At 71.7% G+C, this 182,055-nt stretch carries 154 protein-coding genes, 4 pseudogenes and 1 riboswitch (1 of these 159 cut by a window edge); of the genes and pseudogenes, 82 read left to right on the forward strand and 76 right to left on the reverse strand.

The features are described from left to right. Together ACFY23_RS12680 and ACFY23_RS12685 are read left to right on the forward strand one after the other, a co-directional pair. Positions 1–9,272, forward strand: the 3' portion of a protein-coding gene (locus tag ACFY23_RS12680) for a calcium-binding protein (RefSeq protein ID WP_350819165.1). 397 nt of this gene lie to the left of the window's left edge; the window shows 9,272 of its 9,669 coding nt (coding positions 398–9,669); its start codon lies off the left edge, out of view; the stop codon is at positions 9,270–9,272. A 235-nt stretch (positions 9,273–9,507) separates the two neighbouring features. Then, positions 9,508–10,065 (forward strand): MarR family transcriptional regulator, encoded by a 558-nt coding sequence (locus tag ACFY23_RS12685; RefSeq protein WP_350687100.1) that lies wholly within the window; start codon positions 9,508–9,510, stop codon positions 10,063–10,065. On the opposite strand, the gene ACFY23_RS12690 is transcribed toward ACFY23_RS12685, so the two are convergent. From ACFY23_RS12690 to ACFY23_RS12700, 3 genes are read right to left on the reverse strand one after another with little or no spacing between them, the layout of a single operon-like run. Then, the gene (locus tag ACFY23_RS12690; RefSeq protein WP_350687098.1) at positions 9,987–10,781 is read right to left on the reverse strand and encodes an ABC transporter ATP-binding protein; all 795 of its coding nucleotides are present in this window, start codon (positions 10,779–10,781) and stop codon (positions 9,987–9,989) included. The genes ACFY23_RS12685 and ACFY23_RS12690 overlap by 79 nt on opposite strands. Beyond that, positions 10,778–11,851: an iron ABC transporter permease gene (locus tag ACFY23_RS12695; protein ID WP_350687096.1), complete on the reverse strand. Its 1,074-nt coding sequence runs from the start codon at positions 11,849–11,851 to the stop codon at positions 10,778–10,780. Before ACFY23_RS12695 ends, ACFY23_RS12690 begins: the two co-directional genes overlap by 4 nt. Further along, positions 11,848–12,906 (reverse strand): FecCD family ABC transporter permease, encoded by a 1,059-nt coding sequence (locus tag ACFY23_RS12700; RefSeq protein WP_387037196.1) that lies wholly within the window; start codon positions 12,904–12,906, stop codon positions 11,848–11,850. Before ACFY23_RS12700 ends, ACFY23_RS12695 begins: the two co-directional genes overlap by 4 nt. 102 nt (positions 12,907–13,008) lie before the next feature. On the opposite strand from ACFY23_RS12700, the gene ACFY23_RS12705 reads away from it, so the two are divergent. Further along, positions 13,009–13,974: an iron-siderophore ABC transporter substrate-binding protein gene (locus tag ACFY23_RS12705; RefSeq protein WP_350819168.1), complete on the forward strand. Its 966-nt coding sequence runs from the start codon at positions 13,009–13,011 to the stop codon at positions 13,972–13,974. A 196-nt stretch (positions 13,975–14,170) separates the two neighbouring features. Here the strand turns inward: ACFY23_RS12705 and ACFY23_RS12710 are convergent, their stop codons facing one another. Further along, entirely contained in the window at positions 14,171–15,070 is a 900-nt protein-coding gene (locus ACFY23_RS12710) for an alpha/beta fold hydrolase (RefSeq protein ID WP_350685391.1), read from the reverse strand. A 189-nt stretch (positions 15,071–15,259) separates the two neighbouring features. Here ACFY23_RS12710 and ACFY23_RS12715 point away from each other — a divergent pair, with 189 nt between their 5' ends. The 4 genes from ACFY23_RS12715 to ACFY23_RS12730 all read left to right on the forward strand — a co-directional run bounded on the left by ACFY23_RS12715 (position 15,260) and on the right by ACFY23_RS12730 (position 18,900). Next, complete coding sequence (locus ACFY23_RS12715) at positions 15,260–16,021, forward strand: TetR family transcriptional regulator (RefSeq protein ID WP_350685392.1); 762 nt, start codon at positions 15,260–15,262, stop codon at positions 16,019–16,021. 139 nt (positions 16,022–16,160) lie between these two features. Further along, positions 16,161–16,790 carry a DUF899 family protein gene (locus tag ACFY23_RS12720; protein WP_350685393.1) on the forward strand — a complete coding sequence of 210 codons (630 nt, stop codon included), beginning with the start codon at positions 16,161–16,163 and terminating at the stop codon, positions 16,788–16,790. 116 nt (positions 16,791–16,906) lie between these two features. Then, positions 16,907–18,007: an ionic transporter y4hA gene (locus ACFY23_RS12725; RefSeq protein WP_350685395.1), complete on the forward strand. Its 1,101-nt coding sequence runs from the start codon at positions 16,907–16,909 to the stop codon at positions 18,005–18,007. 158 nt (positions 18,008–18,165) lie between these two features. Continuing rightward, positions 18,166–18,900: a neutral zinc metallopeptidase gene (locus tag ACFY23_RS12730; RefSeq protein WP_350685397.1), complete on the forward strand. Its 735-nt coding sequence runs from the start codon at positions 18,166–18,168 to the stop codon at positions 18,898–18,900. Between the two features lie 42 nt (positions 18,901–18,942). On the opposite strand, the gene ACFY23_RS12735 is transcribed toward ACFY23_RS12730, so the two are convergent. Continuing rightward, positions 18,943–19,494, reverse strand: coding sequence for a hypothetical protein (locus tag ACFY23_RS12735; RefSeq protein ID WP_350685398.1), 552 nt, complete (start codon positions 19,492–19,494; stop codon positions 18,943–18,945). A gap of 203 nt (positions 19,495–19,697) precedes the next feature. On the opposite strand from ACFY23_RS12735, the gene ACFY23_RS12740 reads away from it, so the two are divergent. Further along, positions 19,698–20,351: an HAD family phosphatase gene (locus tag ACFY23_RS12740; RefSeq protein WP_350685399.1), complete on the forward strand. Its 654-nt coding sequence runs from the start codon at positions 19,698–19,700 to the stop codon at positions 20,349–20,351. 49 nt (positions 20,352–20,400) lie between these two features. On the opposite strand, the gene ACFY23_RS12745 is transcribed toward ACFY23_RS12740, so the two are convergent. The 5 genes from ACFY23_RS12745 to ACFY23_RS12765 form a co-directional block, all read right to left on the reverse strand. Continuing rightward, positions 20,401–22,950 carry an FtsX-like permease family protein gene (locus tag ACFY23_RS12745; RefSeq protein ID WP_350685401.1) on the reverse strand — a complete coding sequence of 850 codons (2,550 nt, stop codon included), beginning with the start codon at positions 22,948–22,950 and terminating at the stop codon, positions 20,401–20,403. After that, a complete protein-coding gene (locus ACFY23_RS12750) occupies positions 22,950–23,717 on the reverse strand; it encodes an ABC transporter ATP-binding protein (protein WP_350685402.1) in 768 nt (255 codons plus the stop codon). Before ACFY23_RS12750 ends, ACFY23_RS12745 begins: the two co-directional genes overlap by 1 nt. 343 nt (positions 23,718–24,060) lie before the next feature. After that, positions 24,061–24,747: a response regulator transcription factor gene (locus ACFY23_RS12755; RefSeq protein ID WP_350685404.1), complete on the reverse strand. Its 687-nt coding sequence runs from the start codon at positions 24,745–24,747 to the stop codon at positions 24,061–24,063. A gap of 70 nt (positions 24,748–24,817) precedes the next feature. Continuing rightward, the gene (locus ACFY23_RS12760) at positions 24,818–26,014 is read right to left on the reverse strand and encodes a sensor histidine kinase (protein WP_350685405.1); all 1,197 of its coding nucleotides are present in this window, start codon (positions 26,012–26,014) and stop codon (positions 24,818–24,820) included. A gap of 202 nt (positions 26,015–26,216) precedes the next feature. Next, the gene (locus ACFY23_RS12765; RefSeq protein WP_350685406.1) at positions 26,217–27,128 is read right to left on the reverse strand and encodes a PD-(D/E)XK nuclease family protein; all 912 of its coding nucleotides are present in this window, start codon (positions 27,126–27,128) and stop codon (positions 26,217–26,219) included. Between the two features lie 82 nt (positions 27,129–27,210). Here ACFY23_RS12765 and ACFY23_RS12770 point away from each other — a divergent pair, with 82 nt between their 5' ends. From ACFY23_RS12770 to ACFY23_RS12780, 3 genes are all read left to right on the forward strand, one after another. After that, positions 27,211–28,365, forward strand: a complete 1,155-nt coding sequence (locus tag ACFY23_RS12770) for a M50 family metallopeptidase (RefSeq protein ID WP_387037187.1) — start codon at positions 27,211–27,213, stop codon at positions 28,363–28,365. Continuing rightward, positions 28,362–29,375, forward strand: coding sequence for a tRNA (adenine-N1)-methyltransferase (locus ACFY23_RS12775; RefSeq protein WP_387037185.1), 1,014 nt, complete (start codon positions 28,362–28,364; stop codon positions 29,373–29,375). The genes ACFY23_RS12770 and ACFY23_RS12775 overlap by 4 nt, the downstream gene beginning before the upstream one ends. 81 nt (positions 29,376–29,456) lie before the next feature. Further along, positions 29,457–30,029, forward strand: coding sequence for a hypothetical protein (locus tag ACFY23_RS12780; protein WP_350685638.1), 573 nt, complete (start codon positions 29,457–29,459; stop codon positions 30,027–30,029). A 51-nt stretch (positions 30,030–30,080) separates the two neighbouring features. On the opposite strand, the gene ACFY23_RS12785 is transcribed toward ACFY23_RS12780, so the two are convergent. Then, complete coding sequence (locus tag ACFY23_RS12785; protein WP_350685639.1) at positions 30,081–30,377, reverse strand: ferredoxin; 297 nt, start codon at positions 30,375–30,377, stop codon at positions 30,081–30,083. Positions 30,378–30,554: 177 nt separating this feature from the next. Between ACFY23_RS12785 and arc the strand changes: the two genes are divergently transcribed. From arc to ACFY23_RS12830, 9 genes are all read left to right on the forward strand, one after another. Then, positions 30,555–32,336 carry a proteasome ATPase gene (gene arc, locus ACFY23_RS12790; RefSeq protein ID WP_350685640.1) on the forward strand — a complete coding sequence of 594 codons (1,782 nt, stop codon included), beginning with the start codon at positions 30,555–30,557 and terminating at the stop codon, positions 32,334–32,336. Positions 32,337–32,512: 176 nt separating this feature from the next. Beyond that, positions 32,513–34,030, forward strand: a complete 1,518-nt coding sequence (gene dop / locus ACFY23_RS12795) for a depupylase/deamidase Dop (protein WP_350685641.1) — start codon at positions 32,513–32,515, stop codon at positions 34,028–34,030. Positions 34,031–34,135: 105 nt separating this feature from the next. After that, positions 34,136–34,351 carry a ubiquitin-like protein Pup gene (locus ACFY23_RS12800; RefSeq protein ID WP_088993750.1) on the forward strand — a complete coding sequence of 72 codons (216 nt, stop codon included), beginning with the start codon at positions 34,136–34,138 and terminating at the stop codon, positions 34,349–34,351. Between the two features lie 264 nt (positions 34,352–34,615). Then, positions 34,616–35,059, forward strand: a complete 444-nt coding sequence (locus tag ACFY23_RS12805) for an endonuclease VII domain-containing protein (protein WP_350685642.1) — start codon at positions 34,616–34,618, stop codon at positions 35,057–35,059. Beyond that, positions 34,978–35,817 carry a proteasome subunit beta gene (prcB, locus tag ACFY23_RS12810; RefSeq protein ID WP_350685644.1) on the forward strand — a complete coding sequence of 280 codons (840 nt, stop codon included), beginning with the start codon at positions 34,978–34,980 and terminating at the stop codon, positions 35,815–35,817. Before ACFY23_RS12805 ends, prcB begins: the two co-directional genes overlap by 82 nt. 62 nt (positions 35,818–35,879) lie before the next feature. Further along, a complete protein-coding gene (prcA, locus tag ACFY23_RS12815) occupies positions 35,880–36,710 on the forward strand; it encodes a proteasome subunit alpha (protein WP_350685645.1) in 831 nt (276 codons plus the stop codon). Between the two features lie 341 nt (positions 36,711–37,051). Then, positions 37,052–38,410: a Pup--protein ligase gene (gene pafA, locus ACFY23_RS12820; protein WP_350685647.1), complete on the forward strand. Its 1,359-nt coding sequence runs from the start codon at positions 37,052–37,054 to the stop codon at positions 38,408–38,410. A gap of 69 nt (positions 38,411–38,479) precedes the next feature. After that, complete coding sequence (locus tag ACFY23_RS12825) at positions 38,480–38,665, forward strand: hypothetical protein (RefSeq protein ID WP_091106695.1); 186 nt, start codon at positions 38,480–38,482, stop codon at positions 38,663–38,665. A gap of 163 nt (positions 38,666–38,828) precedes the next feature. Then, complete coding sequence (locus tag ACFY23_RS12830) at positions 38,829–39,377, forward strand: peroxidase-related enzyme (protein ID WP_350685651.1); 549 nt, start codon at positions 38,829–38,831, stop codon at positions 39,375–39,377. Here ACFY23_RS12830 and ACFY23_RS12835 read toward each other — a convergent pair. Next, entirely contained in the window at positions 39,362–40,510 is a 1,149-nt protein-coding gene (locus ACFY23_RS12835; protein ID WP_350685652.1) for a DUF3866 family protein, read from the reverse strand. The two genes, ACFY23_RS12830 and ACFY23_RS12835, sit on opposite strands and share 16 nt — an antisense overlap. Before the next feature lie 304 nt (positions 40,511–40,814). Between ACFY23_RS12835 and ACFY23_RS12840 the strand changes: the two genes are divergently transcribed. The 5 genes from ACFY23_RS12840 to tatC all read left to right on the forward strand — a co-directional run bounded on the left by ACFY23_RS12840 (position 40,815) and on the right by tatC (position 44,599). After that, positions 40,815–41,813: a WYL domain-containing protein gene (locus tag ACFY23_RS12840; protein WP_350819169.1), complete on the forward strand. Its 999-nt coding sequence runs from the start codon at positions 40,815–40,817 to the stop codon at positions 41,811–41,813. Beyond that, positions 41,810–42,865, forward strand: coding sequence for a YafY family protein (locus ACFY23_RS12845; protein WP_350684727.1), 1,056 nt, complete (start codon positions 41,810–41,812; stop codon positions 42,863–42,865). Before ACFY23_RS12840 ends, ACFY23_RS12845 begins: the two co-directional genes overlap by 4 nt. Positions 42,866–42,875: 10 nt before the next feature. Next, positions 42,876–43,124 (forward strand): hypothetical protein, encoded by a 249-nt coding sequence (locus tag ACFY23_RS12850; protein ID WP_350684728.1) that lies wholly within the window; start codon positions 42,876–42,878, stop codon positions 43,122–43,124. Positions 43,125–43,331: 207 nt separating this feature from the next. Next, positions 43,332–43,631 carry a Sec-independent protein translocase subunit TatA gene (gene tatA / locus ACFY23_RS12855; protein WP_350684729.1) on the forward strand — a complete coding sequence of 100 codons (300 nt, stop codon included), beginning with the start codon at positions 43,332–43,334 and terminating at the stop codon, positions 43,629–43,631. A gap of 17 nt (positions 43,632–43,648) precedes the next feature. Further along, positions 43,649–44,599, forward strand: coding sequence for a twin-arginine translocase subunit TatC (tatC, locus tag ACFY23_RS12860; RefSeq protein ID WP_350684730.1), 951 nt, complete (start codon positions 43,649–43,651; stop codon positions 44,597–44,599). Between the two features lie 195 nt (positions 44,600–44,794). Here tatC and ACFY23_RS12865 read toward each other — a convergent pair whose 3' ends face one another. From ACFY23_RS12865 to ACFY23_RS12875, 3 genes are all read right to left on the reverse strand, one after another. Beyond that, positions 44,795–44,938: a hypothetical protein gene (locus ACFY23_RS12865; RefSeq protein ID WP_350684731.1), complete on the reverse strand. Its 144-nt coding sequence runs from the start codon at positions 44,936–44,938 to the stop codon at positions 44,795–44,797. Positions 44,939–45,041: 103 nt separating this feature from the next. Then, complete coding sequence (locus ACFY23_RS12870) at positions 45,042–45,836, reverse strand: DUF2785 domain-containing protein (protein ID WP_350684732.1); 795 nt, start codon at positions 45,834–45,836, stop codon at positions 45,042–45,044. Between the two features lie 177 nt (positions 45,837–46,013). Continuing rightward, positions 46,014–46,811 (reverse strand): alpha/beta fold hydrolase, encoded by a 798-nt coding sequence (locus ACFY23_RS12875; RefSeq protein WP_350684733.1) that lies wholly within the window; start codon positions 46,809–46,811, stop codon positions 46,014–46,016. A 100-nt stretch (positions 46,812–46,911) separates the two neighbouring features. Here ACFY23_RS12875 and ACFY23_RS12880 point away from each other — a divergent pair, with 100 nt between their 5' ends. Then, on the forward strand, positions 46,912–47,520 hold the full coding sequence (locus ACFY23_RS12880; protein WP_350684734.1) for a helix-turn-helix domain-containing protein: 609 nt from the start codon (positions 46,912–46,914) through the stop codon (positions 47,518–47,520). 268 nt (positions 47,521–47,788) lie between these two features. On the opposite strand, the gene ACFY23_RS12885 is transcribed toward ACFY23_RS12880, so the two are convergent. Then, complete coding sequence (locus ACFY23_RS12885) at positions 47,789–47,923, reverse strand: hypothetical protein (protein ID WP_350684735.1); 135 nt, start codon at positions 47,921–47,923, stop codon at positions 47,789–47,791. A gap of 249 nt (positions 47,924–48,172) precedes the next feature. On the opposite strand from ACFY23_RS12885, the gene ACFY23_RS12890 reads away from it, so the two are divergent. Continuing rightward, the gene (locus ACFY23_RS12890; protein ID WP_350684736.1) at positions 48,173–48,781 is read left to right on the forward strand and encodes a response regulator transcription factor; all 609 of its coding nucleotides are present in this window, start codon (positions 48,173–48,175) and stop codon (positions 48,779–48,781) included. A 181-nt stretch (positions 48,782–48,962) separates the two neighbouring features. Next, positions 48,963–49,541: a response regulator transcription factor gene (locus ACFY23_RS12895; protein WP_350684737.1), complete on the forward strand. Its 579-nt coding sequence runs from the start codon at positions 48,963–48,965 to the stop codon at positions 49,539–49,541. A gap of 19 nt (positions 49,542–49,560) precedes the next feature. On the opposite strand, the gene ACFY23_RS12900 is transcribed toward ACFY23_RS12895, so the two are convergent. Continuing rightward, positions 49,561–50,772: a D-alanyl-D-alanine carboxypeptidase family protein gene (locus tag ACFY23_RS12900; RefSeq protein WP_387037167.1), complete on the reverse strand. Its 1,212-nt coding sequence runs from the start codon at positions 50,770–50,772 to the stop codon at positions 49,561–49,563. Positions 50,773–51,491: 719 nt separating this feature from the next. Then, positions 51,492–51,920, reverse strand: coding sequence for a hypothetical protein (locus ACFY23_RS12905; protein WP_350684738.1), 429 nt, complete (start codon positions 51,918–51,920; stop codon positions 51,492–51,494). Between the two features lie 39 nt (positions 51,921–51,959). On the opposite strand from ACFY23_RS12905, the gene ACFY23_RS12910 reads away from it, so the two are divergent. Beyond that, positions 51,960–52,583, forward strand: a complete 624-nt coding sequence (locus tag ACFY23_RS12910; protein WP_350684739.1) for a TetR/AcrR family transcriptional regulator — start codon at positions 51,960–51,962, stop codon at positions 52,581–52,583. 108 nt (positions 52,584–52,691) lie between these two features. Here ACFY23_RS12910 and ACFY23_RS12915 read toward each other — a convergent pair whose 3' ends face one another. After that, a complete protein-coding gene (locus ACFY23_RS12915) occupies positions 52,692–53,018 on the reverse strand; it encodes a hypothetical protein (RefSeq protein WP_350684740.1) in 327 nt (108 codons plus the stop codon). Positions 53,019–53,435: 417 nt separating this feature from the next. On the opposite strand from ACFY23_RS12915, the gene ACFY23_RS12920 reads away from it, so the two are divergent. From ACFY23_RS12920 to ACFY23_RS12940, 5 genes are all read left to right on the forward strand, one after another. Next, a complete protein-coding gene (locus ACFY23_RS12920) occupies positions 53,436–54,293 on the forward strand; it encodes a DUF4132 domain-containing protein (RefSeq protein WP_350684741.1) in 858 nt (285 codons plus the stop codon). Next, positions 54,290–59,368, forward strand: coding sequence for a hypothetical protein (locus ACFY23_RS12925; RefSeq protein WP_350684742.1), 5,079 nt, complete (start codon positions 54,290–54,292; stop codon positions 59,366–59,368). Before ACFY23_RS12920 ends, ACFY23_RS12925 begins: the two co-directional genes overlap by 4 nt. Before the next feature lie 116 nt (positions 59,369–59,484). Continuing rightward, the gene (locus ACFY23_RS12930) at positions 59,485–60,675 is read left to right on the forward strand and encodes an AAA family ATPase (protein WP_350685927.1); all 1,191 of its coding nucleotides are present in this window, start codon (positions 59,485–59,487) and stop codon (positions 60,673–60,675) included. Further along, positions 60,672–64,481, forward strand: coding sequence for a DUF5682 family protein (locus ACFY23_RS12935; RefSeq protein WP_350685929.1), 3,810 nt, complete (start codon positions 60,672–60,674; stop codon positions 64,479–64,481). Before ACFY23_RS12930 ends, ACFY23_RS12935 begins: the two co-directional genes overlap by 4 nt. Continuing rightward, positions 64,478–66,424 carry a hypothetical protein gene (locus ACFY23_RS12940; RefSeq protein ID WP_350685930.1) on the forward strand — a complete coding sequence of 649 codons (1,947 nt, stop codon included), beginning with the start codon at positions 64,478–64,480 and terminating at the stop codon, positions 66,422–66,424. The genes ACFY23_RS12935 and ACFY23_RS12940 overlap by 4 nt, the downstream gene beginning before the upstream one ends. A gap of 158 nt (positions 66,425–66,582) precedes the next feature. Here the strand turns inward: ACFY23_RS12940 and ACFY23_RS12945 are convergent, their stop codons facing one another. From ACFY23_RS12945 to ACFY23_RS12965, 5 genes are all read right to left on the reverse strand, one after another. Next, positions 66,583–67,212: a hypothetical protein gene (locus ACFY23_RS12945; RefSeq protein ID WP_350819170.1), complete on the reverse strand. Its 630-nt coding sequence runs from the start codon at positions 67,210–67,212 to the stop codon at positions 66,583–66,585. A 343-nt stretch (positions 67,213–67,555) separates the two neighbouring features. Further along, complete coding sequence (locus ACFY23_RS12950) at positions 67,556–68,227, reverse strand: hypothetical protein (RefSeq protein WP_350685934.1); 672 nt, start codon at positions 68,225–68,227, stop codon at positions 67,556–67,558. Between the two features lie 49 nt (positions 68,228–68,276). Continuing rightward, complete coding sequence (locus ACFY23_RS12955; protein ID WP_350685936.1) at positions 68,277–68,702, reverse strand: DUF6463 family protein; 426 nt, start codon at positions 68,700–68,702, stop codon at positions 68,277–68,279. A 183-nt stretch (positions 68,703–68,885) separates the two neighbouring features. Next, a complete protein-coding gene (locus ACFY23_RS12960; protein ID WP_350685937.1) occupies positions 68,886–69,341 on the reverse strand; it encodes a DUF1801 domain-containing protein in 456 nt (151 codons plus the stop codon). Positions 69,342–69,465: 124 nt separating this feature from the next. After that, positions 69,466–69,921: a carboxymuconolactone decarboxylase family protein gene (locus tag ACFY23_RS12965; protein ID WP_350685939.1), complete on the reverse strand. Its 456-nt coding sequence runs from the start codon at positions 69,919–69,921 to the stop codon at positions 69,466–69,468. 163 nt (positions 69,922–70,084) lie between these two features. On the opposite strand from ACFY23_RS12965, the gene ACFY23_RS12970 reads away from it, so the two are divergent. After that, positions 70,085–72,331, forward strand: a complete 2,247-nt coding sequence (locus ACFY23_RS12970) for a helix-turn-helix domain-containing protein (protein ID WP_350819171.1) — start codon at positions 70,085–70,087, stop codon at positions 72,329–72,331. Between the two features lie 24 nt (positions 72,332–72,355). On the opposite strand, the gene ACFY23_RS12975 is transcribed toward ACFY23_RS12970, so the two are convergent. Then, a complete protein-coding gene (locus ACFY23_RS12975) occupies positions 72,356–73,201 on the reverse strand; it encodes an EamA family transporter (RefSeq protein ID WP_350678629.1) in 846 nt (281 codons plus the stop codon). 162 nt (positions 73,202–73,363) lie between these two features. Between ACFY23_RS12975 and ACFY23_RS12980 the strand changes: the two genes are divergently transcribed. After that, entirely contained in the window at positions 73,364–74,224 is an 861-nt protein-coding gene (locus tag ACFY23_RS12980; protein ID WP_350678631.1) for a LysR family transcriptional regulator, read from the forward strand. 202 nt (positions 74,225–74,426) lie between these two features. Here the strand turns inward: ACFY23_RS12980 and ACFY23_RS12985 are convergent, their stop codons facing one another. The 3 genes from ACFY23_RS12985 to ACFY23_RS12995 all read right to left on the reverse strand — a co-directional run bounded on the left by ACFY23_RS12985 (position 74,427) and on the right by ACFY23_RS12995 (position 77,062). Then, positions 74,427–75,467 (reverse strand): NAD(P)-dependent alcohol dehydrogenase, encoded by a 1,041-nt coding sequence (locus ACFY23_RS12985; protein WP_387037156.1) that lies wholly within the window; start codon positions 75,465–75,467, stop codon positions 74,427–74,429. Positions 75,468–75,597: 130 nt separating this feature from the next. Then, positions 75,598–75,747 carry a hypothetical protein gene (locus ACFY23_RS12990; protein ID WP_350678633.1) on the reverse strand — a complete coding sequence of 50 codons (150 nt, stop codon included), beginning with the start codon at positions 75,745–75,747 and terminating at the stop codon, positions 75,598–75,600. A 181-nt stretch (positions 75,748–75,928) separates the two neighbouring features. After that, on the reverse strand, positions 75,929–77,062 hold the full coding sequence (locus tag ACFY23_RS12995) for a PQQ-dependent sugar dehydrogenase (RefSeq protein WP_387037293.1): 1,134 nt from the start codon (positions 77,060–77,062) through the stop codon (positions 75,929–75,931). Between the two features lie 636 nt (positions 77,063–77,698). On the opposite strand from ACFY23_RS12995, the gene ACFY23_RS13000 reads away from it, so the two are divergent. The 5 genes from ACFY23_RS13000 (at position 77,699) to ACFY23_RS13020 (ending at position 82,463) form a co-directional block, all read left to right on the forward strand. After that, complete coding sequence (locus ACFY23_RS13000) at positions 77,699–78,721, forward strand: zinc-dependent alcohol dehydrogenase family protein (protein WP_350678636.1); 1,023 nt, start codon at positions 77,699–77,701, stop codon at positions 78,719–78,721. Positions 78,722–78,819: 98 nt separating this feature from the next. Then, positions 78,820–79,728 (forward strand): aldose 1-epimerase family protein, encoded by a 909-nt coding sequence (locus ACFY23_RS13005; protein ID WP_350678638.1) that lies wholly within the window; start codon positions 78,820–78,822, stop codon positions 79,726–79,728. A 193-nt stretch (positions 79,729–79,921) separates the two neighbouring features. Beyond that, the gene (locus ACFY23_RS13010) at positions 79,922–80,590 is read left to right on the forward strand and encodes a uridylate kinase (protein WP_350678640.1); all 669 of its coding nucleotides are present in this window, start codon (positions 79,922–79,924) and stop codon (positions 80,588–80,590) included. 384 nt (positions 80,591–80,974) lie between these two features. Further along, complete coding sequence (locus ACFY23_RS13015) at positions 80,975–81,643, forward strand: DUF1062 domain-containing protein (RefSeq protein WP_350678642.1); 669 nt, start codon at positions 80,975–80,977, stop codon at positions 81,641–81,643. 406 nt (positions 81,644–82,049) lie between these two features. Next, positions 82,050–82,463: a hypothetical protein gene (locus ACFY23_RS13020; protein WP_350678644.1), complete on the forward strand. Its 414-nt coding sequence runs from the start codon at positions 82,050–82,052 to the stop codon at positions 82,461–82,463. A 168-nt stretch (positions 82,464–82,631) separates the two neighbouring features. On the opposite strand, the gene ACFY23_RS13025 is transcribed toward ACFY23_RS13020, so the two are convergent. Next, positions 82,632–82,925, reverse strand: coding sequence for a hypothetical protein (locus ACFY23_RS13025; protein WP_387037150.1), 294 nt, complete (start codon positions 82,923–82,925; stop codon positions 82,632–82,634). Between the two features lie 41 nt (positions 82,926–82,966). Next, positions 82,967–83,440: pseudogene (locus ACFY23_RS13030) on the reverse strand (hypothetical protein); the annotation flags it as partial. A gap of 120 nt (positions 83,441–83,560) precedes the next feature. Here ACFY23_RS13030 and ACFY23_RS13035 point away from each other — a divergent pair. From ACFY23_RS13035 to ACFY23_RS13065, 7 genes are read left to right on the forward strand one after another with little or no spacing between them, the layout of a single operon-like run. After that, entirely contained in the window at positions 83,561–83,821 is a 261-nt protein-coding gene (locus ACFY23_RS13035; protein WP_350678646.1) for a hypothetical protein, read from the forward strand. Between the two features lie 14 nt (positions 83,822–83,835). Further along, positions 83,836–84,876: an AAA family ATPase gene (locus tag ACFY23_RS13040; RefSeq protein WP_387037291.1), complete on the forward strand. Its 1,041-nt coding sequence runs from the start codon at positions 83,836–83,838 to the stop codon at positions 84,874–84,876. Continuing rightward, on the forward strand, positions 84,873–85,853 hold the full coding sequence (locus ACFY23_RS13045) for a DUF58 domain-containing protein (protein ID WP_350678648.1): 981 nt from the start codon (positions 84,873–84,875) through the stop codon (positions 85,851–85,853). The genes ACFY23_RS13040 and ACFY23_RS13045 overlap by 4 nt, the downstream gene beginning before the upstream one ends. Positions 85,854–85,893: 40 nt before the next feature. Then, positions 85,894–86,847 carry a VWA domain-containing protein gene (locus tag ACFY23_RS13050; protein WP_350678650.1) on the forward strand — a complete coding sequence of 318 codons (954 nt, stop codon included), beginning with the start codon at positions 85,894–85,896 and terminating at the stop codon, positions 86,845–86,847. Between the two features lie 25 nt (positions 86,848–86,872). Continuing rightward, complete coding sequence (locus tag ACFY23_RS13055) at positions 86,873–87,769, forward strand: trypsin-like peptidase domain-containing protein (protein ID WP_350678652.1); 897 nt, start codon at positions 86,873–86,875, stop codon at positions 87,767–87,769. An 8-nt stretch (positions 87,770–87,777) separates the two neighbouring features. After that, positions 87,778–88,470 (forward strand): response regulator transcription factor, encoded by a 693-nt coding sequence (locus ACFY23_RS13060; protein WP_350678654.1) that lies wholly within the window; start codon positions 87,778–87,780, stop codon positions 88,468–88,470. Continuing rightward, positions 88,467–89,720: a HAMP domain-containing sensor histidine kinase gene (locus ACFY23_RS13065; protein ID WP_350678656.1), complete on the forward strand. Its 1,254-nt coding sequence runs from the start codon at positions 88,467–88,469 to the stop codon at positions 89,718–89,720. Before ACFY23_RS13060 ends, ACFY23_RS13065 begins: the two co-directional genes overlap by 4 nt. Positions 89,721–89,917: 197 nt before the next feature. Here ACFY23_RS13065 and ACFY23_RS13070 read toward each other — a convergent pair whose 3' ends face one another. Beyond that, positions 89,918–90,430: a hypothetical protein gene (locus ACFY23_RS13070; protein ID WP_350678658.1), complete on the reverse strand. Its 513-nt coding sequence runs from the start codon at positions 90,428–90,430 to the stop codon at positions 89,918–89,920. 225 nt (positions 90,431–90,655) lie between these two features. Here ACFY23_RS13070 and ACFY23_RS13075 point away from each other — a divergent pair, with 225 nt between their 5' ends. Continuing rightward, complete coding sequence (locus ACFY23_RS13075; protein WP_350678660.1) at positions 90,656–91,645, forward strand: LysR family transcriptional regulator; 990 nt, start codon at positions 90,656–90,658, stop codon at positions 91,643–91,645. 77 nt (positions 91,646–91,722) lie between these two features. On the opposite strand, the gene helR is transcribed toward ACFY23_RS13075, so the two are convergent. Beyond that, on the reverse strand, positions 91,723–93,867 hold the full coding sequence (helR, locus tag ACFY23_RS13080; RefSeq protein ID WP_350678732.1) for an RNA polymerase recycling motor ATPase HelR: 2,145 nt from the start codon (positions 93,865–93,867) through the stop codon (positions 91,723–91,725). Between the two features lie 409 nt (positions 93,868–94,276). Here helR and ACFY23_RS13085 point away from each other — a divergent pair, with 409 nt between their 5' ends. Both ACFY23_RS13085 and ACFY23_RS13090 read left to right on the forward strand, forming a co-directional pair. Beyond that, positions 94,277–94,885 carry a LysE family translocator gene (locus ACFY23_RS13085; RefSeq protein WP_350678662.1) on the forward strand — a complete coding sequence of 203 codons (609 nt, stop codon included), beginning with the start codon at positions 94,277–94,279 and terminating at the stop codon, positions 94,883–94,885. 106 nt (positions 94,886–94,991) lie between these two features. After that, complete coding sequence (locus ACFY23_RS13090; RefSeq protein WP_350678664.1) at positions 94,992–95,747, forward strand: HEAT repeat domain-containing protein; 756 nt, start codon at positions 94,992–94,994, stop codon at positions 95,745–95,747. A gap of 145 nt (positions 95,748–95,892) precedes the next feature. Here ACFY23_RS13090 and ACFY23_RS13095 read toward each other — a convergent pair whose 3' ends face one another. From ACFY23_RS13095 to ACFY23_RS13105, 3 genes are all read right to left on the reverse strand, one after another. After that, positions 95,893–96,315: a DUF6223 family protein gene (locus ACFY23_RS13095; RefSeq protein ID WP_350678666.1), complete on the reverse strand. Its 423-nt coding sequence runs from the start codon at positions 96,313–96,315 to the stop codon at positions 95,893–95,895. A gap of 219 nt (positions 96,316–96,534) precedes the next feature. Beyond that, positions 96,535–97,197: a response regulator transcription factor gene (locus tag ACFY23_RS13100; RefSeq protein ID WP_350678668.1), complete on the reverse strand. Its 663-nt coding sequence runs from the start codon at positions 97,195–97,197 to the stop codon at positions 96,535–96,537. Beyond that, positions 97,194–98,366, reverse strand: coding sequence for a sensor histidine kinase (locus ACFY23_RS13105; protein ID WP_350819176.1), 1,173 nt, complete (start codon positions 98,364–98,366; stop codon positions 97,194–97,196). The genes ACFY23_RS13100 and ACFY23_RS13105 overlap by 4 nt, the downstream gene beginning before the upstream one ends. 175 nt (positions 98,367–98,541) lie before the next feature. Here ACFY23_RS13105 and ACFY23_RS13110 point away from each other — a divergent pair, with 175 nt between their 5' ends. Then, positions 98,542–100,824, forward strand: a complete 2,283-nt coding sequence (locus ACFY23_RS13110; RefSeq protein ID WP_350678672.1) for a hypothetical protein — start codon at positions 98,542–98,544, stop codon at positions 100,822–100,824. Positions 100,825–100,896: 72 nt separating this feature from the next. Here ACFY23_RS13110 and ACFY23_RS13115 read toward each other — a convergent pair whose 3' ends face one another. The 3 genes from ACFY23_RS13115 to ACFY23_RS13125 all read right to left on the reverse strand — a co-directional run bounded on the left by ACFY23_RS13115 (position 100,897) and on the right by ACFY23_RS13125 (position 104,509). Beyond that, entirely contained in the window at positions 100,897–102,777 is a 1,881-nt protein-coding gene (locus ACFY23_RS13115; protein ID WP_350678674.1) for an ABC transporter ATP-binding protein, read from the reverse strand. Between the two features lie 117 nt (positions 102,778–102,894). After that, positions 102,895–103,614, reverse strand: a complete 720-nt coding sequence (locus ACFY23_RS13120; RefSeq protein WP_350678676.1) for an SDR family oxidoreductase — start codon at positions 103,612–103,614, stop codon at positions 102,895–102,897. Next, positions 103,598–104,509, reverse strand: a complete 912-nt coding sequence (locus tag ACFY23_RS13125; protein WP_350819178.1) for a helix-turn-helix domain-containing protein — start codon at positions 104,507–104,509, stop codon at positions 103,598–103,600. The genes ACFY23_RS13120 and ACFY23_RS13125 overlap by 17 nt, the downstream gene beginning before the upstream one ends. Before the next feature lie 83 nt (positions 104,510–104,592). On the opposite strand from ACFY23_RS13125, the gene ACFY23_RS13130 reads away from it, so the two are divergent. Beyond that, positions 104,593–105,147 (forward strand): hypothetical protein, encoded by a 555-nt coding sequence (locus ACFY23_RS13130; RefSeq protein WP_350678680.1) that lies wholly within the window; start codon positions 104,593–104,595, stop codon positions 105,145–105,147. Between the two features lie 106 nt (positions 105,148–105,253). Here the strand turns inward: ACFY23_RS13130 and ACFY23_RS13135 are convergent, their stop codons facing one another. Then, positions 105,254–105,796, reverse strand: coding sequence for a DUF5565 family protein (locus ACFY23_RS13135; RefSeq protein ID WP_350678682.1), 543 nt, complete (start codon positions 105,794–105,796; stop codon positions 105,254–105,256). A 200-nt stretch (positions 105,797–105,996) separates the two neighbouring features. Here ACFY23_RS13135 and ACFY23_RS13140 point away from each other — a divergent pair, with 200 nt between their 5' ends. Then, on the forward strand, positions 105,997–106,443 hold the full coding sequence (locus tag ACFY23_RS13140) for a hypothetical protein (RefSeq protein ID WP_350678684.1): 447 nt from the start codon (positions 105,997–105,999) through the stop codon (positions 106,441–106,443). Positions 106,444–106,573: 130 nt separating this feature from the next. Here the strand turns inward: ACFY23_RS13140 and ACFY23_RS13145 are convergent, their stop codons facing one another. Both ACFY23_RS13145 and ACFY23_RS13150 read right to left on the reverse strand, forming a co-directional pair. Further along, complete coding sequence (locus tag ACFY23_RS13145; RefSeq protein WP_350678686.1) at positions 106,574–108,010, reverse strand: hypothetical protein; 1,437 nt, start codon at positions 108,008–108,010, stop codon at positions 106,574–106,576. Continuing rightward, the gene (locus ACFY23_RS13150; protein ID WP_350678688.1) at positions 108,000–108,599 is read right to left on the reverse strand and encodes a SigE family RNA polymerase sigma factor; all 600 of its coding nucleotides are present in this window, start codon (positions 108,597–108,599) and stop codon (positions 108,000–108,002) included. Before ACFY23_RS13150 ends, ACFY23_RS13145 begins: the two co-directional genes overlap by 11 nt. A 356-nt stretch (positions 108,600–108,955) precedes the next feature. Between ACFY23_RS13150 and ACFY23_RS13155 the strand changes: the two genes are divergently transcribed. Next, positions 108,956–111,586, forward strand: a complete 2,631-nt coding sequence (locus tag ACFY23_RS13155; RefSeq protein WP_350678690.1) for a family 78 glycoside hydrolase catalytic domain — start codon at positions 108,956–108,958, stop codon at positions 111,584–111,586. Between the two features lie 81 nt (positions 111,587–111,667). On the opposite strand, the gene ACFY23_RS13160 is transcribed toward ACFY23_RS13155, so the two are convergent. Further along, positions 111,668–112,570: a MurR/RpiR family transcriptional regulator gene (locus ACFY23_RS13160; protein WP_350678692.1), complete on the reverse strand. Its 903-nt coding sequence runs from the start codon at positions 112,568–112,570 to the stop codon at positions 111,668–111,670. 313 nt (positions 112,571–112,883) lie between these two features. Continuing rightward, entirely contained in the window at positions 112,884–115,196 is a 2,313-nt protein-coding gene (locus tag ACFY23_RS13165) for a DUF4838 domain-containing protein (protein ID WP_350678694.1), read from the reverse strand. Positions 115,197–115,676: 480 nt separating this feature from the next. On the opposite strand from ACFY23_RS13165, the gene ACFY23_RS13170 reads away from it, so the two are divergent. Beyond that, positions 115,677–116,909, forward strand: a complete 1,233-nt coding sequence (locus tag ACFY23_RS13170) for a hypothetical protein (protein ID WP_350678696.1) — start codon at positions 115,677–115,679, stop codon at positions 116,907–116,909. An 11-nt stretch (positions 116,910–116,920) separates the two neighbouring features. Here ACFY23_RS13170 and ACFY23_RS13175 read toward each other — a convergent pair whose 3' ends face one another. Beyond that, positions 116,921–118,345, reverse strand: a complete 1,425-nt coding sequence (locus ACFY23_RS13175) for a rhamnulokinase family protein (protein WP_350678698.1) — start codon at positions 118,343–118,345, stop codon at positions 116,921–116,923. 385 nt (positions 118,346–118,730) lie between these two features. On the opposite strand from ACFY23_RS13175, the gene ACFY23_RS13180 reads away from it, so the two are divergent. Further along, a complete protein-coding gene (locus ACFY23_RS13180) occupies positions 118,731–119,792 on the forward strand; it encodes a GDSL-type esterase/lipase family protein (protein ID WP_350819179.1) in 1,062 nt (353 codons plus the stop codon). A gap of 156 nt (positions 119,793–119,948) precedes the next feature. On the opposite strand, the gene ACFY23_RS13185 is transcribed toward ACFY23_RS13180, so the two are convergent. Beyond that, complete coding sequence (locus tag ACFY23_RS13185; RefSeq protein ID WP_350678702.1) at positions 119,949–120,956, reverse strand: LacI family DNA-binding transcriptional regulator; 1,008 nt, start codon at positions 120,954–120,956, stop codon at positions 119,949–119,951. 315 nt (positions 120,957–121,271) lie between these two features. Between ACFY23_RS13185 and ACFY23_RS13190 the strand changes: the two genes are divergently transcribed. Further along, complete coding sequence (locus ACFY23_RS13190) at positions 121,272–122,087, forward strand: class II aldolase/adducin family protein (protein ID WP_350678704.1); 816 nt, start codon at positions 121,272–121,274, stop codon at positions 122,085–122,087. Positions 122,088–122,273: 186 nt separating this feature from the next. Here ACFY23_RS13190 and ACFY23_RS13195 read toward each other — a convergent pair whose 3' ends face one another. Then, a complete protein-coding gene (locus ACFY23_RS13195; protein WP_350819180.1) occupies positions 122,274–123,182 on the reverse strand; it encodes a MurR/RpiR family transcriptional regulator in 909 nt (302 codons plus the stop codon). A gap of 213 nt (positions 123,183–123,395) precedes the next feature. Between ACFY23_RS13195 and ACFY23_RS13200 the strand changes: the two genes are divergently transcribed. The 7 genes from ACFY23_RS13200 to ACFY23_RS13230 all read left to right on the forward strand — a co-directional run bounded on the left by ACFY23_RS13200 (position 123,396) and on the right by ACFY23_RS13230 (position 131,412). Beyond that, positions 123,396–124,688: an extracellular solute-binding protein gene (locus ACFY23_RS13200; protein ID WP_350678708.1), complete on the forward strand. Its 1,293-nt coding sequence runs from the start codon at positions 123,396–123,398 to the stop codon at positions 124,686–124,688. Continuing rightward, positions 124,667–125,677 (forward strand): sugar ABC transporter permease, encoded by a 1,011-nt coding sequence (locus tag ACFY23_RS13205; RefSeq protein WP_350678710.1) that lies wholly within the window; start codon positions 124,667–124,669, stop codon positions 125,675–125,677. Before ACFY23_RS13200 ends, ACFY23_RS13205 begins: the two co-directional genes overlap by 22 nt. Next, complete coding sequence (locus tag ACFY23_RS13210; RefSeq protein ID WP_350678712.1) at positions 125,674–126,516, forward strand: carbohydrate ABC transporter permease; 843 nt, start codon at positions 125,674–125,676, stop codon at positions 126,514–126,516. The genes ACFY23_RS13205 and ACFY23_RS13210 overlap by 4 nt, the downstream gene beginning before the upstream one ends. A 31-nt stretch (positions 126,517–126,547) precedes the next feature. Beyond that, the gene (locus ACFY23_RS13215) at positions 126,548–127,303 is read left to right on the forward strand and encodes an SIS domain-containing protein (RefSeq protein WP_350678714.1); all 756 of its coding nucleotides are present in this window, start codon (positions 126,548–126,550) and stop codon (positions 127,301–127,303) included. Between the two features lie 2 nt (positions 127,304–127,305). Then, on the forward strand, positions 127,306–128,238 hold the full coding sequence (locus ACFY23_RS13220) for a BadF/BadG/BcrA/BcrD ATPase family protein (protein ID WP_350678716.1): 933 nt from the start codon (positions 127,306–127,308) through the stop codon (positions 128,236–128,238). 95 nt (positions 128,239–128,333) lie between these two features. Next, positions 128,334–130,679 (forward strand): DUF4838 domain-containing protein, encoded by a 2,346-nt coding sequence (locus ACFY23_RS13225; protein WP_350678718.1) that lies wholly within the window; start codon positions 128,334–128,336, stop codon positions 130,677–130,679. 232 nt (positions 130,680–130,911) lie between these two features. Continuing rightward, positions 130,912–131,412 carry a hypothetical protein gene (locus ACFY23_RS13230; protein ID WP_350678720.1) on the forward strand — a complete coding sequence of 167 codons (501 nt, stop codon included), beginning with the start codon at positions 130,912–130,914 and terminating at the stop codon, positions 131,410–131,412. A gap of 82 nt (positions 131,413–131,494) precedes the next feature. Here the strand turns inward: ACFY23_RS13230 and ACFY23_RS13235 are convergent, their stop codons facing one another. The 4 genes from ACFY23_RS13235 to ACFY23_RS13250 are packed head-to-tail and all read right to left on the reverse strand — an operon-like array spanning position 131,495 to position 135,322. Then, positions 131,495–132,112 (reverse strand): LUD domain-containing protein, encoded by a 618-nt coding sequence (locus ACFY23_RS13235; protein WP_350678722.1) that lies wholly within the window; start codon positions 132,110–132,112, stop codon positions 131,495–131,497. Continuing rightward, positions 132,099–133,562, reverse strand: a complete 1,464-nt coding sequence (locus ACFY23_RS13240; RefSeq protein ID WP_350678724.1) for a lactate utilization protein B — start codon at positions 133,560–133,562, stop codon at positions 132,099–132,101. Before ACFY23_RS13240 ends, ACFY23_RS13235 begins: the two co-directional genes overlap by 14 nt. Next, on the reverse strand, positions 133,559–134,290 hold the full coding sequence (locus tag ACFY23_RS13245; protein WP_350678726.1) for a (Fe-S)-binding protein: 732 nt from the start codon (positions 134,288–134,290) through the stop codon (positions 133,559–133,561). Before ACFY23_RS13245 ends, ACFY23_RS13240 begins: the two co-directional genes overlap by 4 nt. Further along, a complete protein-coding gene (locus ACFY23_RS13250) occupies positions 134,291–135,322 on the reverse strand; it encodes a LacI family DNA-binding transcriptional regulator (protein WP_350819189.1) in 1,032 nt (343 codons plus the stop codon). Positions 135,323–135,568: 246 nt separating this feature from the next. Between ACFY23_RS13250 and rhaI the strand changes: the two genes are divergently transcribed. The 3 genes from rhaI to ACFY23_RS13265 are packed head-to-tail and all read left to right on the forward strand — an operon-like array spanning position 135,569 to position 140,361. Next, positions 135,569–136,750, forward strand: a complete 1,182-nt coding sequence (rhaI, locus tag ACFY23_RS13255) for an L-rhamnose isomerase (RefSeq protein ID WP_350687359.1) — start codon at positions 135,569–135,571, stop codon at positions 136,748–136,750. A 4-nt stretch (positions 136,751–136,754) separates the two neighbouring features. Beyond that, positions 136,755–138,785 (forward strand): bifunctional aldolase/short-chain dehydrogenase, encoded by a 2,031-nt coding sequence (locus ACFY23_RS13260; RefSeq protein WP_350819182.1) that lies wholly within the window; start codon positions 136,755–136,757, stop codon positions 138,783–138,785. Positions 138,786–138,822: 37 nt separating this feature from the next. Further along, positions 138,823–140,361 (forward strand): rhamnulokinase family protein, encoded by a 1,539-nt coding sequence (locus tag ACFY23_RS13265; RefSeq protein ID WP_350685588.1) that lies wholly within the window; start codon positions 138,823–138,825, stop codon positions 140,359–140,361. Positions 140,362–140,434: 73 nt separating this feature from the next. Here ACFY23_RS13265 and ACFY23_RS13270 read toward each other — a convergent pair whose 3' ends face one another. Next, positions 140,435–141,040 (reverse strand): ABATE domain-containing protein, encoded by a 606-nt coding sequence (locus tag ACFY23_RS13270; RefSeq protein WP_350685589.1) that lies wholly within the window; start codon positions 141,038–141,040, stop codon positions 140,435–140,437. 92 nt (positions 141,041–141,132) lie between these two features. Here ACFY23_RS13270 and ACFY23_RS13275 point away from each other — a divergent pair, with 92 nt between their 5' ends. The 3 genes from ACFY23_RS13275 (at position 141,133) to ACFY23_RS13285 (ending at position 145,244) form a co-directional block, all read left to right on the forward strand. Beyond that, positions 141,133–141,879: a metallophosphoesterase gene (locus tag ACFY23_RS13275; RefSeq protein ID WP_350685590.1), complete on the forward strand. Its 747-nt coding sequence runs from the start codon at positions 141,133–141,135 to the stop codon at positions 141,877–141,879. A 3-nt stretch (positions 141,880–141,882) separates the two neighbouring features. Beyond that, a complete protein-coding gene (locus ACFY23_RS13280; RefSeq protein ID WP_350685591.1) occupies positions 141,883–142,524 on the forward strand; it encodes a LysE family translocator in 642 nt (213 codons plus the stop codon). A gap of 296 nt (positions 142,525–142,820) precedes the next feature. Beyond that, entirely contained in the window at positions 142,821–145,244 is a 2,424-nt protein-coding gene (locus ACFY23_RS13285; RefSeq protein WP_350685593.1) for a M14 family metallopeptidase, read from the forward strand. Positions 145,245–145,349: 105 nt separating this feature from the next. Here the strand turns inward: ACFY23_RS13285 and ACFY23_RS13290 are convergent, their stop codons facing one another. The 5 genes and pseudogenes from ACFY23_RS13290 to ACFY23_RS13310 all read right to left on the reverse strand — a co-directional run bounded on the left by ACFY23_RS13290 (position 145,350) and on the right by ACFY23_RS13310 (position 150,449). Next, positions 145,350–147,488 carry a sialate O-acetylesterase gene (locus ACFY23_RS13290; protein WP_350685594.1) on the reverse strand — a complete coding sequence of 713 codons (2,139 nt, stop codon included), beginning with the start codon at positions 147,486–147,488 and terminating at the stop codon, positions 145,350–145,352. 266 nt (positions 147,489–147,754) lie between these two features. Continuing rightward, entirely contained in the window at positions 147,755–148,942 is a 1,188-nt protein-coding gene (gene dinB / locus ACFY23_RS13295) for a DNA polymerase IV (protein ID WP_350685595.1), read from the reverse strand. A gap of 116 nt (positions 148,943–149,058) precedes the next feature. Further along, positions 149,059–149,415 carry a hypothetical protein gene (locus ACFY23_RS13300; RefSeq protein WP_350685596.1) on the reverse strand — a complete coding sequence of 119 codons (357 nt, stop codon included), beginning with the start codon at positions 149,413–149,415 and terminating at the stop codon, positions 149,059–149,061. Between the two features lie 50 nt (positions 149,416–149,465). After that, a pseudogene (locus ACFY23_RS13305) lies at positions 149,466–150,020 on the reverse strand (GNAT family N-acetyltransferase); the annotation flags it as partial. A gap of 27 nt (positions 150,021–150,047) precedes the next feature. Beyond that, positions 150,048–150,449 (reverse strand): DUF2809 domain-containing protein, encoded by a 402-nt coding sequence (locus ACFY23_RS13310; RefSeq protein WP_350682431.1) that lies wholly within the window; start codon positions 150,447–150,449, stop codon positions 150,048–150,050. A gap of 526 nt (positions 150,450–150,975) precedes the next feature. Here ACFY23_RS13310 and ACFY23_RS13315 point away from each other — a divergent pair. Further along, positions 150,976–152,415, forward strand: coding sequence for a hypothetical protein (locus tag ACFY23_RS13315; protein ID WP_350682429.1), 1,440 nt, complete (start codon positions 150,976–150,978; stop codon positions 152,413–152,415). 83 nt (positions 152,416–152,498) lie between these two features. Here the strand turns inward: ACFY23_RS13315 and ACFY23_RS13320 are convergent, their stop codons facing one another. The 5 genes from ACFY23_RS13320 to ACFY23_RS13340 all read right to left on the reverse strand — a co-directional run bounded on the left by ACFY23_RS13320 (position 152,499) and on the right by ACFY23_RS13340 (position 159,615). Further along, positions 152,499–154,073: an FMN-binding glutamate synthase family protein gene (locus tag ACFY23_RS13320; protein WP_350682427.1), complete on the reverse strand. Its 1,575-nt coding sequence runs from the start codon at positions 154,071–154,073 to the stop codon at positions 152,499–152,501. A 63-nt stretch (positions 154,074–154,136) separates the two neighbouring features. Beyond that, positions 154,137–155,357 (reverse strand): GAF domain-containing SpoIIE family protein phosphatase, encoded by a 1,221-nt coding sequence (locus ACFY23_RS13325; RefSeq protein ID WP_350682425.1) that lies wholly within the window; start codon positions 155,355–155,357, stop codon positions 154,137–154,139. Between the two features lie 182 nt (positions 155,358–155,539). Then, on the reverse strand, positions 155,540–157,690 hold the full coding sequence (locus ACFY23_RS13330; RefSeq protein WP_350682423.1) for a glycogen debranching N-terminal domain-containing protein: 2,151 nt from the start codon (positions 157,688–157,690) through the stop codon (positions 155,540–155,542). A 260-nt stretch (positions 157,691–157,950) separates the two neighbouring features. Then, a complete protein-coding gene (locus tag ACFY23_RS13335) occupies positions 157,951–158,364 on the reverse strand; it encodes a VOC family protein (protein WP_350682421.1) in 414 nt (137 codons plus the stop codon). 120 nt (positions 158,365–158,484) lie between these two features. Beyond that, entirely contained in the window at positions 158,485–159,615 is a 1,131-nt protein-coding gene (locus ACFY23_RS13340) for an N-acetylmuramoyl-L-alanine amidase (RefSeq protein WP_350682419.1), read from the reverse strand. Positions 159,616–160,491: 876 nt separating this feature from the next. Here ACFY23_RS13340 and ACFY23_RS13345 point away from each other — a divergent pair. Further along, complete coding sequence (locus ACFY23_RS13345; RefSeq protein ID WP_350682417.1) at positions 160,492–161,304, forward strand: AAA family ATPase; 813 nt, start codon at positions 160,492–160,494, stop codon at positions 161,302–161,304. An 8-nt stretch (positions 161,305–161,312) separates the two neighbouring features. Further along, positions 161,313–161,885 carry a hypothetical protein gene (locus ACFY23_RS13350; RefSeq protein WP_350682415.1) on the forward strand — a complete coding sequence of 191 codons (573 nt, stop codon included), beginning with the start codon at positions 161,313–161,315 and terminating at the stop codon, positions 161,883–161,885. 67 nt (positions 161,886–161,952) lie between these two features. On the opposite strand, the gene ACFY23_RS13355 is transcribed toward ACFY23_RS13350, so the two are convergent. From ACFY23_RS13355 to ACFY23_RS13400, 10 genes and pseudogenes are all read right to left on the reverse strand, one after another. Continuing rightward, on the reverse strand, positions 161,953–162,690 hold the full coding sequence (locus ACFY23_RS13355) for an amino acid ABC transporter ATP-binding protein (RefSeq protein ID WP_350682433.1): 738 nt from the start codon (positions 162,688–162,690) through the stop codon (positions 161,953–161,955). Positions 162,691–162,692: 2 nt separating this feature from the next. Next, complete coding sequence (locus ACFY23_RS13360) at positions 162,693–163,472, reverse strand: amino acid ABC transporter permease (protein ID WP_350682414.1); 780 nt, start codon at positions 163,470–163,472, stop codon at positions 162,693–162,695. Between the two features lie 43 nt (positions 163,473–163,515). Next, positions 163,516–164,388, reverse strand: coding sequence for an ABC transporter substrate-binding protein (locus ACFY23_RS13365; protein ID WP_350682413.1), 873 nt, complete (start codon positions 164,386–164,388; stop codon positions 163,516–163,518). Positions 164,389–164,658: 270 nt separating this feature from the next. Next, a riboswitch (SAM riboswitch) is annotated at positions 164,659–164,770 on the reverse strand. A 172-nt stretch (positions 164,771–164,942) separates the two neighbouring features. Beyond that, on the reverse strand, positions 164,943–165,635 hold the full coding sequence (locus ACFY23_RS13370) for an RraA family protein (RefSeq protein WP_350682412.1): 693 nt from the start codon (positions 165,633–165,635) through the stop codon (positions 164,943–164,945). A gap of 168 nt (positions 165,636–165,803) precedes the next feature. Beyond that, positions 165,804–166,466, reverse strand: a complete 663-nt coding sequence (locus tag ACFY23_RS13375; RefSeq protein ID WP_350682410.1) for a response regulator transcription factor — start codon at positions 166,464–166,466, stop codon at positions 165,804–165,806. Further along, positions 166,463–167,020 (reverse strand): ATP-binding protein, encoded by a 558-nt coding sequence (locus tag ACFY23_RS13380; protein WP_350682408.1) that lies wholly within the window; start codon positions 167,018–167,020, stop codon positions 166,463–166,465. Before ACFY23_RS13380 ends, ACFY23_RS13375 begins: the two co-directional genes overlap by 4 nt. Positions 167,021–167,213: 193 nt before the next feature. After that, positions 167,214–168,215, reverse strand: a complete 1,002-nt coding sequence (locus ACFY23_RS13385; protein ID WP_350682406.1) for a hypothetical protein — start codon at positions 168,213–168,215, stop codon at positions 167,214–167,216. A gap of 10 nt (positions 168,216–168,225) precedes the next feature. Next, positions 168,226–169,464: a tyrosine-type recombinase/integrase gene (locus tag ACFY23_RS13390; RefSeq protein ID WP_350682404.1), complete on the reverse strand. Its 1,239-nt coding sequence runs from the start codon at positions 169,462–169,464 to the stop codon at positions 168,226–168,228. Continuing rightward, positions 169,464–169,646 (reverse strand): AlpA family transcriptional regulator, encoded by a 183-nt coding sequence (locus ACFY23_RS13395; RefSeq protein ID WP_250100979.1) that lies wholly within the window; start codon positions 169,644–169,646, stop codon positions 169,464–169,466. Before ACFY23_RS13395 ends, ACFY23_RS13390 begins: the two co-directional genes overlap by 1 nt. After that, positions 169,643–170,029 (reverse strand): annotated as a pseudogene (locus ACFY23_RS13400) (replication initiator); the annotation flags it as partial. The gene ACFY23_RS13395 and the pseudogene ACFY23_RS13400, both read right to left, overlap by 4 nt. 77 nt (positions 170,030–170,106) lie before the next feature. Here ACFY23_RS13400 and ACFY23_RS13405 point away from each other — a divergent pair. Continuing rightward, positions 170,107–170,397 (forward strand): hypothetical protein, encoded by a 291-nt coding sequence (locus ACFY23_RS13405; protein ID WP_350682402.1) that lies wholly within the window; start codon positions 170,107–170,109, stop codon positions 170,395–170,397. Continuing rightward, positions 170,394–171,083, forward strand: coding sequence for an HAD-IA family hydrolase (locus ACFY23_RS13410; RefSeq protein WP_350682400.1), 690 nt, complete (start codon positions 170,394–170,396; stop codon positions 171,081–171,083). Before ACFY23_RS13405 ends, ACFY23_RS13410 begins: the two co-directional genes overlap by 4 nt. A 102-nt stretch (positions 171,084–171,185) precedes the next feature. On the opposite strand, the gene ACFY23_RS13415 is transcribed toward ACFY23_RS13410, so the two are convergent. Continuing rightward, positions 171,186–171,380 carry an AlpA family phage regulatory protein gene (locus ACFY23_RS13415; protein WP_350682398.1) on the reverse strand — a complete coding sequence of 65 codons (195 nt, stop codon included), beginning with the start codon at positions 171,378–171,380 and terminating at the stop codon, positions 171,186–171,188. A 1,705-nt stretch (positions 171,381–173,085) separates the two neighbouring features. Between ACFY23_RS13415 and ACFY23_RS13420 the strand changes: the two genes are divergently transcribed. After that, positions 173,086–173,946 carry a PD-(D/E)XK nuclease family protein gene (locus tag ACFY23_RS13420; protein WP_350819191.1) on the forward strand — a complete coding sequence of 287 codons (861 nt, stop codon included), beginning with the start codon at positions 173,086–173,088 and terminating at the stop codon, positions 173,944–173,946. Positions 173,947–174,739: 793 nt separating this feature from the next. On the opposite strand, the gene ACFY23_RS13425 is transcribed toward ACFY23_RS13420, so the two are convergent. The 3 genes from ACFY23_RS13425 to ACFY23_RS13435 form a co-directional block, all read right to left on the reverse strand. Continuing rightward, on the reverse strand, positions 174,740–175,945 hold the full coding sequence (locus ACFY23_RS13425; RefSeq protein ID WP_350682394.1) for an ImmA/IrrE family metallo-endopeptidase: 1,206 nt from the start codon (positions 175,943–175,945) through the stop codon (positions 174,740–174,742). A 498-nt stretch (positions 175,946–176,443) separates the two neighbouring features. After that, on the reverse strand, positions 176,444–176,818 hold the full coding sequence (locus ACFY23_RS13430; protein WP_350682392.1) for a protein NO VEIN domain-containing protein: 375 nt from the start codon (positions 176,816–176,818) through the stop codon (positions 176,444–176,446). Beyond that, on the reverse strand, positions 176,761–178,041 hold the full coding sequence (locus ACFY23_RS13435; protein ID WP_350682390.1) for a hypothetical protein: 1,281 nt from the start codon (positions 178,039–178,041) through the stop codon (positions 176,761–176,763). Before ACFY23_RS13435 ends, ACFY23_RS13430 begins: the two co-directional genes overlap by 58 nt. A gap of 620 nt (positions 178,042–178,661) precedes the next feature. On the opposite strand from ACFY23_RS13435, the gene ACFY23_RS13440 reads away from it, so the two are divergent. The 5 genes and pseudogenes from ACFY23_RS13440 to ACFY23_RS13460 form a co-directional block, all read left to right on the forward strand. Further along, complete coding sequence (locus ACFY23_RS13440; RefSeq protein WP_350682388.1) at positions 178,662–178,934, forward strand: hypothetical protein; 273 nt, start codon at positions 178,662–178,664, stop codon at positions 178,932–178,934. 442 nt (positions 178,935–179,376) lie between these two features. Further along, the gene (locus tag ACFY23_RS13445; RefSeq protein ID WP_350682386.1) at positions 179,377–180,117 is read left to right on the forward strand and encodes a hypothetical protein; all 741 of its coding nucleotides are present in this window, start codon (positions 179,377–179,379) and stop codon (positions 180,115–180,117) included. Positions 180,118–180,356: 239 nt separating this feature from the next. Then, positions 180,357–180,536 carry a hypothetical protein gene (locus tag ACFY23_RS13450; RefSeq protein WP_350682384.1) on the forward strand — a complete coding sequence of 60 codons (180 nt, stop codon included), beginning with the start codon at positions 180,357–180,359 and terminating at the stop codon, positions 180,534–180,536. After that, complete coding sequence (locus ACFY23_RS13455) at positions 180,537–181,055, forward strand: SDR family oxidoreductase (RefSeq protein WP_350682382.1); 519 nt, start codon at positions 180,537–180,539, stop codon at positions 181,053–181,055. Between the two features lie 122 nt (positions 181,056–181,177). Next, positions 181,178–181,297, forward strand: a pseudogene (locus tag ACFY23_RS13460) (IS5/IS1182 family transposase); the annotation flags it as partial. 10 nt (positions 181,298–181,307) lie between these two features. Here the strand turns inward: ACFY23_RS13460 and ACFY23_RS13465 are convergent. Continuing rightward, entirely contained in the window at positions 181,308–181,883 is a 576-nt protein-coding gene (locus tag ACFY23_RS13465; protein ID WP_350682380.1) for a DinB family protein, read from the reverse strand. Positions 181,884–182,055 lie beyond the last annotated feature (172 nt).

Below are 182,055 nucleotides of genomic sequence, written 5' to 3' on the forward strand. Positions count from 1 at the left end.
TCACCCTGGCCGGGGTGACCCTGGACAAGGCGGTCAGCGTCACCGGCTGGGCCACCCTGCACCTGCGGGCCCGGCACACCGCCGCGGGGGAGACCTACCTGGTGCGCGACGGCGACACCCCGCGCATCGACATCGACGCGGCGGCGCGGCTGCGCGCCGACCTCGACCAGGCCACCGCCTCGGTCGGCATCCTCGGGGTCACGCTGACCGCCGGCAGCACCCTCACCGCGCGTACCCATCTCAAGGTCACCCTGACCGACCCCGACGGCGACGGCCGCCTCGCCTTCGACACGGCCGCCGGCGCGAACACCGGCGAACTCGGCGCGACGGGTTCCCTCGCCGGCCTGGTGCAGGTGGCCCTCGACAGCTCCGGCGGCGGGAAGATCTCCGACACCGAGACCGAGCCAGGCCCCGGCTCGGTGCACGGCGTGGTCAAGCTCGGCGCGGCCGTCTCCGGCGCGCCCTTCGCGCTGCCCGCCGTGGCGGCGACCGTGAACGTCGACTGGAACGACATCTCCGTCGGCGCCCCCACGGTGACCACCACCGGCCTGGACGAGACGATCGCCAAGTTCCGCAACATGAGCCCGCTGGACCTGGCCTCCGGGCTCGCCCAGCTCGCCACCCTGCTCAGCGGCGTGCAGCAGAGCGGCCCGGCCGGCAACCTCAACCTGCCCTTCCTGCGCGGCACGTTCGCCGACGCGGTGAAGGTCAACGAGAAGCTCACCGACTTCCTCCGCAAGTACGTCCACCCGCGGCCGGACGACCCGAACTTCAACCCGGCCGAGGACGACCCGGCCCTGGCCGGGCAGCCGAAGTTCAGCTCCATCCAGCAGCTGCTCGCCCTGCTCGCCGCCGAGGGGCTGCCCGTGGACAACCTCTCCTTCGACAACGGCAAGCTGGTGTTCCGGGTCAAGCTGGAGCGCGAGTCCACCGTGGAGGTTCCGCTCGACCCGGGCGCCGCGGAGCTGTCCGGGCGCGGGGCGAGCTTCACCGCCAAGGGCTTCAGCGTCAGCGGCGACCGGTTCACGCCCGGTGCGCTCGTCGGCCAGCGGGTGGTCGCCGGCACCTCCGCTGGCACCGTCGCCGCCAACACCGCCGACTCCGTCACCCTCACCCAGGATTGGATCGGCGGGCAGCCGCCGAACGACAGCGTGTGGGTGATCAGCGGCTCCAGCCCGAACATCGGCGCCGTCGAGCTGGCCGGCACCCTCGCCAAGCCGGTCGGCGGCGACAAGCGGGTCGGCCTGCGGGCGGCGAACGCCCAGGCCAGCTTCGCCAAGGTGAAGCCCCGCTACAGCGCGTCCGTCACCCTGGTGCTCGACCTGAACGACGGCCCCGGCAGCCCGGCGCCCGCCGACCGGGTGCTGCTGCGCACCGATCCGGCGACGCCGCTGTTCGCCGCCGACTTCCCGATCACCACCGGGATCGACTTCTTCGCCACCGCCGGCTTCCTGAAGGTCAAGCTTGCCGGCAACCTCGCCGTCGGCCCGGCCGCAGCCGGCGAGCGGATGCTCCAGGTCAGCTTCAAGCAGGCGCAGGACATCAGCCTCGGCACGCTCTTCGAGCGCTTGAAGTCCGACCCGGGGAACCTCGTGGCCGTGTCGTCGTCGGTGAAGACCACCGGCCGGGTCGCCGTCAGCGTGCCCGGCGCCACCGGCGCCCTCGGCGAGGGCATCGGCGTCGACGTGAGCTGGACGGCCGGTGGACAGCCGGTGGTCGACACCTCGGCGCTGTCCGAGCTCGCCGCCGTCGACTTCAACCCCGACGACCCGAAGGCGCTCTTCGCGGTCGTCGTCGAGGCGCTGCGGCTGATCAACGCCGCGCTGTCCCAGCCCGGCGGCGGCAGCGGCCCGCTGGACAAGGAGATCCCGCTGCTCGGCCGATCCGCGCGGCAGCTGCTCGGCGGCGACGAGAGCGGCGTCGGCAAGGACGTCACGTTCGTCGCCGACGGGGCGAACTTCCTGCTCAAGGATGCCTCCCGCGACGGCGACTCCGGCTTCGACCCCCGGCTCGAGGGTCGGACCGTGGTGATCGGCAGCAAGGCGTACCGGGTGCTGAACCGGATCGACGGGCAGACCCTGCGCGTCGAGGCGGCCGGCACGCCGAAGCCGGCCGACGGCAGCGCGTACGCGTTGCGCCCCGAGCTGGCCGACGCGCTGGACAAGCTGCTCGCCGCGCCCCCGGACAACCTCCAGGACGCCCTGGACATGCTCAACAAGGCCATCGGCGAGGACAGCGGGATCAGCTTCACCCTGGACCAGCGCGCGGGCGGTCCGTTCCTGCGGCTCGGGCTGGACTGGAAGCGCAAGTTCCACACCGGTGGTCCGCTCAACTTCGCCTGGGACGCCCACCGCGAGCTGATCACCCTGGACAGCTCCGGCACCTTCGCGGTCGACGTCGACGCCCGGGCGCAGCTCGGCCTGCTGCTGCCCCTGCGACTGAACGCCGCGCCGCTGCTGGACCACAGCTCCTCGGCCAGCGTCACCGTCGCGGGCGGGGTCACCGACGCGGCGATCGCCGCGCGCGTCGGGCCGCTCGCCCTCGACCTCGGCAAGGACCCGGACTTCGCCACCGTGAAGGCCAACCTGAGTGTCGGTCTGAACGGGCTGACCGAGGACGGGCCGATCAGCGGCCTGCTCGGGCTGACGCCGACGTTCACCACCGCCGGTGTCGACTGCGGAGACGGGGTCGGTGGCGCGAACGTGCCGCTCTGCGCGAAGGCGCCGCTGTTCGTCAACAACTGCGACCCGGCCGACGACACCAACCTGCTCAGCCTCACCGTGGGCCTGGACCTCATCCCGACGGCCAACACCCCGAACCTCGACTCCTGCTTCGCCAACCTGTCGCTCAAGCTCACCGACTTCAACGTCGGCATCGACGGGTACCTGGCCAAGGTCGAGGAGGCACTGCGGCTGGCCAGCTTCGACGGCAAGCTGCCCCTGGTCGGCGACGACCTGCAGCAGGGCCAGCGCTTCGTCGCGCAGCTGCGCGAGGACGTCAAGGCCGCGATCGGGCCGGTGCTGGCCAACGCCACGCTCGACAGCGCGGGCGTGCAGGCGGCCCTGAACGAGGTGCTCGCCGACCTGGACCCGGGCGTGAGCGCGGTGGTCACCTGCCGCAGCGGCGTCGCGGCGCCCTGCGCGCCCGAGGATTTCCAGGCGATCCGGATCAAGCTCACCACCTCCAAGGGCGCGCCCTCCGCCGCCGACGGCTGCAAGGACGCGAGTGCGTCCGACGAGTGCCTCAAGCTCAACGTGCCGCTCGACCTGGGCATCCCCGGCCTGTCGCTGAAGGCGAAGAAGGGCGCCCCGGACGGCATCCAGGCCAAGCTGGGCTGGAAGCTGCACCTGGACCTGGTCCTGGACCGGGACGAGGGCTTCTACGTTCCCACCCACGACGGGGACACCTCGCCCGAGGTGCAGGTCGGCGCCCAGTTCGACATGACCGGCGACCTCGCCGCCCAACTCGCCTTCATCCAGGTGAAGGCGACGAAGCGGACCACCGACCCGCTGGTGAAGGCGTACTTCGGCATCGACCTGAAGGGCTCGCCGGGGGAGAAGAGCTGCTTCGACCCCACCGTCACCGCCGACTGCACCGCCAACGCGGACGACCGGCTGACCCTGGCCGAGTTCGCCGACCTGGGTTCGCTGCTCGCCACCGACCTCACTGCCGAGGTCAAGATCGACTGGAAGCTGGCGGCGGCGGTGGACACCGGCGGCGAGGACTCCGCGCTGCCCGGCATCAGCGCCACCTTCGGCCTGCAGTGGGGCCTGAAGCACAAGCGGGGCGGGCTCACCGCCACGGGCGACGGCGTCACCACGCCGCTGAAGGTGACGTTCACCGACATCGCCCTGGACGCCGGCGCCTTCTTCGACAAGATCCTCAAGCCGGTGGTGGAGAAGCTCAAGGCCGTCACCGGGCCGCTGCAGCCGGTCATCGACACCCTGTACGCGCCGATCCCGGTGCTGTCGGACCTGTCCAAGGCCACCGGCGGCCCCGACATCACCCTGGTCTGGCTCGCCAAGACCTTCAGCACCCTCAACGGCGGTCCGAAGCTCGACTTCATCGACACCGTGCGCGCCGTGGTCACCTTCATCAACCGGATACCGGACTGCGACTCCGGCTGCTCCATCCCGCTCGGCGGCTTCAAGCTGGACAGCGACAAGGCGCTGACCACCGAGGTCTCGCCGGCCTCGGCCGAGAGCCTGATCGACCGCACCTCCGAGTACAACCCGGCCTCCGGCTCCCAGGTGAAGGCGAGCGTCGACGCCGCCGCGGGCGACGACGGCGAGAAGCTGTTCACCCCGGCCGCCGACGGCAAGAGCAACGCGCAGAAGACGGGCTTCAGCTTCCCGGTCTTCGACAACCCGGCATCGCTGTTCGGGCTGCTGCTCGGCCAGGACGTCGAGCTGATCAGCTTCGACTCGGGCCCGCTGGAGCTGGGCTTCAGCTGGCGGCAGTCGTTCGGCCCGGTCTACGCCCCGCCGCCGGTCTTCGTCACCCTCTCCGGCAGCGCCTCGGTGACCGCCCGGTTCATCGCCGGCCTGGACACCGCCGGCATCCGGCACGCGATCGAGGCGGCCAGCGACGGCACGTCCGTCGACGCGGTGAGCCTGCTCGACGGGCTGTACTTCAAGACCGCCGACAGCAGCGGCAAGGCCGTCCCGGTGGTCACCCTGCGCGGTGAGATCGCCGCGGGGGCCGAGGTGAGCGTGCTGGTCGTCAAGGTCGGCATCGAGGGCGGAATCCAGCTCACCGTCGGCTTCAGCTGGAACGACCCGAACAACGACGGGAAGTTCCGCACCAGCGAGTTCCTCCAGGCGCTCCTGACCAACCCGATCTGCCTGTTCACCACCAGCGGGCGGCTCTCGGTCTTCCTGAAGGTCTACGTCACCATCGACCTGTTCCTGTTCAAGAAGAAATTCGACTTCACCCTGGTCGACGCGACCCTGCTCGACTTCCGAGCGCAACCGGACTGCTCCCCGCCACCACCGGAACTCGCCGGCACCGTCGGAGACACCCTCGTGGTCTTCGCCGGCAAGTTCGGCAAGGAGGAGCAGCGCGGGCACGAGGTGTGGGACAACGACGCCGACACCTACGCCGGTGACGTGGTGAAGGTGTACGCCCTGCACTACGCCGACGCGGACACCCCGGGCGCCACCGACGACTTCGACGGCTTCGCGGTGGAGGCACTGGGCCGCCGGCAGGAGTTCCTCGACCCGGCCCTGACCCGGGTGGTCGTCGACGGGCGCGGCTACGAGGTCGCCGACCCGGACAAGACGTCCCTGTCGGTGCTGCTGGTCGGCGACGGCGACACCAGCGGCGACGGCACGAGGACGTCCGCGTTCGACAAGACGGCCGTGGTGCTCGGCTCCGACGGCAAGGACCGGATCCGGACCGGGACCGGGCCGGCGTACGTGGACGGCCGCGGCGGCGACGACGTGATCGTCACCGCCGAGCCGGCCGGCGTGGTCAGCCGGGTCGCCGGCGGCGCCGGGAAGGACAGCGTCACCACCGGCGACGGCAACAACGTGGTCGCCGGCGACAGCGGCCTCGGCGGCACCGACCGGGGCGCCACCACCGTGCACACCTCGGCGGGCGACCGGACTCTCCACGGGCTGGTCGACTGGACGACCCTGGACGGCCCCACCGGCGCGGACGCCGGGGCGGACGACCACGTCACCGTCGGGCACGGCGCCAGCACCGTCTACGGCAACGGCGGCGACGACGTGCTCGGCGTGCTCGTCGACGACCGGCCCAACGGCGCGAACACGCTGGTCGGCGGCCCGGGCGCGGACACCGTCAACGGCGGCCGGGGCGACGACACCATCCACACGTACGGCACCGACGTCCCCGCCGACGCGGACCAGGCCGGCACCGGCGACGCCGGGCTGGTCAACCAGGTCGACACCGGCGCCGGTCAGGACACCGTGCACGGCAGCGCCGGGGTGGACCTCGTCGTCTCGCACTCGGCGAACGGTCAGACCGGCCGCGTCTACGGCTACGGCGGCGACGACGTGCTGGTCGGCGGCTACGGCACCGACGAGCTGTTCGGCGGGCCCGACGAGGACTACGTGATCGCCGAGCCCTCCCGGGTCGGCGAGCCGGACGGGTCGGACGGCTACGGTCCGTTCCGCCAGGTCACCCACGAGCCGCTGCCCACGGGCACGCAGTCGCAGACCAAGCTGCTCGTCGGCGGACTCGGCAGCGACCACGTGATCGGCGGCGACGGCGGCGCGACGGTCTTCGGCGACCGACACCTGCCCGCCGAGACCTGCGCCGACGCCGCCCTCGCCGACGCCCAGCCGGCCCCCGCCGACCAGGGCGCCGCCGACCTCGTCCTCGGCGGCGCCGGGGTCGAGGTGGTCTCGGCCGGTGGCGGCAACGACCGCGCCGACCTCGGCGGCGGCGACGACCGCGCCTGCGGCCAGCTCGGCGACGACACCCTGCACCTCGGCGGCGGCGCCGACCGGGCCTGGGGCGCGGCGGGCGTCGACCAGCTGCACGGCGACGACGGCGACGACCTGCTCTTCGGCAACGCCGGTGACGACGGCCTCTTCGGCGGCACCGGCGCGGACACCGCCGAGGGCAACGCCGGTGGCGACCAGGTCTTCGGCGGCCGGGACACCGACGTGATCTACGGCGGTGGGCGTACCGCCGGCGCCGGCGACGGCGGGGACCGCCTCTACGGCGAGGAGGGGCCGGACCGGATCGTCGGCGACAACGGCACCCCGCGCCTCGGCGACGTCGGGCCCTACCCGCTGGACCTGGCCGGTGACGCGGCCGGGGCCGGCGCCGGGGACGTGATCTCCGGCGGCGGCGACGACGACCTCGCCTACGGCGGGCTCGGCGACGACCGGATCAACGGCGACGGCGGGCACGACCAGCTGGAGGGCAACAACGGCGCTGACCTCGTCCACGGCGACCACGGTCGGGACGAGATCATCGGCGGCTCCGCGCAGGAGCCGGCCGCTGGCACGGGCCGGCCCGACGTCGGCGACCAGCTCCACGGTGACGGCGACAGCGACCTGATCGCCGGGGACAACGCCCGCTTCGCGCCGGCGGACGCCGACGCGACCCGGGTGACTCAGGGCCGGGCCGGCCCGCCACGCAAGGTGACGCTGCTCGACCTCGGGTTCACCCCGGCGGCCGGCACCAGCGGCGGCGACCTGATCTTCGGTGGGGACTCCGACGACGTCATCTTCGGCCAGGGCGGCCCCGACCGGGTGCACGCCGACGGCGGCGCCGACTTCGCCGAGGGCGGCCCTGGCGCCGACTGGGTCGAGGGCAACCACGGCGACGACGACCTCGTGGGCGGCTCCAGCACCGCGTACGACGGAACCGGAGCGGCCACCACGGGCCAGCCGGACACCGCGGACGCCGTCTTCGGCGGCCCCGGGTCCGACGCCGTCATCGGCGACAACGGCGCGGTGCTGCGCCCGCTCGCCGGTGAGCAACCGACCTCGGTGACCGTCCGGGTCGGTGCCGGCGGCACCCCGTTCGGCCCACGGATCGTGGTGCTGCTGGACCGGGCGGCGGCTGCGGCCGGCCGGTACGGCGACGACCGGATCAGCGGCGGCGACGGCGTCGACACGCTGTGGGGCCAGGACGGCGACGACGCCCTGACCGGCGACGGCGACGGTGACTACCTGGAGGGCAACGGCGGGACGGACGTCCTGCGTGGGGACAGCGCCCTCGGCGCGGCGGGACGGGCCACGGTCGCCCCGCTGCCCGACCCGGGCTGGCCGGGCGACCCGGCGGCCGCGGCCGACCTCGTCGGCGACGGCGCGCCGGCCGGCCAGGACGACCTGATCGGCGGCAGCTCGGCCCCGGGCTTCCGGGACGGCGCGGACGTGGTGGAGGGCAACGGCGCCGACGACGTGCTCCTCGGCGACAACGGGTCGCTGCTGCGGACCGTGACCACGGTCAACGGCAGCCCGACCGAGCGGGTCTACACCGAGCGGTACCCGACCGGCGCCGTGCCGGCCGACGCGACCCGGGCCCGTACCCACGATCCGGCCCTGCCCGGCCCGTCCACCCGGTTCTGCACCACCGCCCAGGCCACGTGCGAGCCCGCCGGCGCGTTCGGCGGCGACCAGCTCTACGGCGACGCCGGCAACGACGGCGTCTGGGGCCAGGACGGCGACGACACGATCCGCGGCGGCGACGGCGACGACGACCTCTTCGGTGAGCTCGGCGCCGACAGCCTGTACGGCGACGACGGCCGGGACGCCATCCTCGGCGACCGGGGCGGCGTGGTCAGCCAGCACCTCAACCCCGACGATGTGGCGGCGCTGGGCTTCACCACCACGCTGTCGTCGGTGCCGCAGGAGACGTACACCGGCTTCCGGGCCGGTGACTACGACCGGCGGGTGGACCTGCTGCACGACACCGACGGCGACGCCTGGATCGGCAGCTCCACGTCGGCGCCGATGCCGCACTCGGGGCTGACCGCCGGCGCGGGCGACGTCGTCCGTGGCGGCCCGGGAGCGGACAACATCCACACCGGTTTCGGGGACGACATCGCCAACGGCGACAGCGGCGGCGACCAACTGTTCGGGTCGGAGGGGTCGGACGTGCTGTGGGGCGGCAAGGGCTGCGACCCGGTGCTCGACGCGACCAACGCCCAGTGCCAGGTGGACGGCGTGTTCAGCGCCGCCGCCCGGGGCGACCACGACCAGTACGTCGACCACCTCTTCGGCGGTGCCGGGGCGACCAGCGGCCCGGCCGTGACCGCGGTGCTCAGCTCCGACCTGCTGGACTTCCGTCCGCGCGGCTCCTACCCGGACAACTGCGCGGCCGGAGCCTGGCCGGTGGACCTGGCAGCGGGCACGGTCGACCCCTGCCGCTGGTTCGAGATGACGGGCCTGGACAACGACGTCGTGGCCGACAACCAGCACCACCACGGCACCGACTGGATGTACGGCGGCTGGGACCGGGACGTGTTGCAGGGTGACGTGACGGCGAACGGGCCGAACAACGGCGACCGGATGTTCGACTGGAACGGCGCGTACAACCTGTTCACCCACTGCAACTCGGCCTACGGCGGGTTCAACGACGTCCGCCAGCACAGCCCGGCCATGCAGGAGTTCCTGACCCGGCTGGCCTGGGCCTCCGGCGCCGGTCGCAGCCCGACCGACGTGACCACGGCCGGCACCTCGGCGTTCCTCGAGCTGTCGTACGTCTACCCGCGCGACAACCGTGAGCAGGGCGCCGGGGTGGCGTTCCCCGGCACCCCGGGGCACTTCGATCAGCCGTCCTGCACGGACTGACCGCGCCGATCGGATCGGGGCCCGGCTCTCTGAGTGGGAGAGCCGGGCCCCGTCGTCTTCGCCACCTGGATGGGCGTCGGCCTGGGGGCATGCGAGCGGGGACGCGGTCCTGGCGTAGCTCCGCGGCCTGTCCGCAGCCCCGGCTCGTGGCGCGGGACCCTGCCAGCCGCACGCTCGTGCCACGGCCCGTCACCGGGCGACAGCAGCGCCGGCGTCGCCTCGGTAGGGTCTTCCTGTGCATGTCGATCCATTCGCGACCGGCCCGGACCGGGACGATCTCCTGTCGTTGGCCCGCGAGCTGCCGGTGTTCGGCGCGGTCGCGCGGGCGGCCCGCCGGGTGATACGGCGGCACGTGGACGTGCCGGGGCTGGCGGAGGCACAGGTCGAGGTGCTGCGCACGGTCGAGGCCCGGCCGGGCATCGGGGTGCGGTCGGTGGCCGAGCGCCTGCAACTGGTCCCGAACACGGTCTCCACCATCGTCGGGGAGCTGGTCGGCGCGGGCCTGTTGGTCCGGGAGCGCGACGAGGCGGACCGGCGGGTGGCCCGGCTGCGCCTCACGCCGGCCGCGGTGAAGCGGCTGGCGTCGTGGGGAGCCGCCCGGGAGGAGGTGCTGTCGGCGGCGCTGCTGCGCCTCGACGACGCCGACCGCCGGGCGATCGGGCAGGCCGTGCCGGCGGTCCGCCGGCTGCTGGCCGTGCTGGAGGGTGCGGCCGGTCAGGACGCCAGCCGCAGGGGCACCACGACCGGGCAGTCGGTGGCCGGGTCGCGCAGCACGGCGGACTCGACCCCGTAGAGCCGCCGCACCAGCTCGGTGGTGACGATCGCGTCCGGCGCGCCCTCGGCGATCACCCGGCCGGCGTGCATGGCCACGAGATGGTCGGCGTATCGGCAGGCGGAGGTCAGGTCGTGGACCACCACCACGACCGTGCGGCCGGCGGCGGCCAGCTCGCGGAGCAGCTCGAAGACCTCGAGCTGGTGGCCCAGGTCGAGCGCCGCGGTGGGCTCGTCGAGCAGCAGTACGGGGGTGTCCTGCGCGACCGCCATCGCGATCCAGGCCCGCTGCCGCTGCCCACCCGACAGGGTCTCCAGGGGCCGGTCGGCCAGGTCGGCGACGTTGGCGGCGGCGAGCGCCCGGTGCACGGCCTCCTGGTCCTGCGCGGACCACTGCCGGAGCAACCCCTGGTGCGGCTGCCGACCGAAGCGCACGAGGTCGGTCACGGTGAGCCCGTCCGGGGCCTCGGCCGACTGCGGCAGCAGGCCGATCGCGCGGGCCGCCTCGCGGGCCGGCAGCTTCGCCAGCACGCGCCCGTCGAGCAGGACTGCGCCGCCCTTCGGTCGGTGCTGCCGGCTGAGCCCGCCGAGCAGCGTGCTCTTGCCGCAGCCGTTCGGCCCGACGACGGCGGTGAGGCGACCGGGCGGCAGGGTCAGCCGTACGGCGTCGACGACGACGGTGCGCTCGTACGCCAGGGTCAGGTCGTCGGCGTGCAGGACGGCGGCGGGTGCGGTCACGGGACTCTCCGGGGGCGTGAGCTGAGCAAAAGCCAGATGAGGTAGGGGCCGCCGACGACGGCGGTGACGAGCCCGACGGGCACCTCGACCGGGGCGGCTACGGTGCGCCCGACGGTGTCGGCGACCAGCACCAGCGCGGCGCCGGCGAGGGCGCTGGCGAGGACGGGAACGCCGCGCGGGCCGCAGATGCGGCGGGCGGCCTCGGGGGCGACGAGCGCGACGAGGCCGAGGGGGCCGCCGACGGCGACCGCGAGTCCCGCGCACGTGACGCAGACCGCCAGCGCGGCGAGCCGGACGACGCGGACCCGCACGCCGAGCCCGGCGGCCACCGTGTCGGGGAACCGCAGCGCCGCGAGCTGCCGGCCCACCAGCATCCCGGCCGGCAGGCACAGCAGGAGGCCGACGGCGAGCAGGGTGACCGGCAGGGCGGGCCGGGCGTTCAGCGTGCCGACCGACCAGGGGAACGCGGCGTTGGCGGCGTCGATCGGCGCGCGGACGAGCATCAGGTTGGTCACCGCGCCGAGCACCGCCCCCACGCCAAGGCCCACCACCACGAACCGGTAGCCGGAGGTGCCGGCGCCGCCGGCGAGCCCCAGGGCCAGCGCGGCAGCGGTGGCCGCGCCGACGAGCGCCATGCCCGAGGGCGCGTACGTGGTGGCGACGCCGACGACGGAGGCGACGGCGAACGCGGTGGCCCCGTCGTCGATGCCGACCGTGCCGGGGGTGGCGAGCCGGTTGCGCGCCAGGGTCTGCATGAGGCACCCGGAGGCGCCGAGCGCGGCGCCGACGAGCAGGCCGGCGACCAGGCGCGGCAGCCGGAGCCGCTGCACGACGAGGACGTCGGCGGCGTCGCCGACGCCCACGATGGCGGGCAGCGACCGCAGCGGACCCATGGACACCGTGCCGACGGCCAGGGCGGCGCTGACGGCGAGCGTGAGCAGCACGACGAGGACGGCGCAGCCGACCGCGGCGCGTACCGGCAGCAGCACGGACATCCGGCCGAGTCGCAGCAGCCGGGTGCCGCGCGGGGCGGCGGGGACGGTGGCCGGCGCGGCGGGGGAGGCGCTCACAGGGCCGGCACCCGTCGGGCGCGCACCACGGCGACGAGGACCGGGGCGCCGAGCAGGGCGGTGACCACGCCGAGCGGCATCTCGTAGGGCCGCACGAGCAGCCGGGACAGCACGTCGGCGGCCAGCACGACGGCCGGCCCGAGCAGCAGCGACGGCAGCAGCACGCGACGCAGGTCCGGCCCCACCAGCGCCCGGGCGGCGAAGGGCACCACCAGGCCGACGAACGCGATCGGGCCGGCGACGGCGGTGGCCGCGCCGACCAGCAGGGCCACGGCGACCACCGCGCCGAGCCGGACGCGTCGCGGCCGGTGCCCCAGGCCGGCGGCCACCTGCTCGCCGAGGGCGAGGGCGGCGAGCGGGCGGGCCACCAGCACGACCAGCAGGCCACCGACCAGCAGCGCCGGGACGACCGACGCCAGCACGCCGAGGTCCCGGCCGGCGACCGCGCCGACGGTCCAGAACCGGACCTCGTCGGCGCTGCGCTGGTCGACCAGCAGCAGCACGGAGGTGAAGGAGCCCAGCAGACCGCTCAACGCCGCCCCGGCGAGCACCAGCCGCACCGGGTCGTTGCCGACCCCGCGCAGCCGTGCCGCGCCGAGCGCGGCCAGGCACCCGAGCAGGGCGCCGAACACGGCGACGTGCGGGCCGAGCGTCGCGACGCTGCCGCCGAACGCGATGACCAGCACGACGGCGGTGGACGCGCCGGCGCTGACGCCCAACAGGCCGGGCTCGGCGAGCGGGTTGCGGGCGGCGGCCTGGAGCACGGCGCCCGCGATGCCGAGCGCGGCTCCGACCACCACGGCGACGACCGTGCGGTCCCAGCGCAGCTGCCACACCGCGAACGCCGCCTCGGCGTCACCCGCGCCCACGAGCGCCCGCAGCGCCCGCCCGGGGCCCACCTGACCGCTGCCGAACAGCAGCGACGCCACGACGGCCAGCGCCAGCACGGCGAGCGGTACGACGATCCCCGCCGCACGAGACCGGGGCGGGCGCGCCGTTTCCGCCTGTGGTGTCGGGGGGTGGGGCACGGCCCGCCGGCGTTCCTGGACGACCACGTGCCCTCCGAGCTGTCTCGCGCCCCGCCGGGCGGATGTGGTTAGGTAAGGCATACCATACCTCCCCCACAGAGGTTTCTTTCGAGCACCTTCGGAGCATCCATGAACGTCTCCCGCACCCGACTGTCCCGACGACGTCTCGCCGCCGGGCTCGCCGCCCTGCCGCTGCTCCTGCTGACCGCCTGCGGCGGCTCGTCCGACCCGGCGCCCGCCTCGGCGGGTGGGTCGCAGGCCGGCGTCACCGTGGAGACGGCGTTCGGCTCGGTCCAGGTGCCGGCCGCGCCCAAGCGGGTCGTCGCGCTGGGCGACACGCCCCTGGACAGCGCGCTCGCGCTCGGCGTCGTGCCGGTCGGCACACTGTCGAGCCGGGGCGGCACGGGCGTGGCCGCCTACCTGGCCGACCGGGTCCCCGGCATCACGCTGGTCGGCACCGTGCGGGAGATCAACCTGGAGGCCGTGGTCGCGGCCAAGCCCGACCTCGTGCTGGCCGCGTCCAGCACGACCCAGGAGCAGTACGACGCGCTCAAGGCGATCGCGCCCACCGTCGTCACGAAGCCCTCCTCGTACGGCAACTGGGAGAGCGAGACCCGCACCATCGCCGCCGCGCTCGGCAAGCAGGCCGAGGGCGACAAGCTCATCGCCGACATCGAGCAGCGCGCCAAGGACCTCGCGGCCAAGCGGACCGGCGCCGGCACCGCCGCCGTCGTCCGGTGGATGCCGACCGGCCCGCTCATCATGTCCTCGTCCCTGATGGCCGGACGGCTGGTCGAGCTGACCGGCGACACCCTGCCGTCAGCCGCCGACTTCACCGACAAGCCGCACACCGACCCGCTCAGCCTGGAGAACCTCGGTCAGCTCGACGCCGACTACATCTACGTCGCCACCCTCAACGCCGACGGCGAGAAGGCCCTCACGGCGGCCAAGGCCCAGCCCGCGTTCGCCCGCCTCGAAGCCGCCCGCAACAACCGGGTCGCGGCCGTCGACGGCAGCGTGTGGAGCAGCGGGGCCGGGCCCATCGCCGCCGGCAAGGTGCTCGACGACATCGAGCGGCTCCGCGCCGCCGCCTGATCCCACCGGGCCGGCCCCGGGTGCCGGGCGCGTCGGCGCCCGGCACCCGGGGGCCGGTCCACGGCACGACGACCTGCCCGGCTGCGGATTGCCGCAGCCGTCAGCGGCGCCCCGGACGCCGGTTTGGCTCCAGCGGCAACGCGGTGGTGCTCAAGCCGGGCGAGAAGGCCCCATGACGCTCCGGTTGCACAAGAGGTCAGTAGACACGGCACCCGAGGTGTTCCTGGAGGAAGGCGATCTGACCGGCGAGCACCCGCTCCCGCATGGTGGGGTCGGTGTAGAAGTCGAAGTGGGTGCCCGGGTAGCGGCGTAGCGTGCCCCGGGGTGCTCGCTCGGCGAGCTGCCGGGTCGTGTGCTCCGGCGTCTCCCGGTCCTCGGTCGCGATGCAGACCAGCAGGGGCGCGGTCAGCCGGGCGGCGTACTCGACGGGGTGGAACCGCATCATGCCGAGGAGCCCGCGTGGTGCCACCTGGTTGCGCCACAGCGTGCGTTCTCCGGCCCCGGCCAGTATTTCCAGGTGACGTTGGGCGTCGGGTGTGGCGACCACCGCGAGCTGACCCGGTCCTCCGATCATCGGAAGGTAGGCGGGGGACAGCCCCAGCTTGCCGCGCAGGGCGTCCCACAGGATCGCCCCGAGAAGTCGGAGGGCGCGCCTCGACTGGCCGGGTGGGGCCTTCGGGAAGCCGTTGAACGGAATCTGCGCCACCACCGCGGCGATCGCCGGGTCGTCGGCGGCCACCGCGATCACGTGAGCACCGCCCAGCGAGTTGCCCCACAGCGCCACCCGGTCGGCGGCGATGCCCTCCTGCGCCCGAAGCCAGGCGACCGCCGCGCGCAGGTCCTCCTGCTGGCCCGCCACATCGACGACCTGGCGCGGTTCGCCGCCGCTCTCGCCGAAGCTGCGGTAGTCGAAGACCAGCGTGGCGAAGCCCGCATCAGTGAACCGCTCGGCGTGTGGGAAGAGGCGGTCCATCGTTCCGCTGAAGCCGTGCGCGAGCACGACGGCTGGTGCCGGCGACGTGGTGCCGGCCGGTCGGTAAAGGTAGCCCACACAGGTGGCGTCGCCACCCGAGGTGAAGGTCACGCGTCGTCGCATCCGGCAGCCCCTTCCGATCTACTTACCGGCGGTCAGGAAGCTATCATCATCGCTTACCGGAGGTAAAGAATGCGCGAGGGAAACGACACCGCCACCCCCGGGACGGCGGGGCGGTCCGCGCCCGCTCGCCGGACGGCCGGCGAAACGGCTGGCACCGAGGCGGGCGCGCGTGGCCGGACAGGGGCTGCGGTGCGGGGGACCCGCGAGCAGATCCTCGACGCAGCCAGCACGCTCTTCTCGGTCCACGGCTACCGCGCCACGTCGATGCGGCGGATCGCCGAAGAGGTGGGGATCACCAAGGCCGCCCTCTACTACCACTTTCCCGGTAAGGAGGACATCCTGGCGCGGCTCACGGAGCCGCTCCTCGACGAATTGGACGATGCGTTGACCGGCGCGGAGACGTGCCACGATCCGGCGGTCGTCCGGTGGCGGGTCGTCGAGGGGATGCTGGACGTGTTCCTTCGGCACCGGCGGACCCTGCTCATGCTGGTGCGGGACATGACATTGCTGGCCCAGGCGCCGGTCGCGGAGCGGTTCCGCGCGGTGATGGCGCTCGCCAACGATCTCGTCGCCGGGCCCGACCGGTCACTGGCGCGGCGGGTACGCGCCGCGCAGGCGGTGGCCGGCCTGGGTGACACAGTGGTCCTCTTCGCCGACGAATCGCCGGATCAGGTGCGCCGGCACGTGCTGGACGGTGTCCGAGCCCTGCTCGCCCTGCCGCAGCCCGGCGTCGCTTCAGCGTCTACTCAGGAGGGCGCTGCCGCCGGGCGACCGGAAACGCTCCGGCGACCACGGGGCAGGGCCGGTGGGCGGCCCGCCGCGCTGGGCCCGGACCAGGTGGAGCAGGCGCGACAGAGATACCGGTCGGGAGAGTCCGTAGACAGGATCGCTGACCTGCTCGGGGTGTCCCGCGCCACCGTCTACCGCTGTCTCAAAACCGTCAACGACTGATTCTGAGAACTTGATTCTGACACGCCGTGGCGGCTCCCGAAGGCGGGTACGACAGGCCGGCCTCGGGGAGACAGCCGCTGGGCCGACCGGCGGCGCGTCGCACCCGTGTGTCGTCGGACCCGGTGGGCACAATCGCCTCATGGAGAAGCCCCGGACAGTGTCGGCCGACGAGTGGGAGCAGGCCCGCGACGACCTGCTGAAGGCCGAGAAGGAGCTGACCCGCGCGCAGGACGCGCTCGCCGCCCGGCGTCGTCGCCTCCCGATGGTCAGGTTCGACGACGGCTACCGCTTCGACACGCCCACCGGCCCGGCCACCCTGCTCGACCTCTTCGAGGGCCGGGGCCAGCTCGTGGTCTACCAGTTCATGGACAACGGCCCCGACCACCACTGCCCCGGGTGCACCTGGTTCACCGACAGCGTCTCCGTGACGGGGCTGGCGCGGCTGGCGGAGCGGGGCATCAGCTGGGCGACCGTGTCGGACATGCCGCTGGCGCAGATCGAGGCGTACAAGGCGCGCCGCGGCTGGACCCTGCCGTTCGTGTCGTCGCGCGGCACGTCGTTCGCGGCGGACTGCGGGGCGGAGCGCGGCTTCATGCTCAGCGTCTTCCTGCGCGACGGCGCGGACGTCTACCGGACGTACAACACGACGGCGCGCGGCGTCGACCGGCTCGTCTTCGTCAACAGCATCCTCGACCTCACCCCGTACGGCCGGCAGGAGGACTGGGAGGACTCCCCGCCCGGTTGGCCGCAGCAGCCCACCTACGGCTGACCGTCCCGCCACCGCCCGCCGGTCGTTTTTATCCGTCACGGGCTGGGGGTGAGCCGATCGATATTGCGTGCCCCGGTCGGTGGTCACATGATCGTGATTCCTGGCAGGGTTGAGAGATGGCCGCGCTGCTCCGCTCACGTCTGACCGACTGGACCGTCTTCGTACCGCTGCTCGCGGTCGTGACGCTGATCCTCACCTGGGGGCGCGACTTACCCGGTCCCGTCGTCGTCGTGGTGGCCGCGTTCCTGGCCGGGGCGGTGCTGGCGGCCGTCCACCACGCCGAGGTGGTCGCGCACCGGGTGGGGGAGCCGTACGGCTCGCTGGTCCTCGCCGTGGCCGTCACCGTCATCGAGGTCGCGCTGATCGTCACGCTCATGATCAGCGGCGGCGAGAAGGCGCAGTCCCTCGCGCGGGACACGGTCTTCGCCGCCGTCATGATCACGTGCAACGGCATCCTCGGGCTGTCGCTTCTGATCGGCGCGTTGCGCCGCAAAGTGGCGGTGTTCAACTCCGAGGGCACCGGCGGCGCGCTGGCCACCGTGACCACCCTCGCGGCCCTGAGCCTCGTCGTGCCGACGTTCACCACCAGCCGGCCGGGCCCGCAGTTCAGCCCCGCGCAGCTGGCCTTCGCCGCCGTGGCGTCGCTCGCGCTCTACGGCCTGTTCGTGATGGTGCAGACCGGCCGCCACCGCGACTACTTCCTGCCGGTCACCACCGAGGGGCGGGTGATGGACGCGGATGGGCACGCCGAGCCGCCGTCGAACCGGGCCGCCCTGCTCAGCCTCGGCCTGCTGCTGGTGGCGCTGGTCGCCGTGGTCGGCGACGCCAAGACGGTGTCCCCGGCGATCGAGTCCGCCGTCGCCGGGGCGAACCTGCCGCAGTCCTTCGTCGGCGTGGTCATCGCGCTGCTGGTGCTGCTGCCCGAGACGATCGCCGCCGCCCGGGCGGCCCGCCGGGACCGGGTGCAGATCAGCCTGAACCTGGCGCTGGGCTCGGCCATGGCCAGCATCGGGCTGACCATCCCGGCGATAGCGCTCGCCTCGATCTGGCTGGAGGGCCCGCTGCTGCTCGGTCTCGGCGGCACCCAGTTGACCCTGCTCGCCCTCACCGTCGTCACGGGCGTGCTGACCGTGGTGCCGGGACGGGCCACCGTGCTCCAGGGCGGCGTGCACCTGGTGCTGCTCGCCGCGTTCGTGTTCCTCGCCGCCAGCCCCTGACCACCCCGACCCCGGCGGGCGCGGCGGGAACTCAGGCCGGCGACGACCGCCTCGTCGTGCACCGCGGCGATCGCGGCCGGCGTGGTTGCCGCGGTCGGGCATGACCCACGGAGCGCCGGGGTACTGCACCCGACATCGCCGACGCCGGGGAGGGCACTGTGACGACGCGCGTGCAACGCCGGCCGCCGAGTGCGCTCGCCGGCCTCGCGGTGGCTCTCGTCGTGGCGGCCGGGTGCGTGGTCGGCGGGGCGTCCGAGCCGGCGGGGCAGGAGCCCGACGGGGCGGCCTCGCCCGGCGCCGCGCAGACCCGCGCCGACGGCACCACCAGCGTCGAGGAGTTCCAGCGCGATGTCACCGCCGCGCGGCGCGTCGCCGAGCAGTACTGGGCCGATCGATTCCGTGCCTCCGGGCAACGGTTCAGCCCGATCCGGCGGGTCGTCCCGTACCAGCGCGACGGCGAGGTGTCCTGCGGCGGCCAGGGACTGCCGCGCAACAACGCGGTCTACTGCTCGGCCGGCGACTTCATCGCGTACGACGTGAACTGGTCGGTCGGGGCGTTCCGTCAGGTCGGCGACGCGTTCGTGTTCTACCTGCTCGGCCACGAGTACGCCCACGGCGTCCAGACCCGGCTCGGCATCCAGTACCGCTTCACGATCCAGCAGGAACTCCAGGCCGACTGCATGGCCGGGGCGTACCTGGGCGACTCGGTGCGCTCAGGGGTGCTGGAGCTCGACGAGGGCGACCTGGAGGAGTTCCGCGAGGGGCTGCTCGCCGTCGGCGACGACCCCGGCCAGCCGTGGTTCGCCGAGGGCTCGCACGGCACCGCCGAGCAGCGCACCGAGTCGTTCTTCCGCGGCTACGAGCAGTCCCTGGGCGCCTGCGGCCTCGGCTGAGTGGGGGGCTCTCCGCTCGCCTGCGGTCTCAGCCGAGCGGGCTCACAGTTCGCCCCACCACTGGCTCACCCGCACCGTCGCGCCGCCGCCGTTGTCGCCGAGGTTCGGGTCGTTGAAGGAGAAGACGATCTGCGGGGGCGCCCCGGCGTGGTAGTAGAGCATGCAGCCGCTGTCGGTGCCGACCGGGAACCACCGGCCCGGGCCGTAGAACAGGCCCGTCCTCAGCACCAGCATGGACCCGTCGGTCACCTTCGCGATCAGCGCGTACCGGCGGGCGCCCGGCGCCGGCCAGCCGCTGCCGGCCAGCGGCAGCTCGCCGGCGATCGACTTCTGCGTGCCCCACAGGTCGATCCGGATCCGGCCCTCGGCGGACACCCGGAACACGTCGCGGTCGAGGATGCCGACCGGCGTCGGCCACACGGTGTGCGCGTTGCCCGGCGCGGACCAGGCCTGGTCGTCGGCGTGCTGTGGTGTCTGCAGATCGTTGCAGCGCTCCAGCGGCAGGCTCGCGGCGGCCGGGGCCGCCGGCCAGAGCGCGACACCGGCGGCGAGCAGGACCACGGTGCACCGGGAGACCAGGGACCGGACGCGCATGGCGACCTCCAGGCGAAGGGGCCGCCGCGACGACGGCCGGGCATCGTCCAGTCTCGTCCCCGCCCGCAACCCGTCGGCCGGGCCAGTCCGTCGGCCAGGTCACGCCGGCGGCACCTGGACGCGCCGGCGGCGTCCCGGCTGGGAGGATCCCGGGGGTACGCCACCCGAGGGAGGATGTCCTGAGCAGCCACCACCCCGCCGCCGTGCTCTTCGACATGGACGGCACCCTGGTCGACAGCGAGAAACTGTGGGACGTCGCGCTGCGCGAGCTGGCGGCCGAGTACGGCGCCACCCTCTCCGAGGCGGCCCGCAAGGCGATGGTCGGCAACAGCATGGCCGCGTCGATGCGCATCCTGCACGACGACCTGGGCCAGCCGCACCGCGACCCCGACGTCAGCGCGGCGTGGATCAACGCCCGGATTCTGGAGCTGTTCCGCACCGGGCTGCGCTGGCGTCCCGGCGCGCTGACGCTGCTGCGGGCGGTCCGCGCGGCGGGCATCCCGACGGCGCTGGTGACTTCCAGCGGCCGAGCCCTGGTGGAGGTCGCGCTGGACACCCTGGGGCGGGACAGCTTCGACGCGGTGGTCTGCGGCGACGAGGTCGACGCGGCCAAGCCGCACCCGGAGCCGTATCTGACCGCCGCCCGGCTGCTCGACGTGCCGATCGCCCGCTGCGTGGCGATCGAGGACTCGCCGACCGGGGTGGCCAGCGCGCTCGCCGCCGGCGCGGCGGTGCTGGCCGTGCCGGCGGAGGTGCCGATCGGGCCGCTGGACGGCGTACACCAGTTGGAGAGCCTGACCGGCGCGGACCTGGAGTTGCTGGCGGCGCTGCTCGGCGCGCCTCCGGCCGACGCCTGACGCGAACGAGGGGCCCCGCCGGTCGGCGGGGCCCCTCGTTCGCGGTGGGTCAGTCGTGGGCGATGGCGCCCAGGACGTTGATCCGGGCGGCCCGGACCGCCGGCAGCACCGCGGCGATGACCCCGATGATCGCGGCCAAGCCGAGGAAGACCCCCATCTGGGACCAGGGCAGCACCAGGTCGGTGATTCCCTCGTCCCGCAGCGCCTCCACCACGGCCGCGCCGAGACCGGCGCCGACGGCGACGCCGAGCAGCGCGCCGAAGACCGAGATCACCACCGCCTCGACGGTGACCATCCGCATGGTCTGCGCCCGGCGTAGGCCGATGGCCCGCAGCAGCCCCAGCTCCCGGGTGCGCTCCAGCACCGACAGCGCCAGGGTGTTGATGATGCCGAGCACGGCGATCACGATGGCCAGCGCCAGCAGGATCTGGATCATCGTGAGCAGGCCGTCGAGCTGGCCGGCCTGCTGGTCGCTGAAGGCCTCCCGGTCGGCCACCGACACCTCGGGGGAGTCGGCCAGCAGCGCCTCGATCTGCGGCTGCACGTCGGCGACCCGGGTGCCCGGGGCCAGCTGGATGAAGCCCTGGATCGGCTGCGGGATGGCGAAGTCGCGTGCCGCCTCCGGCGGCAGCACCACCTGGTTGGTCAGCTGGGAGCTGGCGTAGATGCCGGTCACCGTGTAGGTCCGCGCCTCGCCCCGGGCCAGCTGCACCGGCACCCGGGAGCCGACGGCGAGCCCGCGCGACTCGGCGGTGTCCGAGCTGATCAGCATCTCGTCCGGCGCGAGCCGGTCGATGTTCCCGGCGGTGGCCTCGGCGCTGAAGATCTGCCGCAGCGCGGCGACGTCGCTGCTCGCCCCCACCCAGGTGCGTTCACCGCCGACCACCGCCATGTCGCCGTACTCGCCGTCGGCCAGGCGCACCCCGGGGATCGCCGCGGCCTTCTCCAGCACCCCGGAGTCGAAGCTCGGCGGCCGGGGGCCGCTCTGCGCCCCGGAGATCACCAGCTCCGCCTTGAGCGAGTCCTGGGTGAGCGCGCCGATGCTGCTCTTCGCCGAGTCCAGGATCACGGTCACCCCGGTGACCAGGGCGATGCCCACCATCAGCGCCGCGGCGGTGATGGCGGTGCGGCGCGGGTTGCGGCCGGAGTTGAGCCGGCCCAGCTTGCCCGGCACCGACCAGGCGAAGATCGCGCCGAGCAGGCTCACCACCGGGCGGCTGATCAGCGGGGTCAGCAGCGCCACGCCGATGAAGGCGAACAGCACCCCGCCGAGGATGGTGGCCAGGGTGTTGCCCCCGGCGTTGCCCGTGAGGCCCAGGGCCAGCAGCCCGGCGCCGACGGCGGTGACGACCGCACCGGCCACGGTGACCTTGGTCAGCGGGCGGTCCGGGTTGGCGACGTCCTGCATCGCCGCGATCGGCGGGATCCGGGACGCCCGCAGGGCCGGCAGCAGCGCGGCGACCACGGTGATCACCAGGCCGACGGCGAACGCGCCGACCACGGCGGACAGCGGCACGCCGACCCCGGCCAGGGTCAGCCCGCCGGCGAAGGTGCTGAACAGGTACGCCAGCAGCGCGCCGATGCCGATGCCCGCGCCGAGGCCGAGCACCGAGGCGATCAGCCCCACCGCGACGGCCTCCAGGACCACCGACCCGATGATCTGCCGGCCGCTGGCCCCGATGGCGCGCATCAGCGCCAGCTCACGGGTGCGCTGCGCCACGATGATCGAGAAGGTGTTGAGGATCAGGAAGGTGCCCACCAGCAGCGCCACCGCGGCGAAGCCGAGCAGGATCCGGTTGAAGAAGGACAGCGCCTCCTTCATGCTGGCCGCCGCCTCCTCGGAGAGCTGCTCGCCGGTCTTGACCTCGTAGTCGGCGCCCACCGCGGCGGCCACGGCGTCGCGCAGCGCCTCGTCCGACACCCCGCCGGCGGCGGTGACCGTGATGTTGCTGAAGGTGTCCGGCGCGCCGAGCATCAGCCGTTGCGCGACGGGCGTGGTGAACATGATCTCGTTGGCGCCGCCGATGGAGTCCCGGCCACCGCTGTAGCCGAAGACGCCGACGATGGTGAACTCCTGCTTCGGCTTGAGGGTCAGCACGCCGACCCGGTCACCGACCTTCACCTTGCCGGCCGTGGCCAGCGCCTTGTTGACCACGATCTCGTCGTCGGCCTGCGGCGGCCGCCCCTCGCGCAACTGCACCAGGTCGTTCTCGCCGGTCCAGTTCTCGCCCAACTGCGGCGGGCCGAACGAGGCGACGACCTTGCCGTTGCTGCCGATCAGCCGCGCCCCGTCGACGCCGACCACGCCGGTCGCCTCGGCCACGCCGGGCACCGCCCGGACCTTGTCGAGGGTGGCCGCCGGCAACGGCTGGGCCGCCTGCATGCCCTCGGTCTCGCCGACGTCGATCTTCGGCTTGGCGGCGACGTTGACGTCCACCCCCTCGTACGCGTCGGCGAAGATCGAGTCGAACGAGCGCCCGAGCGTGTCGGTGAGCACGAACGCGCCGGAGACGAACATGACGCCCAGCACCACGGCCAGGCCGGAGAGGATCAGCCTGACCTTGCGGGCCAGCAGGCTCTTCAGAGTCGCCCGGAACATCAGCGGGCCACCTCGGCGGGGGTGTCCAGCTTCTTCATCGTGTCCAGCACGGTGTCGGCGGTCGGCTCGATCAGCTCGGAGACGATCTGCCCGTCGGCGAGGAAGACCACCCGGTCGGCGTACGCGGCGGCGGTCGGGTCGTGGGTGACCATCACGATCGTCTGCCCGTGCTCGCGCACGGAGTTGCGCAGGAAGTTGAGCACCTCCGCGCCGGAGCGGGAGTCGAGGTTGCCCGTCGGCTCGTCGGCGAAGATCACCTCGGGGCGGGAAACCAGCGCCCGGGCGCAGGCCACGCGCTGCTGCTGCCCGCCGGAGAGCTGCGCCGGGCGGTGGCCCAGCCGGTCCTTCAGCCCCACCGTGGCGATGACCGTGTCGTACCAGGCCGGGTCGGGCTTGCGCCCGGCGATCGACAGCGGCAGCAGGATGTTCTCCTTCGCCGTCAGGGTCGGCAGCAGGTTGAACTGCTGGAAGATGAAGCCGACCTTGTCCCGGCGCAGCTTGGTCAGGCCCGCGTCGCCCAGGCCCGTGACGGTGGTGTCACCGATCGACACGGTGCCCCGGGTGACCGAGTCGAGGCCGGCGAGGCAGTGCATCAGCGTCGACTTGCCCGAGCCCGACGGGCCCATGATCGCAGTGAACCGGCCCCGCTCGAATTCCGCGCTGACCCCCCGCAGCGCGATGACCTGCGCCTCGCCGCTGCCGTACACCTTCCACACGTCGTTCGCCCGGGCCGCGGCCTGCGCCTGCTGGCCTACCGTCGCGGTCACGTCATCTACCTCTTCCGTCTGATTTTGATCCGCGCCGCCCCCGCTGGTCCGGCGCGGCAGTCTCATCATCGGTGCTCGTCGGCCCCGATCCGTCCGACTCCGGGCGGAGCGGGTGCCTATTTCGCGGTGGGGGTGCCCCCGACCCCGGCTCAGGGTTGCCCCTGACCCGCCGCCGGCGGAGCGCATTTCCCGCCGACCTGGGGACCGATCCTGCACACTGACGCCACGTCAGGGTCAACCGCGCCGCGCCACCACCGGTCACGGTAGGTGACGACGGCAACATCACCTCCCGGCCGCGGGGAATCCCCGGGTACGCCTGCGGAAACAGCCAGGGCCGGCGCCGCTAGGCCCGGGGGCGGACCAGCCCCGACTCGTACGCCAGCACCACGGCCTGCACCCGGTCGCGCAGCCCCAGCTTGGTCAGCACGTGCCCCACGTGGGTCTTGATGGTGGTCTCGCTGACCGACAGCGCCCGGGCGATCTCGGCGTTGGACAGCCCCCGGGCCACCTGCACCAGCACCTCGCGTTCCCGCTCCGTCAGCGCGCCGAGACCCTTCGGCGGGGCCGCGGCCGGGTCCGGCAGCACGTCGGCGAAACGGTCCAGCAGCCGCTTGAGGATTCGCGGCGCCACCACCGCGTCCCCGGCCGCCACCGTGCGGATCGCGGTGACCAGGTCCTCGGCCGGCACGTCCTTGGCCAGGAAGCCGCTCGCCCCGGCCCGTAGCGCCCCCACCACGTACTCGTCCAGGTCGAAGGTGGTCAGGATCAGCACCCGCACCGGCAGCCGGGCGTCCACGATCGCCCGGGTCGCCGCGACCCCGTCCATCCGCGGCATCCGGATGTCCATCAGGACCACGTCGGGCAGCAGCCGTCGGGACAGGTCCACCGCCTCGAGGCCGTCCCCGGCCTCGGCCACGATGTCCAGGTCGTCCTCCGTGCCGAGCACCATCCGGAAGCCGGTGCGCAGCAGCGGCTGGTCGTCGGCGAGCAGGATGCGCACCGGCCGCGCCGGCAGCGTCGCCTCGGTCACCTCATGCCCCCGTCCCTGATCCCGGTCACGCCGTCGCCCCGTCCAATTCTCGCGTACGACTCCGGGCCGGTCATGCCGCCACCGCGCCACGGCGTTCCACCGGGATCCGCGCGGACACCCGGAAGCCGCCGCCGGGACGGGCCCCGGTGCGCAGGACCCCACCGTAGAGGGCGACCCGTTCCCGCATCCCGACCAGGCCGTGCCCGATCCGGTCGCCGCCCGGCCCCGGGCCGCGCCCGGTGTCGGCGATCTCGACGCCGACCGCGCCCTCGTCGAAGGTCAGCCGCACCTCCGCCGTGGCCGTTCCGGCGTGCTTGAGCGCGTTGGTCAGCGCCTCCTGCGCGATCCGGTAGAGGGTCAGCGCCACCCCCTCCTCCAACGCCCCCGGGGTGCCCTCGACCCGCAGCGTCACCGGCAGCCCGGCCTCGCGCACCTGGTCGACCAGGGCCTCGATGCCGGCGAGTCCCGGCTGTGGGGCGAGGTCGGCGGCCGGCTCGGTGTCGGTACGCAGCACGTCCAGCAGCCGGCGCATCTCCCGCAGGGTGGCCCGGCTGGTCGCCTCGATGGTGCCGATCGCCTCGTCGGCCGCGTCCAGGTCCTTCCGCAGCACCCGGCGGGCACCGGTGGCCAACACCCCCATCACGCTGACGTGGTGCGCGACGACGTCGTGCAGTTCCCGGGCGATGCGGCGGCGCTCGTCGGCGACCGCCTGCTCGGCGAGCGAACGCTGGTTCTCCTCGGCGACCCGGGCCCGCTCCCGCAGCGCCTCCGTGGCGGCCCTGCGGCTGTGCACGGCCCGCCCCACCGAGTACGACACCGCCCCGGTCAGCAGGTTGTTCAACACCAGGTACGCGGGGCTGACGCCCTCCATCACCCCGTCCAGCGGCGCGACGACGTTCACCGCCCCGGCCGACAGCCAGAGCACCACCGCCGCCACGACCGCTGTCCGGAGCGGCCGGGTGGCGGCGACCGTGTAGGTGAGCACCAGGAAGGTCAGGCTCTGCGTGGCCGGCACGAGGTCGAGCAGGACGGGCAGCGCCAGCGTCGCCACCGCCGCGGCGACGGCGGGCCCCGGGGCGACCCGGCGCAACGCCACCGGCGCGGCGCAGACCGGGCTCCAGGCCAGCGCCGCCAGCAGGTGCGGCGGCCAGTACTCGCGGGGCGCGAGACTGATGAGCACCACCTCCGCCGCGACGAGCCCGAGAGCGAGGAGAGCGTCCGCGGCGAGCGGGTGCCGGCGCAGCCACGCCTTCGGGCCCGAAGTCATACCGCGACGCTAGCCGCCGCCACGCCGGATTGATCGTCGCCGGCGGTGACCCCGGCCTCCTCCCTGAGGAGGAGACCCGCTCCTCCTCGTCAGGGCCCGCCGGTCGTCCGCCGGCTCACCGGCCCGCGTGCTCAGCCGATCCACCGGCCGGCCGCGGGCCGTTCCCTGGCCGCACCGAGCCGGGCGGGTGCCCCCGACTCCGTCACTCGTCGGCGCCGGGAGGCGCCGGGCGGGACCGGGCGTCGCGCAGCGGATCCGTCGCCACCTGTGCCGGGAATGGCGGCGGGGTGCCGCCGAAGCTCGGGCAGAGCGCCTGATGGCTGCACCAGTCGCAGAGCCGGCTCGGTCGGGGACGGAAGTCCTGCCGGGCGGTCGCCTGCTCGATCGCCTGCCACAGGGCCACCACCGTGCGCTCGAAGCGGAGCAGCTCCTCGGCGTCCGGGGCGTAGTCGCAGACCTCCGCGTCCTTGAGGTAGAGCAGCCGCAGCACCCGGGGGACCACGCCCCGGGTGCGCCACAGCACCAGCGCGTAGAACTTGAGCTGGAACAGCGCCCGCGCCTCGAACGCCTCCCGGGGCGCGCCACCGGTCTTGTAGTCGACCACCCGCAGCGCGCCGTCCGGTGCCACGTCGAGCCGGTCGAGGTAGCCCCGGATCAGCAGCTCCTCGTCGACCACCGCCGAGATCAGGCTCTCCCGCTCGGCCGGCTCCAGCCGGCGCGGGTCCTCCACCGCGAAGTAGCCCTCCAGCAGCGCGGCGGCCGAGCGGAGGAACTCGGCCGCGGCCGGGGTGTCGCCGTCGGCGAACAGCCCCGCCAGCTCCGGCTGCTCGGTGACCAGCCGGTCCCACGACGGGGCCACCAGATCGCCCGCCGCCGTCGGGGTGCGCCCGGCGGCGGGCAGGTCGAACAGCCGCTCCAGCACTGCGTGCACGAGCGTGCCCCGGGCCTGCTCGACGGTCGGCCGCTCCGGCAGCCGGTCGATGCTGCGGAACCGGTAGAGCAGCGGGCAGGTCTTGAAATCCGCCGCCCGCGACGGCGACAGCGAGGCCCGCACCGTCGCCGGCACCTCGGCCGGGGTCGCGGGCTGCTGCGTGGTCACCGGTTCCGCCGTCATGCCCGAGAGGTTAGGGCACCGGTGTGACACCTCCGCCGTCGCCGCTCCGGCGCATGATCCCCCGCCGCGTAGCATCGGTCCGGTGGAGCAGACGAGGCAACCGCGGCGCCGGCCCGACCCGCGGCCCGGCCTGACGGTGGGCCGGGTGTTCGGGGTGCCGCTGCACCTCAACGGCTCGATGGTGCTGCTCACCCTGCTGGTGACCGTGCTGTACGCGGAGTTCGCCCGCCGCCAGCTCGACCTGTCCCAGCTCGCCGGCTACCTGATCGGCTTCGGCTTCGTGGTCTCCCTGCTCGGTTCGGTGCTCCTGCACGAGCTCGGCCACGCCCTGACCGCCCGCCGGTACGGCATCGGTGTGCGCGGCATCACCCTGGAGCTGCTCGGCGGCTACACCGAGATGGACCGCGACGCCCCGTCCCCCCGCGTCGACCTGCTGGTGTCGCTCGCCGGTCCCGCCGTGTCCGCCGTGCTCGGCGCGGTCGCCGTCGCCGCCACCCTCGCCCTGCCCGACCGCACCCTGGCCAACCAGCTCGCGTTCCAGTTGGCCGTGAGCAACGTCATCGTCGCGCTGTTCAACATCCTGCCGGGGCTGCCGCTCGACGGCGGCCGGGCGCTGCGGGCGGCGGTCTGGGCGGTGACCCGCGACCGGCACCGGGGCACCGAGGTCGCCGGGTGGGTGGGGCGCGCCGTCGCCGTCGGCACCGCCGCGCTGGTCGCCCTGTTCACCCTCACCGGCGACCTGGCGCCGCTGGCGCTGCCGCTGATGCTGCTCGTCGCGTTCACCCTCTGGCGCGGCGCCGGGCAGTCGATCCGGATGGCGCGGGTCAGCCGCCGCTTCCCGCTGATCGACCTGTCCCGGCTGTCCCGCCCGGTGCTCGCCGTGCCCACCGGCACGCCGCTGGCGGAGGCGCAGCGCCGCCGCGCCGCCGGCGCCACGCCCGGCGCCGCGCTCCTGGTCACCGACTCCGCCGGCCGCCCGGTCGCCCTGGTCGACCCCGCCGCGGCGGAGGCCGTGCCGGCGGAACGCCGCCCCTGGCTGGCCGTCGACGCGGTGGCCCGGTCCCTGGCCGACCTGCCCGCCATGCCGGTCGGGCTCGACGGGGAGCGGGTGATGGAGGCGGTACAGACCCACCCGGGCGCGCAGTACGTGGTGACCTCAGGCGAAGATGTCGTCGGCATTCTGCACATCGCGGATCTGGCTCAGCTCCTCGAACCTCAACGGAAGATGAACACGTGACCGCAACTCCCCCCGCCGCCCCGGCCGACCCGGGCACCCCGGTGCCCGCCGACACCCGGGCGCTGCCCCCCGTGCACCGTGGGCCGTTCCGGCCCGGCGACCGGGTGCAGCTGACCGACCCCAAGGGGCGCATGCACACGGTCACCCTGGAGCCGGGCAAGGCGTTCCACACCCACCGGGGCATCCTGGAGCACGACACGCTGATCGGCCTGCCCGACGGCAGCGTGGTCACCACCTCCGGCGGCGGCACCGCGTTCCTGGCCCTGCGCCCGCTGCTGTCGGACTACGTGCTCTCCATGCCGCGCGGCGCGCAGGTGATCTACCCGAAGGATTCCGCCCAGATCGTCGCCATGGGCGACATCTTCCCGGGCGCCAAGGTCCTGGAGGCCGGGGCCGGCTCCGGGGCGCTGTCCTGCTCGCTGCTGCGTGCCGTCGGCACCGAGGGCGAGCTGCACTCGTTCGAGGTGCGCGACGACTTCGCCCAGATCGCCAGGCGCAACGTCGAGGCGTTCTTCAACGGGCCGCACCCGGCGTGGCACCTGCACGTCGGCGACGTCGCCACCTGCACCGAGACGGGCTTCGACCGGATCATCCTCGACATGCTGACCCCGTGGGAGACCCTCGACATGGTCGAGCGGGCCCTGGTGCCCGGCGGCGTCTTCATCGGCTACGTCGCCACCACCCCGCAGCTGTCCGAGCTGGTCGAGGCGCTGCGCGAGCGCGGCGGCTGGACCGAGCCGCGCGCCTGGGAGTCACTGGTGCGCGACTGGCACGCCGAGGGGCTGGCGGTGCGCCCGGACCACCGCATGATCGCGCACACCGCGTTCCTGGTGTCCGCGCGTAAGCTCGCTCCGGGCGTCACCGCGCCGCCGCGGCGCCGCAAGCCCAGCAAGGGCGCCGAGGCGTACGCCGAACGCCGGCAGGCGCTGCGTGAGGCGGAGGCGGCCCGGCAGGCCGCGCGGGCCGCCGGGGCGGAGCCGGCGGCGGCCGGGGACCCGACGCAGCCGTGACCGTGGGACGGGGCGGCTGGGAGTGAGCGGACGGAACCTGCCGGCCGGTGCGGGCCGGCGGCACGGCTACGGGGAGGTGGCATGAACCGGCCGGGTTTCGGCGGCGGAGACCTGCCGGCGGTGTTCCCGGACTGGTCGCCCTACCAGGACCTCGAATCGGCGGCCCGCGCCTACCTGCGCGACCCCGACGTCGCCCTGGAGGCACTGGGCGGGGTGCTGCGTGGGGCGTCGGTGCTCGGCTTCACCCTGGAGCGCTTCGTCAACGAGGTCAACGGGGTGTGGCAGGAGGTCGTGGTCTGCGACGGCAGCCGGCTCGTGCTCTGGCACGGTGAGGACGTGCCGCCGGGGGAGGGCCCGCCCGGGTCGATGACCTCGTCGCTGCGCGTGGTGCCGGTCTCCACCGTCACCGAGGTCGGCTGCCGGCGGCGGCTCACCCGCGACGACGACGGCGGGATCCGGGTCGACAGCATCGACGTCTACCTGCTGCTGACCTCGCTGGACGAGGCCCCGCCCAGCGAGGAGGTGGTGGGCGCGCCCCGGCACGACGCGCTGCGCTTCGGCAAGACCCTCGACGACGGGGGCGCCGGGCAGATCGCCCGGCTGGAGGAGTTCGCCCGCCTCGTCGCCTCGGTGGTCGGCCGCCCGATGCTCTGAGGCGTACGCCCGGCCGCCCTCCCGCCCCGGCGGCGCGGGAGGGCGCGGCGGTCAGTCCTCCTCGGCCTCCGGGCCGGCGACCTCGACGCCGTCGCTGCCGCGGACGACGTGGATGCACTCGCCCGGGCACTCCTTCGCCGAGTCGATCACCTCGAGGCGCAGGTGCTCGGGCACGTCGACCCGGCTGCCCGGCGCGAGCCGCAGCTCACCGTCCGGGCCCTTGACGTAGGCGAGCCCGTCGACGTCGAACTCGAAGACCTCGGGCGCGTACTGCACGCAGAGCCCGTCGCCCGTGCAGAGATCCTGGTCCACCCAGACCTGCAGCTGGTCGGTCATGACCTCCGCCACGGCGCACCCCCCATGTTCTCCCGTCCCACGCCCCGACGGTACCCGAACGCCCGGACCGGCCCTCGGGGCCACCCTTGGCGATCAAGGTTCGGTGACGAGGGCGTTGCGTGGGACCGAATCGGCCTCATAGCGGCTAGTGTTAGGGCAGAACGTTCAAGCCCCCCGGGGAGGTGGGACGTGGCACGCAGCGACGACGCGGACTCGCGCGCCGCACGGTGGGAGAAGGAGGCCCACGATCTCTCCACGCAGGTCGCGTTCCTTCAAGAGGAACTCGCTCTGGTGCGGCGCAAGTTGACCGAAAGCCCCCGACACGTCCGGCAGCTCGAAGAGCGGCTGGCGGCCACCCAGGCACAGTTGGCGCGGCTGACCGAGAACAACGACCGGCTCGTGAGCACCCTCAAGGAGGCTCGCGCGCAGATCGTGACGCTCAAGGAGGAGATCGACCGCCTCGCCCAGCCACCGAGTGGCTACGGCGTCTTCCTCGCGCGGCACGACGACGGCACGGTGGACGTGTTCACCGGCGGACGCAAGCTCCGGGTCGCCGTCTCGCCCTCGCTGGACGTCGCCGAGCTGCGGCGTGGCCAGGAGGTCCTGCTCAACGACGCGCTCAACATCGTCGACGCGTTCGGCTACGAGCGGGTCGGCGAGGTGGTCATGCTCAAGGAGATCCTCGCGGGTCCCGACGGCAGCCCGGGCGACCGGGCGCTGGTGGTCTCGCACTCCGACGAGGAGCGGATCGTGCACCTCGCCGAGACCCTGATCGGATCGCCGATCCGGGCCGGCGACTCGCTCATGATCGAGCCCCGCTCGGCGTACGCCTACGAGCGGATCCCGAAGAGCGAGGTCGAGGAGCTGGTCCTGGAGGAGGTGCCCGACGTCGACTACACCGACATCGGTGGCCTCCACGCCCAGATCGAGCAGATCCGCGACGCGGTGGAGCTGCCCTTCCTGCACGCCGACCTGTTCCGGGAGCACCAGCTCCGCCCGCCGAAGGGCATCCTGCTCTACGGCCCGCCCGGCTGTGGCAAGACGCTGATCGCCAAGGCGGTGGCGAACTCGCTGGCGAAGAAGATCGCCGAGCGGGAGGGCAAGGAGCGGCACACCAGCTTCTTCCTCAACATCAAGGGCCCGGAGCTGCTCAACAAGTACGTCGGCGAGACCGAGCGGCACATCCGGCTGATCTTCCAGCGGGCCCGCGAGAAGGCCGGCGAGGGCACCCCGGTCATCGTGTTCTTCGACGAGATGGACTCGGTGTTCCGCACCCGGGGCTCCGGTGTCTCCTCCGACGTGGAGAACACCATCGTCCCGCAGCTGCTCAGCGAGATCGACGGCGTGGAGGGCCTGGAGAACGTCATCGTCATCGGCGCCTCCAACCGGGAAGACATGATCGACCCGGCGATCCTTCGTCCCGGCCGGCTCGACGTGAAGATCAAGATCGAGCGGCCGGACGCCGAGGCGGCGAAGGACATCTTCTCCAAGTACATCCTCTCCGGGCTGCCCCTGCACCCGGACGACCTGGCCGAGCACGGCGGCGACCCCCAGGCCACCGTCGCGGCCATGATCGACGCGGTCGTGCTCCGGATGTACTCGGAGACCGAGGAGAACCGCTTCCTCGAGGTCACCTACGCCAACGGCGACAAGGAAGTCCTCTACTTCAAGGACTTCAACTCCGGCGCGATGATCCAGAACATCGTCGACCGGGGTAAGAAGATGGCCATCAAGGAGTTCCTCACCTCCGGCCGCAAGGGCCTGCGCCTGCAGCACCTCCTCGACGCCTGCGTCGACGAGTTCCGGGAGAACGAGGACCTGCCCAACACCACCAACCCCGACGACTGGGCCCGCATCTCCGGCAAGAAGGGCGAGCGGATCGTCTACATCCGCACGCTCGTCTCCGGCGGCAAGGGCGCGGAGGCCGGCCGGTCGATAGAGACCGCCAGCAACACCGGTCAGTACCTCTGACCCACACCCGCACGGGCCCGCGGCGCGACGCGCCGCGGGCCCCGTCCCGTCCGGACCCACCCGTCCCCGCCCGGCCCGCGCCTACCGCCCCGGTCCGGCGCGCCCCCATCCGCCGCGCGGCCGACTACGCTCGACGTGACGGGGGACCGGGTCGGGCGAGCGAAGCAGGTAGGTCGATGAGCGTAAGACGGATCATGGGCACCGAGGTCGAGTACGGCATCTCCGTGCCCGGCCAGGCCGGCGCCAACCCCATGGTCACCTCCTCCCAGGTGGTCAACGCCTACGGGGCGCGCCCGGAACTCAACCGGGGCGGCCGGGCCCGCTGGGACTACGAGGAGGAGTCGCCGCTGCGGGATGCGCGCGGCTTCACCTACTCCGGCGCCGCGTACGACCCGGCCGAGGCGCTCGCCGACGAGGACCTCGGGCTGGCCAACGTGATACTCACCAACGGCGCCCGGCTCTACGTCGACCATGCCCACCCGGAATACTCCACGCCCGAGGTGACCAACCCGCGGGACCTGGTGCGCTGGGACAAGGCGGGGGAGCGGGTGATGGCCGAGGCGGCCCGCCGCGCCGCCACCATCCCCGGCACCCAGCCCATCAACCTCTACAAGAACAACACCGACAACAAGGGCGCCAGCTACGGCTCCCACGAGAACTACCTGATGCGCCGCCAGACGGCCTTCGCCGACATCGTGGCGTACCTGACGCCGTTCTTCGTGACCCGGCAGATCGTCTGCGGCGCCGGCCGCGTCGGCATCGGACAGGACGGCGGGCAGAGCGGCTTCCAGATCTCCCAGCGCGCCGACTTCTTCGAGGTCGAGGTCGGCCTGGAGACCACCCTCAAGCGGCCGATCATCAACACCCGCGACGAGCCGCACGCCGACGCCGACAAGTACCGGCGGCTGCACGTCATCATCGGCGACGCGAACCTGTCGGAGATCTCCACCTACCTCAAGGTCGGCACCACCGCGTTGATCCTCACCATGATCGAGGAGAAGGCGCTCGGCTCCGACCTGGGCATCGCCGACCCGGTCAGCGAGCTGCGTGCGGTCAGCCACGACCCGTCGCTCACCCATCTGATGCGGCTGCGCGACGGGCGGCGACTCACCGCCCTGGACGTGCAGTGGGCGTACTACGAGCGGGTGCGGTCCTTCGTGGACGACCGCTACGGCGCCGACGCCGACGAGCAGACCCTGGACGTGCTCGCCCGCTGGGAGAGCGTGCTGGAGCGACTGGGCCGCGACGTCATGCTCTGCGCCGACGAACTGGACTGGGTGGCGAAGCTGCGGCTGCTGGAGGGCTACCGGGAGCGCGAGAAGCTGGGTTGGGGCTCGCACAAGCTCCAGTTGGTCGACCTGCAGTACTCGGACGTCCGCCCGGAGAAGGGCCTCTACCACCGGCTGGTCTCCCGGGGCGCGATGAAGACCCTGCTCGACGACGAGCAGACCCGCACCGCGATGACCGAGCCGCCGGAGGACACCCGCGCCTACTTCCGCGGCCGCTGCCTGGCCCAGTACGCCTCTGAGGTGGTCGCGGCCAGCTGGGACTCGGTCATCTTCGACGTGGGCCGGGAGTCGCTGGTGCGGGTGCCGATGATGGAGCCCGAGCGCGGCACCCGCAAGCACGTCGGTGCGCTCTTCGACCGCTGCCCCAGCGCGAAGGACCTGCTCGAGACCCTCACCGGCGGCTGATCGTCGTGGACGGATTCCCGCCGCGTGCCGAAGCCGGCGCGCGGCGGGCTTTTCGTCGCCTCCGCGAGGTAAGTTGATCGCAGGGCGATCGTGGAGGAGGCAGCAATGGCCACTCGTGACAGCGGCGGGCAGTCGCAGTCGGGCAAGTCGCGTCAGGGCGAGGAGATCGAGGACGTCACCACCGAGGCGAACCCGGAGGTCGCCGAGCGGCACGCCGAGATCACCGAGGACGTCGACGACCTGCTCGACGAGATCGACTCCGTCCTGGAGGAGAACGCCGAGGAATTTGTCCGCGGCTATGTCCAAAAAGGGGGAGAATAGGGTCTATTTGGCATTTCGGACATGCCTCGACGACTGGATGACCGAGACGGAGAGCGCTGTTGCCGCGACTGCGGTGCGTGGAAGCCGCTAGCGGAATTCTGCGCCAACAGCCGGAGACCCGACGGCCGCGGTAGCTACTGCAAGCCCTGCTTCAACGCGCGCTCGAAGGCGAGCTACGCCAAGCGGGTCCGCGAACAGCACGGCCGCGACGTGCGTCAGCCACCGGCGGTGCCTGAGGGGCACCGCCGGTGCCCAGCGTGCGGCGTGACCAAGGTGCTGGAGGACTTCCCTCGTAACCGCTCCGGGCGGAGCGGTTACGGCAGATACTGCAAGCCCTGTCACAACGAGAAGGGCAAGGAGTCGCGGACGCGGCTCCACGGCGGCAGTCGCGAGTACCACCTGCGGCGGCGCTACGGAGTGGGGCAGAAGGAGTTCGACGAGCTCCTGGTCGAGCAGGGCGGCGTCTGCGCGGTCTGCGGCACACCGGACCCCCAACATCTGGACCACGATCATCGCACCGGCTGGGTGCGCGGGATATTGTGCTTCAACTGCAACGGTGGTCTCGGTCAGTTCCGTGACGATCAGTCGCGGCTGGCCGAGGCGATCACATATCTGAGAGGAACCACGTGGCAGCGGGTTTTGATCCATCCGGGCGTCTACCAGATGTGTTCACCAACGCGGGGACGTCCTCCTTCACCTCGTTCCTGAGCAAGGTGGCCCCCGAGATGCTGCCCGGCCGACGGCCGCTGCCGCCGGGCATGGCCGCCGACATGGCGCCACACGCGACGACCATCGTGGCGATCTCGGCCGTCGGTGGTGTCGTGATGGCGGGCGACCGGCGGGCCACCATGGGCAACCTGATCGCCCAGCGCGACATCGAGAAGGTGCACCCGGCCGACGCGTACTCGCTGGTGGGCATCGCGGGCACGGCGGGCATCGGCATCGAGCTGATGCGACTGTTCCAGGTGGAGCTGGAGCACTACGAGAAGATCGAGGGCGCGATGCTCTCGCTCGACGGCAAGGCCAACCGGCTCGCCTCGATGATCCGCGGCAATCTGGGCGCCGCCATGCAGGGCCTGGCGGTGATCCCGCTCTTCGCCGGCTTCGACCTGGCCGCGAAGGACCCGGCGCGGGCCGGCCGCATCTTCAGCTTCGACGTCACCGGCGGTCCTTACGAGGAGACGGGCTACGACGCGATCGGTTCCGGCTCGCTCTTCGCCAAGTCCGCCCTCAAGAAGCGCTTCCAGCCGGGCATCTCGGTGGACGAGGCGGTCCGGCTGGCGGTCGAGGCGCTCTACGACGCGGCCGACGACGACACCGCCACCGGCGGGCCGGACCTGATCCGCCGGATCTACCCGGTGGTGATGACGGCGACGGCGGAGGGCACCCACCGGCTCACCGACGAGGAGATGTCGGCGATCGCCGAGAGCGTGGTCTCCGGCCGGATGGAGAATCCGGGCGGTTGATCCGCTCCCGCCCGCACCAGTCAGCAGCCGTCAGCACAGCGCCCTGAAGGAGAACCGCCGCCGTGGCCATGCAGTTCTACGCCTCGCCCGAGCAGATCATGCGCGACCGCTCCGAGCTGGCCCGCAAGGGCATCGCCCGGGGCCGCAGCGCGGTCGTCCTGAGCTACGAGGGCGGGGTGCTCTTCGTCGCCGAGAACCTGTCCAGCGCCCTGCACAAGGTCAGCGAGATCTACGACCGGATCGGTTTCGCCGCCGTCGGTCGCTACAACGAGTTCGAGAACCTGCGCCGCGCCGGCGTGCGGATGGCCGACCTGAACGGCCTGAGCTACGACCGGCGCGACGTCACCGGCCGGGCCCTGGCGAACGCGTTCGCGCAGACGCTGGGCGCCATCTTCACCGAGCAGTCGAAGCCGTTCGAGGTGGAGATCTGCGTGGCCGAGGTGGGCGCCACCGCGGATGACGACGAGATCTACCGGCTCACCTACGACGGCTCCGTCAACGACGAGCCGGGCCGGATGGCGATGGGTGGGCAGGCCGAGGCGATCGCCGGCGTGCTGAAGTCCGACCACCGTCCGGACATGTCGCTGGGCGAGGCGGTGAAGGTCGCGGTGCGGGCGCTGGGCAGCGTCGGGGGCGAGGGCGGCGCTTCCCGTACCATCGCCGCGAACCAGCTCGAGGTGGCGGTCCTGGACCGACGCCGGGTGGGGCGGGCGTTCCGCCGCATCACCGGGGCGGCGCTGACCGCCCTGCTGGACGGCGGCAAGGCCGAGGAGCCGGCGGTGCCGGCCCGTCCGGAGACCCCGACCGCGCCGACCGAGGAGGCGGGCAAGCCCACCACGTCGGCCGGCTCGGCGGACCTGGAGGGCCAGCAGCCGGAGACCCCCGAGGCGTAGCGGAGTCAATCGCGCGGGCGTCGGGGCCGTGGGCCCGGGCGCCCGCGCGGTCGTCGTACGCCGGCAGGTCGACGGTCCGGCGGCGGCCGCTCCCGACCGACCCGCGTCGGTTCACCCGGATCCGACGACAGCCGCCCGCACCGGCGCGACGTCGTCCATCCGCGCGGGTGCGCCCGGGCGGCGGCCTGGTCCACCTGGGACCTGCCGGCGCGGTCGTGCGCGGGCGCCGGTGGGACCGGCACGCCCGGCGTGGCCCCCCGGTCGGGCCGCCGGGCGTTCCCGGCGTGAGACGACGTGGTGAGCGCTGCCCATCTGGGGCCTCGGGCGGCTAATGTCTCATCATGGAGCGGCGAATCTTCGGCCTCGAGACCGAGTACGGCGTCACCTGCACCTACCGGGGGCAGCGGCGGCTGTCCCCCGACGAGGTCGCCCGGTACCTCTTCCGTCGGGTGGTGTCCTGGGGCCGGTCGAGCAACGTGTTCCTGCGCAACGGCGCCCGGCTCTACCTCGATGTCGGCTCGCACCCGGAGTACGCGACCCCGGAGTGCGACTCGGTGGTGGACCTGGTCGCGCACGACCGGGCCGGCGAGCGGATCCTGGAGGGGCTGCTCGTCGACGCGGAGAAGCGGCTGCACGACGAGGGCATCGCGGGCGAGATCTACCTGTTCAAGAACAACACCGACTCGGCCGGCAACTCGTACGGCTGCCACGAGAACTACCTGGTCTCCCGGCACGGCGAGTTCGGCCGGCTGGCCGACGTGCTGATCCCGTTCCTGGTGACGCGGCAGTTGATCTGCGGCGCGGGCAAGGTGCTGCAGACGCCGCGCGGGGCGGTCTACTGCCTGTCGCAGCGGGCCGAGCACATCTGGGAGGGCGTCTCGTCGGCGACCACCCGGAGCCGGCCGATCATCAACACCCGCGACGAGCCGCACGCCGACGCGGAGCGCTACCGCCGGCTGCACGTCATCGTGGGCGACTCCAACATGAACGAGGTCACCACACTGCTGAAGGTCGGCACCGCCGACATCGTGCTGCGAATGATCGAGGCCGGGGTGGTGATGCGCGACCTGACGCTGGAGAACCCGATCCGGGCGATCCGCGAGGTGTCGCACGACATCACGGGCCGGCGCAAGGTGCGGCTGTCCTCCGGCAAGGAGGTCAGCGCGCTGGAGATCCAGCAGGAATACCTGGCGAAGGCGACCGAGTTCGTGGAGCGGCGTGGTGGCGACCAGACCGCCAAGCGGGTGGTGGAGCTGTGGGGCCGGGTGCTGCGCGCGGTGGAGACCGGCGACCTGGAGCCGGTGGCCCGGGAGATCGACTGGGTGACCAAGCTGCGGCTGATCGAGCGCTACCAGCGCAAGCACGACCTGCCGCTGTCGCACCCGCGGGTCGCGCAGATGGACCTGGCCTACCACGACCTGCGCCGGGGCCGGGGCCTCTACGGGCTGCTGGAGCGGCGTGGCGAGGTGGACCGGGTGGCCACCGACCCGGAGATCTTCGAGGCGAAGGAGACTCCGCCGCAGACGACCCGGGCCCGGCTGCGGGGCGAGTTCATCCGACACGCCCAGGAGAAGCGGCGCGACTTCACCGTCGACTGGGTGCATCTGAAGCTGAACGACCAGGCACAGCGCACGGTGCTCTGCAAGGACCCGTTCCGGGCGTACGACGAGCGGGTGGAGCGGCTGATCGCCAGCATGTGACGGCGCGGGCCGGCCCGGTGCGGTGGCGACCGCCTGCCGGGTCGGCCGGCCGGGTAGGCTGACCGCGCCATGACGACTTCCGAACCTCCCGAGAGCGGCCGCCAGCGGCAGAACTGGGTCGAGCGCCGCCGCGAGAAGATCCGTGAGGAGATCGCGCGCAACCGGCGCGGCGAGTACACGGTGCCCACCTGGGTGCTGGCGCTCGCGCTGGTGCTGATCGTGGGCGCCTGGCTCACCCTGATCTTCATGGCCTGACCGGGCCCCGAGCGGCCCCGGTCCTCATGGCCCGATCCGGCCGCGGCGGCACCGCAATCTCGAAGTGGTCCCGGCCCCGCGGGGCTGGGATTATCGTTCCCGTTCGGCGTAGTCGGTCCGCGGACCGGCCACGCCCCGCCGCGGCGGCAGGGATGGTGACGTCATCGCACACATCGACCTCGGTATCGACGAGCGGGAGCATCCCGGCATCCGGGGCCCGATGCGGTTCCGGCCGGAGACGGCCAAGCCCCTCAACGCGCTGGCGGAGGCGCTGCTGCGCGCCCCGCACCCGACGCTGACGCCGGGGGAGCGGGAGCTGATCGCGGCGTACGTGTCGGGGCTGAACGAGTGCCGGTTCTGCTGCGCGACGCACTCCGCGTTCGCGGCGGCGCAGCTTCCCTCCGGCATGCCGCTGGTGGACCGGGTCCTCGCCGATCCGGTGGACGCGGAGGTCAGCGACAAGCTGCGGGCGCTGCTGCGCATCGCCGAGGCCGTGCAGCGCAGCGGCCGGGACGTGACGGCGGAGCTGGTCAAGGCCGCCCGGGGTGCCGGCGCGACGGACCTGGAGATCCACGACACCGTCCTGATCGCGGCGGCGTTCTGCATGTACAACCGTTACGTGGACGGGCTGGGCACCCTGGTGCCGGACGACCCGGCGGTGTACGAGAAGGCCGCCGAGCGCATCGTGCGGCAGGGCTACCTGGCGACCTGACCGCTCGGCGCCGGGCCGTCGGTCGTCCGGGTCGCGCTCGGGCGGGGCCCGGTCAGCAGGCGGGCGGCGTGCCGGCCGGCCGCCGCGGCGGCCAGGAAGTACGCGTGGTCGGCGTCGAGGCCCCGGCCCATGGTGGACAGCGGCACCGGCGTCGCCCGCAGCGCGGCGTCGAGCCCGTCGGTGGGCACCCGGACGACGGTGTGTCGTGCCGCGAGGGGGGCCAGCGCGGCGTCCACCTCGCGGGCCAGCGCCGGGTCCAGCCCGTCGGGCACCACCAGCTCGGCGGGGGCGAGGGCCACCCGGCCGTACGCGGTGAGGCTGTGGTGCGACACGCCCTGGTGCCGGGGCCGGGGGTCGGCGGCGGAGATCCGCAGCGATCCGACCGGGCGCCCACCCAGCGTGGCGACGGCGTTGACGGCCTCGCCGACGCCCACCCCGGAGAAGCCCCACCGGGTGCCGGTGCCGAGGTTGCCGGGCCCCTGGGAGACGATCGCCACGTCGGCGCGCAGGACGTGGCGGGCGGCCAGCAGGCCGCTGTGCACGGTGCTCGCCTCCAGGTCGCCGCCGAACGCCTGGCCGACGCTGACCGTGCCGGCGAGGTGGTCGCGCAGCCCGGCGAGGGTGCGGGAGAACCAGGCGGGCAGCGCCCCGCCGTCGGTCAGCACGTACGCGACCCGGGCGTCCGGGGCGTCGGCGTGGATGCCGGCCAGGACCGCGGGCAGCGCGGAGTGCAGGTCGGCGGTGACGACCGGCAGGCCGCCCAGGTCGTCGGCGGCGGCCAGGACCTCGCGGTGCGGGGACGCCTCCTCGTCGACGCCGAGCAGGATCGGCTGCAGCGGGGTGTAGCGGGCCTTGACGAGGTGACCGGCGTCGCGGGTGTCGAGGGCCTGCGGCGGGTCCGGCGGCAGCCGGTCGGGCAGCGCCACGACCAGGGCGTACCCGCCGGTGCCGAGGCCCATCAGCAGCGCGCCGGCGTTGAGCAGCACCCGGTCGCCGGGCTCGGGCCGGCCGACCAGCTCGGGGTAGGCCAGGGCGCGGATCGTGGTGCCGTCGGGCAGGTCGACGTCGAGTTCCACCGCCCCGGTCCACTGCCGCCGCAGCGCCGTCACCGTCCCGGACCGCCATCGCACCATGCCCGGCACGCTAGCGTCGCCGCCCCGGCCGGCCGCGCCCGGGGGCCGTGGGGCGACGCAGCCGGACGAGAGCGGGGCGTCCGACCCGGAGATCATCCCGGCGACCAGCTTGGCGACGGCGATGGCGAGGTTGGCGGCCCCGGCGACCACGACGGTGTCGACCCTCTCCGGCTTCGCCTCCGCCGCTCTGTAGAACCGTCGGAGGCGCCCCGCGGGGTGACCGGACGCGGGGCCGGCGCGACGCGACGCGCGTCGTGCCCGCGTGGGTGCACGTGCCCGGCGCGCGGGCTGCTAGCGTCTACCCGTGTCGCGGACCCGCACCGAACGCCTGGTCAACCTGGTGATCTGCCTGCTGTCCACGCGACGGTTCCTGACCGCCGCGCAGATCGCCGCGACCGTGCCCGGCTACGAGCACGATCCGGAGGACGCGCGCGACCACGAGGCGTTCCAGCGCAAGTTCGAGCGGGACAAGGCCGAGCTGCGTGAGCTGGGCGTACCGCTGGAGACCGGGACGGCGAGCGTCTTCGACGCGGAGCCCGGCTACCGGATCGCCCACCGGGAGTACGCGCTGCCGGACATCCCCCTCGAACCGGACGAGGCCGCCGCGGTGGGCATCGCCGCGCGGCTGTGGCAGCACGCCGGGCTGGCCGCCGCCGCCTCCTCGGGGCTGGCGAAGCTGCGCGCCGCCGGCGTCGACGTGGACCCGCAGGCCACGCTGGGCCTGGAGCCGATGGTGACGGTGGACCCGGCGTTCGCGCCGCTCACCGCCGCCGCCCGGGACCGGCGGGAGGTCAGCTTCGACTACCGGGTGCCCGACCGCGACGAGCCGAACCGCCGCCGGTTGCAGCCGTGGGGCGTGGTCTGCTGGCGGGGCCGGTGGTACGTGGTCGGCCACGACCTCGACCGCGAGGCGACCCGCTGCTTCCGGCTGTCGCGGGTGGTCGGCGCGGTCCGGGTGACCGGCGTGCCGGGCGGCTACGAGCCGCCGGTCGGGGTCGACCTGATCAGCCACGTGGCCCGCTGGTCGGGGCCGGCGGAGCGCACCGGGCGGGCCACCGTGCTGGCCGCGCCGGGCCGCGCTGCGGGGCTGCGCCGCTGGGCGGTCGGCGTCACCGCCGGGCCCGACGGCGACCGGCTCGTCCTGCCCTACGCCGACGTGGACGTCCTCGCCGGCCAGCTCGTCGGCTACGGTCCGGACGTGCGGGTGCTCGACCCGCCGGAGGTGCGGGAGGCGGTCATCCAGCGGCTCAAGGAGATCGCGGCCCGGCACGACGACCTCGCCGCCGTCGGGGGTGCCCGGTGACCCGGCCGGCCGCCCGGAGCGGCTCCCGCGCGTCGGCCGACCGGCTGGCTCGGCTGCTGAACCTGGTGCCCTACCTGCTCGCCCGGCCCGGCATCGAGATCGCCGAGGCGGCCGGTGACCTGGGCGTCACCGAGCGGCAGCTGCGTGAGGACCTGGAACTGCTGTGGGTGTGCGGGCTGCCCGGCTACGGCCCGGGCGACCTGATCGACATGGCCTTCGACGGCGACCGGGTGACCATCACCTACGACGCCGGCATCGACCGGCCGCTGCGGCTCACCCCGGACGAGGCCCTCGCGCTGGTGGTGGCGCTGCGAATGCTCGCCGAGACGCCCGGGGTGACCAACCGGGAGGCCGTGGAGCGGGCCCTCGCCAAGATCGAGAATGCGGCCGGCGACCTGGTGGCCGCGCCCGTCGAGGTCCGGCTGCCCGCCGACACCCGCCGGGTGCAGGAGCTGCGTGGCGCCGTCGAGAGCGGCCGGGCGCTGCGTATCACCTACTACACGGCCGCGCGGGACGAGACCACGGACCGCGTCGTGGACCCGCTGCGGATGTTGATGGTCGGCGGCCGGGCGTACGTGGAGGCGTGGTGCCGCCGGGCGGAGGCGGTGCGGCTGTTCCGGGTCGACCGGATCGACGCGGTCACCGAGCTGGACGAGCCGGCCGTGGTGCCGCCGCAGGCCCGCCCGCACGACCTCACCGACGGGGTGTTCCGGCCCTCCCAGGACCTGCCGTTGATCACCCTGCGGGTCGGCCGGGGCGAGCGGTGGATCACCGAGTACTACCCGTGCGAGCGGGTCGAGGCGGGCGCCGGCGACCAGTGGCTGGTCTCGCTGCGGGTCACCGACCTGGGGTGGGCCCGCCGCTTCGTGCTGGGGCTGGGGCCGGACGTCACCGTGGTCGCCCCGGCCGAGCTGGCCGAGCAGGTCCGGGCCGCGGCGGCCGCCGCGCTCGACGCGTACGCGACGCCGGCCCCGGCCGCTCCCCGGCGCCCGGCCGACACGCCGCCCGAGGTGCCCTCGGCCGACCCGGCGGTGACCGCGGGCACGCAGTAGGCTGGCCGCCGTGGTGAAGTGGATCGTGCTCGCGGTGGTGCTGTTCGCGCTCGTCGTGTTGGCCCTGGCCGTCCGGCCGGTGCTGGCGCGGCTGCCCCGGCTGCGTCGCGCGGCCGTTGCCCTGCAGCGTCGGGCGACCGAGGCGGAGGCGCTGCGGGACAGCGCGGAGGCCCTTCAGGAGCGGGCCGAGGCGCTCCAGCGGCAGCTCGACATCACCCACCGGCGAGTCGAGCTGATCAAGGCCAAGCGCGGCGGTTGATCGATCGGTGTCGCGTCCCTGCGCGATCCGGTCCGGCACCGCGCAGGAACGATCCGTCGGGCAAGTGTTGACGGGACATCCCGCGTTGGTCAAGACTTCACCGGCCGGGACAAACCACCAGCCCCCGGCGGGTGGCAACGGCCGTCTGCGCACGTACGATGGCTGCGGTACACCCCTCACGACGACACAGAGCGACTGGAGCTTCCCATGGGTGCCCTCAAGCCGTGGCACATCGCCGTACTCGTGGTCGTGCTGATCCTGCTCTTCGGCGCGAAGCGGCTCCCCGACGCGGCCCGTTCGCTGGGTCGCTCGCTGCGGATCATCAAGGCCGAGACCAAGAGCCTGCACGACGACGACCGCGACCTCGCCGAGAAGGCCGACGCGCAGGCCGGCTACCAGCCGCTCCCGCCGCACGCTGGTCAGCAGGCCCCGCAGCAGGCGCCCTACCAGGCTCCGCCGCAGCAGCAGCCGGTCGTTGACCCGGTGCACCGCGTCCGCGACAACTGACCGAAGGCCCCAACACCGTGGCCTTCGCTCTCCGCAAGCGCGGTCCGAGCAACTTCGAGCGGGCCGCCGACGGCTCGATGACGCTGGTCGAGCACTTCCGCGAGCTGCGTAACCGGCTGTTCAAGGCGTCCCTGGCGATCCTGGTCGGGTTCGGCCTCGGCATCTGGCTCGCCGGGCCGGTGCTGAACGTGCTCAAGCGGCCGTACTGCAACTTGGAGCAGGCGCGTACGACGGACGGCGCGTGCAACTTCGTCCAGCTCGGCCCGGCCGACCTGTTCCTGCTGAACCTGAAGATCGGTCTGTGGGTCGGGCTGATCATCGCCGCGCCGGTCTGGCTCTACCAGCTCTGGGCGTTCATCGCGCCGGGCCTGCACCGGCACGAGCGGCGCTACGCGTACGTCTTCACCGGGCTGGCGGCGCCGCTGTTCGCCGCCGGGGCGGTGCTGGCGTACTTCGTGACCGCGAAGGGCCTGGAGTTCCTGCTGGAGATCTCCGGCAGCGACATCAACACGACGCTGGACATCACCAGGTACGTCTCGTTCGTGACGAACCTGATCCTGCTGTTCGGGGTGGCGTTCGAGTTCCCGCTGCTGGTGTTGATGCTGAACTTCGTCGGCATCGCCAGTGCGAAGCGGCTGCTGAGCTGGTGGCGGATCGCGGTGTTCGTCTTCTTCGCCTTCTCCGCGGTGGTCACCCCGACCCCCGACCCGTTCGGGATGACCGCGCTGGCGATCTGCCTCTGCGCGCTCTACTTCGCCGCCGTCGGCGTCGCGTACCTCAACGACAAGCGCAAGGGTCGCGGCCGGGAGGTCTACGCGGGCATCGACGACGACGAGGTGTCGCCGCTGGAGTTCGACCCGGATCCGGTCGAGGCCGGGCAGCGGGTCGACGCCAGCGCGCCGATAGCGGCCCCGGAGCCGGTTGCCGCGCCGGCGCCGATCGACCGCCGCTACGACGACATGACCTGACGCGGCCGACCGCACCACCCGCGTACGGCACGAGCCCCCTCGCCCGGGGGCTCGTGTCGTTTCCGGGCGGTGCCGTGTGCCGGCGCGCCTAGCGCATGCCACCTCCTCGTCGGCGATCCAGTCGACAATCCGTCACCAGGCATCCACAAGCTGCGATCGGGTAATCGGGTCTTTACGATGTGTCGACGTTCCCGATCAGGGAGGTCGCTGCCCGGCCCGCGCACCGGGCAGGTCGACGCCGGGGGACTGGCCGTCGTTGCCGCCGATCGCTTGGTGACCCTCGGCGGGCCACGCCAGCGCGTCGCTCGGCCAGGCCGCGAAGTCGCGCATGTACTGCACGTGCGCCCGAGATCTCCTCCGGCGCCCACTGAGGGACCCTGCTGCGGCGTGGTGGGCTGCGCGCAGCCCGCAGTCCATCACGTGCGATTGGTCCGCTACGCGCTCATCCGATGGCCTTGGCGTCGCTTTCCAGAACCTCGGCCAGCCGCTGCTTGACCTTGTGGTGGTGGGTGATCTGCTGCCGGGGGCCGTCTGGTCGGACCCGTATCCCGCAATCGGTGAGTACGTAGAGTGCCCGCAGTGTGCGCAGTGTGTTGGAAACGTACGTGGGTGTGGTGGAGGTGGACGCGGCACGGAAGTCGGCGGTGATCGGGTCGAGCCAGCTCGTTGACGCTGCGGCGGTGAGCTCTGGACGGGTCAGAGTCAGGGCGACGGCGCGGGCGAGGCGGTCGTCCTCACGCTCAGCCCAGAGGTGGTCGGTGCGGGCGAGCAGCCGGGCGCCCGCCAGGTCGAGCATGGCGGCGGGATCGACGTCACGGTGGCGGCCGAAGGTGCCGAGCAGGTCGGCACCGTGCGCCACCGCGTGCAGCCAGCCCAGGCGCGGGTGGTATCCCCGCAGGTCCGTCTCTGCTGGATACCAGCGACTGAAGGCGTCGAGCCAGCGCGGACGGAAGTCTCCGCGACTGACGATCATGTCCAGGACCAGGGGCGCGAAGGTGCGGGCCTCGGTGTGCGGGTCGGTGAACCGGTCGGCCATCTCATCGCCGAGTTGCTCACGGCGATCACCGGCGATGATGTCGCGTTCGATCCAGGTGCGCAGTACGACGTACGGATGACCGTCACGAATGCCCGGGTCCGGATCGCGTAGGCATTGCGCCAGTTCTGCGGTCAGTTCGTTCAGCTCGCGCCCTGGTGGAAGGCGGCAGTCGTCGTCGAGGATCTTGATCCAGTCGGTCACGGACGGCAAGTTACCGTGCGCTAATCGAGTCTCGCCAGCTGATAACGGCGCCGGCTGATCGGGGCAGTCGGGATTGCCGTGATCGCAGGTGCCGCGGACGGCATGCCCGTACCAATTCTGACAGGTCCGGGGTGGACGGCGATCTCGCCGTCCATCCCGACCCGTGGGGGAGGTCGTTCAGAGCCCGTGCCGGTGCAGCCAGTCGAGGCTGGTTTGCGCGACCTCCCGCCAGCCGTGATCGATGGTCAGCGAGTGACCGCGGTCGGGGAACCGAATGACCTCGGTTACCGCCGTGGACTTCCGGTACAACCGGGCCGTCCCCTCGACGATGGCAGGCGGTACGGTGCGGTCCCGGCCGCTGGAGGTCAGCAGCAGCGGCCCCCGGTCCGGGTTGGACGTGTCCACCCTGGTACCGGTGCCGACGAGGTTGGCCAGGGCGGCCTCGAAGAGCGGGCGACCCGGGGTGGGGATCATCCACTTCTCGTAGAGCTCGGCCGATTCGCGCTCGGGGAGCGTGTTGCCGAAGCCGTACCGGAACTGGGCGGGCGTCAGCGCCACCGCCCGCCGCCGGTTGGCCGGGTTGCGTACCGCCACCGAGGCCACCCGGAGCGCGGAGAACGGCAGCGCGAGGACGCCCTTGGCCGGGGCGGGATCGATGGCGACGGCAGCGCGGGCCAGGCCACACCCCAGCAGCTGCTGGGCGATCAGGCCGCCGAACGAGTGGCCAATCACCACGGGCTTGGCAGGCAGACTCCGGATGATCTCCGCGAAGCGATCGGTGACGTCGGCGACGCCGTGGTCGCCGTAGCGGTCCGGTGCGGCCCGGGCCTCGGCCACCGTATCCGGAATGCCTGGCCACTCGGGCGCGACGGGCGCGTAGCCCGCCTCGCGGAACAGCTCGACCCAGGGCTGCCAGCTGGTCGAGTGCAACCACAGGCCGTGGACGAAGACAACGGGGATCGGGGTGTTGCTCATGCCTGCTCACTCCTTGTGATGGAACAGGTAGAAGGAACGTTCTATCTGCTAAGCTGGGAACGTACACCGGCCTCGATCGACCGGCAAGGAGGGGACGTCGATGGGTGACGCAGCCGACTCCCGGCCCGCGACGCGGGGGCCCAGCGGGCTGTCGGCGGCGCGCGAACGGATCCTGACCGCCGCCGACCGGCTCTTCTATCGAGAGGGCATCCGGGCGGTGGGCGTGGAGAGGGTGATCGCCGAGGCGCAGGTCACCCGCGTCACCTTCTACCGGCACTTCCCCGCCAAGGACGACCTGATCGCCACCTACCTCGCCGTCCGATCACAACGGGAGCGGGAGGCGCTGGCCGAAGTACGCGCCGCGCTGCCAGGCGACCACCGGGGGGTACTGCGCGCCATCGTCGACGCCCTCATCGCGGAGAGCCGCTCACCGGGCTTCCGCGGCTGCCCGTACGTGAACGCCGCCGCCGAGTACGCCGACCCCGACCACCCGGTCCGGCACGCCGTCGCCGAGCACCGTGCCTGGTTCACCGGCCAAATGGCCGAGCTGGTGACCGAGCTGGGACATCCGGACCCGGACCTGGCTGCCGAGCAGATAATGATGCTCCGCGACGGGGCCATGACCGCCGCGTACCTCGACGACCGCGAACGCGTCGCCGCCGCGCTGGTCGCCGCCGGCCGGGCGGTCGTCGGCTACCGGGACGAGTGAGAGCGGGCCCCCAACCCGCCGCCAGCTTCGTCTCGAACTCCCACCGCAGCACCTTGCCGTTGATCGCTGCGCGTGGCGGATAGTCAGCAGTCGCGCTCGGGCGCGACGTGGCGCAACGCAAAAAACGAGCCGTACTGGTTCGTCTCCGCCAACGTCCACGACGTGTACGCCTTCGCACGAGGCAGCCGGGTGCCCAACCAGGACTGGTGCGACGCCGTCGCAGCCGCGCCAGGGCCAGATCCCCGCACTCGGCGAGCGAGGGCTGCGCTCAGGTTTCCGGGGGTGGCCGGTGCAGGCCGGCGGCGGCGACGGCCGCGCCGGCCAGGCCGGCGGCGGTGCAGGCGAGCACGCCTGCCGCCCCGGCGCCGGCGGCGAGCGCACCGGCGGCGCTCGGGATGAGCACCTGGCCGAGCCGGTTGCCGGGTGAGTCGCAGGGACATCGCCCGGCCGCGCAGCCCGGGCGGCGCGGACTCGGCCAGGAACGACATGGTCAGCGGTTGCCCGGCGCCCAGGTCGAGCCCGGAGACCGTGACCACCACGGCCCGCCCGTGGGCCCCGTCGCGTCCGACGGGGACCGGAGTCCGTCCACGCGGCCGGCCCGGGTAGTCCCGTCCAGGGGACTCCGCCGCCGCGTATCCGAGATCGGAGCCAGGTGTTGATCCGTGTTGTCGTCGCCGAGGAGATGGGGCTGCTGCGCACCGCGCTGTGCGCCGCACTGTCGAGTGAGTCCGACATCGACGTCGCCGCCGAGGTGAACGGCGTGGCGGAGTTGTCGGCCGTGGTGCGTCGGCTCCGGCCCGACGTGGTGCTGGTCGACCTGGCGTCGGACGTGCCGCAGCCGGCCGAGGTGGTCGCCGAGATCGTCGGGGCGGCGCCCGACACCGCCGTGCTGGGCATGGGCCGCCGGTGGAGCCAGGCCGTGGTCGGGGACCTGCTGGCGGCCGGGGTGCGCGGACTGGTCGGCAAGGACGCGTCGCTGGAGGCGTTGGTGGAGGCCGTCCGGGAGCTCGCCGCCGGGGGCAAGGTCATCGACGCTGCGGCCGCCGTGACGGCGCTGCGACCCGCGTCCAGCCCGTTGACCCGCCGGGAGGTCGAGGTGCTCCGGGTGGCGGCCGAGGGCCTGCCGCTCAAGGAGATCGCCCGCCGGCTGTTCCTCGCCCACGGGACGGTGCGCAACCACCTCTCGGCGATCATGCGCAAGACGGGTGCCCGCAACCGGATGGAGGCGGTGGGGCGCGCCCGCCGCGACGGCTGGATGTAGCTGTTCGGGGGCGGGCGACCCGGCGGCTCGGGGCCGGCTGCGTCGGGCGGTCACTCCGCTCGGCCCCCCGCCGGCCGCCGGGGCGTCACGGGCGCCTCGCGTCACCGAGCGGTACCGCTGCGTACGTGTTTGAATGCGGACGGTCCGTGATCGTTCTGACGATGCTTGGGGAAGGTCAACGATGATCCGTACCCTGCTGGCCCTCGACGGCGCCCTGGTCCGGGGCGCCCTGTCGCTCGTCCTCGCCGCCGAGGAGGACATCACTGTGGTGGCGGAGCTGGACCGGGAGGACGCCCTCCCGCCGGCGGTCCGGGCGCAGCGCCCCGACGTGGCGGTCGTCGACCTCGACCTCGTCGGCGCGGCCACGGCGGCCGGGCAGTGCCCCCTGCTGGTGCTCGCCGACCGCCGTCGCGCGCGCAGCCTGCACCGGGTCCTCGCGCCGGGACGGGCCGTCGGCATCCTCGGCAACGACGTCGCCCCCCGGCGGGTGGTGGACGGGATCCGGCGGCTGGCCCGGCGGGAGCCGGTGATCGACGCCGAGCTGGTGGTGGCGGCGCTGACCCGGGACAGCCCGCTGACCGTGCGGGAGACCGAGATCCTCGACCTGACGGCTGGCGGGGCGCCGGTCGTGGAGGTCGCCCGGACGCTCGGGCTCTCCCCGGGGACCGTGCGCAACCACCTCGGGCGGATCACCCGCAAGGCGGGCGCGCGCACCAGGGTGGAGGCGGTGCGGGTTGCCCGCGAGGCCGGCTGGATCTGACAGCGCCCCTGTGGATTCCCTACCGTCGGCTGGCTTCTCCGCGCGCATCCTTGCGCCGCCACGGAGCCGCCAGGATCAGGACGGTCAGTACGAGGGCAGCGCCGAGGCCGAGGCCGGTGGGCATGGACAGTGATGACGACTCTCCGGCCCCGTCGTGTTGCTCGCCTTTGACGGGGACCACGGGACGGTCGTGCTTCTTCTCCTCGGGCGCGACCAGGTGGCCGACGGATGCGCCGCGGGGAAGAGCGAAGCCCCAGTTGAGCAGCGCTGCCGCCTCTCCCAGGCTTCCCAGCGGCGCGGTCTCCGCCCCGAGCAGGGTCACCGCGAGCCGGCGGCCGTTGCGTTCGGCCACGCCGACGTACGTCTGCCGAGCCAGGTCCGTGAAGCCCGTCTTTCCTCCGAGCGTTCCGGGGTAGTGGCCCAGCAGCGTTTGGTCGTGGGTGATCTCGATTGCCGAGCTTCCCGGTCCTGCGGGAATCTGCGCCACCTCGGTGGCGATGTAGCGCCGAAAGTCCTCGCGGGCGAAGACGGCGCGCGCGATCAGCGCCAGGTCGTAGGCGCTGGTGTACTGACCGGGGCCGTCCAGGCCGGAGGGCGTGACGGCGTGGGTCTGCTTCGCGCGCAACCGTTGGGCCTCGTCGTTCATCGCGTCGACCCCGCCCTGCCGGCCGGCGGCGCCGCCGCCGACGCGAGCCAGCACGTTGGCCGCGTCGTTCCCCGACCTGAGCAGCAGGCCCAGCCACAGGCTCTCGATCGAGTAGCGGCCGCCCTCGACGACCCCCATCAGCGAACTCGCCGGGTCGAGATCGTGCAGGTCCGACCGGGTCACCTCAACGGTTTGGGCCGGATTGAGGCGGGACATCAGGGACGCCGCGAGCAGCAGCTTCTGCACGCTGGCTGGCGTTCGGTGCTCGTGGGGGCCGCATCCACCCAGGACCTCGCCGCTGTTGAGGTCCGCCACGAGCCAGGCGGTGGCGGTCACGGCCGGCGCCATCGGCGCATCCGCAGGAATGGCCAGTCCCGACGTCGCCAGCGCCTGCCCCCCGACCGTCCGCTCAGCGGGGTCCACCGGTGGCGGCGACGGAGCGGCGGGCGGAGGCGCCGGCGGCTTCACGGCCGGGCATGGCACGTACGGCGCGGCCGCCGCCGGCGTCGGTGTCACGACGAGCGCGGCAGTCGGTGCGACCAGGAGAGCGCTGAGCGCCAAGGCGGTAACCCGAAAGTCGGTCACGTTAACGTACGGTAATCGTCAGCGAGGCGGTCGCGGCGCGATTGGGGAAAGCGCGTCGCGGTGAGCGAGGAATCGGGGCAATGACGCGGCGGCCCGCTCGCCGATTACCTGTAAGACAACGCTGTAGCGACGAGGTTTTGGCGTCCCTGCAGGTTTCTGCGCCCTTACCGTACGTATGACCTCGCCAGGTTGTTTCTTCTGCGGGACGGTGTTGCTTGTCCACGAATGTCCCGTCCTTGCTGATGACGGCGGAGCAGGTGAAGGCGGCGGGATGCGTCCGTGACTACGAGGCCCTGCCCGACGACTGCGGTCAACGCGGTCCTGTTCAGTCTCGCAGCCGTCATCGCATGGGGCCGGTTCGGCCCGTACGCCTTCTGAGCCACGGCCAGGGCCGCGATCCGCGCCGGGCGGCCGGGGCCGGGTCTACCCCGGATCCCGACCGTCCGGCCTGGATCAGGTCCAGGGCCTTGCGGTTGAGCGCTGGCGGGTGGCCCCGCCGTCCCGGGCGCGCCTCGACGTCGATTGACACAAGATCCCAAGAGACCGCCTGCGCGCAACCCGGGGCAGACCAGCCGATGACCTGCGATCTCTCCATGGTGTCCTTCGCTTGAGTCGTACGACGGGGACACGTGGGCCGGTGGTCGAGTGGTGGTTGGTGTTCATCTTGTGCGACGACGAGTCGGGCGATCCCTGCCAGACGATGTCGGGCTATGGCAGCGTCAACGGTTCGACCTGGCGGGCAGGAGGTGTGGTGCGATCAGCAACGCACCGTAGGCGAACACGAGGAAGAACGCGACAGGGCCCTGCTGGGACGAAGACAACGTCGGGTATCGGCCAGCGGCGATCCCATAGGTGACCGCGTCGAGCAGGAGCCCGGTCGCGGTGATGCTCGTACCGAACAGCAACCGCAGAGTCTGGGTGTCCGGACGCGTTCGGCGATAGAGCCAGTAGGCGGCCATCGCGAGTCCGAGTGCGAACACCGCGAGAGCGGCCACGAGGGCTACTCCTGGCCATGAGCCGGCATCGGGAACCACCACGGGTCCGAGGGTGAGGATCGCCGCGGTGGCGAAGACCCAGATGGCGACCCCGTAACCGGCCGCCACCGCGGTGTCGCGTGGCGTGAGAGGTGAATCGTTTGGTGCCTGCATGCCGCCAGGTTACTGGAACGATCGTGGTAATAATAGTTCATGGCTCGTCCCGCGAATCCGCAACGCACTGCCGACCTGCTCGATGCCGCCGCCCGGGTGGTGGAACGAGATGGGCTGTCGGGCATCACATTGCGCCCGTTGGCGGCTGAACTCGGCGTGGCGCCCCGAACGCTGCTGTATCACTTCGGCAGCAAGGAGCAACTCCTCGCCCGGGTCCTACGTCACCTGCGCTCCCGTCACACCGAGCTCTCCGGGATCCTCGCCGGGGCGACTGCGCAGACGGGCGACGTCGCCGCCGATCTCGTCGAGGCGATCGAGCGACTGTCGACTGAGGCGAAGCAACCCGTACTGCGTCCCTTCTTCGCCCTCTACTTCGAGTTGGCGGCTCTCACCATCCGTGATCCCGACCGGTACCACAGCGTCTTCGTCGACATCGAGCAGGACTGGCTCGGCCTGATCGTTCCCCGTCTCACCGCGGCGGGAGTACCTGCTGATCGCGCCACGTTGATCGCCGACGTCGTGCTGAGCGGCTACCGCGGCGCCCTGCACATGGCGCTCACCACGGGCCGGTGGCATGAGGCTGACCAGATCATCGAGATCCTGAAACTGACCGCGCGTCAGCTCGTCGCGCCCGGGGGCGGCGCATCGCTGGACGGCAGGTGAAGCGAGGGCAAGCCCCCAGGTGGTGGAGCTCCCGCGTCCTCTACTTGTGCACCTCTGGCGAGAACACGCGAATCCAAGGCGCACGGTGGTCCCGAGTGGAGGGGCGCGTCAGGGCGTCGGGCGCAGGGCGCCGGCGAACGCGGCATGGGTCGGCGTGGCGGGCTGGCGGTCCAGGATGGCGAACACCACCTCGTCGAACCACGGGCTGTGGTGCAGTGCGGTGGCGACGGTGACCGGATCGTTGCCGAACGCGCCGGGTGCGGCGTCGACCGGCGAGGGCGCCGCCACGGCTTCCCCGGGTAGGTGCAGCCGGGTGCCGGCCACCGCCCGCGCGACCTGCGACCCGATGTCCACTTCGCCGTCGGCGGTGCGATAGGTGCCGCGCTCGGCGATGGCCACCGTGTCGCGGGCGATCGCCCGCAGTCGACTGCTCACGACCGGAATCATCGCGGGTGGGTCCAGGGGGCCGCGACCGGTATTGCCACGCCTACGAGAAACGGCACCCGCTGTCGTGAGCGTGCTGCAGCCAGAGAAGCCGGTCGATCAACGGCGGCCGCCCCAGCAGCGATGCCTCGCCCACCCGGCCGCGAGCGCTTCGGCGTGACCTAAGTCACCTTCACAACTCCCCATCGGACCATGTCGGGCCGTCCCCGTGGCGGCCGAACGGACCGGACCTGCGACTCCGGCAGGTCCCGTCTTTCTCGACCCGCCGGCCCGGGCCCTGCGTGTCCACCGCCGCCCCGCCGCCGGGTCCCTGTCGTGTCGGTCACTACTGTTAGCGTGCCCTGCGTTGTCGGTCGTGGCCGATTCCTCATGAAATCTGGCTAATTGCCATTGCGGAGGGTATTCCTGATGGGCTGGCTACCGGTGGGAGACTCGTACGAGATCTCTCTCGTGGACGGAAAGGTGGCGGCCCGGTCCAGCGGCCCGCGGGCCACCGGCCGTCCACTGAAGACGCTGCCGAAGGTGCTGCGGGACGACCCCGAGGTGGACCGGTTGCGCCAGCTCGCCCAGTGGCTGGACCGGCACGCCGCCGAATGCCTCGCCCGGGTCGACGCCTGGGTGGTGTCCTCGCTGCCGGTGCCGACCGGGCTGCTGGCCCGGGTCTGGCCGGACCCGGCCTGGCGGGACGCGCTGCGCGACCTCGTGGTGCTCGGGGACGACCCGGCCGAGCCGGGCTTCCTGCGGGACGTCACCGACACCGGTGACCTGCGCGTGGTCAACCTCGACGGGGAGACCGTCCGGCTCTCGCCGGTCAGCGCCACGCTGCCCCACCCGGTGCGCCTGCCCGACCTGGCCGACCTGCGCGAGTTCGCCGACGAACTGGACATCACCCAGCGGATCGAGCAACTACACCGGGGCACCTGGAACAAGCCCGACAACGTGAAGGACCGTGACACCACGGTCACCGACTTCCACGGCACCACGGTCCCCAACCGGCTGGCCGCCCGGGCCGCAGCGCTCGGCTTCCGGGTCTCCGGCTCGCAGGTCACGTGCCGGGTCTGGGAGGCCGGCCGCACGGTCGAGGCCGCCATGCGGTTCGACGAGGACTACTGGGACTCCGACGCGACCCTGGGCACCCTCTCCTGGTCGGTCGTGGACGGGCCGACGCTGCGGTTGGCCGAGGTCGGGCCGGTGGCCTGGTCGGAAGGAATGCGGATGGCGACGGCCCTGTCCGGCGCCGTGACCGGAACGGGGAAGAAGGCGTGACCGCAATGACGAGCATGTCGGGCGAGGACTCGGCCGAGAGCCTGCTGACCGCCGGCGCGGTGCTGCCGATCGACACCGCCGGGGCCGACGACCGGGCGGTGCCCCTCACCGCCCGCACCTACCGGCACCCGGCCCTCGACGACCGGTCGGTGGTCCGCCTGGTCGACGCCGCCCTTGGCGAGGGCGAGGACATCGCCGTCGGGTTCCTCGGCCTGACACCGGGTGCCGAACCGGCCGTCGTCGGGCTGGGCCCGCGCCGCCCGTTGGCCTTCCCGGAGTGGGTGCTGGTACACCACCCGGCGGACGGCCGGCACGCGCTGGCGGTGGTGCCGGAGTTGCAGAAGCTGGCCAAGCAGGCACGGTCGCGACCGAAGGCCGCCCTGGACGGACACCAGAGCGTCGCCGACCGGTTCGCCCGTACGCTGCCGCACTTCCTGCCGACGTTCTTCGAGCAGGCGGCGCGGGTGTTCCTGGCCGCCGGGCAGGACGCCTACGCGACGCAGCTGTTCAACAAGGCGCGCAAGGCGGAGGCGCAGCACGGCCTGCCGGTCGACCTGGACCGGCTGGACGAGGTCTACCTCGAGTTCACGGCGGCCAGGGTGGTGTCCGCGACCGCGTTGGCCGGCTACGCGAAGGAACTGTCCGCCCAGTTGCCAGCCGACGAGGCGCTGGACCGGTTCTGCCGGCTGGCGCTGCGGGCCGCGGCCGCCGGCGTGGTGCCGTCCACCCAGTCGGCCACCGCGGTGAACCGGTTGGTCCGCACCGCCACCAAGGCCGCTGGTAAGGCCGGCGCTGCCGCCGTCGCCGACCGTGAGGCTGCCTACCTGACCGAGCTGGTCCGGCTGCCGGTGGCCGCCGAGGCGCCGGCCGGCTGGTGGAAGGCGCACCTGCCGGCGGTGACGGCGCTGGCCGGCCGCGACCCGGCGATCCGCGGCAGCCTGCTCGACCAGATGCCCGCCGACCGGGACAACCTGGTCACCTGGCTGACCCTGCTGACCGACACCGGTGCGCTCGCCGGACTCTGCGACCCGGACGTGCCGGACACGGCTCGCCCGCAGGACGGCTCCGTCGGCTGGCTGCGCCGCTTCGTGAGCCGGGCCGACTCCGGCTACCGCCGCCGCCGGATGCCGGAGCTGTACCCGCTCGTCGAGCGGATGGCCGAACGGCTGCGCGCCGAACTGGCCGACAGCGGCGAGACCCTCGCCGCCGACGGCGACCTGGACCTGCTCGACCTGCTGCTCACCCTCGACCTGCCGGTGGCCCCGCCGCAGGAAGGTGACAGCCTGGACCTGGCCCACTGGGTCAAGGCCGGGGGAGAGCGGGATCTGCTCGCCGTGGCCGGCGACGACCGGTTCGCCGAGGCCCTGCGCCGGGGGCTCGACGAACTCGACGACCAGCAGGACGCCCTGCGCCGGCTGGCCTCGACGCCGGGCATCCGGCCGTCGCTGACCGACTGGCTGCGGGCCCGGATCCGCGACCGGCTCGCCACCGGACTGCCGTACCTGCCGGAGTCGGTGGACTGGCTGGGCAGGGTCCCGGTCGAGGCGCTGCGCCTGGTGTCCACCGACCTCGACCGGCCCGGTGACCCCGGTCAGGGCGGCGGCCCCGGGCGCGCCCTCGACGTCGACCTCACCGCGCACGTCGACCTCACCGAGCACGTCGTCCGCAGCCTGCGCGGCGGGATCCTCGAAGAGCTGGGCTGGCCGGACTGGGAGCTGGCCTGGCAGGAGGTGACCGGCGGCGACCACCGGGTCGAGCTGATCCGGCAGGAAGCCTGGCCGTACGTGATCCTGGCCGGGCCGACCACGGTACGCGTCCTCGGCGCCGAGGGCATCGTGCTCCGCCACGACCTGCGCATCCCGGCCGGCGACATCTGGGGCCGGCCCGGCTACCACTACGTCGACGGTCACCTGCTGGTCTACTGGAACTCCCGGGCGCTCGGGTTCGACCTGCGCGGCTACTGGCACTCGTCGCCCGGCGAGCCGCAGCCCATCAGCGGCCGCCGCCACGGCAGCCGGCCGCGCGCGAACGAGATCACTCTGCCGCTGCCCCGCGGCGGGCGGACCACCGGCGGCGGCGTGCTGCACGCCGGGGACACCGCCGTCCCGTCCGAACTGCAGGTCATCACCGACGGCACCTCCCACTGGGTCTACCGCTACAGCGAGGACGACGACAACGACCGCTGGCACGAGTACGACCCGGCCAGCGACACCCACGGCCGGCCTGGCCTGCCCCGGTTCCTGGCCGACCTCCCCGACGGCGCAGGCCACCTCCAGGAGTCGGCGAGCTGGCTGCGGCCGGCCCTGTCCGACCGGGCCACCCCGGCCGCCGTCGCGGTGGACGGTCTGCTCGGCTGGCGGGTGGTCACCCTGCCGGACGGCTCGGTACGCGGCGAGGACCTGGCCGGCCGTACCGTCACCGTCGCCCCGGGACAGAAGCCGGTCGCGGCGCTGACACTGCCCGGCGACGACCGGCCGCGCGCCGTCCTCGACGGCCTCGTTCTGGTCGACCCCGACGGGGTGGTGTCCGCCGCCGTCGGACCGCCGTCCAGCCGGGACTACACCCCCCAGACGGTCCCGCTGCCGGGACAGGAGTTCCTCGGCCACATGGTGCCCCGGGACCCGGCCGGCTCGGCCGTCCTGCGCCGGATCGACCGGGAAACCGCCGCCGCGCTGTTCAAGGCGGCCCTCGAGGAACGCCGCGTCGCCCTGGCCGAAGCGGCCGCGCGGGCCGCGGCCCGATCCGGGTTGACCGCCGCCACGCAGGCCATCACCGGCCTTCCCGTCGCCGTCCCGGCGTCCATGGTCGGCGCACCGGCCGGCACCTCCGGCTCCGGGCCGTCCACCACCGTCGACGAGGACGACAGGGACACACTGCTCGAGCTGGTCCGCTCCACGTTGCCGGCCGTCAGCCACGACGCGGTGCTGGCCGGGGTGACCGGGGTGCTGCGGCTGGCCGCCCGGGTGCGCACCGACCTGGACGCGGTGACCGAGCGGCTCACCAGGTCGTTGTCCGCGCCGAAGACGGTGGCGCCGGTGGCCACCGCGACCGGACCCACCGACAAGCAGCTCAACATGGCGCTGGACGGTCTGCGCGGCTCGGTCCACGGCGCGAGCAGCGTGACCCACGCCTTCACCCAGTTCCAGGCGTTCGCTGCCCAGCGGTCCGCCACCACCGCGACCGAGCCCGCCGTGCCGCTGCACCTTGACGGGCCGTCGCTGCCGGCCGCGCTGGACTGGTGGTCCCTGCTCGGCGATGTCGCGTCCGTCGCCTACCGGGCCGTCGCGACGGTCACCCCGGACGAACATCGGGAGACGCTGCGCGCCCTGCTCACCGAGCTGGACCGGCTCGACCTGGGCGCGGCGGCCGAGCCGGCCCGGTGGCGCCGGTTCAGGCTCCACCTGCTGGACGACGACCTGAACAACCCCGACGGCACGCGCCGGTACCCCAGGCCGGGCATCCTGCCGCTGCCCGACGGGGCGTTCATCGCTGTCCTCAATTCCAGCGGCACGGCCACCGGCTACTTCTTCGACGCGCTGTACCACGACCCGGCCGGCGTGTTCGCCGTGCCCGAGCCGTACACGGTGCAGTCCTCGACGCCGGTCGGTGACGAACGGCCGGCCGGCTGGCTGGCCGCTTTCCTCGCCGAGTGGGCCGCGCGCGGCCCCCTGCCCTGGCGGCCGGAAGCGGCCGACCAGTTCGCCGAGCTGACCGGCGTCACCCCCACCGCCGCCAAGCTGGTCCTGGCCGGCCTGCCGTACGCGGACTCGACGAGCACCGTGCCGACCGAGCTGCGCAAGGCACTCGGGGTCAAGCAGGTCGGCGAGGTCAAGCTGGCCTTCGGGGTGCTCAACGAGGCCAGGCCGCAGCTCCGGCGGGCCGTGGTCGCGGCGCTGCTGCCGGACGACGCGGCCCGGCTGTGGACCGACGGTCCGGACGTGGCCGCCGCCGCGGCGGTCTGGAACGCCGCCCTCGGGCGCCGGGTGGTGGTGCCCGAACAACTGCTCGCCGAGGCGGTGCGCGCGATCCGAACCGGCTGGGGACCCGCGAAGGCGTTGCCGGCACTGCTCGACCCGGCCCGTTCGGCCGAGCTGAGCACCGACCTGGCCTTCGAGATCCGGGGCGACCGGGCCCGGCAGGTCGACGGGCGGACCACGGGCTTCACCGGTGACGTGCTGCGCTCCACGGTCGCCCTGGCAGCCTGGGTCGCCCACCACACGCCGGCCGGCGACCCGTGCCGCGCCGCGCTGCCGGCCGCGCTGGCCGTGATCCGCGACCGGCTGGCCAACCCCGACCTGCTGCTCGACCTCAACCAGTACGTCTCCCTGCCCGCGTTCCAGCAGGTGGCGGGCACCCCGTCGGAGACCGGCCCCGGCTGGGAACGGTACGGCGCCATCGTCCTGGCCACCCACGACAGCCAACCGTCGCCCGCGCTGCGGCCGGACCTGCTCGACGCCGACGGGACGGACCCGTACCTGCCCGCGCTGCGGGGAAACGCGGCCAAGCCGTACCCGATGGAGGTGGCGCTGCGCCTGGTCCGCGACCCGCGGTTCGCGGCGCTGCTCGGCGATCCGGGGGAACCGGACGGTGGCGCGCGGGCGGCGGACGGGACCTGGTGGCCGCAGGATCCGACCCGGTCGGTGCCCGACCTGGTCGCCGAGGTGGCCGGGGAACACGGCCTGGGCGCCGACGCGGCGGCGGTGTACCTGATGCTGCTGGCCATGCCGGACCCCACCGACCGCAACACGACGAAGTGGACCGGCTGGAAGCCGGCCCGGCTGAAGGCGGCCCGCGCCGAACTGGCCGGCACCGACCTGGTCGTCGAGGCCAGCCGGCCCCGGGCCGGCCGGTCGCTGTTCCTGCCCGGCCCGTGGCTGGAGCGCGGCAGCGGGCAGGCGCCGATCGAAGGCTGGAAGGTCGCCCTGTTCGACCTCGCACCCGACGGTACGGCCGCGCTCGGCGTGACCGTGCCGTTCGAACCGGTCGCCGACCTCTACCGGCGGGCCTGGCAACGCCTCCGCGGCGGCGACCGGCCCCGGTTCGACAACCTGCCCACCCGCGGCACCCGCCGCTGACCCCGACCCCGGAGGGCGGTGGTGCCGCGACGACCGCCTCGGCCGTCGCGGCGCCACCCCGCCACCGACCCCTGTCCCGAACACCCCATCCGAACCAGAGAGATCGAGGAACACCCGTGACCGTGACGGAACACGTCCGCCCCACCGCGGCGCCGGAGACCGCCGCCCAGGTCCTCTCCGCCGAACAGCGGTACGCCGGCGAGCTGGCCTTCCTGGCCGCGTACGACGACGGGGCCCGGCCACCGGGCTGGGCGCTGACCCCGCGCGCCGTGGTCACCTTCATCCAGGGCAGCGACGGCGAGGCGTTGAAGCTGCCCGCCGACCGGCGCACCGGTCCGGACGGCACCGAACTGCCCGCCAGCATGACCATCCCGCCGAAGTTCGTCGGTGAGCGGAGCCTGGTCGAGCGGTGCGTGGTCACCCTGGCCGGTGAACGGGGCCTGCTGCTGGTCGGCGAGCCCGGCACCGCCAAGTCCATGCTGTCCGAGCTGCTCGCCGCCGCGGTCTGCGGCACCAGCGCGCTGACCGTGCAGGGCACCGCCGGCACCACCGAGGACGCCTTCCGGTACGGCTGGAACTACGCCCTGCTGCTCGCCCAGGGCCCGTCCCCGCAGGCGCTGGTCGACTCGCCGGTGCTGACCGCGATGCGCACCGGCCGGGTGGTCCGGATCGAGGAGGTCACCCGCTGCCTGCCCGAGGTGCAGGACGCGCTGGTGTCCATCCTGTCCGACCGGCGGATGAACGTGCCGGAGCTGGCCGGCACCGAGGACGGCCTGATCCGGGCGGTGCCCGGGTTCACCGTGATCGCCACCGCCAACCTGCGCGACCGGGGCGTGTCGGAGATGTCCTCGGCCCTCAAGCGCCGGTTCAACTTCGAGACCATCCACCCGATCTCCGACGCGGACACCGAGACCGACCTGGTCCGCCGGCAGGCCACCGCCGCCGTGCAGCGCGCCGGCGCGGCGTACACGGTCGACGATGCCGTGCTGGACGCCCTGGTCACCGTGTTCCGTGACCTGCGTACCGGCCGGTCGGGCGAGGGCTGGGACGTGGAACGGCCCGGCACCGTGATGTCCACCGCCGAGGCGGTGCAGGTGGCGGCGTCGCTCGGCCTGGCCGCCGCGTACCTGCCCGGCGGGGACGCGCTCGACCTGGTGCCCGGGCACCTGCTCGGCGTGGTCCGCAAGGACGACCAGAACGACCACGCCCGGCTGCTCGGCTACTGGGACGGCCCGGTCCGCCGTCGCGCCGAGGACGGCTCGGCGATGTGGCGCCGGCTCTGGGACCTCCGGGAGAGCCTGCGGTGACGACCCTCTCCAGCACGTCGACGGGTGCGGCCCCGCCGACCGCCGGCCCGGTGGCGGTCGACCCGACGACGGCCGACCCGCGAGCCGTGGTCGACGCGCTCGCCGGTTCGGTCCGGCCGTACCTGATCGGGGTGCGGCACCACAGCCCGGCCCTCGCGGCGGTGGTCCCGGCACTGCTGGACGCCGCCGGGGCCGAGGTGGTCTGTGTCGAGCTGCCGGCCGACTTCCAGCGCTGGCTGCCGTACCTGTCCGACCCGGCCGCCCGGGCCCCGCTGGCCCTGGTCGGCAGCCACGGCACGGACGGGCCGATGGGCTTCTACCCGTTCGCCGACTTCTCCCCGGAGCTGGCCGCGATCCGCTGGGCCCGGCAGCGCGGCGTCGAGGTGGTCTGCTGCGACCTGCCGCTGGCCGACCCCGGCTGGACCGCCGACACCACCGACCCGGCCACCGACTCCGGCCCGACCGCTGGTGCCGAGCCGACCGCCGGTGGCGATCCCGCCCCGGACGCCGGTGAGCCGGTGCCCGGCCTGCGCCGGTCCGGCTACGCCGCCGCGCTCAGCGCCAGCGGCACCGGCCGGGACGGCGACGACCTGTGGGACCGGGTGGTCGAGGTGCGTGCCCCGGGCTGTTCGCCCGAGGCGGTCCGTCGGGCCGCCCTCGGCGTCGGCTGGGCGATGCGTACCGACAGCGCCGGCGGCGACGGCGTGCCGGCCCGGGACCTGGCCCGCGAGCGGCACATGCGCCGGGTGCTGGCCGAGGCCGGCGCGGACGGCCGGCGGGTCGCCGCGGTCATCGGCGCCTTCCATGCCCCGGCCCTGCTCGCCGCCACGTCGACCGACGCCGACGCCGGTCCCACCAGGACGGCCAGCACGGCCGGCGGTGCCGCCCCGGAGTCCACCGTGGATGACAGCAGGGGTGCGGCGCCGGGCCCGGTCGGCGTCGGCCGGGCGTCGACCGCCGATGTCGCCGCCGCGTCCACCCCGCCCGTCGCCGCCCCGACCGGTTCGGTCCGGTCCGTGACGACCCAGCCCGGGCCGGCCACCACCAACGGTGGCGGCACGGCGGTCACCTCGCTGGTGCCGTACGCGTTCGACCTGCTCGACTCCCGGTCCGGCTACCCGGCCGGGATCCGCGACCCGCGCTGGCAGCAGGCCGTCTTCACCGCTGCCGGAGACCCGGAGCGGATCCGGGCCGCCGCCGCCCGGGCGGTCACCGACCTGTGCCGGGAACTCCGCTCGGCCGGCCACACCGCCGGTACCGGGGAGGCCGCCGAGACGGTACGGCTGGCCGGCGACCTGGCCCGGCTGCGGGACCTGCCCGCCCCCGGCCGGGGCGAGGTGCTGGAGGCGGTGACCACCGTGCTCGGCCAGGGCGAACTGCTCGGCCGCGGCCGGGCGCTGGCCAAGGCGCTGGAGACCGTGCTGGTCGGCGCCGAACGGGGCCGGATCGCCCCCGGTACGCCACGGTCCGGGCTCGGCCCCGCGGTCGAGGCGGAACTCACCGCGCTGCGGCTGCCCAACCCGGACAGCCCGAAGCCCCGTGAGGTCCGACTGGACCCACTGCGCACCGAGCTGGACGGGAAGCGGGAGATCCTGCTGCAACGCCTCCAGGTCTGCGGCGTCGGCTACGGCGAGCCGATCGCGGTGGCCGGCACCGGCGACGGTGCCGCCCTGACCACCCGCTGGCAACTGGCCTGGACGCCGTCCGTGGCGGCCCGCCTGGACCTGGTCGGCGTACGCGGGGTGACCGCGGCGCTCGCCGCGGCCGGCACCCTGCGGGAGCGGTTCCGCCGGGAGGCCGCCGACGGTGGCCCCACCGCCGCGCAGCTGCTCACCGGGCTGCGCGACGCGGCCCGGTGCGACCTGCCCGAGCTGGTCACCGACCGGCTCGAACTGGCCGCCGCGGTGCTGCCGGGCACCGGCACGCTGCCCGAGCTGCTGGCCGCACTGGACCTGCTGGAGGCGCTGCGCCGGGAACACCTGCCCGGCACCACCGCCGACGGCCGGGCCCGCGCGGGCGAGCTGGCCGTGGTGCTGCTGGACGCGGCGGTCCGCGGGCTGCCCGGCCTGGCCGGCAGCGACGCCGCGGCCGACGCCGCCGCGCTGGTCGACCTCGCGGTCCGGGCCGGCGAGGACCGGATCGGCCTGCGCCTGGACGAGGCCCTCGGCCACCTGGCCCGGGCCGGTTCGCCGCTGATCCAGGGCGCCGCCCTGGCCGCCCGGGTGCTGCTCGACCTGACCGACCTGGAGACCCTCGGCACCCGGGTGGCCGGCTGGATCGACGCGGCGACCGGACCGGACACCCGGCGGCACCTGCACCGGCTGCTCGGTGGTCTGCTCACCGCGGCGCACCCGCTGCTGCAGTCCGCCCCGGCCGCGCTGGACCCGCTGCTGGAGCGGATCGAGCGGCTCACCGACACCGAGTTCCTGGACCGGCTGCCGGCCCTGCGTGGCGGGTTCGACGTGCTCACCCCGGCGGCCCGGGAGCGGCTGCTGCACACCGTCACCGAACGGCTGGGCGACCGGCTCGATCTGGCCCTGTCCGCCCCGCCCGAGCTGCTGGCCCGCTGGGCCGCCGCCGACGCGGCCGGCCGGGCCGCCCTGGTCGCCCGCCACATCCCGATCCCGGGCACGCCGGCCGGTGTCGTCGACGCCCCCACCGGCGCCGCGCCCGGGCCGGAGACGCCGGACGCCCGGCTCACCCCCACGGACCGGTGGCGGCTGCTGCTCGGCCGCCAACCCGACCGGTTGCCGGCCGACGCCCGCCGCTACGCCCGCGCCCTCGACGAGCTGTACGGGGCGGGCCAGGGCGAGGGCGTCACCGACCTCGGCCAGGCGGTCGGCGGCGGCCAGGAAGCCTCCTTCCCGACCGCGCGCGAGTGGGCCGACGAACTCGAGGCGCTCTTCGGCACCGCGGTACGCGAGGAGGTCATCGCCCGGGCCGCCGAGAGCGGCCGTACCGACGTGCTCACCGAGCTCGACCCGGCCGCGGTACGCCCCTCGATGGAGCTGCTGACCTCCGTGCTGTCGCTGGCCGGTGGCCTGCCCGAGGGACAGCTGGCCAAGCTGCGGCCACTGGTCCGGCGGCTGGTCGAGGAGCTGACCAGACAGTTGGCCACGCAGGTGCGTCCGGCGCTGACCGGGCTGACGAACCCGCGTCCGTCCCGCCGTCCCGGCGGCCGGATCAACCTCGCCCGTACGCTGCGGGCGAACCTGGCGCACACCCAGCGGCTCGGCGACGGTCGGACGGTGGTGGTGCCGGAACGCCCGGTCTTCAACACCCGGACCCGCAAGGAGGCCGACTGGCGGCTGGTGCTGGTGGTCGACGTGTCCGGCTCGATGGAGGCGTCGGTGGTGTGGTCGGCGTTGACCGCCGCCGTGCTGGCCGGGGTGCCCACCCTGTCCACTCACTTCCTCGCCTTCTCCACCGCGGTGGTCGACCTGACCGACCGGGTCGACGACCCGCTGTCGCTGCTGCTGGAGGTACGCGTCGGCGGCGGTACGCACATCGCCGCCGGGCTGGCCCACGCCCGCTCGCTGGTGACCGTGCCGAGCCGCACCATCGTCGCGGTGGTCAGCGACTTCGAGGAGGGCTACCCGCTGGCCGGGCTGCTCGGCGAGGTTCGCACGCTGGCCAGTTCCGGCGTGCACCTGCTCGGCTGCGCCGCGCTGAACGACAGGGGAGTGCCCTGCTACTCGGTGCCGGTCGCCGAGCAGCTCGTCGCGGCCGGGATGCCGGTCGCCGCTCTCAGCCCGCTCGAACTCGCCCGCTGGGTGGGCGATCGCGTACGCGGAGGATCACGTTGACGGACCGCACACCCACCGCCGCAGTCACCGACCGGTTGCCGCCGGTGCTGCCAGGGGTCGCCGCCGCGGCGGTGGCGGCCCTGCCGCCCCGGCTGCACAAACGGCTGGACGCCACCGTCGACAAGCTGGCCGGGGTCCCGGTCGGCCGGGTCGACGGCGGCGTGTCGGTCGACTGCGGCCCCGAGGCCCTGGTCACCCTCACGCCCGGACCGACCGGCGCGGTCACCGACCCGCACCAGGCGCGGTGCACCTGCCTGCTGGCGCCCCGCTGCCTGCACCGGACCGCGGTCCTGGTCGCCTGCCCGGTCGCCGACCCGGCCGGCCACCCCGATCCGGCGTCCACCACCGCCGCATCGTCGACTTCGGACCGCACCAGCGCGGCCATCGCCCGGACCGGGCGGACCGGCCGGACCGGGCGTGCCGGAAAGACGAGTGACGCGGCCGCCGGCCCTACCGACCGGAGCGCGGCACCGACGAAGGCGCAACGGGCCGCCGCCGACGCGCTGTGGCGGGCGGCCGCCGCGGTGCTCGCGGCCGGCGTGCCGGCCGCCGGCGCGGTTCCCCAGGCCGAACTGCTGCGGGCCGCCCACAGCGCCCGGCTGGCCGGCCTGCCCCGGGCCGAGAGCGCCGCGCTGCGCACGGTACGTGGCCTGCGCGCACACCGGGGACGGCAGAACGGCCACCGGCTGGCCGAGCTGGTCGAGGTGCTGCACGACCTGCTGTACGTGGCCGGCCGGCTGGCCGCCGGCGATCCCGACCCGGCGCTGGTCGGCATCCTCCGGCGGGCCTACCAGCCGGACGGCACGCTGGAGGTGTACGGCGTCTGCCGGGAACCGGTGATCAGCGCGACCGGGTACGCCGGGGTGGTCACCCACCTGGTCGCCGCCGACGGGCGCCGGCTCTCCTTCGGCGACGTGAAACCGGGCGGCCCGGACCGGGCACGGGACTGCGCCCGGGCGGTCACCGAGATGGGTGCGATCGCGGTCAACCACGCGGTGCTGGCCCGGGGCGGCCTGCGCATCTCCGGCACCACCGTCTCCCCGGACGGCCGGCTCGGTGCCGGCAAGGGGGTCCGGGCCACCCCGCTCACCGGGACCGACTGGTCCACCGGGCCGCTGGCGGAACTGTTCGCCCGCCCGCTCGCCGAGGTGGTGACCGCCCAACTCGCCACCGACGACCCGGAGGACCCGGCCCGGGCCGGGACCGCGCTGGTCGGCTGTGACCTGATGGTGGTGGGCGCCGTCGGTGACCAGGTGCTGGCCCGCGAGCTGGCCCCCGCCACCGACGCCGGGCCGGACCGTGCGCCGGTGCCGGACGGGCCGGTGATCCGGCTGGTGCCGGTCAACTCCCACCCGATGCTGGCCCACGTGGCGAACCTGCGGCGGCTCGCGTCCTGGCCCGGCCTGCGGATCCGGGTGGTCGGCCGGTTGGACCCGGACCGGGCCAGCACGCTGCACCCGCTCGCGGTCGGCCCGGTGCCCGGTGCCACCGCGACGCTGCGGCTGCCGGCGGACTGGCACGGCCGGGCCGACCTCGGCTACGACGAGATCCAGGGCGGCCATCTACCGTCGCGCGATCCGGGCGCGATGACCGCACCGGTTCTCGCCGTCGGCGCCGACGCGGTTGCGGAGTCCCCGCTGTGGCGGGTCCGCCGGCTCGTGGAGCTGGCCGTCTCCGGCGGTCGCCGCGCCGTCGCGGAGGCGGCCCGGGGCGAGGGTGCCGGGCTGGCTGGTCCGCTGCGCCGCGCCGGCTTCACCACCGCCGCGGCGGTGGCCGCCGCGCTCGCCCACGAGTCCGACCGGCGCGGTCGGGACGCGTTCGGTCGGCTCACCGATCCCGACCCGGACGGGTACGCGTGGGCCTGGCTCGCCGCGACAGCCCACCTCGCCGCCGCCGAGCGGGAGCTGATCCGGTCATCCTGGACCGCCCCACCCGCCGGCTGACCGGCCGGAGTCCGGGGGCGGCGGCACCACCGGCTCCGGCGCGGCCGGCAGGGCGGCGCGATCGAGCCTCGCCACCGCGATGCCGACTGAGAAGGCAGGCGCGGGAACGGATCGGCGAGGGACGGTGACCCGTCCCTCGCCGATCTCGACCGGGCCGGTCAGGACAGGAACTTGTCCAGGGCCGCCTGGATGATGTCGGTGTCCGGCGAGGCGTACGCCCTCCTGGTGGTCTTGTTGTAGTCCGAGATGAAGGTCGGGCACCGGGTCGCCGGGGTGCTCACGGTACCGCCGTCGCCGATCTTCTCGGCGGTCTTCGCCGCGTAGAAGGTCAGCTTGTAGCGCGACGGGACGTAGTCGAGGGTGACCCGGTTGTACGTGGTGCCCGTGTACGTGCACTCGCGGGGCGTGCCCTCGCCGCCGCCCACGAACTCCAGGCAGCCGACCACCGAGACAGACGTGAAGTCGGTGTTCTTGGCGTAGTACGGCTTGTTCGAGGCGATCGACGTCGACGACCAGGACGCCGGCCGCTCGGGGGTGTTCGCGAAGGTGTGAACCTTGGCGCCCGACGGCCCGTTGTAGGGCGCCGCGTTCAGGATCTGGCGGCCCTCGCAGACGTCGCCCAGGTCGTCTTCGTAGCGGGCGGTCACCGCATTGTCGCCGGGCTCGGACTTCCCCGGGGTGGGGGTGTTGTCCGTGCCCGGCCCACTGCTGGTCGCGCTCGGGACGGGATCGTCGTCGAGGAAGACGAACCCGACGCCGGCGCCGCAGAGCACGAGCAGGAGCACCACGGCGACGGACAGGCCGATGGGCGGGCGTTTGCGCGACCTCTGCGGCGGCGGGAGCGGGGCCCCGAACCGCGGTCGCTGCCCTGGTTGGCCGTACCCGCCCTGCGGGGCAGGCGGCCCGCTTTCAGGGGCGAGGTTCGAATCCGGCCGCTCTCCGCGCGGAGGGTGGCTGTCAGTCATGTGAAACCCTTATCGCTGTCGATTCGTACCAAGGCAACGGGGATCATGCGACAGGGTAGTGAGCGCGCCAAAATCGCGGCAGTTCGGCACCCGGCAGCGGTCATCACATCGGTGGCCGCGATCGCCGCCGGCGACCCGGATCGCGGCTCTCGCGGCGCAGGGCCGCTCAGTCGAGCGCCGACTCACCGCCGGGGTAGGCGAAGGACGAGCGCGGTGAGTAGAAGCCCCAGACGATTTCGAGCGGCTCAGCAGGGCGCAGGGCGTAGACCGAGTGGTCGGGGGCCAGGAACTCCACCGACTCGATCTCGAAGGGGTCGACCGGCTCCGCCACGAAGGGGTAGTTCCCGCTCAGCAGCCTGCCGTCGAGCTGAGTGAGGTAACGGAGCTGTCCGCGGTTCACAGCCTCACCGGTGCGGCCGACCCGGGCCGTCGTGCGGATCACCGGTACGCCGTCCGCCTCCGTGGTGGCGACCAGCCGGTGCCCCTTCACCTCGATCGTGGTGATGCCTGCGCTCGCCGGCACGCCCCGCGCGGCGGCGTATTCGCGGACCGCCGGGCTGGAGTTGAAGTAGTGCGTCCACCAGCGACCGGGGGTCACCCCGTCCGGGGCGTCGACTCCCGACAGGTCCGGACCGAGATACGTCAGCGAGTAGGCGCCGAAGCCGGAGGTCTGCACGGCGTCGTCGACGACGTACTGGTTCATGAAGACCTGCCGGTTCGGGGCCGGCTTGAGGCCCTCCGGCACCAACGCGGCGACCGCGTCGGGGTCGGCCGGCACCCAGCCGAAATAGATCATCCGGCTGTTCACCACGAGCTGCGGTGCGGCGAGCCCAGTCATGGGAACTCCTTCCACGCATCCGATCCGTTGCTACGACGCTACGTGGCGCTCACTGTGGAGACACCGACGGATTGGCGACACCGGCAGCGCCTCGCCCGGCGGTCCTGCGGCGTGCCAGCAGGTCTTCGGCGATGAGCAGCCCGGCCGGGATGAAGCCCAGCAGGAAGCCGCTGGGGCCGACGAGAAGCGCGCACCCGGCCGCCCAGCCGCCCATGATCCAGCCGACGTAGGCGGGCGCTCGCTCGCCGCGCCGCCCCAGCCGCGCCACCAGGAGGCCGAACAGGACCAGGGGAACGACGAAACTCCCGGGCAGCGCCCAGAACACGGCCAGGGAGGCGTCACCGCCCTCGCCCGAGCGCAGCCCGCCGGTGAGCCACTCGTTCCAGTGGGGGTGGGGCAGGAAGACCGCGGTGTGCAGGACGCCGATGGTCGCCATCGACCATCCGGCGGCGACCGTCAACTTGTTCTTGATCATGCCTTGAGCCTCCGCCCCCTGTCCGGGACCGCGCCTCCCTCACGAGAGCGGCCTCTCTCCCTCGCAGGAGGGAACATCCGTAGGGCGTACGCAACAACCGAACCGGATCATGCTCCAGGGCTCGAGGACTGCGCTCCTCAGCGGAATGTCGTGCAGCGACGTCCCGCCGAGGAGCGCAGATCCTCAGCTCACCGCCTGCTTCACGAGCGCGCCGATCCTGGCCTCGTGGTCGGCGGTCAGCTCGGTCAGCGCGAAATAGGTCGGCCACATGGCGCCGTCGTCGAGGTTCGCCTCGTCGCTGAAGCCGAGCACCGCGTACCGCGTCTTGAACTTCGCCGCGCTCTGGAAGAAGCAGACCACCTTGCCGTTGCGGGCGTACGCGGGCATCCCGTACCACAGCTTGGCGGTGAGGAACGGCGCGTTGGCCTTGATCACGGCGTGCAGGCGCTCCGCGATCACGCGGTCGGACTCCGACATCTCGGCGATCTTCGCGAGCACCTCGCCTTCCGTGTCGGCCTTGGCGCCGCGCCGAGCGCCCGCCTTCAGCTCCTTGGCGCGCTCCTTCATCGCGCCGCGCTCCTCGTCGGTGAAACCGTCGTACTTCTCGCCGTTCGCGCTGGTGGTCTTCGTGGTCGACATGACAACTACCTCTCGGTGACGTGTGGCTTCGGGCGGTACTGGTCGGTGGAGCCCTGCCCCGGGCCGGCTTCCACCGCTCGTTTTCAGCGTTGAGCGACCTCTTCTGCCGTGATGGGCAGCGAGGTCACCACGTGCCCGCCTGCTGGCGGGTCGGCACGTTGAGCCGGTTGAAGGCGTTGGTGATCGCGATGTTGAGCAGCAGCGCGGCCAACTCCTTCTGGTCGAAGTGCTTGGCGGCCACGTCCCACACCTGGTCCGGCACCGGGTCTGGTTGGTCGGCGAGCCGGGTCACGGCCTCGGTCAGGGCCAGCGCGGCGCGCTCCTCGTCGCTGAACCAGGGCGTCTCCCGCCACGCGGCGACGGCGTGCGCCTGCTCTGCGCTCGCGCCGTGCTGGCGGGCCTGGTGGACGCCCCCGGCCACACACGGGCCGCAGCCGTTGATCTGGCTGGCCCGCAGGTGGCTCAGCGCCAACAGCCTGCCGTCCACCCCGGCACCCCCGATGGCTCTGTTGACCGCCATCAGGGCCTCCATCGCCTCGGGGATCAGAACCGCTGGGTTCGGCATGCGCTCGATCGACATCGCCTGTCCTTCGTCGTGGGTGTCTCTGACAGGAGTCATCCGACCATCGGCGCGCCGGCGGCCGCGCGGTCCGTGGGACACCGTGGGACACGTGGAACCTGGTCTAGCAGCGCAAACGCATCGCCGATCCGTCCCGGTGGGGCGGGACGGTACGGTGTTGCGCGTGTCCAGCCCCCAGGAGCGACTGGTGACCCAGCTCGCCCGCATCAAGGAGCTGAGCGGGCTCAGCCTGCGCGCCCTCGCCCGCCAGGCTGGTCTGAGCAGTTCGTCGCTGTCGCGGTACCTGAATGGTCAGCTCGTGCCGCCGTGGGAGGCCGTCGTGGCGCTGTGCCGGGCGGTGGGCCGCGACCCCCGGTCACTGCGCCCGGTGTGGGCCGAGGCGGCGAGGGCCGGCGCGGCGCCCGCCCCGCGCCGCAACGACCTGCCGGCCGACCTGTTCGACTTCACCGGCCGGGAAGCGGAGTCCGCGCTGGTCGAAGAGCTGCTGCGAACCACCGGCGCGGTCGCGGTCGACGGCATGGCGGGCGTGGGCAAGACCAGCCTGGCCGTGCATGTGGCGCATCGGCTCGCCCCTGCGTACCCGGACGGCGGGCTCTATCTCGACCTGCACGGCTTCACCCCGGGCCAGGAGCCGCTGGAGCCGCCGGCCGCGCTGGGCCGGCTGCTGGGCGCGTTGGACGTACCGCACCCGCCGGCCGGCGCCGCCGAACGCGCGGCGCTCTGGCGGTCGGAGCTGTCCCGCCGGCGGGCTCTCATCGTGCTCGACAACGCGGTCGACGCGGAGCAGGTGCGCCCGCTGCTCCCCGGCGCGGGCAAGTCCGCGGTCCTGGTCACCAGCCGCCACCGGCTGGTCAGCCTGGACGGGGTGCCGCCGGTGTCCCTGGAGCCGCTGACCGACGACGACGCGGCGCACCTGTTCGGCCGGGCGGCCGGGCTGGTGCTCACCGACGAGGAAGCGGTCAGCCAGGTGCTGCGGCAGTGCGGCGGGCTCCCGCTGGCGCTGCGGATGGCGGGCGCGCGGCTCCGCCACCGCCCGGGCTGGACGGTGGGGGTGCTGGCCGAGCGGCTGCGCGACACGGCCAACCGCTTCGACTCCGTGTTCGGCATGTCGCTGCGGCAGCTCGACACGGTCCAGCGCCGCGTGTTCCGGCTGCTGGGCGTCCTGCCAGGCGCCGACTTCGACGCGGCGGTGGTGGGCGCGCTGACCGCCATGCCGGCCGACCGGGTCGGCGCGGCGCTGGAGGAGCTGGTCGACGCCCACCTGGTCCAGGAGCCCTCGCCCGGGCGGTACCGGATGCACGACCTGATCCGGCAGTACGCGGCGGACATCGCCGCCGACGAGGAGCCCCAGGCCGAAGCCGCCCTGCGCCGGGTCCTGGAGCACTATCTGGCACAGGCGGTCGCCCACGACCGCACGCTGCCCTCGCCGCACCGCAAGGAACCGTCGCCGGGAGACCCGGCGAAGGCCATGGCCTGGTTCGACCTCGAGTACGTCAACCTGGTGGCCTGCTTCGACGCCGCCGTGCGGCTCGGCGCGGACGAGGTGGTGGCCGACCTGCCGCAGGCCATGCGGGTCTGGTTCTTCCGGCACCGCGGCACCGACGACCAGACACGCCTGCTCGAAGCGGCCGCGACCGCCGCGGCCCGTCTCGGCCGCGACCAGCAGCGGGCTTCGCTGCTCGCGGACCTCGGCTACGCCTGTGCCGCCGCCGGACGCCTGACCGAGGCGCTGTCTGCCTACGAGTTGGCGGAGCAGTCAGGACCGGACGAGGACGTCGCAGCCGCTCTGGCGCTGCGCATCGGCCTCGTACGCCGGGATCTCGGTGACCTCGAAGCGGCACAGACGCACTTCCGGCGGGCACGCACGCTGTTCGAGAAGATCGGGCGCCCCGCCGGGCAATCCCAGGCGCTGGCCTTCGACGGATGGGTGACACTGCACCTCGGGCGGCCCGGCGAAGCCGTCGACCTCGCCCGGGCATCCGTCGCCCTGGCGGACGGGCCCGCACAGATCACCGGGCTGGTCACCCTCGGTGTCGCACTGGCACCGGACGATCCGGCGGAATCGCTGCGAGCGCTGCACGACGCGTTGCGGCTCTCCGAGCAGAACAACCTGCAACACAACCAGGCGTGGTGCCACAACTATCTCGGTGTCGCGCTGCGGGTCATGGGTTCGCCCGAGAAGGCGCTCGAACACCACCGGCGGGCCTTCGAGCTGCTGGAGCCGTTGGCGGAGGTCCAGTTGGAGATCGACTTCCTGCACACCTACGCCGAGACGTGCCGAGCGGCGGGTCGCCACGACGAGGCGCTGGCACTGCTCGACCGGACCATCGAGGTCGCGCGTGAGCTGGGCCGGCCGTACGACGAGAAGCTCGCCCGTGCGGCGCGGGAGACCGTGCGCGCCGCCTGCTGAGCCACCGCCACCGACACCCGGCGGTTACGGCCGCTGTGGATCATGGCGTGGCGCTGACCGGGGCGGCGTCCGGATGGCTCCGATATTGGCCGCGATGACCAGCGCCATGGCCAGTCCTTCAACGGTGGTGAGCTGTTGATTCAGTACGACGAAGCCGGCGAGCGCGGCGACGGCAGGCCCGAGACTCATCAGCACGGCGAAGGTGGCAGTGGGCATGCGGCGTAGCGCCAGCAACTCGAGGGTGTAGGGCAGCACGGAGGAAAGCACCGCCACGGCTGAGCCCACCGCCAGGACAGTGGGGCTCAACAGCGTGGTTCCCGATGTGCCGACGCCCAGGGGCAGGGTCATCGCCGCGGCGGCGGTCATGGCCAGGGCCAGGCCGTCGGCCTTGGGGAAGCGTTGCCCGATCCGCGCACTGAGCATGATGTAGGCGGCCCACATGGCGCCTGCTGCGAGGGCGTAGCCGATCCCGACCGGGTCGAGCCGGTCGAATCCGGCGTTGCTCAGCAACGCCACGCCGGCGGCCGCCAGGCCGGCCCACAGCCAGCTCGCCGCGCGGCGTGCGGTCACCACGGACAGCACCAGCGGCCCCAGCACCTCCAGCATCACGGCGGGACCAAGCGGAATGAGGTCGATCGCGTGGTAGAACAGCGTGTTCATGCTGGCGAGAGCCACGCCGAACCCGCCGATCAGTAGCCAGTCCGCGCGCCGATAGCCCCGCACGCGCGGCCGACACACCGCCAGGAGCACCAGCGCCGCGATCGTCAGCCGTAGCGTCACGACCCCGTCCACGCCGACACGGGGAAACAGCAGGGCCGCGACAGCGCCGCCGAACTGCACGGACAGGACGGCTCCCAGCACGAGTCCCACCGCCCCGGCGCCTGCGCCGGGGTGCCGTGGCGACACCGTCGGAGAGTCGGTAGGCGCAGCCACGGAAGGTGTGGAGCTGAGGGCATCGGCCACACGGTCGACGCTAAGAGCCGCCCGACCGCGACGGAAATGCCGGTCTCGCTGCGGTTATGCTCTGTGGTTATGACGGTGGAGCTGCGGCATCTGCGCGCGTTCCTCGCCGTCGCCGCCGAGGGCAACATCACCCGGGCGGCGGCTCGGCTTCACGTGACCCAGCCTGCTCTCTCTCGCACGTTGCGACAGCTTGAATCTCATCTTGGGGTCCGCCTGGTCGACCGGTCGACCCATCACCTGGAGCTGACCGCTGCGGGACAGGCATTCCTGATACGGGCTGCTGCTGCTGTCGCGGCCGTCGAAGAGGCACTTGACCCGGTTCGAGTCGGGACGTGGCCGCTGCGCGTGGGCCACGCCTGGTCCGCGCTGGGTGTGCACACCACGCCCTTGCTGCGACGGTGGCAGCAGGCACACCCGCAAACACCGCTGCAACTGCTGCGGATTGATGAGCGCACCGCCGGTCTCGCCCACGGCAATGTTGACGTCGCTGTCATCCGTGGGCAGGTCGAGCTACCCGATGATGTGCAGGTTCTGCCGCTTCTGACCGAGCCTCGCGTCGCCGCGGTCGCCTCCGACGGCACGCTCGCCCGGAAGCCACGACTCGTCCTGTCCGATCTCAGCACCGAGCCGATAGCCGTCAACACCATCGCCGGCACCACGACCCTCGACCTGTGGCCTCCGGACGACGCCCCGGCCGACGCCGTCGAGGTCGCCAACACCGACGACTGGCTAGCCGCCATCGCCGCTGGTCGCGCCGTCGGCGTGACGACCACCGCCACAGCGGTCATGTATCCGAACCCGGCCGTCGCCTATCTCCCGCTCATCGACGCGCCAGCCGTCACCGTCTACCTCGCCTGGAAGCAACCGCCACGCCACCCCGCCGTATCGGATCTCATCACCCTTGCCCGTGAGCTCACCTGCCCGCAGTAGGACAAGACCCACCTGGGCCGCCACCGAGCACGAGAGCCCGAGCCGAGCGAGTCGCGGCGCGACTCGCGTTGACGCTCTCGCTCGCCGGCGCGTCCGGCGGCTGGGGCGTGTGGTCGACGGTTTATCCGCTCGGGACGCGGGTGCCGTGGGCCCCGCCCGGGCCTCGGGATCGGCCGGGCGGAGCCCGTCAGCGGGCCTCGGGTCAGCCGAGAGTGGCGGTGTCGATGACGAATCGGTAGCGGACGTCGGAGGCGAGGACGCGCTCGTAGGCGTCGTTGATCTTGTCGGCGGAGATGAGTTCGACGTCGGCGCCGATGTGGTGTTCGGCGCAGAAGTCGAGCATCTCCTGGGTCTCGCGGATGCCCCCGATCATCGAGCCGGCGTAGGAGCGTCGAGCGCCGATGAGGGAGAAGACGTTGAGAGCCAGCGGCTCGGCGGGGGCGCCGACGTTGACGAGGGTGCCGTCGACCGCGAGCAGGTTGAGGTAGGCGTCGACGTCGATGGGCGCGCTGACCGTGTTGACGATCAGGTCGAACCGGCCAGCGAGCTGCCCGAAGGTGGCGCGGTCGCTGGTGGCGTAGAAGTGGTCGGCGCCCAGGCGGAGGCCGTCCTCCTGCTTCTTCAGCGACTGGGAGAGCACGGTCACCTCGGCGCCCATGGCGTGGGCGATCTTGACTGCCATGTGCCCCAGCCCGCCGAGGCCGACGATGGCGACCTTCTTGCCCGGGCCGGCGCCCCAGCGGCGCAGCGGCGAGTAGGTGGTGATGCCCGCGCACAGCAGCGGCGCGGCGGCCGCGAAGTCGACGCCCTCGGGCACCGACAGGACGAAGTCGGCATCGACCACGACGTGGGTGGCGTAGCCGCCCTGGGTGGTGGTGCCGTCCCGGTCGACGCCTCCGTAGGTGGCCACCATGCCGTCGAGGCAGTACTGCTCGTCGCCGTTGCGGCAGTTCACGCAGTCCCGACAGGCGTTCACCATGCAGCCGACCCCGACCCGGTCCCCGACCTGGTGCCGGGTGACCTCGGAGCCGACCTCGGTGACGATGCCGACGATCTCGTGGCCGGGCACCAGCGGGTAGGGCTGGGGTCCCCAGTCGCCGCGAACAGTGTGGATGTCCGAGTGGCAGATGCCCGCGTACTTGATCTCGATGAGTACGTCGTTGGGGCCGACGTCGCGTCGCTCGATGGTCGTCGGGGCCAGCGGCTCGGACGGGCCGGGTGCTGCGTAGGCGTGAACACGCATGATGGTTGCTCCTGTCCTTCGTGAGGAGGTTGGGCTGCGGCGCGGCCGGTCGCGCCGATGGGCACCCACGCCGGCGTAGGGCGTCGGGGTGCCGCGTCGCGCCGGGATGGCGCCGGTTGACGAGGTGGGCTCAGGCGAGCGGCTCGCTGCTCGGCGTGGCCGTCGGCGCCGCCGAAGCGGGCGAGGAACAGCCGGCATCGTCCCCGTCGGCGCAGCCGGCGAGGACGATGCCGACCATTCCACGGTGCGCTCGGTGGCTGGTCGTCGCGTTCATCGTCATCCAGGAAACCTCGTCCGGGGCCTGTCGGGGAGTCTCTGATGAGAGGTGTACCGGCAGGGCACCCCACGGCGAGCCGGACACGCGTGACGATCGCACCCCGGGGGCCCGCGAGCGTGTCGTCTCGCGGTGAGCCACGACCGCCCACCGGGACACCACCCGAAGACCGGGTTCCCTGCCCCGGCTATCGGGCGGGGAAGCGCAGGATGCGATCGTCACCGTCCCGTACGTCACCGCGGCCGTCGGTGTTGGAGGTGGTCAGCCACAAGGCTCCGTCGGGCGCGACCTGGACGGTCCGCAGGCGGCCGTAGCGTTCCACCAGTTGCGCCGACGGCTCACCGGCGGTCCCGCCGTTCAGCGGGACGGTCCACAGCCGCTCGCCCCGCAGCGCCGCCACGTACGCGACATCGGCGGCGATGGCCAGGCCCGACGGCGAGGCCTCGCGGACGGGCCAGGTGACGAGCGGGTTGGTGTACCGCCCACCGTCCGTGTCACCGGTTCCTTCGACCCGGGGCCAGCCGTAGTTGCGTCCTGGCTCGATGTGGTTGACCTCGTCCAGTTCGTTCTGCCCGAACTCGGTGGCGAAGAGCCGCCCGGCCGAGTCCCAGGCCAGACCCTGCACGTTGCGGTGTCCGAGGCTGTACACCGGGGAACCAGCGCTCGGATTTCCGGCGGCCGGCGCGCCGTCGGGGGTCAGCCGCAGGATCTTGCCGTTGGGGCTCGCCGGGTCCTGCGACCGCTGTGTGTCACCGGCGTCGCCGGTGCCGACGTAGAGCATGCCGTCCGGGCCGAACGCGATCCGTCCGCCATTGTGGTAGCTGGCCTTGGCGATGCCGTCGAAGATCACTTCAGGGCGTCCGCCGTCAAGCCGGAGGCGGACGACCCGATTGTCCTGCTCTGCGGTGAAATAGGCGTATATGCGGTTGTCCTCGGCAAACGTTGGCGACACCGCGAGGCCGAGCAGCCCACCCTCGCCGCCCGCCACCACACCCGGCACCTCGTACACCTGCCGGGGGTCTCCGCCGCCCGGACTCAACCGCAGCACCCGACCCGTGTTCCGCTCCGCGACCACGGCGTCGCCGTCCGGCAGGAACGCCAGACCCCATGGAACGTCGATGCCCCGCGCCATCTCCTCGCCGGCGTCGAGATCGGGACTTCCTGACGGCGTGCTGGCGGCAGCGCTGGTGGCCACCCCCTGCGGCGCTCGACCGGACTGCTCTCCGCCACCGGGGCCGCCGCCACAGCCGGCGAGCACGCCCACCACGAGCAGCGCAGCGCACGGCGCACGCCACCGTCTGCCTGTTGTGACAAGTGCCATCGCATTTCCTCCAAGACGGGTGGGGGAGTGTTCACTGTTGGCCGCCGAAGACTCACGCGAGCCAGGCCGTAGGCGCGATGGCGACGCAGACGTCGGCGGCGAGGTCCCATTCCGGACAGCAGCGGTGCGCCTTCTCGTGCAGAAAGGTGAACCGCGCAGTGTTGGCGGGACCTGCGGGCCGGCGTGCACGTCGGCGTAGAACGCTCGTGCCAGCCGGTTCGCGGCGAGCAGCTCCATGCGGCCGTTGCTCACGAAGGAGGGGCCCTGGGTCACCGCGTCGGGGGTCCATGGCCCGCCGGCTGGGGGCCGGCCTGCTCCGGGCTGATCCTGGCCCGCCGCGAGACGAGGAACTCGCGGACCTCCGCGCGGTTGTCCACATCTCGACCGTACGGGCCACGGCTGGCCGGTGGGGTGCCCTGTCAGTGCACCTTCCAGGAGGAACTCCCTGATCGGGCTCTGCCGGGGTTTGCTGGACGGCATCGACGCGACCGCCGGCCGTCGCGCCCGGGGGAAGCGACTGTCGCCGCCCTGGGTGGGTAGCACGTTCGGATGGCGGCATCCTCACGGCTTGCTCGGCCAGGCCGGGAAGGATAACAGGCCGGATCGCGGCCGGTCCTTTGATGAAGGGAAGAACCGATGCGCGGTGTTGTCATGCATGCCCCCGGCGACGTCCGGGTGGAGAAGCGGGAGGACCCGCGGATCCTGCTCCCGACCGACGCGATCATTCGCCTGTCCGCGACCTGTATCTGCGGATCGGATCTGTGGCCGTATCGGGGTATCGAAACCGTCCGAGGGCCGTCCCCGATGGGCCACGAGTACGTCGGCGTCGTCCAGGACGTCGGCAGCGAGGTCAAGAACATCAAGCCCGGCCAGTTCGTCATCGGCTCGTTCTTCGCCTCCGACAACACCTGCCTGATCTGCCAGGCCGGGTACCAGGCCTCGTGCATCCACCGGGAGCCGGTGGGCGGACTCGGTGCCCAGGCCGAGTACCTTCGTGTCCCCTTGGCAGACGGCACCCTGGTCGCCACGCCCGAGGTTCCCTCCGACGACCTGATCCCGGGTCTTCTCGCCGCCTCCGACGTGCTCGGCACGGGCTGGTTCGGCGCCGTGGCCGCCGAGGTCGGCCCGGGCAAGACCGTCGCGGTGGTCGGTGACGGTGCCGTCGGTCTTCTCGCCGTTCTGGCGGCCAAGCAGCTCGGCGCCGAACGCATCATCGCGATGAGCAGGCACGAGCCCCGTCAGAAACTGGCGATCCACTACGGTGCCACCGACATCGTCACCGAACGCGGCGATGACGGTGTCGCACGCATCAAGGACCTCACCGACGGCCTCGGGGCACACTCGGTCGTCGAGGCGGTGGGCACCCAGGAATCGATGATGCAGTCCATCCGCGCCACCCGTCCCGGCGGCCACGTCGGCTACGTCGGGGTCGCCCACGACGTCCAACTGCCCGGCGACGAGCTGTTCTTCTCTCACGTGCACCTGCACGGCGGCCCAGCACCCGTACGCCGCTTCCTGCCCGACCTGATCGACCTGATCTGGAACCGGCAGATCGACCCGGGCAAGGTCTTCGACCTCACCCTTCCCCTTGAGCAGGCCGCCGAAGGGTACAAGGCCATGGACGAGCGCCGCGCCATCAAGGTCCTCCTCAATCCCTGACGACCTGCGCCACCCCCTCGTGCGGGCGCGATCGGTCGCCGACCGCCTTCGCGATCGGCATGCACCTCGTCGTGCTCGACCGGCAGTAAGGTTCGCGCATGCCGAAAGCGCCATCGGGTTCGCAATGGACGATCAGCTTCGCCGACCAGACCGCCGTCATCGTGGAGGTCGGCGGGGGCCTGCGGACGTACCAGGCCGGAGGCCGCGAGATAGTCGACGGGTACGCCGAGGACGAGATCTGCCCGGCCGGCGCCGGGCAGGTCCTCGCGCCCTGGCCCAACCGGCTGCGCGACGGGCAGTTCACCTTCGGTGGGCACACCCACCGGCTGCCGCTGTCCGAACCGGGGACCCGCAGCGCCGTCCACGGTCTGGTCCGCTGGGTCCCCTGGCGGCTGCTGGAGCAGACCCCGTCCGCCGTCACGCTCGGCTTCGACCTTCCGGCGCAACCGGGATACCCGTGGAGCCTGAGCCTGACCACCCGGTGGGAACTGGGGGGCGACGGCCTGACGGTGACCCACACCGCGACCAACGCCGCCGCGGAGCCGGCGCCGTTCGGCCTGGGCGCTCACCCCTACCTGCTGCCGCCGGTCTCGGTCGAGGAGACCTGGCTGCGCATTCCGGCCCGGTCACGGCTGCTCGTCGACGCGCGCCATCTGCCGGTCGGGGAGGCGAAGGTCGCCGGCTCGGAGTTCGACTACACCGTCCCGAAGCGGATCGGGACCGGCCGGCTGGGCACCGCCTACGGCGACGTCATCCTGGCCAGCCGCGATCGGCATACCGTCACGCTCGGCACCTCAGACGCGCCGGTGACCAGCGTGTGGGCCGACGCTGCGTTCGCCTGGTGGCAGGTGTACACGGCCGACAGTGTGCCGTCGCCCCGGCACCGGCGGTCGATCGCGGTGGAGCCGATGACCTGCCCGCCGGATGCCCTGCGGTCAGGTCGCGACCTGATCGTGCTCAAGCCGGGCGAGCCGTGGAGCGCTTCCTGGGGCATCACTCCCCACTGACGCCCGCGCCTGTACGGTGCCATGACTCATCGCGCACGCTGTGAGCTCGGGGTTTTCGGCGCTTCGGGTGCGGAGCGAGTAGACGAACGCCCGACCGAACGCATGCCGGAGCCGCGCCCGCGCGCTCTCCTGCCGAGTCGAGGGACGTTCGCTCTGTGCCCGCATGGAAATCCTCCCGTGAGATCCTCGCCGCATGGACCTTGTGGGTCGGCTCGCAGCAGCGGTGACCAGCCTGTCTCGAATCCAGGACCGGGTCCTGGTAGGCGTTGACGGACCAGACGCGGCAGGCAAGGCGACCCTGGCCAATCGGCTCGCCGACGCGCTGCAGGTTCCGGCGGTACGGGCGTCGATAGACGGCTTCCACCAGCCGCGCGAGCTGCGCTACCGGCGAGGTGACCTGTCGGCCGAGGGCTACTACCACGACTCGTTCGATTACCCGGCTCTGCTCGGGGCGTGCCTCACACCGTTTTTCGCGGGCGCCTTCCGCGTGCAGATCACAAGGTACGACTACCGTGCGGACGCCGGCCCCCCGGTCCACGTCGCGGACGTTCCGGAACGCGCCGTCCTCATCTTCGACGGCGTGTTCCTCCTACGTGACCAACTGCGTGACCATTTGACGCTGTCTGTCTACGTCAACGTGTCGCCGCAGGAGACGCTACGTCGCGCGACGGTCCGCGACGTGGACCTGTTCGGGACGCACGAGGAGATCGAGCGGCGCTACCTTGGGCGCTACCTGCCGGGGCAGGCGCTGTATCGCAGCGAGGCAGATCCAGAGGCTGTCGCGCATGTTGTCGTGGACAACGAGCCGAAGGTCACCCGTTGGACGGTGCCCGACGTTGGCGCTCTCAGCGACAAGAGTTGAGCCCTGCGCATCAGGGCGGCCTTCCCTCGGCCGGCGGTCGCCCCCGCGAGGCTGCCGAAGGGCAGGGCGAAGGCCAGCGAAAGGAACACGTCCCACCGGGGGCGGCGCGAATACGACAGAAAGGGGGCCAACGCCCGGCTCGCCGACCCGCCCCTCGCTGCTCGGCACCAGGACGAAATGGGTGGCCTCGCCAGCCCGTCCCGCCCTACCGTGTAACCGGATCTTCTCCGACCTACTCACAAGAGGACTTCACCCCGCGTGACGCCGCCTGCTCTTTAGACCTGACACCTTCTCCGTGCATCGGTCGCCGACGTCGCCGTCGGCTCTCTTCCCCATGCCCTCCGTCAGGTCTTCAGAGAGATCATGTCTACGCATCCTCATATCGTGCTGCCCTGGACCGTTCGGCGCACGCGCCTTTCCCTGCTGGCGTTCCGCTGCGTCCACTGCCATTCCGGCCTTGCCAGCACCGGCGGCGGGAAGTTCCGCGTCGATACCAACGGCAATCTCCTCGGCAATCGGCTCCTGGTCGCCTGCGTTTCCTGCGACCACACCAGCAGAGTCACCGTTGACGATCGCGTCCCGGTCCGGTGCCTGAGCCCGATCCTTCTGCAGGGCTACTCCGGCAGCTCCTCGGCCCTCGTCGCCGGCGTCCTTCTCGACCCGCTGATCGCCCGGCGCAACCGGTTCGCCCTGGAATGGGACTCATGCTGGAAACTGCTCGCCCCGTCCTCTCCCGAAAGCCCCTGGCCCGTCCAGGCTTCGGCCATCTTCGACAACCCCGTGCCCCTTCGCCGCGAACGGCTCATCGCCGAGGGGGCTGGGCATCAGCCGCCGGGAGATTGCCTGCCGCGTCAAGATCGGCATTCCGCTGAACTGCAGAACTCACAGGAACTTCTCGTTCGTCCTGCTATGAGCCGCCGCCGTGGGCCTGAGCCGGGGCGAGAGGCAAGGTGGCCTTGCCGCGGACTGCATCACGCGGCGGTCCGCGCGCGGTCGCTCATGACCGGGCGCGAACGAGGGCCGGGGCCGGCCCGATACCGGCGACGAAGGTGAACGCCCGGATGCATACCTCCGGACGTGCCGGTGACAGCGCGTGCTGTGACACTGCTTGGCATGACCATCTGCTCGTGCGGCACCGCGCCCACCAGCGCAGTAGCCGACGCCAGCGGCACCGCAACTCGCTGCGCCCCGGCCGCTGCTCGTGGGCGATACGCAGAACCCCGCCCACGCCGACCAGCCGGTGTGGTCCCTGTGGTGGGTCCTCGGTCTCCCACCGATCACCGTCGGTGGCAGGCAGCCCGGCACACCGACTGCCGCGGGTAGCGGGGCGGTGGCCCGGCCTGTCCGAATGTGGTCATGGCCGCAGCCGGACAGGTCATCAGACCTGGCGTCGCCCGACCTGCTGACTAACCTGGCGTCGCCGGGCTGCTCCCGGTGATGCCGGACCCTCAATAGATAGATGATTATCGTGGACAAGAACAAAAGGAATGGGCTGATTGCCGGGGCGGGTGCATTGCTGCTCCTGCTCTGCTGCAGCTCTGGCGTTTTCGGTTACCGGGCCGTGTTCAAGGACGACGCCGAGGATGTGGCGGAGAAGTACTTCTCCGCCATCCAGGACAGAAGTATCGATGACCTGCGGGCCGTGATCTGTGCCAGCGAGCAAAAGAATTTCGATGGCGACGAGTGGGACGACGACGAAGGTCTGCTGGACTGGGAGATCACATCCAGCAAGGAGCGTGAGAACTCGGCGACCGTGACCGCGGATTTCACCGGAACCGACGGCGGCGAGATCAGGACCGGCAACATCACCATGACCCTCGTCAAGGAGGACGGCGACTGGAAGGTCTGCGACGTGGACGAGGATCGGGACTGAGTCGGTAGGGGCGCGGCCGCGACATGCGGTCGCTCCTGTCCCGATGGAGCGGCGTCCCGCAGCCGCCCCCAAACCGAACACCGTCGGGCCGGCGACGCGGTCGGCGCGCTAGCGCACCGACCGCGTCACGCCCCTCTCCAGCCCGCGCCCCCGAGCCGGTCCGCCATATCAGCCGACGGCGGGGCCGAACCACCGTGGCAGGTGGTCGAGTAGGTCCTGCTGGTCGTCGCCGACCCAGGCCACGTGGCCGTCCGGGCGCATCAGCACGGCCGGGGTATCCAACTCCTCGCTGGCGCCGACGAGGTGGTCGACCCGATCGGCCCAGCCCGCCGTCGAGAGCTGGGCGGTTTGGTCGAGCAGCAGCCCCAGCAGGCGGTCGATGACGGGCTGCGGGATGCCCAGGATGTACCGGTGCGCGCTGTCCAGCCCGTCGGGCGACGGTTTTGCGATGCCAGCGAACAAGCCACCCAACGGTGCCGCTGGCCGTGGGCAAGGAATCGCTCCAGCAGACCACGCTGGTCCATTATCTCGATGCTGCGTACGTGCAGGCCCATCGCCCGTACCTGCCCGGTCGGCTCTGCCTCCTTCCCCAAGTATCGCCGGGGCTGGTCGAAACGGTGTGGCACATTCCCGCCTTCTCCATCCCGCTGGGAGCCGATGGTGTCATGCGTGGCGTCGGCGACGGCCCACTCCACGCGGCCGTGCCGAATGCCCGTGCCGCCGCCGGACCTCGGGCGGTTCATCCATTTCATGGCGACAGAGATTCGCTTCCGCCCGAGTCGGCATCGACAGTGGGCCATGGGCCGCCGGAAGGGTGCTCTGTCAGTACACCTTTCGCCAGTGACTCCCCGATCAAGCCGAGGCACGGTTTCCTGGATGCGCCACAAGGCGCGCCGCCGGAACGCCGCGGCCTGACGATTCCCCGTCGGCTCGACCCGCGTCGGGTGCCCGGAGCCCGGCGTGCCCGGGCCAACCATGACGACGCTCTTCGGCTGTCTTTCGGTCCGTCCTGGCTGAATCAGTACCAGCGGGTGCCCGGCACCACCCCCCGTTCGCCGGGCACCCGCCCTGTCCCGAACGAGAACAGAGGAGAAGTCATGCGGATCAGCATCATCACCGGGCTCGCCCTGTCCGGAGCCGCGGTCGCCGTGGCCGTCGCCGGCGGTGCCGCGTACGCCACCGACGACGCCGACCACAGGGCCGTCGTGCAGATCGTGACCGAGCAGGAGGCGGCTGGCAGCGGCGGCGCTGCGTCGCAGTGGTCCCGGGAGGACTGCCCGGACAAGGGCGGTGCGACCTCGACCGCCCCCGACCCGGGCGGGTCGGGCCAGCCCACCATGCCGCAGGAGGCGCTGTGACAGCGGCCCCGACCCTGGTGAACGGCACCGAAGTCGTGGCGGATCTCGACCACGCCCACGCCGCCCGGCTGCTGGAGCAGACCCTGTTCGAGGTGAAGCGGGTCATCGTCGGCCAGGATCGGCTGGTGGAGCGGCTGCTCACCGCGCTGCTGGCGCGAGGGCACTGCCTTCTGGAGGGCGTTCCCGGGGTGGCGAAGACGCTCGCCGCGGAGACCCTGGCCACGGCCGTGGGCGGCAGCTTCGCCCGGATCCAGTTCACCCCGGACCTCGTGCCGTCGGACATCCTCGGTACCCGGATCTACCGGTCCTCCCGGGAGAGCTTCGACGTGGAGCTCGGCCCGGTGATGGCCAACCTCGTCCTCGCCGACGAGATCAACCGGGCCCCCGCGAAGGTGCAGTCGGCGCTTCTGGAGGTGATGGCCGAGGGGCACGTCTCGATCGGCGGTCGCACCCACCCGGTGCCGACACCGTTCCTTGTCCTGGCCACCCAGAACCCGATCGAGTCCGAAGGCGTCTACCAGCTGCCGGAGGCGCAACGGGACCGGTTCCTGATGAAGGTGGTGGTCGACTACCCGACCGACGAGGAGGAACTGGGCATCCTCTACCGGATGGGCGCCGACCGCCCGACCGCCCGCCCGGTACTCGACCCGACCCGGCTGGTCGCCCTCCAGACGTTGGCCCGGCAGGTGTTCGTGCACCACGCCCTGGCCGAGTACGTCGTGCGGCTGGTCGCCGCGACCCGGGACCCGGCCCGGTTCGGGCTGCCCGAGGTGGCCGGTCAGCTCGCGTACGGGGCGAGCCCGCGGGCCACCCTGGGACTGGTGGCCGCCGCGCGGGCCGTCGCGCTGCTGCGCGGCCGCGACTACGTGCTGCCGGCCGACGTCCGGGAGATCGCGGTGGACGTGCTCACCCACCGGCTGGTGCTCTCCTTCGACGCGGCCGCCGACGGCGTCGACGCGGGCACTCTCGTGCGCCGGCTGGTCGACACGGTGCCCCTGCCGCAGATCGCACCGGCCCAGGAGAACCAGGGGCCCGGCCTGGGAGCCGCCGCGTGACCCGACCCGAGCCGACCGTCCGCCACCTGGCGCAGCAGCGGCGGCTACGTCACCTGGAACTGACCATCACCCGGCGCCTGGACGGACTGCTGCACGGCAACCACCTCGGTCTGCTGCCCGGCCCGGGCAGCGAACCGGCGGGCAGCCGCGAATACCGGCCGGGGGAGGACGAGGTGCGACGGATGGACTGGTCCGTGACCGCCCGCACCACCGTGCCGCACGTACGCACCGTCGACGCCGACCGGGAGCTGACCACCTGGACACTGGTGGACGCCACCCCGAGCATGGACTTCGGCACCGCCGAACTGGAGAAGCGGGAGTTGGCGGTAGCCGCCGTGGCCGCCGTCGGCTTCCTCACCGCCGGCGTCGGCAACCGGCTCGGCGCGCACCTGCTCACCCACGAGGGCCTGCGCCGCTTCCCGCCCCGCACGGGACGTACCCATCTGTTCGGGCTGCTGCGCACGCTGCTGGACGTGCCGCGCGGGCTACCGGCCTCGGACCCGGTGCCGCTCGCCCACGGGCTCGACGGCCTGCGCCGCGGCGCGGGACGCCGCGGCCTGGTGGTGGTGGTCTCGGACTTCCTCGACGGCCTGCCCGACGCGGGGGTGGCCGGGGCGGCGGGACCGCCACCGGAGTGGGAGCGTCCGCTGCGCCGGTTGGCCGCCCGCCACCAGGTGCTCGCCGTGCAGGTCGTCGACCCACGCGAGCGGGAACTGCCCGACGTCGGCCTGGTCACTCTCGTCGACCCCGAGAGCGGACGCAGACGCGAGGTGTCCACCGCCAGTCGCCGGCTGCGCGAGCGGTACGCCGCCGCGGCGGCCGCGCAGCGGGAGGCGGTGACCCGGGCCATCCGACGCAGCGGCGCCGCGCACCTGACGCTCTCCACCGACCGGGACTGGACAGCCGACATCGCCCGACACGTGTTCACCCAGCGCCGGCTCGCCGGCGCCGCACGACCCACCGGAGGTGCCGCGTGACCGGACACCGGCCAGGACCAGTCCATCGCGGGGGGACGACGTGACCTGGCAGTCCCCCGAACGGCTGTGGCTGCTCGCCGGGGTTGCCGCGCTGGTCGTCGGCTACCTGCTGATGCAGCGCCGGCGCAGCCGCTACGCCGTCCGCTTCACCAACCTCAGCCTGCTCGACAAGGTGGCGCCGCAGCGTCCGGCCTGGCGCCGGCACGTGCCCGCGAGCCTCTTCCTGGGGATGCTGGCGCTGCTGGTCGTCGGTTTCGCCCGCCCCACCGACGAGGTGCGGGTACCCCGCGAACGGGCCACCGTCATCGTCGCGGTGGACGTCTCCCACTCGATGCTCGCCACCGACGTCACTCCGGACCGGCTCGGCGCGGCCAAGGCGGCCGCCCGGGAGTTCGTCGACGGCCTGCCCGAGGAATTCAACGTGGGACTGGTGGCGTTCGCCGGCAACGCCTCGGTCTTCGTGGCCCCGGACACCGACCGGGTGGCGCTCGCCGCCGGCATAGACCGGCTCGCCGAGGGCACGACCGGCACCCAGGGCACCGCCATCGGTGAGGCGATCGCCAGCTCCCTGGAGGCCATTCGCGGCCTGGACGACCAGGCCGCCGACGACCCACCGCCCGCCCGGGTGGTACTGCTCTCCGACGGGGACAACACCGCCGGCCGGGACCCCGCGCAGGCCGCCGCGGTGGCCACCGAGCAGGGGGTACCGGTGGACACGATCTCGTTCGGAACCCCGAACGGGTCGATCGGCTCCGGCGGCCCGAGGGTCCCGGTCGACGGCGAGACGCTGCGCGCGGTCGCCACGCAGACCGGCGGCGGCTACTACGAGGCCGGCACCAGCGACGAGCTGCGTGACGTCTACGCCGACATCGGCTCCTCCGTCGGCTACCAGACGGAGCGACAGGACGTGTCGGCGCGGTTCATCGGCGTCGGCCTGGTGCTCGCGCTGCTCGCCGCGGCCACCTCGATGCTCTGGTTCTCCCGCCTGCCCTGACCGCCCGAGAAGGAGGCACCCCGCCATGTCGACCACCACAACGGGTCTCGGCGAACCACGCGGTCCGGCGTTCCGCTCACCGGACCTCGCATCCGGCAGCGGCGCTGTCGGCGTATTGCCGCCAGGAGCGGGACCGGCGGCGACCTCGGCCGACCGGCGCTGGCCGCGGCTGCTGGCGGCCGGTCTGGCGCTGGTCGCGGTGTCGGCGGGGGCCGGCGGCGCCGCCGGGCACCTCGCCGCGCCGGACGCGTCGGACAACCCGGCACCCACCGCCGCAGGGCCGCTGCCGGCACCACCGTCCGGCCGTGGCGCGTCGGTCCCCTCCGACCTGGTCACGGCGGCGGCGCGGGCGCTGCCGGGGGTGGTCTCCGTCCAGGTGCGCCGCGGCGGCAACGGTGCCTCCGGGTCCGGCTTCGTCGTCGACGACCGGGGCCACATCGTCACCAACAACCACGTCGTCGCCGGTGGCGGCGCGATCAGCGTCGTCGGCCAGGACGGGCGTCGCCGGACCGCCCGCCTGGTCGGCCGGGACCCGGGCAGCGACATCGCCGTCCTGCGGGTGGACGACAGCGATCGGCTGCCGGCGCTCCGGCTGGCGTCCGTCGGGCAGACTCGGGTCGGCGAGCAGGTCCTTGCCGTCGGCTCGCCACTCGGGCTCTCCGGCACCGTCACGGCGGGCATCGTCAGCGCCCTGGACCGGCAGGTACGCCTCGGCGGCGGGGCCCGGCAGTCCGCGGTGCAGACCGATGCGTCGATCAACCCCGGTAACTCGGGTGGACCGCTGGTCAACGCCCGGGGCGAGGTGGTCGGCGTGAACACCGCCATCGCGACGCTGGAGGGCGGTGGCAGCATCGGCATCGGTTTCGCCATCCCGATCGAACGGGCCGCGCCGGTGGCGACCGGCATCATCGCGAGGGGATAGGTGGCGTCATGCGGCTGCTCGTGGTGGAGGACGAGAGGGACCTGGCCGACGCGCTGCGGGTCGGCCTGACCCGGGCCGGATACGCCGTCGACGTGGCGGCTGACGCCGCCGGAGCGTACGACCTGTTGCTGGTCAACACGTACGACCTGATGCTGCTCGACATCAACCTGCCCGACACCGACGGCTTCACGGTGTGCCGGGCGATCCGCCGGGGCGAGGTCGAGGTGGCCGGCGGGCGGGACCTGCGGGTGCTGATGCTGACCGCTCGCGGCGCGCTCGGCGACCGGGTACGGGGTCTCGACGAGGGGGCCGACGACTATCTGATCAAGCCGTTCGCGCTGGTCGAACTGCTGGCCCGGGTCCGGGCGCTGCTGCGCCGGGACACCGCGGGCACCGGCGCGGTGCTCACCGTCGGCGACCTCGTGCTCGACGCCGCGCGGCACGAGGCGCACCGTGCCGGGCGGGAGCTGCGGCTCACCCCGAAGGAGTTCAGCGTGCTGCAGTACCTGATGACCCGCCCCGGCCGGGTGGTGCCAGCCGAGGAGCTGCTGGAACACGTCTGGGACGCCAACGCCGACCCGTTCACCGAGACCGTGCGCGTCACCGTGGGCACGCTGCGCCGCAAGCTCACCGGCGGGGACGGCGAGCCGCTCATCGAGACGGTGGTCGGGCGGGGCTATCGGCTGCGGGAGGCGTCGTGAGGATCTTCCGGTCGATCCGGTTCCGGCTCACCGTGCTGTACTCGACACTGCTGTTCGCGTTGGCCGGTGCCGGCCTCGTGGTCGCGTACGTGGCGGTGGACCGGGCGGTGGACCCGAAGCCGGTGACCAAGCGCTATGAGGCGCAGTTGGTGAAGCAGAAGAGCGACGGGCGGACGGTGCCGACCGGCAACACCATCGAGGTCGCCGAGGTGCAGCAGATCGAGGGTGAGGTCAACCTCCGGCTGATGCAGACCCTGCGGGACTACTCCCTCGTCGCCCTCGGCGGGCTCTTCGTCGCCAGCCTCGGCATCGGCTGGGTGCTCTCCGGGCGTGCCCTGCGCCCGGTCGGCGCCATCGCGCGTACCGCCCGGGACATCCAGGCCACGGACCTGTCCCGGCGGATCCAGCTCCAGGGTCCCCGGGACGAGCTGTGGGAACTGGCCGACACCATCGACTCGATGCTCGACCGGCTCGACCACGCCTTCCGGGCCCAGCGGCAGCTCATCGACGACGCGTCCCACGAGCTGCGCAGCCCGCTGGCCATCATCCGGGCTCACCTGGACGCCTCGCTGACCTCTCCTGAGGCGACCGAGGACGAACGGACACAGGCGGTCGCCAGTGTGGACCGGGCCACCACCCGCATGTCCCGGCTGATCGAGGACCTGCTCGCCACCGCCCGCCGCGACACCGAGGCTCTCGCTGACACCGACGTCGACCTGAGCGTGGTCGCCCGCGAGGCCGGCGAGGACGTCACCCCGCTCGCCACCGCGCGTGGGCTGCGCCTGAGGTACACCCTGCGCCCGGGCCTGAGCTGCATCGGCGATCCGGACGCGCTGCGCCGTGCCGTCGGCAACCTGCTGTCCAACGCCGTACGCCTCTCCCCGCCGGGCGGCGCCATCACCATCGGAACAGGGCGGGTCGGCGGCTGGCTGTGGGTGGCGGTCGCCGACGAGGGGCCCGGCATCGCCGAGACCGACCAGGCCCGGGTCTTCGACCGGTTCTGGCGCGGGGAGAATCTCCCTGACCCGTCCGGCCACCGGCGCACCGGGTTGGGTCTGGCGATCGTACGGCAGATCGTCGAGTCGCACGGCGGGCACGCGGCGCTGTTTTCCCGGCCCGGCGCCGGCAGTACCTTCGTGTGCTGGCTGCCGGCCACCGACCGCACCGACGACGGCCCACCCCCGACGACGTCACCTCTGTGCCGCCCGGCGGGAACGCCACGTGAGCACTGTTGGTCGAGCTGTTCCTGACGCGTCGTGCGAAGCTCGGACCGGTGGTGGACCGCGCCAGGGGTTGGATGACGTGTGGGCTGCGGCCACCCACATCCGCTACCGCATCCGCCGCTGAACCAGTCGAACTGCGCGGGCGGTCCGGTGCCGTGCCGACCCGTCCCGTGACGCAACGGGCGGCCGGCGCCTGCGTGGGCGCCGGCCGCCCCGTCGCCGCGTCAGCCCGCCTTGCTGAACTCGATCGAGATCGACTCGACCGCCTTCTTGCGGGTGAACGACCGATCCTGGCCCATCGCCTCCAGCGCGTCGTTGACGCTGTCCACGTACGCCGTCAGGCTCGGCGTGGCGGAGTAGTAGGTGCCGCTCCTGGTCTGGGTGGACGAGCAGCTCGTGTCGGTGATCGCGCACGCCATCGCGTAGTGCACGGCGCTGTTCCACTGGGTCGAGGTGCCCTGGATGTACAGGTTGGTGTTCACCCGGCACGCCGCGAACAGGTACGGGTTCCGGACCGTGGTGGTGAACGTCGCGGTGTCGGTGCCGGGCCAGTAGCTCACGGTCGCCTCCGCCACACAGCCACCGTCGAAGCTGCTCGACGACTTGGTGACGGTGTACTTGTCCAGCGTTCCGGCCGCCGCCGGAGTGGCGCCGAGCGCCACCACACCGAGGGAGGCGGCCAGCATGGTGACGGCGGTCACGGCCGCCCGGGTGACACGGGCCGGTGCTGCGTTCATGGGAACCCCTTTCGTGCCGGCCCGGTGGTCGCGGCCGGTCGTCGTTCGTCGCCGATGTGACAGGCGGCGGTGTCCCCGGGATGTTCCGGGTACCGCCACCTGCAGATTCTTCGGCCGGGGCGGGAGGGTGTCCAAGACGCGACACCGATGGGCCATAGGGCGGACCTATGAGTGGTGGTAGATCTTTTGATCGTCGATGCCCGGGGGCGGGCAGAGGGGATCGTCATGGTGGAACTACGTCAACTCCGGTACTTCCTCGCCGTCGCCGAGGAGCGGTCCTTCACCCGCGCCGCCGCGCTGCTGCACGTCAGTCAGCCGACGCTGAGCCAGCAGATCCGCGCCCTGGAGCGGTCGGTGGGCGCGCCGCTGTTCCACCGGGACCCGGCGGGCGTACGGCTCACCGAGGCCGGCACCGCGCTGCTCGAACCGGCCCAACGGGCCGTGGTCGGGGTCGCCGACGGCGTACGGGCGGCCCGGGACACCGTCGGCGCCGGCGGCGGCACGCTACGTGTCGGCTTCAGCGTCGGCGGGGCCGGCGACCTCATCGCGTCGATCCTGCCCGCCTGGCAGGGGGCGGCCCCCGAGGTGCGGCTGGTCCTGCGCGAACTGACCGTGGGCGGGCTGTACACCGCCCTGCTCGAGGATCGGATCGACGTGGCGCTCACTCGGCTGCCGCTGGACCCCGAACGGCACGACTGGACCGTGTTGGTCGCCGAGCCCCGCGTCCTCGCGCTGAGCGCGCGGCATCCCCTGGCCGACGCCGGGGCGGCGGTGTCGCTGGCGGATGTGCTCGGACTGGCCATGCCCCGCATCGAGGACGTGCCGAGGATCCGCGACTACTGGCTGCTCAACGACTACCGCGACGGCTGCCCGCCGCCGCAGCGCGGGGTGACGGTCACCTCGCCGGCGGAGATGGCGTACCTGATCCTCCAGGACCCGTCGGTGGTGGCCGTGGGTCCCCGCACGGCTCGCGGGCTCTCGCCCCTGGGGGAGCTGCGCTTCGTGGAACTGTCCGAGGTCGCCCCGGTGCCCTTTGTCGCGGCCGCCCGACGGCACGACCGCCGTGCCGCCGTCCTCGCCTTCCGCCAGGTCGCGGAGACGGTCGCGCGCCGCCTGCACGGCGTGTGCGCGCGGCCCGCTGGCAGACCGGGCGGGATGGCCGGCGTCGGGGCGAGTCGCGCGGCTGGCGCCGGGGCGGGCCGGACCGGCGGTTGAGCCGCGAGCGGACACCGGCCCCGCGCCCGTCCGGCCCGCCCTCGATCAGCGGTACCGCCCGGGCGGCGACCACGTCGTCAGGATCTCGTGAGGATGACGAGTTGTTGCGTCGCTCGGGTCATCGCGACATAGCGGTCGACCCCTCCTTCGATGCCTTCGCCGAACGCCTCTGGCTCGACGAGGACGACCAGGTCGAACTCCAGCCCCTTCGACAGCTCCGGGGTCAGCGACCGGACGCGGGACGTCGCCTGGAGTGTGGGATCGCCGATGACGCAGGCGATCCCGTCGGCGTGCGCGGTGAGCCACGTGTCGAGGATCGAGCCCAGGTCCGACGTCGATCCGTGCACGACGGGGACGTTACTGCTGCGGATGGAGGTCGGCACGTTGGCGTCCGGGAGCACGGCCCGGATGACCGGTTCGGCTTCCGCCATGACCTCTTCCGGCGTCCGGTAGTTGATGCTCAGGGAGGCCAGGTTGATCCGGTCGAGCCCGATCCGCTCGAGCCGTTCCTGCCACGACTCCGTGAACCCGTGCCTGGCCTGGGCGCGGTCCCCGACGATGGTGAAGCTCCGGGACGGGCAGCGCAGCAACAGCATCTGCCACTCGGCGTCGGTCAGTTCCTGAGCCTCGTCCACGACGATGTGCGCGAACGGGCCGGCCAGCAGGTCCGGGTCGCTGTCGGGCGACGCGATCCCGTCGATCAGGGCGTCCCGGAGGTCCTGTTGGTGCAGCATCGTCAGCAGACCTTCGCCGTCGTCGTAGGCGTTGGCCTCGATCAGGTCGTCGACGACCCTGGCCATCTGCTCGCGTTCGACGGCGGCAGCGGCGTCGGGCCGGCGCCGACGCCGGGACGCCTCCGGGTCGCCGAGCCGCCGCCGTGCCGCGTCCAGGAGCGGCAGGTCGGACACCGTCCAGGCCTGGGCGTCCTTGCGCTGCAGCTTCCGAACGTCGTCGAGGCTGAGCCAGGGAGCGCACTTGCGCAGGTAGGCGGGTACCGACCACAGGTCTCCTACGAGGTCAGCCGCTTCGAGCAGCGGCCACGCGCGGTTGAAGGCCGTGAGCAGTTCCCTGTTCCGCAACAGCGACCTGCGGACCAGGTCCGCCGGTTCGTCGCCGTCGTACTTGTCCGTCAGGATCGTGAGCAGCTCCTCCCAGATCTCGTCGCGCGCCTCGTTGTGCGGGGTACCGGGATCCGGCGCCTCGAACGCCTCGGCCCAGTCGTCGGCGCTCAGCCAGATCTCGGACTCGTCGGTCGTGACCGTCATCCCCTTGGTGGGCGGCTCCTCGTAGAACCTGACGGCCGTCTCGATCGCCTTCACCAGGTCCGCGGACGACTTCAGGAGGGCCACGTCCGGGTCGGTCTCGGTCGCCGCTGCGGCTCCCTCGGCGACGAAATCCCGCACGGTGCACATCTGCACGTCCTCCTCGCCGAGGTTGGGGAGGACGTCGGCGACGTAGGCCAGGTAGGGCTGGTGCGGACCGACGAACAGCACGCCGCCTCGGCGGTGACCGAGGCGAGGGTCGGAGTAGCGGAGGTAGGCGGTGCGGTGCAGAGCGACCACGGTCTTCCCCGTACCCGGACCGCCGTCGACGACGAGAGCGCCGCGGGATCCCGCGCGGATGATGGCGTCCTGGTCGGCCTGGATGGTGCTCAGCACGTCCCGCATCCGGGCCGACCGGCTGCCGCCCAGGCTCGCGATGAAGGCGGACTGGTCGTCGAGCGCGGCGTGCCCTTCGAACCCGTCCGGGGTGAACACCTCGTCCCAGTAGTCGGTGATCCGGCCGCGGGTCCAGCGGTATCTGCGGCGGCTTGCCAGCCCCATCGGGTTGGCGTGGGTCGCTCCGAAGAACGGCTCGGCCGCGGGGGAGCGCCAGTCGAGCAACAGCCGACGACCCGCGCTGTCCGTGAGGCCACGTCGTCCGACGTACACGGGCTCGGGGTTGTCCGCGCTGACCATGCGTCCGAGGCACAGGTCCAGACCGAAGCGACGCAGGGCACGCAGGCGAGCGGTCAGCCGGCGGATCTCCTGGTCCCGGTCCAGCGCCCGCTGGCCCTTGCCGCCGGGCGCCTTGCGCTCGGTATCGAGGCGGTCGGACAGGTCGGCAGCCAATTGCTCGAGGCTCGCCGCGAGGGCCGCGAAGTGCTGCTCGTCGCCGGCGATCAGCCTCGGGTCGGCCTTGGGGGAGAGGCGTTCGGGAAGGTCGAACGCGCTGGTGGTCAGCGGGTTCACGTCATCAGCTCCGATCTGAGGTAGCTGTCGATGGGGAGCCGAGTGCGGTGGCCGGTCGCCGGATGTGCTGCTGGCCGGGTAATCGAGTTCTGCCGGGGTGAAGGCCAGGTGCATCAGTATGAAACGCATTCGCGCGTGACCTGATCGTCGACAACAACGTACGCATTTTCGCCACTCCCATTTGACAGGTTTCCGGGGCTCGGCCGGCCATTCTGCGGCACGATCCTGGTCTTGCCGCAAGTCCCCTGGTGCGATATATGTTGAGGGTGGAGGGGAGCAGGTGCTTCCCTTTCCCGTAAAAGTGCAGCGCTGACCGCCGGTGCGGTTCGTGCCGTACGACCCACGCCGCGAGGCCGAGGGCCTTTGCCGATCACCCGGTCGTCTGCTTCACACTGGCGTCATGGTTCTTCACCTGCTGGCTGCCGCTGGGGTTCTCGGGCTGCTGACCCTCGTTCCGGGGCCGGACATGGCGGTGGTGACGCGCCGCGCTCTGGTGGGCGGCCGAAGTGAAGCCCTGCGCGCCGGGGTGGGCGTGGTCTGCGGGCTTCTTGTCTGGGGAAGCCTGGCGGTGCTCGGCCTCACCGCCCTTCTCACGGCCTCCCCGGGGGCGTATCTCGTCGTGAAGGTGGTGGGCGTCGCCTACCTGCTCTTCCTGGGCTTCCAGGCCCTACGCCGCGGCAAGGACGACAGCGCCGTGGCCAGCGCCGCCCCCACGAAAGGCAGGCCCTTCCTGACGGGCCTCGCCACCAACCTGTTGAACCCGAAGATCGCGGTCTTCTACACGGCGCTGCTGCCCACCCTCGCGCCGCCGTCACTCGGTGCCTGGGGACTCGGGGCCCTGGTGCTGATTCACGCGGTCTTGACCCTCGGCTGGCTCAGCGGGTACGCGTACGCGCTCAACCGAGCACGTGCGCTGCTCGAGCGCCCCCGCGTACGACGGGCCCTCGACCGCGTCACGGGCGTCGTCCTGATCGCCTTCGCCGTGCGTCTCGCTACCGAGCGCGCCTGACAACGCCCTCTAGCGCGCGATGAGTGCGTCGTCGGTCGCCCCGAGCGCGTGGAGCGCCCGAAAATCGTGACCGTCACTCGCCGCCGGCCAGCTACCATCCCCGGCAATGGCGGAGTTCGTGCACATCACCCCGGCGAGGTCGGCTCGACGCATCGCGCGCTCGGGAATCGCCGCGCGCAGCCACGGGCGGGCCGGCGGACGGGGCGTGTACTGCATGCCGGTGCTGCCGTCGTTCACCCTCACCCACCAGTGGGTTCGTGAGCTGCGGCGCTGGCACTCGGGCGTGCTGGTCGCGGTGCATCTGCGGCTGCCCGACGACGAGCCGGTGACGGTCGGGCGTTACGGCACCCCACCGCGCGAGGCCACGGCTGCGCAGGCCGTCGCGGCCGTGCGCGAACTCGACGATCCGCGCGGCTACGAGGTGTTCGTGTCCCGCGCGATCACCAGAGCCGAGGTACGACGGATCCGTGACGTTCCGCAGGGAGTCGGTTGGCGGTACCTGCCGGCAGCCCACGGCCGGCGGCCCTGCCCATGCCCTTCCTGTCTGCCGCGCGGCGGGTACAAGGTGGCCAGGTTGCGCCGTCGGTTCCCTTACGACGAGCCGCCCAGGCCGAAAGATGAGCTGATGACGCGGTTGCGTACGGCGAGCAGCGCCGACGAGATCATCGACGTGCTCGGCGAGCTGGGCCGGGGCCGGCGCGGCGGGGCCGAGGAGCTGGCATACCTGGCCGATCACCCCGATCCGCACGTACGCGACACGCTGGAAAGCGTCCTGCGGGTGTACCGCGGTCGCGAAGCGCGGCGGCTGCGCGAGCGGTTGCAACTCGGCGATCCGACAGCGTCGGATCCGGACAACTGCTGATCGACGCCGTCGGCTCGCCACAGCGCCTTCGCGTCCCACCCGGCTCAGCAGGCCGGCCAGGAGGATGGGGAAGACAGCCACCCGCCTACCGGCCGACACGACCGGTAGGCGGGACGGCGCTGCCGCGACCGACCGGGGCAGCCGGTCAGCCGGTGCGACGGGCGCGGGCCATGGCCAGCCCACCGAGGACGGTGCTGATCAGCCCCACCAGGAGAGCCACGTAGGCTCCGCCTCGTCCGTTGCCGGTGCCGATGCCGCTGTCGGCGGTCGCCACGACCAGTCCACCAAGGCCGATGCCGATCAGCCCCGCCACCAGGGCCACGGTGGCTCCGCCTCGTCCGTTGCCGGTGCCGATACGACTGGTGGGGCGGGCCAGAGCGAACCCGCCGATGAGCGCGCCGGCCAGCCCCAGCAGGGCGGCCACGGTGGCCCCGAGTCGCCCGGCGCTCATGGTGTAGGCACTGGCGGCGATCGGCTGGGTCGAGACGTGCGCGGCCGCCGGTGCGGCAAGTCCGACCGCCCCGACCAGGGCGGCTGCGGCGGCGGCAAGCAAGTGGCGGATGGACATCGAGGATTCCTTCGGTCGCGTGACGGGTACAGGCGGCAGCGTATGTACCAGCGTGGTCACGAGTCGTCATGCCGGAGTTGCCGATGGCCGTACCACTCGGGTTGTACGCGGTCGGGGCGCCGTACCGCCGCGGTTGTCTCCCCGGGCTTCCGTTGTGATCAGGACCGGTCAGCTACCCGTGGCCCCATGAACCCGCTCCCGGCGTGCACCGGGCTGGTGTCAGGAGCGGGCGAGCCAGCCGGGGACGGTCAGGCCGGACTCGTACGCGAGGATCACCAACTGGGCCCGGTCGCGGACCTGGGTCTTGGTCATGATCCGGCTGACGTGCGTCTTCGCGGTGGCCGGGCTCAGCACCAGCCGCGCCGCGATCTCGTCGTTGGACAGGCCGGCGGCGACCAGCGCCATCACCTCACGCTCGCGCTCGGTGAGCGCGCTCAGCCGCGGCCCCGGGTCGGGATGCACGGCCCGGGCGGTGAACTCGGAGATCAACCGGCGGGTGATCGACGGCGCGATGAGCGCGTCACCGCGCGCCACCACCCGCACCCCGTGGATCAGCTCCGCCGGCTCGGTGTCCTTGACCAGGAAGCCGCTCGCGCCGGCCCGCAGCGCGCCGTAGACGTAGTCGTCCAGGTCGAACGTGGTCAGGATGATCACGCGGACGTCGGATTTCGCGGCGATCTCCCGGGTGGCGGCCAGGCCGTCCAGCACAGGCATCCGGATGTCCATGAGCACGACGTCGGGCCGTAGCTGCCGGGCGAGCCGCACCGCCTCGGCGCCGTCGGCGGCCTCGCCGACCACCTCGATGCCTTCCTCGCCGTCCAGGATGGACCGGAACCCGGCGCGAACCAGGGTCTGGTCGTCGGCGAGCAGTACCCGGATCACGCCGCGCCTCCCGGCGCCGATCGCGGCGCCGGCGCTCCCGCCGGCACCGGGCCGGGCCGCAGCGGAAGGCGGGCGCGCACCCGGAAGCCGCCAGCCGGCCGGGGGCCCGTGGTCAGCGAACCGCCCAACGCCCGCGCCCGCTCGCCCATGCCGAGGATTCCGTTGCCGGGCGGGCCCGGTGCGCCGGTGCCGTCGTCCTCGACCTCCACCAGCACGTCGTCGCGGTCGGGCCGGACCCGGATCACCGCGGCGGTCGCGCCCGCGTGCCGGGTCACGTTGGTGAGCGCCTCCTGGACGATCCGGTACGCCGCCAGGTCGACCTCCGGCGGCAGCGGCCGGGTCTCGGTCAGCTCGGTGCGGATCTCCAACCCGGACCGCCCGGCCGCCGTGACCAACTCGTAGAGGAGGTTCAGGCCGGGTGCGGGCGCGGTGGGCGCCTCCCCCTCCTGGCGCAGTATTCCGAGAGTCGTGCGCAACTCGCGCAGCGTCTCCTTGCTCGTCTGTTTGATCGCGGTGAGCGCCTGCGCGGACCGGGTGGGGTCCGGGCGGTGCAGCGCGGCGCTGGCCTGCACGTTGATCAGCGAGAGGTGGTGGCCGAGGACGTCGTGCAGCTCGCGGGCGATGCGCAGCCGTTCCTCGGTGGCCCGGCGCCGGGCCTCCTCCTCCATCCGCTGCTCGGCGGACCGCGCCCGGGCCTGTGCCTCGGCGAGGTAGGCCCGGCGGTTGCGGGTCACGCCGACGATGACCGCGATGAGCCAACCGGCGTGCAGCAGCGTCGCCCCGTTCGCGCTGTTCGCTGTCCGGTGGTAGCTGTCCGCGACGGCGAACGCGACCACCGAGCCGAGACCGAGCCCGATGGCGACCGCGAGGTGCCCCTCGTCGACGACGGTGTAGAGCGCCACGACGAACACCAGCATGATCGGCCCGGGCCGGTGCAGCAACGCTCCGTACGCGCCGACGGCGACCAGCGCCACCACGCCCACGGGCACCGGATGGCGGCGGCGGACGTACAGCGCGGCGGAGGAGGCCAGCACGGCCAGCAGCGCCGCCCACTCGGCGGCGGTGTCGATGCCGCGCGACTGCACCACCAGGCCGACGAGGGCGACCGAACCGGTGGCGAGCACCACGGCCGTGTCCGCCACCCGGCCAGGCCATCGCCACCTCGACATGCGCCGAAGCCTAACCTTCCGCACCTGGACGGGAGAACATCCGGCCGGTCGGCCTGCTCGCGGTGCTGTCGGCCGAGCAGGCCCCGCCGGCGATCGAGGGACCGGATGGGGGAACGCTCACAGTAGACGGTCGGTGACAGAATCGCGGTGTCCGGTCGTGCGGTGCTCAGATGGGATGGGTGGGTTGCTGCGGGTACTCCAGATCACCGTCACCACGATCGTCCTCGCGGTCATCGTCCCGACGGCCGTGAACGTCGAGACCGGGGGCAGTTTCCCGGCATGGCTGAAGCCGGTCGGTGACTGGCTCTGGCCTGCCGCGATCGCGGGCATCGCGAGCGTGGTCGCCATCGAGGCGTGGACCCGCAGGTCCCCGGCCTACCGGATCTCGACGCGCCATCCCGACGATCCCCGCAACGACACCCACGCCCTCGACCAGGTGCAGCGCTATGTCGAGCTGCGGATGCGCGGGTCGCTGGCCGAGCAGGTGCGGGTGGCGCTGGCGCTGGACGAGCAGCCGACCGCCGTGTTGCCGCCCACGAATCTGGTACAGCGGGTCAGCGGGAGCGAACACCACCTTCGGATTGACGACGACATCCTGGGTGTGTTCGACGAGATGGGCGAGTCGATGCTCATCCTCGGAGCGCCCGGCGCGGGCAAGACGACCCAGGTGCTCGATCTGGCCAGGGCCCTGGTCGAACAGGCTCGATCGTCTCCGGCGGACGTCAGGGCCCCGATACCCGTCGTGGTCGATCTCGCCGACTGGTCGCGGTCCCGGCCGCGTATCCTGCCGTTCGCGGGGGCCCGGGACAGCGGCCCGCGGGACTTCGTCGAGTGGCTGCTGGACAGTCTTCGCCAGCGGTACCGAATCCCGGAGAAGGTGGGCCGCGTCTGGCTGGAGACCGATCGGTTGATCCTGCTGCTGGACGGCCTCGATGAGGTCCGCGACGCCGACCGGGCCCGGTGTGTGGCCGAGATCAACGGGCTTCAGGAGCAGCGGGGCGTCACCCGGCTGGCCGTCTGCAGCCGCATCGCCGACTACGAGATCCTGTCGGCCCGCCTGTGCCTGCAGGGGGCGGTGCTGATCCGGCCGCTCAACGAGGAACAGGTGGTGGATTTCTTTACCGCGATCAGCCCCTGGCTCAACGGCGTGCTCGACGCCCTGCGCGAGGACCCCGAACTGTGGGAACTGCTGACCTCGCCGCTCATGCTGCACATCATGGCCCTCGCCTACGGTGCTCGGCCGGTCGAGGTGCTGACCGGTGAACAGGATCCGCTCACGAGACGAAGTCTGCTGTTCGACGCCTACCTGGTGGAGGTCCTCGCCCGCCGGGGAGCCGGCACGGTGGATCCTGGCCGTGCCCTGCGTGCTGTGCGCACCCTCGCGGTCGCCGCCACCGAGCTCAACTCCGGGGTCACGGTGCCAGCTCTCAGCCCGGCGAACGTTCCGCACGTCGTCACCCCGGTCGTTCGTGCTGCCAGCCGGGACTGGGTGGGGCCGGCCACGGGAGGTTCCTGCGCGGTGGCGAGCCTCGTCGCTCTGACCTCGCAGACGAGCCTGCTCTCCGGGCTGCTCAGCGCCATGACCATCGGTGGCATCGTCTGGATGATCACCACTTACACCAGACGGGCCCTGTCGGGCCCGGTGGCGCCTCGATGGCTGCCGCTGACGACCTGGTGGGTGGCGGTGGCGGCGGGCAATGTCGCTGTCTTCCTGCTGCTGTGGTGGCTCGCGCGGCTCGTCGCCGACCAGTCCCGGCTCACGCTCGCCGTCACGGTGGTCGCCATCGGAGTCGGTCAGACCGCCGTACTCGGCGTGGTGAGCGTGCTCCTGAAGGGAAGGCGGCGACGCAGGGTTTTGTGGACCTTGTTCGGTCCGGCGCTGGCCGTACCGCCGATCGCTGTCTTCGGGCTCTCCGAGGCCGCGCTGGTCGGTTGGGCCGCCGGGGTGCCCGCCTGGCTGACCGTGGTGGCCGGGCTCATGTGGTTCACCGAGTTGGAGCCCGCCGTCGGCACTCCCGAAGCCGAGTCGATCGAGCCGCGCAGGTGCCGGCTGACCTGGGTGGCGGCTTCCTGCCTGGCAGCGCACGTGGCGGCGGCCGTCCCGGTGGCGCTGCTGGTGGCGCCGGGATGGGCGGCGCCATTCTGGTCTCCGCTCGCCGGCTGGTTCGCGGGCGCGCTCTTCGCTCTCTGGCCGGCGAGCGTCGGAGCGCTGCTGGCCGACAGCGGGTACGCCCGGATGTGCATGGCGGTTGCGGGGGAGCCCGACCCGTGGCGACGCAGGTACCTCCGTCTCGCCGTCGACCGCAGCCTGCTGACCAAGGTCGATGGCGAGTACCGCTTCGTCCATCTGCTGATCCGCGATCACCTCGCCGGCTGCGATCCCGATTCGCTGGCCGTCGAGGTCGAGCGGCGGCGGGCCACGTTGACCGGGTCCGCCGCCGCACCGGCCCTGACCTGACGGGTCGTCACCTGGCCGGTGCCTCGCGCAACCAGCCCGCGCGTCAGCGGCCAGGCCGCCGGCCGGCCCCGGTCACGTTCCCGCCGCGGCCGGCGCCGGCTGATCGAACTGGGTGCGGTACAGCTCGGCGTACCGGCCGCCGCGAGCGAGCAGGTCGGGATGCCGGCCGCGTTCCACGATGCGGCCGTCCTCGAGGACCAGGATCTGGTCGGCGGAGCGGATCGTGGACAGCCGGTGCGCGATGACCACGCTGGTCCGGCCGGTCAACGCCTCGCCCAGCGCCGCCTGCACGGCCGCCTCGGACGTGGCGTCGAGGTGTGCGGTGGCCTCGTCGAGGATCACCACACGGGGGCGCGACAGCAGTAGCCGGGCGATGGTGAGCCGCTGGCGTTCGCCACCGGAGAGGCGGTACCCCCGCTCGCCGACCACCGTGTCCAGGCCGTCCGGCAGTGCCCGGACGACGTCGGCCAGCCGCGCCCGGTGCAGCACGTCCCACAGGTCGTCCTCGGTCGCCTCCGGGCGGGCGTAGCGGAGGTTGGCGCGGATGGTGTCGTGCAGCAGGTGACCGTCCTGGGTGACCACGCCCAGAGCGTCCCGGATCGTGTCGCCGGTCAGGTCCCGGACGTCCCAACCGGAGAGTCGGACGGCGCCCTCCTCCACGTCGTAGAGCCGCGGCAGCAACTGGGCGATGGTGGACTTGCCCGCGCCCGACGAGCCGACCAGGGCGACCATCTGCCCGGGCTCGGCGCGGAACGAGACTCCGTGCAGCACCTCATCGCCGCCGCGGTCGTCGAGTTTCGCCACGTCCTCCAGCGAGGCCAGCGAGACCTTGTCCGCCGACGGGTAGCCGAAGCGGACGTCGTCGAACTCGATCGTCACCGGCCCGTCGGGGAGTGACCGTGCGGTCGGCTTGTCCTCGATCAGCGGCTTGAGGTCCAGGATCTCGAAGACCCGCTCGAAGCTGACCAGGGCGCTCATGACCTCCACCCGGGCGCTGGCCAGTGCGGTCAGCGGGGCGTACAGCCGGGACAGCAGCAGGGCCAGCGCGACGACCGCACCGGCGTCGAGTTGCCCGCGGACGGCGTACACGCCACCCAGGCCGTACACCAGAGCCAGCGCGAGGGACCCGACCACCGTGAGTGCCGTGATGAAGACCATCTGGAGCATGGCCGTGCGGACGCCGATGTCGCGGACGCGCCGCGCGCGGACGGCGAACTCGGCGGACTCCTCCGCCGGACGCCCGTAGAGCTTCACCAGGGTGGCGCCGGCGGCGGAGAACTTCTCGGTCATCCGGTTGCTCATCGCCGCGTTGAGCTCGGCCGCCTCCCGTTCGAGCCGGGCCAGCTTGCGGCCCATCCGCCGGGCGGGCAGCACGAAGACGGGCAGCAGCACCAACGCCAGCAGGGTGATCTGCCAGGAGAAGGTCAGCATCACCGCGAGCGTGAGGAGTAGCGTCACGATGTTGCCGACCACACCGGAGAGCGTGTCGCTGAACGCCTGCTGCGCCCCGATGACGTCGTTGTTGAGCCGCGACACCAGCGCTCCGGTGCGGGTCCGGGTGAAGAACGCGACCGGCATCCGCTGGACGTGGTCGAAGACGGCGGTCCGCAGGTCGACGATGAGGCCCTCACCGATCCGGGCCGACTGGTAGCGGGTGAGCAGGCCCAGCCCGGCCTCGGCGAGCGCGATCAGGGCGATCCCGAGCGCCAGCCACAGCACCGTCGAGGCACCGGTGCCGGACACGATCGCGTCGACCACCCGGCCGGCCAGCACCGGCGCGGCCACGGTCAGCACCGCGACCACGATGCTGCACGCCAGGAACCAGGCGAGCAGGCGGCGGTGGGGGCGCGCGAAGCCGGCGATCCGCTTGAGGGTCGCCTTCGAGAAGGGACGCTGGTCGCGCTGATGCATCGTGTGGTGCAGGGACATCCACGCGGTGACTTCCATGCTCATGCCGAGAACCTAGGACCTCGAGGAAGGTTCAGGTCAAGTGAGAATGTGCCGACGGGGCCGAGCCCGGGCCGTCACCCCGTGGGTGGGCCAGTGGTCGGCGTTGATGTTCTGTGCGGCTCAGACGAGCAGCCCGCCCGTCGCACGGATGTTCTGACCGGTGATCCACTGCGCGTCGGGCCCGGCGAGGAAGGCGACCACGGCCGCGATGTCGTCGGGCTGGCCGAGCCGTTGCAACGCGGTGACGGCGGCGGTCTGGGCCAGGGCCTCCGGGGGATTGGCGGCGTGCAGCAGGTCGGTCTCGGTCGCGCCGGGCGAGATCGTGTTGACCGTGATGCCACGGCCGCCGAGCTCCCGGGCGGCGACCGCGGTGAACTGTTCGAGCGCGGATTTGCTGGCGCAATAGAGAGAGTGACCGGGCGCCGGCACCACGGTGTTGAGGGTGGAGATGTTGATGATGCGGCCCTTGTCGCGCAGCACGGGCGCCGCTTCGCGCATGGCCAGCACGGGGAATTTGGTGTTGACCGTCAGGACTCGGTCGAACTCGTCCTCGGTGATGTCCGCGATCAGCGCTCGGGGGTTGACAGCGGCGTTGTTGACGAGAATGTCCAGGCCGTCACGGACCGGCTCGAACATGGCCGAGAGGTTGCGGAGGTCTTCCTGGTCGGCGCGGACGGCGATCGTGCCGGCGAGTTGGCTGACGAGGTCGTCGGCCGCCGCGCGGTTGTCCTTGTACGTGAACACGACCGTTGCGCCTTCGCGAACGAGTCGACGCACGATCGCCCGCCCGATTCCCCGCGAACCGCCGGTCACGAGTGCGGTCTTACCGGTGAGACTCATGCCGGGACGCTAGCCGGGGGCGAGCTCCCTGGTCTTGAAAGAATGCGCACAGCTCGGTCGGCGTCAGGCCGGACATCGCGCGGACCTCCCGGTTGAAGTGCGGCTGGTCGGCGTAACCGCAGTCGATGGCCGTCTGCGGCAGGCCGGCGGACCGGGTGAGCATGTGCAGGGCGCGCTGGAAGCGAGCGATCCTGGCGACGGTTCCGGGCGACAGACCGATCTGTCGCTGGAACCGAAGCTCAAGAGTGCGCCGGCTCACGCCCAGTTCGTCGGCCACCGCGCTGATCCGGAGCCGATTCGCCGACTGCTGGAGTCGCCGCCAGGCATGCGTCGTCAGCCCGTCCGGCTGCGCGTCCCCGGCAAGCCGCGCGGTCAGGAAGTCATCCAGCAACGCGAACCACGTCGGCCGGTCCGGTGCCTGCCCAAGCCGCTCGGCCAGCTCCGCCTCGCGGTGGCCGAGGATGTCCGCCAGCCCGAAGGTGCCGCCTGCCACCTCCCGCATCGGCACGCCGAGGAGCGCGGCCACCCCGGCCGGCGTCAGGCCGACGGAGACGCCGTCCCCCCACGCGGTCTGCTCGTGGACGACCGGGTCACTTCGGGGCCCGGTGATCACCCTGCTCGGCCCGGCGAAGTCGACGATCATCGTGGCCAGGTTCATCGGCAGGACCCGGTGCCGTACGGCTGCTCCCGAACCTGAGCGGAAGACCCCGTAACCCACGACATACGGCCGCAGCCGCGGATGCGGGAGGCTGGCGATCGTCGCGCACGGCTCGGGATGAACCGGCACCGGTATGGAGTGCACGTGGCTCACAGCAGCCATCATCCACGCGTCGGAGGAGCGGTACGAGTCGCAGTGGCACCTCGACGGTGTCCGCGCCGTGACCGCCACGCGCATGTCCGGCGCGCCGGCCGTCCTCGCGCTCGTTCTCGTGCTGCCCCGCCGGCGCGGACGGCTGGTCGCGCGGTTACCCTGCGGCGGTGGTGGTCGGTGAGGACGGGGAGCGGTTGGCGGCGTCGCTGGCTGACGGGCTCGACGAGGTCACCTTCACCGACCTGACCACGGAGCAGGTCACCGCCCGGCTGATCGACGCGGTGGTCGACTGGGCGGGACAGCAGGGCTGGCGGGTCTACCGGCGGGCGCCCAGCGTGCTGCCGCTGCCGCCGCCGATGTCCGCACAGCAGTCGGTGCTCGACGTGGCCTGTGCCCGCCCGGACGGGCCGCCGGTCGTCGTCGAGGTCGATCACGGTACGCGCCGCCGCACCTGGGAGAAACTGCTCGCCGAGGCCGACGCGGGGCGGATCCCGCTCTGGGTGCGCTGGGGTGTCGGCCGGTTCACCGCGCCGCCTCCGCCGATCCGGATGGTGACCTGCGAGGTGAGCAGGCGGCCGGACCCGACCGGCCGGGGTCGGGTGCACAGCCGCTCGCCGCGGGCCGAGAAGCTGCCGCCAGCGCACTCCGCCGTGCGGGTGGGGGCGGTGGCCGCCGTCGAGCTGCCGCTGCCGCCGCCCGAGGCACCCGGCGTCAGGGCCTGAGAGGGCCTGCCCAGGCCACGGCTGAGGCGGCACGCGGGCGCTCGTACCCACCCGGGCCAGCCGTCGGTTGGATTCCTGGTCCAGGTGACGGCGTACGGTCACCGGCTCAGGCGAAGTCGCGGTGCTTCAACTTCGCCCTCCGGCCGTCCGGATGGTGCCAGACGATGCCCTCGTACTGAGGGTGCGCCAGCAGCCAGTCACGCAGGCCGTCCAGGTCGCGCGGCACGTTCAGCTTCTCCGCGTCGTCGTGCGGTACGAGCTCGTGGGCCCGCACGCCCTCGGGGTTCCCGTTGATCTTCGGACCGATCAGCTCGTAGGTGCCGGATCGGCGTCGTTCGGGCGGGCCGGCGAGGGCCTCGGCGTGGTACCTCGCGTACGGCGACTGCTCGACCGGTTCCCAACCCACGGTCTTGCCCGTGACCTCGTCCGTCATCACCGGCCGGTAGCCGGGCGGCCGCGTCCGGCCGGGCCGTACCTCGCGCCGTGCCCACCAGGTGCCATCCTCGTCGAGCATCACGCAGGTGCCGTCGTACTTGCGCGTCGGCGTTCCCTCGCCGTCGAGGACCCACTGGCAGGCAGGGTTGGCCGCGGGCAGGACGCGCTTGCGGTCGTCCGGGTCGCGGCGAAACAGCGTGGGGATCTTGTTCACGCCAGCATGGTCTCACCGACGGGAAACGGATATCCGCAGGCGCGTCCCCGCCCTGACCGCCCGCAGGCCGCTCGTCGCGATGCTCTTCGGGACATGCTGCCCGCGCTGCTCCGGATCGTGATGATGATCCACTGTGGGATCATGGCCGTTCATGCGCGATCTTGGCGCCGGAGCATTTGGGGGACCGTGTGCGTGGACTAGTGCGACGACTGACCATCTCGATCATCTCCGCCACCGTCGCGGCGGTGGGGCTCGCTTCGCCCGCTCAGGCTGCGACGAATCCGTTCACCGCGGCACAGGCGTGCAACAACGACTTCGGGGGCTCGTGGGCGTACGCCAGTGACGGCCACCGCTCGATCTACGCGTCGGACGGCACCAAGGTGGGCGACGTCTACCTGATGTACAACAGCGCCACCGGGTACAACTGTGTCGCCACCATCAAGCGGGTGGCCGTCGGCTCGACGACCGGGGTTTCCGCCGGGATCCGGGTGGAGGGCGGCTCCTGGGTCTACGACTCTGGAAACTTCAAGTACTACGCCGCGATCCAGCGCTCTGCCCGTGACAAGTGCGTCATGTACAGCGGCGAGGTCCTGTACTTCACCAGCTGGCAGGGCGCTGGCCGGTACAGCTGGGGCAACTGCGGCTGAGCTGCCCCAGCCTGAACTCACCCGTGGACACCGGCCGGCCCGGCCGCGTAACTCGTATGCCGGGGCCGCTGAGCGGGCCAGTGAGAAACCGGTCCCACCGCCGGAGACCCTCCGGCGGTGGGACCGGTCGTCACCAGGCCCAGACGGTTGGTTCACCGAGCTGGCCGAGGTCGGCGCCGAGAGCCGGTGTGGCCTCGGTCCGCAGGATCCGGCCGCTGGTGTCGAGGACGTTCACCCTGGCCACCTGGCGGGGATCGGCGCGTATCGTGCCCGCACCGGCTTCCAACCGGCCGCTGGCGATCGTGCGCCCCTTGCCGTCGAGCAACTCGGCGCGGACCGCCGAGGCCGGACCGACGACCAGCACGCCTGTCTCGCCCGGCACCTGGACGGCTACCAGGTCAGGAAGCCCGGTGGCGGTCCGGTAGTTGACCGGTGACACGGACCCCGGTTGCTGCGACACATCGGGATCGGCCATCAGCAGGGCGGCGCACCCGCCGTCAGCCGAGCAGGAACTCACCAGCGCGGCGGCCGGCGCGCCAGGAACCCAGTCGGGTAACCGTGCGCTCCAGATCACCCGGGGCGCTGGCCCGGCGAGCCCGTGGCCCTCGATCGTGTCCTGCAGTGCGCGTACGGCGGCGGCGGCGAGCGCCGTTTCCGCTGGGCCGCGTGCGCCGGTGGTGGAGGCCGGCGGTGCCTTCTCCGTCGGGCCGGCCGTGCCCGGCCCACCACCGCCCGGACCGGCGTATCGCACGACGCCTGATCCACCACCGCCCGGACCGGCGTATCGCACGACGCCGTCGCAGGTGAACCGCCACCGTTCGGCCACCTGGCCCGCCCCCCGGACCACGAACCCATCGGTGCTCAGCGCCTGCCAGCTTCGGGCGACCGATCCATCCGGTTGGATCCGGCCGTCGGTGGAGGTCTCGACGCGGCACCCGGTCGGTGCCAGCCCGACGGTGAGATCGGTGAGATAGCGGCCGTCCACCGGAGACTGCCGGCCGAGGAAGACGATCGGTTCCAGAGGCTGCGGTTCGTCCGGGGTGTCGGTCTTGTTCAGCAGTTCCGGCACGGACGCACCGGCATCACCGATTCCGTGACGCAGCGATGCGTGCGAGTCGTTCAGGAAGGCCACCACCACCGTCCGGGCACCCGGTGCGTCGTGTGCGAGCAGCACCTTCACCTCGTCCAGCGCCGGGTCGACCAGCAGTTGGGTGCGAGCCGACCGGTACTGCCGCTCGATGTCCGCGACCAGGGCCTGGTCGCCGGCGAGGTTGCCCCGGGTCGGCGAGTCCAACAACCGCCGCACCATCGGCTTGTCGACCCGGCTCGCCGGCTGGTACGTCCCCATCGCAGGTGGCGGCGACGCGGCGTCGGTGCCTGTCGACGGGCCGGCCGAACCGAACATCGGCAGCGCCACCGCCACCGCCGCCAGGCCGGCCACGCCAGCCACTGCCGTACGCCGCTGCCGGCGCCGCCGGACGCGGACCAGCAACCGGTGATACGGGTCGGGGCGCGGGACCACTGGCTCGGCGAGCCGGGCCAACGCCTCCTTGATCTCATTGGCCATCGTTCGCACCTCTCCAACTGGTCACGGCGGGCAACGCGACGATCGGCGACGGGTCGTTCGACGGTGGCGTCGGCTCGTCCGGCCGGGACGATCCTGCCGACGGCGTCGGCAGCACCGCCCGCAGCCGGGCGATCCCGCGGGACGCGAGACTCTTCACCGTGCCGACCGAGCAACCGAGCGTCTGGGCGGTCTGCGCCTCGGTGAGGTCCTCCCAGTAGCGCAGCACCAACACCGCCCGCATCCGGGGCGGCAGACCGTGCAGGGCGCCGCGCACCTCCTCGCGTACCACGACGTCGTCCGCCACGTCCCGGCTCAGGCCCCGGTCGGCGTGCAGCCGCCAGGCGCCGGTCACTCCGGCCAGGAACTCCCGGGAACCGAACCGGTGCCACAGGCTGACCCGCTCGTTGACCATGATCCGGCGGACGTACGCCATCGGTTCGCCCACGTGCCGCCACCGCCGCATCGCCTTCATCAGCGCGTTCTGCACCAGATCTTCGGCCGCGTGCCGTGAGCCGGTCAGCAGGTACGCGGTCCGCAGCAGATCCGCATACCGGATCTCGACGAACTCGCGGAAGCCGTCATCCGTCACGTACACCCTCCAGCCCTACGGGCATCATCGACGAGAAGAAGACCCTGGGACGCCGGAAAAGGTTGACCGGCGACCACGGCGCCTGTTTCCGCCCGCTCGGGTTCCGGGAATCAGCGGTGACCGGGACCGCCGAGGCGAACCTCGACGCCCGCCGTCCGCCACCCGTGGCGGGTCGGCGGGTGGCCGGACGGAGGCGGCACAGGATCGCCGGGCCGGATCCGGCCACGATCGCGGCTTCCCCTTCCCCTCCCGACCTTCGATGGGTACCTTCTGGACCTACGCGGAAGTGCATTGCGTCCGCTGGTTGAAACGATTCAAGGTGCCTGCCGTACCGGGGTGCCAGGAGGGAGTTCTGGATGAGGCCATCGCAGCCGGGAGCGGCCCGCGTCGGCCCGGTCCGCTTCAACCACCTGGACGCGGCGCTGGGGATCACCGACCCCTCTCCTCGCGTCAGTTGGACGACCGGAGCGGGCGACGGTTGGCGCCAGGGGGCGTACGAGATCGTCGCCGACGATCCGCTGACCGGCCGCTCATGGACGACCGGGAAGGTGGCCGCGGCCCGGTCCACCTTCGTCAGCTGGCCGTTCGCGCCGCTCCAGTCCCGCGACCGCCGCCTGGTCCGGGTACGCGTGTGGGGCGAGCACGACGACGAGCCGACCGGATGGGGACCGGACGCCGTGCTCGAGGCCGGACTGCTTCGCCCGGCGGACTGGTCGGCCTCGCTCATCGTGGCCGACGAGGCTGCGCCCGGCGCGGGTGACCGGCCCCCCTGGTTGTTCCGCCGGGAGTTCGAGGTGGGTCCGACGATCGAGTCGGCGCGCCTCTACGCCTCGGCGCACGGCGTGTTCGAAGTGGAGATCAACGGTCACCGGGTCGACGACAGTGTGCTCGCGCCGGGGTGGACGAGCTACGACCACCGGCTGACATACGTCACGACCGACGTGACCGAACTGCTTCGACCCGGGCGGAACGCCCTCGGCGCCGCGGTGGCGGACGGCTGGTTCCGGGGCCCGCTCGGTCCGTTCGGGGGGATCAGCGAGGTGTACGGGGACCGGGTGGGCCTGGTCGCCCAGCTGGAGATCCGCCTGGCGGACGGACGGACCGAGCGGATCGTCACCGACGGCACGTGGACGGCGAGCCGCGGGCCCGTCCTCCGTGCCGGGATCTACGGCGGCGAGTGGTACGACGCCCGCCTCCGCCTGGACGGATGGTCCGCCCCGGGCTTCGACGACTCGGCCTGGCAACCGGCTGCCGTCGCGCCGTTCGAGGCCGAGCGGCTCGTCGGTCCGGAGGGACCGCCGATCCGCCAGACCGAGGTCCTTCCTCCCGCGGAGATCCTGCCGACCGACGGCGGCCAGGTCATCGTCGACTTCGGCCAGAACGTGGCGGGCACGGTGCGGATCAGGGTCCGGGGAGACGCCGGGCACACGGTGACCGTGCGGCACGCGGAGGTCCTCGAAGACGGCGAGTTGTGCACCCGGCCGCTGCGGGACGCGGCGGCCACGGACACGTACGTGCTCCGGGGAGACGAGGCCGGCGAGGAGTGGGAGCCGCGCTTCACGTACCACGGCTTCCGCTACGTGGAGGTGCGGAACTGGCCGGGGGAGCTGTCCCGCGAGGACATCTCGGCCGTCGTCACCCACTCGGACATGCGTCGCACCGGGTGGTTCGAGTGCTCCGACCCCTCACTCAACAAGCTCCACGAGAACATCGTGTGGGGCATGCGGGGCAACTTCGTCAGCCTGCCCACGGACTGCCCGCAGCGGGACGAACGGCTGGGCTGGACGGGGGACATACAGGTCTTCGCGCCGGCCGCCTCCTTCCTGTTCGACTGCGCCGGCCTGCTGTCGTCCTGGTTGCAGGATCTCGCCGCGGAGCAGCGGGCGGTCGGGACGGTGCCGGCGTACGTGCCGTGGATCGACTTCGAGCGGGCGGGAAAGTCCGTCACCCCGGCCGCTGCCTGGGGCGACGCGTCCGTGATCGTCCCCTGGGTCCTCTGGCAGCAGTTCGGCGACCGGTCCGTGCTCGAGCGCCAGTACGCGAGCATGACCGCCTGGGTGGACCAGATCGTCGACATCGCGGGCCCCAGCCGACGCTGGGAGAGCGGCTTCCAGTACGGGGACTGGCTGGACCCCGCGGCGCCGGCGGACCGGCCGGCCGAGGCGCGCACCGATCCGTACCTGGTGGCGACCGCCTATCTGGCGGTGAGTGCCGACCGGCTCGCCCGCGCGGCGGCCGTCCTCGGGCAGGACCGGGACGCGTCGCACTACCGGGAGGTCGCGGACCGGGTCCGGGAGGCGTTCCGCGCGGAGTACGTCAGCGCGAACGGCAGGCTGGTCAGCGACACCCAGACCGCGTACGCGCTGGCGCTGCACTTCGGGCTGTTGACCGAGGAGCAACGGCGCCGGGCGGGAGAACGCCTGGTCCAGTTGGTCGAGAAGAACGACCACCGCATCGGGACCGGCTTCGTCGGCACGCCGATCATCTGCGACGCCCTGTCCGCCGCCGGAGCGCACGACACCGCGTACAAGTTGCTGCTGCAGCGGTCCTGCCCGTCGTGGCTCTACATGGTGGACATGGGCGCGACGACGGTCTGGGAGCGCTGGGACAGCATGCGTCCGGACGGAAGCGTGAACACCGGGGAGATGACGTCGTTCAACCACTACGCCTTCGGCGCGGTGGCCGACTGGATGCACCGCACCGTGGCCGGGCTGGCGCCCGGGTCGCCGGGATACGGGCAGATCGTGGTGGCCCCCCGCCCCGGCGGCGGGCTCACCCGGGCGGCGGCCCGCCACGAGACCCCGTACGGTCTGGCGTCGGTGCAGTGGCTCCGCGACGAAGCCTCGCTCACCGTGGACGTCGTCGTGCCGACCGGGGCGACGGCGCTGGTCGACCTCCCGGCGGAGGGGTGGCGGCCGGTCGAGGTGGGGTCCGGCAGGCACTCGTTCCGTTGCCGCTACCGGGATCCCGCCGAGGACCCGGTCTGACCGCGGACGCGGCCAGGCCGGCGCCGGAGGGGCCCGGCCTGGCCGCACGCTACGGCGACCGGGCGCCGGTCCCGGGTTCGGTCAGCGGCGCTCGTTGCGGCCGTGGAACGCCTGGGTCGCCCGGTCGAGGGACGACTGCGTCTCGGGGTACGTCCGTTGCGCGACGGCGACGTACAGGCAGTCGAGGACGACGAGCTGGGCGTGGCGCGCGGCGAGCGCCTCCTTGCGGAACGACGTGTCGCGGGTGGCGGTGGTCAGCACGAAGTCCGCGATGGACGCCGTGGTCGAGGCGGGGTAGTTCGTCAGCGTCACCGTGGTCGCCCCCTGCTCCTTGGCCAGCTTGAGCGACTCGACGACCTCCCGGGTGTCGCCGGAGTGGGTGATGGCCAGCGCGACGTCCCCGGCGCGCAGTTGCAGGGCGCTGGTCATGGCGGCGTGCACGTCCGGCCAGCACCACGTCGGGCGTCCGATCAGGTGCAGTTGCCACTGGAACTCGAGGGCGGCCGGGACGCTGCCGCCGACCGCGTAGAGATCGATGCGCCGGGCGGCGGCGATCGCGTCGGCGACCGCCGCCGTGGTGGTGAGGTTCAGTTGGCTCGCAGTCTCCTGCAACGCCAGCACGTCGGCCGACACGATGACGTCGAGCACCCTGGCGAGGCTGTCGTCGGGGGCGATCTCCCCGCCGACGAAGGGCGTGCCCTTGGCGCCCTCCGCCCGCCCGGTCTCGGCGGCCAGCCGGATGCGCATGTCCGCGTAGTTGGCGAAGCCGGCGAGCTTGCAGAACCGGGTGATCGTGGCCAGTGACGTGCCGGTGCGGGCGGCCAGTTCGGCGATGGTCAGGCGCGAGACGCCCGCCGGGTCCCGCAGGACCTCCTCGGCCACCCGCCCGCTCGCGCCGCTCAGCCCGGGCAGCAGTCCTCGCAGCCGCGGCAGTACCGCCTCGATGCGCTCGGGTGCGTCGCTCGCCGGCGTTGCTGCCCTCATGGTCATAGCTCGTTCCTATTCTGGGAGTCGGGGTCCCTCGCCCGCAGCTATTGACACTCGCAAAATCAATGGCGAGTATTCGCGCGCGATGACAGGTGTCGACGGTAACAATTATGGCCGCGCCCGTCGGGGCACCTATCCGTCCCCTTGCGGGCCTCGTGGGTCGTAGTCGAGGAACGACACGAACTGCGCCCACGAGGCCCGCCACAGCGTGATCGCCGGCGGCCCAGATGTTCGACGCGAACGGGATGAGCCTGGGCTTGTCATCTCCATGACCAGATCACCCGCCGAGCGCGGCTCGGCGTGGGTCTGGTCAGACTCTGACGGCGAACACCCGGTCGACGTAGACGGCCGCGATTTCCGGCGAGTTCGGCGGTGCCGCATAGACCATCTTGCTGCTGTCGGACTCGTAGGTGCCGGGGATCGGGATCTCGTGGTAGAGACCGTCCGACAGCTGTTCCACTGGGACGCTGATGACGCTCTCGGGGTGTGGGTATACGCCGAGTTCGATGGCCTTGGCCGTCGCGGGGGCAGAGCCGGTGTCGGCGCGGACCGAGACGTAGAGCTTCCAGGTTCCCCCGGGGGGAAGGGATCCCAGTGGTAGCTGGACCCCCCAGTCGGGGCGGTTGCCCGGCATCCGCACCGTGTGCCTATTCGACGACTTGTCATCGGCGAGGATCGTGGTGACCGGTGCGTACAACTTCAGGTGCGGTTCCTGGAAGTCGATCCAGTCGGAGCTGGGAAGCCCGTTGGTCACTGCCGGAGGAGTCGCCGGGCTCGCGGCGATCCGCATCAGCGCGAGCAGTTCCGCCGGTGTTCCGCCAAGCTCGTTGAAGCGCGTGAGGCCCGAGTCGGCCAGCTCCAGCTCGAACCGGTTGAGCCTGTTCTGGGTGTCCGGGTCCCAGTCCACCCCGGCGACCGCGGCGGCCTGGACGTACTCGTTGGTCCGTACGAGGATCACGTAATCGACCGTCATCCGGAGAGCTCGCACGTGCTTCAGCCGCGCCGCGTCCTGACGGACGGCGGCTTCGGCCTGCGACAGGAGCGCGTCGGCCTCGCGCATCGCCGCGAACCCCAGGTGCGGTGAGCCGACGAACGTCAGCCAGCTGAGGTTGGTCGAGGTGTCCGCTACCGACTTGCGCATCACCTGCATGTACGCGTAGATGCTGTCGGCGGCCGCCCCGTAGTACCCGCGAAGGAACTCACGGATCAGCTTGTCGGCGTCCAGGCGCGGATTCCACAGCAACCTGCTGATCACCCAGATCCGAAGATGGGAGAACTCTGTGCCCGCGGCGTTCCAGGCGCCTTGGCCGAAGTAGCCCTGGACCGTCGGCAGGGTCGCCAGCGTCTGGACGGACTCGCACATCGCCCACCAGTCCGGGAACGGAATGATGTAGCTGTTGAATCCGGTCAGGTAGTCCCACATCACGATGTGGTTCGCCAGGCGGGACCAGGTCCTGATGCTGTCGCCGATCTCCTTGTTCTTCTCACCGAACAGCGACTGACCGAAGTCGGCATGCAGTGCGGCGATGGTGAGCACGACGCTGTCGTCGACCGTGACCCCGGTCGGTGGCGCAAAGCTGAAGCCGTACGCCTGGGCGGACAGGCGTGCGCCCGGGATCTCCTGGCGCACACGCCTTGCGACGTCGTTGGTCATGTCGATGATCGGCGCGGACAAGGCACCACCATGAGCGTTGGCGAACGCCTGGCTGGCGGGATCCGGAGTCCAGCCTGTGTCCTCCTGGTGGAACGATGCGGACAGGTCCTCACCCGCGGCCGTTCGCCTGCGGATGATCTCTACGAGTGACGTCGCCGCCAGCGCACGCGTCTCCGGGTTCATCGCCGTGAGCTGGCTGCCGGACCAGTGAGTGCTGTCGGTGACGACCTGGTGGTACGAGTACGGACGCTCCTCGGGCCAGTACGACGACCAGGTGTCGATGCCGGCGGGGCGAGGCACGGTCCAGTACTGGTCCCGGCGGCCGTTGAGCATGTTGTGCTGCCGGTAAGCGGCGTCATTGGCGTCGCCGGCGAGGATCGTCCGGAAGCGGAACCGGGGCACCTGGTCATCGTTGAGGTCAGACGTGGGGATCGTGAGCACCGACTCCGTCGGCACGATCGTGTAGTCCGAAGACAACCAGCGGACCCCGCACAGGTGGTCGAGCAGCCAGTACACGCCGTAGAGCGTTCCTCGTGGCTCTGCTGACGCGATCAACACGTTGTCTCGAGACGTGCGGAGCGCGAACCCGTCATCGCTCAGGCCGTCGTAGTCGATCGTGCTCGGCCAGCGCGCCGCCACGGGGTTGTCGCGACCTACCACGAGCAGGTGCCCCGACGCGGGCGGCCGGTCCGCGGCGACGACCGGGAAGGTGGCCGAGGTGATGGCCTGCAGGTACTCCGACAGCTCGTTGGCCGCGTGGCGTACCACCGCGCCTTCACGCGCGCCGACATAGATGACGTACCTGGTGCGCCCGCCGTCCGCCAGCTTCAGCCTCGGCGCTGGCGTGGCGTGCGCTGGGGTCGGCGACACCGACCCCACGGCCGTGGCGATCCCTGCCGCGACGCTGGCGCGCAGGACAGTCCGACGGGTCAGCGACGTGCCGCCGGGTTCCGTTTCGGCGATGGGCATGTGTTGGCTCCGTTCACGTTGCTCGGGACGGGGGAGAGGCGGAATGAACCGCTCCAATACAAATAGTTGATGATCGCTCATGTCAAGGGTGATGCACCGAGGCTGATCGCGGGCAGGTTCGGAGCGGACCTGCCAATGTCCGGGTTGCAGCCGGGCACCGCGTCACACCGAGGCCCTCAGCGCCCCCGTTGACACCCCCTGGTCGCCGCCCTACAGTGCGGAATGCATAGGGATTAGAGCGCTCCAGAAGATGGTCAGGCGACGGGCTGCGCCGTATGGTGCCGGTCAGCGCGACCGCGGGTGCGCGCGAGTCCGTGGGCCCTGCCCTGGACGTCAATGGACGACGACCCCTCCGAGAGGTTCTCGCAGCCATCGGGCTGGCGTGCCTGCGGTGGAGGGCCGAAAGAAATCGAGGCCGCGTCCGAGGCGGAACCCGGGTGTCAAGGTCGCGGTCCGGCACGAACCGAACGAGGAGGATCAATGGACGACGAACGATTGACTGGTGGCGTCACCAGGAACATCTCCTGGTTGATGTCGATGTTGCCGGAGCCCGACGGTAGCGCCGGCATCTGGGAGCGCCTCCGGCTCGACCGCGACGAGGTGGTCTACTGGGTGCGCCCGGACTGCACCTCGGAGGTGGCGAATCTGTTCGGACGTGCCGCCGTCGAGCTCGGACGCGAGGACCTCGGACCGATCTCCGACGGGCTTCTCGGCTGCGTGATGGGGATGCAGGTCGAGTCGGGCAGCTTCCCGTTCTACGTGTACCGGCCGCCTGTGCCGGGAGTCGTCGAAAGCGTGCACCTGGGCGACGTTCGGTTCCCCAACGACAGCGGCAAGACCCTCGAGGCGCTCGCGATCGAGCACGACCGGCGCGCCGGCGAGTTCCCGCTGCTGCTCGCCCGTACCATCGGCCGGCTCGCGGACTACCTGGTAGAACACCAGACGCCTGAGGGCTGGTTCGAGCTCGAGGGGAAGTCGTATCCCGGTCCGTGCTTCGTGTCCTGGCCGATCATCGGACTCACCCGTGCCTATCGGGTCACCGGCAACGACGCACACCGCCAGGCGGTGCTCCGGGCAACCGCCTACCTACGGTCCCTGCAATTGGACGACGGCCGGCACCGGACCTCGTTCGAGGTGAACGGCGACGAGGCGTGGCGCCCACCCTCCTCGGAGACGGCTGAGGCACTGCGCGCCTACTCCGTGGTCCAGCGTTACCTGGGCGAGGACCTCAGCCGGCACATCGCCGACTCCGGCCGGTTCCTTCGGCGCCTGTCGACACCGTCCGGCGCGATCCGCAACTGCGACAAGGACTGTGCCCACGCATCGAAGCAGCGTGACCCGAGCCTCACCGACCTCGTGTACACCTGTGGATACGGCCTGCACGCCTGGATCGACGCCTGGGAAGCCACCGCTGACCGGAGTTATCTGGACGACGCAGTCAGGCTGGGCGCCTTTCTGCTGGACATCCAGTGCGATGCCTCCTCGGAGGTGTACGACGGCGCGTGGCGCGGCGCGTACGACGTGGACCGGCGCGGCTGGCGCGGCCGCGCCAACCAGGACAACCCCATGGACGAAGGTGGCGCCCACTCGGTGTACACCGGGTGGTGCAACGCCACCATCTCCAACGGGCTGCTGCGGTTGGCTGAGGCACGTGGTCCGGTCGACGGTGGTCCTTCTGCGGGCAGTGGAGCTTTGGTTCACGCCGCGAGATAGCACAACCCTCGTCAGCTCGGCCGGAACAGGCGCACGGGCTGCGACTCCGCGAGACGAGCGCGAAGCTCTTCGAGCGTGCCGGTCGCGGCGCCGTGCGTTCGGGCCTGGATGAGCACGTTTCCGAGCGCCGTCGCCTCCACGGGGCCGGCGGTGACCGGGCGGCCCGACAGGTCCGCGGTGAGCTGGCACAGCAGGGCGTTGCGGGATCCGCCGCCGACGACATGGATCGTGGCGAGTCTGGTGCCGGCCAGCGATGCGGCGCTGTGCAAGGCCCGCGCGTAGGCCGTGGCCAGTGAGTCCAGCACGCAGCGGGTGACGGCGGGCGCGTCCTCGAGCGGTCGGTGCCCGCCGGCGACGACAGCGGCGTTGATCCGTGCCGGCATGTTGCCCGGAGCAAGCAGCTCCGCATCGTCGACATCGATGACCGGGCCGTCGGCCGGCAGTGCCTGCGCCGCGGCCAGCAGGGCGTCCAGCTCGTACGCCGTCCCGCCCTCGGACCAGGAGCGCAGAGACTCCTGCAGCAGCCACAGTCCGGAGAGGTTGCGCAGGAACAGGACGCGGTCGTCCACCCCTCGCTCGTTCGACATGCCCGCCAGCCGGGCATCCTCGGTGACAACCGGATGGTCGAGTTCCAGCCCGACCACCGACCAGGTGCCGCTGGACACGAAGCCGAACGAACGCGACTCTGCCGGGAGCGCGACGACGGCCGAGGCGGTGTCGTGGGACCCGACGGTGGTGACGACCGTCCGGTGGGGCAGGCCAGTCCGCTCCAGGATGGTCGGCAGTAGCGGACCGACGACGTTACCCGCCTGCCTGAGCGGGGGAAGGAAGTTGCCGCCGAGGCCGATGGCGTCCAGCGCAACCGGTGACCATCGGCCGGTTCGTGAGTCGAGCAGCCCGGTCGTGGATGCGTTGGTCAGCTCCGTGCCGACCTGACCGGTCAGCCAGTAGACCAGCAGATCCGGCAGCAGCATGGCGTGTTCGGCTCTGGTCCACTGCGGCGACGACCGGTCAGCCTCGAGCTGGTAGATCGTGTTGATGGGCGCCGGCTGGATCCCGTTGACGGCGAACAGCGGAGCAGCGCCGCCGACCAGCCGGTGCACGCGGTCCAGCGCGGGTCCGGCCCGCAGGTCACGGTAGGACACGGGCTCGGCGAGCAGGGTGCCTGCGCCGTCGAGCAGGCCGTAATCGACGCCCCAGGTGTCGATCCCGATCGACTCGACGTCAGGGTGCTGGCGGCCCAGCTCGCGGAGTCCGGTGAGGATCTGGTGGTAGAGGTCGGTGAACCGCCAACGCAGCGCTCCGTCCTGAGGGACGGCCTCGTGGCTGAAGCGGTGCACAGTGCGTAGCGTGACGGCCCCGTCTTTCACGACGCCCGCCATCACCCGGCCCATGGAGGCGCCGAGGTCCACGGCGCCGAAGACCCGCGCCGTCATCGAGGGCTCGCAGCGGTTGCGGCCCAGTCCAGGGCGTACGGGTGGTCGTTCATCCGGGCTCCTCGTCGATCCTGAACTCGAATCGGTGCAGCCGTGACCGAGACGTTCGTCGCCTTGTGCCATGTCCTCCGGCGCTCGACGGCGCCCGGTGCCGTGGCCGCGCACGTTCCTACGACTTCATCGCGGAGTGTAGATCAATTGGAGCGATTCAACTACCCTCTTGCGAAGACTCGAGGAGGGAACCGGTATGCCGTTGAGCGCTGGAGACGACCTGCACCTGCTCGTTCGCACCGCCGGCGGTGTCGCCCCAGCGGAGCGGCGAGTCGTGCTCGACGAGCACGCGGACCTGCCGCTCGGCGAGCCCGACCGTTGGCGGTGCGGCTACGTGCTGCGTGGCGTGATGACCGACTGCAGAGGTGTCGACGACACCGCTGCACCCGGTGCCCTGCGACCGGGAAGCCTGCGCCTGCGAGACGCCCGCGGGCCGTTGCGGGTCGGCCGGGAGGTTCTCGTGGACGAGCACTGGGCCGCCGTCACCCGCACCGGGCCGGTCACCGGGCCGGTCATCGCCGATTACGAGTTCTCGCTGCTCCGGGTCGACGCCTTGGTGCTCGACGGGCAGACGCCACGAATCGTCAGAGGCCACAGCCACCTGAGCAACCCGCTGCCGCCGCCTATCCCGGCCGGGTCTCGACACCTGGCGGCGATCTTCGTCCCGTACTTCGCCACAGCGTCGGAGGCCGTGGTGGTGCGGATCGACCGCGGACCTGGCCATCCGATCTCGCCGCCGCAGCGCGAGCTGCTGCCGGCGACGTCCGCAGCCCTGGCCGCCGGGCGCCCGCTGCGGATCACCTGCTGGGGCGACAGCGTGACAGCCGGGGCCTCGGCTTCCAGCCTTCAGACCACCTACCCCGCGCAACTCCGGCAGATGCTCGCGGCAGGGGGGATCGCGGCCGACGTCGCGACCGTCGCCGTCGGCGGCACCACCAGCGCCGAGTGGTTCGACGACGATGCAGGCGTGGAGAGCGGCGCCGACTGGGGGCAGGTCGCGGCCACGCGTCCGGATCTCGTGATCCTGGAGTTCATCAACGACGCCGACCTCGAACCGGGCGCCTGGGCGGGCTTGTACGACGGCATCCTCCGGCGGATTCGGGAACTCGGAGCCGACCTGCTCCTTCTCGAGCCGCACTTCTCGCGCATGGACTGGATGCGGATCGATCGGATCGACGCCGCCGACCCGAGGCCGTACGTCGCGTTCCTGCGGCGGTTCGCCCGTCGCGAGGGGGTCGCGATCGCCGCCGTCTCGCGTCGATGGGAACGCCTGTACAGCGAGGGAGTCCCATACCCGACCCTGCTTCGCAACGGAATCAATCACCCCGACGACCGCGGGCACCGCATCTTCGCGGAGGAGGCGGCCGCCGTCATCGGTGTTCCGCGTACGACCTGACCGCCGCGCGAGGCGCGGCCGGTGCCTCGCGTGGCCCGCCCGCCCAGAGGGCGAGGATTTTGAACCGCTCCATGAGGTAGTCGGGAACGGCTTGTCGGAGGGTCGGCGGGGCACTTCTCGCCGGCTCGGCTTGCCAGGTACGGGCGACTCGCAGGGTCAGATCGGAGCCGTCGAGCGGCGCACCACGAGCTCGGGGACGAACTGCTTGCCGAGATGGGTGTGCTCCTTACTGGTCACCTCGTCCAGGAGCAGCTCGAAGGCCGCCCGGCCCATCGCGTCCATCGGCTGGCGGACGGTGGTGAGCGGGATCGCCAGGTACTGCGCCAGATCGATGTCGTCGTACCCGCAGATCGCCACCTGGTCGGGGACGCGCACGCCGAGCTCCTGGAGACCGAACATGAGTCCCATCGCGATCAGGTCGTTGCCGCAGAGCACCGCGAGCGGCGTGGACAGGTCGCCGGCGGCGATCGTCGCTGCCGCCTGCCGCCCGCTCGCCACATCGTCGCCGGCCACGGTCAGCTTCTGAACGTGGAGACCGGGACGTCGGCCATCTTCGGCCAACGCTTCCCGCAGCCCGGTCAGGCGGTCGCCGTGCTGCGTGGTGCGCTGCGGGCGTCCCGCGAACGCTATCCGCGTGTAGCCGCACTCCAGGAAGTGGCGCCCGGCGAGGCGACCGCCTTCGACGTCGTCGACCGACACCGAGCACTCGTCGTCCCCGCCCGGGCTGTCCAGCAGGACGACCCGGGTGCCGATCTTTCGCAGGCTGGCGACGGCGGTGGCCCGCAGCGCGGCCGTGGTCAGCAGTACGCCTTGGGCGCGCTGACGCATGAGCAGGCGCAGCGCGTTGTCCTCGCGGGCGGCCTCCGCGCCGGTGCTGGTCAGCGTGACGACGTAGTCGCGTTCGAGCGCGATGTCCTCGACGGCGCGTGCGATCCGCCCGAAGAAGGGGTTGCTGGCGTCGTGGACCACCATGCCGATGAACCGGCCGAGTCCGCCGGCGAGCACCCGGGCGGACTCGTTCGGCACGTAGCCGAGCATCTCCATGGCGTCGGTCACCCGCTTGCGGGTGGCCTCGGCGACGATCCCGGGACGGTTGATGACGTTGCTGACGGTTGACCGGGCGACGCCCGCCAGCCGCGCGACGTCCTCGATGTTTGCGATCACCCGGTGTCCACACCCTTCGTCAAGAACGTCGCAAGCTCCCGGAGCCGGTGTTCTGGAGCGCGTCAATCATAACGGTCGACGGTCGGTCGACGGTGGGCGGCGCGGTGGTCCGGGCGCCCGACGGGCCGCCCGCTCGGGACCGACTTCACCGCCATTGCGGGTGTTCCTGCTTCTCATGGTCGAGACGTGGTCGTGGCTCGCCGGCCGCGAAGGGTATGCTGCTTTGGAGCGCTCCAGAGGTGGCGGTCGGAAGATGCCCGCCGCGACGAGGTGCCTCAACCAGGGTGCGGCAGGCCGGCCCGACCGAGGAGGCGTATGAACCACCACGGATGGCGCGATGACGCACGTGCCGCCGACGAGCTCAGCTCGCTGGCCCGGTGGCTCGGCGACGAAGCCCGGGACCTGGCAGTCCTCGGCGAGGGAAACGTGTCGATGCGGCTGGACGCCGAACGCATGCTGGTGAAGGCGAGCGGGTCGGCGCTCGCGGCGGCGACACCGGACACGCTCGTCGAGGTGCGGCTGAGGCCCCTGCTCGAGCTCCTCGACACGGCGGACGCGGACGACGAGGACGTCCAGCGGGTTCTGCTCGGGAGCAGGGCCGACGGCGAGGAAGCCCAGCCCTCGGTCGAGGCGCTACTGCACGCCGTATCGCTCACCGACGGCGGCGCGTCGGTCGTCGCGCATACCCACCCTCAGTCGGTCAACGCGATCGTCTGTTCCGACCGCGCGCCGGCGCTCGTCGCCGGCGCGCTCTTCCCGGACCAGATCGTCGTCCTGGGTCGTGAGCAGATCCTCGTGCCGTACGTCGATCCGGGGCTGGATCTCGGGCGAGCCGTCCGGGCGGCCGTCAGGGACTACCGGTCGCGGTGGGGTGACCGGCCGCGTGCCATCTACCTGGCCAACCACGGGTTCGTCGCGCTGGGGGACTCCGCCGACGAGGCCAGACGCATCACGGTCATGGCTGACAAGGTCGCCCGCGTCCTTCGGGACACCCTCGCGATCGGGGAGCCGCGATACCTTGGCGACGAGTTCGCTGACAGGATCCACACCCGCCCGGACGAGATGCTCCGGCGGCGCGTTCTCGATGGTCGATCCGGTCCGGCGTCGTTCGCGGTGGTTGCCCCACGATGACGGCCGAGCACGAGCCCCGGATGTCGGCGCCGGGCGGGAGAACCTGATCCAGTTCGTCGCGAGATCCCGCGCGGGCTGGCCGCTGTGGAGTGGGCAGGGGCTCCTTCCGTCGTCGATGCCGGGAAGCCGTCGAGGATCCGCTGCCCTCGTGCACGTCGCCGACAGTCTCCGGGCGCCCGGGGATGGTCACCGGCGCTCGTTGCGGCCATGGAAGGTTCGGGATGCGCGGTCGAAGGACGCCATCGTCTCCGGGTACGTCCGTTGGGCGACGGCGACGTACAGGCAGTCCAGGATCACGAGCTGGGCGTGTCGCGCGGCGAGCGACTCCCTCCGGAAGGACGTGTCGCGGGTCGCTGTGGTCAGCACGAAGTCGGCGAGCGTAGCCGTGGCTGAGGTGGGATAGTTCGTCAGCGTCACCGTGGTGGCCCCCTGTTGCCGGGCGAGCTTGAGCGACTCGACGACCTCACGGGTGTCGCCGGAGTGGGTGATGGCAAGTGCGACGTCTCCCTGGCGGAGCTGCAGCGCACTTGTCATCGCCGCGTGCACGTCGGGCCAGCACCAGGTCGGGCGGCCGATCATGTGCAGTTGCTGCTGGAACTCCAGGGCGACGGACATGCTGCCGCCGACGGCGTAGAGATCGACCCGGCGTGCGTCGGCGATCGCGTCGGCGACCGCTGCCGTCACGGCCAGATCGAGCTGGCTCGCGGTTTCCTGCAGAGCCAGCACATCGGCCGACACGATGACATCGAGCACCCGCTGGAGGCTGTCGTCGGCGGCGATCTCACCGTCGACGAAGCGGGTTGCCTTGGCGCCCTCCGCCCGGCCGGTCTCCGCGGCCAGCCGCACCCGCATGTCGGCGTAGTTGGCGAAGCCGGCGAGCCGGCAGAACCGGGTGATCGTGGCCAGTGACGTCTCGGTGCGGGCGGCGAGTTCGGCGATCGTCAGGCGCGCGACGCCGGCCGGGTCTCGCAGGACCTCCTCGGCTACTCGCCCGGTCGCGCCGCTCAGCCCGGGCAGTAGTCCGCGCAGGCGCGGCAGGACCGCTTCGATGCGCTCGGGTGCCTCCCCCAGTGGCGTTGCTGCCCTCATGGCCATCTCTCGTTCCTTCGCTGGGGGGCTGGGGTTCATTCGTCCGCGGCCTATTGACACATGCAACATCGATGGTAAATATTACCGCGAGGTGGCCGGCTGCGGTGTTAAGAATTATCTCCCCGTGGCCCGGTTGCCGTCCACCCACCGTTCCCTGGGCCGTGCCGGTGGCTTCGTGTCGCCCCGCTCAGGTGTCCCGAACGCACGGAGGAGTGTCCAATGAGGACTAGAAGACTGGTGGCGGTCGCGTCCGCCGCGGTCATGACCATTGCCGTAGTCGCCGGCTGCGCCCCGAGCAGCTCGTCCGGATCGGACGGAGCCTCGGGGGACAAGGTCACCCTGTCGGTGTGGTCCTGGCGTACGGAGGACGCGGAGGGCTACCGGAAGATCTTCGACAAGTTCGAGGCCAAGCACCCGAACATCACGGTCGAGTTCAAACCCTTCAAGAACACCGAGTACGGAACGGTGCTCGCGACCGCGCTGTCCGGGTCGGACGGCCCGGACCTGGCGCAGCTGCACGCGTACCAGGCGGTGACCGACCTGGCCGACGCGAAGAAGCTGACCCCGCTTACCGACGCGGACGTGCCCTCGTTGCACGAGGCGTTCTCCAAGGACGACCTGGACGCGGTGCGCGGCACCGATGGGCAGGTCTACGCGGTTCCGGTGGCGACGCAGACCCTGCAGGTCATCTACAACAAGAAGATCTTCAGCGACAACGGGCTGACGGCCCCGACCACCTGGCCGGAACTGATCGCCCTGTCCGACACGCTCACGGCGAAGAAGATCGTCCCCTTCGCCATGACCGGCAAGGACGACTGGATGCTGCCGGTCACCTTCGAGATCTTCGGCGGCACCCGTTACGGCGGAATACCGTTCCAGGAGGGGATCGCCAAGGGGCAGAAGAAGCTCACCGATCCTGACTTCGTGGCGGCCCTGGAGGTCATGCCCAGCCTCAAGAAGTACTTCCCGAACAACCTCAGCGCCGTCAGCTACACCGACTCGCAACTGCTCTTCACCACGGGGAAGGCCGCGATGTTCCCGGGCGGCCTGTGGGAGCTCGGGTACTTCAAGCAGCAGAACCCCGCCTTGGACATGGGTGTCCTGTCCCTGCCGGCGCCGCCCGGTTCCCCCACCCAGCAGCCGCTGATCTACGGCTTCCTGGACGGCGGCTACGCCCTCGCCGCCAAGTCCGAGCACCCCGAGGAAGCCAAGAAGTTGCTGGCGTGGATGGCGACCCCGGAGTTCGGCAACGCGTTCATGGACACGCTCCTGCAGATGTCGCCGGTAAAGGGCGTGCAGCCCTCGGACCCGCTGCTGGCGCAGATCGCGAAGGACTACAGCGCCAACCCGGCGAAGATGCTCTTCTCCACCACGCTCGGCAGGGGAAATCCCACCTCCAACTCGGTTCTGTCCGGCGGGCTGCAGCGGATGTTGATGGGCAAGGAGAGTGCCCCAGCCGTGGCCGCCAGCGTGCAAAGGAGCGTCGACCAGTGGTTCAAGCCGTCGAACTGACCAAGCAGCGCGCGCGCCCCGGGTCGGAGGACCCGGCCCGGGGGCGCGCCCCCGGCCGACGGCCCACGCTCTCGGCCGAAGTGGCGAGGCGTCGCCGTCCGTGGGTGCTGATGTTCCTCGCGCCGGCGATCCTGCTGTACAGCGTCCTCACCATCTACCCGTTGGTGACCGGCCTCAGCTACAGCTTCTTCTCCTGGCACGGTACGACCAGGGACGCCTTCATCGGTCTGGGCAACTACAAGGCCCTGTTCACCACCTACCCGCTGAACGAGCAGCTTCCAGGCGCAGTACTCAACACGTGCCTGTACTTCGTCGGTGCGATGCTCGTGCAGAACACCGTCGGTCTGCTGCTGGCGGCGCTGCTGCACCACACCCGGCGTGGACGGCAGTTCTTCAGGACCCTCTACCTCATGCCGTACCTGATCAGCCCTATCGTCGTCGCCTACCTCTGGGCCATGATCCTCAGCCCGTCGTTCGGACCGCTGGCGGCGTTCCTGGAGTGGGCGAATCTGGACGCGCTCAACCACCCTTGGCTCGGCGACACGAGCACGGCGCTGCCGACCCTGGTCCTCATCAGCGCGTGGCAGTGGTTGGGCTTCCCGATGCTGCTCTTCGGTACGGCGATGGCGGGAATTCCAGACGAGTACTACCAGGCCGCGCAGCTTGACGGCGCCTCGGAGTTCGCCGCCTTCTGGCACATCACCCGCCCCCTTCTCGTGCCGGTCATGGGCATCGTCACGGTGCTGACCTTCATCGGGAACTTCGGCACCGGCGCTTTCGGCCTGGTCTTCGGTCTGGAAGGCAGCAACGGGGGACCGGCGGGATCCACCGACAACCTCGCCCTGGTCTTCTACCGCACCGCGTTCATGGGCGGCGGCAACGGTATCGGCATCGCATCCGCGCTGTCGGTCCTGATGTTCGTCCTCATCGTCGGGGTGGCGATGGGCATCAACCGAATCACCCGGGCCGCGGAGGAGAGGCTGTCATGACCACAGCGGCCGCACCGCGCCGGATCTCGATCGGCACCGTGACGAGGAGGGGCATCCTCTGCGTCTACGGCCTCATCGCCAGTGCTCCGCTTCTCCTCATGCTGATCAACTCGGCACGCAGCTCGCAGGAGATGTTCACCGATCCGCTGGGACTACCGACGAGCATCAACGTGTCCAACTACCGGCGTGCCTGGGCAGACGCCTCGTTCTCGACGTACTTCCTCAACTCGGTGATCATCACCGTGGCGGCGGTGGGATTGTGCACCGTATTCGCCCTGCTGGCCGCCTACCCGTTGGGACGGTGGAAGTTCCGCGGCGGGCCGCTGGTGACCAGCTACTTCCTCGCCGGGCTGCTGTTGCCGAGCCAGCTGGGCATCGTGCCCATCTTCTACATGCTGCAGTCCGTCGGGCTCAACGACTCCCGACTCGGTCTGTCCCTGGTCTACGCCGCGGGCGGCCTACCCATCGCCGTGTTCATCCTCACGGCCTTCTTCCGCGGGCTGCCGAACGAACTGGACGAGGCGGGACGCATCGACGGGGCCGGTGAGTTCCGGCTCTTCGCGAAGGTCATGGTGCCGCTCGTCCGACCCGCCGTCGCCACCGTCGCGGTCTTCCAGTTCGCCCCGGTGTGGAACGACTTCTTCATGCCGTTGATCCTGCTGCGCACGTCCAGCAAGTTCACGTTGCCGGTCGGGCTCACCAACTTCTTCGGAGAGCACCAGGCCGACTGGGGTCCCGTGTTCGCCGGGCTCGTCATCACGGCCCTACCACTCATCGTGCTGTTCATTTTCGCGTCCAAGCAGATCGTCGCCGGCCTGACCGCCGGCATCACGAAATGACCCCGCTCCCGAGCAAGCGAGGAACACCATCATGACCGTCGGCTCCGCCGAGTTCGTCCGCAAGGTCGAAGAACTGATCCCTCTCGTCGCCCAGACCGGCAGGTCCGGCGTCCGGTCTGCCGCCGATCTCATCTACCGCTGCATCAGCGACGGCGGCGTCGTCCAGACGTTCGGCACCGGCCACTCCGAGGCACTGGCCATGGAGATCACCGCGCGGGCCGGCGGCCTCGTGCCGACGAACCGGCTTGCGTTGCGGGATCTGGTCACCTTCGGTGGGCGTCCGCCGGAGGACCTTGCCGACCCCCTCCTCGAACGGGATCCCGGCGTGGCCCAGGAGGTCTTCGACCTGGCGGCGCCGAAGCCGGAGGACGTCTTCGTCATCGCGTCCAACTCCGGCGCCAACGGCTCCGTCGTGGAGATGGCCCGGATCGCGAAGCGGAACGGCAACCCGCTGATCGCGATCACCTCCGTGGCACACTCGTCGGCCGTCGAGTCGCGGCACGCGTCCGGGCAGAAGCTGGTCGACCTCGCCGACGTGGTCCTGGACAACCACGCGCCCTACGGCGACGCGATCCTCACCACCCCCGACGGCGTGCCGGTCTGCGGAGTCTCGTCCATCACGGCGGCGCTGCTCGCGCAGATGATCGTGGCGGACGTCGTGGCGACCATGATCGAAGCCGGCGATCAGCCCCCGGTCTACCTCTCTGCCAACATCCCCGGCGGTCACGAACGCAACACGGTGCTTGAGGCCCGGTACGCCGGGCGGATCCGCCGGGTCGGTGCCTGACCATGTCCGACAGCGGTGCGGCCCTGTTCCTCGGCGGCGACGTCGGCGGCTCCTCCACCCGGGTCGCCGTCTCCGACCGGACGGGAGCCGTCGTCGGCCGCGGCCTCGGCGGGCCGGGCAACCCGCTCACCGATCCAAACCGCGCGGCTGCCTCCCTGCGCGCCGCCCTGGCGGACGCGCTGCGCGACGTCGACCTGGGGCGGATCCGCGCGGCCGCCCTGGGGATCGCAGGCTGCGGCCCGGCGGGCCAGCCACCACCGGAGTGGCTCATGAACGTCTGGCACGACGCGGGCCTCGCCTGCCCGCCGGCGCTCGTCACCGACTGCGAGGTCGCCTTCGCGTCGGCCACCGACGGGCCCGACGGCACCGTGCTCATCGCCGGGACGGGCTCCGTGGCGGTGGCGATCCGCAGCCACGAGATCGTCCGGCGGGTGGGGGGCCACGGCTGGTACCTCGGCGACGAGGGCTCGGGCTTCTGGCTGGGCAGGCAGGCGCTGCGACACGTGCTGGACACCGTCGAGCGTCGGGCGCCCATGACGCACCTGTCGGCGGCCGTGCTGCGCGAGCTGGGCTGTGACGCCGCCGGCGACCCGGAAGAGCTGCGTGAGCTCGTCATCGACGCCGCCTACCGCCGCGACCCGGCACAGGTCGCGGGCCTTGGGCCGCTGGTGACCGCCGCCGCGTCCGACGGCGACCACGCCGCACGACAGATCGTCTCCGAAGCGGGCGCGGCGCTCGCCGCGCTGGTCGACCGGGCCCGGGACGGCCACGAGCAGGGCCCCGTCGTGCTGGCCGGCGCGGTCGCCGTGTCCGACAACGCCGTGGCGCGGGCCCTGCGCGACCGCCTGGCCGAGCGCCACGGCGCCCGGGTTGTCACCGTCACGGACGCCGTGCCGGGTGCCCTCGCACTCGCCATCCGGCTCGCCGCCAGATGAGCGACGCGCCCCGCCGCGACACCGTCACGGCACGACTGGCCCGTACGGCGACACCTCACCTCCGGACACCGCCCACCAACCGTTTGGAGACGTCCATGAGTGCCACACCGACCGAGCCGGGCCTCCGCGCGACCCGCCGCTCCCTCCTCGTCGCCGGCGGAGTCGGCGCCGGCGCGGCCCTGATGGGAGTGACCGACGCCGCGCTGGCCGCGCCAGTCGTCGCCGACGACGCGAAGATCCGGCTGGCCCAGGACGGCGACACGCGCTACCAGGTCTACTGCGGCGCGGGCGAGGACGCGACCGTGCGGCACGCCGCCCACGAGCTGGCGTCCTACCTGCACTCGATCACCTCCGCCACCTTCCCCGTCGTGGTGGCCGACCAGCCGCCGGCGAGCCCGTTCCTGGTCGTGGTCGGGAAGAACAACCCGATGACCACCCGCCTGGGCGGCAGCGTCGACTACGGCCGCCTGGGCGAGGACGGCTTCGCCCTGCGGACGGTCGGCCAGACGGTCTTCGTCGTCGCGGCGAACTCGCGAGGCGCCCTCTACGGCGTCTACTGGCTGCTGGACCGGCTGCTCGGCGTACGGTGGTTCGCCGCCGACTACACGCACATCCCGCAGGCCCGCACGGTCGAGCTGGCGCGCGAGGACCTGTCCGGGTACCACGTGCCGCGGTTCCGGTACCGGCAGATCTACGCCGGAGACGCCGCCGATCCGGCGTACCGCCACCACAACCTGCTCAACGGCCACCGGGGCTGGGACATCCCGCCGAGCCCGAGCGTCGTTGCACCGCCGGTGCCGGAGCACCTGGACACGTGGTCCACCTACTGGCCGGCCGACCCCTTCGGGGGGAACTACCGGGAGATGGTTCCCGACGAGACGCTGTGGCACGGCGGGCAACTTCTGGCGATGGACCCGCGGACGCGGGAGATCGCGACCGAGAACCTCGTGAAGAAGCTCCGAGAACGCATCGCCGCCGGACTCGATCCGTCGTGGGGCTTCGAGCAGTACGACGCCGACTGGCAGCCCGACCCCGCGAGCAGGGCGTTCGCCGACAGCCACGGAGGCGCGCTGTCCGCCGCCGTCGTGGACCTCGCGAACGACGTGGCGGCCCGGGTCCGTCAGCAGATCCCGGAGGCCCGGCTGAGCACCCAGGCCTACTGGTTCAGCTTCACCCCGCCGACGGGGATCAAGGTGGGCAAGGGCGTGGTCATGACCGTCGCCCCGATCGAGGCGAACTTCGCCCACTCCCTGTTCACCGACGACAACACGCAGATCGGCGACCACATCAAGACGTGGTGCGACCTCGCGGGCGACATCGTCATGTGGGACTACGTCACCGACTTCGCCTGCTACATCCAGCCCTTCCCGGACTACTGGGCCTTCGGCGAGAGCATCAAGACCCTGGCCCGGTACGCGGAGGTCGGGGGCTACTTCGGCCAGAGCGCCTACAACGGGCAGGGCAGCGAGTTCGTGCACCTGCGCACCTGGATGCTCGGGCGGCTGCTGTGGGACCCGACGCTCGACTCCGACGCGCTGATCCGGGAGTTCCTCGACGGCTACTACGGGCCTGCCGCCGACGCGGTCTACCGGTACATGCGGCTGATGAGGCAGTCGGTCGAGGACACCGGAACCCGCCTGACCTTCAACGCGACGCTCAACTCGCCCTACCTGAACTTCGACACGATGGTCCGGGCCGACGAGCTGATGGCCGCCGCCGAGGCGGCCGTCCAGGACGACCCGGAGCGCCGCAAGCACGTCCAGGCGGTGCGGATGGGGGTCGACTACGTCATCCTGATGCGCTCGGCGGAGTACGTGCGCGTCGCCCGGGAGCGGGGCATCGACTGGAACCCGGACTCGGCGAACCGGCTGGCCCGGTTCGAGGTGGAGATGCGCAGCGCGGGGCTGACCCGCTACAACGAGGGCGGTGGCACCCCGGAGACCGTGATGCGCCAACTGCGTATCCAGGCCGCACCGGCGTCCCCGCCGGCCACGGTCGCCGGTCTGTCCGCGTCGGACTGGGTGGACTACCAGGAACCGGCGCTGCGACTGTGGGCGCCGGTCACCACGATCGTCGACGACGCCGACGCCTCCAACGGCTACACGGTGCGGATGCCGGGCAACGTGCCGGACTGGGGGGTGCAGCTTCCGCTCGACTGGCTGCCGCCGAGCGGCACCTGGAAGCTGTACGTCTCGGTGCGGGCCGACACCGGATCCGCCGCGCCCGACGCGGCCGCGCTGTCGACGGGAGTGTGGCCGCCGTTCGGCAACGAGCGGATCGTCAAGGTCTCCGAGCTCTCCGACGGCGCGTACCACGAACTCGAGCTGCCGGGCACCTACCGGTACCAGCCCAACACCACCGAGGTTCTCTGGATCGCGCCCCCGAACTCGCCGGAGATCCCGCACGTCTACGTCGACCGCGTGTTCGCGGTCAAGGCATAGACGTGATCCGACGACATGCCCAACAGGGGAGGTTCCATGCCCGTCCCACCTCGACTGGGTCGCCGGCACGAAGGACACCCACTTCGGCCACGTCGTCGAGTGGCCCGTCTCCAGGAAGCTCGCGGACCTGGGCTTCCACGACAGCTACCGGGACATCCACCCCGACCCCGCCGCCAAGCCAGCCCACACGTGGACGCCGGGGCACCCGATCGGGAACGTCTCGCCGAGCGAGGTGCACGACCGCATCGACTTCGTCTTCGCGGGTGGACCGGCCACCACCCGTGACAGCTGGATCGTCGGCGAGACCGGGCCGTACACCGACCTCGCCATCGACCCGTGGGTGTCCGACCACCGCGCCGTGCTCTCCGAGTTCGAGGTGACGCCCGCTCCACGGTCCGTGCTCGCGCAGGACCCGGCACCGGTGTCCGCGACCCTCACCCCCGACAAGAGGGACTACGTCCAGGGCGAGACCATCAGCATCGCGTACACCGAGTCGACCAGGACGTTCGACATCGTCGCCGTTCATCCCGCCAACGAGGCGCCCACCGCGCCGTCGAGCGTCTTCAAGTACACGGCGCTGGACTCGGAGACCATCGCCGGCCCGATCAAGCCGACCGGCCGGGTGACGTTCCCGTCAGCGGCCCTCCGGCCCGGGACCTACAAGGCCTACCTGCTCGCGAACAGAGGCTTCTTCGCGCTGGCGGAGACGACCTTCACCGTGCGGCAGGGCTGACGAGCCCGCCGGACGAGAAGAGGCTCCGGACGGGTGTCGTGCCCGTCCGGAGCCTCTTCTCGTCCACGTGCGGCCCGGGTGGTCAGCCGTCCACGAGCACGACCTGCAACTGGCGGGGGCCGTGCACCCCCTCCACCCGGTCGAGTTCGATGTCGCTGGTCGCGGAAGGCCCCGAGACGAAGGTCAGCGGGCGGGTCGGATCCTCCAGCCGGGCCAGCGCCTCCGGCACGCCGCCGGCGATCTGGTCGACGCGGACGACGCAGACGTGCTGGTCGGGGACCAGGGTGAGCAGCCGGCGGCCCTGGTCCGGCCCGGCGTCCAGGATCAGGGTGCCGGTCGTGGCGATCGCGACGGCGCAGCCGGTGAGCACGGCGAGCCCGGGCGCGTCCAGGTCGGTCACCGCGAGGGGCCGCGCGGCGTCGTCGCGCCGGACCCTACCCGGGTACGGGACAAGCCACTCGGCGGGCACCCCGGCCGGGACCGCCACCTCCGGCACGCCGGCCAACAACCGGGCCAGGACCGCGGGCAGTTCCCCGGCGGTGCACCGGTGCACCGTCGCCCGGTAGTCCTCCAGCCGGTCGACGAGCAGCCCCGCCAGGTCCGCGTGCGCCGTCGAGCGGTCGTACGCCCGCGGCACGTCGACCGGCGCCGTCGGCCGAGCCGCCCGGAGCCGGGCGAGGATCTCCTCACGCGCGTCCATCGCGCTCCTCCTCCCGAGCCGTCCACCACTCGCGGAAGGTCTGCCGGGCGGGCAGCGGCGCGTCGCGGCTGTCGGTCCAGGCGGACAGCGGCCACGGCAGGCGGCGCACGGCGGCGCGGCCGCCGGCCATCAGCCGCAGCGGCGCGGCGCCCCGGCGGGCGGCGCGCAGCGCCGCGGCGTACCGCCTGCGGTCGCGCATCACCCAGGACATGGCCCGCATGGCGGTGCGCTCGGCCGACGGCCCGGCGCGTCCGGCGTCCACACCGGTCTGTCGCAAGTGGACGAGAACCTGGGGGATGTCGATGCGGACGGGGCAGGCGTCGAAGCAGGCGCCGCAGAGGGTGGACGCGAAGGGCAGGGTGCGGTTCGCGCCGCCGTCCGGGCCGGTCATCTGGGGGGAGAGGATGGCGCCGATGGGCCCCGGATACACCGATCCGTAGGCGTGCCCGCCCACCCGCTCGTAGACGGGGCAGACGTTGAGGCAGGCGGAGCAGCGGATGCAGCGCAGCGCCTGCCGGCCGACGGTGTCGGCGAGGGTATCGCTGCGGCCGTTGTCGACGAGCACGACGTGGACCTCGCGCGGCCCGTCCCCGGCGCTGACCCCGGTCCACGTGGACGTGTACGGGTTCATCCGCTCGCCGGTGGACGAGCGGGGGAGCAACTGCAGGAAGACCTCGAGGTCGGTGAAGCGCGGCAGGATCTTCTCCACCCCCACCACCGAGATCAGCGTCTCGGGCAGGGTGAGGCACATCCGGCCGTTGCCCTCGGACTCCACCACCACCAGGGTGCCCGTCTCGGCGATCGCGAAGTTCGCGCCGGAGACCGCGACGCGGGCCGTGAGGAAGCGCTGCCGCAGGTGCCGACGGGCTGCTTCGGCCAGCACCGCCGGCTCGTCGGTCAACCGTGCCGGATCCACGCCGGGCATGCGGCCGGCGAAGATCTCGCGGATCTGCGTGCGGTTGTAGTGGATCGCCGGCACCAGGATGTGCGACGGCGTGTCGTCGGCGAGCTGCACGATCAGCTCGGCCAGGTCCGTTTCGACGGCGCTGACGCCGGCGTCGGCGAGAGCCTCGTTCAGCCCGATCTCCTGGGTGGCCATCGACTTGACCTTGACCACCTCGTCGGCCCCGGTCCGCCGGACCAGATCCGTGACCACCGCGCACGCCTCGGCCGCGTCCCGCGCCCAGTGCACGACCGCACCGGCGGCGGTGGCGGCGGCCTCGAACTGCTCCAGCAGCTCCGGCAGCCGGCGCAGCGCGTCGTCCTTGATCGCGGCTCCGGCCGCCCGCAGCCGTTCCCAGTCGTCGACCTCGCCGACGACCCGCAGCCGCTTGTCCCGGATCGTCCGGGTGGCCCGGCGCAGGTTCGTCCGCAGCTGCGGGTTCGCCAACTGCGCACGGGCGGCGGTGGGAAAGGGGAGGCGGGCGATGATGTTGCCGGTGCCGGTCACGCGCTGCCTCCCGTGGTCGCCAGGATCTCGGCGTAGTGGATCGGTCGGGGCGCGCCGGCCCGGCGGGACAGCCCACCGCCGATGTGGGCGAGGCAGGAGTTGTCCGCCGCGGCCAGGAACTGCGCACCCGTGCCGACCGCCGCGGCGCACTTGTCGGCGAGCATCGCGGCGGAGACCCCGCTGTTCTTCACCGCGAAGGTGCCGCCGAACCCGCAGCACTGCTCCGCGTCGGCCAGCGGCAGCAGATCCAGCCCGCGCACCGCGCGCAGCAGCCGTTGCGGCCGGTCGCCCAGGCGCAGCATCCGCAGACCGTGGCAGGTCGGGTGGTAGGCGACCCGGTGCGGGAACTCCGCGCCGACGTCGGTCACCCCCAGGACATCCACCAGCAGCTCGGAGAACTCGAAGGTCCGCGCGGCGACGGCGTCGACCGCCGCCGCGAGCCGCGCGTCCGGCGTCGCCAGCCGCGGGTACGCGTCGCGGACCATCGCCACGCACGAGCCGGACGGGGCGACCACCGCCTCGTACTGCTCGAACGTCTCGACGAAGTTGCGCACCATCGGCATCGCCTCGGCCCGGTAGCCGCTGTTCGCGTGCATCTGCCCGCAACACGTCTGCGCCTGAGGGAACTCGACGCGGTGACCCAGGCGCTCCAGGACCCGTACCACCGCCTGCCCGGTGCCCGGGAAGACCAGGTCGTTCACACACGTCACGAAGAGGGCGACGCGCACCTACGCCCCCTTCGAGACGGGCGGACGGGCGGGCGTGCTGGACGCGCGTACCACCAGCTCCGGCTGGAACACGACGTGCCGGTGCCGGTGCCGACCCTGGTCGTTGACCTCGTCGAGCAGCAGTTGGGTCGCGGTGCGGCCGAGCTGCTCGCGGGGTTGCCGTACCGAGGACAGCGGAACGGCGGCGGCCGCGGCGAACTCGATGTCGTCGTAGCCGACGATGGCGACGTCATCCGGGACGCGCAGGTCCCGCTGGGTCATCTCCTGCAGGACGCCGAGGGCGACCAGGTCGTTGGCGCAGAACACGGCGGTGGGCCGCTGCCGCGCGGGCAGTTCGGCGATCTCACCGGCGGCGTGGCGGCCGGCCGCCACGGTCAGGCTCGGCGTCTCGACCACCCGCAGCTCGCCGTTCGTGCCGAGGGCCGCGGCGGCGCCGGCGTGCCGGTCGGCGACCTGCCGGATCGACGCCGGCCCGCCGACGAAGGCGATCCGGCGGTGCCCCTGCTCGAGAAGGTGCGCGGCGGCGAGCCGCCCGCCCAGCACGTCGTCGACGGCCACCGAGCATCGGTGGTGGTGGCCGGAGCCGCGGTCGACCAGGACGACCGGGGTGCCCCGGGAGATGAACTGTTCCAGGCGGGAGTCGGGTCCGTCGTCCACCGGTGTGATGAGCACGCCCTGGACGCGCTGCTCCTCCAGGATGTCGAGGTGGCGGTGCTCCCGGGCGCGGTCCTCGCCGCTGTTGCAGACCACGACCACGCCGCCGGCCTGCTCGGCCTCCATCTCGGCGCCGCGTACGACGTCGGCGAAGAACGGGTTGGCGACGTCGAGCACCACGATCGCGATGGTGCGGCTGCGGCCGGCGCGCAGTTGGCGGGCCGAGTCGTTGCGGACGTAGCCGAGCGCGCCGATGGCGTCGAGCACCCGCTGACGGGTCGCCGGGGCGACGAGGTCGGGCCGGTTGAGCACGTTGCTGACGGTGCCGATCGACACGCCTGCGTGCCGGGCGACCTCCTTGATGCTCGTGGTCGACATGCTCACCAGCCTCTCCGTTGCTGCCGGCCCGGGGCGGCGGGCGTTTGATGGGTTGAAGCGTTCCAACATGGAGGGTGTCTCCGCGTGGACGTCGCCACCAGGTGCGTCGCGGCAGACCCTTGACGTATCGATGGAGTCGTCCGTAGGGTCGTCGGCGTTGACGATATGAAACGTTTCATTGCCCCGTCAAGTCGCTGCTGCGACGCGTCGCCGGGGCGCCCCCACCTGACCACACGGGAGACACGGATGACTGACCTGGCCCCGGCCACCCGATCGCGGGTCGCGGCGGTGCTGCGCCACCAGCGGATCGAGACGGCGTCCTGGGCGTACGGGAACTCGGGCACGCGGTTCAAGGTGTTCTCGCAGGAGGGCGTGCCCCGCGACCCGTACGAGAAGGTCGCCGACGCGGCCACCGTGCACCGGTTCACCGGCGTGGCGCCGACCGTCGCGCTGCACATCCCGTGGGACCTCGTCGACGACTACGCCGAACTGGCCCGGTACGCCGCCGAGCAGGGCATCGCCCTGGGCGCCATCAACGCCAACGTCTTCCAGGACGACGACTACAAGCTCGGCAGCGTCACCAATCCCGACCCGGGAGTCCGGCGCAAGGCCCTCGACCACCTCCTCGAGTGCGTCGACGTGATGGACCGCACGGGATCCCGGGACCTGAAGCTGTGGTTCTCCGACGGCACCAACTACCCGGGGCAGGACGACATCCGTACCCGGCAGGACCGGCTCGCCGAGGCACTGCGGGCGACGTACGACCGGCTGGGACCGCAGCAGCGGATGCTGCTGGAGTACAAGCTGTTCGAGCCGGCCTTCTACCTCACCGACGTCCCCGACTGGGGCACCGCCTACGCCCACTGCCTCCAGTTGGGCGATCGGGCCCAGGTGGTCATCGACACCGGCCACCACGCCCCCGGCACCAACATCGAGTTCATCGTCGCGTTCCTGCTCCGCGCGGGCAAGCTCGGCGCGTTCGACTTCAACTCGCGCTTCTACGCCGACGACGACCTGATGGTGGGCGCGGCCGATCCGTTCCAGCTGTTCCGCATCATGCACGAGATCGTGCTCGCCGACGCGCTGCGGCCCGAGGCGGGAATCGCGTTCATGCTCGACCAGTGCCACAACATCGAGCCGAAGATCCCGGCGGTCATCCGTTCGGTGATGAACGTGCAGGAGGCGACCGCAAAGGCGCTGCTGGTCGACCACGAGGCGCTGCGCGCGGCGCAGGACTGCGGCGACGTGCTGGCCGCCAACGCGGTCCTTATGGACGCCTACCACACCGATGTCCGCCCGCTGCTGCGGCAGCTTCGCGAGGACATGGGCCTGGACCCCGACCCGATCGGCGCGTACCAGCGTTCCGGCCACTTCGAAAAGATCAGATCCGAGCGTGTCGGCGGGCAGGCCGCCGGCTGGGGAGCGTGACGTCATGTCCACACCACAGGAACTGGTTGCCCGGTCCCGGCGGCTCGGGGCCGACCCCCGCAACACCAACTACGCCGGCGGCAACACCTCCGCCAAGGGCCGCGAGGTCGACCCGGTCACCGGCGGGGAGGTCGACCTGCTGTGGGTCAAGGGCTCCGGCGGCGACCTCGGCACCCTCAGCCCGGCGGGTCTGGCCGTGCTGCGGCTCGACCGGCTGCGGGCGCTGGTGGACGTCTACCCGGGCGTGGAGCGCGAGGACGAGATGGTGGCCGCGTTCGACTACTGCCTGCACGGGCGTGGGGGAGCGGCGCCCTCGATCGACACCGCCATGCACGGCCTCGTCGCGGCCGCCCACGTCGACCACCTGCACCCGGACGCCGGCATCGCGCTGGCCACCGCCGCCGACGGCGAGGCGCTCACCAAGGAGTGCTTCGGCGACCGGGTGGTGTGGGTGCCGTGGCGCCGCCCCGGCTTCCAGCTCGGTCTGGACATCGCCGCGGCACACCGCGCCAACCCGGACGCCATCGGGGTGATCCTGGGCGGGCACGGCATCACCGCCTGGGGCGCCACCAGCGAGGAGTGCGAGCGCAACTCGCTGGAGATCATCCGCGCCGCCCAGGCGTTCCTCGACGAACGGGGCAGGCCGGAACCGTTCGGCGCGGCGGTGTCCGCGAACGCGGCGCTGCCCGTCCCCGAACGCCACGCCCGCGCGGCGGCCCTCGCCCCGGTCATCCGCGGCCTGGCCGGCACCGACCAGCGCGTCGTCGGCCACTACGTCGACAGCGACACCGTGCTCGACTTCCTGGCCGCCGCGGGCCATCCCCGGTTGGCCGCGCTCGGCACCTCCTGCCCCGACCACTTCCTGCGGACGAAGGTCCGCCCGCTGGTGCTGGACCTGCCCCCGTCGGCCCCGCTGGCCGACGTGGTGGCGCGGCTGCGCGAACTGCACACCGCCTACCGGGACGACTACCGCGCCTACTACCAGCGGCACGCCGGCCCGGACACCCCGCCGATGCGCGGCGCCGACCCCGCGATCGTGCTCGTGCCCGGCGTGGGCATGTTCTCCTTCGGCCGGGACAAGCAGACCGCCCGGGTCGCCGGCGAGTACTACGTCAACGCGATCAACGCCATGCGCGGCGCCGAGGCGGTGTCCCGTTACGCGCCGATCGACGAGGCGGAGAAGTTCCGCATCGAGTACTGGGCGCTGGAGGAGGCGAAGCTGCGCCGGATGCCGGCGCCGAAGCCACTGGCCGCCCGGGTGGCGCTCGTGACCGGGGCCGGCTCCGGGATCGGCCGGGCCATCGCCCACCGGCTCGCCGCCGAGGGGGCCTGCGTGGCGCTCGCCGACCGGGACGGCGAGGCGGCGGCCCGGGTGGCCGAGGAGATCGGCTCCACCGACGGCGCGCTCGCGGTGCCGGTCGACGTCACCGACGAGGCGGCGGTACGGGCGGCGTTCGACGCCGTGGTGCTCCGCTTCGGCGGCGTCGACCTGGTCGTGAACAACGCCGGCCTCTCCATCTCCAAGCCGCTGCTGGAGACCACCACAGCGGACTGGGACCGGCAGCACGACGTCATGGCCCGCGGTTCCTTCCTCGTCTCCCGCGAGGCGGCCCGGGTGATGATCGAGCAGGGCGGCGGTGGCGACATCGTCTACGTCGCCAGCAAGAACGCCGTCTTCGCCGGCCCGAACAACGTCGCGTACGGGGCGGCGAAGGCCGACCAGGCGCACCAGGTCCGGTTGCTCGCCGCCGAGCTGGGGGAGCACGGCATCCGGGTCAACGGCGTGAACCCCGACGGGGTGGTGCGCGGGTCGGGGATCTTCGCCGGGGGGTGGGGCGCCCAGCGGGCCGCGGTCTACGGGGTGCCCGAGTCCGAGCTCGGCGCGTTCTACGCCCAGCGCACCCTGCTGAAGAAGGAGGTCCTGCCCGAGCACGTCGCGGCTGCCGTCGTCGCGCTCACCGCAGGCGAACTTCCCCTCACCACGGGCCTGCACATCCCCGTGGACGCCGGCGTCGCGGCGGCGTTCCTGCGGTGACCACGGCCGCGCCGCGCAGAAGGAGGGAACGCTCCCCGTGACCGTCACACCTGTCACCGTCGCCGCGGTGGACCTCGGCGCCTCCAGCGGCCGGGTCATGGTCGGCCGGGTCGGATCAGACACGCTCGACCTCACCGAGGTCGAGCGGTTCGACAACGTCCCGGTGCGCGCCGGCGGCACCCTGCACTGGGACATCCTGCGGATCCACCGGGGTGTGCTGGACGGGCTGCGCGCCGCCGGCCGCCACGCCGGTCCGATCGCCTCGATCGGGGTGGACTCGTGGGCGGTCGACTACGCGTTGCTCGACGCCGACGGGCGCCTGCTCGGCAACCCCGTGCACTACCGCGACGGGCGCACCGACGGCGTCGCCGACACGGTGACGGCCGAGGTGCCGCCAGCGGAGCTCTACCAGCTCACCGGCGTGCAGTTCCTGCCGTTCAACACCATCTACCAGCTCGTCGCCGCGGCGGGCACCGCCCAGCTCGCCGCGGCGACGACGCTGCTGCAGATCCCCGACCTCATCGCCTACTGGTTGACCGGCGAGACCGGGGCGGAGGTCACCAACGCCTCGACCACGCAACTGCTCGACGCCCGCACCGGCGAATGGGCCACCGACCTCATGCGCCGGCTGGGTATCCGGCCCGAGCTGTTCCCCGCCCTGCGCCGCCCGGGTGAGGCGATCGGCGCACTCCTGCCCGAGGTGGCCCGGGCCACCGCGCTGACCGCGCCGGTGCGGGTGACCGCGGTCGGCTCACACGACACCGCCTCCGCCGTCGTCGGCGTGCCCGCACGGGACGACCGCTTCGCGTACGTCTCCTGCGGCACCTGGTCGCTGGTGGGCGTCGAACTGCCCGGTCCGGTGCTCGGCGAGGAGAGCCGGGCCGCGAACTTCAGCAACGAGGCGGGTGTCGACGGCACCGTCCGCTACCTGCGCAACGTGATGGGCCTGTGGCTGCTGCAGGAGTCGCTGCGCAGCTGGCGGGCCGCCGGCCTCCCCGCCGACCTGGAGACCCTGCTGCGGGAGGCCGCCCGGGTGCCCGCGTTCACCGCCGTCATCGACCCCGACGACCCGGTCTTCCTGTCGCCCGGCGACATGCCCGCCCGCATCGCCGACGCCTGCCGCGCGCTCGGCCAGCCACCGCCTGGCTCGCAGGCCGAGACGGTGCGGTGCATCCTGGACAGCCTGGCGCTGGCGTACCGCGCGGCCGTCGCGGACGCCCAACGGCTGTCGGGCCACGACGTCGACGTCATCCACATCGTCGGCGGTGGCGCCCGCAACGAGCTGCTGTGCCAGCTCACCGCGGACGCCTGCGGCCTGCCGGTCGAGGCCGGGCCGGTGGAGGCCGGCGCCCTGGGCAACGTGCTCGTGCAGGCACGGGCGCTGGCGGCCACCGGCACCGACCTGCCCGCGATGCGGTCGCTGTTGCGGGCCACCCAACCCCTCCGCCGCTACGCTCCGCGTGGCGACACCAGGGCGTGGGCCGCCGCCGCGACGAGGCTCGCCCCGACCGCTGTCCGTCGCGCGGACGGCCCGCAGCCGGCGCCTCACCGGCCCCTGCAGCGCTCGCCACGCTGACGACCGCGACTCTTCACCCCGCCACCGACGCCCGCCGCCACCCGGGGTCGCCGTGGGCGCCGGGTCGGACCGGCTACCGTCCGGCGTGGTGCCGCTGGTAGTGGCGGGCGACCCGGGCGCGATTGCCGCAGGACGGCTTGCACCACTGCTGGCGCGCGTGCTCCTGCAGGAAGTAGCGCACGCAGCGCGGCGCCGGGCAGGCGCGTAGCCGTTCGCGCTCAGCGCCGGCGAGGAAGTCGAGGGCCGCGCGGGCCAGCGCCGCGGTGAGCCGGACCCGCAGCTCCGCCGGGCCCGCGTGCCGGGTCAGCGTCGGCGCCGCATCGTCCGGCCAGGACAGCCGCGGACTCGTGGGCAGCCGTGCGGCGGCGTCGTTGAGGTGGCACACCGCGGCCGCCGGGCTGAGCAGCGAGGAGTGGTCCGCCCGGCTGGGCGGGGCCGGCGCGACCGCGCGGGCGAGCAGCGTGCGTACGGCGCGGCGCAGCGCCACCACGTCGAGCCGGGTCAGCTCGTCGGGCAGGCCGGCCGGCGGTGCGAGGTCGTCGTCGTAGGCCCGCAGCGGCCCGGCCTGCTCGCGCAGCCACCGGGCGAGCCCGGCGGCGTCGGCGAGGTCGTCGGCCACACCGCCGTCGCCGTCGTGCCGGATGGTGCTGGCCAGGGCGAGTGTGAGGGGGCCGGACATGCCTCTCCCGTCGTGGCGGCGTCTTGTGGATCTCCAGGATGCCAGGGTAGCGTCCCTAACGCATATCAGGCAGAGAACCGTTAGGGGGTCTCGTGCTGACCATCGCCCACCTCAGTGACACCCACGTCGATGACCATCCGCGCTCGGCCGAGCGGACCGCCCGGGTCATGGACTACCTGCACAACCTCGCCCGCCCGGTCGACGCCATCCTGATCACCGGCGACGTCGCCGACCACGGGCACGTGTCCGAGTACGAGTTGGCCGCCAAGCTCTTCTCCTCGCCCTTCCCGGTGCTGGTCTGCCCCGGCAACCACGACGTACGCGACGCGTACCGCAAAGGGCTGCTGGGCGACGCCGACGGCGGCGACGGGCCGATCAACAGCCGGCACGACGTCGCCGGCGCGACCTTCCTGCTCGCCGACTCCAGCATCCCCGGGCGCGACGACGGGCGCCTGGACGACGAGACGATGGGCTGGCTGCGCGAGCAGCTCGCCTCGGTGGCGGCCGGCGTCCCGGTCTTCCTCGCCTTCCACCACCCGCCCGTGGCGCTGCACCACCCGGTCATCGACGACATGCGGCTGCTGCCCACCGATCCGCTCGCCGACCTGCTCACCGCCCACCCGCAGGTCGTCGCCGTGCTGACCGGGCACTTCCACACCGCCGCGGCGAGCACCTTTGCCGGCCGCCCCCTGCGGATCGCGCCGGGCGTGGCGTCCACCCTGCGGATGCCCTGGGAGGGCGAGGGCTCGCTGACCGACCAGCGGCAACCGCCCGGCGTCGCCTTCCACGTGTACGACGACAACGGGCTGCTCACCACCCACTACCGGGTGGTGGTCTGACCGATGACCGGAGTGGCCCTGCTGAGCTTCGCGCTCGCCGTGGCGCCGATCACGCTCACTCCCGGCACCAGCTTCGCGCTGGTCGTCTCCGGGGTGGGCAGCGGCGGCCGTCGCCAGGGCTGGTGGGTCATCCTCGGCACGGTGACCGGGCTGTACGTGCACGCCGTGCTGGCCGCGGCCGGCCTGGCGGCGCTGGTGCTGCGCTCGTCGCAGGCGTTCTGGATCATCAAGCTCGCGGGCGCCGGCTACCTCGTCGGGCTGGGCCTCTGGCTGCTCGTCTCCGCCGCCCGCCGGCGGCCGGCCGTACCCGAGGCGCCGGCCGCGCGGGCCGGATGGCGTCGGCTGCCGGGGCGGGCCCGGCATCCCTTTCTCCAAGGGCTGCTCGGGAACGTGCTGAATCCCAAGGCGGCCGCCATCTACCTGACCCTGGCCCCACAGTTCCTCGACCCGTCCGGGCCGGTGCTGGCGCCCATGCTGCTGCTCGCCACCGCCCACGCCCTGCTGCACACCGGATGGCTGGGCGGCTGGGCGGCGGTCACCGGGGCGGCCGCGCGGCTGCTGCGTACCGCCCGCGTGCGCCGCGCGCTGGACCGGCTCACCGGCGCAGTGCTCGTCGGCCTCGGCATCCGGTCCGCGCTGACCTGATCGGCGCACGGCCGGGCCTCGTCCAGGCTATTGACAGATCACTTTGGGCACACTGAGGATTGCCTCAGTCCACCGACCGTCACCGGAGCACCTCTTCACCAGCCCGACGACGCTTCCGCCGCAGCTCCGCGCGGCTGGCGCCGGTCCGCCGCAACCGGACAGCACCACCTTCCTTCCACCGCCTCGTGGCGCCGCGGAAGTGGCGCGCGAGGCGACGGGGCGGAGCCGCGTACCCCGGGCGGGCCCCTCGGCCATCTCGATCGGTCACCCGTGCCGACGAACAGAAGGGTCGACAGATGCGTGATCCCCTAGGTCCCCGGTGGCGACGCCGCCTTCCCCTCTCCGCCGTGCTGGCCGGGGCAGTGGCCGTGGTGCTGCTGGTCAGCCCGGCCTCGGCCACCGCACCGGCCGCCGCGCCCGCCGTCGACCTGGTCCGGGTCGGCGACGAGGAGGCGAACGTGGTCGAGGTGCTGCTGGCCGACACCGCCCAACTGGACGCCCTCGTCGCCACCGGCGTCGACCTCGACCACCACGTCGGCCACGACGAGAACGGCGTCGTCGCGCACGCGGTCGTCACGGCCAGCGAGGCGGCGGCGCTGACCGAGGCCGGCTTCACGCTCGGCCGGGTGCTGCACCGGCCCGCCGACGCGCGGGAGCGGGTGGCGGAGCGCGAGGCGACCATCGCCGGGCACGTCACCGAGAACCGGCAGTTCGCCGCCGCCGCGGCCGACCCCGCCGCCCCGGACGTCAAGATCATTCGGGCCGACTGGTACACCTCCGGCACCAGCCAGATCCTGTCCGTCGAGGCGAAGTGGGCCCAGGGCCAGACGGCCACGACCCCCCTCGTCGTCGAGCGGGACAGCGGCCCCGGCACCGCCATCGGCTCCGGCGGTACGCAGACCATCTCCCGGTTCGTCGACGCCGGCGTCTACCTGTACCACCGGGGTGCCGCGACGGTGACCAGCCGCCCCGACCGTATCCGGATCACCAGCCCGACCGGTGACGTGGCCATCGCGCAGGTGCGGGAGTGGCTGCCGACCCCGGGCACCGGCCCCGAGGGCCCGGGCTACCAGAAGGACTTCGTCACCAGCTACCTGACGCCCACCGAGCTGTACGCGCGGATCCACCAGTTGGCCGCCGAGTTCCCGCAGCTCGCCGAGGTCGCGGAGCTGCCGTACAAGACCAACGGCTACCGGCGGCACGCGCAGGCGGTGCTCGGCACCGCCACCGCCAGCCGCGTCGCGGTGGACTCCCTCGCCTGGGGCCACGAGGGCGGCAACGCCATCTCCGTGGAGCTCGCCGACCCGGGCGCGGCGAACACGCCGCTGTCGGTGACCGTCACCGGCTCCGCGGTACGGGTCACCCTGGGCACCGACGGCGCGGGCGCGGTGACCAGCACCGCCGCCCAGGTCGTCGCGGCGCTCAACGCCGGCGCCGGGTCGCTGCTGAGGGCGTACACCTATCGGGGCAGCCCCGGCACCGGTGTGGTCGCGCCGGCGCCGCGGACCTCGCTCACCGACGGCCTCAGCGCGCCCGCCAGCGTCTCCCGCGACCCGCACCCCGTGTACGCGATCCGGATCGGCAAGCACCGCGACGGCTCGAAGCTCGGCGTGCTCGCCTACGCCCAGGAGCACGCCCGCGAGTGGGTGCCGCCGCTGGTCACCATCGAGACGGCGGAGCGGCTGCTGCGCAACTACGCCCACGACGGCCAGACCAAGCAGCTGCTGGACAACCTCGACATCTGGATCGCCCCGTCGGTCAACCCCGACGGCGGGCACTACTCGTTCTACGACTTCAACTCCCAGCGCAAGAACATGACCAACCACTGCCCGTCGACCGGGGCCGCCGACTTCCTGGCCCGCAACTCGTGGGGCGTGGACAACAACCGCAACTACACCGAGTACAGCCTCTTCGACGGCTACTCCGGCGCGTCGTCGAGCTGCACCAGCGGCACGTACGCCGGCCCGAGTGAGCTGTCCGAGCCGGAGAACCGCAACGTCGACTGGCTGGCCGCCCGCCCGAACATCAGGTTCTCGATGAACCTGCACTCGTCGGGCAACTACTTCATGTGGTCGCCGGGGGCGTACGCGCTGCCCGGCCGGGTCTCCGCGCCGCGGCCGACCCTGGCCGAGGAGTCGGCGTTCTGGGGCGCGTCGTCGCGGATCCTGGCCGCCATCAAGCGGCACCGCAACATGGCGGTCACCCCGGCGCGCACCGGCCCGATCTCCGACGTGCTCTACTCGGCGGCCGGCAACTCCGGGGACATGCTCTGGTACAAGTACGGCATCTACGCCTGGAACTTCGAGGTCGGCACCTCGTTCCAGCCGGAGTGGGACGAGGCGCACGACGAGACGATGGAGTTCGCCAACGGGCTTGTCGAGATGATGCGGGTGGCCCGTGACTTCGCCCAGGACAACAGCCGGCCGCGCAGCACGCTGGCGGTCGGGCCGAGTTCGACGCCGGGCATGGTGACGGTGACGTTCTCCACGAGCGAGCCGGCGGCGGTCTTCTACACCCTCGACCACGCCGCCCCGACGTACGCGTCGACCCTCTACGGCTCCGCCGGCGTCCGGGAGGGCGGGGAGACGCTGACCGTCCCGGCGGGCACCACGGTCCACTGGTTCTCGGTGGACTCGGCGGGCAACGTCGAGAACAACTACCGCCCCGACGGCAACGGCACGAACTACCGTAAGGGCACCGCCGTCCTTCCTGCTGGCTGAGGTCCTCGGGCCGGTACCGACGGCCCGCCGTGCCCTCGTCGCGTAGCCGGAACGGCGCGGACCACCTCGGGTGGTCCGCGCCGCTTCCGTACTACCGGCCGCCGGTCAGGCGATCGGCAGGTTGTGGAAGGTGAGCAGCCCACTGCCCGTCGCGTTGACGATCCACGGGCCGGCGCGCAGGTGGCTCAGGTAACTCACCCCGGTCGCCCCGTCGGCCGGCGCGGAGAGCGTCAGCACCAGCAGGCCGCCCGCCCGGTATTCGACGTCGGTGACCGTCGCCGTGCTGCCGTGGATCCGGAAGTCGGCGGCGACGCCAGGATCGACGACCAGCGGGTCGTCGCTGCGCAGTTGCACCGTGACCTCGGTGCGCTCCGGGTTGGAGAACGCCGCGGTGCGCGGGTTGGGCGGTGCCACTCCGGCACTCGGGCCGTGGTACAGGTCGCGGGCCACCACGGCGAACGTGTGGTCGCCCATCTCCCGGTAGCCCCCCTCCCAGGCGTAGTGGCACCCGTCGTGGCCGGACAGTCCGTTCGTGGACAGCAGGGTGACGCCGAGCGTGTCGCCCATCTGCCGCTGCGCCTCCCGCAGCGCTCCCGTGGTGCTGTTGCCGCAGGGGGACGTGCGGACCTGGTAGACGAAGTACCGGGCGCCGTCGCCGAGGCGGGTGCCGATCTCGCTGCGCCAGTCGGTGAGCAGCGCGGTGAACCCGGAGACGTGGACGGCGGCGTTGTCGCTGTCGGACTCGCCCTGGTACCAGAGGAGCCCGCGTACGTCGGCCAGTACCCCGGCGGCGACCAGTCGCTGCCGCAGCCGCCCGTAGTTGGTGCTGATGGCGTCGGGGTCGGCGTCGTCGCGCTGGAAGAACGAGATGGGTCGGCCGCCGTGGCCGCCGTTGACGAGGGCGACCGGGACGCCGTAGGTGTCGACGATCCGGCGGGCCATGCGAATGCCCCACTGGCCGACGGACCCGGGCTGGTTGGTGACCTCGCTGCCGGCGTAGTTCCAGCTGCGTTCCACCGCGGACAGGACCGGGTCCGCGGTGGGCGAGCCGAAGCTGCGGATGAACGGCGACTCCTCGCCGGCGGACGAACCCCGGTACATGGCGGAGACGGCGTTGGACTGGCCCTGGATGACGTAGACGTCCCCGGCCAGGACGCCCTCCCACACACCGGCCCGGCGGGTGACGCCGGCACCGAGCGCGCGCAGTTCGAACCGGTACTCGCGTAGCGCAGCCTCGATGCGGGGGCTGAACGAGAAGTCGCGCCGGTCGGTGACCTCCCTGGTGTAGGTCCACTCGTCCGCGCCGCTGGTCACCGTCAGCTGCACCGCCTTGACCCGCGGATCGGTGACCGTCCCGGACACGGGCACCGTGGCACCGTTCGAGGCGTCCCGTGGATACAACTGGCGGTCCTGCGGGTGCTGGTCGAGGGCGAGCACCGACGGCCGGGCGTACACGGTGAGCCGACGCTGCGTGAAGGTTGCCGCGTTGCCGGCGAAGGTCCAGTCCGGGTGCCCGCTGGCGGCGGAGCCGATGCCGACGGACAGCGGCGCCCCGGAGGAGGTGAAGGTGTTGACAGCGAGCACCGTCCGGGGCGGCACGGACGACGGGCGGGTCGCGCCGACCTGGTGCACCTGGAAGGACCCGTACCCGCCGGACGGGTTGACGGTGTCGTCGGCGTCGTAGACGCCCGGCGAGGCACCGGAGATCTGGCGGGACGATCCGGTGCCGTACGTGTTGGGCCACATCTCCACGTGACCGGCCAGGTCGGTGCCGGTGACAACGCCCGGGACGTTCGACGCGACCTCCAGGTCGTTGACCCGCTGCCGGACGATCTGCCCGGTGCGGGTCGGCAGGCCGAGCCGGCCGGCGTCGGTGGTGAACGGCGCCATCGCCGTCCACACCCACTGCGTTCCCGCCGCGGTGGCCAGTTCCAGGCAGTATCCGACCCGGTCGAAGCCGGCGGCGACCTCAGCGGTGCGGTCGAAGGCGTACGGCGGGGTCTGGTTCAGCCAGCTGGCCCGTTCGGGCAGGTCCAGCGCGAGGACGGGCGTGAAGTCGGCCATGCCGTCGACGTTGGCGGCGCACGAGGTGTCGTCGACGGCTCTGGAGCCGACAGGAGCGGGGTCGGCGCCGGCGGCGGGCGGCTGCCCGAGCACCATGGCGACGGTGGACAGGAGGAGGCTTACGGCGGCGGCGACACGGCGCGGGTCGCGGGTCGGCCGGGGACGGTGTGGACGGGGCATGACTCGAACCTCCAGCAGGTCGGGTAGGTCGGGTCCGCCGGATCGGCGTGGGTCATGCCTAGCTATCGATATTCATCGGCCGCAATACGTATGCGATGAGCGGTGGGATCGCCGCGGCGGGAGCGCATGTCACGGCGACGAGCGGGCGACCGGTTGCCGGGTATCGCGGCCTCGCTCCGACACGACACGGCGGAACGGCGACGGCGGCGGTCACCAGCCGCCATCGTGGACTGCGGTCACGACGACCGCCCTGTCGCGGCCCTCGATCAGTCGGGGAGCAGCGGCATCTCCAGGCCCGGCTCGCGGCCCAGCAGCACCGCCCTGGTGAGCGCCGCCGACCCGAACCGGTCGCGTACCGCGTCCACCGCCGCGTCCAGGTCCGCCCCCGGGTCGCGGTCGAACGGCAGCGGCGGCTGCACGGGGGAGTCGTCCAGGTTGCCCACCGAAACGCCGATCAGCGTCACGCCGCGCCGCTCGATCTCGGGCAGCGCCGCCCGCAGCAGCGCCCGCGCCGCGCCGAGCAGCGGCGTCGTGTCGGCGGTCGCCTTGGCCACCGTGTGCGAGCGGGTCGCGCGGGTGTAATCGCCGAACCGCAACCGCAACGTCACCGTCCGACCCGCCCGCGCCGCCGCCCGCATCCGCCGGGTCACCCGGTCGACCAGGCCGGCGAGGATCGCCTCCAACTCGGCGGGGGAGTGCGGGACGGGCCCCAGGGCGTGCTGCGCGCCCATCGACCCGCGCCGGCGGCCGACCTGCACCGGCCGGGGGTCGCGGTTGTGCGCCAGGGCGTGCAGGTGCCGGCCGGCCCCCGCGCCGAGCAGCGATACCAGCGTCGCCTCGCCGAGGCGGGCGACCTGCCCGACGGTGCGGATGCCCCGCTCGCGCAGCTTCCCCGAGGTCACCGGCCCGACGCCCCACAGCCGCTCCACCGGCAGCGGGTGCAGGAACGCCAGCTCCTCGTCCGGCGGCACGACCAGCAGGCCGTCGGGCTTCGCGACGCCGCTGGCCACCTTGGCGAGGAACTTCGTCCGGGCCACGCCCACGGTGATCGGCAGGCCGACCCGCGCCCGCACCTCCCGGCGCAGCCCGGCGGCGATGTCGGCCGGCGGCCCGACCAGCCGCCGCAGGCCGCCGACGTCGAGGAACGCCTCGTCGATGGAGAGGCCCTCGACGACCGGGGTGGTCTGCCGGAAGATCTCGAACACCGCGCGGCTGGCCGCCGTGTACGCCGACATCCGCGGCGGCACGACGACCGCCTCCGGGCAGAGCCGGCGGGCCTGCCGGCCGCCCATCGCGCTGCGCACGCCCCGGGCCTTCGCCTCGTAGCTGCACGCCAGGACCACGCCGCCGCCGACGATCACCGGCCGGCCCCGCAGGCGCGGGTCGTCGCGCTGCTCGACCGACGCGTAGAACGCGTCCAGGTCGGCGTGCAGGATGCGGGCCTCGCGCGACACGAACACATGTTCGCACGGAACGGGTCGGCAGCGGCACTGACCTGCCCGAACAGCGCCGGACGGTCGCCGCTTGCGACGGTGAGGCCGAGCGGGCGCGGGCCCCGCCGCCGTACGCCTCAGGCGACGCGCGGGGCCGCGACGATCGGGAGTAGGCCGCGGTGGGTGGGCCGGTCGATCTCGCCGGTCTGCTCCACGGCCGAGGCGGCGCGCGGGCGGGCCGGGGCGGCGCCCTGCGGCGGCCCGCCCGGGGCGGAGCCGGTCGGCGCGGCGTCGGTGATGTCGGTGAGCAGCGACAGCAGCGCCGGCAGGTCGGCGACGGCCAGCCGGAAGGATCCCCGGCAGACCGTGCCCGACCACAGCGACAGCACCACGGCGCCCCGCTCGGGGTGCCAGCTCACCCGCATCGTCCGGTCGCTTCCGCGCAGGTCGGTGAACAGGTCACCGAAGCTCGGCATCGGTAACACCTCTCCCATCCGCCAATGATGCCGGACGATCGACGGGCGGGAAAGGCCGCCGGAGACGGCTACAACTCGTCGAACGGGCGGGCGTAGGTGAACCCGCCCCGGATCGACGGCTGCCAGGGGCTCATCGGGCGCGCCATGAAGTACTGCGGCCCCCACGGCTGCGGCGGGGTGACACCGAGGTCGACGGCCGGGCGGAACCCGAAGCGGGGGTAGTAGTCGGGGTGACCGAGCAGCACGACCAGCGGCTCGTCGCGCGCGTCGGCCGCGCCGAGCACCGCGTGCATCAGCGCGGAGCCGACTCCGCGCCGCTGCCAGGCCGGCAGCACGCCGAGCGGCCCCAGCCCCAGCGCGACCGGTTCGCCGGCGACCCGGCCCCGGGTGCACACCACGTGCCCCACGACCTGCCCGTCGCCGTCGACCGCGACGAGGGAGAGGGCGGGCAGCCACCCGGCGTCCGCCCGCAGCGCGTCCACGAGCCCCGCCTCGACCGGTACCACGTCCGGCTTGTCGGGGTCGGCGAAGGCGGCGAGGTGCACCTCCCGGACGGCGTCGATGTCGGCGGGGGTCTCGCGTCTGATCAGCACCGCGACACGATAGGCGGGGCGGGCCTGCCGGCGCTTTCGATTATCGGCGCCGACCGGTCACACCGCGGCTCGACGCTGCGAGGCGCGGCGCGCGATCTGGTGCAGCGCCACCAGTGGCAGCACCCCGACGGGGTACCAGGCCAGGTCGACCGGGTCGAACTGCACGCCGAGCACGAGCCTAGCCAGCAGGCTGCGCGCCGAGAGCGCCGCCGGTATCCCGGTCAGTTGCGACACCTCGACCGCCCAGCAGAAGGCGATCGCGACCGCGCCCGCCGACAGTGGCGCCGTACGCGGGCGGAGGAACAACACCCCCGCCCAGACCATCGACGCGTACAGGGCGGTGCCGGAGTGCTGCTCGATGCCGCCTCCGGCCGTCGCGCGGATGACGAGGGCGACGGCGAGGAAGCCGGCTGCCGCCGCGAGCCCCAGGAGCCGGCAGCGCCGAACGGTGATCGACATTCCGGCGATGCTAGTGCGGTGTCCACCAACGTTCACCGGGTCCTGCGGTGTGTGGTGGATCAAGGCGGCTCGACCGGCATCACCGTGCGCCCGGCCGACGAACGAGGCACCTCCTCGACCTGCCTTACCTGCCGCCGGCGAGGTGGGCTGTGCACACCAGCAAGCCGTCGCGATCGGTCGCGGCGCTCGCCGATACTGGCGACAGCAGCACCGCCGCCGCGGCGCAGCCACCCGACCTTCCAGGCCGACGACGTCGGATTCCACATCGCACGCTCTGCCGGGCATTACAACTAGTACGGCAGCCCGGGTTCGCTTGTAGATTGTCGGCGATGAGTTCAACGGCCTGCGCCGCAGCGAGGCCGTGGGCCTGCGCCGGGAAGACATCCACTTTGTCTTGGACGCCAGCGGGCTGGGCTGCCGGATTCCCGGTTCCCACCCGGAGAGAGCCGCAACTGCTACCGTTCGAGCCGATCATTACCGGGGTCGACTGGGGGAGTAACCAACGATGCAGCGTCCGATGGCCGTTGTGAGCGTCGCCACCGTGGGCGTTCTGCTGGCAGGTTGCAGCGGCAACGACGACAAGTCCAACTCGACACCCGACAGCAGCGGCAGCACCACAGCCACCACACCGTCGGCGCCGGCAGTCGCCTCCTTCGACCCGCCCAAGGCATTCGTCGCGATGTCGGCGTTCGGGGTCGAGCGCACGGACAGGGGCAATCAGTACACGCTCCAGGCCGGCATGGTGGGCCAAACCTCCCTGATCGCGGGACTCACCGGTGTCACCGGCCGCAACATCGCCGCGCAGGGCACGCCGTGGACCGTCCCGTCCGCTGCGGCGCCCACCACCGAGACGCTGGACGTGACCGCACCGATGGGCGTCCAGCTGGATGGCAAGGACGTCGTAGCGATCGCTTACGTTCAGAACGACAAGGGGAACGGCACCCAGAAGGCCAAAGGCCAGGTGGTGTTCCAGTGGCTCAATGCGGCCGACGGTAAGAAGGTCGCCGAGGTCACCGCGGACCTCACCCCGGCCCTTGGCGCCGGCCAAGGCGGCGACAACGTGGTGAGCCAGGCGTACGACGCCGCCACCGGGCAGATCGTCGTCGGTGTCGGAGCCGCCGGCGAAGCGGCCGCCAAAAAGGGCGGCGAGGTGTTCACGGTCTATGCCGACCCGAAGACCCAGAAGTCGAACGTCATCCCGTTCGTCACCCCTGCGGGCGTGCTGAACGGTGTCGTCGCTGGCGCAAAGGGCAGCAACCAGGAGGGTGCGGCCGACGGCACGATCGTGATCGCCGATGGCGCGGCCGGCAAGATCACCAAGCAGACCCCGACCAAGCAGGACTACCTGAACGCGGCGGGCAGCGGCTCCAAGCACGCCTACCTCGCCTCCAACTCGTACGCGGGCAACGACAAGTACAACAACGCCCTTTACTCGGTCGACATCGCCAGCGGCGCCGTCGTACAGACCAAATCACAGGTTGTGGACGAGCGCGTGAGCACCTTCACCTGCTGGAGCGATCAGGCCAGGGCTGTGGTCTGCACGTCCGGCGAGTCCGGCGGCAAGGAGATCATCGGCTTCGACGACACCACCGGCAACAAGACCTGGGGGTACACCGACAAGTCGGCGAGCCGGGTCGTCCCGGCGGTCACCGCGGCGTTCCACGGCATCGTCTACGCCCAGACCGAGGCCCAGCCGGTGCTGATGGACGCAGCGACCGGTGCGGACGTGCCGACCAGCACGCCGGCTGCATCCTCGATGCCTTCGGCCGGCGCGACCTCGACCGACGGTACACCGTCGCAGGGCAATGACCCGGGCAGCGCGAACGGTTCGGACATGTCGCTGTACGACGGCAGGCTGAAGTCGCCGACGGCGGTCACGCGGTACGGCGGTGCCTACCTGCAGGCCGCAAGTGGCGGTAACTACGACTTCCAGTCAATCCTGATCGCGCTGGCACCCACCGCCTGACCATGTGAAATCGGGTAGGAGGGCCGCGGTAGCTCAGCCCGGTCACCCGCTGGGGGCGAGCACCGACGCGGTGCTCGCCCCGATCAGGACATCGCGGTCGGCGAGGGCGGGGCGGTGCCGCCCTGCGGCGCCTCCGCCGTCATCAGCCGGACGATCTCCGCTCGGTCGGCGGCGGACGGCAGGCCCCAGCCGGGGCGGTACCCGTACACCTCGTGCAGCGGGTGGGAGGCGGTGCGGCCGTCGAGGACCTCGATGGCGTCGGTGTCGATCAGGCCCGGGTGCTCGACGCCGCACGCCTCGGCGACCTTGACCAGGTCCCGGCGCAGGGTCCTGACGTAGTTGGCCGCGCGGACCGACTTCGAGGTCGGGTCGAGGCCCCGGGCGAGCCACGGGTTCTGCGTGGCGACGCCGGTGGGACAGGTGTCAGTGTGGCACTTCTGGGCCTGGATGCAGCCGATCGCCAGCATCGCCTCCCGGCCGACGTTGACCATGTCGCAGCCGAGCGCGAACGCCACCACGGCGTTGTCGGGCAGGCCGAGCTTGCCGGCGCCGACGAACACCACCTGCTCGTGCAGGTCGCGTTCGGCGAAGACCTTGTAGACCCGGGTGAAGCCCTGCTGGAACGGCAGCGACACCGAGTCGGTGAAGATCAACGGAGCGGCGCCCGTGCCGCCCTCGCCGCCGTCGACGGTGACGAAGTCGACCCCGCGCCCGGTGTCGCGCATCAGGGTCGCCAGCTCCTCCCAGAAGCCGAGGTCGCCCACCGCCGACTTGATGCCCACCGGGAGGCCGGTCTCGGCGGCGAGCAGTTCCACCCAGTCGAGCAGGCTGTCGCAGTCGGAGAACTCGGCGTGCCGGGACGGGCTCACGCAGTCCCGCCCCTGCGCGATGCCCCGGGTCGCGGCGATCTCCGCGGAGACCTTGGCGGCCGGCAGCAGGCCGCCGAGGCTGGGCTTGGCGCCCTGGCTGAGCTTGACCTCCAGCGCCCGCACGGGCGCGCCGGCGACGAGGTCCTTGAGCCGGTCGAGGCTGAACCGGCCCTGCTCGTCCCGGCAACCGAAGTACGCCGTGCCGATCTGGAAGACCAGGTCACCGCCCTTGCGGTGGTACGGGGACAGCCCACCCTCGCCGGTGTTCTGCAGGCAGCCCGCCAGCGCCGCGCCCCGGTTGAGGGCCTCGACGGCGTTTCCGGAGAGCGAACCGAAGCTCATCCCGGAGATGTTCACCACCGACTCGGGCCGGAAGGCGTGGGCCCGGCCCCTGGCCGCGCCGATCACCTTCGCGCACGGCAGCCGCACGTCGTGCCCGGCACCGGGAGCGGATGGCGGTACGGCGCGGCCGAAGGTGCGGTGCTTGATGATCGGATAGCCGGGCGTGAACTCGATGTCGTTGTCGGTGCCGAAGCCGAAGTAGTTGTTCTGCTGCTTCGCCGACGCGTACACCCAGCGGCGCTGGTCGCGGGTGAACGGGCGTTCCTCGTTGTTGCCCGCGACGATGTACTGGCGCAGCTCCGGCCCGATCGACTCCAGCAGGTAACGGGCCCGGCCGAGGACCGGGAAGTTGCGCAGCAACGCGTGGTCGCGCTGGATCAGGTCGCGCGCGGCGAGGGCCGCGACGGCGGCGACGGCGGCGGGTACGGCTCGACTTGCCCACTTCATGCCCGCCACTCTTTCCGCGATCGCCCTCGGCCAAACGGACCGGCGGGGCGGACCCGGGCCGGATCAGCCGGATGTCGGCTGGCGACGGACGACCAGCAGGGCGATGTCGTCGGTCGGTTGCTCGGTGCCGAGGGTCGTCATGACGGTGCGGCAGACCTCCTCGGGAGGGCCCGGCCGGACCGCGTCGACGAGCTGCCGGACACCGACGTCGATGACCTCGTCGCGGCGTTCGACGAGCCCGTCGGTGAAGCAGACCAGGACGGCGCCCGGCGGCAGGTCCACCTCGGTCTGCTGGCGGGCCGGCGGCCGGCGACCCGTGCCGAGCGGAGGGCCGACGTGGACCGGAACCAGGGCGCCCGGCCGGCCCGGCACGGCGAGGACGGGTTGCAGGTGCCCGGCGGTGGAGACCCGGATCCTGCTCCGGTCGGGGGAGATCATGGCGTAGAGGGCCGTGGTCAGGCTGCCGGCCTCGAAGTGGAAGACCTTGCGGTCCAGCAGCGTCAACGCCTCCGCCGGATCGTCGCAGACCAGCGCGTACGCGCGCAGCGCGCTGCGGACGCGCCCCATCACCACGGCGGACTGCAGGCCGTGCCCCGACACGTCGCCGATCACCAGCCCCAGCCAGCCCGACGGCAGGCTGAACACGTCGTACCAGTCCCCGCCAACGCCGGCGACGTGACCGGGCACGTACCGGGCGGCCAGGGCCAGACCGGGCACCTCGGGCAGTTGGTTGGGCAGCAGGCTGCGCTGCAGGGCGAGGGCGGCGTTCTGCGCCAGGTTGTTCGCCCGCGCGATGTTGGCCAGGCTGGCCCGGTCGGCGACCAGCTCCAGCAGGCGGATGTCGTCGGCGGTGAACTTGCGGTGACGCAGCGTGCCGACGTGCAGCACGCCGATGACCTCACCACGGGCGAACATCGGCACGCCCAGCAGCGACGTCAGGCCCATCGCCAGCAGGACGGGGTTGACCACCGTGTCGGAGGTGACCTGCTCGACGACCACCGGCCGTCGGGTCAGCGCGATCCGGCCGGCGAACCCCCGGCCGATCGAGACGCGGAAACCCCGCCGGACCTCCTCCTCGAGCCCCTTGGCGGCGGTCGCCACGAGCTGCTGGGCGTGCGCGTCCAGCAGCAGGATGGCGGCGGTGTCGACGCCGAGCAGATCCCGGACGCGCTCGAGCAGCTCGTCGAAGAGGTCGGCCGCGTCGAGCCGGGACAGGGCGGCGTCGGTCACCGCCTCGAGACGGCGTAACCGCTCGTCGTCCTGGATGAGCCCCGCGTCGGCCACGACAGGATCCTAGTCCCGCCGGCTGCTCCCGCCACCGCAGGCCACGGCGCGTACGGGGCGGGAACCCGGTCCGGCGGCGACGCCGCGAACGGCGGCGGCGATCCGGCGCGAGGCCAGCGCGTGGTCGTCCCGAACCGGCCCGTCCGGGCGTTTCGCGCCGGCAGCGGTGCGGGCGGCCGGTGTCAGGTGCGGTGCCGGCGGGCGGACATCGCCTGGAGCGTGGGCCGACGCACCACCGCGATCCGGTCCCCGCGGGCGCGCAGCGACGTCCGCCCGCCGCGTCCACGTCGGACGGTCAGGTCCACGGTGCGCCCGCCGACCTGCACGCCCTCCAGGACGAGGTCCGGCAGCCACTCGGGCAGGTGCGGGTCGACGAAGATCGTCCGCAGCGGCGCGGCCGGGCGCAGCGCCAGCAGCGCCTGGACCAGCGCGACGACCGCGCTGGCGGACCACGCCTGCGGGGAGCACGAGTTCGGGTAGACGCCGGGGTGCGGGTGCGCGTCGTCGCGCGGCAGGCCGCTGAGCACCTCCGGCAGGCGGTGCTCGGCGAAGAGCGCCGCCGCGGCGAACATCCCCTCGGCGAGCCGGTGCAGGTGTTCCCAGCAGCCGTACCGGGCCAGCCCGAGGCCGATCGTGCCCGCCTCCACGGGCCAGACGCTGCCCCGGTGGTAGCTGAACGGGTTGTACGCCGGGTGCGCCGACGACAGGGTGCGCACCCCCCAGCCGCTGAACATGTCGGCGGCCAGCAGCCGGTCGGCGACCAGGGGAGCGAGCCGGGCCGGCACGATCCCGGTGGCGAGCAGGTGACCGTCGTTGGAGTTGACGGAACGCACCTGCCGCTTGTCCGGGTCGAGCGCCATGGCGTGACAGCCCCACTCGGGCATCCAGTAGGCGCGGTGGAAGCGGCGGCGGAGGAGCGTGGCCCGGCGGACGAGCCGGGCGCCGAGCGCGGGGTGACCGGCCGCGGCGAACACCACGGCGGCGTGCCGCAGCGCGGCGTACCAGTACGCCTGCAGCTCGCTGGTCGCGATCGGGTTGGGCACCACCTCGCCGTGCTCGTCGACGATGGCGGTGTCCGAGTCCTTCCACCCCTGGTTCTTCAGCCCGGCCCGGGACCGGCAGTGGTACTCGAGGAAGCCGTCCCGGTCGGGGTCGCCGTACCGGTCGATCCAGTCCAGGGCGCGGCGCGCGGCCGGCAGCAGGTCCCGCACCGTGTCGAGATCCCCGGTCCAGGCGAAGTACTGACCGAGGAAGACCAGGAAGTCCGGCGCGGTCGACCAGTCGCCGTAGTAGCCGCTGAACGGGTCGAGCCCGAGCGCGGACACGGGGCCCCGGCGGGCCTCGTGCAGCGGCTTGCCGGGCTCCTCGTCGCGCCAGTGGTCGATGCGCCGCCCGAGGTGAGCGGCGTTGAGCCGCAGGCTGTCCGCCAGCATCGTCGGCCCCGCCAGCAGTGCCTGCCACGACGCGGTCATCGTGTCGCGGCCGAAGATCTCCTGGTAGATCGGCAGGCCGGCCATCGGCGCCGTCGGCCCGGCCGGCTCACCCAGCGGCAGCACCGCCAGGTCGTCGACCGCGCACCGCCAGGCCGCCGTGACGTCGAAGTTGCTGCTGCTCAGCCGGGTCAGCTCCCGGGCGAGGTGGGCGCGGGCGCGGGCCGCGTCGTCGCCCGGCTCGGCGAAGGTCGGCGGCGGCGCGGCGAGACGCCGTCCGTCGAAGACCGGCTCGACCACGAGTTCCACCCGACCCGACCCCCGGGGCGGCACCGCGACCGCGACCAGGACGGCGCCGTCCACGTACCGGACGGGCGAATCCGCGTGCACGGCGATCGCCACCGCCCGGTCGAGGCCGTCGCACCGGTAGGTCAGGCGCAGCTCGCGGTCGTCGGGGTCCCAGCTCGCCTCGACGTCGCCGGACTGCGCCCGGCGACCGCTCTCGGCCTCGCTGGTGTCGGCGAAGTCGGCGGCGAGATCGACCCGCAGTTCCAGTTCCAGCGGCACCGGGGCGTAGCTGACCACGGTCAGCCGGGTGCGCAGCCCTGCGCCGACGAAGCGCTCCACGAGCAGGTAGGCCGCGCGGGAGGGCAGCGTCTCGCCGTCGCCGAGGGCGGCGTACGAGAGTTGCGCGTGGCCGCCCACGTTGGCCGTGCTGAACGGCACCGGCTCGCGGCCGTCCACGGCGAGGCGCTCCGTGCTGAGCACCCGGGTGTTGTGCGCGAAGAAGCCCTGCGGGTCGGCGCCGGTGATCCGGCCGCGCACGTCGGTGACCAGCGTGCTCCAGCCGCTCGCCACGTAGAGCAGATCCGGTCGGACCCGCAGGTCCCGGACGCCGCTCATCGGTCCGGCGGCCGAGGCGGCCTCGGTGTCCGGGGCGGCCGTGGCCGACGCGACCTCCCGCGACGGCAGGCGGCTCCGGCGTGGCGGGCGGCAGGCGCGCTCGGCGGCGTCGACGGCATCGGGGCACCCCCTGACCAGCGGCTGCGGGCCCGGGCGCGCCGGTGGGGCACGCCACGGACCCGTCGGACAGCGGTCGGTACCCGGTCGCGTCGCTGGTACACCTCCGCCCCGGCCGCCGGGCCGAGGGAGCGCTCCCGGGATCAGCCCTGGGGCTGGCCGATGTTCACCATCCAGCTGATGCCGAAGCGGTCGACGCACATGCCGAACTCGTCGCCCCACATCTGCTTCTCCAGCGGCATGGTCACCGTGCCGCCGTCGGCCAGCTTCTCCCAGTAGCCGCGCAGCTCGTCCGCGTCGTCGCCGCTGAGGCTCACGGCGACGTTGTTGCCCGGATCGTGCTCCATCCCCGGCGCGGTGTCCGAGGCCATCAGGGTGTAGCCCCGGTCGGTCTCCAGCGTCGCGTGCATGATCTTGTCGGTCAGCGCGGGATCGTCCGTGCCGAACTCGCCGAAGGTGTTCATCGACAGCGAGCCGCCGAACACGCGATGGTAGAACTCCATCGCCTCCCGTGCCGTGCCCGGGAAGCTGATGTACGGGTTGAGCCGAGACGCCACAGCACCCTCCTCCGGTCGTGAAGGCGTCATCGTCGCAGATCAGGGGCCGGGTGTGGACGAGGCGCGCCCGCGTTGTCGCGGCCCGTGGGAGCGGGTGGCGCTCCCACGGGCCGCGGGCGGTCAGTGCCGGAAGGAGTGGCGCACGACGCCGCCGACGAGGACGCACCACGTGTTGGTGGTGAGCTTGCCGTCGCGGGGCAGGCCGTGCAGCGCCTGGAGGTCCTGGACGGCCTTCTTGGTGGCGTGGTCGTACTCGCCGGTGACGGCGACGTCCGCCCACCCCTTGAAGTTGAGCATGAACTGGGCGGCGCTCACGGGGATGCCGGTGGCGTCCTTGTCGAGCTCCGGCGCCAGGGTCTCCCAGGTCGGTGCGGTGAGGGTGGCGTCGACGTCGACCGGGATGCCGTTGCGGAACTGCCAGTCCTGCACGGCCGCGACGGTGGCGGCGTCGAAGACGCTGTTGACCGGCACGGTGTAGCCGCGGTACGCCAGCAGGTACTGCACCACGCGGACCGACGGCGAGCCGACGAACCGCCACAGGTCCGGCCAGCGGCGGGCCGGCACGTCCGCCAGGTCGGTGCCGAGCGCCTCGAAGACCCGGCGGCGCAGGTCCGGGAACTGCCGGTAGAAGGCGGCGCCGGGGCACTGCGTGGTGCGGAAGTCCCAGTGCCCGAAGATGTCGTGGGCGTGCAGCCCGTACTGCTGGCAGATGGTCGTGCAGAGCTTGACCAGCGAGTCCAGCAGCGCCTCAGGCGGCGTCTCGGTGACGTACGTGCCCTCGTTCTCGATGCCGATCGCCCGGCCGTTCTCGCCCGGGCAGTGCGCCGAGATCATCTGCCGGTCGCCGGCCTGCAGCCGCTCCAGGCTGCCCCGGCGGCCCTCCATGACGTAGCCGCCCCGGCTGACGGTGAAGTGCTGGCCGGTGTCGGACCAACGGTTGCCGTCCATGTGCAGGTTCTGGCAGTCGCGGGCCAGCTTGATCGCCTGCGCCTCGGAGTAGTCGGTGACGTTCGGGAACGCCATGTGGTGCACGATGATCTTGTTGGTGGGGATGGCGCTGACTGACAGCGGGTCCGCCGGCGGACGCGCGCCCCACTCGTCGCAGCTGTAGATCCAGTCCAGGTCGGCGCCCGGGTCCGCCTGCGCGGCGGCGGGGAAGGCGAGTTCGCTTCCGACGACCGCGACCGTGGCGGCGCCGAGGCCGGCCCGCAGCAGCGTCCGACGGTCCAGTTCGGAGTGGTCGAGGTGCATGGCATCTCCTGTGCGGCCGGGTTGGGGGTGGAAGGGGAGCGTGCGTGAAAGGTAACTCCAATGGCCGCCTGTGTTGTGGAGGATATTGCCAGACCTGCGCCGCTGGTCAATAAGGAGTCGACCGGTCGTTCGGGTGACGGCCCACGCCGACGGCGGGAATCACGGGCAGCGACGCGCCGGTGGCCGTGGGTCGTCGGGTTTCCGACAGTGGAGGTTCGGCTGGTGGGCCGGGTCGGCCGACCGGGCCGCCGGCGGCGCGGACTGCCAGGGGGCGTCACCAGGGGACGGGGACCGGTACGAGCCGGCCCGCGGCGCGGACCGGCGTCGGACCATCCTCCGGAAGGGACGTTCCGCCGACGGTCGGGTGATCCGGCCGCACCGAGCGGGGGACCACCGGGCAGCGGTGCGCCCGCGATACTCGTTCGGCACCGGAATCAATGAATTTACGGCGATGCGCCTCACACGGCCGCATGCCCGTTGTCCCACCCTGTCGCTTCTCTCGCTGAGAAAGGGCGCACGTGGCTGAAGTAATCGGGGCGGTCGTCGGTGGAGTTTTCGCGATAATCGCCGCCCTCCTCGCGGTTCGTTATCAACAGAGGGCGAGCAGGCGGCCGAAACGGTGGGAGGCGCCTACCCCGCCCGCACCACCCCGAATCGCGAACACCGGGGGAGCGGGCCGCCCCCCGTCGGCCCAGGCGCCGCAACGGCAGAACGACGACGACCCGGCGAAGCGTGAACTGCCGCTGCGTCGTGTCGGGAACCTCTACGAAGGGCTCAGCGGTGACGAACTCCTGGTCCGCTTCTCGACGGATGCGGAACTGCGCGCCCGTTCCGGAGACACCTTCATCCTCGACGACGGAACGGGGGAGCGGTAGCGTGTTCATTCCACAGAGGTTCCATAGGGCGGTCATCTCGCACGCGATCGCGGTGGCCAGCATCGACACCTATCCGCTGCTCCTGGCCATTCAGGGCCGGCCGGGTGACGGAAAGTCGTACCAGACCCGCGAGAGTCTCCGGCTCGGCGGGTTCGTCGTCTTTCCGTTGTCGGCGGCGGCGCTCGGCGGTTCGCACGAGGGCGACTCGGTGCAGGGCGTACGCGACCTGTACGAGCGGGCGCGGGCCTACCGGACGAGCCCCCAGTCGCCCGGCTATCCCGCGATTCTGCTGGAGGATTTCGACCTCAGCCCGGCGAACCAGCGGGTGGACAGCCGCTACACCGTCAACTCCCAGCTTCTCGTGGGCTTCCTGATGAACATGGCCGACGACCTCGGCATGTGCCAGTTGAGCACCACCGAGCGCTACCCCGTCTTCCTGACGGGCAATGACTTCTCGATGATGCACGGCCCGCTCATGCGGCCGGGTCGGATGAACATCTTCACCTGGGAGCCGAACGCCGACGAGCGCGCTCGGGTGATCTACCACATGCTCGGTCCGTACGTCGTCGGGCTCAGCGGCGGTCAGGCGGTCAAGCTGGCGACGAGATATGCCGCGGCGCCCCTGGCCGCCTTCTCCGCCGCGATTCACGACTGTCTCGCGTCCCGCGCCTACGAACACGCGCGCAGCGTCGGGGAACTCGACCTCGACGCGACGCGGAAGGCGTTCCGCGCGCCGGCACTGACGTTCGAGGAGTTCGAGATGGCGTTGAAGTTGCGGCATGACGAGTCCGTCAAGCCCCGCCGGTTCATCTAGGAGCTGACATGACCGATGGTCCGAAGATCAAAGTCAATGTCAGTCCCAAGGTCGCCGCGTTGGCCCGGGCCAACGTCATCGGGCACATATCGCGCGAGGTCGCGGCGGCTGCGGATGTGCCCGACCACGCCCTGGCCACCATTTACGAGGGCTTTCGGGACGGCCTGATGGAGAGGGTGCAGATAGCGCAGTACACGGCCGCCGGGGAGCGCGTCGGCTATCTCATGATCGAGGTGGACTGGAAGCAGTACGCCGTCAACCTTACGCAGGGCTCCCACAAGAGTGTCTTCAGACTGGACCCCGACAGCCCGGTGACCGGCCAGGTCGCGCCGTTGCTGGAGATCGCGGCCGAGTTCGTGGCGGCGAAAACCAAGGAGAACGGGGTCAAGGAGGTCGTCACCCACTTCACCGCGGTCAGCGAGCGGAAGGAGGAATTCAGGCGTCGATTCCACACCTCGCCCGTCTCTGACACCGCGGCCGAGCGCATGCGTGAAGCTGCCCTCGACCACGAGCTGATCGTGACCGAGGAGGGGACGTCCGAGTTGAAGGTCACCTATCGGTACAAGGACATGAAGAAGTAGCGGCCGGTCCCGTGTTCCCGACAGCGCCGGTGCTGGCCGCTCGGTGCGGACCGTCGCGGGTCGCGGGTCAGAGCACCTGGGAGAGGAACTGGCGCAGGCGGGGGTGCTCCGCCCGCTCGAAGATCGCGGCCGGCTCGCCCGACTCCAGCACCACGCCGCGATCCATGAACGCGACGGTGTCGGCGACCTCGCGGGCGAAACCCATCTCGTGGGTGACCACCACCATGGTCATGCCACCGGCGGACAGCTCGGCCATCAGCCCCAGCACGCCCTTGACCAGCTCCGGGTCCAGGGCCGAGGTGGCCTCGTCGAAGAGCATCACCTGCGGCCGCAACGCCAGCGCGCGGGCGATCGCGACGCGCTGCTGCTGCCCGCCGGACAGGTGCGCCGGCCGGGCGTCGGCCTTGGCCGCCAGCCCCACCAGCTCCAGCTGGTCGCGGGCGACCGCCACCGCCTCGTCCTCGGGAAGCTTCCTGATCCGGCGTAGCGCGAGGGTGATGTTGCGCAGCACGCTCATGTGCGGGAAGAGGTTGAACTGCTGGAAGACCATGCCGACCCGCTGCCGCAGGGCGTCCGGGTCGTCGCCCAGCACGCTGCGCCCGTCGAGCAGCACGTCGCCCCGGTCGGGCTCGATGAGCCGGTTGATGGTGCGCAGCAGGGTGGACTTGCCCGAGCCGGACGGGCCGATCACGCAGGCCGTGGCGCCGCGCGCGACGTCCAGGTCCACGCCGCGCAGCACCCGGTGCGACCCGAAGGCCAGGTGCATGTCGCGGACGCTCAGGCTCACCGAGGTCGTCGTGTCGATGCTCATCGCTGGTTCCCTCCCGCGGCGCCGGGCAGCGCCAGGTCGAGGTCGTCGTCGGCGTCGGCGGGCGCGGCGGCCTGCCGGCCGTGCCGCAGCCGTCGGTCGATCCAGTTCACGGCGTGGGTCAGCGGCACGGTCAGCACCAGGTAGAACAGGCCGGCCAGCAGCAGCGCCGACTGGTTGCCGGTGTTCGCCGCGTAGTCCTGCCCGATCCGGAACAGCTCCCGCTGGCTGGCCAGCAGGCCAAGGAAGTAGACCAGGCTGGAGTCCTTGATCAGCGCGATCAGCTGGTTCACCCAGGCCGGCAGCACGCGGCGGATGCCCTGCGGCACGATCACCAGGCGCATCGCCTCGCCCCAGGACAGGCCCAGCGCCCGGGCCCCCTCCAACTGGGCGGCCTCCACGGACTGGATGCCGGAGCGGAAGATCTCGCCGATGTAGGCCGCCGCGATCAGCGACAGCGCCAGGATGCCCAGGGGGTACGGGTTGGGCCCCCACACCTCCATGCCCAGCGGCGCCAGGCCGACGCCGATGAGCAGGATGGTCGCCGCGGCCGGCAGGCCGCGGAACACGTCGGTGTAGACCCGCGCCGGCCAGCGCAACCATCGCGTACGCGAGATGCCGGCGACGGCCAGCCCCATGCCCAGCACCGAGCCGAGCAGAGCGGCGGAGATCGCCAGGATCAGCGTGTTGGGCAGCCCGACCGTCAACATCTCGGGCAGCGCCTCGCGCATGGAGTCCCAGTCGAAGAAGGTCTCCCACAGGGTGCTCAACGGATCCATGTCGTCTCTCCTACCGCTCCGCTCGCTCGTCGTCCGTTACGCCTCAGGAGGCGGCCGACGCCGACGGCGCGGCCGACGCCGACGGCACCGGAACCGTGCCGCTGCCGGGCTTGAAGTCGGCCGGGATCGGCCGGCCCGGGTAGTACTGGGCCTGCAGGCGGCTCCACGTGCCGTCGGCGATCACCTCGTCGAGGCCCTTGTTCAGCGCCTCGCGCAGCTTGTCGTTGCCCTTCGCGACCGCGTACGCCGTGGGGGCCGGGCTGAGCTCCTTCGCCACCATCTTGACCTTGCCCCCGCTGTCGCCGGCCATCTTCTCGCCGATCTCGGCCGGGGCGATCCACGCGTCGGCCGTGCCCGCCTTGAGCAGGTTGAGGGCGGTGTTGTAGTCGGGCACCCGCACCGGGTTCAGGTTCTTCCCGGTGGCGTAGTCGTCCTGAACGGTGCCCTGGACGACCGCGACCCGCTTGCCGGCGAGCTGGTCGAAGCCGGTGATCGAGGAGCCGGCCGGCACGTCGAGGCCGAAGTGGGCGAAGTCGTAGCCGTTGCCGAAGTCGACGGTCTTCTTCCGCGCCTCGGTGATGGTGATCGAGGAGCTGCCGACGTCGAACTTGCGGGTGTTGACCTGGGAGAGCAGCGCCGAGAAGTCCGTCCCGACGAACTCGACCTTCAGGCCGATCTTGGCGGCGACGGCGGTGAGCAGGTCGTTGTCGAAGCCGGTGAACTTGCCGTCCTTCAGGAAGACGTTCGGCGGGGCGTCGGTGAGCGTGCCGGTGCGCAGCACACCCGGCTGGAGCAGGTTGTACGGGTTGTCGGCCGCCTCGGAGGCGTCGCCGCCGCAGGCGGTCAGGGTGGTGGCGGCGAGAACGGCGGCGACGCCGAGGGCGGCGGCGCGGGTGAGGGCGGGAAGGAATCGCACAGTGTCTCCGAAAGGTGTCTCCGACGGCGGGCACGGGCGTGCGTCGCCGGCGGTGCGCCCGGTGGGGCGTACCGCTGAAGGTGGTCCTGGGAAGGGGGTCGGTGCGCGGCTAGCGCGGGTCGCCGGGGCGACACGAGGCGCTGCAGACCCGCATCATGTCGACGTGGCGGCGCCGGGTCAGGGGCGGCGCCGGGGTCGCGGCGGGGTCCGTCGGTATGACGCAGATGCGGAAGGGCATGGCTCTCCTCGGTCGTTGCTGACCTGGGAACCAGGCCACGCTTGCACCGGAGCGGCTCCGGTGCCTGGTCTTCACCCGGGGCACCCCTGCGCGGACGAGGGTTGCCGGCCAGCGAGCCGGGGCTTGACGCTGGCGCTCATGACCTGCCGACGAGGCTAGCAGCCCCCCATGGTGGGGCGTCCAGCCGCTATGACCACCCTCACGTGTCGCCGCCGCCCGGCGGCGCGGGGGAGACCGGTGCCGACCCGGGCAGGCACCGAGGCCGACGCCGAGGCCGCCCCGGCGGGGCGGCGGCCCGGGGCCGGCCCGGGGGCCGTCACTCCTCGATCGCGCCGCCCACGCGCCGCAGGTGCTGCCGGAAGGTGTAGCCGGGGTCGGTGGCGCGGCGGGCGAGGTAGTCGGCGAACCCGGTCTGCTCGCGCAGCGTCTCGCCGGCGCGGATGCGCTGCGCCTGGATCCGCTCGACGCCCCGGATCCGCTGCGCCGCCGCGAACACCTCCCCGGCCCGACCGGCGGGGACGAACAGCACCCCGTCGTCGTCGGCGACGACGAGGTCGTCGGCGCTCACCAGGTGCGGTCCCACCCGGGCGCTGGTGAGCGTCTGCGGCCCCCGCTCGTCGAGGCGGTCCGGGCCCAGCGGCAGGCTGCCGTAGCTGAACACGGGCAGGCCGATCTCCACCAGCTCGGGCGTGTCCCGGTGCAGGCCCCAGACCACGAGGCCCGCGATGCCGGCCGCGACGCCCTCCAGCACCGCCAGGTCGCCGACGCACGCCTCGTCCGTCCGACCGCCGTTGTCGATCACCAGCACGTCGCCCGGGGCCGCGGCCGCGTACGCCTCCAGGAACACGTCGACGCTGCCGTGGTGGCGCACCGGCAGCACCCGCCCGGCGAGGCGGTGGCCGGGGACGACCGCCCGGATGCCGGCCGGCGCGGCGCGCAGCGGCACGCCCAGCCGTACGCAGGCGTCGGCGATCAGCGGCGTGGACAGGTCGGCGAAGCGCTCCGGCATGGGGTCCTCCCGGCGGTGTCCGAGGCGTGGACCGTCATCGTAGGGAGGCCGGCCCGCGTGGTGGCCAGGTCCAATCCGGACCCGCTGGCCCGGCAGGTGATCAACCGACGAGGCGCCGCGGCACGCCGTCGAGCAGTCACGTCGTCGCCTGGGCTGCCGACTCGGACATCACGGCTGTGACGCGGTGACCAGCCCCGTCTCATAGGCGAAGATCACTAGTTGGGCGCGGTCGCGGGCATGCAGTTTGACCATGGCCCGGTTGACGTGGGTCTTGGCGGTCATCGGGCTGATCACCAGGCGCGCCGCGATCTGCTCGTTGGACAGTCCTCGGGCCACCAGGGTGACCACTTCGCGCTCCCGGTTGGTGAGTTGGGTGAGCGCCGCGTCGTCCGCAGTCGGGGTTGGCCGGTGCACGTACTCGCTGATCAAGCGTCGGGTGATCGACGGTGCGAGGAGGGCGTCGCCGCGGGCGGCGACCCGTACGGCGTGGAGGAGGTCGGTGGGTTCGATGTCCTTGACGAGGAAGCCGGTGGCGCCGGCGCGCAGGGCGTTGAAGACGTACTCGTCGAAGCCGTAGTTGGTCAGGATGACCACATGAACCCCGCGCAGGTCGGGGTTCGCGGCGACGTGCCGGGTGGCCTCGATGCCGTCCATGACGGGCATCTGGATGTCGATCAGCGCTACGTCCGGTCGGTGCTGGGCGGCCAGCGCGACGCCTTCGCGGCCGTTGGCGGCCTCCGCCACGACGTCGATGTCATCCTCTGCGTCGAGCAGCGCCCGGAATCCACCGCGCAGCAGTGGCTGGTCGTCAACGAACAAGACGCGGATCACGACGCCTGATCCACGGGAAGGGTGGCCTGCACCGTGAAGCCGCCCTCGGGTCGAGGCCCAGCGTGCAGCCGACCGCCGAGGGCGGTGACGCGTTCGCGCATGCCGAGCAGCCCGACACCGGGCACCGGCTCGGTCTTCGGCGTGGCTTTCCCGTCGTCATCGACACGTACGGTGAGCGTGTCCGGGGCGTAGTTGATGCACACCAACGCTGTGGCGGGGCCGGCGTGGCGGGCGACATTGGTCAGTGACTCCTGGACGATCCGGTACGCGGCCCGGTCGACCGCCGTCGGCTCAAGACATGGTCCACGGGCTCGCTTCCGCCCGACCACGCCGAACTCCTGAGCCGCTGGGAGATCTACCACGACATCCGCACCGCCACCGCCGTCATCGCGTTCGTCCTGCTGATCGTCCTCGTCGACAAGACACGCAAGGCCACGGCATCGACGGAGGTGGCCGGCAAGGGCGGGTGGGGCGCTACCGGGCATGGCGTGCGCACCAGTGGGCGCGAGAGCGGGCTCGTCGTCGGGCGTCGAACGCGGTCCGATGATGACCACCAACACCCATGGACGCCCCGACGTGCGACCAGGTCGCAGCCTTGACCGAGGCTGTGACCTGGTGGGCGACGGACGAGTCGACCTGTACGCCGGATTATGACCGTGGCACCCCCGCTGACCAGGAAAAAGCCTTGCAGCCTAAGCTAGTAGGCCGCCACCAGGCCGTCCGAGTGATTGCGCCCCTGGACGGCCATCAGAAAGCCAAACGGAAATCCTCGATCCTCTGTCTCAGAACTATTGACGGATCCTCGCCATTTGCTCTGTTCTGAAACATTTGGAGCATATCCTCATCATTCAGAATGATTAACATCTTCCTATGCAGCATCCACTGCTCGCGTCTAACAAAATCCGCCGCGCGATCAATACCTCTTCGCGTCACAATTACACTAAACAACCCCGTTCCATGCGGAGACATATAGTTACAAACCTGAAGCACGTTCACCTTGCTAACCAATCCTTGCAAGTTTTTAGCATCCACAACCACAAAATCTGCTCGATAGTGACTTCGAAGGAATGCCCAGAATCCCGAGTCAGAGTAGTTCGGCATAATAAAATCCCGCCTATTGACCCCGGACGCATTAGGGCTCTCCTCTATAGCCTTGGAGAGCTCCGGGCAGAATAGATATTCGAAAGCCTCGCGACATAGCTTTTGATACGCTGACCAGTCCTTCTTTCCGGGTTCAATCCCAAAAAGACGCTCACCCCACTGACCAGCCGGCAGCTCTTCAATCTGAATGCCATTCTGATTCGATACGCGAGGATTATCCCCGCGAGAAGACCACGAATCAACCGTGCTCGACGCACTGGACGTACGGCCAAGTTGACCGAACCAATGCTTATCCCAGACGTCAATGCCAGCCGAAGTTAAGGCGGCCATCTTGTCAGGCGTGAGGGTTCCGGGTATTGCCAACGTCAACCGAACAGGCCTATTCGGGTAGAGCGTGGAAGCCGCTTCACGGTACGTCAAAAGCTGATCTCGGACGTCAAGTAGCCGCGAGACCGTTTGCGGATAGTTTCCCTTGACTTCAACTATGCGGACCTCTTCCGGATCTTCAATGATAAGGTCCGGCAAAAATCCGCCGAGCACCCGAGCCTCACGGCGAATGGTCGCGTTCGGCTTTGTCGCCGCAAAGAGCAATTCGAGGTGCCGAACCAAGGCCTCTTCGGCCAAACTCGACCATTTGATGTCACTCACCGGCAAGATTCTATAGTTCCCACGCCGCCCGCGATACCTGCAACCGATCTGCGGTCTGCTGGCTTGTGAAAACCTCGTCGATGGCTCGGCGGGTGCGTTCCTCGCTGGCCGGCATCAGGTGGGTGTAGACCCGGAGCGTGAAGCCGGGGTCGGAGTGCCCAAGGTACGAAGCAAGGGCCTTGATGCTCTCCCCCGCGTCGAGCAGCGCCGAGGCGTAGAAGTGGCGCAGCGCGTGCATCCCCGTCGCCCGGGTCGGGACGATGCCGGCAGCTTCGACCGCAGGACGCCAGCTCTTCCCGTCGAAGGTGGCCCGCTTGATCGCACCCCGCCGGGTGGTGGTGAAGATCAGTGGCACCGTCACCCGCTCGTCGCTGAACGGGTCTTCCCACGGCAGAGTGATCGACAGCGGAGGGTACTTGTCGGCGTGCTCTTTGAGCGACTGTGCCACCGAGTCGGGCAGCGGGACTCGACGGTCCCGATCGTTCTTGGGCAGGCCGAAGACCAGCCGGGAGCGGACCACCTTCACTTGCCGAACGACGTGAACCCAGCCCGACGCGAAGTCGACGTCATCGACGCCGAGCCCGAAGATCTCCCCTTGCCGCAGCCCACAGCCGGCGCCCAGGTCGACCATTGGGCGGTACCGCTCAGCGAGGCCACCGCGGATTGCCGAAACCTCGTCGGCCCGCCACGGAACGACGCGACGTTGTACCGGCCGGGGCGGCTTGACCGAGGCGGCCGAACACGGATTCTTGGCGATGCGCTCGTCGTCGACAGCCGCGCCGAGAATGGTCCGCAGGTGAGCGAAGACGACGGCCCGGGTCGCCGGGGCCAACTTGCCGACCATCCCGGCGTCCCACTCCCGGATGTGCCCCGGCTTGATCGAGGCCAGTTGCCGAGAGCCGAAGAACGGCAGCAAGTGCTTCCGTACCCGGAACTCCGTGCTCTCCCGGGTCGACTCGTCGAAGGAGCGCGTACGTAACCAGCTCTCGGCGTACTCGGCGAAGGTGATTCGGCCGGCGGACGGGTCGACGTACGAGCCCCGGAGCTTGTCCGTCTCCGTGGAGACGAGGAAGGCGTCAGCGTCGCGCTTGGCCCGGTCCGGGAAGGACTGGCTGCGTTCCCTGCCGTCTGGGCCGATGTACCGAACCCGGTAGCGCATCCCCTTGCCGAACAGATCCGACTTGATCCGCTCCTTCCGTCCGCCGGGGTGCCGGATCACCTTGTGCCAGCGGTCTTCTACGTGTCCCATCAGGCCGCCGCCTGCTCACGTACCCACGCCCGGACCGAATCCGGCTCGTACCGCAGGTGTCGACCGACCCGGGCCGCCGGCGGACCGTACTTGACCTTGCGCCAGCGGTACAGCGTCTCGGCGGGCACCCGGAGGTACGCCGACACGTCCCGGATCGTCCACAGCTCGTCGACCGTCTTCATTGCTGCCCCTCCCCCGTGTCGTGCGTCGCTCCGTCCGGTGATGTGCTCGACGGCGGCTGTGCGGCCCTGTCCTTCGCAGCCAGCAGCTCGGAGCGCCACCGGGCGCGTTCGCTGATCGACCGTAGGAGCCGGTGCGCCATAGCAGGAACGTCGGGATCGTCGGGCCGGGCGAGTTCCCAGGCGTGCCGGACCGGTTCGACGTCGGTGCCCTGGTTGTCGACGCCATTCAGGCCGACGGTGACGCCGAGCAACGCCCGCACCCAGGCCCGTACGTCGTGCTTGTGGTCGGTCAGCGTCTTGCCCGACCAGTCACGGGAGATGAGGATGCGCCGGCCGCCGATTCCGAGGGTGTCGCGCTGGTGGACCTTGCCCTTGCAGCGGCCCCGCCCGAGCCCGCCGCATCACCGACCGGTCGATCCACGCCCTCACCGACGCCGTCCAGGAGCTTGCCGACCTCGGGTTGGTTAAGACCGCCACCACCGAGGTACGCGTCCATAGGGCCGCCCCGCTGTTCAAGCTGTTCATCATCAACGAGCAGGAAGCGTTCTTCGGCTTCTATCCGGTCGTCGAGCACACCGTCTCCGTCGAGGGCAAGCCGATGGCGATCTACGACGCGATGGGTAAGGACGCGATCCTCTTCCCGTTCACGCCCAGCGACGAGGACAGCAGCAATGACGCCCTCTACGTCGAGCAGGCCCGCGCCTGGTTCGACAGCATGTGGGGCACCATCGCCCGCGAGTACGCCTCGTGACCGCCCCCGACCTGGCCAAGGTGATCGACCGCGCCCGCGTGATCCTGCTCGACTTCGACGGCCCGGTATGCAGCATCTTCGCCCAACACTCGGCGTCGACCGTCGCCCATGAGTTGCGCCGGCTGCTCGTCGACCAGGCCGTCACCCTGCCGCCCGAGATCCTGGCCGAACGCGACCCGCTCGCCGTACTCCGCTTCACCGCCACCCTTGGGCGCCTCGCCGTCGTCCGCCTAGTCGACGAGGCCATGACCCGCGAGGAAGTCACCGCGGCCCGCACCGCCGAGCCGACCCCGTACGGCCGGGAAGTCATCGTCGCCGCCCACCAGACCGGCCGCCGGATCGCCGTTGTGTCAAACAACTCGGCCGCCTCCATCCACGCCTACCTGAGCGCCCGCCGACTCACCTCGTACGTGCACCCGGTCATCGGCCGACCCGAGGCCGCACCCGAGCGGATGAAGCCGGACCCGTTTCCTGTACTGGCAGCCGTCCGCGAGCTGGGCGCGGAGCCGGCGGAATGCGTACTCGTCGGCGACTCGGTCAGCGACATCGAGGCCGCCCACGCCGCCGGAGTCGCCACCATCGGATACGCCAACAAGCCCGGCAAGCGCGAACGGTTCGCCGTCGCAGATGTCGTCATCGACAGCATGGCCGAACTGGTGACCGCCTTCGCCGTCGACGAGCTGTAGCACCACAACACCGCACACGAGCGCCCCGGGAGATCGTCACCGGGGCGTTTCTCGTGCCGTCAGTTTACCCCGGCCCGGGATCGCGGTGGAGCCACCTTGGAGCTAGTCCAGGTCCCCGCGCTTGGCAGCGATCCACGCCTCAACGTCTTCGGCAAGCCAGACGTTGCCCATCTGGAGCGTCGCTACGGGCTCAGGGAAGTCGCGCCGGTTGGTGATCTGGTAGACGCGCTGGCGCGAGACGCCACCGAGCATGATCCGGATCTCCCCCGACCCCACCAACCGCAGCTTCCTGCCCATGACGCTGACGCTAGGCACACGCCGACTAGGCGTTAGTCAAGTTGACGGACACCTAGTTACCGCAGGCCCTAGTCGCTTACCCTTTACGCATGACTAGGTTTAAGTGGTTCCAACGCCCCGGCCAACCTGTCGACTACGTAGCCGGTGAGCCAACCCCATCCAGGTACGGCCGGGAGCCGCATAGATGGACTGGTCGCGCCGCCGTCCCCGCACCAGAGCGTCCCCTGATGACCAAGGCAGGAGGCTGGCGCCCCAGGAACGCCGCGACGCGCCTCAACCAGAGGTAGGCCATGTCGATCCCGCAGCAGCGACCAGAGCCCCCGTTCCTCGTCCTGATGGCGGGCAACGTCGTCGACTTCCACAACCGCGCCGCCTGCCGGCAGTGCTCCGACGACGGATGCCCACGCCTGTCAGCGGCCGGCGAAACCCTACGAGCTTGGCGCGACAGGAAGAGCCGACGTGAAACCCGGTGACGTCCTGCACCTAACCCGTGCAGCCAGCCCACAGTTCGTACGACCGATCTTCTTTCGCCTCATCAAGATCCGCACGGAGCTAGACACCTATCACGGCTGGGTTTGGCTGGACGGCTACCAGTTGGACGGGGCGGGCGAGGCCGCAGCTCGCAGAGAGCTGTACGCACTAAGAGCAGGCATTAGGTTGCTAACAAGCCCGACGCCGTCGCCAAGGACCCACCGCAGCTCACCCCCTCGACAACAACCAGGGCTTGGCAGTAGAGCCATCTAGGCCGGATCTACCGACTGACTCCAACGCCCTTGACCCTTGCGCAGCCAGCATCCGGGATGCCAGGAGTATACGCTTTTGGCCCAGCAAGCGGCATTCACGTTGGGCAACACGCCTCGCACCTACCCCCGGGGCCCCACTAGATGTGGGAAGCTACGGCTCGGGTGCAGGGAGGGCCAGTCTCGTGACAGCTTGGAGTCCCAAGGGATTTAGCCTTACTCCGGCAGAGATGTTCAGAGCGTCTGCCACCGACGTCGAGAGCGAAAACCTTTGCCGACAGTACGCGTATGTGAAGACCCGATATCGCTCCAAGGTGAGTGGCGCTCACGGCTGGGCCCTAACGTATGATCGGGAAGAAATACCGCTTAAGCAATTATTTGAGGCCCTGCAGGTATTTCACAGTTATCGTCGAATGGGACGCACACACGAGGATGCCCACAAAGCCGCTGTGGCGCATGCGCGTGATGCACGCCCTATTCTAAGAAATTTTCTCATAAGAGCAATTGACAACTACCTAGACTTTCTGGAGTCACGGGAAGAAGAGCTAGGATTCGCCCTCAAGTACATAGGGTATGACTTGCAGGCAAGGGTAACTAGCAATGGTCAAATATCCTATTGGGGCCCGACCTACCGCTCAGAAGAAGGACATGTAGAAGTTCACCGCGTGCGGCTTAAGCACGCTAAGAGCGCAGTTACGAGATGGGCTGAGCTTGCTGGATACGCAGCCGCACGGATCGTCGGCCAAGAGACGCTATCGGTGACCGTTGCCGAGGTAGGGCTCTTCAGCAACGGAAAGTCGTCTGACACGATAATCTTTGACCGAGTTCATCCGCGAGAACTGAGCGACCGGTACCGGTCTTCCGTGCGCCCCAGGGCGCTAGAACTTTTCGAAGGCGCCGACCCTTCTCCTGGCCGCAACTGCGAAAACTGCAAAGCGGTGGGCGCCTGCGACGCCGTCATATCCATGGATGGGGCGCTGCATCAAATAGGACCGGGCGCTTATACCCGCTCGATATCAGCGACCGATCTTCACATATACGAGCGATGTCCGGCTCGGTGGCATATGGAACGGAAGCTTAGGCTCCCGCCAGACCTTGACGTCGAGGCCTACGGGGAGGAGGCGGATCGGGGCCGCGCCGTACACCGTTGGCTCCGTGTTGCTCACGCTAGGTCCATGCCGTGCAGCGAACATGACCTACCCGAGCTCTCTCGCCGGAGCCCTCATGACGTCGCCTTCCAAGACTTCGATGATGCAACCTATGCAACTATACGCCCCTTTTTGCTGCATCACATAAAGCAATGCCCTATATCGCACGAAGTAGGCCTTACCCTTTTGGAGTCTCCCCTCTACGGCTGGGATCGCACGGCAGACACCATCATTGCTTCGGCACCCGATGCGATCTACTTACGGGGCAAAGATCTGGTAGTTCGAGAAACCAAGACCACCAAGGGTGAACTACCTATTGACGCAGATAGGGCACGCGACGGGTTCGAAGGAATTGTTTACTGGCTGCTGACGCTCCTAGGCGGCGGCTGGACGACTCGCTTTGGATGCACCGAAGGAGTCGTAGAGCTCGAAGTACTGACACCTCAAGGGGCTGCGCTCTTTTCGTACCGCACCAGCGACGATACTGTGATGCTGATTGCGGAAACTCGCGTTAGCAACCGAGTAGGGCAGTGGCATTACGACACCGAATGGCAGGCCCGGCCAAGTGCCCACTGCACGACATGCCCAATGGCGATATGGTGCCCTGACGCAGCATCCGGAACCGCCGCACCTCGTCCCCCTGACGAGCGCCCCGTCCAGCTAGGAGCACCCTTCTAATGACGCGTCCAACTCCAAATCCTGGGATGTTCCGTCGCCGCCACATCAGTGGCATTCCTGCCCGGAGCACGCAAAATAATCCTGCTTCTCACGCCTTTCCAAATAACGTAATACCGCGAGGCGATCACCGGCGCTTCGCACTCGTCGATGCAGGCATTCTTTTTTCTCTCGGGGCATCTACTCGAATCAACGGGGCGACACTGTTTCAGGAATTGTATGAAGACCGCGCAGCGACCACGGATGCCGTTCGAGACGAAGTACGCCTAAAGGCACGAGCAACGAACGCGGAACCCAGGGGCATTCAGCCGGCAGCGGTTAAGGCGCGCAATTTTTTCCTCAACAGCGCCCGACTGGGAATACAAGAATTGCCTATGTCTCAGGAGCTTGCCGCACGACTGCAGGTTGTCCATGATCAGTTGCGTTCATACGAGGCCGCTCGACGGAAGCCGGGAGCGCAAGTGCACGGACTCACTAAGAAGCACGCGGGCGAGGCGACTTTGATCGTCGCCGCGCTACAGCGGACAAACTCGGTCCTCCTAACCAACGACGCGGGCGCCAGCTACGTCGCAGACCGCCAAAATCCGAATATCCCATCACGCCATTTCGGACATCTACTTCGAGAACTGCTGTGCCACGCGTGGGGTTCGATCCAACCTGATGATGTGGTCGCCGACTATGCAGCAGCATGCCTAATCTCGGGCATCCCGGACGAGGCTAAGCCGAGCGCCAGTACTAGTTATTTTTCTTGCAGTCGCGACGCCTCTAGCGACAAGTGCACTGTTTGCGATCAGAATTAGAGATCCGCTCGCACTTGCCAGCCTTGCAATTCAAGGTCGCGCCTGACGTTGTCTTCCGGCTGGCCAAGAGCGCTAGCTACGACACTCGCAGGAACGAGGCCTTCTTCGTACAGGTGCAGCGCGGATTCCACTAACCATACCGAAGCACTGGCCTTACCTTGCTCTTCGACGAGCTCATCCCAGATTGTCCCGAGTCCCGCCGACTGCATACAGCTCCACACAGGGGACTGCGCGATTTCCTGGAGCAACGCCCTTTTCGCAAGCCTTTCCTCAACGAGAAGGCGGATCGAGGCCTGCCGACTAATACCGAAGTGCAACATGAACTCACACAGCGCCTTATTAACATCTCCCCCGCTGCCTTTCAGGTGAGATGACCAGATGGCGCGCGCTTCTAACGATGGAGCGAGAAAATGGCGCGCGAATGCTTCAGCGCGAACTTCCTCACCCTTGGCACTCTCAGGCACTTTCTCATCATTGACAAAGACTAGCCCAGAGTCCCGATACAGCACATGACACAACTCATGAGCTAAGGTGTAGCGTTGACGCACCCAGAAGTCTTGAACGCGAATAAGTATTGCGCAGTCCCAAGTACCGAGGGACTGGTCATGAATAGTCAAACCATGAATTCCCTCAGGTAGATCCTCCCTGAACTCCACAGGGATACCCAGAGACTCCACCAACGAGACCAAATCACCGATCGGGCCGTCCCTGGAAATGAGCTTCATTCGGGCAAGCATGGCGCGAACCTGTTGAGCTGCAAACTTGCCTGCATTCGGCGAGAATGCTTCATGCGAGATCATGTTCCGGGCCCGCTCTAACCGCGAAGCACGCTCAGCCCAGTCAGCCCCAAGCCAAGAGCAAATCAAACGGGACGTACCGACCAACTCGATCCCGCGCCGCTGCGCGGCCTCGGTCGCTTCGCCGGGAGCTGCAAGGGTGCCTGCTCGAAGGGCCACCCCAGTACTGGCTGCGGGATCCACCAGCCCAGCAAGAACCGGTACAGGAATCGACGTAACGGCTGACAGAATCAGGTACTCCGATGCCGAAGGTGCGACATCGCCGCTAAGTGCGGCCTTCAGCCAATCCGGATCCTCACCGACTTCAGCTACAACACTTGCCACAACTTCTTCGTGCGTGTAGCGAGCCGCCTCAAGGGCGGCTAGCAGCGAGCTGTACCAGGTGGTGCCGGTGGGGGGACTCATGGCTAACACCTCCTTGGCCGCAGACGTAGCGTACGTGGTGGCCTGAAGCTCTCACATACCCAACGAGAGCCCCTACATAGCGCGACGGCTTGATCACCACCAGCTGCACCGTCTTGCCTACAGAGTAGTACGCCTGTACGACACAATGCGAGGGTCGATCGCGCGACATGGATGGATGCCCGGCCTCACAGGAGGCCTGACCAGGGATTTAGCGCGAATCCCGATGGCATTGCCGAGTTGCCCTCTAGTAGATCAAGGCACCGCGCTTCGCGCGGTGCGGGCGGCAAGCCCGGCCGGCGGCAAGCCGCCCCGGCCGCCTCCGGCGCCGGGGCGGTGAGCCACCGACAGCCGCCGGGACACCGCCCCCATGCCGTGCCAGATCCACCGTACGGCGATCTCAAAAGGCCGTGACGGAAGCCGGAGAGGTCGGCCTTGGTGGTGGGGTTGGGGCTTCCGACTGCCGCACCAGTCCAAACCCGGGACTGGCTTGCCACCGAATCACGCATCTCGCGCCGCGGTCGGTCCCGGCGCAGGGCCGGACAGGTCCGGCAGATCTGCGTCCGCTGTGGGCAGTCGGTAGCGGTAGCGGATCGCCTCCAGGTGGTCGTCGTGCGGCGTCCAAGAGGTCCAGCGCCGTACCCGTCCGCCGCTGGTCACGATCTCGCCGTTCGGGAGTCGCGACCACCGGATCTGGTCGACGACCACGAGATGGGTTTCCGCGTCGTACGCGTGGTGCACCTCGTTTTTGGTCAGCTCCACCGTGTCCGCGGTACCTGACGAGCCCTTGACCTCGATGTGCAGCTCCTTGTCGCCCTTCACGGCGCGAAGGTCGTAGGGCTTGCCCATCTCTTCGATGTCGTAGCCGTCGTACAAGGGGGCGGCTCGGTTGACTGCATGTCGTTCCAGTGCCTGCCTAAGAATGGGGTCGGCGATGTACCCCGAGCCGCCACGAGATCGCCTTTCTCTCGCTGGGTTGCCGGCTGCTGGCCGGGGGCAGAGCGCGCAGGTCGCGAGGCGTGGACCCGCGGTACGGCGGCCAGCTCCGGAACAGCATCGAGAATCGCCAGAGGCAGCTTCACCAAATACGCCTGCATGACTCGCACCGGACGGCTCGCGTAGAAGGCGAACGGGAAGTACAGCGGACCCTGGTACGTCGCGTCGAGTTTCTGCCTGATCTGGCGGAGGGCTGTCTCCGCGTGCTGTAAGGCCGTCTGGTCAACGGGTGCGGGCAGCGGGGTGTAGCCGGTCAGCTCGTACCGCCAGGACGGTTGCGGCTCGTGGTTCGCCGGCCGGCTTTGGCCGTAGGTCCCGCGGGCCTGCCAGACAAGCTCGTCCTCGAACGGTCCCTCAACGGCTCGTGAGTAGCCGACGATGCCTGGCACCTGGTGCTTTGTCTTATGCCAATGCAGGACGATGTCTCCCGGCCGGAGCGCCGTCACCAGCGCGTATGACCAGTTCTCCCGACCGCTGCCGTCGCGCTGCAACGCCTGGACATTCGCGCCGAGGTCGTCGCGGTCTGTGATCTCCAGCCAGTAGCACTCGGCAGGATCGTCACGCCACCACTCGTTGAGCCGCACCACGCCTGGTTCTCCCGCTCGGCGGGGCGCCGGCAAGGGACTGGCCGGTCGGGGCGTGGCCGAGCCCGCGGGGACTCCTCTGGCTAGGTCAGCAGCGAGGCGGGCAGCGTCCGTCACGCCGTATCCCGGGACCTCCACCCGTAGCCGCAATCGCTTGCGGTTGTTGCCCGCCTTCTGCGCCCCGGGTGCCTGACCGATGCGACCCTGCCGGCTGGTGAGCTGAAGCCGGAACGCCGCCAGGTCCTCGACGTCTGAAAGCCTGACGCAACGATCCAGCACCCTCCGCTCCGACTCTGGCAGCTGCTCGGTCCGCTGCGAGTCGACCAGGGCGTCAACAAGAAGAGCGCCCCACGTCCGCAGCCTACGAAGAATCAGTTCCAAGGCTGGGGTGTAGTCGGAGTTGCGGGCAGGGCCAACGGCAGTGACGCCGCCAGCACTTTCCAGGATCACCGAAAGCCGCTGGCCCTCTGGCTCCACCGCGAATTCGGCATTCAGCATCCGCCCGGTGTCATCGGTCATGCGCACGCAGTACAGATTGCCACCGGTGTGCGACAAAGTCCTTGTCCCGCGGACGCCAGGCCGTCTCCAGGCCGTCCCAGGCCGTGGCCAGGCCGTCAAACGCCACCCAACGATGACCAAGGTCAACCAACGGCACCAAACAAAAGACCAGCTCAAAGCCTTGATCAGGTCTCTGAGCTGGTGGGCGACGGACGAGTCGACCTGTACGCCGGATACTGGTCGCAATCGCTTGGGCTTAACGTCGATGTGTGAGTAGTGCCGGGGTGGCATGGGGGCTGCTGGCTGTTCTACTGGCGGGCGGGCTTGCCGCCATTGCGGTGCTGTTGCGTCGTCGCAGGCATGCGGCTCGGCCGCAGAGCCGCGCGGACGTCATGCGGGCCGCGCGGGTTGCTACCCGCCAGATCGCGCGTGACAGGCGCGGAAACCAACGCGGCACGCTCCGTGGTAAGGGCGGCGGAGGTGACCCCAGTCTCATGTACGACACGGCATACACGAGCGACGGCGGGACGCCCGGCGGAATCTGATACCTGCGACCGATGATGGTGGAACGCCGTACGGCGGCCGGATCTTGTGCGATTCCCAAGCTGACAGTCTGGGAGCGGAATCTCAAGGAGGTGCCCGTGACTCGGATGTTCATCGCCGACTCCTTTACGGTTCCTCGTGTTGGCATCGTGGTCACCGGGCGCCCGGAGCTGGGGGACATCCGCGAGGGCGATCTCCTGTGGCTGAACGAGGGCGCGGTGCGGCACAGGGTCACCGTGCGCGGCGTCCGGCACTTCTGTGCCAGGTCCATCGATCCGCGGGTTGCTCCGGTCGGCGTAAACACCTCCCTGGTCCTCGACGGCGTTCCCGAGGACATAGAGCTGCCCAGCCTCTGGCTGTCCTCGGAGTAGGCCACGATGGCAGATAGTGACGTTCACTGACCGCAGCCTGACCCCAGCGCGACTCCAGTTGCCGCCACCCGATCAACACCGGCCACGAGCCAGCGGGGGAGGCGAGGCGGGTGACGACGGATGCGGGACGCACCTACGGATCAAGATGCATGCCACAGCGCGACCGCCGACCGCGACCTCGCCCTCAGCGGTCGCTGAAGGTGGTGGCGAAGGCGTTCAACGCGGGTTTCCAGCGCTCGTCCATCGGTCTCTGCCTGCTACGGCGAGTTCGCCCAGGTTGCGACAAGTACTGGGGCCCGCCTGAGACCACGGGGTCAGTTTCCGGCGGAGCCGACAGCGAACGGCGCCGGCCGTCGCGCACTCAGACGGTGCACACCTACACGCCGGTCGGCGATAACCTGTCTCGCTGCCATGTGACGGGGTGGCACGGGAGGAGCTGACCATGAGGACCGCGTCGATGAGGCGCACGGCACTGGCGCTGGCCGTAGCGGCCGTACTGCTGACGGGCTGCGGCGAGGGCGCTGGCGACGGGGTGGACGTGGCCGTCTGGGCGACACCGGCCGACAACGGCGTCGCCGGGCTCACGCCGGAGCAGATTCTGGAGAAGTCGCTCGCGGCGACGAAGGCGGCGAAGTCGTTCCGCATCAAGGGCTTCGCCGAGGCTGACGGCACGCCGATACGCCTGGACTTCAAGTTCAGCGGCAGGGATGTGCACGGGACGGTGACGATGGAGGGTGCGACGGTCGAGATGCTGTCGGTGGGTGGCGATCGGTACATCCGCCCGGACAAGAAATTCTGGGCGCTCACCGCCGGCGCGAATGCGGCGGACAGGATCGCCATTCTGCTTGGTGACCGCTGGGCGATCGTCCCGGACGATGACAAGAGCCTCCGCGGGCTGTTCACCCTGGTCGACGTTGACAAGCTGTTCGAGCCGGAAGGCACGTTGACCAAGAACGAGACCACCGAGGTCGCCGGCACCCCCGCCGTTGGCCTCGTCGATCAAGGCGGCGACAGCGGCACGCTGTGGGTGGCGAGGTTCGGCGAGCCTTATCCGGTGCGTATGGATGCCCCGCCCGACGAGGAGGGGCAGGTGACCTTCACCGAGTTCGGTGCGCCCTTCGCCGAGATCAGGAAACCGGCCGCTGCCGACGTGGTCGACCTGGAGAAGCTGGCCGGACGCTGAGTTGGCGGCCGGCGCCGGTGGGGCGTGGCTGTGACGGCGGTAGCGGGTGGCGGGCGAGCGGCGCCGGCCGGTGAACCTCGAGACCGACATGCAGGCCACGCCCGCACCAACGCCCAACGGCAGCATGAGAACGGCCCGCGCACGGCTGCCGGCAGAACCGTCCGGGCCTGGCCACATACCTGGAGAGGGGACCGTTGACCAGAATGGCCTCATTCGTCGTGACGGGAGGAGCGCAAGGCGTGGGGCGCGCAGTCGCCGAACGCCTGACCGCGGACGGCGCCGTGGTCGTGCTCGACGTGACCGAACGCCTCGACTGGCGGCACGACCACGTCCGGCTCGTGACCGGCGATGCGAGGGATCCCGACGTGGCACGTCAGGCGGCCGCGGCGGCCGAGGCTGACGGCCCTCTGGTCGGGTAGGTGAACAACGCCGCGATCTTTCAGGACGCCGGCCTCACATCGGCGACGGCGCCGGAAGTCCTCGACCTGATCACTGCGAACGTGGCGCTGGCCGTTACGGGATGCCACACCGCGGTCAGGCACTTCCTGGATCACAACCGCCGGGGAGCCATCGTCAACGTGTCCTCCCACCAGGCGCAGCGCGCCGTGCGCGGCGCCCTGCCCTACGCCACCGCGAAGGCCGCCGTCGAGGGACTGACTCGCGCCGTCGCCGTGGACCACGGACCCGCCGGCATCCGCACCAACGCCGTCGCCCTGGGCTCGATCACAACCGCCCGCTACGAGGGATACCGGGCGGAACACCCCGAGGTCGACGCGCAGATGGCGGCCCTGCATCCGCTCGGCCGTGTCGGCACCCCTACCGAGGTGGCCGACGCCATCGCCTTCCTTCTCTCCCCGGCGGCCGGCTTCATCAACGGTGTCGTCCTTCCGGTCGACGGCGGCCGAGCAGCGAACGGGGCGGACCCCGAGGCTGTCTAGGCGTGTCCGGCCGATCTTGTAGGGGTTGGTCGTTGCCGATGTGCCGGTGGTGCGTCGTGGTGAGTTGACCGATGCGGCGTGGGCGGTGATGCGCCGTTGCTGCCCGAGCCGGTGGTGCGCGGGTGGAACGCTGCTTCAACCGCCTCAAGCAGTGGCGCGACCTGGCCACCCGCTACGCCAGACGCGCATCCCTCTACCGGGCCAGCCTCGTCCTCATCGCCGCCATCATCTGGCTTCCATGATCGACAGAACCTAGTTGCTGCGTTTGCTGGCGTCGAGGGCAGCCTGCTCCACTCGCTGGCGGTGGTCCAGCCACCATGACTCGTCGGCCGGGGGCAGGTTGTCGTTCCTGGGCAGCAGCCCGGCCGCGCCGTCGATGAGTTCGCGCACGATGTCAGCGTGGCCGGCGTGCCGTTGTGTTTCCGCGATGACGTGGACCAGGACGTGGTGCAACGTGACCGCTGCATCGCCCCACCACGGCACGCGGCCGACTTCATCCAGTGCAAGGGCTTCAATGGTGGTGTCGGCGTGGGCGATCGCGCGACGGTACAGTCCGACGATCTCCTCGCGGGTCTCATCCGCGGTCGCCCACATGTCGGCATTGGTCTCCGCTCCGTCGCCGACCCACGGCAGCTCCTGCTCGAACGGCCGGCCGAACACGACGCCGAAGTAGAGGATCTCCATGGCCGCCGAGTGCTTCACCAGACCGAGCAGGTTGGTTGCGGTCTGGGTCATCGGACGCCGAATATCGTATTCGCTGAGCCCGTCGAGCTTCCACAGCAGCGCGTCGCGGCCGCCCTTCAAGTAACTGTGCAGGTCTGCCTTCATCGCGGCACTATGGCATCCGGTTGGGTGTCGGCGCTGCCCCGGACGATCCACGGAGCTCATGATCGGCAGGACACGCACTAGTAGTGCTTTGTTAGGTCCGGCGTGTCGGAGGGGTTGCTGAGGGCTGGCGGTAGTGTCATGTCGCGGTGACCCCTCACGAGCTTTCGGTTGT

Origin of the sequence: Micromonospora sp. NPDC000121 (genome assembly GCF_042899165.1) — a bacterium.
Lineage (GTDB): Bacteria > Actinomycetota > Actinomycetes > Mycobacteriales > Micromonosporaceae > Micromonospora.

Bases quoted from the DNA above. Each gene is read 5' to 3' on its own strand.
- ACFY23_RS12835 (WP_350685652.1), bottom strand. From the start codon at position 40,510: ATGGTGCGATGGCGGTCCGGGACGGTGACGGCGCTGCGGCGGCAGTGG.
- ACFY23_RS13300 (WP_350685596.1), bottom strand. From the start codon at position 149,415: ATGGGAGAGGTGTTACCGATGCCGAGCTTCGGTGACCTGTTCACCGAC.
- ACFY23_RS13125 (WP_350819178.1), bottom strand. From the start codon at position 104,509: ATGCGCGTGGCGGTCACGGCGCGGACACCGTCGAGGTGCCACTGCGAC.
- ACFY23_RS13395 (WP_250100979.1), bottom strand. From the start codon at position 169,646: ATGAAGACGGTCGACGAGCTGTGGACGATCCGGGACGTGTCGGCGTAC.
- ACFY23_RS12895 (WP_350684737.1), top strand. From the start codon at position 48,963: ATGATCCGTACCCTGCTGGCCCTCGACGGCGCCCTGGTCCGGGGCGCC.
- ACFY23_RS13225 (WP_350678718.1), top strand. From the start codon at position 128,334: ATGAGTGCCACACCGACCGAGCCGGGCCTCCGCGCGACCCGCCGCTCC.
- ACFY23_RS13160 (WP_350678692.1), bottom strand. From the start codon at position 112,570: ATGAGGGCAGCAACGCCGGCGAGCGACGCACCCGAGCGCATCGAGGCG.
- ACFY23_RS13250 (WP_350819189.1), bottom strand. From the start codon at position 135,322: ATGTCGACCACGAGCATCAAGGAGGTCGCCCGGCACGCAGGCGTGTCG.
- ACFY23_RS12705 (WP_350819168.1), top strand. From the start codon at position 13,009: ATGAACGTCTCCCGCACCCGACTGTCCCGACGACGTCTCGCCGCCGGG.
- ACFY23_RS13010 (WP_350678640.1), top strand. From the start codon at position 79,922: ATGGACCTTGTGGGTCGGCTCGCAGCAGCGGTGACCAGCCTGTCTCGA.
- ACFY23_RS12995 (WP_387037293.1), bottom strand. From the start codon at position 77,062: ATGGCACTTGTCACAACAGGCAGACGGTGGCGTGCGCCGTGCGCTGCG.
- ACFY23_RS13055 (WP_350678652.1), top strand. From the start codon at position 86,873: ATGTCGACCACCACAACGGGTCTCGGCGAACCACGCGGTCCGGCGTTC.
- ACFY23_RS13085 (WP_350678662.1), top strand. From the start codon at position 94,277: ATGGTTCTTCACCTGCTGGCTGCCGCTGGGGTTCTCGGGCTGCTGACC.
- ACFY23_RS12745 (WP_350685401.1), bottom strand. From the start codon at position 22,950: ATGTTCCGGGCGACTCTGAAGAGCCTGCTGGCCCGCAAGGTCAGGCTG.
- ACFY23_RS12735 (WP_350685398.1), bottom strand. From the start codon at position 19,494: ATGCGCGTCCGGTCCCTGGTCTCCCGGTGCACCGTGGTCCTGCTCGCC.
- pafA (WP_350685647.1), top strand. From the start codon at position 37,052: ATGGAGCGGCGAATCTTCGGCCTCGAGACCGAGTACGGCGTCACCTGC.
- ACFY23_RS13070 (WP_350678658.1), bottom strand. From the start codon at position 90,430: ATGAACGCAGCACCGGCCCGTGTCACCCGGGCGGCCGTGACCGCCGTC.
- ACFY23_RS13415 (WP_350682398.1), bottom strand. From the start codon at position 171,380: ATGGGCAGGAAGCTGCGGTTGGTGGGGTCGGGGGAGATCCGGATCATG.
- ACFY23_RS13340 (WP_350682419.1), bottom strand. From the start codon at position 159,615: ATGCACCTCGACCACTCCGAACTGGACCGTCGGACGCTGCTGCGGGCC.
- ACFY23_RS12920 (WP_350684741.1), top strand. From the start codon at position 53,436: ATGGGCTGGCTACCGGTGGGAGACTCGTACGAGATCTCTCTCGTGGAC.
- ACFY23_RS13215 (WP_350678714.1), top strand. From the start codon at position 126,548: ATGACCGTCGGCTCCGCCGAGTTCGTCCGCAAGGTCGAAGAACTGATC.
- ACFY23_RS12980 (WP_350678631.1), top strand. From the start codon at position 73,364: ATGACGGTGGAGCTGCGGCATCTGCGCGCGTTCCTCGCCGTCGCCGCC.
- ACFY23_RS12760 (WP_350685405.1), bottom strand. From the start codon at position 26,014: ATGACTTCGGGCCCGAAGGCGTGGCTGCGCCGGCACCCGCTCGCCGCG.
- ACFY23_RS13360 (WP_350682414.1), bottom strand. From the start codon at position 163,472: ATGGATCCGTTGAGCACCCTGTGGGAGACCTTCTTCGACTGGGACTCC.
- ACFY23_RS13110 (WP_350678672.1), top strand. From the start codon at position 98,542: ATGGGTGGGTTGCTGCGGGTACTCCAGATCACCGTCACCACGATCGTC.
- ACFY23_RS13350 (WP_350682415.1), top strand. From the start codon at position 161,313: ATGACCGATGGTCCGAAGATCAAAGTCAATGTCAGTCCCAAGGTCGCC.
- ACFY23_RS13290 (WP_350685594.1), bottom strand. From the start codon at position 147,488: ATGCCCCGTCCACACCGTCCCCGGCCGACCCGCGACCCGCGCCGTGTC.
- ACFY23_RS13095 (WP_350678666.1), bottom strand. From the start codon at position 96,315: ATGTCCATCCGCCACTTGCTTGCCGCCGCCGCAGCCGCCCTGGTCGGG.
- ACFY23_RS13285 (WP_350685593.1), top strand. From the start codon at position 142,821: ATGCGTGATCCCCTAGGTCCCCGGTGGCGACGCCGCCTTCCCCTCTCC.
- ACFY23_RS13060 (WP_350678654.1), top strand. From the start codon at position 87,778: ATGCGGCTGCTCGTGGTGGAGGACGAGAGGGACCTGGCCGACGCGCTG.
- dop (WP_350685641.1), top strand. From the start codon at position 32,513: ATGAGCGTAAGACGGATCATGGGCACCGAGGTCGAGTACGGCATCTCC.
- tatA (WP_350684729.1), top strand. From the start codon at position 43,332: ATGGGTGCCCTCAAGCCGTGGCACATCGCCGTACTCGTGGTCGTGCTG.
- ACFY23_RS12985 (WP_387037156.1), bottom strand. From the start codon at position 75,467: ATGCGTGTTCACGCCTACGCAGCACCCGGCCCGTCCGAGCCGCTGGCC.
- ACFY23_RS13280 (WP_350685591.1), top strand. From the start codon at position 141,883: ATGACCGGAGTGGCCCTGCTGAGCTTCGCGCTCGCCGTGGCGCCGATC.
- ACFY23_RS13270 (WP_350685589.1), bottom strand. From the start codon at position 141,040: ATGTCCGGCCCCCTCACACTCGCCCTGGCCAGCACCATCCGGCACGAC.
- ACFY23_RS13390 (WP_350682404.1), bottom strand. From the start codon at position 169,464: ATGGGACACGTAGAAGACCGCTGGCACAAGGTGATCCGGCACCCCGGC.
- ACFY23_RS13145 (WP_350678686.1), bottom strand. From the start codon at position 108,010: ATGGCCAATGAGATCAAGGAGGCGTTGGCCCGGCTCGCCGAGCCAGTG.
- ACFY23_RS12825 (WP_091106695.1), top strand. From the start codon at position 38,480: ATGACGACTTCCGAACCTCCCGAGAGCGGCCGCCAGCGGCAGAACTGG.
- ACFY23_RS12990 (WP_350678633.1), bottom strand. From the start codon at position 75,747: ATGACGATGAACGCGACGACCAGCCACCGAGCGCACCGTGGAATGGTC.
- ACFY23_RS12965 (WP_350685939.1), bottom strand. From the start codon at position 69,921: ATGTCGATCGAGCGCATGCCGAACCCAGCGGTTCTGATCCCCGAGGCG.
- ACFY23_RS13220 (WP_350678716.1), top strand. From the start codon at position 127,306: ATGTCCGACAGCGGTGCGGCCCTGTTCCTCGGCGGCGACGTCGGCGGC.
- ACFY23_RS12910 (WP_350684739.1), top strand. From the start codon at position 51,960: ATGGCTCGTCCCGCGAATCCGCAACGCACTGCCGACCTGCTCGATGCC.
- ACFY23_RS13120 (WP_350678676.1), bottom strand. From the start codon at position 103,614: ATGAGTCTCACCGGTAAGACCGCACTCGTGACCGGCGGTTCGCGGGGA.
- ACFY23_RS13155 (WP_350678690.1), top strand. From the start codon at position 108,956: ATGAGGCCATCGCAGCCGGGAGCGGCCCGCGTCGGCCCGGTCCGCTTC.
- ACFY23_RS13465 (WP_350682380.1), bottom strand. From the start codon at position 181,883: ATGAAGGCAGACCTGCACAGTTACTTGAAGGGCGGCCGCGACGCGCTG.
- ACFY23_RS13235 (WP_350678722.1), bottom strand. From the start codon at position 132,112: ATGGACGCGCGTGAGGAGATCCTCGCCCGGCTCCGGGCGGCTCGGCCG.
- ACFY23_RS13320 (WP_350682427.1), bottom strand. From the start codon at position 154,073: ATGAAGTGGGCAAGTCGAGCCGTACCCGCCGCCGTCGCCGCCGTCGCG.
- ACFY23_RS12765 (WP_350685406.1), bottom strand. From the start codon at position 27,128: ATGACGGCGGAACCGGTGACCACGCAGCAGCCCGCGACCCCGGCCGAG.
- ACFY23_RS13005 (WP_350678638.1), top strand. From the start codon at position 78,820: ATGCCGAAAGCGCCATCGGGTTCGCAATGGACGATCAGCTTCGCCGAC.
- ACFY23_RS12780 (WP_350685638.1), top strand. From the start codon at position 29,457: ATGAACCGGCCGGGTTTCGGCGGCGGAGACCTGCCGGCGGTGTTCCCG.
- ACFY23_RS12725 (WP_350685395.1), top strand. From the start codon at position 16,907: ATGGCCGCGCTGCTCCGCTCACGTCTGACCGACTGGACCGTCTTCGTA.
- ACFY23_RS13195 (WP_350819180.1), bottom strand. From the start codon at position 123,182: ATGGCCATGAGGGCAGCAACGCCACTGGGGGAGGCACCCGAGCGCATC.
- ACFY23_RS13370 (WP_350682412.1), bottom strand. From the start codon at position 165,635: ATGCCGGAGCGCTTCGCCGACCTGTCCACGCCGCTGATCGCCGACGCC.
- ACFY23_RS13190 (WP_350678704.1), top strand. From the start codon at position 121,272: ATGAACCACCACGGATGGCGCGATGACGCACGTGCCGCCGACGAGCTC.
- ACFY23_RS13330 (WP_350682423.1), bottom strand. From the start codon at position 157,690: ATGAGCGGCGTCCGGGACCTGCGGGTCCGACCGGATCTGCTCTACGTG.
- ACFY23_RS13105 (WP_350819176.1), bottom strand. From the start codon at position 98,366: ATGTCGAGGTGGCGATGGCCTGGCCGGGTGGCGGACACGGCCGTGGTG.
- ACFY23_RS12710 (WP_350685391.1), bottom strand. From the start codon at position 15,070: ATGCGACGACGCGTGACCTTCACCTCGGGTGGCGACGCCACCTGTGTG.
- ACFY23_RS12800 (WP_088993750.1), top strand. From the start codon at position 34,136: ATGGCCACTCGTGACAGCGGCGGGCAGTCGCAGTCGGGCAAGTCGCGT.
- ACFY23_RS13075 (WP_350678660.1), top strand. From the start codon at position 90,656: ATGGTGGAACTACGTCAACTCCGGTACTTCCTCGCCGTCGCCGAGGAG.
- ACFY23_RS13090 (WP_350678664.1), top strand. From the start codon at position 94,992: ATGGCGGAGTTCGTGCACATCACCCCGGCGAGGTCGGCTCGACGCATC.
- ACFY23_RS13000 (WP_350678636.1), top strand. From the start codon at position 77,699: ATGCGCGGTGTTGTCATGCATGCCCCCGGCGACGTCCGGGTGGAGAAG.
- ACFY23_RS13260 (WP_350819182.1), top strand. From the start codon at position 136,755: ATGTCCACACCACAGGAACTGGTTGCCCGGTCCCGGCGGCTCGGGGCC.
- ACFY23_RS13200 (WP_350678708.1), top strand. From the start codon at position 123,396: ATGAGGACTAGAAGACTGGTGGCGGTCGCGTCCGCCGCGGTCATGACC.
- ACFY23_RS12950 (WP_350685934.1), bottom strand. From the start codon at position 68,227: ATGACTGGGCTCGCCGCACCGCAGCTCGTGGTGAACAGCCGGATGATC.
- ACFY23_RS13020 (WP_350678644.1), top strand. From the start codon at position 82,050: ATGATTATCGTGGACAAGAACAAAAGGAATGGGCTGATTGCCGGGGCG.
- ACFY23_RS13170 (WP_350678696.1), top strand. From the start codon at position 115,677: ATGGACGACGAACGATTGACTGGTGGCGTCACCAGGAACATCTCCTGG.
- ACFY23_RS13420 (WP_350819191.1), top strand. From the start codon at position 173,086: ATGGATGGGGCGCTGCATCAAATAGGACCGGGCGCTTATACCCGCTCG.
- ACFY23_RS12955 (WP_350685936.1), bottom strand. From the start codon at position 68,702: ATGATCAAGAACAAGTTGACGGTCGCCGCCGGATGGTCGATGGCGACC.
- ACFY23_RS13035 (WP_350678646.1), top strand. From the start codon at position 83,561: ATGCGGATCAGCATCATCACCGGGCTCGCCCTGTCCGGAGCCGCGGTC.
- ACFY23_RS13435 (WP_350682390.1), bottom strand. From the start codon at position 178,041: ATGACCGATGACACCGGGCGGATGCTGAATGCCGAATTCGCGGTGGAG.
- rhaI (WP_350687359.1), top strand. From the start codon at position 135,569: ATGACTGACCTGGCCCCGGCCACCCGATCGCGGGTCGCGGCGGTGCTG.
- ACFY23_RS12960 (WP_350685937.1), bottom strand. From the start codon at position 69,341: ATGTCGACCACGAAGACCACCAGCGCGAACGGCGAGAAGTACGACGGT.
- ACFY23_RS13425 (WP_350682394.1), bottom strand. From the start codon at position 175,945: ATGAGTCCCCCCACCGGCACCACCTGGTACAGCTCGCTGCTAGCCGCC.
- ACFY23_RS13165 (WP_350678694.1), bottom strand. From the start codon at position 115,196: ATGCCCATCGCCGAAACGGAACCCGGCGGCACGTCGCTGACCCGTCGG.
- ACFY23_RS13310 (WP_350682431.1), bottom strand. From the start codon at position 150,449: ATGTCGATCACCGTTCGGCGCTGCCGGCTCCTGGGGCTCGCGGCGGCA.
- ACFY23_RS13175 (WP_350678698.1), bottom strand. From the start codon at position 118,345: ATGACGGCGCGGGTCTTCGGCGCCGTGGACCTCGGCGCCTCCATGGGC.
- ACFY23_RS12905 (WP_350684738.1), bottom strand. From the start codon at position 51,920: ATGCAGGCACCAAACGATTCACCTCTCACGCCACGCGACACCGCGGTG.
- ACFY23_RS13445 (WP_350682386.1), top strand. From the start codon at position 179,377: ATGAGGACCGCGTCGATGAGGCGCACGGCACTGGCGCTGGCCGTAGCG.
- ACFY23_RS13210 (WP_350678712.1), top strand. From the start codon at position 125,674: ATGACCACAGCGGCCGCACCGCGCCGGATCTCGATCGGCACCGTGACG.
- ACFY23_RS12880 (WP_350684734.1), top strand. From the start codon at position 46,912: ATGGGTGACGCAGCCGACTCCCGGCCCGCGACGCGGGGGCCCAGCGGG.
- ACFY23_RS13115 (WP_350678674.1), bottom strand. From the start codon at position 102,777: ATGAGCATGGAAGTCACCGCGTGGATGTCCCTGCACCACACGATGCAT.
- ACFY23_RS12875 (WP_350684733.1), bottom strand. From the start codon at position 46,811: ATGAGCAACACCCCGATCCCCGTTGTCTTCGTCCACGGCCTGTGGTTG.
- ACFY23_RS12720 (WP_350685393.1), top strand. From the start codon at position 16,161: ATGGAGAAGCCCCGGACAGTGTCGGCCGACGAGTGGGAGCAGGCCCGC.